The sequence below is a fragment of the Clostridium coskatii genome (genome assembly GCF_001675205.1).
In the GTDB taxonomy this organism is placed as follows: Bacteria; Bacillota; Clostridia; order Clostridiales; family Clostridiaceae; genus Clostridium_B; species Clostridium_B ljungdahlii.
Window position 1 is genome coordinate 1 of record NZ_LROR01000054.1, and the last position, 230686, is coordinate 230686.

Below are 230686 nucleotides of genomic sequence, written 5' to 3' on the forward strand. Positions count from 1 at the left end.
CGTGCGCCTTTTTTTATCAATATGGTTATTTCAAATCATAAAAATTTGTCTTTAAACTTCTAACAATGCTTTTGCAACTTCTAAACATCTTTTATTCATTTTTATCAGTGAGTTTCGCAATTACCTATTATTTTAGAAAAAAAATTAGATCTTAGGATATTTGGGTATTACATAATTTATCCTCTATATGTTATAACATGGTTTCCAATTTCTCTTCAAGGAATTATATACAAAAACGATAAAGAATGGAACCATACTATTCACAGTAGAAGTGTAAAGATAAAAGATTTAGAAAAAGCTAATTAAATGAATTTTTATAGGGGAAAAGGCTGCAAGTCTTTTCCCCTTATTATTGGGGTGTATTTGAACAGGATTTATTCCCAAATTAATTTAATATTGTTTAACTTAATTTGAGTTTTTATTAAAATGTGATAAAATATAAGAGGAAAATTAGATTTTTTGTTGAATATATATTTTGGATGTGTATTTCCTATAGTTTTCTTTATCCGATGACTATCTGCTCATGCTCTAATATGTGATAATATTTTATATTTATAATAAAAATTGTATGAATGTAAATAAGGTCCTTACTTTATGAAATTGAGGAGCGGTTGCGTACATGGATAACGTCTTCTAAGATTCAAAAAGTTGAATCTAGGAATTATGTTTATGCAAAGGAGGGAAAAAATACTTTAATGAATGAGTATATAATTGGCATAGATATAGGTTCGTCCAATATATGTGCTGCTGCTGGAAAAGTGGACAAACATGCTGGAGTACAGATAATGGGTATAACTTCTTCAAATTGTACGGGAGTGAAAAGAGGAATAGTTGTAGATATAGATAATACTTCAGAATCTATAAAAAAATGTATAAGTTCTTTAGAAAGAATGCTTGATACTAAAATATCAGAAGCGTATATATCTTTACCAGGAGGAATAAGTGAGATTATTTGGAATAAAGGTGTAGTTGCTGTATCTTCAGAAGATCGTGAAATAAAACAAAATGATGTAAAAAGAGTTTTAAAAGCATCTAAGATTATTACGGTTCCAAATGATAAAGAAATAATAGGGGTAATACCTGAGCAATACATAATTGATGGTTACGACAAAATAAAGGATCCCATAGGTATGAGCGGATTAAGATTGGAAGTAGACTCACAAATAATAATGGCTCAGTCAGCAATAGTAAATAATATTTTTAAAAGTGTAAATAAAGCAGGAATAAAAGTTTTAGGAGTAGTATTTCAACCCATAGCTATATCTGAAGTAGTATTAAAAGAAGATGAAATTCAACGGGGAGTAGCTCTTGTTGATGCAGGAGCAGAGTCTATAAATATTTATATTTATGAGGGTGGAAATTTGAGGAGTATAAGTACTATAGGCTTAGGTGGAAATATAATAACAAATGATATTGGAGTTTGTTTAAAACTTTCTGCTTCAGAGGCAGAAAAACTCAAAATAAAATATGGAAGTCTTGAAATAAACCATGATGAAGAAAACTTTAAGATAGAAGTCGATGCTGATTATAATAACAAAGTAAAAGTTGATTATAATATTTTAGTTCAAATTATACAAGCTAGAGTAGAAGAATTATTTTCTATAATAGATAAGGAAATAAGAAATTCTGAGTATTATGATAAACTTTCGGGCGTAGTTATGGTAGGAGGCGGAATGGCTGCTATAAATGGAATAGAAAAATTTGGTGAAAATGTGTTGAAGAAGCTTGTAAGAATTGGAATTCCAAAATACATAGGAGCAGCTAGTCCTATGTATGCTACAGCAGTTGGAGTAGTAAAAGATGTTTCAAATTCAATAAAAGTTAAAAATACAGCATTTACGGATCCGATTAAAAATAAAGATATATGTGATTATGAGGAAACAGATAAAAAACAAAAAACAAGTAAAAAAAATAAAGATAGTAGTTTTGTATCAAGAATAAAACAATTCTTTACAGATTTTTTTTAATAAAGGAGGCAGGGTATTGTGTTAGATTTTGATGTTGATGTTCAACAATTTGCTCAGATAAAAGTAATAGGATGCGGCGGCGGAGGAAACAATGCTGTAAATAGAATGATAAAAGAAGGATTAAAAAATGTTGAATTTATAGCCATAAATACAGATAAGCAAGCATTAATGCTTTCACAAGCATCGCAAAAAATACAAATAGGTGATAAGCTTACCAAAGGACTTGGTGCAGGGGCAAATCCTGAAATAGGGAAAAAGGCTGCAGAGGAAAATAAGGATGAAATATCTCAAGCTATAAAAGGTGCGGACATGGTGTTTATTACAGCAGGTATGGGTGGTGGAACTGGTACAGGGGCAGCTCCTATAATTGCAGAAATTGCAAAATCAATGGGTATACTTACTGTGGGTGTGGTTACTAAACCTTTTCCTTTTGAAGGAAGAAAGAGAATGCTTCATGCAGAAATGGGAATAAAGGATTTGAAGGATAAAGTTGATACTTTGGTTACAATACCAAATGAAAGGTTACTTTCTGTGGTGGATAAAAAGACAACTTTAATGGAATCCTTTAGACTTGCAGATGATGTATTAAGACAAGGCGTTCAAGGTATATCAGATTTAATTACTATACCTGGACTTGTAAATTTAGACTTTGCAGATGTTAGAACAATTATGATAGACAAGGGTCTTGCACATATGGGTGTAGGTAAGGGAAATGGTGATAATAGGGCACAGGATGCAGCAAAACAGGCAATATCAAGTCCACTTCTTGAAACTTCCATAGTAGGGGCTACTGGAGTACTTTTGAATATAACAGGTGGACAAGACCTAGGACTTTTAGAAATAAATGAAGCTGCGGAGATAGTTCAAGATGCAGCAGATCCTGATGCAAACATAATATTTGGAGCCGTTATAGATGAGGAAATAAAAGATGAAATAAGAATTACTGTAATAGCTACAGGTTTTGAAACGGGAAAGGATGAAGTTAAGAGGGAAACAAAATCCGATATCAAATCTTCAAGACGAAGTATGATGAATAATGAGGATGAAGCAGCAGCTTCTGTAGAATATGAGAAAATTGATGAAAATAACTTGGAAGTACCAGCTTTCCTAAGAAGACAGAGAAAGTAGAAAAAATCCGTGTATAGTTTAAACTATACACGGATTTTTTATTGTCTAACTTTATGCAATTCAAATAAATTTAAATAGTACTAAAAAAAGATTTTATGGCATAATATAGAAAATAAAAATATTGTATATGATTAAGAAATGACAAAATTTTGAAATATATAAGTATATAATAAAGGTAAATACAGGAAATGAAGCTGGAGGTGAGCTTACAATTGGTAGTATATGCAGACTTGCTAATTTTAATAAACTTTATAGTAAACTTTTTTTTATTATATATTACAGGAAGAACTCTTAAGTTAAAGATAAAACTTAAATTTATGATTTTAGCTGCGGCCATAGGAAGCGGTTATACGGTTACATTAATTTATCCAGTCTTAAATATATTTTCTGCTTTCTATTTTAAAATTTTAGTAGCAGCTATGCTAATTTATATTTCTTTCGGTAATAGGGGATTTATATGTAATTTTAAAATTTCAGCTGTATTTATTTTGTATTCTATGCTGCTGGCAGGTATTTGTATGTTTGTGGAATATAGTAATTGCTCCTATACAGGAGATTATATGATAATTAATTTCCCTTATGAATGGCTTTTTATTTCTATCATGGTGTTGTACATAATAATTGATAGATTGGTAATTTATGTTAAAGATAGGAACAAGATGTTTAAATTAATTTATAATGTGGATATTGTATTTAAAGACAAAAGTAAGAGTGTAAGGGCTTTTTTAGATACCGGGAACGAGCTTAGGGAGCCAGCTACCAATTTGCCAGTAGTGATAGTTGAGAAGTCTGTATTTCAAAATATAAATCTAGAAGAAATGGATAAGTTTTATATACCTTATAGAGTTATAAATGGCAAGTGTGGCAAGCTTCAGGGCTTTAAGCCAGATGTAGTAAAAATAGACTTTGGACAAGAAACTAAAAATAGAGAAGTTATAATTGCTATTTGCAAGGATAAATTGAGTAAATTTGACGATTATCATGCACTTCTTTCTAGGGGAGTGATATAGACGGTAGGTGTATAACGGCTGATACGCCCATGGATAAGATTTTCTCCTAAAGGATAACGCATTATAAGTGCTAAAGACACTAAGAACACAGTTAATAAGACTCAGATGGAGAAAGAATGTTTCTCACAAGTAAACCCTATTTGAGTCTAAAAATCACTTGATGTAAAAGGAAATTAAATGATGGAGGCTATGATTATGCTTAGGTTAAAAATATTGTTGAACAGAATACTTACAAAATTTAAATTTGCAATAAAAAACATATATTATATAGGGGGAAATGATGTACTACCACCTCCACTTAGCAAAAAAGAAGAAGAGGATTTGGTTTTGAAGTTAGTTTCTGGGGATGAGAAGGTAAGATCTACTCTTATAGAAAGAAATTTGCGATTGGTAGTTTATATAGCTAGAAAGTTTGAAAATACAGGTGTAAATGTGGAAGATTTAGTATCAGTAGGTACCATAGGACTTATAAAAGCAGTAAATACATTTAATCCTGAAAAAAAAATAAAATTAGCTACTTATGCTTCTAGATGCATAGAAAATGAAATACTCATGTATCTGAGAAGAAATAGTAAAACAAAGGCAGAAATTTCTTTTTATGAACCACTCAACATAGATTGGGATGGAAATGAATTATTGCTTTCTGATATTTTAGGAACGGACAATGACGTAGTATACAATTTTATAGAAGATGAAGTGGATAAGCAGCTTCTAATGCTAGCTATGAAAAAATTGAGTGACAGGGAAAAGGAGATAGTTAATCTAAGGTTTGGATTAAATGGCAAAAGTGAAAAAACTCAGAAAGAGGTTGCAGACTTACTTGGAATATCACAGTCTTATATATCAAGGTTAGAAAAGAGAATAATAAAGAGACTTAGAAAAGAAATAAATAAAATGTTATAGGGTTGTCTTTAGTATAAAACTCAGCTTCTTAGTAAATACTTAAAATGCTATATATTCTAAAGGGGCTGATTACATGATAATTAATAAAGTAGAAATTTGTGGCGTAAATACATCAAAATTGCCAGTTCTCAAGGGAAAAGAAATGAAAGAACTTTTAATAAAGATGCAGCAGGGAGATAATGAATCTAGAGAAAAGTTTATAAAGGGTAATTTACGATTGGTGTTAAGTGTAATACAGAGGTTTAATAACAGGGGAGAAAATGTAGATGATCTATTTCAAGTAGGATGTATAGGGCTTATAAAAGCCATTGACAACTTTGATTTAAGTCAAAATGTTAAATTTTCAACTTATGCTGTACCTATGATTATAGGAGAAATAAGAAGATACTTAAGGGATAACAATTCCATAAGGGTAAGCAGATCTCTTAGAGATATTGCTTATAAAGCACTTCAAGTTAGAGATAAATTAATAAGGGAAAATAATAAAGAACCAACTATATCACAAATAGCGGAAGAATTAAATATACCAAGAGAGGAAGTGGTATTTGCATTGGATGCCATTCAGGATCCAGTTTCCCTGTTTGAACCCATATATCATGATGGGGGTGATGCAATTTATGTAATGGATCAAATAAGTGATACTAAAAATTTGGATGAAAACTGGTTGGAAAACATATCGATAAAAGAAGCCATGAAAAAATTAAATGACAGGGAGAAATTGATACTTAATTTAAGATTTTTTGATGGACGGACTCAGATGGAAGTAGCAGATGAAATAGGTATATCACAAGCGCAGGTATCTAGGTTAGAGAAAACTGCCTTAAGGCATATGCGAAAATATATATAAATAGGTATAATGTTTAATTTATAATAATTAGAAACTCAACTTTCACACATATGAAATTTTGACTTAATATAAAAAAATTGCGGCATAATTTTTTTAGTTGATAGTTAAGAATTAAGAATTAATAGTTAATGTGGATTTTTTCCGTTACACTACAAAAAACCATCCTTCACTATTAATTCTTCATTATTAATTCTTAACTTGCGAAGCTTTGCTTAGCAAAGTTTTTAAACTGTGAAAGTTAAGTTAGAAAATAATAAAAATGGGGGATGTACATAAATGGAGTTAAAAGGAGATTTATTTTCTTTGACTAATCTAAGAAATATGGAAATAATAGATATAAATACGGGTGCAAAATTAGGTTTTATAAAAGATCTAAAGATAAATTGTGAAGAGCATAAGATAATATCAATTATTTTACCATCTCAAACTTTTAAAATATCATTATTTGGGAAAAATGAAGATATAGAAATACCCTGGGATAATGTAAAAAAAATAGGTGTAGATGTAATTTTAGTCGATGGGAAAAATCTTGTAGAGGAGTAGAAGTTTCCACAAAATAAGTATATAATTATAATGTGTATACTATCTTATATGAAGGACGTGAATTAAAGTGAAATGCCCTTATTGTGGATACAATGAAACTAAAGTAGTGGATTCTAGATCTACAGATGACAATATGGCTATACGAAGAAGAAGAGAATGTTTAAGGTGTAATAAAAGATATACCACTTATGAAAAAATTGAAAATGTACCCATTTTAGTTGTAAAGAAAAATATGAATAGAGAATATTTTGACAGGACTAAAATATTAAATGGATTAATAAAAGCTTGTGAAAAACGTCCTGTTTCAAGAAAACAAATTGAAAATATAACCGATGAAGTAGAGAAAAAGATAAATAATAATATGATTACAGAAATAAGTTCCTCGGAGATAGGGGAAATTATTATGGAGAATTTAAAAAAGGTGGATGAAGTATCTTATGTCAGGTTTGCGTCTGTTTACAGACAATTTAAGGATATAAATACTTTTATGCAGGAAATAAAAAATCTTATTTCAAATAAATAAATGGTATGCTTAAAGGCATACCATTTATTTTATGTTAAATTAAAGTTAAAAGATATTTATAGTCCCATCAATTAAAAAAACAATGTTAAAATATATTTAAGATAATCTTAAATATGTTTTTAATTTTGAAATAAATTCTAGATGGAGGATTAATATGAAGAAAATTACAGTAGAAGGATATGAATTTATAAAAATAGATTTGCCAGGTGCAGAAGCAATATTTTCAACAGCCAAAAATGATTTGAGTTTTAATAAGTCCACAGACTCTGGAAAGGAAAATATTGAAAGTTTAAAAAGATGGTTTAATTTGAAAACTGTGGGATATTTGAATCAAGTTCATGGGTGTCGGAGCATAATTTATACAGGCAAAGATGAAGAGAATGCAGATGGAATAATTACAAATGAGAGTAACACAGCTGTAGGAGTTTTTAATGCTGATTGTATTCCAATACTTTTATATGATAAAAAAAATAAGGTTATAGCAGCAGTCCATAGTGGATGGAAAGGTACTTTAGCTTGTATTCTTTCTAAAACTATTGAAAAACTTGAAAGGAATTTCAATAGCGAATCTAAAGATATAATAGTATGTGTAGGACCACATATTCACAGCTGTTGTTATGAAGTTGGGGAAGAAGTAATTGATAAATTTAAGAACTCTGATTTTTATAGATTTAAGGATGTATTTAGAAATAGAAATCTTGATCTAAAAAAATGTATATTATATCAACTTCAGGACAGAGAAATAGAAAGTGAAAATATAAAATATTTAGATATATGTACCTATTGTAATACTGAATATGAAATGCATTCTTATAGAAAAGATAAAGACTATGGAAGAATGTTTTCATTTATTTATTTAAAATAAAAATGGGGGATTATTATGTTACAAGAAAAGATATTGATAGTAGATGATGAAGAACATATTTGTGAACTTATTAAATTTAATCTTGAGAAAAATGGATATAAGGCTATTGTAGCAGGAAATGGGATAGATGCATTGAAAATTGTAAGGGAAGAAATGCCTCAGTTAATTTTACTGGATGTAATGCTGCCTGGAATGGATGGATATGATGTGTGCAAAGAAATAAGAAGGGACAATGCTATATCTTTTATTCCTGTAATAATGATAACTGCAAGAGGAGAGGAATTTGACAAAGTACTAGGATTAGAACTTGGAGCAGATGATTATATGACAAAGCCCTTTTCTATAAGGGAATTAGTTGCTAGGGTTAAAGCTGTACTCAGAAGAACGGCTTTAAAACCTGTAGATAAATGCTATGTATTTGGACAGGTAAGTATAGATTTTGATAAACATGAAGTAATTAAAAATGGTGAAAAGGTAGAATTAACCTTAAAAGAATTTGAACTCCTAAAAATGCTTATAAAAAATAGGGGAAGAGTAATGACTAGAGATTTTCTATTAGATAAAATATGGGGGTATGAATATGTTGGAGAAACTAGAACAGTGGATGTACACATAAGACATTTAAGACAAAAAATAGAGGATTTTGACAAAAAACCTAAGTATATTGAAACTATTCGTGGCATTGGCTACAGATTTAATTCAGAAGAGTAGTTGGTGAAAAAAATGAAAAAAAGATTAACGCTTTCCATGCTTTGTACTCTTATATTTAGTATGCTTATAACAACTATATTATTTATAGTAATTGAAAATCATGAATATATTGAAAATATGAAACAAACTTTAAAAGTAAATAACCAGATTATAATAAATGTACTGAAAAATGAAAAGATAGATAGCCGGGGAAGTTTTTTTAAAAAGCAATTTCAAAATAAACTTATAAGAGAAACTTTAATAGATAGGAATGGTAAAGTAATAAGCGATTCTGTGGCAGTAGAAAAGGATATGAATAATCACAATCACAGAAAGGAAATTCAAGAAGCAAGAAAAAGTGGGACTGGTTATGATGTAAGAGTCAGTGATACTACGGGTAAAAAAACACTTTATTTTGCTACTATATTTAAAGATGGATATGTAGTAAGAAGTGCATTTACCATGCAGACAATTAAGGGATTTGAGGATAATTATTTCAAATATTATATAATTATAACTCTTTTTTCCATACTTGTTTCTATAGTATTTGCATTAAAGCTTTCAAAGTCCATAGTAGGTCCCATAAAAAAGCTTCAGTATACTACATCTAGTATAGCAAGTGGAGAATTGGATAAAAGAGTGAGAATTAATTCTAAAGATGAAATAGGGGAATTGGCAAATACATTTAATTATATGGCAGATGCTCTTCAAAGTACCTTAAAGGATTCTCTGGATAAGCAAAATAAACTAGAGGCAATACTTAAAAGTATGGACAGTGGTGTAATAGCTGTTGATACTAAGTACAATATTATAATGATAAATCCCTATGCAAAAAAGATATTTGGTATAAAAAAAGATATAATTGGTGAAAGTTTGATAGATAATATAAGGGATTTTGAACTAGAAGATATATTTAAAAGTATGGAGGATGACTACAGAGAAATCAAAATACTGTGGCCAAGAGAGAGGGAATTAAGGATAAAAACAGCCTATATTATAAATAGCAGTAAAAAAATAGGTAAAGTGGCAGTGATTCAAGATATAACGGATATAAAAAAGTTGGAAAATATGAGATCTCAATTTGTGGCCAATGTTTCGCATGAATTAAAAACCCCTCTTACTTCTATAAAAGGATTTGCAGAAACCTTAAAGTATGTAGATGATGCTGAAAATAAGAATAGATTTTTAAACATAATAAATGATGAGGCGGATAGACTTACCAGGTTGATAAATGATATATTAACTCTTTCACATATAGAAAGTAATAGTATAGATAAGGTAGAAGAAGTAAAAATAGATGACATAGTAAAAGATGTTTGCTGTATGATGAAAACCGCAGCATATAAAAAGAATATTAAAATAGAGAAAATAGGAGATAAGGTACCTAGTATATGGGCTGATGCAGATAGATTTAAGCAGATGGTAATAAATCTCATGGACAATTCAATAAAATATACTAACAATGGTGGCACAGTAAAAATTGGAACAATGCTTCAAGATAATAATTGTGTTTTATGGGTAGAGGATAATGGGGTAGGAATTTCAAAAGAACATCAAAATAGACTTTTTGAAAGATTTTATAGAGTTGACAAAGCTAGATCAAGAAATCAGGGTGGAACAGGACTGGGACTTGCTATAGTAAAACATATAGTTTTAGGTCTCAGTGGAACTATAGACCTCCAAAGTGAAGTTGGAAAGGGAAGTAAATTTACAGTTAAAATTCCGCTGGATGCTAATAGTAAAAATGAAAATATATAGTTAAGCAACGAATTAACATCTGTACTTAAAAAATAAGTATGGATGTTAATTTTAATTAACATGGATGTAATAAAGGAGTAACCTTTGAGGGATATTATAAACATTGTAGTAATACATAGTTAATAAAAACACATTATTAGGGATCAAATTTTAAGGAGGTCTAATATTATGAAGAAAAAAGGCTTAAGAGCTCTTATAGCAGCTATGACTATTACTGTAGTTGCAGGAGCATTTGTTGGATGCGGTGGAAACAAAAATCAAAGTAGTTCTGGAGGTACATCAGAAGGATCTAAACAGGAAGTAACAGGAGCTATAACATTAGCAGGATCTACTGCACTTCAGCCTTTAGCAGAACAGATCGGAAAGACGTTTTCCGGGAAAAACCCGAAGGCAACTATAAATGTTCAAGGTGGAGGAAGCGGTACTGGTTTAAATTTAGCATTACAGCATACCGCAGATATAGGAAATTCTGACGTAACAGCAGAATCAAAATTAGATGCAAGTAAGGCAAAGCAGTTAGTAGACCATAAGGTATGTGCAATAGGATTTGCAGTAGTAGTAAATCCTAATGTTAAGGTTGATTCTTTAACAAAAGATCAAATACAAAAAATATTTACAGGCCAAATTACTAATTGGAAGGATGTAGGTGGAGATGACATGAAGATAAATGTAATAAATAGAACAAAGTCATCTGGCACAAGAGCTACATTTAAAGATACGGTAATGGGTGGAAAAGATGAAAAGGAAGGACTTGGAACAACCCAGGATTCTAATGGAAATGTAGAAAGTGCAATTAAAACTACTCAAGGTTCCATAAGCTATCTAGCTCTTTCTTATTTAACAGGATCAGTAAAAAGTAATGTTAAAGCTTTAAAAATAGAAGGTGTTGAAGCTTCAACGGAAAATATAGTTTCTAAAAAATATCCTTTCTGGTCTTTTGAACATATGTATACAAACGGGGAAGCAAAAGGACTGGCAAAAACTTATATAGATTATGTACTCAGCAATGAAAATAAGGATACTATAAAAAAACTAGGATATATACCAATGAGTGATATGAATGAAAAATAATTTGGAAGGTTTTAATGGCTGGCTGCAAAAACAGTTGGCCATTAAAAATATAAATTTGAGGTCGGTGAATATGGAGAAAAAGTCATTTTGGAATAAACTAAAAAATGAGTATATAGGAAGAGGATTTGCAACGCTCTGTGGACTAATTATTATAGTTCTTACATTGAGTATAATAGTTTTTATATTTTCAAAGGGAATAAATACATTTGTAAAATGGAGATATCCTATAACTGAATTTTTATTTACTTCTAATTGGGTTCCTGACAGCAGCAATCCAAAACTTGGGGCATCTATATTTTTCGCAGGATCTATACTTGTTTCTGTAGGAGCAGTTATAATAAGTGCACCTATAGGCATAGCACTTGCTGTATTTATGCATTATATATCTCCTAAGGTAGGTTCTAAGATATTACAACCTTCTTTAGAATTATTTGTAGGCATACCTTCAGTTGTATATGGTTGGGTAGGATTTAGTGTACTTCTTCCATTTTTAAAGAGAGGTTTTGGAGGTATTGGTTTTAGCTTAATTGCAGGTATATTAGTTTTGAGTATAATGATTTTACCTACTATAGCAAGCATATCAGCAGATGCTGTAAAAACTATTCCTAAAAGTTATATGGAGGCATCTTATGGACTTGGTGCAACTAGATGGCAGACTATAAGAAGAGTCATAATTCCATCTGCTAAAAGTGGTATATTGACGGGAGTAGTATTAGGTCTTGCTAGGGCTTTTGGAGAAGCTCTTGCAGTGCAAATGGTAATAGGAAATACAGTGAAATTCCCTAAAAATTTATTGAGTCCTACATCTACACTTACTAGTGTTTTAACTATGGATATGGGAAATACGGTATCTGGAACTGCATGGAATGACGCATTATGGTCTTTAGCGCTATTTCTTTTAATAATTTCTTTTATATTTATTATAATAATACGAGCTATTGAAAAAAGGAGTGAAATAAAATAATGGATGCTAAAGTTAAAGATAGAATTTGGACTGGAATCTTTTATGCAGTAACTGTTTTTGTATTAACTCTTTTGGTAGCTTTGATAGGATATATATTGTTTAAGGGTATAGGCTTTTTTAAACCATCGTTTTTATTTGGAAGTGCAAAATTTGGAGAAGCAGGAGGAGGCATAGGACCTCAGCTTTTTAATTCTTTTTACATGCTAATAGTTGCACTTATTATAAGTGTTCCCTTTGGTATAGGAGGGGGAATATACTTAGCAGAGTATGCTAGAGAAGGAAAGCTTTTAAATATGATAAGATTGTGTATAGAGACTATGTCTTCTTTGCCTTCTATTGTAGTAGGATTGTTTGGACTTCTCATATTTGTAAATATGACCGGTTGGGGGTTTACACTATTATCAGGGACGCTAGCCATATCTATATTGAATTTGCCAGCTTTAACTAGGGTAAGTGAAAATGCTATAAGGATAGCATCAATTCCTGTAAAAGAGGCTAGCCTTGGACTTGGTGCAACAAGGTGGCAAACTATATCGAAGGTAGTTCTTCCTTCGGCAATACCACAGATACTGACAGGCATAATACTTGCGGCAGGGAGAATATTTGGAGAAGCAGCAGCACTTTTATATACGGCAGGAATGAGTGCACCTAAATTAAATTTCTCCTATGTAAGTTTGACTAATAATGGCTCTGCTTTCAGCTTAATGAGACCTGCGGAAACGATAGCAGTATATATATGGAAGTTAAATTCTGAGGGAATGGTACCAGACGCTACACAAATAGCTAATAAAGCTTCTGCGGTTTTGGTAATTATGGTATTATTGTTTAATTTTTTAGCCAGAATTCTCGGGAAAAAAATATATGAAGCCTATACTGGTAAAAAATGAGGAGGAAAGTTGATGGATATAATATATACTAAAGATCTTGATCTATATTATGGATCTACCCAGGCTCTTAAAAAAGTAAGTTTGAATGTAGAAAAAAATTCAGTTACAGCATTAATAGGACCTTCTGGGTGTGGAAAATCTACATTTTTGAGAACTTTAAATAGAATGAATGACTTGATAGAGTCAGTTAGAATAGAAGGAAAAGTGTTTTTTGAAGGCAAGGATATATATCAAGATTATGATGTAATAGATTTGAGAAAAAGAATTGGAATGGTGTTTCAAAGCCCTAATCCATTTCCTATGTCAATATATGACAATGTAGCATATGGACCTAGGATACACGGTATAAAGGACAAAAGTAAATTAGATGAATTAGTTGAAAATAGTTTAAAAGGGGCAGCCATATGGGATGAAATTAAAGATAGATTGAATAGAAGTGCACTAGGGCTTTCTGGTGGTCAGCAGCAAAGATTGTGTATAGCAAGAACTCTTGCAGTAGAACCAGAGGTGCTGCTTATGGATGAACCTACTTCTGCATTAGATCCTATATCTACATTAAAAATAGAAGAATTAATGGATGTATTAAAGAAAAAATATACTATAATAATAGTTACACATAATATGCAGCAGGCTGGTAGAATATCAGATTATACTGCTTTTTTCCTAAATGGAGAAGTTATAGAAGCGCAAAAAACAGAAAATATTTTTTATAAACCTAAAGATAAAAGAACAGAGGATTATATTACAGGAAGATTTGGCTAAACTATAATTTTAAAATAAAAGTATATATTATATTTAAGAGAGGTGATACTGTGCCGAGAAGTAAATTTGATTATGAATTATCGGAAATGCACAATGATGTACTTAGGATGGGAAGTGTAGTTGAAAAGCAAATTCATCAATGTATAGAAGCTTTAATTAATCAGGATATAAAAATTGCAAAGGAAACTATAAAAAATGACGATTTAGTGGATAATTTGCAAAAAGAAATAGAAAATAAGTGCATAAGATTGACAGCAAGAGAACAACCTATTGCTACGGATTTAAGGATAATATTTACCACATCTAAATTGGTAACTGACCTAGAAAGAATAGCTGATCATGCTGTAGATATAGCGAAAGTTACATTGAGATTGGAAAATGAAAAGTATGAAAGAAAACTTATATATATACCTCAAATGGCTGAGATAATAAATAAGATGATAAAGAGGGCATTAGATGCTTATGTGGACAGAAACGTGGAAGAAGCGTATGAAGTTTGCAAAATGGATGATGAGGTAGATAAATTATATAAAAGTGTATTTAAAGAAATGCTGGAATTGATGAATAAAGATAAAAGCAAGATAAATCAATTTGCCCAATTGTTATTTGTATGCAAATATTTGGAAAGAATAGCTGATCATGTAACTAATATATGTGAAGAGGCCATCTATTTAGTTACAGGAGAACAAAAAGATTTAAATGAATAAATATATGTTTAACAATGCACTTAGGAAACTAGGTGCTTTTATTTTGCAAAATATTAGTCTTTGGTGTAAATTAAATTATTAGTAAATTTTTGTAGAATTTTTAATTATTTTTAATTTTTAATGTCATGTAATATATTAAAATAGTATAGTTCATGCATTTAGTTATCATATTAATCGTATATTCGCATATAATATAGAGGTTAATTTTGTATTTAATTTTAGTTAATTATATGTTATACTTTATAAGGTCGAAAATATATATTTTCAATAATAGGGAGGGATATAATGTTTGCTTTTACTCCAAAAGAAGACAAATTCTATGAGTTCTTTGTGCAAACTGCAAATATTGCCTATACAGAAGCAAAATTGTTGTTAGATTTTTTAAATAACCTGGAAAATTCAGAAGAAAATTTGAAAAAATTAAAAGAGGTGGAACATGAAGGAGATAAAAAACAGCATGAGATATTGGAACAGCTAAATAAGACATTTATTACCCCAATTGATAGGGAAGATATATATGCAATAGCAAACGACATGGATAATATTATTGATTATATGGAATCTACAGCTAGTAGATTTGTTATGTTTAATGTAAATGAATGCACGGAAGACGCTATTTCATTAAGTAAAATGATAGTTCAGTGTTGCAAGGAACTTATTATTATAATGGAAGAATTAAAAAATATGAAAACAAGCAAACGGTTATCAGAGAAAATAATAGAGGTAAATAGGATAGAAGAAGATGGTGATGTAGTTTCAAGAAAAGCTATTGGTGATATATTTAGAAAAGACATAGAAGTTATAGATGTCATAAAATGGAGAGAAATATATCAATATCTTGAGGATACTTTAGATGCCTGTGAGGATTTAGCTAATGTTATTGAAGGAGTAGTAATGAAAAATGCCTAGTACTTTAGTAATAACTATTTTAATAGTTATAATTGCAGTTATATTTGATGTTATTAATGGTTTTCATGATAGTGCTAATGCTATAGCCTGTGCTGTATCTACGAGGTCTTTATCTTTAAGACAGGCCGTTGTAATTTCTGCAGTTTTAAATTTTGCAGGTGCTTTTTTAAGCGTTTCAGTCGCGGAAACTGTGGGAAAGGGTATAGTTGATCCTAATAACATAACTCAGGAAGTAATTATAGCAGCCCTTATTGGAGCTATAATATGGAACTTAATAACTTGGTATTTTGGAATACCTAGTAGTTCTTCCCATGCCCTTGTAGGAGGAATAGTAGGATCAGCAATTATATATAAGGGTACATTTCTAATTGTCAATTGGTCAACTCTTTTTTGGAAAGTTATTTTATGGCTCATATTGTCGCCAGTAATAGGATTTATAGTGGGATTTATTATTATGAATATAATAAAAGCATTTCTAGTAAATACGAGGCCTTCTACTGTAACAAAAATATTTTCAAAAGCTGAAATCTTTTCTACCATGTTTTTAGCTTTAAATCATGGTGAAAATGATGCTCAAAAAACTATGGGAGTTATAACTATGACTCTTGTAAGTGCTGGGTTTATAAAAGAATTTTCAGTACCTACATGGGTAAAAATAACCTGTGCACTTGCTATGGCATGTGGAACTGCAATGGGAGGAAAAAGGATAATCAAAACCATGGGTTCTAAAATGGCTAAAATAGTGCCTGTAAATGGTTTTGCAGCAGAAATGGGATCTTCTGCGGTAATATTAACAGCTACTATGTTTCAGGCACCTGTTAGCACAACTCATATAATAAATTCAGCTATAATGGGAGTTGGTTCAGCTAAAAGACTTTCAGCGGTTAGGTGGTCTGTAGTTAAAGATATAGTTATAACCTGGGTATTTACTATACCAAGTTGCGCTGTTATTTCAGGAATTATATTGTTTTTAATAAATTTACTATAATTTTAACAAAATCTCTTCTATTAATTTAGGGAGATTTTTTATTTAAAAAGTTTAATAATTGACTAAATATACATATTAGGTTATATTCTAAATGTATGTTAAAGTATCTAGGTTCAATATTGTAACCTAATAGATTAAGATGGTCATATCATAGATTTTAGCCGGGAGTTGTATAAATGGAAAATAGAATAAAAGCAATTAAATGTGAAAGCATTGCTGAGGAAATGGGAATAGAAAAGGGAGATTGTCTTTTATCCATTAATGGAGAGAAAGTCAAGGATATTATAGATTATAAATTTTTGACAAGCGATGAGTATATTAAAGTAGAAATAGAAAAGCAAAGTGGAGAAGTGTGGGATTTAGAGATAGAAAAGGAATATGATGAAGAACTGGGATTGGAATTTGAGGAACCTATTATTGATAAACCTAAAAGTTGCCATAATAAATGCATATTTTGCTTTATAGATCAGATGCCAAAAGGAATGAGAGATACCCTTTATTTTAAAGATGATGACTCAAGATTGGCATTTCTTCAAGGAAACTTTGTGACACTTACTAATATGAATGATGAGGAGATAGATAGAATAATTAAATATAGGATAAGTCCTATAAATGTATCTGTACATACTACTAATCCAGACCTTAGAATTAAAATGATAAATAACAAATTTGCTGGCAATATATATACACTATTAAAAAGACTTACCCAAAATGGTATAAAAATAAATTGTCAGATAGTATTATGTCCGGGTATAAATGATGGAGCAGAATTTAAAAGAACTGTAGAGGATTTGTATAGATTATATCCTGGAGTCACAAATGTGGCAGTAGTTCCTGTGGGAATTACAAAGTACAGACAGAACCTTTTTAAATTATCTAGATACAATAAAAATTCTGCATCTAACCAATTAAAGATTGCAGAAGAATTGCAGTGTAAATATATAGAAGAAATAGGAGTTCCTTTTGTAAGATTATCTGATGAATTTTATCTTGTCTCTGAAACTGAGATCCCAAACTCTAATTTTTATGAAAATTACAGCCAGTTGGAAGATGGTGTGGGTATGGTAAGACTCTTTAGGGATAATATATCAAGTCATCTTAAAAGCTTAAATAAAGGTGCACGAGGGTCGTTTACATTTTTAACTGGAGAATTAGCCTATAGTGAAATAAAAGATGCAGCAGAAAAAATAATGGAAAACAGCCCAGATATAATAATTGATGTAAAAAAAATAATAAATAATTTTTTTGGCCATACTATAACTGTGTCTGGGCTTATTACGGCAAGAGATATAATGGAACAATTAAAATATAAGACATTAGGAAAAAACATAGTAATACCGGAATGTATGCTTAGAAAAGGATATGAACTTTCAAATTCAGATAAAAGGGTATTTTTAGATGATATAACTTTAGATGAATTAGAAAAAGCTTTAAGTAGAAACATACTGGTATGTGATTATACTGGAAATGATTTAATACAGATTATAAATGAAAACAGTGAGGTGGAATAACTAATGGGAAAGCCAATAGTTGCTATAGTAGGAAGGCCTAATGTAGGTAAGTCTACGTTATTTAACAAATTAGCAGGAAAGAGAATATCTATAGTGGAAGATACACCTGGAGTTACAAGAGACAGGGTGTATGCTGAAGCAGAATGGTTAAAATATAATTTTACCATAATTGATACAGGTGGAATTGAACCTGAAAGCACTGATGTAATAATTTCTCAAATGAGAAGGCAGGCTCAGGTGGCAGTAGAAACTGCAGATACAATAATATTTATAGTAGATGGAAAAGAAGGAGTTACTGCAGCAGATAGAGAAGTAGCTCAAATGCTTAGAAAAAGTAAAAAACCAGTTGTACTTGTTGTGAATAAAATAGATAATATAAATCAAAATGCTTATGTTTACGAATTTTATAACTTAGGTATAGGAGAACCTATGGCTATATCCGCATCACAGGCATTAGGACTTGGGGATATGCTGGATAAAGTAGTGGAAAACTTTAAAGATGATGAAGATGATGATATAGACAGTGAGTATATAAAAGTAGCTTTTATAGGAAAGCCAAATGTAGGAAAATCATCTCTTATAAATAAGTTGTTGGGGGAAGAAAGAGTTATTGTAAGTGATATTCCTGGAACCACAAGGGATGCTGTGGACAGTTATCTGGAAACGGACTATGGGAAGCTTTTACTTATAGATACTGCAGGTCTTAGAAAAAAGAGTAAGGTTAAAGAGGAAATAGAGAGATATAGTGTAATAAGAACTTACACTGCAATAGAGAGGGCAGATGTATGTGTGCTTATATTGGATGCAGTTCACAATATAAGTGAGCAGGATGAAAAGATAATAGGCTATGCTCATGAATTAAGTAAATCTATTATGGTTATAATTAACAAATGGGACTTAATAGATAAGGATACAAAAACAGTTGACAAATATAAGACGGAAATAGGAACAAGTCTTTCTTTTATGCCATATGCTCCTTATTTATTTATATCTGCAAAAACAGGACAGAGAGTAAATAAGGTTTTACAACTTATAAAAGAATGCTATGACAATTACTGTAAGAGGATAAAAACAGGAGTGTTAAATGACATAATAAGCAAAGCAGTTATGATGAAAGAACCTCCTGTTATATTGGGTAAGAGATTAAAAATTTATTATGTAACTCAAATAGGAAATAAACCTCCTACTTTTGTATTTTTTGTAAATGACCCTAGCTGTGTTCATTTTTCTTATAGAAGGTATATCGAAAATCAATTGAGAGATAACTTTGATTTTACGGGAACAGGAATAAAGTTAGAGTTTAGGGAAAGGAAGGAATAATTGTGTATTCATCTGTATCTTTTTTGGGAGGGGGAAGTTTTGGAACGGCCCTCTCAGTTATACTTGCAAAAAAAGGTGTAAAGGTAAACTTGTGGGATAGAAATGAAAGCATAGTTGAGGATATAAATGTAAAAAGAGAAAATATAAAGTATTTACACGGCGTAGTTATTCCACAAGATGTAAAGGCCTCTAATGATGCAGAGGATGTAATTGAAAAAGGAGAAGTCCTAGTATTGTCAGTGCCATCCCAGGCAGTAAGAGAGGTTTTAATAAATTTTAAAAACTTTATAAGGGAAGATCAAATAATTGTAAACATAGCTAAAGGTATAGAAGAAAAAAGTGGAAAGAGACTTTCTAAAGTTATACAGGAAGAACTACCTTTAAATAAGGTAGTGGTACTTTCAGGACCAAGCCATGCGGAAGAAGTTGCTAGGGATATACCAACTACAGTAGCTGTATCTTCAGAAAACATGGAATACGCTAAAAAAATTCAAGATTTATTTATGACGAATAAGTTTAGAATATATACAAATGAAGATATTATAGGAGTAGAAATTGGAGGAGCAGTTAAAAATGTAATTGCACTTGCCTGTGGAATTTCAGATGGTATAGGTTATGGAGATAATTCAAAGGCAGCTCTCATGACTAGAGGAATTGCTGAGATAGTAAGAATTGGTGAAAAATTAGGAGGCAGAAGGGAAACTTTCTCGGGACTTACAGGTATAGGTGACCTTATAGTTACATGTACAAGTGTTCATAGTAGAAATCGAAGGGCAGGTATACTTATAGGACAGGGAGTTCCTGTAAATAGAGCAGTAGATGAAGTAGGAATGGTAGTAGAAGGTATAAAAGCTTGCAGGGCTTTTTATGAATTAAAAGAAAAATTAAATGTGCAGATGCCTATAACAGAGGCACTTTACAGCATACTGTTTCAAGGAAAAGAGCCTAAATATACCGTATATGAGCTTATGACTAGAGCAAAAAAGGATGAAGTGTATTAATCAATAATATTAGTAATAAAATATGCCCCATAAAAATATATATATACTGATAATATTAGATTATTGGAGGGTATATTTTGGAAAATTTTGATATATACAAAGATATTGCAGACAGAACTCAGGGGGATATATATGTAGGTGTTGTGGGACCTGTAAGAACTGGAAAATCAACTTTTATAAAGAGATTTATGGAAATAATGGTTCTTCCTAACATAGATAATTCCTATAAAAAACAGAGAGCTAAAGATGAGCTTCCACAAAGCTCCTCAGGGAAATCCATTCATACTACAGAACCTAAATTTGTACCAAATGAAGCCATAGAGATAAATTTAAATGAAGGTACTAAATTTAAAGTTAGAATGGTAGATTGTGTTGGCTATATAGTTAAAAGTGCAGCTGGATATATGGAAGGCGAAGAAGCTAAAATGGTTACTACTCCATGGTATGACTATGAAATTCCTTTTGAAGAAGCAGCTGAAATAGGAACAAAAAAAGTAATAAATGAACATTCAACTATAGGACTTTTGGTTACTACAGATGGGTCTATAACGGATATAGAAAGAGCAGATTACGTTGAAGCAGAGGAAAGAGTGGTTAATGAACTAAAATCAATCAATAAACCATTTATAATGGTACTAAATTCTCAGCATCCCTTTGATCCTGATACGGTAGCCTTGAAAAAAGAGTTAGAAGGTAAATATGATGTGCCTGTCCAAACTATGGATGTACTTAATATGAAAGAAGACGACATAACAAATGTATTTCAAAGAGTACTTAAAGAATTCCCTGTTAAAGAGATAAATATTGATATGCCGGAATGGATAGAAAAAATGGATCCATCACATTGGTTAAAGCTAGATTTTATAGGCCTAGTAAAAGATATGTGTAGTAATATATACAAGGTTAGAGATATAACAAAGTCACTAGAAAGTTTTAAAGATGTAGAATTTATTGGAGAATCTATGGTAAAAGAAATAAATATGGGAGAAGGTACTGCTAGAATTGATCTAACACCTAGAAAGGATCTTTATTATAAAATATTGAGTGAGGTCTGTGAGAAAAAAATCGAAGGTGAAAGTGACTTATTAAACATAGTAAAAGAAATGCACAGTGCAAAAGTAGAATATGATAAAATAGCAGGTGCATTAAAGGAAGTAAAGGAAACAGGTTATGGGCTAGTTGCTCCGCAACTTTCTGAAATGAAATTAGAAGAGCCTGAAATTGTAAAACAGGGAAATAGATTTGGAGTAAAATTAAAGGCAAGTGCACCTTCACTTCACTTTATTAGAGCAGATATTGAAACCGAGATTTCTCCTATTATGGGTACAGAAAGAGAAAGCGAAGAGATGGTTAAATCTCTTTTGGAGCAATTTGAAAGCGATCCATCTAAAATATGGCAGAGCAATATGTTTGGAAAATCCCTAGAAATATTAGTGAAAGAGGGATTACAAAATAAGCTTTATAAAATGCCAGAAGATATTCAAATTAAAATACAAAAAACACTTCAGAAAATCATAAATGAAGGTAACGGTGGGTTAATATGCATTTTACTTTAATGCTTCATCATGTATTTTATTTTACTTAAAAGTATCTATAATGGCGTAAATTTTAACATCTGTGCTTTTAAAATTTAGGACTTTAGATGATTTTGATATTGTCTAGGGTTCTAAATTTTTGAGTATAATTTAGAGTTACCTATATAGCTCAAAATAAATTTTATTGAACATTCTTGCAGGTTTGTTTGTTGGAGATATTTTATGGTATAATCATTTTAAATCTTGCTTTTAAACTTAGGTTTACGATAGATCAATTGAAATTAAAGTACTCATAAGTTTTTCTTGAAATTATTATTAATATGTATGTATAATAAAATGTGGATTGATGAGGCTTCATGGAAGGATGAAATTATAATGATTAAAAGTATGACTGGTTTTGGAAGAGGCACTATAGAAAGTGAAAAACAAAGTTTTATAGTGGAAATAAAAAGTGTAAATCATAGATACTGTGATTTAAATATTAAAATGCCAAAAAGTCTTATGCCTCTGGAAGACAGAATAAGAAAAATTGTTCAGCAAAAAATAAATAGAGGTAAGGTAGATGTTTTTATAACTCAAATGAACTTTGAAGATCAGGCTACAAAGGCTGTATTAAATGAAGGTTTAGCTAATAGCTATGTAGAATGTTTAAATGTTATTAAGGAAAAATACAATATAAAAGACAATATATCTCTTTCACTTATTGCTAAATTTCCAGAAATTATAACTGTAAAAAAAGACGATGCTGATCTTGAAAATATATGGAAGTATTTATTAACTGCTTTTAATGATGCATTAGAAATGCTAGTGGGTATGAGAGAAAAAGAAGGGGAGAAACTAGAAAAAAATATACTTGAAAAATGCAGTTCTATTCAAACTTTACTAAATACTATAGAAAATAAATCTTTTCAAGTAGTAAAGGAATATAAAGAAAAGCTTTCAGAAAGGTTGAAGGATTTGCTTGATAAATATCCGGTAGATGAGAATAGAGTTGCAATGGAAATAGCACTATTTGCAGATAAATCTTGTATTGATGAAGAAATTGTAAGGCTAAATAGCCATATAGTACAATTTAAAGAGACCTTAACATTGAAGGAACCTGTAGGAAGAAAACTTGATTTTATACTACAGGAAATGAATAGAGAGGCAAATACAATTGCTTCCAAATCAACAAATCTGGATATAACTAAAGTTACATTAAATATAAAAAACGAAATAGAAAAAATAAGAGAGCAAATACAAAACGTGGAGTAAGATAGGAGGAAATGTATGGGTATAAAATTAATAAACATAGGATTTGGAAATATTGTTTCAGCAAATAGATTGGTGGCTATAGTAAGTCCAGAATCCGCTCCCATAAAGAGAATAATTCAGGAAGCAAGAGATAGAGGAATGCTTATAGACGCTACTTATGGAAGAAGAACAAGAGCTGTTATAATAACAGATAGTGATCATGTAATACTTTCAGCAGTTCAACCTGAAACTGTAGCACATAGATTGTCTTCCAAAGATGGTGAAGATGATATTGGTGAGGTTGAGGAATAATGTCAAGAAAAGGATTGCTAATTGTCATATCAGGACCTTCTGGAACTGGAAAAGGTACAGTTTGCAAGGCATTGCTGAAAAAAAATGATTTTTGGATTTCTACTTCAGCTACTACTAGGTCTCCAAGAAAAGGGGAGGTAGATGGAGTAAATTATTATTTTTTGACCGAGGAGACTTTTAAGGACAAAATAAAAAATAAGGATTTTTTAGAGTATGCTAAAGTTTATGAAAACTATTATGGTACACCTAAGTCTCAAGTTTTGAAAGCCATAGATGAAGGAAAAGATGTAGTGCTTGAAATTGATATTCAGGGAGCCTTAAAGGTAAAAGAAAGCTATCCAGAAGGGGTGTTTATATTTATACTTCCGCCTTCAATGAAGGAACTTAAAAACAGGATTATAGGTAGGGGAAGTGAAACACCTGAGTCCTTGAATCTAAGATTTAAGTCAGCTTATAAGGAAATAAATTATGTTTCAAAATATAATTATGCGGTTATAAACGATACTGTAGACAATGCAGTGGAAAATATAGAGAGCATTATTACAGCTGAAAAATGTAGAGTAGATAGGATTAAAGATGAAATATTAAATTCTAAGGAGGGTATTTTATATGAATAATTCAATGATAAATCCATCTATTGTGGATTTACTTAAAAAGGTAGATAATAGGTATACTTTAGTTACTATAACAGCTAAAAGGGCAAGACAACTAATTCAGGATTCGGAACCACTTGTAGATGTGGATTCAACTAAACCAGTTACTATAGCTATTAATGAAATAGATCAAGATTTGATTACCTATGAAACTGTAAAAGAGGGAATTAAATAATGGTAAATGGCAAGAAAACAGTTGTCATAGGGGTAACTGGTGGAATAGCAGTTTATAAATCACTAGATGTTATAAGTAGGTTGAAAAAAAAGGACTTTGATATAAATGTGATAATGACAAAGTCTGCTGCAAAATTTGTTACTCCCCTTACTTTCCAGACTTTAAGTCAAAATATAGTACACACTGATATGTTTGAAGAACCACGAGCTTTTGAAATACAACACATTTCTCTTGCAAAAAAAGCGGATTTGGTAGCAATAGTTCCTGCTACGGCTAACATAATAGGAAAGGTTTCAAGTGGAGTAGCAGATGATCTTTTAACTACAACTATCATGGCAACTAAGGCTCCTGTAATTTTTGCACCTGCTATGAATACAAATATGTATTCCAATCCAATCCTGCAGGATAATATAAATAAACTTATGAAGTTTGGATATGAATTCATAAAACCAGCTGTAGGAAGATTGGCATGTGGCGATAGTGGAGAAGGAAAACTTCCAGATGCTGATTTTATAGCTCAGGTAATTGAAAGTATGCTTTATGGTATTAAGGATTTACGGGGAAAAAAGGTTCTTGTAACTGCAGGACCGACTATAGCAGATATAGATCCAGTAAGATATATAACAAATAGGTCTTCAGGAAAGATGGGTTATTCCATAGCCGAAGAGGCTAGGGACAGAGGTGCAGATGTAACTTTGATATCTGGGCCTACAAAGCTAAATATTCCATTTGGAATTAATTTTATAAATGTAAGGACAAATGCACAGATGCTAAAGGCTGTGCTTGATAATTTTCAAGGACAAGATATAGTAATAAAAGCTGCTGCAGTATCTGATTATAAAACAAAAGATTATTCCAAAAGGAAGATAAAGAAAAGTGAAGATGAATTTTCATTAGCTTTTATTAGTGATGTGGACATATTGAAGGAACTTGGGAAATTAAAGAAAAATCAAATTCTAGTTGGATTTGCTGCTGAAAGCAACGATCTTTTGGAGAATGCTTCAAAGAAGCTCGAGAAAAAGAATCTTGACTATATAGTTGCCAATAATATAACGGCATCTGATTCAGGATTTGCTTCAGATGACAACAGGGTAACAATACTATCAAGGGATGGAAAAAAGGTAGATTTAAATAAGATGAGTAAGAGAGAAGTTGCTCGAAATTTATTCAATATACTATCCCAAAGGTAATTTGATTTATCTAAAATATCGGTTTAAATGTTTGAGAGGGGTTTAAATTTAAAATACCTCTCTTATTTAATGTTTATATAAAGGGTGATTTAGTGTATACATATGCAGGTATAATTGTAAACAATAGTTCTGTAAAATTAGATAAAATTTTTACCTATAAAATACCAGATAAGTTAAGTGGAAAAATTAGTATAGGTTCTAGAGTAAAAATACCTTTTGGTATGGGAAACAATAAATTAGATGGATTTGTAGTTAGGTTATATGAAGATGATATAGAAAGCAGGAAAATTAAAGAAATAAGTGATATATGTGAAAAATTCCCGCTTTTTACAAAAGAAGATTTAACTCTTATAGAAAAAATGAGAGAAATATACTTGTGTACATATCTAGAATGTATAAGAGTGTTTATTCCGAGGGGAACACTTAAAGGAATGAAAAAGAAAAAGGAAAGCCTAATTTATATTGGTAAAGATTTAGAAGGAAACTTTAATAAAGAACCATACATAGATATATATAAAGTAGTAAAAGAAAACAATGGAGTATACACTAAGAACTTTATAAGCAAAAATTATAAATTATCCCTATCATCTATAAATACTATGATAAAACACGGATTTCTTGTGGTTAATGAGAAAACTGTAGATAGGTATGATGTAAGACAGTATAGAGCGTATTCTAAAAAGGTACTGAATAGTGAGCAGCAGTATGCAGTAGACAATATAATAAACTCAGATAAAAACATATTTTTAATTCATGGAGTCACAGGTAGTGGTAAAACTGAAATTTACATGCATCTTGTTGAAAAGGCTATGGATAAAGGTAAGGAATCCATAATACTGGTGCCGGAAATTGCACTTACTCCACAAATGGTTGAAAGATTTAAAGGAAGATTCGGAAAAAATATAAGTGTATTTCATAGCAAATTATCAGATGGGGAAAGATATGATGAATGGATGAGGGTAAAGCTTGGCCAGGTGAAAGTTGCAATTGGTGCAAGATCTGCGGTATTTCTTCCATTTAATAACTTAGGACTTATAATAATAGATGAAGAACATGAGTGGAGCTACAAATCAGACAGTAATCCAAGGTATAATGCTAGAGAAATTGGACAGATGAAATGTAAACAATACAATTGTAAAATGATACTTGGCTCAGCCACACCTTCTATAGAAACGTATTATAAATGTAAGACTGGTGAAATTGAACTTATAGATATAAAAAACAGAGCAGATGGGGCACTTATGCCAGAAGTTGAAATTGTAGATATGAGGCAGGAACTTATAAATAACAATAAATCTATATTCAGTAGGGAACTTTATCAATGTATTTGTAACAGACTTTCAAAGGGTGAACAGATAATATTGTTTTTAAATAGGAGAGGCTATTCCACCTTTGTTTCTTGCAGAAAATGTGGTTATGTATTTAAATGCAATAATTGTGATATATCCTATACCTATCACCAGAATCAAAGAAAACTTGTTTGTCATTATTGTGGAAGCAGGATAGAAGTACCTAAAGTTTGTCCTAAATGTGGCAGTAAATATGTTAAATATTTTGGTGTGGGAACAGAAAAGGTGGAAAACCAGATAAAAGCTTATTTCCCTAAAGCAAGAACACTTAGAATGGATTTTGATACTACAAGAAGTAAAAATTCTTATGAAAATATCTATAATACATTCAAACAGGGAAAAGCAGATATACTTATAGGAACTCAAATGGTAGCAAAAGGTTTGGATTTTAAAAATGTAACTTTAGTAGGTGTAGTGGCTGCAGATTTGTCCCTTAATTTGCCGGATTTTAAATCTACAGAGAGGACATATGAACTTATAACCCAAGTTTCAGGAAGGGCAGGTAGAGGAGAAAAGCCTGGAAAAGTAATTATTCAAACTTATAATCCTGAAAATTACAGCATAAGATATGCAGCTAAAAATGATTACGATAGTTTTTATAGGGAAGAAATTGGAATAAGGGAAAATATGAGTTATCCCCCATTTGCAGATATACTTCTTATAAATATGAATAGTAAAAATGAAAATGTATTAATAAAAAATATACAAAATGTTGGTATATTCTTAAAAAAACTTCTTGAAAAAGATGATAAAATTATAATATTAGGACCATGTCCCTGTCAAATATCAAAAATAAAGGAATTGTACAGGTGGCAGATAATATTAAAAGGAAAGATAACCATAAATATTGCACAAAATGTTAAAGAAGTAGTTTATGATTTATTGAAAGATGTTTATAATGATATAAGAGTTAGTATAGATAGAAATCCTAACAGTATGTTGTAAGATATATTAATTTAGACGCAATTATCAATATGAAACAGGAAGGAGTTGAATAAGCCGTAAAAAATCTATCAATATATATTAGATTTCATTGAAACGGCAAATAATATGGCTTTGAGAACTGTCAGAAAATATGGAGATAGTATATTAAGAAAAAAAAGTAGGAAAGTAGAGGAAATAAATGAAAGAATCCATGTACTGTTAGATGACATGGAGGAAACCCTTTATGAAGAAGATGGTGTAGGACTTGCAGCACCTCAAGTGGGTGTTTTAAAGAGAGTTATAGTTATAGATGTTGGAGAAGGGATTTTAAAACTAGTGAATCCAGAAATTACATATTCTGAGGGTAAAGCCGTAGATATAGAAGGATGCTTGAGTATACCCGGAAGTGAAGGGGAGGTTGAAAGGCCAAAGAAAGTAAAGGTAAAAGCATTAAATGAGAAAGGTGAAGAGATTGTAATAGAAGGTGAGGATTTGCTTGCCAGAGCACTTTGCCATGAAATAGACCATTTAAATGGCATACTCTTCATAGATAAAATCATAAAAAAAGGTGAGGTAACTAAGTAATGAATATAGTTTTTATGGGAACACCTGAATTTTCGGTGCCATCTTTAAAAAGATTAATAGAGGAATTTAATGTTGAAGCTGTATTTACTCAACCAGATAAACCAAAGGGAAGAGGTAAAAAGTTATCTTTTTCCGAAGTTAAAGAAGAGGCTCTTAAACACGATATTCCAATATATCAACCCCTTAAGTTAAAAAATGATGCAGAGGCAATTTCTGCTTTAACAAAGATAAGACCAGATTTCATAGTGGTAGTTGCCTATGGACAGATACTTACAAAACAAGTTCTGGATATACCTAAGTATGGATGCATAAATCTTCATGCTTCACTTTTACCTAAATATAGGGGAGCAGCACCTATAAACTGGTGTATTATAAATGGAGAAAGTGAAAGTGGAAATACTACTATGTTTATGGATACAGGGCTTGATACAGGAGATATGCTTTTAAGCAGCAATGTTAAAATTGCAGATAATATGACAGCTGGTGAACTCCACGATGTGCTTATGGAAGATGGAGCAGAACTATTGGTCAAAACATTAAAAGGACTGGAAAAAGGTGATATTGTAAGAAAAAAACAGGGAGAAACTACAACTGAGTATGCTGGAATGTTGAATAAGAGTATGGCAAAGATAAATTGGAATTTAAATTGTAAAGACATAAAAAATTTTGTAAGAGGTTTAAATCCATGGCCTATTGCATATACTCAATATAAGAATGATAATATGAAAATATATGAGGTGGAGTGCTTGGATGAAAGTTGTGGTGAGGAACCAGGCTGTATAATAGATGTATCCAAAAATGGAATTAAAGTTGCCTGTGGAAATGGCACTGTACTCATAAAAAAAATACAATTTCCTGGAAGAAAACCCATGAATGTAAGTGAATATATAAAAGGACATTCTATAGAAAAAAACATTGTATTAAAAAAGTAATTTGTGGAGGTGGTTAACCTATGTTTTTCTTTGACAGCAGTTTTATTATACTCATTCCTGCGATTTTAGTAGCAGCTTGGGCACAGTATAAAGTATCGTCCACTTTTAATAAATATTCAAGATATAGAAGTCAAAATGGATATACAGGTGCTCAGGTAGCTAGGATGCTTTTAGATGGCAGTGGTTTATATGATGTACCAGTAGAGCTGATACCAGGAAAACTCAGTGATCACTATGATCCTTCAAAAAGAGTTATGAGACTTTCAGAAGAAGTTTATTATGGAAATTCTGTGGCGTCAATTGGGGTTGCAGCTCATGAAACAGGGCACGCAATTCAGCACAAAAACGGGTATGTACCACTTATTATAAGAAATTCCATTGTACCTGCAGTTAACTTTGGTTCTAGTGCGTCCTGGATACTATTTTTAGCAGGAATTATTTTAGGAATTAAGGGACTTGTGAATATAGGTATAATTTTATTTACTTTAGTAGTTTTGTTTCAGATAATAACTCTTCCAGTAGAATTCAATGCGTCAAGTAGAGCATTAAAAATATTAGAAAGAAGAAATATATTATATTCCGATGAGTTAGTTGGAGCTAGATCTGTTTTAAGTGCTGCTGCAATGACTTATGTAGCTGCAGCGTTAACGGCTATAGCTAATTTATTAAGACTTATATATATAAGTAGGGACAGAGATTAAAATATATATTTTAGACATTTTAAAGAAAATAGGCTAGTGTACTGACTGGTTATTTCTTTGAAAATGTCTTAAGTTAGAGGTAAAAAGATGAATGGAGCAAGAAGTACAGCTGTAGAAATACTTAATGAGGTATTGGAAAGTAATGCATATTCTAATAAAGTTTTAAATACGTATTTAAATAAGAATAATTTAAACAAAAAGGATAAGGCTTTAGTTACTGAAATAGTATATGGTACTTTAAAATATATGTATACTATTGACACTATACTAGATGATTTCATAAAAAGTAGTTTAAAGAAGATGAATATAGATATAGTAAATATACTGAGAATTTCTATATATCAACTCAGGTACCTAGATAAAATACCTGAGTTTGCAGTAGTAAATGAAGCCGTAGAACTTTCGAAAAAAAAGTCAAAGGGGCTCTCAAAATTAGTCAATGGAGTCTTAAGAAATTACTTGAGAAATAAAGATAATTTGCACTGTGAACATAATGACAATAAAATAGATAACTTGTGTTTTAAATATTCATTTCCAAGGTGGATGACTTTGCTTTTTATTCATCAATATGGAGAAGCTGTAGGTGAGAGTATATTACAATCACTTAATTACATACCCAAAGTTACAGTTAGAGTTAATGGATTAAAAATTGATTATAAAAGTGTTTGGGATGAACTTTTAAAAAATGGATATGACATACAAAAAGGTAAAATATGCAAGGAAGCTGTAGTAATAAATAGAGGCAGCAATATAGAGGAAAATCCACTTTTTAAAAAAGGATATATAACAGCACAGGATGAAAGTGCCATGCTTGTAGCACATATTGTAGACCCGGAAGAAAATATGACCATACTTGATATGTGCAGTGCACCTGGAGGAAAGTCCTGCCATATGGCAGAACTTATGAAAAATACAGGAGTAATATATGCCTATGATTTACATGAGAATAAATTAAGATTTGTAGAAGAAAACGCAAATAGAATGGATATTAAAAACATAAAATGTAATAAGTTAGATGCGGAAAAATATGTAGAACAGTTTGAAGCTACAGCAGATAGAGTGCTAATAGATGTGCCATGCTCAGGACTAGGAATAGTAAGAAAGAAACCTGAAATTAAATGGAACAAAAGTATGAAGTCTTTAAATAGCCTTATAAATGTGCAGAGAAAAATCATGTTAAATGCTTCAAGATATGTAAAAGATGGTGGAAAACTTATATATTCTACTTGTACCTTAAATAAAAGTGAAAATGAAGATAACATAAATTGGTTTATTAGAGAAAATCCCCAGTATAAATTAGAAAAAATTTATTGTGGTGATTTTGACAACATAATTTATCATAAAGAGGGATATATAACTATATTGCCCGATGATAATATGGATGGATTTTTTATTGCAAAAATGATAAAACATAGGTAGGTGCAATATATGGATAATATTCTTGACTTTGATATGGAAGAATTGAAAAGTTGGATGAGAGACAATTGTGAAAGTGAATTCAGAGCAAAACAGATAATGGACTGGATATATAAAAATGGTCAATGCGATTTTGATAATATGACCAATATACCTAAGAAGTTACTAAAAAAGTTAAAAACAAATTTTTACATAGGTACTACTGAATTAGTTAAAAAATGTGAGTCAAAATTTAAAGATACTTTTAAATTTTTATATGAATATAAAGATGGAAATATGGTGGAAACTGTAGTTATGAAATATAAACATGGTAATTCCATATGTATTTCAACTCAAGTAGGATGTAGGATGGGATGTAAGTTTTGTGCATCTACAATAGATGGAATGGTTAGAAACTTGACAGCAGGAGAAATGTTAGGCCAAATTTTAAAATCCCAGAATGAAATAGGAGAGAGGATATCCAATATAGTGCTTATGGGAAGTGGGGAACCCCTAGATAATTATGAAAATGTGTTGAAGTTTTTAAAAATAGTAAATTCTGAGTACAGTTTCAACATAGGCCAAAGACATATAACCTTGTCAACTTGTGGTATAGTACCTAAGATAAAGGATTTAGCAGATAGGGATCTTCAGATAACTTTGGCCATATCACTACATGCTCCAAATGACGTTATGAGAAAAAAAATAATGCCTATTGCAAATAAATATTCCATAAAAGATGTAATAGATGCATGTAAGTATTATATAGAAAAGACGGGTAAAAGGGTATCTTTTGAATACGCTTTGGTAAGTGGAGTAAATGACAGTTTAAAATGTTGTGATGAATTAACTGAACTTATAAGTGGATTATTGTGCCATGTTAATTTAATACCAGTCAATGAAGTTAAGGAAAATAACTTAAAAAAATCTTCTTCTGATGATGTAAAGAAATTTTACCATAGGTTGATTAAGAATAAAATAGAGACTACTATAAGAAGAGAAATGGGTTCAGACATAGACGCTGCTTGCGGACAATTGAGGAGAAGTTATTTAAAATCGAAAAAGTTATAGAGAGGGTGTAGAAAATGGTGGGGATCTTATCAGATGTAGGTAAGGTAAGAAAGCTAAATGAAGATTTTGTAGATTTCTATAATGGTAAAAATTTTAACTTATATGTAATAGCAGATGGAATGGGTGGACACAATGCAGGAGAGGTAGCCAGCAAGATTGCTGTGGAAACAACCATTTCTTACATGAAATCAAATGAAACATCAAATATGGAGGAAGATTTATTAAAAGCTGTAAGTGTAGCAAATGATAAAATTTATGAACTTTCTATTAGCAACAGTCAATTTGGTGGAATGGGGACAACTATAACAGTCTGCCTTGTAAAAGATAAAGATATGATAGTAGCAAATGTAGGGGATAGTAGTTGCTATGTTGTAAAATATGATGGTATAACAAAAGTGACTAAAGATCACTCTTTAGTACAACAACTGGTGGATGAAGGTAGTATAACTGAAGAAGAAGCTGCAATTCATCCTAACAAAAATATAATAACAAGAGCGCTTGGAACTAATAAGTCTGTAAAAGTAGATATATTTAAAGTAAATTTAGAAGATGTAAATAGAGTAATAATGTGTACTGACGGGCTATCTAATGGAGTAAATATGAACGAAATGTATGATATAATAATGAATAACAATAACGAAGATGCTTGCAAGCAGCTAATAGAACTAAGTAAGCTTAGAGGTGGAAAGGATAATATATCAGTTATTGTATTTGAAGGAGAGTGTAAAAAATGATAGGGACTATGCTAGGGAATAGATATGAGTTGCTTGAAAAAATAGGAGAGGGAGGTATGGCTATTGTTTATAGGGCCAAAGACCACCTCTTGAGCAGAAACGTAGCTGTTAAAATTCTCAAAGAAGAATTTTCAAGTGATGGAGAATTTGTAGAGAAATTTAAAAGGGAAGCAGCAGCAGCAGCAAGTCTTTCAGATAATAATATAGTGAACATATATGATGTAGGTACACAGAAGGATATAAACTACATAGTAATGGAATGTGTTATTGGAAAGACTTTAAAACAAGTAATAAAAGAAGAAAAGAAAATACCTCCTGCAAGGGCAGTAGAAGTAGCTATTCAAATAGCTAAAGCTTTGAAATGTGCCCATAAGAATAATATTATACATAGAGATATAAAACCTCATAATATTCTTGTGACAGAAGATGGTATAGTAAAAGTAACGGACTTTGGTATAGCCAAAGCCTCGGATTCAGTTACAATAACTAATTCTAATAAGATAATGGGTTCTGCACACTACTTTTCCCCAGAACAAGCAAAAGGAAGCTTTGTAGACTTTAGAACAGATATTTACTCCCTTGGCATAGTTATGTATGAAATGGTTACAGGACGTGTTCCCTATGATGCAGAAAGTCCTGTATCAATAGCACTAAAACATATACAAGAACCTGTAGTTCCACCAAATCAGTTAAATGAAAATATACCAGATAGTTTAAATAGACTTATTCTGAAAGCTGTGGAAAAAGAGCCTATAAGAAGATATCAGACAATGGAAGATATGTTAGTGGATTTGAAAAAGATAGAAAATAATCAAAAAATCAATTTGTCAGATGATGACTTAAGTGGTGATATGACTAGGATAATGGATCCTGTAGATGTAAACAATGCTTATAAAAATGAGGACGATTATGATGATGAAGTAGAGCCAGCAAGAAAACCAGTTAAATTAAACTTAGACCCTAAAAAGAAAAAGAGAATATTGACCACCGCAATAGGTGTTCTTGTAGTTGTAATAGGTATAATTTCAGGATATATTTGGTATAACAAGGTATATAGCAGCGGAGACATAACTGTGCCGAGTATTGTAGGCATGAAACAGGATGATGCCAAACAGTTAGTAGAAAGCAAAAAGCTTAATTTTGTAATAGGTGGCAAAGAAAAAAGTGACAAACCAGAAGGAACAGTAATAGATTGTTTTCCTAAATCAGGAACAAAGGTAAAATCAAACTCAGATGTAAGGGTAATTATAAGCAGTGGATCTGATTCACTGACTGTTCCAAATTTAGTTGGAGTAGATTTTGCTACTGCAAAGGATATTATATCAAACAGTGGGCTCACTTTGGGAAATGTATCTTACAGACACAGTGACGATGTAGCAGAAGGAGATGTTATAAGCCAAGATCCTACAGCAGATAGTAAAGCTCAAAATGGTACAAAAGTAAATCTTGTGGTAAGTAAGGGAGCAGATGCAAAATATGTAACAGTACCAGATGTTTCAGGCAAAAACATAGAAGAAGCAGCTTCTATAATGGCAGGTTCAGGACTTAAGGTTTCTAGAAATCCAGTAGCTACTTCAGATAAATCTCAGAGTGGAGTTGTAACAAGCCAAAGCATAGGAGGATCACAGCAAGTTAAAGAAGGTACTACGGTAAGCTTAACTTATTATGAATATAAAGAAACTCAAAATGATCAAAGTAGTAATTTAGGAACCCCAACTGGAGGAAAAAGCACTGGAAACAGCGGACAAAGTAAGGATGGAAGCGATACAGGAAGCGGAAGCGGGTCTAGCGGAAGTAAATCTGATAATGGAAGCGGCACAGGCAGTTCTTCTTCTGATGGAGGTACAGGAAACAATGGAAATACAAATACGGGTGGTACAGGAAATTCAGATAAAACAAATTAGGAGGAATTTATGCAGGGAACTATAGTTAAGGGTATAGGAGGATTTTATTATATAAAAACAGATAATGGGGTAATTGAATGTAAGGCAAGGGGAAAGTTTAGGCATAATTCACTTTCCCCTATGGTAGGAGATAAAGTTGATATTGCACTAGAAAAAGAGCAGGGAGTTATTAATAGAATCTATCCTAGAAAAACTAAATTGAAGAGACCTGCTGTAGCTAATGTAACCCAGGCACTGGTAGTTTTTGCATTTAACCGTCCTGAAATAAATGAAGATCTATTAAATAGATTTCTTATAAGCTGTGAATTGAATAATTTGAAAATAGTAGTTTGCTTTAATAAGCTGGATTTAGCAGAAGAAAAGGAAAAATCCGATATAGCCAATACTATGAAAAAAATAGGCTATGACGTAATATTTTTAACGGCAAAAGAGAATTGTGGAATTGATAAAATTAAAGAAAAGCTTAAAGGAAATATTACGGTATTGTGTGGTCCATCAGGAGTTGGAAAATCTACTATTTTAAATGCCATTTCAGGAAAAGAGATTATGGAAACGGGTGAGATAAGTCAAAAATTGAAGAGAGGAAAACACACTACAAGACATAGTGAGCTAATAGAATTGGAAGAAGGGCTTATAGTGGATACTCCGGGATTTTCCTCTCTGGATATATCTGATATATCAGAGGAAAAACTTCAGTATTGTTTTCCAGAGTTTACTGACCTTATAGGGAAATGTAAATTTACAGGTTGTTTTCATTATAAAGAACCGAATTGTGCTATTAAAGCTTCTGTTGAAGATGGCAAAATAGATAGAAAAAGATATGAGTTTTACATTAAGGTTTTAAATGAAATTATAAGTAAAAAAAAGTATTGAGCTGCTCATATAGCAGTATAGATTAAGGAGAGAGAAACATATGATAAGAATAGCACCTTCAATATTATCTGCAGATTTTTCAAAATTAGGGGAAGATATAAAAAGTCTGGACAAATATGGGGCCGATTTAATTCATATAGACGTAATGGATGGAAATTTTGTACCAAATATATCTTTTGGAGTACCTATTATTAAAAGCATAAGGCCTCTTACAAAGTTACCTTTTGACGTACATTTAATGATAGAAGAACCTTCAAGATATGTGGAGGATTTTGTAAAAGCAGGAGCAGATATTATAACAGTTCATTTCGAGGCGGATAGGCATATAGATAGGACTATAAATTATATAAAAAGTTTTGGGGTAAAAGTTGCAGTTGCACTGAATCCAGCTACCTTAGTAGATAATATAAAGTACTTAATACCTTATTTAGACATGGTTCTCATAATGTCTGTAAATCCAGGATTTGGAGGACAAAAATATATAGAGTATTGTTCTGATAAACTTAAGTACATAAAAGAATTAAGCAGTAAATGTAACAAAAATTTAATGATAGAGGTAGACGGCGGTGTTTCAAAGGGCAATATAGCAAAAATAGTAGATAGCGGTGCTAATGTAATAGTAGCGGGTTCTGCTGTATTTAAGGGTGGAAATATAGAAGAGAACATAAGATTATTAAGAGGGGAAATTTAAAATGAAAGCAATCATAGTATCTGGGGGCAGTGCTCCATCTAGAAAATTAATTGAAGAGGAAATTGATGAAGATTCTATTTTGATTTGTGCAGATGGAGGGGCAAATTGTCTCTATGAGTATAAAATTATACCGGATTATTTAATTGGAGATTTTGACTCTATAGACAAGAATGTTTTAACGTTTTTTAAAAGTAAAAAATGTTCTATAGATACATATCCTAGGGCTAAGGATTTTACGGATACTGAAATTGCAGTAGAAAAGTCCCTGGAATTAAAAGTAGACCAGATAGTAATGCTTGCATGTACTGGAAGCAGGATAGACCATGTTTTAGCCAACTTAGGTATGCTTTTAAAATGTAACCGCAGTGGAGTGAAGGCATATATAAAGGATGAACATAATATTATTGAATTATTATGCAAGACAACGACAATAAAAGGATATCCTGGAGAGACCTTTTCCCTCCATGCCTACTGCAATGTAGTCAAAAATTTAAATATAATAGGTGCTAGATATAAGTTAAGTAATTATGATTTGGCTTTAGGTGATGCAAGGACAGTATCTAATGAATTTATTGAAGAGGAAGCCCGTATAGTGTTTGATAGCGGTATGCTTTTGTGTATGCACAGTAAGGATTGAACAGACAATAAGACAAACTTTTAATAGTATAGATGGTTAAAAGTTTGTAATTATAAAAAGTAGTAACGATATGAAGGTATTATGCATATAATAGTATAAAGCAATTTTTAAGGGATAATAACGTGAAAAAGAAAAGCTGTATTAGAAGAAGAACAAAGAAAAAAATAGGATTAATAGCTTTATCTATAGGTGTTGGATTTTTAATGACAGTTATTATCCCAATATGGGGCTGGATAATAGCTGCAGGCATGGGACTAATTTATTGTGGATGGTATTTAATAAGTTATCATAGATAAGGGGGTAGTTTAATGAAAATTATTGCATTTAAGCTTCCAGGAGTTCTATCTGCAATTATAAAATTTTTCACTAAAAAAAAATAAGTACTTAAAAACAAAAATGCAATTGTATATAAACAACTGCATTTTTATTTTTTATATAGCACGCTGAACCTTTCCTGAACGAAGGCATCTTGAACAAACATGTATAGTTTTTGGTGTTCCATTAACTATAGCTTTAACTTTTCTTACGTTTGGAGTCCAAGTCCTTTTAGATTGACGGTGGGAGTGGCTGTATTGTACTCCAAATACTACACCTTTTCCACATATTTCACACTTCTTTGACATTAAAAACACCTCCTTATGAGTCCTCTAAAATTCAAACACCACTTATTTTATCACAGAAAGCATAATAAGTGCAAGTAAATAGTAAAATTTAAGTAAATGTCCTTTTTCATAGAGCTAATATTTCCTTGAATAAATGTTTTATTTAATATAAAATATGTTTATGGTATTATAGAATATAATACTTTAGTAGGGAGGTTTTTGTATGATAGCTAGTATTGCCGGAGAAAATGGGTATATTGACTATTCGGAAGAAGTAGTTGCAAACATAGTTGGGTTATCAACTATGGAATGCTATGGAGTAGTGGGTATGGCTTCCAAAAACGCAAAAGATGGCTTTTGGGAATTAATAAAAGGTGGAAGTTTTAATAAAGGAGTAAGGGTTCGTTCTCAAAATAATGAACTTATAATAGAACTATATATAATAGTGGAATATGGAACAAAAATATCAGTGATTTCAAATAGTATAATACAGAGGATAAAGTATAATGTAGAAAACTACACAGGACTCAAAGTATCAACTATTACAGTAAATGTTCAAGGTGTTAGAGTCTAGGGAGGTAATTCGTAAAAATGGAATACTTAAATATAGATGGACATCACTTTTACAACATGGTTGTAAATGCTAGCAATAAACTCGAGAATCAAAAAGATTTTGTTAACTCATTAAATGTGTTTCCTGTTCCCGATGGTGATACGGGAACTAATATGTCTATGACCTTTAAAAGTGCAGTACTTGAGGTAAGTAATTCTAAAGATAGCTCTATAGAAAGTATCTCTAAACAATTAGCAAGAGGTGCGCTTATGGGGGCAAGAGGAAATTCAGGGGTAATACTGTCTCAGATATTTAGAGGAATAGCAAAAGGTCTTCAGGGAAAAAAGCAGGTAAATTCAGAAGAATTTGCAAATAGCTTACAAGAGGGAGCAAAATCTGCTTATAAAGCTGTTATGCGTCCTACAGAAGGGACCATATTAACTGTTATAAGAGCTGCTGGCGAAAGTGCTGTTAAGTCCAGTAAAGAGGATATAACTGAGTTACTTCAAGATGTATGTAGTTATAGTAGAACTATATTGAATAAAACGCCTGACATGCTTCCTGTTCTAAAAAAAGCAAAAGTAGTAGATGCAGGTGGAATGGGCCTTCTAATAATACTTCAAGGAATGCAGGAAGTTTTAAGGGATGGTAAGGAAAATGTAGTTGTAGAAGAGGCTCACGATAAAGAAGTTAAATCTGCAGTTAAAGATTTAGGACAGCAGGATATAAAATATGGATATTGCACAGAATTCTTTATCCATTCTAAAGGAACTTGTATAAATGAATTTAAGAAAAAGTTAGAGACCATGGGAGATTCTATGGTAGTGGTGGATGATGAAGATATAATTAAGGTGCACATTCACACAAATGATCCAGGATGGATTCTTTCAGAGGCAATTAAGCTAGGGGAACTGTCAAAAATAAAAGTAGATAATATGAGAGAACAGCACAGACATCTTTTAAGTATAGAAAATTTTGAGGAAAATTCTGATGAAGATAAGGCTTATGATAGTGAGAAACTTAGTTATGAAGAAAAAACTGAGTCACAAAAGTATGCACTTATTTCAGTAGCTATGGGAGATGGAATTAAGAGTATATTTGAGGACTTGGGAGTAGATTACGTAATAGAAGGCGGACAGACCATGAATCCCAGTACTGAAGATATATTGAATTGTATAAATAAAGTAAATGCTAAAAATATAATTATATTGACTAATAATAAAAATATAATTATGTCTGCTAATCAGGCAAAAGAAATATCCAATAAAAATGTAAAGATTGTGCCTAGTAAGACAATACCACAAGGTATTACGGCAATAACATCATTTAATTCAGATATGGATATAGATGAAAATATAAGTACTATGGAAAGGGCACTAACTACAGTGACTACTGGTTCTGTGACCTATGCGGTTAGAGATACAGAAATAGATGATATAAGCATAAAAAAGGGAGATATATTAGGGCTTATTGATGGAAAGATAGAGCAAGTTGGAAAGGACATTTTTGAAGTTTGTGGCGAGCTTTTAAACCATATGATAAAAGAAGATAGTGAACTTATAAGTATATATTATGGTATAGATTGTGAAGAAGAAAAAGTAAAGCATTTTGTAGAAGAAATTGAGAAGAAGTATACTGAAATGGACGTACAATGTTATAGTGGAAAACAGCCTTTATACTATTTTATAGTTTCTGTTGAATAAAAAAAGCGTAAAGCTTTTTTTATTTTTGGTATTTATCCGATGACTACCTGCTTTAATACTTCCACGCACTCTGTGAAAGCGACTATCACCAAATCAAAGATTTGGGATATCTGCTTTTCTCCAAGTAGGAGTAAAGAGTAGCTACGTCCCTGGATAATGATTTTCCCTAAAGGATAACGTATTCTAAGTGCTGAAGCACTAAGAATACTGTTTCTAAGCATCAGGTGGAGTTAAAACTCCATCTGATGCTTAGAACTCTGTTTAATAAGAAGGCAGGTGAGAGTTTGTGAAGCTAAGTGAGGATATCGGATCTTTAAAAGGAGTAGGTAAGGTAACTTGTAAAAACTTAAACAGATGTTGTATATTCAACATACTTGACTTGCTCTTATATTTTCCAAGAGATTATGATATTATTTCTAGCTGCAGTGATTTAAAAGGGAACACAGAAGGAAAGGTCATGATAGATTGTAAGGTTAATTCGATAGAAAGAGATATAAGGACTAGGACTGGTAAAATAATCTCTACAATTGTTTTTGAAAATAGAAATGGACTTTTTAAGGCAAAATGGTTTAATCAACCTTATGTGAAAAAGAAGTTTAAGATAGATGCTGAATATAGAATAGCAGGTAAAATCCAGCATTACAGAGGAAACAGTGTTATAACAAATCCTAAAGTGGTAAATATTAATTCAAATAGCAAAATTGAAGAAAAAATACTTCCTATATACCCTTTAAAGTCAGGAATAACTAACAATACATTTATAAAACTTATATCTTATGTACTTACTAAAGTGAGTATAGATGAAAATTTACCTAAGTGGATAATTACAAAATATAAGTTCTGTAGTTTGGATAAAGCTATAAGGATAATACATAATCCAGTTAATTTTAGAGAATTGAGAGAAGGGAAAAAGAGACTTAAATTTCAGGAACTTTTTACTTACTCTCTAAAAATTTTGATGTTAAAAGAGTATTTTGGGAAAAATAAAAAAGGGGTAGCCTTTAAAATAGCTCCAGAGTTAATAGAACTAAAGAATAAATTACCATATAAACTTACAAAAGCTCAAAATAAAGTTATAAGAGAAATACTTATAGATGAAAAAAGAGAGGTTCCTATGAATAGGCTGCTGCAAGGAGATGTAGGAAGTGGGAAGACTGTAGTGGCGTTAATATCTATTTTTAATGTAGTAAAGAACGGTTATCAAGCAGTTCTAATGGCCCCCACCGAAATATTGGCACAGCAGCACTATGAAGAAGCTATGAAGCTTTTAGAGGGTTTTGACGTAGAAATAGAACTATTGTGTGGAAGTGTTACCCCAAAAAATAAAGATGAAATAAAAGAAAAATTAAAAATGGGTGAAATAGATATTATAATAGGAACCCATGCTTTAATTGAAGATAATGTGAAGTTTAAAAATATAGGAATAGTAGTTACAGATGAGCAGCATAGATTTGGAGTGATGCAGAGAAGTAAACTTGTAAATAAGGGAGATCATGTAGATACTCTTATTATGACAGCTACGCCTATTCCAAGAACTTTGAGTTTGTATTTATATGGTGATTTAAATGTATCAACTATAGATGAACTTCCTCCAGGAAGGCAGAAGATAGATACTTATTACAGAGATAAAAATTCAAGAGACAAAGTTTATAAATTTGCTTTGGAGGAAATAAAGAGGGGAAGACAAGTATATGTAGTATGTCCCCTTGTAGAGGAAAACGAGGAGTTAGATTTAAGTTCTGTAGAAGATATATATGAGGAATTAAAAGAGAAATATTTTAAAAACATACAGATAGATATACTGTATGGAAAAATGCAGCCGAAACTTAAAGAAGAAAAGATGAATAAATTTAAAAATGGCGAGATAAAAGTTATAATTTCAACTACGGTTATAGAAGTAGGCATAAATGTGCCAAATGCTACGGTTATGATAATAGAAAATGCAGAGAGATTTGGGCTTGCACAGCTGCATCAGTTGAGGGGAAGAGTAGGAAGAGGCTCTTATAAATCATATTGCATTTTGATTGCAGATATTAAAAATGACATAATAAGAAAAAGAATGGAGATAATGAGAAGCAGTAATGATGGATTTTTTATTGCAGAGCAAGATCTGAAGATAAGGGGTTCAGGAGAAATTTTTGGATTTAGGCAGCACGGGGAAGATGAACTTGTTTTCTCTAATCTAGTAGAGGATATAAATATACTTAAAGAAGCTAATAGGGAAGCTAAAAGACTTTTAGCAAGTAGAGATGAGGAAGATATAAGAATAAAAGAAGAAATATTAAATAATTTAGAAAGAACTTCAAAATTTATAAGTTTTAATTAATTGTTAATTTGACCACATAATCAAGTGGTTCTTAGGTTCAGGTGGAGTTTGCTTATAAGGAATACCTTTTCTCCATCTGAACCTTAGAAGAACTTATCCAGGCGCGTAGCAGTGCTTATCCCACACTTTGAAGAAGATGGGGGTGTTAGCAATGGTAGCGATCGGATAAATTAAATTAATATGAGAATAATGAAAACTGAATTAATGTACAATTCATAATAATTGTGTAGGATGCATTATGAATTTTAAATAATTTTTGAATAATATAAAAATATATGCTAAAATATTATAAAATGACTATAGTATGTAAAAAACATAAAGTAGGAGGAAAATTTATGAGAATAATTGCAGGTCTTGCCAGAGGAAGAAAATTAATGTCTCCTAATGGGTATAATATTACGAGGCCTACTTTAGATAGAGTTAAGGAAGCCATGTTTAATATAATTCAGAATAGAGTCTATGGTTCGAAAGTATTAGACGTATTTGCAGGCACAGGGAGCTTAGGACTTGAAGCTGCAAGCCGTGGCGCAGAAAAATGTTATTTAGTTGACAGAAGTAGTGACACTTTTTACTTTTTAGACAAAAATGTGGAGAATTTAGGATTTTCTAATATATGTAAAACTATTAATAAGGATTCTTATGAAGCCTTACAGGAACTTTCAAGAAAAAATTTGATGTTCGACATAATATTTATTGATCCACCTTATAAAAAGGATATGATTCCACCAGCTGTAGAGATAATTGAAAGTAAAAACCTACTGCAAAAAGATGGAATTATAGTTACTAAAATTGATACCAGTGAAGAAATATATCAAGGAAATATTAATATAGTTTTAATGAATCATAGAAAATATGGAAAAACTACGGTATGCTTTTATAAATATAAGGAGGATTAATTATTATGAAGACTGCGGTATATCCCGGAAGTTTTGATCCAATAACCAATGGGCATTTAGACATAATAAATAGGGCATCTAAAGTATTTGATCATTTGATAGTTGGAGTACTAATTAATCCTGAAAAACAGGGCCTATTTAATATTGAAGAAAGAGTAAAATTAATTCAAAAGGTAGTGAAAGATATACCTAATGTAAAAGTTGAAAGCTTTAGCGGTCTGTTAATAGATTTTATGAAAAAAAATGACATTCAAGTTATAGTAAAAGGACTGAGAGCAGTATCAGATTTTGAATATGAATTTCAGATGTCTCTTATGAATAAAAAGCTAGATTCTGATAAAGAGACAGTATTTATGATGACTAGTGCCATGAATTCCTATTTGAGCTCATCCTCGGTAAAGCAAGTTGCTATGTTTGGGGGATGTATTAAAGGTTTAGTACCTGAAGAAATAAGGTTTGATATTATAAACAAGATTAATAGAGTTTATAAAAAGTGCTAAGGTATCTTAGGGGGAAAAATTATGGATGCTATTAAATTAATAGAATATCTTGAAGAAATTATAGATACATCTGCAAAAGTTCCTATGACAGGGAAGGTTATGGTGAATAAAAAGGAAATTTTAGATGTGCTTCAAAAAATAGTGGATTATCTTCCTAGCGAGCTTAAAAAGGCACAGTGGATAGTAAACGAAAAAGAGAGAATTTTAAGTGAAGCTGTACAAGAATCTGAAACTATGAAAAAAGAAAATTTGAGTTTGTTAAGACGTCAAATAGAAAACCATGATATTACCAAAGAAGCTAATATGAGGGCAGAAGAAATTATATCATCTGCGAAGAAAAACGCCAAGGCAATAAGACTAGGCGCTCGAGACTATGCAGATGAACTATTAAGCCAGTTGGACAATGAATTATCAAGGAAAAATGATGAGATGCTAGCAACGCTGAAAGTAGAACTTCAAAAGATGTTAAATAATTTAGTAAACAGCATGGATCTAAAGACTGAAGATATAAGAGCAAATATAAAAGAACTAAGAGACATGAAATAATTGCTTTAATTTATATAAAATCCAGGGAGTAATAAGCAAAATTATAGTAAGTATAAACAAGTTATTAAAGTATGTAGTTATTTTATAATAAGGTAGAAAAGTTTCTTGCGATAATTTTAAAGAGAATAGGTTATAAAGTGATAAGCTAAATATGGAACATATTATTCCCTGTAGTATTTTTCTAAGAGAATATTTTTTTAAAGATATTTTAAATTTATAAGTAAAAGAGTACACTTGAGATATAATTGATAGTCCGCTGAAGGTGAATAAAAAACTTACTAGTATAATTTTTAAATTAAGGGAGGCAGTAGAAGATGATATTAAGCTGCATCCATTAGTCATTTCTATCATTCCAAGGAAAATTCCTTCCATTATGTTACCCGAAATATGAGTTATACGTGAAATGCTACTAATTAGTAAATTAAATAGAATATTATTTTTTAAAATACTATTTACAACAGAAAATAATATGACAAATCCACCTATTGATATGCAGTTTTTTAAAGAATCTTCAATACTGTTTTTAAATACCTTTCCGATATTTTCACTTTCATGAGAGTGATTTCTATAAGCAATAGGTTTGTAATATGTTTTTTTAGAAGGTATCAAAAAACTCATAACTATACAAGATAGCAAATTAGAAAGTAATAGTATATACCCTATAAAAGAGCTCTTTAGCATGGAAACTCCAACAGAACCTAGCATAAAGAGAGGACTTGCATTAGAAGCTATATTTAAAAGCCTCTCGCAGGTGAAAAGGTCTATTATTTTTTTTTCATAAAGTTGACAAGCATATTTTGCTCCAAGGGGATACCCACAAAGTGTGCTTATAATTAATACGAAGCTGCAGTTAGTTGGGAGTCTTAAGGGTTTGCACAGGGCTTTGCCTATTAATTTTGAATATATGTACACTCCATCACAAGAGAGTATTATGTTGGATACAACTAAAAATGAAAATAAAGATGGAAATACCTTGTAAAAAAATAATAGACTACCTGAAATTACCCCATCTATACATAGCTTTGGTGCAAGTATAATTTCAATTATAAAAATTGAACATACTATAGTTATAAGTAAATTTTTATCTTTTAGTAAAATAAAAAGAAGTATTAATATTGCAAATATTAATAGATAAAATAAAACTTCCAAGAATGTCACCTACTTTTTAAAAAATTTATTGAATATAAACACAGTTTATTAAATTATATTTAAAAAGTAGGAAACTTATTCTAAATTTGATCTGCCATGATGGGACTTTGAAGGTAATCATTGTTAAAAGGTATATTTTTGTTTAATAGACTATAGGCTTTTGTGCACTGTATGTCTAATTCAAGCATTTCACTTATTTTTTTTGGCATTTTTACGTAAATTGGAATAGAAGAGTTATTTTTCATTTCCTTAAGTACTTTTATACCGGTAGAATTAAATCCTAAGACTCTTCCATAGGGACATATATTTCTTCTCAATATTTCAGAATTTAAATTTTCAAATCCTAAAAAAAACTGGCATAATATTCTACTTATTCTGCTGTAAGTATATCTTTTGGTTTTAGATTTAATTATTATATCGCTGTAGGAACAATTATTCTGTAGAGATTTGAGTATTCTATTTTCAATTCCTTCGGATATGTCAGGTAAATTTTTAATTTTATTTTCATATAGAAAGGATTTATATCTTAAATAGGGCACCATACAATCTTCGAAAATAAAGCCACATCCAGTAGATTGAACTTTCTTTAAAATAGAAAGTACATTTTCTGGAATATTAGAACTTAAGTCATTTATGTTCCCATTTAATTTTAAGAAATTACGTATAGATGATGCACTGGAAAAAGATTGCTCTATGTTTAAGCTATTATATGAACTTCCAATTCTTTTTATTGATATGGGAGTAATATTGCTTTTTATTCTTATTAGGTTTTTTAAATATTCTATACCTAAAATATTGTTTGGAGATTGAAGTATTTCATCTATATTGTACTTTGTAAGAGAACTTTTAGTATTTAATAGAAAATTATTTAAAGCACTATTTCGTGCAGAAGGATAGGACATACCCTGTGACATTTTTTCCTTTAAAAATAATTTAAATTGGGTAGGCTCTTCTGCAAGAATTTTTGCAATAGATTTCAGCAAGTTTATATTACTATATTCGCTTCCAAAACAAAGATTTTTTACTACACCCAAGTTTTCTAAGAGACTTACAGCACCATAGGCAAAAAATTCAGCAGAAGATAGACTGTAGATAACAGGAAGTTCAAATACCAGGTCTACTCCATTTAGAAGTGCCATTTTGGTTTTAGTCCATTTGTCAACTATAGATGGTGAACCTCTTTGCACGAAGTTACCACTCATAACTGCTATTACAGCATCACATTTTGTAGCAGAACGAGCACTTTCAATATGATATTTATGTCCATTGTGAAAGGGATTATATTCAACTATTATTCCAGTTACGTTCATAGAAATTTTCCTTTCTAAAATATTTTATTCCATGTCAAGAACTCTGTTTATTTCATTAAAGAACTATAAGTACAAAGTATAGGGCATTTGAAAAAATAGGCTAGTATATTGATTGATTATTTATTTTAAAATGCCTAAGTGAAATATATACATATTATAACAATAAAATAAGTATTAGTGTAGGATTTTTAAATAGAGTATCTATTTTCAGATTAAATTTTTGCTTATTTGATTTACATTATATAATATTGAGTAAAGTATTGACTAGCAAAATTTTTTGATACTTTAATTTGTGAAATTTCTTATCAAAAGTTATATTTTTGAATGATTTTTATTGAAAAATACAACTAAAAAGGATTATAGTATAAGTGTGTGTAATTTTGTGTTAAATTTAAAGGGAGGAAATGAACATGAAATTGATGGAAAAAATTTGGAGTAAGGCAAAGGAAGACAAAAAAAAGATTGTCTTAGCTGAAGGAGAAGAAGAAAGAACTCTTCAAGCTTGTGAAAAAATAATTAAAGAGGGTATTGCAAATTTAATCCTTGTAGGGAATGAAAAGGTAATAAAAGAAAAAGCGTCAAAATTAGGTGTAAGTTTAAATGGAGCAGAAATAGTAGATCCAGAGACTTCAGATAAACTAAAGGCATATGCAGATGCTTTTTATGAATTGAGAAAGAAGAAGGGAATAACGCCAGAAAAAGCGGATAAAATAGTAAGAGATCCAATATACTTTGCTACAATGATGGTTAAACTTGGAGATGCAGATGGATTGGTTTCAGGTGCGGTTCATACTACAGGTGATCTTTTGAGACCAGGACTTCAAATAGTAAAGACAGCTCCAGGTACATCAGTAGTTTCCAGTACATTTATAATGGAAGTACCAAATTGTGAGTATGGTGACAATGGTGTACTTCTATTTGCTGATTGTGCTGTAAATCCATGCCCAGATAGTGATCAATTGGCTTCAATTGCAATAAGTACAGCAGAAACTGCAAAGAACTTATGTGGAATGGATCCAAAAGTAGCAATGCTTTCATTTTCTACTAAGGGAAGTGCAAAACACGAATTAGTAGACAAAGTTAGAAATGCTGTAGAGATTGCAAAAAAAGCTAAACCAGATTTAAGTTTAGACGGAGAATTACAATTAGATGCCTCTATCGTAGAAAAGGTTGCAAGTTTAAAGGCTCCTGGAAGTGAAGTAGCAGGAAAAGCAAATGTACTTGTATTTCCAGATCTCCAAGCAGGAAATATAGGCTATAAACTCGTTCAAAGATTTGCAAAAGCCGATGCTATAGGACCTGTATGCCAAGGATTTGCAAAACCTATAAATGATTTGTCAAGGGGATGTAATTCTGATGATATAGTAAATGTAGTAGCTGTAACAGCAGTTCAAGCACAAGCTCAAAAATAATAACAAAAAGCATAAATGATTCATTTTTAGGAGGAATATTAAACATGAAAATATTAGTAGTAAACTGTGGAAGTTCATCTTTAAAATATCAACTTATTGATATGCAAGATGAAAGTGTTGTAGCAAAGGGTCTTGTAGAAAGAATAGGAATGGACGGTTCAATTTTAACACACAAAGTTAATGGAGAAAAGTTTGTTACAGAGCAACCAATGGAAGACCATAAAGTTGCTATACAATTAGTATTAAATGCTCTTGTAGATAAAAAACATGGTGTAATAAAAGACATGTCAGAAATATCCGCTGTAGGACATAGGGTTTTGCACGGTGGAAAGAAATATGCAGCATCCATTCTTATTGACGAAAATGTAATGAAAGCAATAGAAGAATGTATCCCACTAGGACCACTACATAATCCAGCTAATATAATGGGAATAGATGCTTGTAAAAAATTAATGCCAAATACTCCAATGGTAGCAGTATTTGATACAGCATTTCATCAGACAATGCCAGATTATGCTTACATGTATGCAATACCTTATGATGTATCTGAAAAATATGATATCAGAAAATATGGTTTCCATGGAACTTCTCATAGATTCGTTTCAATTGAAGCAGCTAAGTTATTAAAGAAGGATCCAAAAGATCTTAAGTTAATAACTTGTCATTTAGGAAATGGAGCTAGTATATGTGCGGTAAACCAAGGAAAAGCAGTAGATACAACTATGGGACTTACTCCCCTTGCAGGACTTGTAATGGGAACTAGATGTGGTGATATAGATCCAGCTATAATACCATTTGTAATGAAAAGAACAGGTATGTCTGTAGATGAAATGGATACTTTAATGAACAAAAAGTCAGGAATACTTGGAGTATCAGGAGTAAGCAGTGATTTTAGAGATGTAGAAGAAGCTGCAAATTCAGGAAATGATAGAGCAAAGCTTGCATTAAATATGTATTATCACAAAGTTAAATCTTTCATAGGAGCTTATGTTGCAGTCTTAAATGGAGCAGATGCTATAATATTTACAGCAGGACTTGGAGAAAATTCAGCTACTAGCAGATCTGCTATATGTAATGGATTAAGCTATTTTGGAATTAAAATAGATGAAGAAAAGAATAAGAAAAGGGGAGAAGCACTAGAAATAAGCACACCTGATTCAAAGATAAAAGTATTAGTAATTCCTACAAATGAAGAACTTATGATAGCTAGGGATACAAAAGAAATAGTTGAAAATAAATAAGACTTGACTTTTAATGCTCATCTCTATATAATAGGTTGTGGCTAATATATAGAGGTGAGTGATATGAAATTAAATGTATCAGATTTACTAAGTGAAGAAGTTGTTACAAAGGACATAAATGTTACAGTAGAAGAAAAGGGATTCTATGATGGAAGTGAATACATAAAGTTATTAGAGCCTCTAAAGTTTAGCGGAACTTTAAGTAAAGAAGGAGATATTCTTCTGTTGGAAGGAAGAATTAATACTTTACTAGAGCTCACTTGTTCACGATGTCTAGGTAAATTCTCTTATGCTGTGAATGTTGCTATTACTGAAAGATTTACAAATAATAACAAGGAAAATAAGGATGATGAAGCCATCTTTATAGATAGTAATATCATTGATATTACGGAAATAATAGAAAATAACATTATATTAATTTTACCAATTAAGAGGCTTTGCAGCGAGAATTGTAAAGGGTTATGCCAACAGTGCGGCACTAACTTAAATAATTCTAAATGTCAGTGCAAAAGCGATGATATTGATCCGAGATTGGCAAAGCTAAAAGATATGTTTTTCACTGATTAAGGAGGTGTTTACTGTGGGAAATCCAGCCAGCAGAATATCAAAAGCAAAAAGAGACTCAAGAAGAGCACAGACTTTTAAATTAGGTTTACCAGGCTTAGTTGAGTGTCCTCAGTGCCATGAAATGAAACTTGCACATAGAGTTTGTAAGAATTGTGGATATTATAAAGGTAAGGAAATCATTTCAACTGAAAATAAATAAAAGAAAGTCATTTGACTTTCTTTTTTTGTTCATAGGGTCTATAAAGGTTAGATCATATTAAGTAACAAAATTAGGTAACAAAGGTCCAGAATATAGGATAGGATGTGAAAATATGATAATTGCTGTGGATGGTATGGGAGGAGATTTTGCACCTTGTGCCGTAGTGGAAGGTGTGGTAGAAGCAGTTAAAAAGCAAGATGTAAATATAATAATAACCGGCCCAAAAGAGCAAATTGAAAATGAATTAGCTAAATATAATTATCCTAAGGACAAAATAGATATTTTAAACACTAAAGAGGTTATAGCTACAGGTGAATCTCCAGTTATGGCTTTAAGAAAAAAAAAGGATTCTAGCTTAGTTAAAGCACTTAATCTTGTAAAAGAAGGTAAAGCAGATGCTGTTATATCAGCAGGAAGCACAGGGGCATTTATGGCAGGTTCCACTTTAATCGTAGGGCGAATTAGAGGGGTAGATAGAGTAGCACTAGCTCCTATAATGCCAGGGAAAAATGGAAAATTCATGGTAATAGATGCAGGAGCAAATGTTGACTGTAAGCCTCAGTATTTGCAGCAATTTTCTCTTATGGGCAAGATATATTTTGAAAGCATATTAAAGGTAAATAATCCATCTATAGGTCTTATAAATATAGGTGAAGAAGAGGAAAAGGGAAATGAACTGGCTAAAAATGCATATAAACTTTTGAAAAGCATGGATTTTAACTTTGTGGGAAATGTAGAACCAAGAGATGTTACTAATGGAGATGTGAACGTATTAGTTTGTGATGGAGTAGTAGGGAACACAGTTTTAAAGATGTATGAGGGAGTAGCGTTAAATTTATTTTCTATGTTAAAAGAAGAGATTATGAAATCCTTTAGCAGTAAGTTGGCAGCTTTTATTTTAAAACCTGCTTTTAAAAGTTTAAAAAGTAAATTGGATTATACAGAATATGGTGGTTCTCCTTTTTTAGGATGTAAGGGTATATGTGTAAAGGCTCATGGAAGTTCTAATGGAAAAGCTTTTAAAAATGCAGTAATGCAAGCCATAAGCTGTTATGAAAATAATGTTATTGATAAAATAAAATTTGAAATAGAAAAAATACATAATGTAGAAAGTAATAATATATAAAGTATATAATATAAATGTATTGATATAATATAAGTTAGTATAATAAATATATTTATTATTGACGGTATATAACTTATGTAATATTATTTATGTATGAAAAATTTTTGGAGGCGAAATTATGATTTTTGAAAAAATACAAAAAATAATATCTGAACAACTTGGAATTGGCTCTGATGAAATAAAAATGGAATCATCTTTTATTGACGATTTAGGTGCAGATTCCCTTGATATCGTTGAGTTAATAATGGCTCTTGAAACAGAGTTTGATATTGAAATACCAGACGAAGAAGCTGAAAAGGTAAAAACAGTGGGAGATGTAGTTGAGTACATAAAAGCTCATACTGAAGAATAAACAGAGTATATGCTTAAAAGTCCCGTTAAATCGGGACTTTTAATTTAAATCTTTGATTACAGTAATGAATTTATTCTTGAGTTTGTTTTTTATATAGTTGGTCTATGGCAAACTGAAGAATAAACTTCAAAAGGAGAATTAGAAAATGGAAGAGATAGGCTTTATTGAATTACTAGAAAAGAAATTTAATATGAGTTTTAACAACAAGGAAATCATAGAAGTAGCTTTAACTCATAGTTCATATGCTAATGGTAGAAAAAATATAAAATTTAATGAAAGATTAGAATTTTTAGGAGATTCTGTATTGCAGCTTTGTATATCAGAATACTTATTTTTAAAATATAAAAGTAAACCTGAAGGAGAGCTTACAAAAAAAAGGTCTCTTATAGTTTGTGAAAATTCCCTTTATCATGTAGCCAAAAAATGGAATCTCGGTAAATACATAAAAATGAGTAAGGGAGAAGAAATTACAGGAGGAAGAGAAAGAACTTCCATATTGGCAGATTGTGTTGAAGCAATTATTGCTGCAATTTATTTGAATTTTGGATATGAGAAGACAGGAAAGTTTATAATTGAAAATTTTGAAGATATTATAGAAAATGCTATTAAAAATAGAATAATTATGGATTATAAAACCAAGCTTCAAGAAACGTTACAAAAAGATGGGGATGTATCTATAGAATATAACCTAGTAAAATATGAAGGACCTCCTCATAGAAGAAAGTTTTATACTGAAGTGTGTACAGAAAAAAATGTTTTGGGCAGCGGTGTAGGATACAGCAAAAAGGAATCAGAGCAGAATGCAGCTCAGGATGCTTTGATGAAATTAAATGTAAAAGTAAGTATGCTTTAGGAATGAGGATAAGTCAAAATGAAACATTATATAATACCTATATTTGTACCTAATGAAGGATGCCCCCATAATTGTGTATTTTGTGATCAGACTGCGATTACGGGAAATGAGGAAAAAGTTGATGCCTGTTTTACTAGAAATACTATAAATCAGTATTTAAAAACTATAAAACGAGAAAATTCCGTAGTAGAAGTATCTTTTTTTGGAGGTACTTTTACTGCAATCCCCATGGAAAGGCAAAATGAACTTTTAAGTGTGGCTAAGGAGTATAAGGATAGAGGAGATATAGATCTTATACATATGTCAACAAGACCAGACTATATAGACAAAAGTATACTGGATAACTTAAAAAGCTATTCTGTAGACGTTATAGAACTTGGTGTACAGTCATTAAATGAAGAAGTACTTATAAAATCAGGAAGAGGGCATTCTGCAGATGATGTTGTTAAAGCATCTTCTCTTATAAGGGAGTATGGATTCACATTAGGACATCAGATTATGCTGGGGTTACCTTCAGATACTTTCGAAAAAGATATGGAAACTGTAAAAAGATCCGTACTTATGAATCCGGATATATACAGATTATACCCTGCTCTTGTAATAAAGGGAACTTTCATGGAGACCATGTACAAAAAAGGTGTATATAAACCTTATACATTAGATGAAGCAGTGGATATATGCAGAAATTTATATTACATTTTGCGAAAAAATAAAATAAATGTAATAAGAATGGGACTCCAACCTACAGAAGAAATAAATGTAGGTAAAGATGTAATAGCAGGTCCTTTTCATCCTGCTTTTAGGGAACTGGTAGAAGGAAGTATTTACAATAGTATGATAGAGGACAGTATATCAGAGTATTATGAGGGAAATGTAGTTATAAAGATAAACAATAGGGATATTTCAAAGTTGTATGCAAATAAAAGAAAATATTTTAATGAGATGAAAAAGAAATTTGGTAAATGTTTTGTAAAAGTTATTCAAGATCTTTCAATTAGTAGGGAAAACATAGTTATAATTGAAGAGGGAGTAACTAAATCTATATCTATAGATGAATATATAGAAGATAAGTGTAAAGAAAGGTAGAGTTTTTTAAAGGAGTGTGTGTATTATGAAAAAGAATACTAGAGATAAAATGATGAAGGTAATGATAGTTTTTGTAGTGCTTATGTTTTTAGTTACGCTTCTTCCAATGCTTTTTAGATAAGGGGCTGCTTTTCGATGTTTTTAAAGAATATAGAGATAAGAGGATTCAAATCCTTTGCAGACAAGACGGAACTTATATTTAAAGGAGGAGTTACCTCTATAGTAGGGCCAAATGGAAGTGGAAAGAGCAATATTTCTGATGCAATTAAGTGGGTGTTAGGGGAACAAAGCGTGAAAAGCCTTAGAGGTGGAAAGATGGAAGATGTAATTTTTGCTGGTACTCAATATAGAAAACCAGTTGGATTATGTCAGGTTTCCCTTACCTTAAATAATGAGGATAAGAAACTTCCTATTGATTATTCTGATGTAACTGTTTCAAGAAGACTTTATAGATCTGGAGAAAGTGAATACTATATAAATAATACTCAGTGTAGATTAAAAGATGTAAATGAACTATTTATGGACACAGGTATAGGAAGAGAAGGTTATTCAATAATAGGACAAGGTAAAATAGATGCCTTATTGAGTGGAAAACCTGAAGATAGAAGAAGTGTACTGGAAGAAGCTGCAGGTATTGTTAAATTTAAGTGGAGAAAAGAAGAAGCAGAAAAAAAACTGTCAAATACCGATGCCAATTTGGTAAGAATAGAAGATATTTTAGAAACTCATACTGAAAGGTTAGAATCACTTAAAGAGGAAAATGACAAGGCTAATGAATTTTTGAAACTATCAAAGAATCTGAAGGAAAAGGAAATAAATTTATTAGTTCATTCTATGGAAAAAATAGAAAGTAAAATTGGAGAAAACCAAAAATCTACAGATTTTATGGATAAAGAAGTTAAAGAATTGAATTTGGAATTTGTGGATTTAAAATGTAAGATAACAAATGGAAATGAGCAAATTGAGGATTTTAACAATAAAAATTCTGACTGTAAAACAAATTACTATGGAGACCGAGAACGTGTTCAACAAACAGAGGGTGAAATAAAGCTTTTAAAACAAAGAATAGAAAATTTAAAGGAAACTATAGAAAAAAATTTTTTAGAGTTAAAACAAGTTGAAGAATCTAACAGAAAAAAGCTGCAGCAGGTGGAACTTCAAAAAGATGGCATTTCCAAGTTAAAAGCGGATAAGGATAAATTAGAGAATGATATATCTGAGTATAACGATAATATAGGAAATGTACAAAAAAATGCAGTAGAAAGAGAAGATTTATATAAGAAATTAAAGGATGATCAGATAGAATATTTAAGTAATATATCTAACTTAAAAAATGACATATCTTCTGCACAAAAGGAAATAGAAGATACTCTGGATAAAATTAATAATATGAAAAGCTCCTGTGAAAGCTATGTTCATTCTATAAAAATAAATGCTAGTACCAAAGATATGCTGGTTTCAAAAGTATCTAGTATAAAAAAACTAATATCGGAATATCAAGACAAGGTTAAAGAAAATAAAAGGAAAATTTCAAAATTTAATACTAATCTTGTTTTAGAAGAAAAAAATCTTAAAGAATTAAACAAAACTTATAACAAATTAGAGGCAAATTATGCTGTGCTTTTGAATTTACAGCAGCACTATGAAGGATATAATAGGTCCGTAAAATCACTTATGAAGGATATAAAAGATAAGGCAGTAAGAGTACCTGAAAACAGCTGTTTTTTGCTTGGAGAGGTTATAGAGTTACCTAAAGAGTATGAAACTTGTATAGAGGTTGCCCTTGGCAGTGCTATATCCAATATAATAACTGAAGACGAAATTACGGCCAAAGCTCTCATAAAGCATTTGAAGAATAAAAATATGGGAAGAGCTACTTTTTTGCCCCTTAATATAATAAAGGGAAAAAAGATTTCTAATAGTGAAAGGTTTAAGGGTATAAGTGGATATATAGGGATCGCTAGTGAGGTCATAAATTATAAAGATAAGTTTAAAAATGCACTTGAATATGTACTTGGAAGAACAGTTATATGTGAAGACATGGATAGTGCGCTTAAAATAGCTAAATTAAGTGGATATAGTTTTAGAATAGTTACTTTAGCTGGAGATGTAGTAAATTCAGGAGGATCCCTTACTGGTGGAAGTTTTCAAAAAAAGAGCAGCAATATAATAGGGCGAAAACGTGAAATAGAAGAAAGTGCAATTAAAATAAATAAAACAAGTGAATCTCTAAAAGATTTAAATGGAAAAGTACAAGAATATAAAAAATGTATAAAAGAATTGGATGAAGAAATTTTAGATTTAAAGGAAAAAGGTTATTCTGAAAATATAGAATTGACTAAGATTCAGGGAAAAATAAATAATATAGATAATGAAAGCTCTAAATTAATAGAAAATATGAAAATATCAAATAGAGAGATAGATATTTTGACTAAAAATAAAGAGCTGAAGGAAAAAAATCTGGAGGATAAAAAGAAAAAATTAGAAAATTCCTTGGGACAACAAAACAAAAATGATAGCTCTATTTTAAAAATAGAAAAGGAATTGGAAGAAAATAAAAGTAATATAGAAAAAATGAAGGAAAAACTTTTAGATTTCAAAGTAAAAAAGGCTCAATTAGATGAAAGTATCTTAAATGAAAACAGAGAACTTAAGAGATTGACAGATGAAATACAAGAATTAAGCGTGAAAAAATCCAGGATAATTGAGCAAAATAAAGATTGTGAAAATAATATACATAATCAAGAGTTGAAGGTAAATGAGAATAAAGAAAAAATACGAGTCTTAAAGAAAAGTATAGAAATTTTAAAAAATAATATAGAGGAAAATGATAAAGAGCTTATAAAATTAAAGGATAGCGTAAAAAAATGTAATGAAAAGTTAGAAAGTTTAACTCTTTTAATAAATAAGAAAGAAGAAAAGCTTCATAAAGTGCAGGTAGTTTTAGCTAGGCTTAATTCAGAAAAAGAAAATATGTGTTTAAAACTAAAAAATGAAATTAAAATTACTTACGAAGAAGCCCTAAAATATAAAAAAGACATAGAAAATTTAGATAAATATAATTCAGATGTAGTAAATTTGAAAAATAGTATTTCTAAATTAGGAATAGTAAATTTGGGTGCTATACAGGAGTATAGCGATTTGAGAGAAAAGGTAACATTCTTAAGTACTCAAAGAGAAGATTTGGTAAAATCAAAAGAAGAGTTAAATAATGTAATAGATGCTATGACTGAAAAAATGAGAACCGTATTCAAAAAAAATTTTGATAGATTAAAAGAAAGTTTTAATGAAACGTTTAAAGAGTTGTTTAAAGGTGGAAGTGCAGATTTAATAATTACAGGTGGAGATGAACTTAGTGGGAATATAGATATAACAGTTCAGCCCCCAGGAAAAAGGCTTCAAAACATAAATCTAATGTCTGGAGGGGAAAAGGGGTTATCTGCTATAGCACTTTTATTTGCAATACTTAAGATAAAACCTACTCCTTTTTGTATATTGGATGAAATAGAAGCTGCCCTTGACGATGCAAATGTAGCACGATATGCAAGCTTCCTAAAGAAGTTTTCAAATGAGACTCAGTTTATTGTTATAACTCATAGAAGAGGAACTATGGAGGCAAGTGATGTGCTTTATGGAGTTACTATGCAGGAAAAAGGTGTTTCAAAAATTGTTTCTGTAAGTTTAAAAGATGAATATTAAATATACCTAAAAAAGATGAAAGGATGTGCCAAACATGCTAAAAGGATTTTTTGATAAATTAAAAAATGGACTTGAAAAAACCAAAAGTAATTTAACTGGAAAAATAAGCGACATGTTAACTAGTGCTGTTAGTATAGATGATGACTTGTATGAAGAATTGGAAGAGATACTTATAACAGCAGATATAGGTGTTGAAACAACTACTTATATTATAGATAAATTAAAAGAAAAGATAAAAGAACAAAAAATAAAGGACCCTTCTCTTATAAACCAGTGCTTAAAGGAAGTTATTATAGACATATTAGGGGATGAAAAAAATAGCATTGAACCTGAAAAAACTCCTGAAATAATCCTTGTAATAGGAGTAAATGGCGTGGGAAAAACTACTTCAATAGGGAAAATGTCTTCAAAACTTAAAGATAGTGGTAATAAAGTAATTATGGCAGCTGCAGATACTTTTAGGGCAGCAGCTATAGATCAATTAGAGGTGTGGAGCAGGAGAGCCGGCGTTGATATAATAAAACATCAGGAAGGTTCTGACCCTGCAGCAGTCATATTTGATGCCATTCAGGCAGCAAAAGCACGAAAAGCTGAAGTGCTCATATGTGATACTGCAGGTAGATTGCATAACAAGAAAAACTTAATGGACGAATTGAGTAAGATAAATAGAGTAATAGAGAGGGAATACAAAGAGGCATTTAAACAAACTTTACTTGTATTAGATGCAACTACGGGGCAAAATGCAGTACAGCAGGCAAAACAATTTACTGAAGTATGTCCTATAGATGGTATAATACTTACTAAGCTAGATGGTACTGCTAAGGGTGGAATTGTAATATCTATTAAACACAGTTTAGATATACCTGTAAAATTAATAGGAGTTGGAGAAGGTATAGATGATCTTCAGGAATTTTGTAGCAGAGATTTTGTAGAGGCATTATTTTAAAATCTGTTAAGTAAAAGTACTTGACACTATTCGAAAATTTTGATATCATATATTTCGTTGGATGAAGAGCTTTTAATTTAGGCAGTCTAGCTTCTAATAAATTAATTTAAGTTGAGATGGTATTATGGAAGAGAGAGTACAGCTTTCCATATTACTTGATATATATGGTAAGCTTTTAACTGAGAAACAGCAAGATGTGATGGACTTGTACTATAATGAAGATCTTTCTTTAGCAGAAATATCTGAACACACTAGTACTAGTAGGCAGGCAGTATATGACATAATAAAGAGATGCCACAAACTTTTATTGCAGTATGAAGAAAAGCTTCATTTGTTAGAGAAGAATGAAAAGCTGAAAAAAAGTAAGCAATCTCTTTTAAAATTTATAGATTCACTTTGTTGCAATGAAAATAAAGAAATACTTAGTAAAATAAAGAATTACATAATAGATAATATTTGAATTTAGGAGGATTATCATGGCTTTTGAAGGATTGGCATCTAAACTTCAGGAAACTTTAAAAAAGCTTAGAGGCAAAGGCAAACTTTCTGAAAAAGATATAAAAGATGCTATGAGAGAAGTGAAATTGGCACTTTTAGAGGCAGATGTTAATTACAAAGTTGTGAAAAATTTTATTAAAAGTGTCAGTGAAAAATGTATGGGAGAAGAAGTACTAAAAAGTTTGACTCCAGCACAGCAAGTTATAAAAATAGTAAATGAAGAACTTACGTTATTAATGGGTAAAAATGAGAGTGGAATTGAGTATAATTCCAATGGATTGACTGTAATAATGCTTGTCGGACTTCAAGGTGCAGGAAAAACTACCATGTGTGGCAAATTGGCGCTTCAACTTAGGAAAAAGAATAAGAAACCCCTTCTAGCAGCTTGTGATATATATAGACCTGCTGCAATAAAACAACTTCAAGTAGTTGGAAAAGAAATAGATGTTCCAGTATTTTCAATGGGAGATAAGGTAACAGCAGTAGATATATGTAAAGGGGCTTTAGAATATGCAAAAAACAACAATTTAAATGTAGTTATAATAGATACAGCAGGTAGACTTCAAATAGATGAAGAACTTATGGGTGAATTGAAGCAAATTAAGGAAAATATAAACCCTGATGAAATTATGCTTGTAGTAGATGCAATGACAGGTCAAGATGCAGTTAATGTGGCTTCCAGCTTTAACGAGCAGTTAAATATAAGTGGAGTCATACTTACAAAATTAGACGGAGATACAAGGGGCGGAGCAGCACTATCCATAAGATCTATGACTGATAAACCTATAAAATTTGTAGGTATGGGAGAAAAAATGAATGACCTTCAAGTATTCTATCCAGATAGAATGGCCTCGAGAATACTTGGCATGGGGGATGTGCTTTCGCTTATAGAAAAAGCACAGCAGTCTATAGATAAAGAAGAAGCTGAGAAGTTAGGAAATAGAATGCTGAATAAGGAGTTTAACTTTGAAGATTTTTTGGCTATAATGCAGCAGACTAAAAAAATGGGACCTATAAGTAAGCTTATGGAGATGGTACCAGGAGTTAATATGAAGGAATTGAAGGGAGTAGATTTTTCCAAGGGAGAACAGGAACTTGCAAAAATCGAATGTATAATTAATTCCATGACAGTAAAGGAAAGAAGAAATCCTTCTATTATAAGTGGTTCGTCTTCAAGAAAAAAGAGAATAGCATTGGGTTCTGGTACTACTATACAGATGGTAAATAAACTTCTAAAGGATTTTGAAAAGATTAAGAAGACTATGAAACAGTTAAATGGAATGAAAAAAGGATTTAAGAAGGGATTATTTGGAAAAATGCCTTTTTAAAATAGAGATTTATTGATATGAAAGCCATATGCTTTAATATTTTAAGGAGGTGATTATTAATGGCTGTAAAGATAAGATTGAGAAGAATGGGTGCTAAAAAAGCTCCATTTTATAGAATAGTTGTGGCAGATTCTAGATGTCCAAGAGATGGAAGATTTATAGAAGAAATAGGATACTATAATCCTACAACTGATCCAACCACTGTTAAATTTGACGAAGAAAAAGCTGTCAAATGGATAAAAGATGGTGCTCAACCAACTGATGTTATAAAAAAGCTTTTTGATAAAGCTGGGCTAAAAGATAAGCTTGATAAGTAATAACTGGGGGTGTATTGAGTGAAAGAGTTAGTGGAAATTATTGCTAAGTCATTAGTGGATAACCCAGATATGGTTCAAGTAAATGAAATTGCAGGTGAGCAATCTATAATTCTTGAATTAAAAGTTGCACCAGATGATATGGGAAAGGTAATAGGAAAACAGGGAAGAATAGCCAAGGCTATAAGAACTGTTGTAAAAGCAGCGGCTATAAAAGAGAATAAAAGAGTTGTTGTAGAGATAATATAAGAGTTAGATATTCTAACTCTTATATTTATATATATAATTTTAAAATTAAGCGAAGGGAGTGAAATTATCCTCTTTTAGAAATTAAGCTTGAAACCTTAATTTTTGATATGCGGGATATTGTTCTATGAAAGATTTTATAACTGTAGGACAGATAATAAATACTCATGGAATAAAAGGAGAATTAAAGGTGTATCCTTTAACTGATGATATTGAAAGATTTAAAAAATTAAAATCTGCATATATAGATGGTACAATAAAAAATATAATAGAATGTAAACTCCAGTCAAAGAAGGTTATACTTAAAATTGAGGGTATAGATTCTATAGAAGAAGCTATGGCTTATAAACAAAAATATATAGAAATTCCACGAAATGATGCAGTTAAATTAGAAGAAGGAACATATTTTATTACAGATATAATAGGATGCAGTGTAGTGGATGAGGATGGAACTTTTTATGGCAAGGTTGGGGATGTAATTCATACCCATAATAATGATGTTTACTGGATAAAGGGAGAAAATGAGCTTTTAATTCCTGCTATAGAAAATGTTGTAGTCAGCATAGACGTAGAAAAAGAAAAGATAGTTATAAAGCCGGTGAAAACATGGATGTAAAAATAGATATATTGACACTTTTTCCTGAAATGTTTGACATATTTAATTATAGTATAATTGGAAGAGCAATTAACAAAGGTATTTTACAAATAAATACTTTTGATATAAGAGAATTTACCATAGATAAGCATAGAAAAGTAGATGATTATCCCTATGGTGGAGGAGCAGGAATGGTGATGGCCGCCCAGCCAATTGTAGACTGTATAAGAAAAGTTAAATGTCAAAATAATGGGAAAGTGATTTATCTAGGCCCTCGAGGAAAAACTTTTAACCAGTCTATGGCTAAAGAATTTTCAAAAGAGAGAGAAATGATATTTTTATGTGGACATTACGAGGGAGTAGATGAAAGAGTTTATAAATATATAGACACTGAAATATCTATAGGAGATTTCGTAATAACTGGGGGAGAAATGGCATGTATTCCAGTTGTAGATAGTATATGTAGAATGATTCCTGGTGTACTTGCCAAAAGCGAAAGCTATATGGAAGAATCTTTTTATAATGGATCACTAGAATATCCACAGTATACTAGACCGGAATGTTTTGAGGGAGATAACGTACCAGAGGTTCTTTTATCTGGTCACCATGAAAATATAAAAAAATGGAGACGAATGAAATCGCTTGTAATAACTAAAAGTAAGAGACCAGATTTATTTGAAAAACTTAAATTATCCACAGAAGACAAAAAACTCATTGACTTATATAAAAAGAACATATAATGTAAATTTTTAATTATATATTGAATTTGATATGTAAATATGCTAGAATGTATTTTGTGTGCTATACAGACGTTCCTCTATCTGCTATAAGCTGGGTAAGAACGTTGAATAATTATTAGGAGGTAATGCACAGTGTTAGAAATAATAAAACAAATAGAAAATGAACAGATAAGAACAGATCTTCCAAAATTCAATGTAGGTGATACAGTAAAAGTTCATGTAAAGATTAAAGAAGGAAATAGAGAAAGAATACAGGTTTTCGAAGGTGTAGTTTTAAAAAGACAAAACGGTGGAATAAGAGAAACCTTTACTGTTAGAAGAGTTGCTTATGGTGTTGGTGTTGAAAGAACTTTTCCAGTAAATGCTCCTATAATAGATAAAATAGATGTAATTAGAAGAGGTAAAGTTAGAAGAGCTAAATTATACTATTTAAGAGACAGAGTAGGTAAAGCAGCTAAAGTTAAAGAAATATTAAAATAAGAAAAGGGGGCTTTATAAAGTCCTTTTTTTATATTTAAGGTGGTGTAAAGTTTTTATGAAGGAATTGCTAGATTTAGGTAAATCCATACTGGTAGCTATAATAGCAGCATTTTTAATTATAACTTTTGTATTTGAAACTGTAAGTGTAGATGGGCATTCTATGGATCCAACTTTAAATAATAAGGATAGATTAATTGTAGAAAAAGTTAGTTATTATTTTAGGGCTCCAAAGCCTGGTGATATAGTTGTAATAAAGTACCCTGCAAATCCTAAAGAAAAGTTTATTAAAAGAGTAGTTGCAGTAGGTGGAGACAAAGTTAAGATTGAAAATGGAAAACTTTATGTAAATGATGTGGCTAAAAATGAACCTTATATATTAGAACCTATGGTTACAGGAGACTTTAATGAAGTTACTGTACCTAATAATACGGTATTCGTACTTGGAGATAATAGAAATAACAGCAGGGATAGTAGATTTTCTGATGTAGGATTTGTAAATTATAAACTGGTAGTGGGAAGAGCTGCTTTTAGGATATATCCATTTAGCAGATTTGGAACGTTGAAGTCGGCCCATAAGTAGAAAGGAAGAAATTATATGGATATAAATTGGTTTCCAGGGCATATGGCCAAGACAAAAAGAGAGATGAAACAAAATCTTAAGCTGGTAGATGCAGTTATAGAGATAAGGGATGCTAGGATAATAAGGTCCAGCAAAAATCCAGAGGTAGATGATATTTGTGGATCAAAACCTAGAATAATACTTCTAAATAAGAATGATCTAAGTGAGGATAGTGTAACCAAAAAATGGATTAAATATTTATCAAATAAAAACATCAAGGCTCTTGCTGTAAATTCAAATACAGGACAGGGTATTAAAAGTATAAAACCATTATTAAATGAGCTCTTAAAAGAAAAGCATGATAGAATGAACAATAAGGGCATTTTAGGTATAACTGATAGGGTAATGGTAGTAGGTATACCTAATGTAGGTAAATCTTCATTTATAAACAAAATGGCTAAAAACAGCATAGCAAAAACAGGAGATAAGCCGGGAGTCACAAGGAGCAAGCAGTGGATTAAAACTAAGCTTGGAATAGAACTAATGGACACACCTGGAATATTGTGGCCTAAGCTGGAAAGCCAGGAAACTCAGCTACACTTAGCCTTTACGGGAGCTATAAAGGATGAAATCATGGATATTGAAGAGCTTGCATTAAGTCTTTTGAAGGACTTATGTGAAAGATATCCTAAAAGGCTAATGGACAGATATAAGTTATCTGAATTAAGTGAAGATCCTTTAGTAAATATGGATAATATAGCAAGAAAGAGAGGAGCTATAGTATCTGGAGGAAAGATAGATTACAATAGAGTTTCTGTTATAATTTTGGATGAATTTAGAGGAGGAAAGCTAGGACCTATTTCTCTTGAAGATCCATTAGATTTTAATTGAATTAAACTTCTGAAAGGTGTATTTTAAATAATGGAAGATAGCGAAAGTGTAGATTTTGATATAAATAAAGAAAATTTTTCGTGGAATGAACTAGAAAATTTTAAATTCGATAAAATAAAGTATGCAATAAAAAATTTAGAAGAAGGCTATTTTGACTTAAATGAGGATGAAATCAAAAAAGTTATAGGAAATTTAAAGTTAGACAAAAGAAAAAATGTAAGGTCGTTGTCTTCAAGTTTTTACAAATTCATTTTAAATAAAAATTCAGAGATTTCCAGAGTAAGAAAAATGTATGAATTTGATAAGTCTTTTGGAAATCATATATATACAGCTGGTGTAGATGAAGTTGGAAGGGGGCCTTTGGCAGGTCCAATAGCCGCTGGGGCAGTGATACTTAATTTGAATTATAATGAAGATAGAGAATTAATTTTAGGTATAAAGGATTCTAAAAAGCTTACGCCAAAACGTAGATGTGAGCTTGCAAAGGTTATAAAAGAAAGGGCGCTTGCTTATAATATTGCGGTTATAAACAATATTGAAATAGATAAGAGGGGAATATCCTGGTGTAATAATGAAGTACTAAAGAGAGCAGTAGAAGGTCTCAAATTACCTGTAACCATGGCATTATCTGATGGGTATGCAGTAAAAAACTTGTCCACTAATAATGAGTTTGTAATAAAAGGTGATACGAAGAGTGCTAGTATAGCTGCAGCTTCAATTATTGCAAAAGTATACAGGGATAGTCTCATGGAAGAATACTCTCATCTGTATACAAATTATAAGTTTGAGCAAAATTCTGGATATGGAACTAAAGATCATATAGAATCTATAAAAAAATATGGAATTTGTAAAATACATAGAGTAAGTTTTTTAAAAAATATATTGTAGATAAGTTTATATTTCAAAGGCATCTTTAATTAGCTTTATAGATGAAATGCCGTCATGAGGGTTAACCATAACTTCTATTACATCAAACCTAAAATTGAATTTAAATAGCTTTTTTTTAGCTATATACATTTTAGCAGTATTACATATTCTTATACGTTTGGTGTAATTTACGGCTTCACCAGGACTGCCATATTGAGTATTACATCGTGTTTTCACTTCTATAAAGCAAATATAATTTCCGTCTTTTCCTATTATATCGATTTCCCCAAGTTTACAATGAAAATTTCTTTCTAGCAGAGTATATCCAATTTGCTTGAGATAAATTTCAGCTATATCCTCCCCTAGAGAACCTATATCTTTATTAAAAGAATGCATAAAAATCTCCTTTTATTTTTAAATTATGAATACGATTACCATAGACTAGATATACTTATTAAGCCTGTTTTTAAACTATGTACAACATCAGGTATATATATATTTATGAAAATCAATAAAAAGAATATAGAAAGTACGCTTCCAATACTTATGATATCAGAATTTTTGTTTTGTATTCCAGTAAAAAATAATATGAAACTGAAAAACATACCAAGTATAACAAGTAAAAAATACATACACATCACTCCTATTAAATTGATTTTATGTAAAAAAATAACTTAATTTTATTATACAATTTTTATAACTTAAAATAAAGCTCTTTGAGGAGTTTTATGGAAATTACAAAAATTTTTCATCTAAAAATTTTCTATAGTGAAGAGCTTCTGCTAGGTGGGATTCTTGTATTTTTTTGCTATTGTTTAAATCAGCTATAGTTCTAGCTACTTTTAATATTCTGCTATAAGCTCTGGTTGTTAAGTTGTACTTAATATAAATTGATTTTATAAGTAACAGACATCTTTCATCTAGATTGCAGTATTTTCTTATTAATTTGCTGCTCATTTCTGAATTGTAGTGTATTCCTTCATTTTTAAATCTTTGTTTTTGAATTCTTCTTGCCTTTTCTACTCGGCTTTTTATATTTTTAGAAGGTTCACCTCTGGAGCAATTTTCAATATCTTTGAAGTCTAGAGAATTTACGAAAGTAAATAAATCTATTCTATCTAGAATAGGTCCGGATAGTTTTGATATATATCTTTTCCTTTGAAAATCAGTACAATTACACTCCTTTTTAGAGGCAAAATTTCCACAGGGACATGGATTAGTGGCTAATACAGTCATAAAATTACAGGGAAAGGTTACCCTACCATATGCTCTATTTATAGTTATCTTTTTTTCTTCTAAAGGTTGCCTTAAAGTTTCAAGGACATTTTTCCTAAATTCTAAAATTTCATCTAAAAAAAGTACTCCATTATGAGCTAGGGATATTTCACCAGGCATTAAATTTTTTCCACCTCCTATTAGAGAAGCAGTTGTACTTGTATGGTGTGGATTTCTAAAGGGAGGTCTTGTTATTAGACCTTCATTTTTGTTTAAACTTCCAGTTACACTGTATATTTTAGTTACTTCTAGAGCATCCTCATAACTCAAATTTGGTAGGATAGTTGGAATCCTCTTTGCCATCATAGTCTTACCAGATCCGGGTGGACCTATCATAAGTATATTATGATTTCCTGCAGCAGCAACTTCTAAAGCCCTTTTACAGCTTTCTTGTCCTAATATATCTGAAAAATCTAATGCATTTTTACTTTCAACATTTATTGTTTTATGATTAAATGGTACCAAATCTCTATATTTTATAAAATACACAACTTCCTTTAAATTATTGAATGCATAGCAATTAATTTTATTTATGGCAGAGCATTCTTCTGCATTTCCTATAGGAACTATAAAATTCTTAATATTGTTTTTCATACCTTCTATTGTTATAGGAAGAACACCTCTTACCTTGTTAAGTTCTCCAGATAAAGACAATTCACCCATGATTAAAAAGTTTCTACAATCAGCAAAGTTTATTTGATTTGTAGCTATTAATATACCAAGGGCTATAGGTAAGTCAAATAAAGATCCAACTTTTCGCATATCAGCAGGAGCTAAGTTTACTATTATTTTTTTTACAGGAAATTCAAAACCTGAATTTATGATAGAAGCTTTAACTCTCTCTTTAGATTCTTTTACAGAAGTATCCGCAAGACCTACTATATTAAAGCAGGGAAGCCCTCTTTCTATATCTACTTCTACGGATACTATATTTCCTTCTACACCTAAAAATGAAGCTGTATTTAGTTTAACTGCCATAATTATTATCACCTCTACTTAATTCTTGACAATAAATTTGCATTTTAAACTTTTAAATATAGGTGGGAATAAATCAAATTATGAAGCTAATACTAATTTTGATTTGAATAAAATGTATGGATTATGAGCATAATTTTTACATAATTATAGATATGGGATGTGAATAATATATGAATATATATGATTTGTGGTTTGCTTGTGTTAAAATATCAAATAAGTTGAAAATTTCTATCTTAAAAAAATTTAAAAGTACAAGGGAAATATATATTCACAGTATTTACAATGATGATTTTACACTTTTACGTAAAAGTTATCCTAAAATATACGATGAACTTAAAAAGGCTTGGAATAGTTATGAATTGGAGAATATGATGCAATACTGCAGTACAAATGGAATTAATGCTATAAATTTTTGTGATAAAGTATATCCTGAGAGATTAAAAAATTATGAGGATTCTCCAGCAGTTTTATTTTATAAAGGAAATATAAAAAAACTCAATGATAATTTTAGTGTATCTATTGTAGGTGCTAGGGATTGTAGTTTGTATGGTAAAAATTTAGCTACATTAATAAGTAGGGAAGTTGCTGTAAATAATATAAATATAATAAGTGGTATGGCAAGAGGAGTTGATAGCTATGCACAGAATGCAGCTGTTGAAAAAAATGGATATACCTGTGCTGTGCTTGGATCAGGGGTAGATGTTATATATCCCAGACAAAATAGAAAGTTATATGAAAATATCTTGAAGGGAGGATGTGTGCTGTCAGAGTTTGTTCCTAAGACAAAACCTTATTATTATAATTTTCCACTTAGAAATAGAATTATAAGTGGATTGAGTGATGTGGTAATTGTAATTGAAGCAGGGGATAAAAGTGGAGCACTAATAACAGCAAGCTGTGCTTTGGAACAGGGTAAAGATGTTATGGCAGTACCAGGATCTATATTTTCTTCTAAGAGTAGGGGAACGAATAAACTTATAAAAGATGGAGCCTATGTATTTACATGTTTAGAGGACTTATTTGATATATTACCTGTAGAGTATATGAATAAGACTTGTGAAAAAAAGCATAAATTAAGCTGTAAAGAAGAAAAAATATGTAATGTAATAGGACATATTCCCATGCATATAGATGAAATAAGTAGAATAACTAATGTTGACATAAAACGATTATATGAGTTATTATTTGAATTGCAGTTAAAAGGTGAAATAATGTGTCTTGCAGGTAATTATTATGTAAAAGCTGAAGGTAGCGAGAGTATTACAAGATAGTACATATAATTTAATTAAAAATAATATTTAGTCAAGGGTTTAAATATGATGGCTAAAATCTAAGGGGGGTGTACACTCTGGAGTGAGCTTAAATATGCCAGAGTATATATAAATGGGACAAAAATTAGTTATAGTTGAATCACCAGCAAAGGCTAAAACCATAGGAAAATATTTAGGTAAAAATTATGTAGTCAAGGCTTCAATGGGCCATGTTAGGGATCTTCCCAAAAGTCAACTGGGAGTTGATATAGATAATGAATATACTCCTAAATATATAACTATAAGAGGAAAAGGTGAGCTTTTAGATAAGCTGAGAAAAGAAGCAAAGAAAAGTGAAAAAGTCTATTTGGCTACTGACCCTGATAGAGAAGGGGAAGCTATTTCCTGGCATCTATCTCATGCGTTAAAATTAGATGAAAATGAAAAGTGTAGAATAGAATTTCACGAAATTACAAAAAATGCTGTAAAAAGTTCAATAAAATCTGCTAGATTAATAAATATAAATTTAGTTAATGCACAGCAGGCTAGGAGAGTACTTGACAGGCTAGTTGGATACAAGATAAGCCCTATACTTTGGAGAAAAATTAAATGGGGTCTAAGTGCAGGAAGAGTACAATCAGTAGCTCTCAAAATGATATGTGAGAGAGAAAAGAAAATAGTAGATTTTGTGCCACAGGAATACTGGACTATAGAATGTGAACTTCATAAAGAAAATGAGAGTAAATGTTTTAATGTAAAGCTTACTACATTTAATAAGAAAAAAATTGAAATTGGTAGTAAAGATGAAGTAGATAAAATTATAGAAGAGTTAAAACAAGGACAATTTATTGTAAAATCAATAAAAAATACTAATAAAAATAGGACTCCTCTTCCTCCATTTACTACAAGTACATTACAGCAAGATGCCTACAAAAAATTAAATTTTTCTACTAAACGAACTATGTCCATAGCCCAACAGATATATGAAGGAGTGGACATAAAAGGGTATGGAACTATAGGTCTTATCACATATATGAGAACTGATTCAGTTAGAATAGCACAAGAGGCTCAGGAAGCTTGTAGAGATTTTGTAGCAAATAAATTTGGAAAGGAGTATATTGAAGAAAAGCCTAGAAACTTTAAAAGTAAAAAAAATATACAGGATGCGCATGAAGCTATAAGACCTACTAATGTAGAAATAACACCTGAAATAGCAAAGGAAAATTTAAAACCAGAACAGTATAAACTTTATAATTTAATATGGAATAGATTTGTAGCAAGTCAAATGTCATCCTGCCAGATCGATGTTAAATCCATAGATATAGTGAATAGCAATTATGGATTAAAAGTCAGTGGATCACGAATAAAATTTGACGGATTTATGAAAGTATACAAATATGCCACAGAAGAAGAAAAATCCGATATATCCCTCCCTAAGCTTGAAGAAGGAGAGAAATTATTAAGAAAGTCTATAGATGGAAAGCAGCATTTTACACAACCTCCAGCTAGATTTTCTGAGGCATCTCTTGTAAAAACCTTAGAAGAAAATGGAATAGGTAGGCCTAGCACTTATGCTCCAATTTTATCAACTCTTTTGGATAGAAAATATATACAGAGGGAAAAGAAAACTTTAATTCCAACTGAACTAGGAGATATAGTTAATAATATAGTAAGTCAGTATTTTAAGCAGGTAGTAGATGTGGAATTTACTGCTGCAATGGAGTCCAAGTTAGATAGTGTTGAAGATGGAAAAGATGATTGGAGAAAAGTAGTAGGTGAATTTTATGAGCCTTTAAAAAAATCCATTGAAATAGCAGAAAAGGAAGTTGCTAGAATCACTATAGAAGATAAGGTTACAGATATAAAGTGCGATAAATGTGGTAGAAATATGGTTATAAAGCATGGAAGATTTGGAGATTTTCTAGCATGCCCAGGATATCCGGAATGTAAGAATACAAAACCAATAGTGGAAGAGTTGGATGTAAAATGTCCTAAATGTCAGGGAAAAGTTTTGATAAAAAGAAGTAGAAAAGGCAGAAAGTTTTATGGGTGCAGTAATTACCCTGACTGTGATTTTGTAAGTTGGTTTGAACCTACAAACGAAAAGTGTAAGGAATGTGGAAATTATATGGTGAAAAAATATAATAAATCCAAAGGAAACTATTTGGAATGTTCTAATTCAGAATGTAAACACAGGGAATATAAAGCTGTAGAAGATGGAGATGAAAAAACAGCTAAGTAAAAGTTATATATTTTACATTTTAATAAACATTTAAAATAAAAACTAGTTAAAAGTATAATTTTCGAGTGTAAATAAAGGTAAAATCTAGTCGAATTAAAATGATTATATTGAATTAAAATCATTATTATGTTATCATAATTAATGAATAAAGAATAATTCTAAATATTTCAAAAAGTCTAAATTATTAATAATGTAATTAAAGAAAATTTTTTATGCGGATATTTGCAAAAGATATATCTTTTTTATTAATAGGTAGAAATGTATATGCAATGTTTATGTGTAAGAGATAATGCAGTGGTAACAAGGAGGGTTATAAATGTCAACACTATTAGACAAAACAAGAAAATTGAACAAGATATTACAGAAGTCAGGAACAGAACCAGTAGCTTTTGAAGATATATGTAAATTGTTAAGTGAAGTTTTGGAATGTAACGTTTATATTATAAGTAGAAGAGGGAAAATATTAGGATATAATTTTCCAGATGGTTTTGAATGTTATATGCTTAAGGAGAAAGTAATAAATGAAATGAAATTCCCTGAGCAGTATAATAATAAGCTTTTAAATGTACATGAGACTTTGGCCAATTTAAGTAATAATGGAATTTGTGTTTTTGAAGATGGAACTCCCTGTGATATAGATAATAAGCTTACAACTATAGTTCCTATAGTAGGTAATAGAGAAAGATTAGGAACCTTATTATTAGCAAGTTTTGGAGAAAAATTTACTGATGAAGATCTAGTATTAGGGGAATATAGTGCAACTATAATTGGGCTTGAGATATTAAGATCTAAAAATGAAGAAATAGAAGAGGAAGCTAGAAAGAAAGCAGTAGTTCAATTAGCTATTGGGACTTTGTCGTACTCAGAATTGGAAGCAGTGGAACATATATTCAGTGAGTTGGATGGAAATGAAGGATTACTTGTAGCATCAAAAATAGCTGATAAGGTTGGAATAACCAGGTCTGTTATTGTAAATGCACTTAGAAAATTTGAAAGTGCAGGAGTTATAGAATCTAGGTCACTTGGAATGAAGGGGACTCATATTAAGATATTAAATGAAAAATTAATGGATGAGTTGAAGAAGATAAAGTGATTCTTAGGTTCAGGTGGAGTTTGCTTATAAGGAATACTTTTTCTCTACTGAACCTTATTAACAGTATTCTTAGTGTCTTTAGCACTTAGAATACGTTATCCTTTAGGGGAAGAACTTATCTAGGCACGTAGCAGTGCTTATCGCCCACTTTGAAGAAAATGGGGGTTAGCAATGGTAGCGATCGGATAAAATAAAAAATACTAATTTTTTATTGAATACATTTAAGCCTTGTGGTATACTACATAAGGTAATTAATACACACATTATCTAATTCACAAAAAGGTGCCAAAAGGTATTTTGTGAATATGAAGATGATGGAGGAAAAACCTAGGAGGGAAAAATTAATGTCAGTTATTTCAATGAAACAATTATTAGAAGCAGGTGTTCATTTCGGACATCAAACAAGAAGATGGAACCCTAAAATGGCTCCTTATATTTTTACAGAGAGAAATGGAATCTATATAATAGATTTGCAGAAAACAGTAAAAAAGGTAGAAGAAGCTTATAATTTTATAAGGGAAATTGCAGCAGAAGGAAAAGATATATTATTTATTGGAACTAAAAAGCAAGCCCAAGAAGCTATTAAAGAAGAAGCAAAAAGAAGCAATATGCATTATGTAAACAACAGATGGCTTGGAGGTATGCTTACAAACTTTGCAACTATAAAGACAAGAATAGCTAAATTAGAAGAGTTAGAGAAAATGGAAGAAGACGGAACATTTGAAGTTCTTCCTAAAAAAGAAGTTATAAAGTTAAATAATGAAAAAGAAAAGTTAGAGAAAAATTTAGGTGGAATAAAGACAATGAATGCTGAAAATGTAGGAGCACTTTTCATTGTTGATCCAAGAAAAGAAAAGAATGCTATATCTGAAGCTAAAATTTTAGGCATTCCAGTAGTAGCTATAGTTGATACAAATTGTGATCCTGACGAAATAGATTATGTTATACCTGGAAATGACGATGCAATAAGAGCTGTAAAATTAATTACATCTAAAGTTGCAGATGCAGTAATGGAAGGAAGACAGGGAGAACAATTAGCTGAAGAAGAATAATATATGAAAATTAGAGAATGTTTATATATAGGTCGAATACAAGTAGGAGAGGAGCTGAAAAACCGTTGATTGGCAATTGCTTAAAAATTATGATTGCCATATAAGTAGGGTGTAATGCATCCGAATTTACGCTCTGGGAGTGTCAGACCAAGAGAAGACAAAACTTCAGACACTGTGAGCAGAGAAGTAAGCTATAAGGTTTTATTGCGTTTTTGGATAATTTATAGCTTTTAGATGACGGAATATAATTATGATAACTGCACAGATGGTAAAAGAACTTAGAGAAAGAACCGGAGCAGGAATGATGAACTGCAAAAAAGCTTTAAATGAAGCAAATGGTGATACTGAAAAAGCCATTGAAATATTAAGAGAAAAGGGTCTATCAGCTGCAGCTAAAAAATCTGGCAGAGTAGCTTCTGAAGGACTAGTTAAAACATACATTTCAGAGGATGGAAAAATTGCTTCAATAGTAGAAGTAAACTGCGAAACAGACTTTGTATCTGTAAATGAAGATTTTGTAGGTTTTGCAGATAATATAGCAAAACAGGCAGCTTTAACAAGTGCAACTACTGTAGAAGAATTAGAAAAGGAAAAATATATAGCAGATGATACTAAGACTGTAAAAGATGCATTAGTAGACTTAATTGCAAAATTAGGTGAAAATATGACACTTAGAAGATTTAAGAAATTTTCTGTTTCAAAGGGCTTAATCGAAAGCTATATTCACGGCGGCGGAAGAATAGGAGTTTTGGTTAAACTTGAATGTGAAAATGAAAGTCCTGTTCTAAAGGAAGTTGCAAAAGATGTAGCTATGCAGGTAGCTGCTGCTAATCCACTATTCTTAGATAAGAATACAGTTGATACTAATGCTTTAGAAAAGGAAAAAGAAATATATAAAGTTCAAGCTTTAAATGAAGGAAAACCAGAAAAAATTGTTGATAAGATAGTTATGGGAAAAGTTCAAAAATATTATAAAGAAAACTGCTTAGTAAATCAAGTATGGGTTAAGGATTCAGATTTTACTATAGATAAATACCTTAAAGATAAATCAAAGGAAGTTGGAGCTGAAATAAAGATTTCTGATTTTGTTAGATTTGAAAAAGGTGAAGGAATAGAGAAGAAAGAAGAAAACTTTGCCGAAGAGGTTCGTAAGCAGATGGAAGGTAAATAGTAACTGAAAAGAGAACACGCCGTGTTCTCTTTTTTTGGGGTATGAACTTTTTAAGTTTTATATTTCATTTTATCATAATTTGGAGGTATAATATAGATGGGTAATCTTAAATACAAAAGGGTAATGCTTAAACTTTCAGGGGAAGCTTTGGCAGGAGAAAAAGGATATGGACTGGATTTTGATGTAGCAAAAAGTATAGCAATTGAAATAAAAGAACTCACATCTATGGGAATATCAGTAGGAGTTGTTGTAGGTGGCGGTAATATCTGGAGAGGAAGAAGCGGAGAGGGTATGGACAGAACCACTGCAGATTATATGGGAATGCTTGCTACATGTATAAATGCTCTGGCACTTCAGGATTCATTGGAAAACTTAGGTGTAAATACTAGAGTTCAGACAGCTATCGAGATGAGAGAAGTAGCAGAACCATTTATAAGAAGAAGGGCAATGAGGCATTTAGAAAAAAATAGAGTAGTTATATTTGCTGCGGGCACTGGAAATCCGTATTTTTCAACAGATACGACTGCAGCTCTTAGGGCAGCAGAAATAGAGGCAGATGTTATACTTTTGGCTAAAAAAGTAGACGGTGTATATGACAAAGATCCTCATAAGTATAAAGACGCTCAAAAATTTGATAAGTTAACTTATATTGAAGTGTTGGATAAAGGACTTCAAGTTATGGATTCTACAGCTACATCACTTTGTATGGATAATGATATACCTATATTAGTATTTGGATTAGATAATCCAGAAAATATAAAAAAGATTGTTCTTGGAGAAAGAATTGGTACACTTGTTTGTAAAGAATAAAAATGAGGAGGTATTTTCTTATGATCAAGGATACTTTAAATAAAGCAGATGGAAAAATGGGTAAGACCATAGATGCTTTAAAAAGTGAATTAGCTTCTATGAAAGCAGGGAGGGCTAGTGCAGCACTACTTGATAGAATAGAGGCAGAATACTATGGTTCAATGACTCCTATAAATCAATTGGGAAACATATCTATCCCAGAACCAAGAGTACTTTGTATACAACCTTGGGATAAAACGGCCTTAAAGGCAATAGAAAAGGCAATATTGAAATCTGACCTAGGTATAAATCCATCCAATGATGGAGAAGTTATCAGATTGGTTATACCTGAACTTACAGAAGAAACTAGGAAAGATATAGTAAAGAATGTAAAGAAAGCAGGAGAAGATTCAAAGGTTGCTGTAAGAGCAATAAGAAGAGAGTGCAATGATAATATTAAAGCTCTTAAAAAAGAAAATGATATTTCTGAAGATGAAATAAAAAAGGCTGAGGCAGATGTTCAGAAAAAAACTGATGACTTTATAAAAAAGATAGATGAAATAATTAAAAAGAAAGAAAATGAAATTATGTCACTATAAAGCAAGCGGTTATTGTATAAAAAATATATTTAGATTTTTAAAACCTGCGCAAATCCGCAGGTTTTTGCTAAATATGCTTTTATCTAATGACTATCCCCTCTAATACTCATACGCACTCTGTTTATTAAAACTAAAACTTTGTATTGAAATGAGGTATACTATGGTAAAATTTTTTAATTTAAATAAAAACGAAGACCAGGACGATAGAGAAGTACATATTGATTTAAACAATATTCCCAAACATATAGCTATTATAATGGATGGAAATGGAAGATGGGCAAAAGAAAGAAATTTACCTAGAACTATGGGACATAGGGCAGCAGTGGAAGCTATAAGAGACATTGTGAAAGAGTGCAGTAAGTTAAATGTGAACTATTTAACATTATACGCTTTTTCTACAGAAAATTGGAAAAGGCCTAAAGATGAAGTAAGTGCACTTATGAGGCTTTTAGTTGAATATTTAAAAAAGGAATTGAATGAATTAGATAAAAATAATGTTATCATAAATTGTATTGGAGATATAAGTAAGCTGCCTTTGGCCTGTCAAGAACAATTGATCATATCTTGTGAGAAAACTAAAACAAATACTGGACTTACTTTAAATTTAGCATTAAATTATGGTGGAAGATATGAAATCGTGAGAGCTTTTAAGCTCATGTATGAAGATATAAAATCTAAAAAAATAAATGAAGAAGATATAAATGAGGAAACTGTGTCAAAGTATCTGTATACTAAAGGTATGCCAGACCCTGATATTATAATAAGACCAAGTGGAGAACAGCGTTTAAGCAATTTTCTATTGTGGCAGTGTGCATACTCTGAGTTTTGGTATTCTGATATAAAATGGCCAGATTTTAAAAAGAAACATCTGTATAAAGCTATTTCTGATTATCAAAATAGAGATAGAAGATTTGGAGGATTAAAATAACTGTATATTGGGGATATAAGTTATAATTTTGCTTAAAATCCCCATTGATACTTTATTCTATGGAGGTGGAGCTTTGAATAATAGATATTTAGGAGCATTTGCACTCATACCATTTATTTTAATATTATTCTTAGGGGGAATTTATTTAAAATATGGAATTATGATCATTTCTCTTATGGGAATGTATGAATTTTATAAAGTAATAAAACAAAAAAATATAAATTCTATAAATATAGTAGGTTATCTACTTTGCATATCCTACTATATAACCTTAAGAGTAGAGGCAAATTATAAATTTGTATTTTTTGCTATTATAGTGTCAATTTTTATGGCGCTTTGTATTCCAGTTTTAGATGTGGAATATAATTTTTTAGATGTAGCAACTACCTTGTTTGGTTTTCTATATGTGGCAGTATTTTTTAGCACTATAGTTTTAGTAAATAGCAGTAGTTATGGTAACTATTTAGTGTGGATTATAGTTATATCTTCCTGGTGCTGTGATACAGCAGCTTATTATACGGGTAAGTTTTTAGGTAAGAAAAAATTATGTCCTAAGGTGAGTCCTAAAAAGACTGTGGAAGGTTCTATAGGTGGAATAATTGGTAGTGCAGTGGCTTGTGGAATCTTTGGATTTTTTTCAATTCAAAGGGGTGTTCCTATATCATTTTATCATTATATAGTAATGGGAGTAATTTGTGGAGCATTTTGTCAGTTCGGGGATTTAGCAGCTTCTTCTATAAAGAGATATGTGGGAGTAAAGGACTATAGCAACCTTATACCAGGTCATGGTGGTATCTTAGATAGATTTGACAGCATACTTTTTTCAGGAGTTATAGTTTATTATTATCTAACCTTTGTAGCTGTAATTTAAGTAGCGGACCCAAATCTCTGATTTGGTGTGAGTCACTTACTCATTCGACCGAAGGGAGAAGGAGTTACATAAATTAGAACCCAAATCTTAACAAGTTAAGAATTAAAAATTAAAAGTTAATAGTGAAGGACGATTTTTAGCTACCGCAAAAAATTCTTAAATTTATATAAATCAGCAATGTTTCTCTTTAGCGAAACGAGTGATGAAAAGCTTAATCAAAGATTCTTTGAAGTGTAACGGAAAAAAATCTATATTAACTATTAATTAAAAAAATTTTATATGTGCGAAAGTTGAGTTAATAATAGAGAAATATATTCTATAAAAAGGATATGTTTCTCTATTATTTTATTTCATGTATTAGCTATGAGTTTAATATAGGTCATGTGCATATTTATTTTATAGCATAAATATGGTATAGTTAATCATGTTAAAAATCTTATTTAATGTGTTATAAGGACTAGAGGAAAATGAGGAGTTGTTATGAATGAAGAGAATTTCAATAATTGGAGCCACAGGTTCTATAGGAACCCAAACTCTTGATGTACTTAGAAAACAAAAAGGAGATTTTCAGCTTATAGGTGTATCTGCAAATAGTAGTGTAGATAAACTTTTACATATAATAGATGAATTTAACCCCAAATATGCGGTGCTAACCGAAAAAGAATCTTATTTAAAGATAAAAGATATTTTTAGTAATAAAAAATCAAATACAAAAATATTATTTGGAGTAGATGGATTAAATACTATAGCTAGTCTTCCTGAAGTTGATATGGTTGTAACATCTGTAGTTGGAATGATAGGGCTTGTACCAACTATAAAAGCAATTAAAGCGAAGAAAGACATAGCTTTAGCTAATAAGGAGACATTAGTTGTAGGAGGAGAACTGGTTACAAAATTATCGAAAGAAAATAATATAAAAATATTTCCTGTAGATTCAGAGCATAGTGCTGTTTTTCAATGCCTTCAGGGAAATAATTTTGACGAAGTTGCTAATTTGATTTTAACTGCTTCAGGTGGACCCTTTAGGGGAAAAACAAAAGATCAACTCTCAAAAGTAACTGTAAAAGAGGCGTTGAATCATCCAAATTGGAGTATGGGAAAAAAGCTCACGATAGATTCTGCTACTCTTATGAATAAGGGACTTGAAGTTATAGAAGCTCACTTCTTATTTAACTTACCTTATGAAAATATAAAGGTTGTAGTTCATCCACAAAGTATAGTACATTCTATGGTGGAATATAGGGATGGAAGTGTTATGGCACAGCTTGCCACTGCAGATATGAGGTTACCTATACAATATGCACTGAATTATCCGAAAAGAAAGGAAGCTGTAATAGATAAATTGGACTTCTATAGCGTAGGAAACTTAAGTTTTGAAAAGCCTGATACAGATACATTCAGACCACTTAAATTAGCTTATGAAGCAGGGAGGATAGGAGGCACAATGCCAGCTATACTAAATTGTGCAAATGAGGAAGCAGTAAGTTTATTCCTTGCTAATAAAATAAATTTTTTGGATATAGGCAACATATTAGAAGAGTGTATGAATAAATTTACTTCACAAAGTACGTATACTCTGGATGATTTACTTGACCTAGAAATAAAAGTTAAGAAATATGTAAAAGATAAATTTATCAAATAAGAATTGGGAGGAATACCATTTGTATATAATAGCAGCGATAATAGCCTTTGGCGTATTGATTATAATTCATGAACTGGGACATTTTACTATGGCGAAATTAAATGGAGTAAAAGTAGAAGAATTTTCTATAGGAATGGGTCCTAAGCTCTTTGGAATAAAGGGCAAGGAAACGGAATATCATATAAGGCTTCTTCCTATTGGTGGTTATGTAAAGATGCTGGGTGATGAGGGTGAAAGTGATGACCCTAGGGCATTTAATAATAAAAGTCCTCTTAGAAAACTTAGTGTAGTAACAGCTGGACCCATAATGAATTTTGTACTTGGAGTTATACTATTTGCAATAATAGCCTCTGCGAGGGGGTATCTGTCTCCTATAGTGAGTAAAGTAATGCCAAATCAACCTGCAGCTTTAGCGGGTATCAAGCTAGGAGATAAAATAACTAGGGTAAATAATTCAAAGATATCTACCTGGGAAGACTTTGTAACAGAAGTTTATACTGCAGGAGGAAATCCAATTAATATAACTTATGAACGTAATGGAAACACAAATCAGGTAAGAGTTATTCCAATAAAAGATAAAAAAGAAAATAGGTATGTTGTAGGTATTGAATCAACTCAAGTCACTAAGCCTACTTTGGGGCAGTCAGTATCCTATGGGTTTATAGAAACTAAATCCCTAATCAAACAGACATTTAGTTTTTTTAAAACACTATTTAGAGGAAAAGCATCTATGAATGATGTAGGGGGACCTGTTACTATAATAAAAATATCAGGTGCAGCAGCAAAAGCAGGAATATTGAGTTTGATGGCATTTTCAGCTTATATAAGTATACAACTTGCTATATTTAACATAATACCTTTTCCAGCTTTGGATGGAGGATATATATTTTTATTTTTGTTTGAAATAATAACAGGTAAAAAAGTAGATGAAAATAAGGTTGGAACGATAAATTATGTTGGATTTGCAATACTTATGGCACTTATGGTACTAGTTACCGTAAAGGATATATTCTATCCTATAAAATTTTAAGAAATGCTTAATTGTGAATTGAATAAATTGGTGGTGAAATTTTGAATAGAGTAAAAAAGAAAACAGTAAAGGTAGGCAATATATTTTTAGGTGGAGATTTTCCAGTAGCCGTACAATCTATGACAAATACGGATACTAGGGATGTAGAAGCCACTACAGCTCAGATATTTCAGCTAAAAGAAGCAGGTTGTGATATCGTCAGATGTGCGGTGCCTGATGATATAGCTTGCAATTCCATGAAAAAAATCATAGAAAGAGTAGATATTCCACTTGTAGCAGATATACATTTTGATTATAAGTTGGCGCTTAAATCTATAGAAAATGGGATATCTGCACTTAGAATAAATCCTGGAAATATTGGAAGCATAGAAAGAGTACGAGAAGTGGCAAGAGCAGCAAAAGAAGCTAATATTCCAATTAGAATAGGGGTAAACTCTGGATCATTAAAAAAGGATATTTTAAATAAATATGGTAGAGTTTGTTCGGATGCACTAGTAGATAGTGCTCTAGAACATGTAAAAATTTTGGAAAACGTAGGATTTTATGATATAGTCATATCCATAAAATCTTCAAATGTAAATCAAATGATAGAAAGTTATAGAAAAATATCTCAAATTGTAAATTATCCACTTCACCTTGGAGTAACAGAAGCAGGAACTATTTGGCGAGGAACTATAAAATCAAGCATAGGCATAGGTACTCTTTTGATGGAAGGTATAGGAGACACTATAAGAGTATCCCTTACAGGAAATCCAGTGGAAGAAGTAAGAGTGGGAAAAGAAATATTAAAATCCTGTGGAATTATAAAAGAAGGTGTGGAATTTATATCATGTCCCACCTGTGGTAGAACTGAAATTGATTTAATTAAAATAGCTGAGCAAGTGGAAAAAAGACTTTTAAATATGCATAAAAACATAAAGGTTGCTGTTATGGGATGTGTAGTAAATGGACCAGGTGAGGCTCGGGAAGCAGATATTGGTATAGCAGGTGGCAAAGGTGAAGGAATTATATTTAAAAAAGGAAAAATAGTAAAAAAAGTAAGTGAGGAAAATTTAGTAGAATCACTTATAGAAGAGATAAAAAACATTTGATTTTTACATGATTAATTCAAATTATTTACATTTAGGGTAACCTTGTGAATAATTTTTCTTGAAATAAAAATTACAGTGTGTTAAAATATAAATGGTAAATCTACAGAAGTTTATTTAGAATGTAGGAGTGGGTTTTAACCCGCTCTTTCTATTTGTGAAAAACGCAGCGAAAGTTGCGTTTTTAAATTTAATTAGCTATTTAACATTTTTTTTAGCAAGATTGTATAACATAAACGTATAACCTGTAAATGGAGGAGGATTTAAATGACAAAAAATACTTTTATGGAAAGAATGTCAGCATTAATACAACCTATAGTTAATAATTTAAATTATGAATTATACTATTTAGAGTTTAAAAAAGAAGGTAACAATAATTATTTAAGAATATACATAGATAAAAAAGAAGGAAACATATCATTAGAAGATTGTGAAAGTGTAAGTAGAGCAGTTAGTGATATGTTGGATAAAGAAGATCCTATAAAAGATCCTTATTACCTAGAAGTTTCATCACCAGGTGTAGAGAGAAAGCTATATACGGAAGAACACTTAAAAAGATACATTGGATATAGCGTACAGGTTAATATATCAGGACTTTTAAAAGGAAAGAAAAAATATGAGGGGGAACTTCTAGATTTTAATTCAAATGAATTGAAGATAAAATGTGAAGAAGAAGATATCGCTATTCCAAGGGACAAAATTTTAAACGTAAATTTAAAAGGTGATTTTTAGGGGAGGTATATTTTAAAATGAATCAGGAGTTTATAGAGGCCTTAAAAGAAATAGTTAAGGAAAAGGGAATAAGTGAGGATTTACTATTTACTACCATAGAGGATGCATTAGTAGCTGCGTATAAAAAGAATTATATGGGGCATGGAGCAGGTAGCCAAAATGTTAAGGTTACTATGAATAGAGAAAATGGAGAAATTCATGTGTATTCACAAAAAAATGTAGTAGAGGAAGTTTGTGATAAATTTGGTGAGATAAGTGTAGAAGATGCTAAAAGCATGGATTCAAGTTATGAGGTAGGTGATATAGCAAACATAGAAGTTACACCTAGAAAATTTGGAAGGGTAGCTGCACAGGCTGCAAAACAAGTAGTTATACAGAGGATAAAAGAAGAAGAAAGAAGAATTATATACAGTGATTTTGCGGAAAAGGAAGACGATATAATAACAGGTACAGTCATAAGAAAAGATAAAAATAATGTACTTATAGATTTAGGAAAGACAGAAGCAGTACTTGGACCAAATGAGCAGATACCGGGAGAAAAGTATAACTTCAATGACAAACTCAAATTATATATTATTGAAGTAAAGAATACTACAAAGGGAGCTCAAATTGTAATATCGAGGACTCATCCTGGACTTATAAAGAGATTGTTTGAACTAGAAGTACCTGAGATATTTGATGGAACGGTTGATATAAAGTCCATAGCAAGGGAAGCTGGTTCTAGAACAAAAATTGCAGTACACTCTAACGATGAAAATGTAGATCCTATGGGAGCTTGTGTAGGACCTAAAGGAGTAAGGGTTCAAAATATAGTAAACGAGCTAAAAAATGAAAAGATAGATATAATAAAGTGGAGCAAACTTCCAGAAGAGTATATAGCTAATTCACTAAGTCCTGCCAAGGTATTGGATGTGGATTTAAATGAAGACATTAAATTTGCACAAATTGTAGTAGATGACAATCAGTTATCTCTGGCTATAGGTAAAGAAGGTCAAAATGTAAGATTGGCAGCAAAGCTTACAGGATGGAAAATAGACATAAAGAGCAAATCACAGGTTGAGACGCAAGATGAAGAAAATTAATTAAGGTGGTGTTTAGAATGAAGCAAAAAAAAGTACCACAGAGAATGTGTACAGGATGCATGGAAATGAAACCAAAAAAAGAACTCATACGAATAGTAAAGAGCAAAGAGGGAGAAGTTTCTGTAGACCCTACAGGAAAGAAAAATGGTAGGGGAGCTTATGTATGCAAAAATGTGGAATGTTTGGAGAAAGCTTTTAAGAACAAAAGGCTCCAGAAAAATCTTGAAATTCAGATAGACGAAACCTTATACCAAAGTTTAAAGGAACAGATAGAAAATGGTAGATAAATTTCTTCAGTTTATGGGATTAATAAAGCGTGCAGGAAAACTTTTAGAGGGATATAATAAATGTGAAGAAGCAATCAGGAGGAATAGAGTGCATTTTGTGATAATGTCTCAAGATGTTTCTAAAAATACATGGGAAAAATTTTTAAACTACAATAATAAATATAAAGTACCAGTTGTAAAGACAATATATACTGGAGAAGAAATTGGAAATGCAATTGGATCAAGTGAAATAAAAGTTGTAGGGGTTACAGATAAAAACATGGGTAAGGCACTAATGAATTTATTGAAGAAAAATGAGAAACTTTAGTTTCGGGGGTGTATAATTTGTCAAAAATAAGAATATATGAATTAGCCAAAGAGTTGAATATATCCAGTAAAACATTAATATCCATACTTCTAGATGAGTTTGGAGTAAAAGTGAAAAACCATATGAGTGTAATAGAAGAGGAAGATGCAGAACTAATTAAAGAGTTTATAGAAGAAAATGAAAGCAGCGAAGATGGAGAAGAGAGCATAGAGGATAAATACAAAAATTTAGTGCAGGAGAATTCTCCAAAAGTTAAAAAGAAAACCATAAGTGTTAAAAATAATACTAAGAGTAAAAGCACTCAAGGAAAGAAAGAATCAAAGGACGGAGAGTTACAAGAAACTGAAAGAGCTCAAATAGAAATGGAAGATACTATAACTGTAAAAGAGTTTTCTGAAAAAATAGGTAAACCATCTACAGAAGTTATTAAACAACTTATATTTATGGGAGTAATGGCAGCTATAAATCAAGAAATAGACTTTAATACAGCTGAAAAACTAGGAGAAAAGTTTGATGTAACTGTACTTCGAAAAGAAGAAGACATTAATAAGGAAGCGGTAGAACAAGAAGTAGAACAGGAAGATGCTGAGGATGATGATCCTAATTCAGAAAAAAGACCGCCAGTTATAACTGTTATGGGACACGTTGACCATGGTAAGACTTCTCTTTTAGATGCCATAAGGAAATCAAAGGTAACTGAGACGGAAGCTGGAGGTATAACCCAGCACATAGGTGCTTATACTGTTAATATAAATGGAGAAAAGATAACTTTCTTAGATACTCCTGGACATGAAGCTTTTACTGCCATGAGAGCAAGAGGAGCCCAAATTACAGATATAGTTATTTTAGTTGTAGCTGCGGATGATGGAATAATGCCGCAAACTGCAGAAGCAATAAATCACTGTAAAGCTGCAAATGTACCTATAGTAGTAGCTATAAATAAAATAGATAGACCAGGAGCCAATGTAGATAAAGTTAAACAGGAACTGTCAGATTATGGATTAATATCAGAGGACTGGGGTGGAGATACTATATGTGTACCAGTGTCTGCTCATACTAAAGAAGGTATTGATAGTTTACTTGAAATGGTACTTTTAACTGCTGAAATGCAGGAAATTAAGGCAAATCCTCATAGAAATGCAAAGGGAACAGTAATAGAAGCAAAATTGGATAAAGGAAGAGGAGCAGTTGCTACGCTTCTTGTTCAAAATGGAACTCTTCATGTTGGGGATTCTATAATAGTTGGAAGTACTTATGGTAGAATTAGAGCTATGTTTGATGATAAGGGAAAGAAAATTAAAGTTGCAGGACCATCAATACCAGTAGAGATACTTGGATTGTCAGAAGTGCCTGCAGCAGGAGATAGATTCCATCAAGTTAAAGATGAAAAGACTGCAAGGGATATAGCAGCAAAGAGAAAACAAAAGGTAAGAGAGGAATATCTACAGTCCGCTCATAAAGTTTCTCTGGAAGATCTTTATAATCAAATAAAAGAGGGAAAAGTAAAGGAACTTAACATAATAGTTAAGGCAGACGTACAGGGATCTATAGAAGCATTAAAACAATCTCTTCAAAAATTATCAAATGAAGAAGTTAAGGTAAGGGTACTTCATGGAGCAGTTGGTGCTATAACAGAAACAGACGTCACATTAGCATCTGCATCAAATGCCATAATAATAGGATTTAATGTTAGACCTGATAGCAATGCTCAGGCAGCAGCAGAAAAAGAATCAGTTGATATAAAAACTTATAGAGTTATATATAATGCAATAGAAGATATAAAGGCTGCTATGGTTGGTATGCTTGAACCTGATTATAAAGAAGTTGTGCTTGGAAAAGCTCAAATCAGGCAGACTTATAAAATATCCAATGTAGGAACTATTGCAGGATGTTATGTACAGGAAGGAAAGATAGTTAGAAACTCACAGGTAAGGATAATAAGAGATGGTATAGTTATATTTGAATCTGAGCTTGCTTCCCTAAAGAGATTTAAAGATGATGTAAAGGAAGTAGCAGAAGGATATGAATGCGGACTTTCTATTGATAAGTTCAATGACATAAAAGATGGAGACATAGTTGAGGCCTATACCATGGAGGAAATTAAGAAAAAAGAGTTATAAATAGTGAGGTGGTAGTTTATGACTAACTACAGAAGTGGAAGAATAAACGAAGAAATGAAAAAGGAAATAAGCAATATAATTAGAAGTGATATCAAGGATCCTAGAGTTACTGCTATGGTAAGTGTTACTAAGGTTGATGTTACAAAAGATCAAAAATATGCAAAAGTATATGTGAGCGTTTATGGTGAAGGCAAATCAAAGGAAGATACTTTTGAGGCACTTAAAAATTCAGCAGGTTTTATAAGGAGAGAAGTTGGGCATAGAGTAAAACTTAGAAATACTCCAGAAATAATTATAGAACAGGACAATACTATAGAATATGGCATGCATATAGATAAAATTCTCCAAGAGATAAAGGAGAATAAGAAAAATGATAATGAATGATATTATAAGTGAGATAAGAAGAAGTAATAAAATTGCAATTACTTTTCATTCTTCTCCAGATGGTGATTCTATAGGAAGTTCTTTAGCCCTATTTCAAGGCATGAGAAAATTGGGAAAGGAAGTTGAAATACTCTCAAAGGAAAAAATTCCGGAGAGTTTCAGCTTTTTACCCTGTAGTGAAAATATAAATGGCAAAAAGTTTGAGGTGGACCCTGAAGTAGAATGTGTTATAGTGCTTGATTGCGGAGATGTAAAAAGAATAAATGCAGATTTGAAATTTGAGCAAGGAAGCTATACTGTAATAAATATAGACCACCATCTAACAAATGAGTTATATGGAAATTTAAATTATGTGGATACTAATGCGGCTGCTGTATCTGAAATAGTATATCAGTTATTAAAACTTATGGATGTTGAACTGGATAAAAATATAGCTCAGTGTCTTTACACTTCAATAATAACAGACAGCGGATCCTTTAGATATCCCTCAACTACTTGTGTAACCCATACTATAGCAGGAGATTTGATAAATACAGGTATTGATTTTAGTGAAATTCACAGGATAATTTTCGAAAACAAGAAGTTTAATAGAATAAAACTTTATGGAAAAGCAATTGAGAGTATGGAGCTTATAGGAGACAGTATCTGTGTAATAAGTATCACTAAAGATATGCTATCTGGGGTTGGCATAGAAAGAGATACAGACACTTCAGATATTGTAAATATAGGCATGAAGGTGAATACTGTAGAAGTTGGAATTTTGTTAAAGGAAGTAGAAGATAAGATAAAAGTAAGTTTGAGGTCTAAATCAAAGGTAGATGTAAGAAAGATAGCAGAAAAATTCAATGGCGGAGGACATGTAAGAGCAAGTGGTCTTGCAGTTAGTGATAAATCTATAGATGAAGTAAAAGATATGATATTAAAAGAGGTTGAGAAAGAACTGATATGATTGATGGAATTTTAAACATAAATAAACCTGTTGGAATGACTTCCTTTGATGTAGTTAAGAAAATTAGATCAATATCAGGTAATAAAAAAGTTGGCCACACAGGTACTCTTGACCCTATTGCATCAGGAGTACTTCCTATTTGTATAGGTGGTGCCACAAAATTTGCAGATTATATAATGAAAAGCCACAAAATTTATCTAGCTGAGTTGAAGCTTGGAGTTAATACGGATACCTATGATAGGGAAGGAACTATAGTAGGTACTTCAGAAGTTAAGCTTGATGAAAAAAGTGTAAGAGATACAATTTTAAGTTTTCAGGGGGAAATAGAACAACTTCCACCTATGTATTCAGCAATTAAGATTAATGGAAAAAAGCTTTATGATTTAGCAAGACAAGGTATAGAAATAGAGAGAAATAAAAGAAAAATCAACATATATTCTATAGAAATTATTAATATAGAATTACCTTATGTAGTGTTTCAAGTTAAGTGTTCTAAAGGAACTTATATAAGAAGTTTATGCCATGATATTGGCGAAAAATTAAATTGTGGTGGCATAATGTGGAACCTAAAGAGAATGGCTACGGGAAATTTTAATATTTCAAATTCTATTTTACTAGAGGACCTGCAGAAAGATATCATATCAAAATACATTATTCCAGTAGATAAAGCACTAGAGGAATATCCTAAGGTTATAGTTCAGGATAAATATTTAAAACACGTTTTAAATGGTATCACAATAAAAGACAAAGAGTTTATAGATAAAATTCAAGAAGGTAAAATCTATAGGGTATATATACATGAAAATAAATTTATAGGTATTGGAAGTAGGGGAACTTTTGGATTTAAGATGGTAAAATTATTCGTTAGAGGTAACTAGTTATGATAATAATGGAAGATAATTTTAAAAAACATTTTACGAAAAGTACATATATTGCTTTAGGAAGCTTTGACGGACTTCATTTAGGACATATAAACCTTATAAATAAAACTGTTAAACTTGCAAGAAATAACAAGGCAAACAGCATGGTGTTTACCTTTAAAAATCATCCACTTTCTATAATAAACCCTGAGGTATCTCCTAAAATTTTAATGAATAATGAATTGAAAATAAGTGTATTGAAAGATGCTGGTTTAGACATAATAAATATGGCTAACTTTAATGAAGAATTTATGAAAATATGTCCTGAGGATTTTGTTATTCATCTTTTAAACAATTATAGAGCTAAAGGACTCATAGTTGGTTTTAACTATAGATTTGGGTATAAGAACTTGGGGGATGTAAGTTTGCTCAAAAAAATGAGTAAGATACATAAGTTTTCTTTGAATGTTATAGATTCAGTAAAATATAAAGGACAGGTAGTTAGTAGTTCGATAATAAGAACTATTATATCCGATGAAGGGGATATAAAAAAAGCGAATAAACTTTTGACAAGACCTTTTATGCTGCAGGGCGAGGTAATACACGGTAAACAACTAGGAAGAAAATTGGGATTTCCAACTGTAAACCTTGACTATGATAAGAGGTTTGTTATACCTAAAGGTGGTGTATATTACACTATAGTTGAATGCAATAATGATTTGTTTAAAGGTATAACAAATGTAGGTTATAATCCGACTACATGTGACAATAAGCTGAGCATTGAAACACATATACTTAATTTTAATGAAAACATGTATGATAAGAATATAAAGATATATTTTATTGAGAGAATTAGGGATGAATCAAAATTTGGCAGTTTAACAGAACTGGCAGATCAGTTAAAAAAAGATAAGATGTATGCAAGTAAGAAAAGAATAGAAATTAATTTAAAAAATTAATTTACAATAACGACTTTATTTGCTATAATTACAATCGTGATCCGTATGCTAAGAATTCCGAATTGCCGACGACATTCTTGGAATATAGGGGATTAACAATTGGAGGTGTAACAAAATGGAAAAGGCATTAAAAGAAGAAATAATGAAGAAATATGCAAGACATGAAGGAGACACAGGCTCACCAGAAGTTCAGATAGCATTACTTACTGAGAGAATTAATCATTTAAATGATCATTTAAAGATCCATAAGAAAGATCATCACTCAAGAAGAGGTCTTTTAATGATGGTTGGTAAGAGAAGAGGTCTTCTTAACTATTTAATTAAGCAAGATATTGAAAGATACCGTGCTATTATTAAAGCGTTGAATTTAAGGAAATAATCTTTAGAGCGGCTGTAACCGCTCTATTATTTTAACAAAATTGTAACCTATTGAGAGGAGGTATGTTTTTTATGAGTGAAATAATTCAAACTACTGTTGCTGGAAGAACTTTGAAAGTTGATTATGGTAAAATAGGAAAACTTTCTAATTGTGCTTTTTTTATAAGTTATGGCGATACGGTAGTTTTAATCAATGCTAATGCTTCAGATAAACCTAGAGAAGGAGTGGACTTTTTTCCTTTAAGCATAGAATATGAGGAAAGGTTGTATTCTGTTGGAAAAATACCTGGAGGTTTTATAAAGAGGGAAGGAAAGCCTTCTGAAAAGGCTATATTACATGCCAGGGCAATAGATAGACCTCTTAGACCACTGTTTCCGAAAGGATACAGAAATGATGTTCAAGTTGTTTGTACGGTAGTATCTGTAGATCAAGATAATGCGCCAGATATATTAGCTATAAATGGAGCATCACTGGCTCTTTGTATGTCAAGCATTCCTTTTACTACTCCAGTAGGAGCAGTATCTGTAGGACTTGTAGATGGTAAGTTCGTAATAAATCCTGGCTTAGAGGAAAGAAGTAAAAGCAGTTTAAATCTCACAGTATGTGCTACGGATGAAAGAGTTATGATGGTAGAGGCTGGTGGAGATGAAATACCAGAGGATACCATGTATGATGCTATAATGTTTGGATTTGAAGAATGCAAGAAGATAGTTGCATTTCAAAAAGAAACTATGAATAAATATGGAAAGCAAAAGGAAGAACCAGAACTCTATAAAGTAGAGGAATCCATAGAAGAAGAAGTTAGAAAATTTGCATTTCAAAAAATAAAAGATGCCATGTACATAATGGATAGAAACGAGAGAAATGCAGCTTTAGAAGATGTGGATAAAGAATTAAATGAGCAATTTTCAGAGAAGTATCCAGATAATGGACCAGATATAGCAGAGGTAGTATATAAGATTAAGAAAGAAATAGTAAGAAATATGATGTTAAACGAACACAGGAGAGTTGATGGAAGGGCTTTTGATGAAATAAGGCCAATAAGTTGTGAGGTTGGTATTCTTCCAAGAACTCATGGAACTGGATTGTTTACAAGAGGATTGACCCAGGTAATGACTGTTGCCACCCTTGGTTCTTTAGGTGATGTACAAATACTTGATGGAGTAGGTTCTGAAGAATCAAAGAGATATATACATCATTATAATTTCCCATCGTACAGTACAGGCGAGACTAGACCTTTAAGAGGACCTGGAAGAAGAGAAATAGGACACGGTGCGTTAGCTGAGAAAGCTTTAGAACCACTTATACCAAGTGAGGATCAATTCCCATATACTATAAGACTTGTATCAGAGGTATTGAGTTCTAATGGATCTACTTCCCAGGCAAGTATATGTGGAAGTACACTAGCACTTTTAGATGCAGGAGTTCCTATAAAGAGACCAGCAGCTGGAATAGCCATGGGACTTATAACTAGTGAAGATTTGTCTAAGGAAGAAATAGTTACTGACATACAAGGAATTGAGGATTTCTTTGGAGACATGGATTTTAAAGTTGGTGGAACAGAAAAAGGTATTACTGCCATTCAATTTGATACAAAGATTCATGGATTATCTGAAAACTGTATAAGAGAAACTCTTAATAGAGCAAGGACAGCTAGGTTATTTATATTGGATAAAATTCACAAGTGTATTCCAGAAGCTAGAGAAGAATTATCAGAGTATGCCCCAAAGACATATACAATGTCCATACCTCCAGATAAAATAAGAGATGTAATAGGAGCTGGCGGAAAAGTTATCAATAAGATAATAGCAGAAACTGGTGTAAAGATAGACATAAAGGAAGATGGAAAAATATTTGTAATGTCAGAGGACAGTAGTAGTGCTAAGAAAGCATTAAAGATTATAGAGGATCTTACTAGAGAAGTAAAAGCAGGAGAAATATACTTAGGTAAAGTTACTAAAACAACTAATTTTGGTGCCTTTGTAGAAATACTTCCAGGAAAAGAAGGATTAGTACACATATCAAAGTTAGACTTTACAAGAGTTAATAAGGTAGAAGATATAGTTTCAGTAGGAGATAAGATATTAGTAAAGGTAACAGATATAGATAATCAGGGTAGAATAAATCTCTCCAGAAAAGATGCAATAAAAGATTCTGAGGAAAATAGCACTAAAGAAAATAATTCCAAAGAAGGCAACTTAAAGCAAAATAAGTAATAAATAGAAGGGCTTATATGCCTTTTTATTTTTTAAAGATGAAAGGGGTGAAAAACTCTTGCAGTATAGTGTGTAGGGTTAATATCACTATAGGGCAGTAAAAGCCAATGTATAATCTGTTTCAATTGGATAATGGACTTAAAGTAATTGTAGAGAATATAGATTATGTAAATTCTATAAGTGTAGGTCTATGGGTGAAAAATGGATCTAGAAATGAAAAAGAAAAAAATAATGGCATCTCCCACTTTATAGAACATATGTTTTTTAAAGGAACATCAAATAGAACATCTCTTGAGATAGCTGAATGCATAGAAGATGTAGGAGGACAGATAAACGCTTTTACGGGTAAGGAAGCTACATGCTTTTATGTAAAAGCATTGGATTCACATTTCGAACTGGCAATAGATGTTATATCAGATATGTTATTTAACAGCAAATTTTCCAATGAAGATATAGAAAAGGAAAAAGGAGTTATAATTGAAGAGATAAACATGAATGATGATTCTCCAGAAGATGTACTGTCGGACCTACATAGCAAAGCTATGTGGGGAGATGATTCGATATCATTACCAATACTCGGAAATGCTGATACTGTAAAATCTTTTACAAGAGAAGAGCTGCTAGAATATATAAGATCTCATTATACACCTGAAAATTCTGTAGTGTCCATAGCAGGCAAAATTGACATGAATACAGTTGAAAAACTGATGGAAAAGTATTTTGGGAAATGGAATTCCAATGGAAAGAGTTTAATTAATTATTCTAGCCCCCAATTTTTAAAAAATCATCTTTTTAAAAGAAAAAGTATAGAACAGCTACACATAAGTCTTGGTGTACCTGGAGTTGAAAGCGGTAATGATGATATTTATGCACTTTTGCTTTTAAATAATGTGTATGGAGGAGGGACTTCTTCCATACTATTTCAAAAAATAAGAGAGGAAATGGGAATTTGTTATTCAATTTATTCTTATCCAGCTTCCTTTAATAACATAGGAGTAGTTAATATTTATACTGGATTAAATGTAAAATATTCTTATGATGTAATATGCAGGATAAAAGACGAACTCCAAAAATTTGTAAAAGAAGGCATAGACTCTAACAGATTGAGAAAAGCAAAGGAACAATTAAAAGGAAATTACGTACTAGGGCTTGAAAGTATGAGTAGCAAAATGTTTAATAATGGAAAATCAGTCTTGCTTTTAAATAAGTTGAGTACTCCCTCAGATATAATAGATAAAATAAATAAAATAGATCAAGACACTATTAAAAGGGTTATGAAAAATACTTTTTGTAAGGGAATAGTAAATTCTGCTTTTGTAGGAGAAAAAGTAGATATACGTCTTATGGAAAATTTATTAGAGAAAGATACAGACTTATTTCCAAAATCGGAAGACACTTTATTGTAAAGCGTTTAATTATTAAAAAATTAGTTGGTAATAAAGAGAAAATATCCCTCATAGTATTTAATATACAATTGATAGGGGGATATAATATGGATGAAAATATAAAGTTTTATAGTGAAATGGAAAGATATGAGATTATAAATGTAAATGACGGAAATAAATACAATTGTCTGGGGAATAATGATATAATAGTGGATTCTTCTGGAAACTTAAAAATACTTATTTTAAGTGAAAACAAATCAAAATTTTCAATTTTTGGTAAAAGTGAATTTATAGAAGTTCCTTGGGAATACGTAAAAAAAATAGGGGCTAAGACTATTATAATAGATGTAGAAGAAAAATCTTTAAAAAGAGTTCATTAAAATAAATATGATTTTAATATAAAAGATCAATTTATGAGCTTCATTCAGAAAGGTATATGAATCTCCTAAAATGCATAAGCTAAACTTGTTCAAGGAGGAGATTAAAATGCCAGAAGATGAAACTAAGAATAGAAAATTGGAAAATATTAAAGAACTAGGGTCTGTAAATGTAGCTGAAGGAAGAGATAATATTCAGATACTTCCAATAATAGGTCAAATAGAAGGTCATGTAAATCTTTCATCTGAAACTAAAACTACTAAATATGAACATGTGATACCAAATTTAATAGCAATTGAAAATGATAAAAGAGTAGAAGGATTGCTTGTAGTTTTAAATACTGTAGGAGGAGATGTAGAAGCAGGCCTTGCTATAGCAGAGATGATAAGAAGCTTAAGTAAACCTACGGTATCTCTTGTTATAGGAGGAGGACATTCTATAGGGGTGCCACTTGCTACAGCCTCTGATTATTCCTTTATATCTCCTAGTGCAACCATGATTATACATCCAATAAGGATGAGTGGTATGGTTATTGGAGTACCTCAGACTTTTGAATATTTTAATAAAATGCAGGAGAGAATAAATGAATTTATAGTTCGAACATCTAAAATAACAGGAGAAAAGTTAACTGAGTTGATGCTTCAGACAGATGAGCTTCTAAATGATATGGGTACTATATTGATTGGAAAACAGGCAGTGGAGCAAGGCTTAATTGATGAAGTGGGTGGAATAAGTCAGGCTATTAACAAACTAAATGAAATGATGGCAAAATAAATTTACTTTTATTAAATTAGCCATAGGATTTATCCTATGGTAATTTATGTTTTAATATAAATATGTAAAGTCTTATCTATTAAAAACATTAAAGGAAAAAGGAAAGCTATGTAGAATATTTAATTTAGAAATATCTATTTTTAAATTAAAGTGTGTCTGTAATTTACTGGAGGCGATATAGATATGGCTAAAAGCAGAAAAAAAGAAACTCATGTACTTGACAAAGAAATAAAGGGAATAGTGCTATTTACAGTAGGCGTGCTTATGATAATAAGTGTATTTTCACCGTCTTCCTCTGGTATCATTGGTAGATTTATAAAAAAAATTTTAATAGCAGTATTCGGAATAGGATCTTATATATTACCATTCCTTATAATATTTATAGGATGCTGCTGTATAGTGAAGAAAAATAAGATAAATTTCAACAAAAAATTTTATGGAATTTTACTATTTATTATAAATACACTGTTATTTATACAACTAATAGTTATGTCTGACTATTATGTAGAAGATAGCTTGATTTCAGGCATACAACGATTGTATGAATCAAATACTGTATTTCATGGAGGAATAATAAGTTTCCTAATAGATGTTCCACTTTTTAAATTGTTTGGAAAAACAGGCTGCTATGTTATATTTATATCAATTTACATAATATCTTTTATAATAATGAGTAAGGTTACTATATATGATATATTACATAATATAAAGAATTTTTTCTTTGAAAAAGGTACAAATAAGGATACTAAGATTGAAGACAAAATTTTAAATCAGGGTAAAATTGAAAATGAAGAAGCAAACAAAGATGACTTCATTAAAAATATAAACAATAGAATAAAGATATTAGATTTTATGAAGTCATCAGATATAAAAGATAATTATAGATCAGAAAAGCCTAAGGAAAACAGTGAAAATTTAACGTATCCTGCTGAACTTGAAAATGATACTTACAAAAAAAATTGTGAATTAATAAATGAAGAACTTGAAAAAAATATGACAGAGAGTGAAAAAAACTTAGTTTCAGTATATAATTTTCCGCCCGTGGATTTATTAAAGCAGAATATACAATCAAAGTTAAACAAGCATGATAAAAAAGAATTAATAAGTAGTGCCAATAAGCTGGAAGAAACTCTTGCAAATTTTGGGGTAGATGCAAAAGTGCTGCAAGTAAGCAAGGGACCATCTGTAACTAGATTTGAACTTCAGCCAAGTCCTGGAGTCAAGGTAAGTAAAATTGTAAATTTATCGGATGACATAGCCCTTGGACTTGCAGCTTCAGGAGTGAGAATAGAAGCTCCCATACCAGGAAAATCTGCCATAGGTATAGAAGTACCAAATAAAGATTTGACACCAGTTTATTTAAGGGAAGTTGTAGAATCGGAGGAATTTATAAATTCAAAGTGTAAATTGGCTTACTGTCTTGGAAAAGACATAGGAGGAAATTGTATAGTATCAGATCTTACTAAAATGCCACATATGCTTATTGCAGGTGCAACGGGGTCTGGTAAAAGTGTGTGTATAAATACTCTCATAATAAGCTTGATTTATAAGTATTCTCCTGATGATGTTAAACTTTTGATGGTAGATCCTAAAGTGGTAGAATTAAATGTATATAATGGCATCCCACATCTTCTTATACCCGTAGTTGTAGACCCTAAAAAGGCATCAGGTGCGTTAAATTGGGCTGTACAAGAAATGACAAGGAGATATAAGCTATTTGCAGAAAATAATGTAAGAAATATAGAGGGATATAATCAATTGTTTCAAGAAGGAAAAACAGATAGTAAGCTCCCTTTTGTAGTCATAATAATTGATGAACTTTCTGATTTGATGATGGTATGTCCAAATGAAATTGAAGATTATATAGGACGTCTCGCTCAAATGGCAAGGGCAGCTGGAATGCATTTGGTTATAGCTACTCAGAGACCTTCTGTAGATGTAATTACTGGAGTAATTAAAGCAAATATACCTTCAAGAATATCTTTTGCAGTATCCAGTCAAATTGATTCTAGAACTATACTGGATAGTGCTGGAGCTGAGAAATTACTTGGAAAAGGAGATATGTTATTTTATCCTGTAGGTGAAGCAAAACCTATAAGAATACAGGGAGCCTTTATATCCGAAGGTGAAGTTGAAAGGGTAGTAAATTATATAAAAGATGAACAAGGTGGACCTAATTATGAAGATAAAATAATTGAGCAAATAGATACAAATGTAGTGAAAACTAGTAGTGATAGTGATGAACTTTTAGATGAGGCAATTAGAGTTGTAGTAGATGCAGGACAAGCATCTACATCTTTACTTCAAAGAAGGCTTAGAATAGGATATAATAGAGCGGCTAGAATAATAGAAGAAATGGAAGACAGGGAAATAATATCAAAAAAGGATGGAACAAAGCCAAGACAAATTTTAATTGACAGAAATCATTATGAAAATACGTAAATTAATGCAATGGTAGTATTTTACGTAAGATTAAAAATAACTAAGTAGGAGGAAGTTTGGTGGATAAACTAAGAGTTGGACTAATAAGTTTAGGCTGTGACAAAAATAGATTGGATTCTGAAGTAATGTTAAGTAATTTAAATCAAGAATACAGTTTAGTTCATGATCCTAAATTAGCGGATGTAATAATTATAAATACATGTGGATTTATAGAATCAGCTAAACAGGAATCCATAGATACAATACTTGAAATGTCACAGTATAAAGAAAAATTTAATTGCAAATTAATTGTAGTAACAGGATGCCTGGCTCAGAGGTATGGTAAGGAACTTATGGAGTTATTGCCAGAAATAGATATAATGCTTGGAGTAAATGATTATGATAAGTTAAATGAAACTATAAGGAAATGTATTGAAACTGACAACAGTAGGATTTATAATTGTGATTACAGTGATTCTAATATAAATGAAGGAAAAAGAATACTTACTACTTCAACATATACTGCTTATTTGAGAATTGCAGAGGGATGTGACAATCACTGTACCTACTGTATAATTCCTAAAATTAGGGGAAAGTATAGAAGTAGAACCATTGAAAACATAATAAATGAATGTAATGATTTAGCTAATCAAGGTGTTAAGGAGATAATACTTATTGCACAGGATACTACAAGATATGGAATAGACATATATGGTAAAAAAATGCTTCCTGAACTCATTCAAAAAATATCTAAAATTAATGAAATAGAGTGGATAAGGCTTTTGTATTGCTATCCTGAAGAGTTAACAGATGAAATCATAAATGAAATTTCAATGAATGATAAAGTATGTAAGTATATAGATATACCTATTCAGCACATAAGTGATTCCATACTGAAGCTTATGGGAAGAAGAGGAAGAAAATTAGACATAATAGAAAATATAGATAAGCTTAGAGCTAGAGCAAAAGGTATTGCAATTAGGACTACAATAATAGTTGGCTTTCCTGGAGAGACAGAAGAAAATTTTGAAGAACTAAAGGACTTTGTAAGTACTATGAAATTTGATAACTTAGGTGTATTTAAGTATTCCAGAGAGGAAGGAACTGCAGCTGCAGAAATGAAAAATCAGGTTCCCGAGGAGATTAAGTCTGCAAGGGAAGGAGAACTTATGGTACTTCAAAAGCAGGTAATGACTTCCATAAATAAAAGTAAAATTGGCAGCACTTACAAAGTAATTGTGGAGGGAAAAAAGGGAGAACTGTGGTACGGAAGAAGTTATGAAATGGCTCCAGATATAGACGGAGTTATATATATAAAGTGTAAAAAAACTTTAAAAATAGGTACTATGGTTAACGTAAAAATTACTCATAGCCTTGAATATGATTTAGTAGGAGTTGTATGAAATGAATCTAGCAAACAAACTTACAATGCTTAGAATGATATTGATTCCGTTTTTTTTAATATTTATAACGGTAAAGGGGATGCCCTATGGTAAGCTTATTGCAATAGCTATTTTTATATTAGCATCTATTACAGATAAATTAGATGGGTATATAGCTAGAAGCAGAAATCAAATAACAAATTTTGGAAAATTTATGGATCCCCTAGCAGATAAACTTTTGGTTACTACTGCACTTATATGTCTTGTAGAGTACCATATAATACCATCTTGGGTTGCAGTGATAATAGTAGCTAGAGAATTTGCAGTTACAGGGCTTAGGACAATTGCAGCAGCAGAAGGAATGGTAATAGCTGCAAGTCCTTGGGGAAAAGCTAAAACTGCAACACAAATAATTGCTATAATTCTTGCTCTTTTAAATTTAACTTATAATCATGTATCCTTAAGTTTACTTAGGGGATTTTTGAACCGTCCTCACAAAGTTTTAAATTTAGTTACAGATGTTGCTATGGGTATAGCTATAATAATGACTTTAATTTCAGGTATAGATTATTTTCTGAAAAATAAAGAAGTTATAAGGACAGACAGATAATTATAAGTATAGTTGATTAAAATGTTTTTAAGTGTTCATAATTAAAGCTAAATACAGAATTATGAAAAAAACTGTTGACTGTATAGTGTAGATAGTATATAATTTATACAGAACATGCGTTCGTATTAGAGAGGAAGTGAACTTCTTGGCAAATTTAAGTAATGAGAAATTACAGGCTATAGAATCAGCTATGGGACAGATAGAAAAACAATTTGGAAAAGGTGCCATAATGAAACTAGGAGAACACAGTGTATTAAATGTGGATGCCATTTCAACAGGCTGCCTTGACTTAGATATAGCATTAGGTATAGGTGGTGTTCCAAGAGGAAGGGTAATAGAAATATTTGGTCCTGAATCTTCAGGTAAGACTACGGTGGCACTTCATATAATTGCGGAAGCTCAGAAAAATGGAGGGGCTGCAGCTTTTATAGATGCAGAGCATGCACTAGATCCTTCTTATGCTCAAAATTTAGGAGTAGATATAAATAATCTTATTGTATCCCAACCAGATACTGGAGAACAGGCTATGGAGATAACAGAAGCACTTGTAAGATCTAATGCCATAGATGTTTTGGTAGTGGATTCAGTAGCAGCACTTGTGCCGAAAGCTGAAATAGAGGGAGAAATGGGAGACTCACATGTAGGACTTCAAGCTAGGCTTATGTCTCAAGCCCTTAGAAAACTTACATCTTCTATAAATAAATCAAAGTGTGTAACAGTATTTATAAATCAATTAAGAGAAAAAGTAGGAGTTATGTTCGGCAATCCTGAGGTTACGCCTGGTGGAAGAGCTTTAAAGTTTTATTCTTCAGTTAGAATGGATGTAAGAAGAATAGATTCTATAAAGCAAGGAGATACCATAGTAGGTAATAGAACAAGAGTAAAAGTTATTAAAAACAAAGTAGCTCCACCTTTTAAACAGGCAGAGTTTGACATAATGTACAATCAAGGTATTTCAAGAGAAGGAAATGTGTTGGATGTAGGTGTTAGAGAAGAACTGGTACAGAAAAGTGGTGCGTGGTTTTCTTATAAAGAAACACGGCTTGGACAAGGCAGGGAAAATGCAAAACAATTTTTGAAAGAAAATAATGATATATTAGTTGAGATAGAAAGCAAGATAAGGGAAAAATATAAATTACCTTCTTTAAAAAAGAATTCTCTTGAAGATAAAGATAAAAATAATGTTGATAGTAAAATTGATAAAAAAGATAATTTAAAACATTCTGATAAATAGTTTATAAAGGGGAGTAAATTACTCCCTTTTATAATGAAAAATAAGTACCAAATTTTGTTTGAGAGAATAAAATGCATATAACTTGACAATAATTAAAATATAATATAAAATTAAGACAAATTCTGGTTTATCATGTATTTAGGAATTACCAATTGAATAAATATGGCACCTTTTCTATGCTTGCATATTTAACTGAATTATAGATTTACATAATAAGAGCAAAGGAGGTGTTCATGTGAATTCCATAATAATATATGAGGTTATTGCTGGTATACTAGTAGCAGCTGCCTTGATAGTTCAATTCAATATGATCAAAAAGAAGGCAGTTGTTATAAAATCACAGGCTTTAGAAGAGTCTAATAGATTAAAGGAAGAGGCAAAAAAACAAGCTGAAACCCAAAAAAAAGAGGCTATACTAGAAGCTAAAGAGGAAATTCATAAATTAAGAAATGATTTTGATAAAGAGTCTAGAGATAGAAGAAATGAAAATCAAAGACTTGAAAGAAGGTTAATCCAGAGAGAAGAGTTATTAGATAAGAAAAGTGATGCTCTTGAAAAGAGAGATAGTGGCCTAGATAAAAAGCAGCAGGACATAGATAAATTACAGATAAGTGTAGAGGAATTATATAAGAAACAAAGAGAAAAATTAGAAAAGTTATCAGGACTAAGTTCTGAAGAGGCTAAGAATATTTTACTAGAACAAGTTAATAAGGAAATAAAACATGAATCTGCGATGATGATTAAAGAAATTGAAACAAAGGCTAAAGAAGAAGCTGATAAAAAAGCAAGAGAAATTATAACTTGTGCTATCCAGAGGTGTGCTGCTGATCATGTAGCAGAAACTACAGTACATGTTGTACCTTTACCTAATGACGAAATGAAAGGCAGAATAATAGGTAGAGAGGGTAGAAATATAAGGACTCTTGAAACATTAACTGGTGTGGATCTAATAATAGATGATACACCTGAAGCTGTAATATTGTCGGGCTTTGATCCTATAAGGAGAGAGGTTGCAAGAATAGCACTGGAGAAACTTATAATTGATGGAAGAATACACCCAGCAAGAATCGAAGAAATGGTTCAAAAAGCTGAAAAAGAAGTTGAAAATAATGTTAAAGAAGAAGGAGAACAGGCCACTTTTGAAACTGGCGTGCACGGCCTTCATATGGAATTAGTAAAATTGTTAGGAAGATTGAAGTATAGAACCAGCTATGGTCAAAATGTTTTAAAACATTCTGTGGAAGTTGCCTATTTAGCTGGACTTATGGCATCAGAAATTGGCATAGATCCAACTATAGCTAAAAGAGCAGGATTGCTTCATGATATAGGTAAAGCAGTGGATCATGAAGTTGAAGGTCCTCATGCCGTTATAGGTTCAGAGGTTGCTAAAAAATACAGAGAATCACCAATAATTGTAAATGCTATTGCAGCTCATCATGGAGATGTAGAATTTCAATCCTTAGAAGCTGTACTCGTTCAAGCAGCGGATGCTATTTCTGCTGCAAGGCCTGGTGCTAGAAGAGAAACACTGGAAGCTTATATTAAGCGTCTAGAAAAACTTGAAGAAATAGCAAATACATGTGAAGGTGTAGAAAAGTCATATGCCATTCAAGCGGGAAGAGAACTTAGAATAATGGTTAAACCAGAAAATATTGATGATGCAGGTGCTATTGAAATGGCAAGGAACATAGTAAAGAGAATTGAAGAAGAGCTAGAGTATCCTGGTCAGATTAAAGTAAATGTCATTAGAGAGACTCGTGCAATTGAATATGCAAAATAATAAATAGTATTGTTATAACATAGAAAAATATTCCTTTTAGGTTTTGTAACCTAAAAGGAATTTTTGATTTTTTGTAGAATACTATATATATGTAGTAGTAATAATTAAAGTTAATGTAAAGAGTTATTATAATATATAGGAGGTTTAATTATGGAAGTATTAAAAGTTTCAACAAAATCAAGTCCAAATTCGGTGGCAGGAGCATTAGCAGGAGTTTTAAGGGAAAGAGGAGCAGCAGAGATACAAGCTATAGGAGCAGGAGCGTTAAATCAAGCTGTTAAAGCTGTAGCTATTGCTAGAGGGTTTGTAGCACCTAGTGGAATCGATTTAATATGTATTCCGGCATTTACGGACATTGAAATAGATGGAGAAGAAAGAACTGCAATTAAATTAATAATACAGCCAAGATAACAATAAAAATTAATTTTTATTAAAGGACTTGTGATTTATCTCAAGCCCTTTATTATATTACGATTAAAATGACATATTGACTATAATATAGACTATGTTAAAATGTAAAAAGACGCATAATTCAACTTTAACATATATACAGCTAGGGAGGAAAGTTATGGGAGCAATAATTGAACTAATGAGGCCTAAGCAGTGGAGTAAAAATTTTTTTGTTTTCGCTGCAATTATTTTTTCAGGAAATTTTTTACACACCAGTGTATTAGAGAATAATATATTAACTTTTATTTTATTTTGTATGACATCTTCTACTATTTATGTATTAAATGATATTGTAGATGTTGAAAAGGACAAGTGTCATCCTGATAAGAAGAATAGACCTATTGCAAGTGGCCGTGTATCTAAAAATAAAGCGATCATCTTAGATATACTATTATTTATTTTGGTATTATGTCTTGCATATATATTTCTAGATATAAAAATTTTGCTTATTTTTTCGGTGTATATTATAGTAAATATATTCTATTCTTTTAAACTTAAAAATTTAGTTATAATAGATGTTATGACTATTGCTTTTGGATTTGTATTAAGGGTTGAAAGTGGAAGTATAGCTACAGGGGTTCAGGTTTCACCCTGGTTGTTTTTATGTACGATACTTCTAGCACTGTTTTTAGGTTTAAACAAAAGAAAAAGTGAGATTGTAACTTTAAAGGACAAGAGAAGTTCTTCTAGAAAGATATTAGAAAAATATTCAATTGAGAATATTGATAAAATGTTAACTATAGTAAACCCATCTGTACTTATGGCTTATTGCCTGTATACTTTTAGTTCCACACAAAGTAGAACTATGATGTTTACCATACCCTTTGTGTTGTATGGCATACTTAGATACGAATATCTAATGGATAAGGAGAACATAGGTGGAAAACCAGAGGATGTATTTCAAAAAGACATACCTTTTCTTGTGGATATATTAATATGGATTATAGTTGTTATAGTTATAATATACTTTAAATTATAGAAGGGAAACCAGTTTTAAATGAAATATAATGTTTTTGAATACAATTACTACCAATTAGGAAATGATACCTACAATAATAGCAAAGGGTATTATTATATTATGATGACTTTAGGCATGTTTTTATCCATACTGTGGGTAATTTTTGTGAATGCCAAGCCATTTTCAGATTTTGATTATTATTATAATTTGGCAAAGGAAATATCAAGAGGCCTTCCTTGGGGAGATACATATACTTCTGTGGGCTATTCCATAGTTTTAGGAGGAATATTTAAGTTATTTGGAGCTAGTGTATTAACGGCTAAAATATTTAATTTGTGTATTACTTTTATAAATTACTTGTGTTTTAAGTTTATCTTATCTAAGGTGAACTTAAAGGAAATAGATAGGAAAATAATATTTGGATTATTTGTATTGTTCCCTAATAACATACTTTTTAACAGTATTTTAGGTACAGAACTTATTTTTACAAGTATAATGCTTGCAGTCACTTGTCTTTATTTTAGTGATTTGAAATTCAAGTATTTTTTTATAGGAATACTTACAGGACTTAATACAATAGTGAAGCCTTTTTTTATAGTATTTTTCTTTGCTATCTTTTTAGTAGATGTAATAAAGCATAAAAAGTTGATTTGGGCTTTGAGAAATTCTCTTATTGTTCTTATAATGAGTGTGATTGTTATTTCTCCCTGGATATATAGAAACACAAAATTAATGGGACAACGTACGTTTGTATCTAATAATGGTGGAATAGTGCTTTATATAAATAATAACTCACAAAATCATTTGGGAAGATGGATGCCTGCAGCAGATGTGGAAGATTCTATTGTAAATAAACCCGAATATAAAAAGGCAAATAGAACAGAACAAAATAAGATGTTAAGTGCTGCTGCAAAGAAATGGATAAAAAGCCATCCTGTTGATTTTATAAAATTGGGATTTAAAAGATTGCTTAATACATATTTTTGGAGTGATGATGTAACGTATAGTACTTATGGCAGTGGAGTTAATAAGAGCTATGTTCACACTCTGTTTGTAATTGACAATATTATAAGGGTAATTGTGTTTTTATCCACTATTATATATGTTTTGTTATATTCATTAAGAACACTTTATAGTATCTTTAAAGGTAGAAGTGATGAATTAGATAAGTTTAAGCTTTATTTAATAATGTTATTTTTTATGTTTACTTCTGTTTACTTTGTAACAGAAGGACAAGGGAGGTATTCCTTTCCAGAAATATTTATAGCTGTTTATTGCTGTTATTTTTCTTTAAAATATTTATTGCATTTATTATTGAAAGTTAAGGGGATAAGGGCATGATTGTATTGATATTAATATCGGTTTTTTTGGGAGCCATTGGACAGGTACTTGTAAAGTATGGAGCAGTAAATCTTAATTTAAACTTTACTATAAAATATTTAATTCCAAGTATTTTGAGCATATTAAAGAATTCACCTGTTATGTTAGGAATTATATCCTATGGATTAAGTTTTTTACTATGGATAAAGGTCCTAAGTAAGGTAGAATTAAGTTATGCTTATCCTATGGTTAGTTTAGGATATATAATAACTATGGTGTTTTCTTATTTTATATTTAAGGAAAACATATCTTTTATAAGAATATTAGGAGTAGCTTTTATAATGCTTGGGGTAATACTTGTTTCAAGAAGTTAGAATAAAAAACTCTGACTTATCTTATTATAAATAAAGAATGTTGTAAATTAAATTGTAATGGAGGAATGAAAATGATATTGTCAAAAAAAGCTGAAAAAATTCAACCGTCTATAACTTTAGCTATAACAGCTGAAGCCAAGAGAATGAAATCAGAGGGAATTGATGTAATAGGTTTTGGAGCAGGAGAACCTGATTTTAATACACCAGAAAATATTCAGGAAGCTGCAATAGAGTCTATGAAAAAGGGGTGCACAAAATATACTCCAGCATCTGGTATTTCAGAGCTGAAAGAGGCTATTGTTAAAAAATTTAAAAAAGATAATGGACTAAGCTATAATACAAATCAGATTATAATATCTACAGGGGCAAAACAGTGCCTTTCAAATACGTTTTTAGCTGCATTGAACCCTGGAGATGAAGTTATAATACCTACACCATATTGGGTAAGCTATCCTGAACTAGTTAAACTTGCAGATGGTGTGCCTGTATTTGCAGATACAAAAGAAGAAGACGGATTTAAATATACTTTAGAAACTTTAGAAAAAGCATATACTAAAAATACTAAAATGATTTTATTAAATAGTCCTAATAATCCAACAGGAACTATTTATTCAAAAGAAGAACTTGAAGTAATAGCTAATTTTGCAAAGGAAAAGGATTTGCTCATTTTATCTGATGAAATATATGAAAAATTAATATATGGTACTAATGGACACATAAGTATAGCAAGTTTGTCAGAAGATGCTTACAACAGAACAATAGTTATAAATGGAGTTTCAAAAACCTATGCCATGACAGGATGGAGAATAGGCTATGCTGCAGCAAATAAAGATATAATTAAGGTAATGTCTAATGTACAGAGCCATACTACTGGAAACCCTAATTCTATAGCACAATATGCAGCTGTGGCTGCTTTAAATGGAAAAGATACTCAGATTAAAAGTATGGTAAGTGAGTTTAAAAATAGAAGAGATTGTATGGTAAGTAAAATAGATAAAATGAAAAATGTTTGTTGTTTGAATCCAGGAGGTGCTTTTTATGTAATGTTAAATATATCAAATCTTTTTGGTAAAACTATAGATGGTGTAGTAATAAATAATTCTTTAGAATTTTCACAGAAATTATTGGAGAAAGAAAAAGTAGCAGTAATTCCAGGTCTGGGTTTTGGATTAGATGGATACATAAGATTATCCTATGCTACATCCATGGAAAATATACAAAATGGAATGGATAGGATAGATAAGTTTATATCTCAATTAAAATAGCCGATGGCAGTTTTTGTCATAGAACAAAAAAATTGTATTGAAACGTAAACAAAAAATGGTATAATAAGTAGAGAAAGATTTGTCACATTGTGGTATATAATATTAAAGCATAGAGGTGAATTAAATGATTTCTAAAGAAGTTATAGTTAAAAGTTCTACAGGATTACATGCAAGACCTGCAACTCTATTAGTAAAAAAAGCTTCTTCATTTAAATCAGATTTATCCATAGAATTTGATGGAAAAAAAGCTAACATAAAGAGTTTAATTGGAGTTCTTTCATTAGGAGTAACTAAAGATTCTAAAGTTAAAATTACTGCATCAGGTAATGATGAATCACTAGCAGTAGAAGAGATTATTAAATTAATAAACTCACTAGAAGAGTAAGATAATAAATATAAGACCTATGTAAAAGTATAGGTCTTATATTTATTTATAGCTTTTTTTGGCTTTAAAAAATAGTATAATCATATCTATTCCTGCAGTTCCTATAAGTATATATAGTATTCTTCCAATTAAGTTAACAGGGTCACCAAATAAAATCTCCACTATGTTAAAATCTAATAAACCTATTAGTCCCCAATTTATGGCCCCGATAACTACTAAAATTAAAGAAACTTTATCTATGATACTAAGTTTATACATATTTTGCTTACTGGGTCGGAAGATTTATCCAAACCCAATAAAGTTCACCTCTTTCTTTTTTATTAGTTCTTAATTAAAGTATATTAGCTATATAATAAAATAGAACAGTTTGTACACCTTATTTATTGGATAAAATTTGTTCAATCTATTATTTTAGTGAATATAAACGTGTAATATAGTAAAAATATATGTTATAATATGAATAATAAAAACAATTATATTACATACGTACGGAGGTATTTTTAAAATGAGAGACACATACACAACTCCTTTAAACACAAGATATGCATCTAAAGAGATGAGCTATATATTTTCTGATGAAAAGAAATTTAAAACTTGGAGAAAACTCTGGGTAGCTCTTGCAGAGTGTGAAAAGGAGCTTGGACTTAATATAACTTCTGAGCAAATAGATGAACTGAAAGCTAATATTGAAAATATAAATTATGAAGATGCAAAAAAAAGAGAAAAGGAAGTAAGACATGACGTAATGAGCCATGTATATGCTTATGGACTACAATGCCCTAAAGCTAAGGGAATAATACATTTAGGTGCAACTAGCTGTTATGTAGGGGATAATACCGACCTTATAATTATGAGAGAAGCCCTCCATATAATAAAGAGAAAAGTTATAAATGTAATAAGCTATCTTACTAAGTTTGCTTTAAAATATAAAGATATGCCAACTTTGGGATTTACTCATCTTCAACCTGCACAGCTTACTACAGTAGGAAAAAGGGCGACCTTATGGCTTCAAGACCTTTATTTAGACATTGAAAATATAGAATTTGTCATACAAAATATGAGATTTAGAGGTGTAAAGGGAACTACTGGAACCCAAGCTAGCTTTATGGAGCTTTTTAATGGAGATGAAGAAAAAGTAAAAAGATTAGATACAATGGTGACTAAGAAAATGGGATTTGAAAAGGAGTTTATGGTTACAGGACAGACTTATACTAGAAAACTTGATTCCATAATATTAAATACATTATCAGAAATTGCTCAAAGTGCATATAAGTTTAGCAATGATTTAAGAATATTGCAGAATATGAAAGAGATGGAGGAACCTTTTGAAAAAAATCAAATAGGATCTTCTGCTATGGCATATAAGCGAAATCCTATGAGATGTGAGAGAATAGGCTCTCTTGCAAGATACATAGTAGTAACAGCTTTAAATCCTGCTATAACAGCTTCAACTCAATGGTTTGAAAGAACCCTTGATGATTCAGCAAATAAGAGAATATCTATACCAGAAGCCTTTCTAGCTCTTGATGGAGTGCTAAATTTATATATGAATGTATCGGAAAATATGGTAGTGTATCCTAAGGTAATTGAATCTCATGTGGCTTCTGAACTTCCTTTTATGGCTACAGAAAACATAATAATGGAAGCTGTTAAAAAAGGTGGAGACAGACAGGAACTTCATGAGAGAATTAGGGTTCATTCTATGGAAGCAGCTAAAATGGTAAAAGTTGAGGGAAAGAAGAACGACTTATTGGAAAGAATAATAGGAGATCCTTTCTTTAAGATGAGTGAAGAAGAGATACTTTCACTAGTGGATTCTAAGAAGTTTATAGGTAGGGCACCTGGTCAGGTAGTTGACTTTATTCAGCAGCAAATAAAACCTCTTCTTGATAAAAGTAAGGATATTTTAGGAGAAGAAGCTGAAATAGATGTTTAGAGATTTTCTTTCAAATACCTTAAGCTATAGAATAAATATGTAAAAATAAAAATTAAATTTGCAACTTAAATTAAAGCCTTCATATTCTAATATTATAGGATTACCTTATAGCCTTAGTCATGGAGGTGTTTTTAATTGTCCAAAAGAAATAATGCAGATGATTTAATGCAATTAGCTTTATATATGGTACCAAAGTATATGAAAAGAATACAAAAATATAATAAGATGTTTGCTAATTCTGATAATGAAAAAGAGTACTATGAGCAGGAATATGCTGACAATAAAGAAATATTTGATTTCATACAGAAAAATATTATAGAAAAAAATAAAGATCTATTAAAAAGTGAATCAGAAGATAAGACTAAAAAAATTGCTGAGAAAACTGATACGAAAGACAAAGATGAAAAAGAGAAGAAAGAGGAAAAAGATAAATCAGAGGAAAAGAAGGAGGATAATAAAAAGGAAGCATCAAAAAAACATAGTTCCCATAGAAAAGAAAAAAATTTGAAGAAGTTGAATGGAGAAATAAAAAAAGATGGTACTATAATGTTTAAAAATAAGTGTCTTTTAAACTGTAATTCAGGAGTAATGGGTTTGCTGAATAAATTTGGCAGTGAAAAATTAGACTTGTATGTTAAAAATGATACAAGTGATATTTTTAAACATGTAAATGTAGTGCATTCAGATGGGGAACTTGTTAGATTTAATGATGGAGATTCGGATATTGTAGTACCCATAAAAAATATAGTAGGATTATATTCTACTAAACTCTCATCTATGGAAAAGCTATTAGAGGAAGATAACTATAAAATTAGCTGTCCCCTTGAAAAAACTATGAGAGAGTATTTTAGTTCTTTAAAGGGAAAGGCTATAGAGATTTGTACAAAGGGTGAAGAAAGCTTTAAGCATTTAAAAAATAAAACTGTTACAAATGTAGGTAAAGGATTTGTAATAGTAGATAATAATACAATGGTGACATTTTACAATATACTATTTGTGAAAGAACTAAAGAAAGAACAGGGAACACCAGAACAAAAAACTGATAATAAAAACGTACCTAAAATATAGGTACGTTTTTATTATTGAGCATTTTTAAGTTTCTCAATACCAATTTCTGTTCTCTTTATAGATTCTTCTTTGCCTATAATATCAGCTATTTCAAAAGCTCCACCAGGGGTGGATTTTTTGCCAGAAAGGCCAATTCGTACAGGCCACAGTACTACTCCATTTTTAACGCCCATTTCTGATATTAAGTCCATACAGCATTTTTCTATATTTTCAAAAGTCCAAGGTGATAGTTCTTTAAACTTTGGAAGAATTTTTTCAAGTACTGTAAGTGAGCTTTCCAAATTTGATTTCATTCTTTTGTGCACATATATGTCTTCAGTGTATTCTGGGAGTTCCTCAAAGAAATCTAGGAAGTCAGGTATCTCGCTTAATACTTCAACTCTTGTTTGAAGTAAACTACTTATCTTTAAAAAATCTAAGTCCTTTGAAATTACTTTTTTATAATAAGGAAGGGCAAGAGAGTTGAATTCTTCTAAAGACAGCTTCTTTATATATTCCCCGTTCATCCACTTCAGTTTTACATTATCAAATATAGCAGGTGATTTATTGATATTTCTATAGTCAAATTCTTTTACAAGCTCCTCTAAATTAAAGATTTCCTGTTCACTTCTTGGGTTCCATCCTAAAAGTGCTATATAATTAAGTACAGCTTCTTTCAAATAACCCTTTTCTATCAAGTCCTCAAAAGACGCATCACCGTTTCTTTTGCTCAGTTTATTATGTTCATCTTTCATTATTGGGGGACAGTGAACGTATATTGGAATTTCCCATCCGAAAGCTTCATATAATCTATTGTATTTAGGAGCAGAAGATAGATACTCGCTTCCTCTTACTACATGAGTTATTCCCATAAGATGATCATCTATTACGTTTGCAAAGTTATAAGTAGGATATCCATCTGATTTTATAAGTATCATGTCATCTAATTCAGAATTGTCAACAGATATGTTACCATAAATTTCATCATTAAATGAAGTGACACCTACTTCAGGATTGTTTTGTCTTATAACATAAGGAATTCCTGATGCTAAATTTTTTTCTATTTCTTCCTTTGAGAGGTGTAAGCAGTGTTTATCATATTTATAAGTATCTGAATTATTTCTCAGTGAATCTAGTCTTTCTTTTGTACAGAAGCAGTAGTATGCTTCTCCTTTTTCTATAAGTTCTTTTGCGTATTTTAGGTAAATATCAGTTCTCTGACTCTGTACGTAAGGACCAACAGGGCCTCCTATATCAGGTCCTTCATCATGTTTAAGACCTGTAGCTTTTAGAGTATCGTAAATTACATTTAGGGCCCCTTCTACAAATCTTTCCTGATCTGTATCTTCAATTCGGAGTATGAAATCCCCACCTGCATGTTTTGCAATTAAATATGTATACAGCGCAGTTCTTAAGTTTCCAACGTGCATATATCCTGTTGGACTTGGCGCAAACCTCGTTCTAACTTTAGCCATTTTTTTCACTCCCATTATTTTAAAGTAAAAACCTTTCATCTATTTCAGATGAAAGGTTGTAAGTTTTCTACTACCCTTAAATAATATAATAATAGAGATTTTGTGTCAAGCAGGTTTATTATGAACTTATTTGTAAAATGGAGAAAATGGATATTAAATGTAGATAATATTAATATATGAAAGGAAAATAAGTATATCATAATAAATGGGCAGGAAAATAAATTTGACATATATGCTGTCTATTGATATAAATAATATAGCACATATGTTATTTATACAGCATATATTTTAAAATATAAAGATAAATGTTATGTAATAATAAAGTAAAAGTACATAAATTTTTTATAGGGGGAAAAGATAATGTCCATAAAAGTTGGAATTAATGGTTTTGGAAGAATAGGAAGGTTGGTTTTGAGAATTGCTCAAGAAAGACTGAAGGACAATATTGAGATTGTAGCAATTAACGCAAGAGCAGATAACGAAACTCTGGCACATCTTCTAAAATACGACTCCTGCTACGGAAGATTTAATGGAAATGTAAAGGCAGCAGAAGATTCAATTATTGTAAATGGTTCTAAAATAAAAGTGTTTAGAGAAAATGATCCTGAAGATTTACCTTGGGGTAAATTGGATGTAGATATAGTTATAGAATCCACGGGAAAGTTTAAAGATAGAGAAAGCTTATACAAGCATATAAAAGCTGGAGCAAAAAAAGTTATAATTACAGCTCCTGCAAAGGACGAAGATATAACTATAGTTATGGGAGTAAATCAAGAAAAATTTGATGTTGAGTCTCATAATATTATCTCAAATGCATCCTGTACAACTAATTGTTTGGCACCTTTTGCTAAAGTATTAGATAAGAATTTTGGAATTATAAGAGGTCTTATGACTACAGTTCACTCTTATACAAATGACCAACAATTGCTTGATAAAACTCACAAGGATTTGAGAAGAGCTAGAGCTGCAGGAGAATCTATAATTCCGACTACTACTGGAGCAGCTAAGGCAGTGGCAAAAGTATTGCCTAATTTAGAGGGAAAATTAAGCGGTTTTGCACTTAGAATACCTACACCTACAGTTTCTATTACAGACTTGGTCTGTGAACTTTCAAAATCTGTTACGGTAGAAGAAGTAAATGAAGCTTTTAAAAGAGCTTCTGAGGGATCTATGAAAGGAATACTGGGATATTCTGAAGAACCACTGGTATCTATAGATTATAAGGGAGACGATAGGTCTTCTATAGTAGATGGTCTTTCAACTATGGTATTAAAGGATAATATGATTAAAGTAGTATCCTGGTATGATAATGAATGGGCTTATTCCTGTAGAACTGTAGATTTGGCTAATTATATTGCAGGTGAGATGGAGAAGGCTAGTGAAAAACCTATTGATATGGTTGCAGAAGGAGTTTAAAATATCAATCAAGTTTTCATTCAGATGAAATCCAATAAAAAAATTGTTCCTATGAAACTTCATGGGAACAATTTTTTTATCTTAAATTATCTTGGTCAGTTTTTCGTATAAACTGTTATAAATAGCGATGTCTTCTTTTACGTCTTTTCATTATACGTGCCAGGATAAAAATAAATATCAATGCTAATATAAAAATTGCAGCGTAAAAGGAAATAACATTTTTATCTAAGGTCTGTTTTGGCAGATCCGAATAAATATTATAATCCTTGGAGAACTCACGTTGGTTTACAGTAAGTGTTCCCAGGGGAACTTCACCTTTTAGAGCTTCCACAGAAGTATTTTTAATGCTTATAATTTCTTTCAAGTCTTTTTTATTCAAATCATTATCATAATATGTTACATCATCTTTAATCTTAATAGGTACTTCTAAGCTTTTTTTAATACCTATAAAAGAAATAGGATTGTAGCTAACTTCTTTTCTTCCTATTATAGAATCCTTTTTATTCAAAACAACAGGTTGTTTTGAATAACTCCAATTTATTATTTTTTCCATATCATTAAATACATAACTGTCAGCAGGATCGTAAACTGAGCCCATTACAACTCCTACCATTTCCCTACCATTCCTGTTATAAATTGCAACTAGACATCTTCCAGCTGGATCAGTATATCCAGTTTTACCTGCAATGCAGCCATCTTTGCCTAAAAGCTTATTTGTGTTTTTGATTGGAAAAGCAAGTCCTTTTGTAGTTTTTATAGTATTTGCAGGTCTTTCCATAGCCTTTTGTATACGTGGAATTTTAAAGGCTTGTCTCGCTATAACACTCATATCGTAGGGTGTAGTATAGTGATTTGGATTATGGAGACCATTTGGTGTTACAAAGTGAGTATTCTTTAAATTTAGGTTTTTTACTTCTTCATTCATTTTGTCAGAAAATGTAGGTGCATCCTTAGATACATTTTCTGCTACGACGTATGCTAAGTCATTGGCAGAATACATTAAAAGCCCATCCATTACATCTTCAGCAGACATAGTATCACCTACCTCTATTGCATGTAGATCTCTATTTAAAGAGGATGGTGGCTGAGATTTAGCATCAGCTGTGTATGTTAGCATATCCCCTGGTTTTTTATTTTTTTCAAGAAGAATAGCTGTTAAAAGTTTTGTAGTGCTAGCAGGGTACATTTTAATATCTGCATTTTTTTCATATATTATTTCATTTGTCTGCATGTCCACTGTTATTGCTGCTTTACCATATATTTCAGGTAGAGCAGTTGAATTATCAGCAAGTACATTAAAAGATAAACAAAATATGAAAATAAATGTAAGTAATAAACTAGTATTTTTACATTTCAAAGTACATCACTCCACTTATTTAATATTTATGTATATGTTTTGTTAAGGCATTTGAAAGAAAATAACAAGTCAAAGATGCGACGGATATTTTTTATCAGACAAGGAGGCAGGTTCCGCAGATAGTGAATCCTATCTAAGGGTTCTACCGACACAGTATGATAAAAAATATCCTAGCATACTGACTAGTTATTTCTTTGAAAATACCCAAAAACATTATATAATTAATCATGACATTTTAAAGTATAACATTATAAAATTCATTTTACAATTGAGGATTATTTGATTTTAGGAGGTAAACAATGATAGATAAAATAAATGATATATTTAAATCTAGAAAAGCAAATATGATTGGACATTATAATAAAAATTCAGTGATGATTCCCTTATGCAGTATGGACGGAGAATTAAATTTGTTATTCGAAGTAAGGTCTTTAAATTTAAAACATCAGCCTGGGGACGTATGTTTCCCTGGAGGAAAAATGGAAAAGGGGGAAATTCCAAAAGATACAGCTATTAGAGAAACTATGGAAGAACTAAATTTAAATAGGGAGGATATAGAATTTATAGGGGATATGGATTACATTGTCACTCCCTATAATTTTATAATGTATCCTTTTGTATGCAAGTTAAATAGGGAAGATATAAGTCCAAGTAGGGAGGAAGTAGATCATGTATTTACGGTACCTCTAAATTTTTTTATAGATAAAGAACCTGTATTACATGAAATTGAGATAGTTCCACATCCAAAAGAGGATTTTCCCTATAATCTGATAATAGGTGGAGAAAACTACAAATTTAGGAGGGGGAAAATGCCATCATATTTTTATACATATAAAGATTATACTATATGGGGGTTTACGGCACTAATAATAAAGAAATTTACGGATATAATTAAAAATGAAATATAACTTATTAACAGTATTCCTAATGTTTTTAGCATTTAGAAAGCATTGTCTAGAGGCTTCAGACATAGAACAGAGGAACAGGTAATAAGCTTATTACCTGTTCCTCTACAAATTGCATTGATATTATTCTACATAAGTTGAAGAATATTTACTGAGAAGTTCATGTTTTAAATCCCAGAGTTTTTCAGATAAATCTACATAGTAGTGATGAGGATTTTCAAATCTCAGCACTTCAGGCCATAATTTGGACAATTCTTCTTTTGCTCTATCTTTTATGTCTAGCACATCAGGGCAGGTGTATACAAGTTTTCCCTTATCAAATATTTTTACTCTTAAATCTTTTATATAATAATCTCTTATTTTTTTCCTTTTCCACGTAAAAACTGGATCAAATATTTCTATAGTCTCATCCTTATTTATTTCTTCATCTTCTAAAGTTATTAAATCTGCAATTGCTTTATTTTCCTTTTTACTATAAATTCTATATACTTTTTTAAATCCAGGGTTAGTTATTTTCTCTTCATTTTCACTTATTTTTATTTTAGGTATAATTCTACCTTCCCTATCTTCTATGGCAGATAGCTTATATACTCCGCCAAATACTGGTTCTGATCTTGCAGTTATGAGTCTCTCTCCTACACCAAAAGAATCAATGCAGGCACCTTCTCTAAGTACATCAGTTATGATAAATTCATCTAATGAGTTTGAAATAACTATGTTAACATCTTCAAGATCGGCTCTATCAAGTATTTTTCTGCATTCTTTTGTTAAGTAAGTTATGTCTCCACTATCAATTCTTACTCCTTTAGGTTTATGACCGTTTGGAATTAAAATTTCTTTGAAAACCTTTATAGCATTGGGGAGACCGGATCTCAGTACATTGTATGTATCAATAAGTAACACACAATTATCAGGATATACTTCAGCCCAGGCCTTAAAAGATTCATATTCTGATGGAAAAAGTTGTATCCAACTGTGGGCCATTGTGCCAACTGCAGGCATACCAAACATTTGCTCAGATATAGTGCAAGCAGTGGAACTACATCCGCCTATAACTGCAGCTCTGGCACCATATATAGCTGCATCAGGAGCTTGAGCACGCCTAGAACCAAATTCCATTACAGGTCTAGTGCCTGCTGCTCTACAAATTCTACTTGCTTTTGTTGCAATTAGAGTTTGGTGATTTATAGTTAGAAGTATCATGGTTTCAACAAACTGAGCTTGAATAGCGGGACCTCTTACAGTTATTAGCGGTTCATTTGGAAATATAGGAGTTCCTTCGGGTACGGCCCATACATCACAGCAAAATCTAAAATCTTTTAGGTAATTTAAGAAGTCTTCTGAAAATTGTTCCTTACTCCTGAGATACTCTATGTCTTCATCTGTAAAACTTAAATTTGACAGGTATTCTATAACTTGTTGAACACCTGCCATTATGCAATAACCACCTTCATCTGGAATCTTTCTGAAAAACATATCAAAATAGGCTATTCTATTACCCATATTGGTTTTCAAATACCCGTTACCCATAGTAAATTCATAGAAATCTACTAGCATTGTGAGGTTTCTTTCGTTTCTCACATTAAAGTTCTTTGTGCTTTCCATAATGAAAATCTCCTCTTATCTACGTTTTGATTATGATAAAAAAATATACATATGTATACATTGTAATACTTAAATTAACATATTACAAGGTTGTACATTTATGGAATTCTGAACTTTATTGAAGAATGTAAGTCATGGTTTGATCTCTAAATTTTTTATCATACCTTCATCTTTTAAAATGTTTTTTTAGATTATAAGTTGTAGTAAAAGGGTCATCTGAAGTCATTACAAGAGACATTACAGCTGCACCACGAACTTTGGTTCCTAGTACTATATCTATATTGGTCTCAGTTATTCCACCTATTGCAATAACTGGAATTGAAACGTTATTTAGGATTTCTTTTAAAAATGAAATACCCCTGCCTTTTAGTCCTTTTTTACAGTCTGTTTCAAAAATGTGTCCTGTAAGGAGATAATCTGCGCCTTTTTTTTGTGCATTTATAGCTTCCAAAGTATTGTGTACAGATACACCTACAGTGCATTTTAATTTTAAATTGCTATTCATATAATTTTGATAACTTGTGTGAAATCCTTTGGCATTTACTTTTAAGGCTGTTTCTATACTGCTGTTTATTATTAAGGGTATATTACTAGAATCTGTAATTTTTTTTATTTCTTCAGCAATTGGAACTAGTTGCCTATAAGTAAGATCTTTTTCACGTAAGATTATGGCATCTGCACCACCTAATATGGAAGCTTTTAGTATATCAATCATATTCTTATTTTTTACAAGCCTTCTGTTTGTTACTATATATAATTTTTTGTTCATATTATTATGGACTCCCAATCTTTTATTTTATGGATAAATTTATACTTAATTAATAAAAATAAAAAGGAGTGTTTATGTTGTAAACACTGCTTGAAATATATCTTTATTAATTTGTCTCCCTACGGTAGTGTTAACTACATCAAGTTCAAATGGCCAGGTTTCATCTTCCCAATCAAAATGGTCCACCCGCAACAATTTATTAATTTATAGGTATATAATACTACTTAGTTTTATATATGTAAATGATTTGGAATGTCATTTGTAATAAAATGGTACAAACTATAGAAAATTATTCTAATATTTTGTATAATTAAAATATAAATTTGTGATTATTTGTATGCTTAGGTAACTTTATGGTTGATTTACGAAATTGATGGAAAAGTTATTGATGGTAGATCGAATAAAAAGTACTAAATATTATATAGATAAACTTTATGAGGGGAGTTTTAAAGAATTATGGGTAAAAAAAATATATTAATAATTGATGATTCCTTAAGTGTGAGACAATTTATAAGAAAGATTTTAGAGGAAGCAAATTATAAAGTATATGAAGCAGGTGATGGTGAAGAAGGAATCAAAGTATTTAAAGAAAGTGGTAATATTGATTTAGTAATTACAGATATATATATGCCTAAAAAAAGCGGAATAGAAGTTCTTATAGAATTAAAAAGAGAGTATAAAGATTTAAAGATAATTATTCTTTCCGATGGAGGGGAAAAAGACTTTTCAGATGAAAATGGAATATGTGAGGATCTTGGAGCCACTTATTTTTTTAAAAAAGATTGGGTAAAGGATGGGCTTATAGAATTAGTAAATAGGATATTTATCAAGTGATTTTTATGAAGCAACTTTTTTAGTTAATAGTTAAGAGTGAAGAATTAATTCTTAATTTGTGAAAGTTGAGTAATTAATTTAAGATTAAGCTGCTATATAAGATATAGCAGCTTAATTTTGCCTATTAGTTAATTTTAAATTTATTTATTTCAGCTGCTAATTGTTCTGCTAATATCTGAAGATTACTTGAATGTTTTGTAAGTTCTTCCATAGTGGCTGATATCTCTTCTGTTGAAGCTGTAGTTTCTTGTGAAGCTGCAGCTGTTTCCTGTGATATAGATGAAATATTATCAATTTCAGATATTGTAGATTGTTTTTTCTCATTTATATCTGAAATTGATGTTTTTACTTCATCAACTTTAGCAATCATTGATTCAATTGATTTTAGAATTACTTTAAATATTTTATGAGTTTGATCTACGGCTAAATATTGCTCATCTACTGCATTTTCAGCGGATTTAATAGCGCTTACTGCTGTCTCTGATTTATTTTGTATACTTTCTATAATTTTCTTTATCTCATTGGTTGAATTTTGAGATTCTTCAGCAAGTATCCGTATCTCTTCTGCTACTACAGCAAATCCTTTGCCAGCTTCACCTGCCCGTGCAGATTCTATACTTGCATTTAATGCTAAAAGATTAGTTTGTTCTGTTATTTCAGATATTGTTTCAGATATACTATTTATCTGTTTAGCACTTTCGTTCATGTCACGAACTATGTCATTGACGGATGTAGTAACCGTTTTAGCTTTATTTGATTTTTCAGTTAAAGTATCCACTACAGAGAGTCCTTTTGTACCTAATCTTTTGGTGGCGTTTGAGATTTTATCCATTTCATCAGAACTAATACTAACTTCCTTCAATCTATTTGATAAATCCTCCATTTCAGAAGCTCCATTTTGAGCACCTTTAGCTTGTTCAGTTGCATCTAAGGAAACTTCTTCAACAGCTTTTGCTACTTCGCCTACAGAAGCTGTTACTTCTTCAGACATACTTGCAAGACTTGTTGACGTTTCTAGGACTGTTTCAGATGATTTTAGAATATTATTCATGAGCTTGGATATATTTCTCATCATTAAGTTAAATGATGCAGCCAAATCTTTAAATTCATCTTTTGTGGAAGCAGTTATAGATACTGTTAAATCTCCATTTGAAGCCTTGGCAAATACCTCTTTTAGCTTTTTAATATTATTAGATAATCCTTTGCTTAAAAACAATGAAAGAAATATTGCGATTAGTGCCATTATTATTATTATTGAGAAAGTTGTGACTAATATAGAGCTTGTATCCTTGGTGAGTTCGCTTTTATCTAAAGCAGCCACTAGCTTCCAACCTGTTAATTTATTTGTCTGGTATACACCAAATTTACTAGTACCATTATAGGTATAATTAACAAATCCACTGTTTCCCGATTTTGCTTTATCCCAAAAAGACAGCTTAGAGATTAGATTTGTATTGATAAGTTCTTTTTGGGGATGGGCTAAGGTAGTACCTGATGAATCAGAGACAAATACATATCCTGTAGTACCTACCTTCTTTGTAGATATTCTTTCTGTAAGTGTAGTTAGAGAACAATCCAATCCAATAACGCCAACTACTTGTCCATTTTTTTCTACTGTTTGTACAACTCCAACAAGAGTTTTACCAGTTACAATGTCTTTGTAAGGAGGAGTTATTACAACTTTACCTTTATTAGCTAAAGCTTGTTTATACCAAGGCCTTGTAGTTGGATCATATCCTTCAGGCATTGTTGAAATAGGATATATAGTAAACTTTTTGGAGGCAGTTCCGTAATATACATCAAATATGTCATTATCACTTTCTTTTATACTTTTTAGCATATCTGATATCATTGGAGTATTATTGTCTGTATCAATATTTATAATACCGGGATTATTTGCAGTAAGATTTATTATGTCTGAAAATCCATTAAAGTAATTAGTTAATCCACTGTCTATCTCTGAGAGAGTTTGAGTACTTGTAAGTGTTAACTTATTGGTGAGAATTGACTTTGATTGCATATAGGAACCAAGGCCTCCTATGGTTAGTGGAATTACACAAATTGCTATTAAGCTAGTAATTAATTTAGTTCTAATACTGTTTAGTTTGAAATCCTTAAAAGTCATGTTAATCCCCCTTTGTTATTTTATACCGATCACTTAAAAATTTAGTGCTAACTTTAATTAATATGTAATATAATAAAATAATAAAGTACATATTAACAAAAATCAACATAATTCAATAAATTTTTTAAATAAAAATAATTTAGAAAATATACCAAAATGATACAACTTTAAAATGGATAATATATAAAATACTATTGATAATTATTGAGAAAGCGAATAATATATATACTATAGATTACAATCGTAATTATGATTTTAGGAGGAGTTATCATGGCAAATATACCCAAAATATCTGAATCAGAGTGGGAAGTAATGAAAGTCATATGGAATAAAAATCCATGTTCGGCAAATGAAATAATAAAGCAATTGGAAGATAGTACAAGTTGGAAACCTAAGACAGTTAAATCACTTATAAGCAGACTTTTAAAGAAAAATGTAATTGGATTTAATGAGGAGGGCAGAACTTATTATTATTATCCTTTATTTGATGAAAAAGAATGTGCAAGACAGGAGAGCAGTTCTTTTATTAAAAGAGTATACAACGGTGCTGCTAAGAATATGTTATTGAATTTTATAGAAGACAATAAATTGACAGAAGAGGATTTAGACGATTTAAAAAAAATATTAAATGATAGGGATTAGGATCTTATGTTTAAGTTTATTATTTTATATAAATGGGTATTATATTTATCACTTCTAGCTAGTTTTTTAATAATATTTTTTCTAGCTGCTAAAAAAGTTTTAAAACAGAGATTGAGAATAGAAGTTCAATATATTATTGGAATTCTGATTTTGGTAAGACTTATTGTACCGGCTTTACCTAAGAGTTCACTTAGCATATTTAACATAATGCCGTTTTACTTTAATAGACCTCCTGTTACCTCGGCAATAGATAAATTTGACTATGATCAGTATCTTACTGAGAGTGTAAGTGAGAAAAGTGTAGGTAGTGCTAAAGGTGAGACTGATTATGCTTACTTAAATCCAAGTATTATTAGGGATACATTTAACATACCCGAATCATATATGCAAGTCACATTTGAAATATGGTATGTAGGTTTTATTTTAGGCATGATTTATATGCTTATGTCATATGTGACATGTTTGAAAAAAGTAAGTAAGTATGAATCAATAAGGGATAAAAGAATTATTGATATTTTGAAAAAGTGCAAAAACAATATGAATATAAAGAAGAATATAAATGTTGTACAAGGAATAGATATAAAAAGCCCAGCAATTTTTGGTATGATCGCACCTAAGATATTGATGCCCTTAACTGTGATTAAATGTATGAATGACAATGATATTAAAAATATATTTTTACACGAACTTTCGCACTATAAGAAAAAAGATATTTTTGTAAATTATGTTATCGGAATAACTAGAGTAATTTATTGGTTTAATCCTATTATATGGTATTTCACAAATGAAATGAAAAAGGATATGGAATTGTCCTGTGATTCTATAGCTCTTAATTATATAGAATCTGAGAAGACCAAGGAATATGGATATACTATGATAGACCTTATAAAATACTCAAAGTTTGTTAAAAAATCTAGAGTAAGTATGGCAGTTGGCATATCTGTAGATGCTAAATATATGGCCAAAAGAATTAGCATGATAAAGAAATTTGAAAGAATTTCCCCTAAGGCTATTGTAAGCTCCATAATTGTATTCTGCTTTTGTATATTAATTATGCTTACTGAAGCAAAAATAAACAATGTGTTTTCACAAGATGCGTTAAATAAACAGATAACATCCAAATATGTAGTAGATGAACTTGGAATAAATAGAATAGAGGATAATACAAGTTATCCTTATGAATGTGATCTTGAGGTTTTGGGAAACTGGAAATCTGTAGATATTGTTGATAATATATCTGATTTCAAAAAAGATAAGAGACAGTGGAAAGATAACATGTATATAAAAGAAATTAAATTTTTTAATGGAGGTGCTACAGATAAAAGCTGGTTAACGTGGACAAAAGGAATTGTAATTGATAAAAGTGATAAACTTTCTAGTGAATATGTAATAAAAAATATAGATGGAGAAATTTATATGTTTTTTAGGTGGAAAAATGGCGACTATGCATTTGGATGCAGAAAACCAGTTTACTACGTTTTGAAAAAGGTTTAAATGCATTATAGTTTCTAAGCAAAGAATAAATTTATACTCCGGATATTTTTACAACCCTCAGCTCGGTTAAATATTTTACTAAGACTTATATGCAAAATATTTAAATGAGCTTCATTATTGTAAAAATATGCCTGCATATAAATTTATTCTTAAGTTAGAATGGCTATATAGAGTTTGTAGCTTGAAATTTAAATTTATACATGAAATTTGTCATTATATGATATTGTATAAGTTTAAATTTCAATTAGAAACTCTGTAAAAATTAATTATGGATAAAAGGAGAATTAAAGATGAAGAAAAAAATTTTAATCATTACGATTACAATTGTAATTTTACTTGCAATTGGAGGGGGCATTTTTGTAAAAAATGCTATGGAAGAAGGTGACCCTAAGAATTGGGGAATAAATCCTTCAAAAATTTCAGATATAGTAACAAACAGGGTTTTGCAAAAATGTAACTCAGATCTTGAGAGAATATATGGATTTCAAGATAAAGATATGTCTAAAAAGGATTTGTCACAGGTCTCTTTAGATGTTATTTCAAATATAAGCTTTGATAAGTCTACAAAGTGGCCTGAAAAAAGTAAACTTCCACAGGGATATGATCCAAATAAGTGGTTCGATGCTGGTAAGAATCCAGGACTCAATTTAAGCAAAATTCATGAAAAGGGAGTTACAGGTAAAGGAATCAGTGTAGCGGTTATAGATAAGCCAATAAGATCTACTCATAACGAATTTAAGGGTAAGATGAATTATTATAAAGTTGGTGATCATCAAACAAGTGCTCATTTTCATGGACTAGCTTGTGCTTCTATTTTAGCAGGTAAAACTTGTGGAGTAGCAAGTGGATCAAAATTGTATTACTTTGCAACTCCAGATTCAAAAGACAGACAGGAATATTATATGGAGGCTATAGATAAGATTATTGATGTCAATAAATCACTTTCTAAAAATGAAAAAATACGAATTGTATCTATATCTGATGGTGTAAGTAAACGGGGCAAATACTTTGATAAATGGCAGCAAACTATAAAGAGGGCAAATTTTAGTGGTCTTACGGTAGTGTATTCTAACTTACTTTATGATAGAAAATTTACATGGGGCGGATGTAATCCTTCAAAGGATAGAAATAATCCCCTAAATTATGAACTTAGTAAATACTTAAATGGAAGAAATATAGATAAATCCAATATAATTGTCCCAGGAGATTTTAGAACTACTGCTGGCAATAGTTCTGATAGTACTTATGTTTACTGGGGTGAAGGAGGATTTAGCTGGGCTATTCCTTATGTTACAGGACTTGCAGCTTTGGCATGGCAGGTAAATCCAAATTTAACGTTTGATCAAATATTAGATAAGCTTATAGAAACAAAGGCTACTACAGCAGAAGGTAGATATATAATTAATCCAGAAAAATTTATAAATTCAATATCTTAAATAAAATATATTAAAAGATGATTTCTATATTTATAGAAATCATCTTTTTGAGTTATGATAGTTCTTAAATTAACCCTAAATTTAATAAAAATTGATGTCAGAAAAGCGCACAGTAATGATCCTAAGATTATAGCAGAAGTTTCAGAAGATCTTGGCGAGCTAATGGTTGGAATGAATTAATCAATAGATTTGAAGAAAGAGGCTGGTAAGATGAAAATAGGTGTACTTGCATTTCAAGGAGGAGTAGTAGAACATATAAAACATTTAGAATCCTTGAATTGTGAAGATGTTGAAGTAAAAAAGTGTGAAGAACTAGATGATATTAGTGGTATCATACTTCCAGGAGGTGAAAGTACAACTATTGGTAAGTCACTCAAAAAATGGGGGCGTTCCAAAAACTGAAAGAAAAAATAATAAATGGTCTTCCAGTATGGGGAACTTGTGCAAGAATGATACTTCTTGATAAGAATATAGAATATGTGTAACCAATATGCTAATTAGACTTTTATGTGATGCTATAATTAAAAAAGAGGACTTGCATACAGCTACAGCAAGTCCTTTGAAAGTTACCTTTTTATCTATTTAAGTGAGCTATTTATAGTCTTTTTTATGTTTAGAGCCAATGGATAGGCTTAGAAAAATTAGAATAACTAATGTTCCTGCAATGATTATGGTATTGGTGTTATTAGCAATCTTATTGCGACTTACCAAGAATGCTAAGTAACCAAGTGCAATTTGAAACAACCAGGACAGAATCGGCTGACCTCCCCAAACTTTCATTAAAACTTTCAATACTTTTCCCTCCTATATTGTATTATGATATTTGTATAAACTGGATTTGAGAGAATTATAAAAAACTTTTTAAAAGAAGATAATGATTTTATGAATATTGTCTGATATATATAGTTAATACTCTTTATTAAGCCAAACTGCCATTTGTCCATCATCACGGTTTCCCCATGCATAGTATGGAATTAAACTCAATTTGGATTCATGCCAATCATATGGTTTATTTGATACTGTTGTATAGAGTAAATCATCTTTACTATCCTCATTTAGAACCTCAGCATCAACTTCAATAGTTCCTATTCCATTTAATAAATGATCATTATAATGATAACGTGCGTGTGCTTGTTCTTTTATACGATATAACCACAATGAAGCAGAATTATCCATTTCTTCAGCACAATACACTATTGGGCCACGCTGAACTGCAACCTTGCCTAAGTCGTTCTTAACTCGGTTATTTGCTCGTATGAACTGGATGCACATGTCAAGGCTTAAGTCAATTTGCATTTGTGATGATTCTACAAAAATGTATACAAAGCCGCTTTTCACAGGCAAGTTAACATTCTTCTTATTAACTTGAAGTTTGTAGTTACATTGTGACCAGCTAGGAATACGAATACCAAACTTAAATTTATTTTCACCAGGGTTTTTAATTTTATAGCTAATATTTCCATCCCATGGGAAGTTGTTACTCTGTATAATAGAAATATTGTTATCAAAGTTAGCTTCATTAGATATAAACTGGTGCGAAAGAATAGTGGAACCATGAACAGTATAAATGTATTGATCAACGGAAGCTATTAAACGGGCAACATTACTTGGACAGCAAGCACAGCCGAACCAATCGGCACGTCGAGTTAAAATGTGTGATTTCCCTGGATTGCCTTTACTTGCTGTTGGATCTGCTTCCAATGGATTGACATAGAAAAAATGTTTGCCATCCAACGATATACCACTAAGTGATCCATTAAAGAGTTCCTTTTCCAAAATATCTCCATATTCACCTTCGGGCTCAATTTGAAGCATCTGTTTAGCAAAGAAAGTCATACCTACAGATGCACATGTTTCACCATACATAGTGTCATTTGGTAAGTCATAATCATATGTAAATGATTCTCCGGTAGTAGTAGATCCTATATTACCAGTGACATACATACGCTTTTTAACAATGTTATTCCAAAATCGTTTGCATACAGTTAATAAATCTTGATCGCCTGTTAATCGAGCAACATATGCAATACCGGTACATAGATATACGACACGAACTGCATGACCTTCAGCTGTTTCCTGATCTACAATTGGTTCTGCAGCTTGATAATAGCTCAACGGGAAATTTCTCATGCCTTCGATCAAGTCGTGATCAAATCCATCTTGTTCAATCTGATGATCAAAAAACTTAGGATCTTGTCCTCGCTGCTTCAAGAAATAGTATGCTAAATTCAGGTATTTTTTTTCATGTGTTAATTCGTATAAACGTGATAAAGCCAGTTCAATTTCAGGGTGACCATCATATCCAGGAATTTTTTCTTTTTCTAAGCCAAAATTGTTATCAATGCAATCTGCCATCTTACGAGCAATATTTAGAGCTTTCTCATTACCAGTAACTTGGTAGTAAGCTACTGCAGCCTCGATATAATGTCCCATTGTATATAATTCGTGTGACTGCTTTAATCTTTTGAATTTTCGCTCTGGAGCTTCAATTTGGAAATACGTAGACAGATAACCATCGTATTCCTGTGCTTCGGCAATTAAATCAATTAATTTATCAGTTATTTGTTTCAAATCGTCGTTTGGATGATAGCGAAGGGAGTATGCCACAGCTTCGAGCCATTTGTACACGTCGGTATCTTGGAAAGGAAAGCCGCTATGATGCCCCTTTATCTTACCAGCAACAATTTTTAAATTAGCAATAGCATGGCTGTTTTTAGTTGTTCCATTTTTTTGAGGGTCATCAGCAATATGAATATTTGCTTCATCATTCATTACCGACCATTGATAAGGCAAAACTTCTTTGACAATTAGTTCTCGATAACGATTCCAAAACTCAGAGGTGATTTTAACATTATTTAATTCTAAATTAGTACAAGTTTGCATTTTTTCTACACTCCTTTTTGAATCACTCATTTACTGAGAACTTTTGGCTAGTGCGCCTTTTAGTTAAGTCTGCTTGAACAATAGGTTCATGTTCTTCATATTTTTTATACATAAGTAAAGGTATTATGTTGATAATGAAAATAATAATTGGCAACCATATAAATGAGAATTTAATTGCTGCTAACGAACCAGCTGTTTGAGCATGATCTGGAACATAATTAAACATTTTCATAATAATTGATGGAATAAACGATCCAAAGCCAGAACCCATTTTAATACAAAAGGAGCTTCCAATTGCGGTCAAAAATCCACTAGCTCGGATACCATTTTTCCATTCACCATAATCAACCGTATCACCTACCATTGCAAAGAACATTGTGCATGCTATTCCGCTGCCAATACATGCTATACACCAGCCAACTAGCATTGCATCAACATTTTTTCCTACTAATGCCATTAGAAGCTGACCTATACAAGCTAAGATTAATCCTAATACCGTAGTTCCCCACTTTTTAAACAATTTAACAATTAGTGGTACAGAAGCCATACCAATAACTTGAATAATCGTAAATCCATTAAAGACTGAAATTAGAGATTGATTATTCATATTGTATTGGAAATAGTAGGCTAGTGTAGAATTTCGAGACATAAAGCCTGTCCAATAAATTACATTGGCAATGACGATTAGTACCCAAGGCCAGTTACATTTAGCAGCCTTAAAGCTTTGCTTAAGTGGAACTACTTTTTCGTGCTCAATATTTTTTTCACGCATGTCAGCAAAAGCAATTAATAGTAGGATAATTGCGACAATTGCATATATCAAAACAGCTAGAGACCAACCTCTTTGCTTATTACTTCCTCCTAAATAGTTTGCTAAAGGCAAAATAAAGGTAATTGCAAAAAAGTTTCCGATGTTTCCACCAACCATCCTGAAGGAATTTGCTATAGTTCGATCTTCTGAATTAGATGTTAAATTTGGCAAGACTGAAGTTATAGGAGTAGACATTCCCGTATAAGAGATACCTGCCAAGATATACATAACACCTGCATAAACTACTTTAGCTGTTCCTGAAAGATTAGGTGTAGTAAATAGGAGCCATACAAAAATAGCAAATGGAAAGCTCATCCACAAGAACCAAGGACGACTTTGTCCGTATTTACTATGTGTGTGGTCAATGATAATTCCCCAAATGGGAGCATCTAAAGCATCAAAGAATCTAGCAATAAGTAATAATATACCTGCTACACCAACTGATAAGCCAAATACTTCAGTAAAGAAATAAAGTAGATAACTACTGATAATGCAGTACAACAGGTTACCGGACATATCTGTAAATGAGTATGTAATTTTACGGTGCAGTGGTAATTTATCATCCTGAGCCACTGTACCTTGATTGTTTTGAATAGTAGTCATTTTTTTAATATCCTCCCTTAAAAGTAATTTGTTACAATTTGAATTGTAACCCTTTCCAAATTTATTCTCAATGACTATAATAGTAATTATGGTGGACATTTCCGACTTTACAAAAAGAAAGGGTGTATGATTTATGTTTTACTATTCATTTTCTTTATTAGATCCGGTTTTATATTATAAAGGTGGAGAATTTTCAGCAGATATTCCTTGGCAGCATAATCCGATGTATCACAGAGGTGATTATGAAATTATAGTTTGTATGAAAGGAACATTTTATATTCAAGTAAAGTCTACTCGATATGTCATTAGACAGCATGATGTTCTTCTAGTTCCCCCATTTTTCAAGATGTTTGGATATCGTATATCGACTTCACCTGTTGACTTCTACTGGCTGCATTTCTTTATCAAGAAAAAGCCTACTTTAATTGATAAAACTGGATTAGCTAGTAAGGTCTTTGGTATGTCTTCAGATTACTCAAGAAATTCAAATTTAGATGATCCGGTAATTATTCCCTCACAATTTCATCTTCAAGATATGGGAAAGTTTATTATTCTAGTTTACCAAATATTAGATGTTTCTAGTAGAAATCGATATGGTCAACAAGAAAGTGATTATTTGATGACTGCATTTCTAATTGAATTAAGTAATCATTTTCTTAATCAATGTTTAGAACAAAAAGGGTATATAAATAAAATTGCTCGATTAAAAGAATGGATTCGTGCAAATATGTCTTCTGATTTAAATGTAAAACAAATAGCTGATGCAACACAACTTAACGCTGATTATTTAACTCGATTATTTAAACGTTATACAGGAATGACAACGTTACAGTACCTCACTCGATTAAAAATAGAAGTTGCTCAATTGCTTTTATTGCGTACTAATTTAACGGTTAAACAGATTTCAATTTATGCTTATTTTACAGATGAAAAGCTTTTTATGAGACGTTTTAAGGCACAAACTGGACTTACTCCAACTGAGTATAGGAATGCTTATACCCACACACATCTAAACAATCCTCATATTGATCCCAAAATACCTGTGCCTAAACGAATAGAAGATAAAATTGATAATATAATTGATAATGTAAATGAAAGATTTACGGATACTAGTAAGTAAAATTAGAAGAATATTTAGGAACTATATTGTTTTTAATAAAAAGTATTGAAAATAATTTGAGAAAGAAATAATATAATATTATAGATTACAATTGTAATTATATTTTCAGGAGGAGTTACCATGACAAATATACCAAAAATATCTGAATCAGAGTGGCAAATAATGAAAGTTATATGGAGTAAAAATCCTTGTTCTGCAAATGAAATAATAAAGCAGTTGGAAGATAGTACAAGTTGGAAGCCTAAGACAGTTAAGTCACTTATAAGCAGACTTTTAAAGAAAAATGTAATTGGATTTAATGAAGAGGTTAGAACTTATTATTATTATCCTTTAGTTGATGAAAAGGAGATTTAGAAAATGAAGAAAAAAATTTTAATCATTGCGATTACAATTGTAATTCTAATTACAATTGGTGGAGGTATTTTTGTCAAGAATGGTATAGAAGGAGGTGATCCTAAAAATTGGGGAATCAATCCTTTGAAACTTCCGGATGTAGTTACAAATAAAGTTTTGCAAAAATGTAATTCAGATAAGTATGGATTTCAAGGAAAAGATATATCTAAAAAGGACTTCTCACAGGTTTCCTTAGATGTTATTTTGAATATAAGTTTTGATAAGTCTACAAAGTGGCCTCAAAAAAGCAAACTCCCACAAGGATATGATCCAAACAAGTGGTTTGATATGGGTAAAGACCCAGGACTTAATTTAAGCAAAATTCATGAAAAGGGAATTACGGGAAAAGGAATAAGTGTGGCAGAGATAGATAAGCCGATAAGGTCAACTCATGATGAATTTAAGGGCAGGATGAACTATTATAAAATAGGAATACCTCAAACAAAGCCTCATTTTCACGGATTAGCTTGTGCTTCTATTCTAGCAGGAAAAACATGTGGAGTGGCAAACGGTGCGAAGCTATATTATTTTGCAACACCTGACTTAAAATTTTGTAAATCAGCAGATTATATTAAGGCTGTGAATAAAATCATTGAAATCAATAAATCACTTCCTAAGAATGAAAAAATAAGAATTGTATCTGTATCAGATGATGTAGATAAGGATAATAAAAACTATAGCAAATGGCAGGAAACTTTAAAGAAAGCCAATTCTGAAGGACTTACAGTAGTACATGCAGATTTATTTAACAAGGAAAAATTTAGATTGGGTGGATGTGATGCTTCAAAGGATAGAAATAATCCGCTAAATTATAAGCTAAGTAAATTTTATTGGGATGAAAAGAAGATAGATAAGTCTAACATAATGGTTCCATCGGATTTTAGAACTACTGCTGATAATCGTTCTGATGCCGCCTATGTTTATTTGGGCGAAGGAGGAGTTAGCTGGGCCATTCCTTATGTTACAGGACTTGCAGCTTTAGCATGGCAGGTAAAACCAAATCTAACCTTTGATCAAATATTAGATAAGCTTATAGAAACAAAGACTACTACATCAGAAGGTAGATATATAATTAATCCAGAAAAATTTATAAATTCAATATCTTAAATAAAATATATTAAAAGATGATTTCTATATTTATAGAAATCATTTTTTTAAGTTATAATAGTTCTTAAATTAACCCTAAATTTAATAAAAATTGATGTCAGAAAATATATTGTATCTTCGTATTAATATGTGAGAAGCTTCTTAAGGAGGAAAAATGTGAAGATAGATGAAAATAATTTTATAGAACAGATAAAAAAGAAAAATCCCAAAGCTATTGAATTTATAGTAGATAAATATAGCAATTTAGTATTTAAGGTAGTGCGCACAGTGTTGAATTCTAAGTTTGAAGCACAGCATTCGGAAGAATGTGTAAATGATGTGTTTTGGGCTGTGTGGAACAATATTGAAAGTTTTGACAGCGAAAAAGGAAATTTTAAATACTGGATTACAGCTATAGCAAAATACAAATCAATAGATTGTAAAAGAAAACTTTTTAGCAAAGGTACAGATGAATGTATAGATGAGTACAGATTTGAGGATGAACTTAATGTGGAAAATGAAGTTATATTAAAGGAAAATAAAGAAGAACTTTTAAAGGCTTTAGATGTTATGAAACCTCAGGACAAGGAGATATTTGTGAGAAGGTATTTTCTATATGAAGGAATAGAAAACATAGCAAAGAGCTTTGGAGTTGATAGGAGCTTAATTGACAAGAGACTTTCAAGGGGACGTAAATTTTTGAAAGAAAAACTTATAGTCTTGAAGGGAGAAATATTATGAATATGAATGATTTTAATATGGAAGAAAAAGATATATATAAATTGTTTAACGATGTAAAGATTGAAGAAAGCGAGTTTGATCCTATGGATGAAGAAGTTACTGATATAGAAAAGCAGAAGATAAAGAAAAATTTAAAGAAAAGAATAAAAGGTCAGAGAAAATTTAAAATATTAAAATATTCTTCTATAGCAGCAGCATTAGGTTTCATATGTACTATAGGTATAGGTACTATTTCTCCAGCCTTTGCAGAAAATATCCCAATTTTGAATTCTATAACACAAAAACTAAACGATGAATTTGGTTCTCATGGATCTTATGCTGAGTATTCTCAAATTGTAAATAAACCTGTTACGAGCAATGGGATAACTCTTACTATAAATGAAGTAATAGCAGATGACTCAAAGCTTGTGATAGGCTATACGATAAAAAGTAACAAACATATTGAAAACTTAGAAACCTTTAGTTTGAGTATGTTTTTGAAGATTGATGGAAAAAGATCTGGATCAAGTGGAAGCTCTGTGGGAAATTATACTAATGATTACACCTATGTTGGAAGTGAAGAAATTCATACTGATTTAATAAAGAATGCTTCAAAGAAGATTAACATAGCTTTAAATGTGGATGAGATATCAAATATAAAAGGAAAGTGGAACTTTGCTTTTAGTGCATCAAAGAATCAGTTAGTTAAAAATAGTGTTGTATTTAAGCCAAATATTAAGCTGGATTTTCCAAATAGCATTGCAAAGGTAGATAAGATTGTTTTTTCTCCTATAGATACTTCTATCTTTGTAAGTGGAAATTATAAAGACAAGGAAAAGGTTAAAAAGAATATAGAGGTAAATCATGATCCAAGCTTAATGGATTATGATTATTGGGTCGCTTATGATGACAAGGAAGTTGAACTTATACCTAAAGGTATAGGTGGTGGAAATAGTGATTCTAATACAGGAATATTCAATATTGAAATGCAATACAATAAACTTAATAAGATTCCAAAATATTTAACGATTGTTCCATGCAAAATTACTCCTTCAGCTGGGGGTGGTGTGAGTACAGATAAGAATGGCAAAGAAGCACATTACGCTGTTAAAAGTAAAAAGCCGGTAGAAATAAGTAAGACAATTGATGGAGTGTATCCTATGGAACTTACTCAAGGTAAAATGGGAAAGATTACAATAGAAAGTATAGAAACGGATAAGGATAGTACTACAGTTAAATACAGAGTAGATGGTAAAGCACCATATTTTCAGGCACAAGACCTTTGGATAAAAGATTCTAGTGGAAAAGAAGTTGATTACAAAAGCTATGATATAAGAAAAGATGACAGCAATCCAAATGAATTTGTAAGGCAGTTTAAAAAACTCGATTCAAACAAGAAATATACTATATTTACTGATGACTTTAGCAATGTGGAGTTCAGGGAGGACTTGAAGTTTACAATTAATTTAAGTAAGTAATATAAAAATTCCAGGTGATTTAATTGAATTATCTGGAACTTTTATATTTATAAGTCATAGAGCTTTTCTTTAACCAAGTATTTTATCCCAATGGTATTGTTTGTGGTCTCAGTTAAGTTAAACCTATAATTTATAAAAAACGTGCCTATTTTTAAAAAAAAGAGACTTTTAAAAAAATGTTGACAAGTCAGGAAAAAGTGTTTATAGTACAATTGTAGTATTTGTGAACGCGGTTCACACATGCGAACAATAATTAACTAAGGTGATAGTATGTCTAATTATAAAGAAAATAAATCAGCAGCACGAGTAGTAGATATATTGGTACTATTGGCTCATAGTGGGAAGGCCTTAACATTAAATGAAATTTGTAGTAGTAAGGGTTGGCCTAAAAGTAGTACCTTTGAATTGGTTCAAACTCTAGTAGGTAAAGGTATTCTTGAAATGGATGACAAGAGACTTAAAACCTATAGATTAAGTTTACTAGCATTTGAAATAGGAAGTGCGTATCTTTCAAATTTAGGTGTTACTGATGTAGCAAGAGCATATATCCAAGAACTTAATAAAAAGACAGGTAGTACAGTATTTCTAGGAATAGAAGATAATGGAGATATTGTGTATCTTGATAAAGCTGAGAATCACTCTATTATGAAACCTACAGCAAAACTGGGATCAAGGCGTCTTATATATACAACAGGGGTTGGCAAAGCATTGCTTGCTGCATATACTGATGATAAAATTCTAGAAATACTTCAGAAGAAACCTTTGTTAGGTAAAACTAAATTTTCACATACGTCAGTAGATCAGATACTAGGAGATATGCATGAAATAAAAAAACGTGGATATTCAATAGATGACCGTGAAGACAACATAGAGATGTATTGTATGGGTGCTGCAATTTATGATCAGTTTGGCAAACCAGTTGCTTCTATAAGTGTTGCAAGCTTATACAATTCAATGAATGATGAAAAAAAGCTATTTGTTTCTAATGCAGTAGCAGATACTGCTATGCAGATTTCTAGAAGACTTGGTTATATGGGCAATAAATTATACATGGACAAATAAGATTATGCCATGTGTATAAATTTATTTTAATAAACAGAGTTCTTGGTTTCAGGTGGAGTTTTTTTCTCCATCTGAAACTTAGAAATCGTTATCCAGGGGCGTAGCAGCCGTTATGCACAGCATAAGAACTCTAAATCGCTGAAGCTCAAGAGTTCTAATATCCCCCACTTTATGAGAAAAGCAGATATCCCAAATCTTTGATTTTGTGATAGTCGCTTTCACGGAGTGCGATGGGGGGTATTACGGCTGGTAGCCATCGGATAAAATGTTATGGAGTACTTAATTTATTAAAAGGAGGAGTTTTTTGAATGTGGGAAAAATTAGAAAACCTAAAAAAGATTGAAGAAACTGGAATTCTTCTAATGATTCGTTTAGATAGTGAAGATGAAGCTATGAAGGTAGCTGAAGCAGCTATAAAGGGTGGAATTTTGGCACTAGAAATTACTATGAGTGTACCGAATGCACTTGGAATTGTTAAAAAGCTATCTGAAAAATATAAAGAAAAGGGGCTTATTATTGGAGTAGGAACTGTTCTTGATCCAGAAACCGCACGAGCAGCTATCCTTGCAGGTGCAAATATGCTTGTAAGCCCTAATTTAAATCCTGAAATGATTAAGATGGGAAAACGCTATCAAACAGTTATTATTAGCGGTGCATTTACACCAACTGAAATTGTAAATACCCTAGAAGCAGGTGCAGATATTGTAAAATTATTTCCAACTGAGTTTATTGGCCCAGCTTATGTCAAAACAGTTAAAGGTCCATTAGATCAAGCAGCTATTATGCCAAGTGGCGGAGTAACCCTAGAAAATGCCGGAGAATGGCTTCAAGCAGGGGCAACATGCCTTGGAGTTGGCAGTGGTATAACTAAAGCAGCTCAAAAAGATGGTGACTACACAAAAGTAACTAAAGCAGCTGAACTATTTTTAAAAGTAGTTAAAGAAAGCCGCTAAAATAATTAAAATTTCAATTTGTCTCGTATTGCATGGACACCTTTGCAAAGGCATTTGACGGTGTAACTTTGCAAAAGTAAATGCAGTACCTGAAATCACACATAAATAATGATTGCAAATTGTGAAAACGGTTAATCATGTATGATTGGAGGATTAATAATGAAACAAGAAGAAAACATGTCTAATGCACAATCTATGGATAATTCTAAAAGTAAATTAAACATACGCTGGGCTTTTGTAATTTTACTACTAATTGGGGCAATTGTCAATTATTTAGATAGGGCGAATCTTAGTGTTGCCAATACAACTATTGCAAGGGAATTTCATTTATCATCAACTCAAATGGGGCTTTTGTTATCTGCATTTTTATGGCCCTATGCAATTGCAAATTTGCCATCTGGATGGTTAGTAGATAAATTTGGACCTAAAAAGATGTTTTCATTTGCATCAGGATTTTGGTCTACAGCAACTATTATATGTTCTTTTATAAGTTCATATCCACTATTTTATTTAATGCGCATGATTTTGGGAGTAGCTGAGTCACCATTTTTTACAGCTGGACTTAAAGTAAACCAGAGGTGGTTTTCAGATGAAGAAAGAGGATTGCCGGTTGCAATTATAAATACAGGCTCACAAATTTCTAATGCAATTGCTCCACCAATTTTAACACTTTTGCTAGTTGCTTTTGGATGGAGAAGTATGTTTGTTATAATAGGTATACTTGGTATTTTGGTTTTGTTAGTATGGCAAAAACTATATAGAGATCCTACATCTGAAGAAACAATTGCAATAAAAGGTTCTCTAGAAGCTGCTCAAGAAGTTAGAAAATCAGGGAAACAAGCTTCATGGGGAGAATTATTTAAACATAGAAACACATGGTTTATGATAATAGGAAATTTTGGAATAATGTTTACTATATGGGTATATCTAACATGGCTTCCATCTTATTTACAAAAAGAGCGAGGCTTTAGTTTAACTCAAAGTGGTTTTATAGCTTCTCTTCCATATATATGTGGTATTGTAGGGGTACTTTTAGGTGGAACTATATCAGATTATTTAATTAAAAAAGGTGTTCAGGCTATAACTTCACGTAAATTTCCTATAGTTGGAGGAGCACTTCTTGCAGCGGTATCTACAGCTCCACTTCCATTTATAAAGAGTACTACTGTAATTATTGTACTTCTTTGTGTTGGATACTTTGCATCACAATTGCCTTCAGGAGTTATATGGACTCTTGCAGCTGATGTTGCGCCAAGTAATCAAGTTGCATCACTAGGAGCAATCCAAAATTTTGGTGGATTTTTAGGAGCTGCGATAGCACCAATAGCAACAGGAATTATACTTGATAAAACAGGAACTATAGGAGGTGTATTCTTAATAGGTGCAGGACTTCTTATCCTTGGAGCTATTTCATATGGAATATTTTTAAAGCCAGTAAATAGGGGAGGTGCAAATTAATGACTCCGAAAGTTGTATTTTTAGTTGGACCTGCTGGTTCCGGAAAATCAACAGTTGGAAAACTTATTGCATCACATTTTCAATTTGCATATTTAGATAAAGATGTAGTGTGTAATAAATTTACGGGTAAATTGTTAGAAACTCAAGGAATTTCTCCTAATGCTCGTGATGGTTGTGAATTTTATCAAAAGCGGATTATGCCGATAGAATATGAGACTTTACTTCAAATAGCGGCAGACAATATAAAAAGTGGTATATCAGTAGTATTGGACGCGCCATTTGTAGGATATTTTACAGACGAAAACTATATAAATAAGTTAAAAGAAAAATATAGCCTTGAAAGCTATGTTCCCTTGGTTTTAAGAGTAGTGGTATCATCTGAAGTATTGCTTAAGAGAATTAAAGAACGTAATTTTAAAAGGGATGAGTGGAAACTTAAAAACTGGGATATTTTTATAGATAGTTTAAAATCCAAACAGTGTCTATGGAAAAATGTTAAGATAAAGGAATTTGATAATAGTAACGAAGAAATTGACACAAATAATTTATTTAGAATAATAGAAGAAAACTGTTAATAGGATTTGATTAAAAAGGCTGGAAGTGGGTATAGATTTGCTTGAAAAACAAATCTATACCCATTATTTTATTATCTAGTGATTCTAAAATAGATAAATTTTAAAATTTATATAATACATGTAAAGATTTACTATATTTAATTAAAAACGGTAAACTATTGTTTATTGACAAAAAAAATTGCATAATATATAGTGAAAGAATATTTTGTGACGGAGGTTTTTGAAATGGCATTAAGAAATATACGTACTTTAGGTGATGAAATATTGAGGAAGAAGTGCCGGGCTGTAGAAAAAGTTGACGACAGAATTTTAACTTTACTTAAGGATATGGTAGATACGCTGCATAACACAGAAAATGGAGCAGCAATAGCAGCACCACAAGTTGGTGTCTTAAGAAGAGCAGTTGTTATAGATATGGGTGAAGGTATAATATGTCTAGTAAATCCAGAAATAATTGAACAAGAAGGAAGTCAGGAAGTTATAGAAGGATGTTTAAGTATTCCTAATAAGTGGGGAAAATTAATTAGGCCTGCGAAAGTAAAAGTAAAAGCATTAAATGAAAAAGGTGAGGAATTTACAATAACAGGAGAAGGAGACTTAGCTAAGTGTTTATGCCATGAAATAGAACATTTGGATGGAATACTCTTTATAGATAAAGTAACAGAATTTATAGAATAAGGACAATCTAAAATCCATTATATCTGTTTTAAAATAATATGACATAGTAAATAATATTTGATTTTTTATATTATATTTTTTGGACAACAAGTAATTTATATATATTTATTTATGTGAGTCTGCTGTAAAGCAGGCTTATTTTTTACCTATAAAACCTAAGCCATATATGTACAAAAAATCACAGTAATTAAGTGCAATTATACATAATGAGATAAATATATGCATAATATGGTCGATATTTCTAGTATGGGTTAAATTGTTTTAAAAAATGTAATCACAATCTATAAGTGATACAACAAATGCTTTTGAGAATTTTGAAACAAAGATTACAGAGTCCGGTAAAAATATAAGTAAAATAAATGAAATAACTAATTTAATTAATTCAATATCAGAACAAACAAATTTACTAGCACTTAATGCGGCTATTGAAGCTGCTAGAGCAGGAGAAGCAGGAAAAGGTTTTTCCGTAGTTGCAGATGAAATTAGACAGCTTGCTGAACAGTCTAGAGATTCCTCTAATAATATATCAAAACTAATTGCTGATATTTATAGTCAAAATAAGGTAATGGTAAATACGGCTGCTGAAGTTGGTAATGATTTAAATAAACAAACTTCAGTTATTAATAATGCATTAAATGCGTATAATAGCATTATTAAAGCTGTAAATGAGATTATTCCTAAAATTGAAGAAATAGCAAATGCTACATCAGGTATAAATGAAAGAAAAAATGAAATCCTTACTAAAGTAGAATCTGCGGCGGCTGTTGCAGAGGAAAACTCAGGTGCTACAGAGGAAATATCTGCTTCTTCTGAGGAAATGAATAGTTCTTCTGTAGAAGTTTCAAACGCAGCTAATAATCTTACTTCTAGTACAAAGGAAATGAGAAATCAAGTTAAAAAGTTTAAGTTATAATTGATTGAAAAGACATGAAAGTGGCTTCTCCAACTTTATTTGGAGAAGCCACTTTTGTTATTTTTAAGTGTACAAGCTAATATCTACTATGGGTGTCTCTTCCACAAACTTGATAACCTTTTTCACTACTGTAAACCTTCCACTGAGTTCTTGCACCAAAGTCATTGTTATTTATATTTATAGGCTCTTCATCATTTTTTGATTTTTCTACCTTTTTATTATCAATTTTATCTTCTAATTTTTTTGTCATAGAAAGCACCTCCTTTTATAGTTTTACTCCAAGATGCTTTTTTATGATATGTATCTTAAGGTTCTATTTCCATAAGATTATATTATGAAATGATTATAAATAATTAATAGAAAATGTTATAATTAACTAAATGGTAAAGATAACCTAAAATAAAAGAGAGTTACTAAATCATATTTTAGATAAAAATAGCAGATAATAAACGTAAAACATTAAATTATTAAAGCAAGGTGATATTATGGGAAAAATATATGGATTTTATACAATGCCTCATCCTCCTATTGCAGTTCCTGAAATAGGACGCGGTCAGGAAATAAAAATAAAAAATACATTGGATGCCTGTTATAAAGTGGGTGAAGATATAGCATCTATAAAACCGGATACGATAATAATAATTACTCCCCATGGCCCAATGTTTAGTGATGCAATTGCAGTATCTTATGAGAATAATATCCATGGCGATTTAGGTAAATTTGGTGCCCCTGGAGTAAGTCAGAGTTCAAATATAAATTTACCCTTAACAGAAAAAATAATAGAGTATTCAAAAGAACAAAATATTTTAATAGGAAAGATAACAACAAGGTCTGCCCAGGAATATGGGATGGAATATGAATTAGATCATGGTGCTTTAGTGCCGTTATATTTTGTAAATAAAAAGTATCAAAATTACAAGCTAGTGCATATAACTTATGGAATGCTTTCTAAAATGGAACTCTATAAATTTGGAATGTGTATTAAAAAAGCTGTAAATGAGGTCAATACCAAAGCAGTATTCATTGCAAGTGGAGATTTATCTCATAGGCTTACAAAAGATGGACCTTATGAATACAGCCCTTATGGGGAAAAGTTTGATAGGGAAATAACTTCATTGCTTGAAAAAGGTGATGTTTTCAAAATATTTAACATGGATAAAGAAACTGTAAGTGAAGCAGGAGAATGTGGACTGAGATCTTACTATATAATGCTTGGGGCTATGGATGGATGTGACATTAAAGGTAAAATCCTATCTTATGAAGGTCCCTTTGGTGTTGGATATGGTGTAATGAGTTTTTCACTTAAAGATGATGGTAGGGATACTTATGGCAAATTAGTAGAAGAAAGACAAAAAATAATTGCAACAAAAAGAAAAACTGAAGATCCTTATGTAAGGCTTGCTCGTGAAAGTTTAACTTCTTATTTGATTTATCATAAATATTTAGAAAATCCCGATTATGTAACTGACGAAATGATAAATAATAAAAGGGGAGTTTTTGTATCCATGAAGAAGGAAGGTCAGCTGAGGGGATGTATTGGAACTATTTTCCCAACAACAAAAAATACAGCTGAAGAAATTATAAAAAATGCTGTTTCATCAGGAATAAATGATCCTAGATTTATGCCAGTTAGAGAAGATGAACTTGAAGATATAGATTTTTCCGTAGATGTGCTTACAAAGCCAGAAGAAGCTTCAAAAGTAGAACTTGACCCTGAAAGATATGGTGTAATAGTGAAAAAAGGTTCTAGATGCGGTCTCTTACTTCCAGATTTAGAAGGAGTGGATACTGTAGATAAACAGCTTCAAATTGCACTTGAAAAGGGAAACATATCTCCTAATGAAGACTATACTATTGAAAAGTTTGAGGTTATAAGGCATAAGTAAAGTTTTTGAGTATTGGAGGAAGATAACTTTTGTTACATGAAGGACTATTTTATGAAAAACAAAATGATAGAGTAAAATGTATGTTATGTCCCCATAACTGTATTATAGGTGATAAAAAGCAGGGAAGATGTTTTGTTAGAACTAATGAAAATGGTGTGCTCCAAGCTACAAATTATGGTGAAATAACATCTATGGCAGTTGATCCAGTAGAAAAAAAACCTCTTTATCATTTTAAACCTGGCAGAAACATTCTGTCAGTAGGAAGTTTTGGATGTAATTTTTCCTGCAGTTTTTGTCAAAATTATGCCATAGCCCAGTATAGACCTAAAAGTGAGTATGTATCTCCTGAAAAATTAATAGAAGCATGCTTGGATATAAAAGATAATATTGGTATAGCTTTTACTTATAATGAGCCCAGCATATGGTATGAATATGTATATGAAACCTCGAAAAAGCTGAAAGAAAATCATCCGGAATTTAATGTAGTACTTGTTACAAATGGATATATTGAGGTAGAACCACTTCAAAAACTTTTATCTTATGTAGATGCCATGAATATAGATTTAAAGGCATTTAATCCAAAATACTATAAAAAAGTATGTGGAGGAGATGTTGAATCCGTACTCAAAATTATAAGTGAATCAGTCAAGAAGACTCATGTAGAGGTAACCACGTTGCTTGTAAATGGTCTAAATGATTCTGCTTTGGAGGTGGAAAGTATAGCTTCCTATCTTGGGAATTTAAATAGAGACATTCCACTTCATTTGTCAAGATATTTTCCAACTTATAAAATGGATAGGCCAGCTACAGATATAGATGTAATGGTAGAGTCAAGAAAAATTGCAAAAAAATATTTAAATTACGTCTACCTTGGAAATGTTCAAGGAGTTGACGGTTCTACATACTGCCCTAAGTGCGGCGAGCCTTTAGTAGAGAGAACCGGGTATTTCACTGACGTTCGTATGGATAGCAATAAATGTCCTAAGTGTGGATTTCCTATAAATATAGTATTTTAAAATCTAAAGCAGGTGACTTTGTTAAGGTTACCTGCTTTAAATTATGGCAAATAGTATTTAAGATTCATTGGATAATAATTTAAGATGGTCATTTTAATCATTTCATTTGAATTATTTATATATGTATGGGTTTTAGAGGCATCAAATGAAATTGAATCTCCTGGACTTAAAAGATAGGTTTTATTATCTGTTTCAAGAGTAAGCTCTCCATCAAAAACCAGAATGTACTCATACTCATCCTCACCGTGAGAATTTGAAGTATAGGAACTTGCTGTATCTAATTCAACCCTAAACAATTCAAAATTTCTTTCATTTTGAGTAGAAAAGTGGCAGTAAACTCTGTACTTTCCATCTTCACTGCATTGATTTATAGTATCTTCTTTTTTTACTAAAGTAGTTTTACTTTTAGGCTCATCTATAAGTGCTGTATATGGAACTTTAAGCCCATTTGCCAGTTTCCATATTGTATTTATAGTTGGGTTTGATTGACCTCTTTCTATTTGCCCTATCATAACTTTGCTAACACCTGAAAGTTCAGAAAGATTGCTTAAGCTGAGCTTTTTATCACTTCTAAGTTTCTTGAGATTTGAAGCAATTATATTATTTAAATTCATTTTATTTCACCTCTTGACAAATATAACGTACGGTTGTATAAATATAGTATACCAAATTAAGTTATAACGTACGATAGTTACATTATAACATACAAAATAGAACTATTAAATATTAGGGGGCAAAAATGGCTGAACAAGATACAACTTACTCAAACAAGAATTCTTTTATAAGTGGGGCAATAGATTGCATTCCAACATTGTTTGGATATTTAAGCATAGGATTTGCCTGTGGGGTAGTGAGTAAATCCTGTGGTATGACTATCTTAGAAACAGTGGCTATGAGTACTTTCATATATGCAGGTTCATCTCAATTTGCTGCTGCAGGGATGATACTGTCATCAGCATCAGTTCCAGGTGTAGTCTTGACTGTGTTTTTAGTAAATTTAAGACATCTTTTGATGAGTGCATCTATAGCACCTTATTTTAGTAAAAATTCACTTTTTAAAAATTTTACAGTAGGGGCGCTTTTAACGGATGAAACTTTTGCACTTGCTTCCTCAAAGGCAAATAGCGAAGACAAAATAGATTACAAGTGGATGATGGGAATAAATCTGACAGCCTATATAAACTGGATCTTTGCAACTTTTATCGGGGCATGCTTTAGCAGCTTGATATACGACTATAAAAAGTTTGGACTTGATTTTGCACTTCCAGCTATGTTCATAGGGCTCTTGATTTCAAGTGTGAAGGAAAATTCCAATTTAAGAAAATCCTGTATAATTATAATTTCCTCTGCTGTAATTTTACTTGGTTCTATTAAAATTTTATCTGCAAACACGGGAATTATGATTGCAGCTATACTTGGAGTGATTATAGGAGGTGTAATAAGAAAATGAATATGTATATCTGGTACATAATTATAGGCGGCTGTATAGTAACAATCCTTCCTAGGACACTTCCGGTAATGTTGATTTCAAGAATTAATATAAGCGATAGAACAGCGGAATTTTTAAAATATATTCCCATTTCTATTTTGACAGCCCTTGTAGTGTCATCACTGTTTATTTTAAATAATAAATTTTGTGTGGATATAGCTACTGCACTTTCATCAATTATAACTGCAGTAGTAGCTGTTAAAAAGAACAATCTGCTTTTAACTGTAATAGTAGGAGTAATATCTATAGCAGTGTTAAGAATTATATTTTGATTTTTTAACTAGCGGTTAAGTTTTTTGTATAAATTCAACTATATGTCCATTGGTATAAGAGCTCTGATAAGGTATACTAAGTGTTGTAAGGCCTTATAATCAAATTATGGAGTGAATATGATATGGATAAGTTGCAAATAGGTGAAGTAATATTTAAACTTAGAAAAGAAAAAGGGATTACACAGGATCAATTAGGAGGATTTATTGGAGTGTCTACAGCAGCAGTGTCAAAGTGGGAAAGTGGTAATTCCTATCCAGATATAACTCTTCTTCCTGTACTTGCATTATATTTTAATGTTTCTATAGATAAACTTTTGAATTATAAAATTGAACTTTCTGAAAAAGAAGTTATGGAGATATTTAAAAAATGTGAAGTATTGTTTAGTAGTGATAAAGTTGATGAAGGAATTAATAAATCCATGGAATACATATCAAAATATAAATCAAGTTATTATTTGAAATATATGATAGGATGTCTGTTTAACATGTATTCATGGAAAAATGGAGAAGAAAAAATAGAAAATATAATGCTTAAAAATTCTGTTGAATTGCTTGAAAATGTAGTGGAAAATTGTAATGATACAAAATTAGTTGAGCAATCACTATTTCAGCTTGGTGGTATTTATTCTTCCATTGGAGAAAATGATAAGGGAATAGAAGCATTAAATAAAATTCATAAAAATCAATTTAATGTTGATTTTATGCTTGCAAATATATACCTAAGTAAAAATAAGATGAAAGAAGCGAGAAAAATACTTCAAAGTCAGTTGTGGAAAAATATATTTGGAATTAGTTTTACCTGTTTAGCATTGGCTAAATCTTATATTAAAGATAAAAACTCAGATGTTATAGATAAATATTGCAATTTGGCTGTAAGTGTTAAAAAGTTATTTTCTCCAGAATGTGATAAAGTTATTGGTATGCATGTAGAATATATGAATTTTGCACAAATTTATCTTAGGCTTGATGAAAATAAAAAGGCAATAGAAATGTTGTATAAGTGGATACAATGCATTAAAAATAATGATATAAATGCACCTAAGGATTTTTCATCTACATGGTGTTTCAATGAACTTTCAGAAGGAGAACGTGCCTTTACTTTGGATTTGTATGAAAATATGATGAAGGTGTTAGAAGATCCAGTATTTGATCCTATTAGGAAAAGTAATGATTTTGAGGCTATTTTAAAAGATTTGAAGGAAATTACAAAACTTAGATAGATTACGCTTGATTCCATAATTGTAAATATTGCTTTTTAAAACTGTACAAAAAAATACGCCATATGGAGTATATTAAAAAATTTTTTTCTCTATACAATTATAGTTGTATGGAGAAATTTTTTTATCTTCAATTATATTACATTTAGATCCAAAATAAGATAAAAGGAGATAAGCTAAATGAGTAAGATAATAAATGTTATACCAAACGACGATTATACACTTCTAATAGAATTTGAAGATGGCAGTAAAATTTTATTTAATATGAAAAGACTAATAAAGACAATGCGTTACTTAAGTTTAACTGATATTGAGCGTTTCAAAAATGTAAGAATTAAGGACAAAGTAATTTCCTGGGATGATCTAGATAATTTAAAACCTCAAATGCTGCCTTTAGCTATTACACTTGACAATATTTTGCTTATGCTGAGAGACTAATATGCTAATAAAGGTTAGTCTTGAGAAAAGCAAATATGTGATTACAAGTTAGCACCATTAACACTTACTATAGGTTTTGATGGGTTGAAGTAATACAATAAAGTATTATGAAAAAATAAAAAGTTACGGTATAATAATATTAATCCATTGTAAACAAAAGAAGGGAAGAATGTTTATGCCATATATAAATTCAAGATTAACAGTAAAGCTTTCATATGAGCAAAAAAAACGTATAAAAAGTGAAATGGGAAAAATAATTTCAGAGATTCCTGGAAAATCCGAAAAGTGGCTTATGGTAAGTTTTGATGATGATAAAACAATTTATTTTAGAGGAAATAAAATGGAAAAAGCTGCCCTTGTTGAAGTAAAAATATGTGGAACTGCTGAAAGGGCTTATAAAAGTAAGGTTACTGATTTAATATGTTCTTTTTATGAATCAGAGTTTAATATACCAAAGGATAGTATATATGTAATCTTTAGTGAAATTAGCGATTGGGGATTTAATGGAAACTTATTTTAGATATTCAATTATAGGCTTGCGCCAGGCAGGCCTATTTTTTACAAGAATTCTGTTTAGGTTAAGCGATAATTTTAAGGAGAGTTGGAAATGAATATTCAGATATTTGGAGTGAAAAAGTGCTTTGATACAAAGAAAGCTGAACGTTACTTTAAGGAAAGAAGAATTAAATATCAGTTTATAGATTTAAATATTAAAGAAATAAGCAAAAGGGAATTACAGAGCTTGAAGGCAGCAGTAGGCATTGATAATTTGATAAATAGTAAGGCAAAAGAATATGATGAATTAAATATTGGATTAATAAGGAGCAGTGATATAAAAGAAGAGATACTTTTAAAAAATCCTAAACTTTATAAAACTCCAATTGTTAGAAATGGGAAACAGGCTACAGTGGGATATGAGCCTTCAATTTGGAGCAAATGGGAGTGATCGAATAAAAATATCAAGAAAAATAAAATGTATTAGCTAAAAATGCAGAAACATGATAAAGTAAATTATGAGATAAGAAACATAAGGTTAACTTAGGAGAGAGAGGGGAAAATGAAAATAGATAAAAAATTACTAAAATACTGTATATATGCAGGAGCAACAGTGATTCTAATTTATATTGGTATAGCATTTTTAAATAATATAGGTAATATATTTGCTCTACTGTGGAATCTGTTAAAAAAAATCATTAACCTTGCAAAACCTTTTGTTATGGCACTAATAATTGTGTACTTATTGAAACCAGGAGTGGAAAGTATTGAAAGGTTCTTAGGAAAGAAAAAGATACTAAAAAAAGCATCACACAGAAGAGTAATAGGAATTATAGGGGTGTATACATTAGTAGCAGCTATTTTTGCAGCCGTTGTAAGTGGAATATATATTATGATTGGTGGAAAACTCTCTCACAATACAAGTATAGCAAATATGGCGTCGTATTTAAATGAATATTTAAATAACCCAACATTGTCAGTTAGTTCTGTTAGTGAAAAATTAAAAGGTTTAAATATTTCAATACCTACAAGTTTAAATGATAAGATTGCTCAAATGGTAAGTTATGTACAATCTTATTTTTCAGCAAGTATAGGAGCAATGACAAATTCTATTGTAGCTATAGTAAGCAATATAGCTTTATTTTTTATAGCTATAGTATTAAGTATTTATTTAATACAAGATTCCGAGTATTTCGTAGGGTTATGGAATAAAATCTTTAGCCTTGTATTTGGAAAAAGTAAAACAGGAAGCAAATTAAAAGAAGTATTACATGTTATGGATGTTACATTTTATAAATATATAAGAGGGCAATTGCTAGAGGCATCTATAGTGGGAGTTCTATCAGCTATTGTACTGTATTTTATTGGAATAGATTATGCTTTGGTTATAGGAATTATTGCAGGTATTTGTAATATGATACCATATATAGGAGCTGTTGTTGGAACTGTTTTGGCAGTAATTATGGCACTGCTAGGTGGACAACCTATTACAGCAGTATGGGCAATTATTGGAATGCTTGCAGTTCGTCAGGTGGATGATAGCTTATTGGCACCTAAAATTGTAGGAAATAGTGTAGGATTGCATCCCGTATTTACTATGATTGCAATACTTGTAGGTGGAAATTTGGGAGGGCTTATAGGAATGCTTGTAGCTGTGCCTACTGCTGCTTCACTAAAAATACTATTGGGTAAATGGTATGCTTCTCACATGGAAAAAAGTATATCTTAAAAAATACTCCATATGGAGTATTTTAAAAAAAGTTTTTCTCTATACAATTATAGTTGTATGGAGAATTTTTTTAGTTGATACAATTCTTCGTATGTAAAAAAGTTGAATTGGAGGTATATAAATGAAATGGGAGATAGTAAAAAGGCAAACTAAAACTGGTATGTACATTAGTACAATAAAGTCATTTGAGTTTGATAAAGAGTCTAAAGGCGAACTATATGATAAGGCTTTAAAATATGCTGAACATAAGAATAAAATGTCATTTATAAAAAAGTATTATTACCAGGTGGAATTTAATTGGAAATAATTTATATGTTTTAAAACCCTGATTGATTGTAAAAGCATCAATGAATCTTATTTAGTTGGAAAAGTAGAAAGTAATGGAATATAGATGTGATTAAATATAACAAAATATTTTGTAAATTAATATTTTATTAAATATTTTGACAGAGTACACGAAAATAAAGTTAAATAAAAGAATGTGTTTTATGCAGCATATGGAGGAGATGCTTATATGTCAATAAAAAGAAAAATTCCACTTTTAATAGCAATAATTTTTACCGTTTTAATGACTTTAACTACTATATTTATTGATAATAAGTCTAGCAGCTTAATAGAAACTAAAACGGAAAAAGAAATAGAAGAAATATGTAATCATTCATCTCAAACTATAAGTGCAATAATTGAAAAAGAAAAGTTGGGGGTTAGAATATTTTCAGAAAAAAATGTGGTTGTAAATTTACTTAAGACAAATAAAGATTCTAGTAACATTGAGGATTTAAATAAGCAAAAACAAGATATGAATTTAACTTTACAAAACTATGTTAAAGAGAACAAAAATCTTGAGCACATATTTTTGGTTGACACAAATGGAAATATAATTGCAGACAGTGATAAGAATTCTCTTGGTAAAAACGTAAATGATAGATCCTATAATAAATCTAGTTTGGAAGGTAAAGCTTCAGTAAGTGAAGTTATGATGTCGAAAGTAACTAAAAATCCAATAATAGTGTTTACGAATCCTGTAGTAGGAAATGGTGAAATTTTAGGATATGTGGGTACAGCAGTATATGGAAGCAGCTTTTCAAAGTATCTAGCTGGTTCTAAAGTAAGTGATTTTTCATCTAGTTACGGATTTTTATTAGATTATAAAGGCAATACTATTTACCATCCAATTAAGAGCAAAATAGGTAAACCTGTTGAAACACCTCAAATAAAAGATGTAGCTGATAAATTAAATAAGGGTGGAAATATAAAAGAGGATGTCCTTGAATACAATTTTAAAAATGTAGATAAAATAGCAGGATATAAGGTTATCCCTGAAACAAATTGGATTATAGTAGTAACTTCTGATAAATTAGAAGTGCTAAAAGATGTTAAATCTATGAGAAATATTATAATACTTATAGCAATAATAGCATCAATTTTAGCTATAGCAGCAGGATATATGTTTTCAACAAGGATTACCACCCCTATTACTCAAATAGTTAATCTTATAAATAAAACAGCAGATTTAGATTTGAACCATGAAAAAGATTTTGACAAACTGTGTAAATATAATGATGAAATAGGGACAATGGCTAATTCTATAGAAAATATGAGAAAAGCATTAAAAACAATGGTTAAAGATATGAAAATGTCTTCGGATACAATAAATTCAAATGCTGTGTTAGTGGAAAAATTAACTGGTGAATTAAAGGTCAATTTAGAAAGTGCATCAGCAGAAAGTCAAAATCTTTCAGCTGGTATGGAACAAAATGCAGCTTCAGTAGAAGAAGTTTCGGCTTCATCTGATGAAATTGGAAATGCTGTAAATTCCATGACCCAAAAATCTGTAGAAGGTTTAAATAAAGCTAACGACATTGAAAAGAGAGCAGAAGAATTAAAAAGAGATGCAGTTGAGTCAAATGAAAAGGCCAATGAAATATATTCCTCTGTGAAAGATAACCTTGAAAAAGCTATTGAAGATTCTAAGGCTATTGAAAAAATAAAGTTGTTGTCTACAGACATAATTTCTATTACTGATCAAACAGGTTTGCTTGCTCTCAATGCTTCAATAGAAGCAGCTAGAGCTGGTGAAGCAGGAAAGGGATTTTCTGTTGTAGCTGATGAAGTCAGACAATTGTCAGAGGAATCTGCAAAGACAGCTGGCAATATTCAAAATGTAGTCAATGAGGTTACAGAAACAGTAAAGAATTTATCAAGTAATTCAGTAAAGCTTCTTGAATTTATAAATCAAATTGTTTTAAAAGACTACAATAAGTTAGTTGAGACAGGTAAAGAGTATAGTCAAGATGCCGAAACAGTGAACAGTTTTATGAATAATTTTAGCAGTTTAGCAGAAAAATTAAGTTCATCAATTAGTGAAATAAACAATGCTATGGGTGAAGTGGCAAATACCGTAACTGACGGTGCAAAAGGTGTTACTGAAATTGCTAGCAAAATAACTAATATAGATGAAAAGTTAGGCACTGTAAAAACAACTACTGAAAACAATAAACAAAGTGCTGATAAACTACAAGAAATTATATCTCAATTTAAATTTTAAATTTGTCAAAAAAGCTGGACTTAAAAGTTCAGCTTTTTTGATATTAAACTAAAAGATTATGGTTATGATTGTACCTTCCCCTAAAGTGCTTTCTATATGTATACTTCCTCCGTGGGCATCTATTATCTGCTTGGATATTGCCATACCAAGGCCTGAGCCTTCTGTTGAAACACTGGTATTTGTTCCCCTATAATATTTCTCGAAAATGTAGTTTAAATCTTTTTTAGGTATGCCTTTGCCGTTATCCTTTATTATAATGTAGATCTTATCCTTTTCATAAATTGAAATATCAACTTGGACATCCTCCTTATTGTGAGTTATAGCATTAAAAATTAAATTACTCAGGGCTCTTTTAAAAAATTTTTTATCAATGAGGGCTTTTATTTTTTCATTTTCGGGATAGAAATTCACATTCCTATTTGAGTACATTGGATGATTTAGAATTTCTACAATTATATTTTGCAAAAGAGAGGTTATATTTACCTCTTCTTTTTTTAGAGGAACAGCTTTATTTTTTAACTTGTAAGTCAGATTTAAATCTTCCACTAGTGACTGAATATAGGAGGATTTATTGTATATTATTTCTGAATACTCATGAATTTCGTCTTCAGAAAAAGTGTAATCCGGGTCCTTCATTATTTCAGCATATCCTTTTATAGAAGATAGCGGGGTCTTAACATCATGGGATATGGATGAAATCCAGGTGTTTCTCATTTTTTCAAGTTCTTTTCTTTTTGTTTTGTTTTCCTTAAGTGTTTTGCTTAAATTATTTAAGTTAGAAAAGACATTTTTATAAACACCTTTCTCTGGATAATTTGTTTTGTAATTGCCTTTTGCAAGATTATTTATGCCCTTTATTATGTTTTGAAGCGGTTTAGCCATTCTCTTTCCAAATAGAAAATAAGCTATAATTACGGCTGCCAGTATATTTATGCACAGTAATAAAATAACACCATTCCAAAAGAAACTTTTTAAGGCAGAAGGATTAAATGTAAGAGTATGTTTTGCCACACGATTAAGTGGAAAACCTATTATGTAGGCAAAACTTCTGTTATTGTATTTTTTTTCGCTTACAAACACAGAGGAGTTTGCTATGTCATATTTGTAAATATGGGCATATTCTATTGGTGTGTATTTAGTAGGGACTGATTTTGGCTTATTAAAAGAATACACTTCCTTAAAATTTTCATCTATTATTTGAACCCACGCATTATTTTTTAAAATTTTATTTTTACCATCTTCCTTTATAAATGGCACTCCATTTTTAAAGTCTATGTATTCAGAAAAGTTTAAGGTAATCCTTTCGGGGGATAAACTAGTTAAATTTTCATGAGTATATACAATTACCTCATTCCAAACAATTAAATTTATGAATAATTCAATTATGACTATAAATATTAGTGTTACTAGAAATTTTGTAGTCAGGGTCCAGTTAGTTTTAATTTTACTTATAAATTTCATTTGTAGTTACCTCAAAATTAAGATTATAAAAGTCTAAATAACAAGTATTTGTTATTTAGAAATTTTTAATTTATATCCCAGTCCCTTAGCAGTGACTATGTATTTTGGACTCGAAGGGTTATCTTCTAATTTTTGTCTTAGCTTTCTAATATGAACCATTATTGTGTTGTCATATCCCTCATAGTTGTCATTCCAAACTTCATCACATATCATTTGCTTGGTTAGTATTTGATTGGCGTTTTGAGCCATGTAACATAAAAGGTGGTATTCCTTTGGAGTAAGCACTACATTTTTATCGGATTTTGATACTTCACCTTTTTCCAGATCGATTACTATATCTCCAAAACTTATCTTTTCCTTTTTCATGGACATTTCATTTTTAATATATATGTTTCTTCTCAAATGAGCTTTAATTCTAAAGGCAACTTCTTTAGGGCTAAAAGGCTTAGTTACATAGTCATCTGCACCTAGTCCAAGGGCAAGTATTTTATCTACATCATCAGATTTTGCAGATAAGAATATGACTGGAACAAAAGAAAAGTTTCTTATATTTTTGCATACCTCAAAGCCGTCCATATCTGGCATCATTATGTCCAAAACTACTATATCAGGTTTTTCGGTTTTGCATAATTTTATACCATCTGTGCCATTTTTAGCCTTAAATATTCGTCTAAACCCTTCTTTTTTTAGCACTGTTTCTAGAAGCTTCAACAGCTCCACTTCATCGTCTATTAAAAGTATTTTCCTATCTAGAATGTTATCGTACATGATTATCTCCTTTAACTATCAATTGTCAATTTTATTATAACATTATTTATATATTGTTTAATTAGGTAGAAGAATTTTAAGGTTCCGTTAAGGTTTAGGTAAATGAAATTTAAGTTTGCACCTTTATTATAGGGTCATAAGTTAATTGAGGGAGGAAATTATATGTCACAAGAAATCTTACAAACAAAAAATTTAACAAAAAATTTTAAGGACTTTAAGGCAGTAAAAGGAATAGATTTATCAATAAAAAAGGGTAGGGTATATGGATTTTTAGGTCCCAACGGTGCAGGAAAATCCACAACTATAAGAATGCTCTTGGGGCTTATAAAGCCAACGAGGGGGGAAGTTAAAATATTTGGTAAAGACTTAAGAAAAAATAGAATGAGCATTTTAAAAAAAATAGGATCTATGGTTGAAGCACCATCTTATTATGGAAATCTAACAGCTTATGAGAATTTACAGGTAACAGCAGAACTCCTAGAACTTGACCATAAGTATATTGATGAAGTTTTGAAAGTTGTAAAACTCACTGAATGGAAAGATAGACAGGCCAGTAAGTTTTCACTTGGTATGAAGCAAAGACTTGGCATTGCCCAGGCACTTATATCGAAACCAGAACTTTTAATACTGGATGAGCCTACTAATGGGCTTGACCCATCTGGAATTCATGAAATAAGAGGACTTATTAAAGAACTTCCAAAGCTCTATAACATGACAGTTATTATATCAAGTCATAATTTGAGTGAAATTGAACTCATAGCAGATGATATTGGAATTATAAATAGAGGAAAGATGTTGTTTCAAGGAACACTTGAAGAACTTCATTCAAAGAGTAAAGGACAAATTTGTATAGAATCTAAGGATTTAAAGAAGATAGAAGGTACACTAAATAATTGTGGATATAAGTATAAGGTAAAGGAAAAAGAGATTTTCTTAAAACCTGAAGGTAGAGAGCCGGATGAGATTTTAAAACAACTTATATTAAATGGCAATAGAATATTTAAATTTGTAGAAGTACAAAAGTCTCTTGAAGAAATATTTCTTGACCTTACTGAGGGAGGAGAAAATATATGAGCTTTATGTCAATTTTAAAATCTGAACTAATGAAATATAAAAGGTCAGTACTGTGGAAAGGTGTATTTTTTATTCCTGTTCTCTCATTTATACTTTTATTTATGGATTTACATTTTAGATGCAGTTTTTTAATGTCAGATAATCATATAAAGTATTTAGCTCAAATTGGAATTTACGGTAAGGTAGGTACTCTGATCTATGAAAGTCATCTTGCTACATTATGGTGTATACTTTTAAATTTATCTATTGTCGTGGTAGCAGTTATTGTAAATTATACGGAATACAGCGAAAATACCTGGAAGCAAATAATAGCAAGGCCTGTTGAAAGAAAAAAAGTTTATTTATCCAAATGGATTGTAGTACTTATAGCTGCAGTTATATTAGTGATGTTAAATGGAATATTTTTAATGATTACAAAAAGTTTTTTTCATATAGATGGCAGCTGTGCAATGATTTTTAAATATGCTGGGCTAGAGCTGTGTACAGTTTTAGGTGTAGTAAGCTTTCAGCAATTTATAAGCTGTTATATGAAAAATTCTCTAGCATCAGCAGCTGTAGGATTTGCAGGAAGTATAGGAGCCTATATGTTTGCACAGAGCAAATTACTTTCATATATAGTCCCCTATGCTAATGTTCTACTGGCGCTACCTTCAGGAGACAGTAAAGATGCATATACTGCAGCTTTCTTTGGAATAGTGTCTGGAATCCTATGGCTTGCAGTTGGAATTTTAGAATTTAATAAAAGGGATATTAAGTAGGGGTGAATAGCGTGAAAAATATATATAAAGTAGAATTACTAAAGTTAAGACATTCAAGAATACTTAACATAGTGATGTTTCTTCCACTGTTTTTTGTAATACTTGGTTTTACAAATTTCTTAAGATATAGAAAGCTTTTTACAGAGAAAGGTCAAAATGTATGGAGCCAGGTATATACTCAGAGTTCAATATTTTATGGATTATTTATTATAGGGTTGTTTATCACAATTGCAATTGCTGTTTTGGTTAGAATGGAAAATAGTGAAGATAATTTTAAAAGGATTCTGACGCTGCCTGTAAAAAGAAGTGAATTATATATAGCAAAGCTTGTTATAGGTTGCGGTATAGTATTTTTAAATCTTATATTATTTATGCTTCTTACGATCTTAGCAGGTGCAGTTATAGCACCACATAGTCAAAGTATGCCAAGAGAAATGATATATGCTCCGCTGCTTGCAATTATAGCTTCACTGCCTGTTATAGCAGTTCAATATTATCTGAGCATGAAATTTAAAAATATTGCAGTACCACTGGGAGTAGGACTAGTCTTTTCTTTTCCCTCAGTTCTCATTGACAATACCAGGTATTGGATGCTTTTCCCATGGGATTATCCAGGAAGGGTATTACTAGGTGGATCAAATATGAGTTTTAATTTTCCACCATATATGTATGTAGTATCTGCTATTTTATTTATAGTAGTTACATTAGTTGGAGTGAATGAATTTAACAATAGAGATATCTAACTTACTCAACTTTTACATATATAAATTTTTAATTAATAGTTAAGAATGAAGAATTAATAGTTAATGTGAATTTTTTTCGTTACACTACAAAAAATCTTTGATTAAGCCTTTCATCACTCGTTTCGCTAAAGCAAAACATTGATAAGTTATATAAATTTAAAGATTTTTTGCGATAGCTAAAAATCATACTTCACTATTAATTTTTCATTATTAATTCTTAATTTGTGAAGCTTTGCTTCGCAATATTTTTAAACTGCGAAAGTTAATCAACATCAACTTTACCGATTTTTATTTGTTCAAAGCAATAATCAGAATAAATTTGTTTAATAATACTAGCTTTGTCCTTACGAATAGGAACTTTATCACCATTTTTCAAAAGAAAGTCAATTTTTAGCATAGAAGCTATATAAAACATATTTATGATATAGCTTATATGACATCTTAAAAAGGATGACCCACTTAGGAGATCCCATAATTTTTTTAAAGAAGAACAGGTTTTTATAATGTGAGTACTTGTGTGAATAAGACAAGTTTTATCATATACTTCGATATAATATATATCCTTTAGGAGGATTTTCATAGAAATACCTTTACTATAAACTTCAATAAATCGCATGCTATTTGAAAACTCATTTTGACATTTGTCCAGTAAACGTTTAATCTTATCGTAACTAACTGGTTTTATAAGATACTGCATTGCGTCTACCTCGAAGGCATCAAGAGCGTGATTTTTACTGCTGGTAACAAAAACTATTATGCACTTTTTATCATGAATTCTAATTTGTTTTGCAATTTCAATACCATTAGAGTAAATTTTATCATCTATATAAATATCTAAAAATATCAGTTGAAAATTTACTAGTGTAAAATCTGAGAGTAATTTATCTCCATTTTTATAAGTGAAAATTTCAATTTCAAAACTGTAATTATTACAATATTTTTTAATCATATCAATTAGTATTTGCATATCAGATTCTAAGCTATCACATATTGCAATATTCAAAACTTAATTCCCCCAATTTATATAATGTTATGAATAAAATTTATTGATTCCAATGAAAAACACTAAATTCTTAAATATAATTTTATCATCAAATTTTGATTTTAGGAAGAACTTACGAAATAAAATGCTATTTTGCGAAATGCTGCTTGATTTCCTATAAGGATTTATATATATTTATAAAAATAGAAGTGTGTCATTATAGGGGGGATTGTGTTGAAGAAGGGAAAATCATTACAAGTTATAGCTGTTGTTGGAATTTCAGTTATTTTTATTGCACTTATCACTTTAGTCACATCTATAGAGTACATGAATTCAAAAAAGTTGATACTATCTTCTATGGAGAAATCAGGAAAGCAAACGGTTACGATTCATGCTCAAAATTTATCTTCATGGATTAAAGCTAGGTTATCACAGGTGGAGGTAATTGCAAATACTCAATTGGTATCGAGTATGAATTATAGTGAAATAATACCTTATTTTAAAAGAGAACAAAAAAATTATAACGGAGTTTTTAATACTATTGGAATATCTGATACATCTGGAAAGTTGATTATGCAAAATGATGTTACTATTGATATAAGCTCCGAAGATACATTCCCAAAGGTTATTCAAGGAAAAGAAATTATATCAGATCCATTTAAAGATAAGCAAAATCCTTCAAATTTAATAATCTCTATGGAATGCCCTGTAAAAGACATAAAAAGTGGAAAAGCAATTGGACTTGTGAGTGGTGCTTGCCTTGTTTCTACAGTTTTCAAGGAAAATACAAATTTCCATATAGGACAAACTGATAAGGTGTATATACTAAGTAATAAAGGTGATGTTTTATATAAGCAAAGTAATGATCCACTTAATGAAACTAATTTATTGAAGAGCTCTAATAGCGAGCTTAATGGGTTAGTTAAAGAGGCACTTTCTAAAGACAGTTTTTTAGGACAGTTTAAAGACAAGGATGGAACAAAGATGCTGTTTTCTGCTCGTGTAGACGGAACAGATTGGTATATGCTTCTTCAGGTTCCTACAAAAGAGTATACTTCTAGTTTAAATTCATTATTGTATTTAATATTAGCAGTTAGTGTTCTTGCAATAATATTTTTAATAGTAATATTGATTATTTTACTGAAAAAGTTTTTTGATAGACTTTTAAAGATATCTTTGATTGCAGATGAGGTAGCAGAAGGAAATTTAATGAATTCTTTGCCGGAATCTTCAGATGAACTTGGTAGAATTAATATCACTTTTAATAAGATGATAAATAACTTAAAGAATATAATAATTAAAATAAGAAATGTTTCAGAAGTTGTTGTGGAATCTTCAAATAGTTACAAAGAGGTTAGTTTAGAAGTGGTACAAGAAGGAAAAAACATTAAGCAATCAATAGATAATTTAACTTCAGGATCAAAAAATATAGCAGAGGAAATACAAAACATTGCTGTATCGGTAAATGATGTTGAAGATAAATCCAGGAAACTTGCGGAAATAAGTACTAAAATTGATGAAATGATAGCTGAAGCAAAGGATAAAACTTCAGACGGTTCTAAAAATTTGCATACGACAGTAGAATTATTAAACAAAATGGAACAAAAAGTAAATATTTCATCAGATGTTGTAACAGAACTTTCAGAAAAGTCCAAGACTATAGCAAATGTAACAACCACTATAACGGATATAGCTGAACAGACAAATCTATTAGCTTTGAATGCTAGTATTGAAGCAGCTAGAGCAGGGGAACAGGGTAAAGGATTTGAAGTTGTTGCAGAAGAAGTTAGAAAATTAGCTGAACAGTCTGACATGGCTGCACAAGAGATTTCAAAGGAAATACAAGAAATTCAAGGTAAAATAACAAATGCCGTAGTGTCAATGGGTGAAAGTATTAATTACGTAGGATTAGGTATTAAATCTACAGATAATATATTAGTTATATTCTCAGAGATTGAAAAGGAAATCGATAGAATTAAGACTATGAGTTTCAATGTATCTGAAATAGCAAAAATAGTATTACAGAATAATAGAAAAATACTTGAGTCAGTTTCAAATACATCTGCAATGAGTGAAGAAGCAGTTGCAAGTGCATTGTCTTTTCAAGATATGGTAAGTAAGCAGGAAGATATATTTTTAAATCTTAAAGGGGCATCAGAACATTTGGATGAACTTTCAGCAGCATTATCAGGGGAGATTTTTAAATTTAAGGTAAATTAGGAAAGAGCACTTCTTTCAATTATTAATAAAATGATAATATATTAATAATTGGGAGAGGATATATATGTTTTTTAGATTTCCTGATGAGTCTATGAAAAATGAAGATAAGGTATACATTATAGACAAAAAATTCGCAGACGTAAATGGGGACGGACGTGTTGAAACTTTAATGATTACGGGGAAGAAACCTTATGGAGAAAATGGTTTTATAGAGGACATGGCTCTTGTTGTAAGAAATAAAAAGACAGGGTTAAATATAAAAATAAAACCAAAAGAAAATTCAGGTTATGATCCTAAGTTATTTATAGGAAAATTTGATGAAAAGAGCATTATACCTTTTGTATTTTTATCTATAGATTCAGGTGGCAGTGGTAGATATTATTTTGATTACATTTATTCTTTTAAAAACAATGTGACAAACCTTGTTTTTGATTATGATAAATTTAATGATGAAAATGTGTATGATGCTGAATATGAAAATTTCTATAAGGTAGGTGTAAAATCACAAAATAAAAATTTGAAGGGTGTAATAGACCTCAAATCTATAAGAGATAAAGAATACTTATCAAAGATTTACAATAAAGATGGAACCCTTAAAGAACCTGAGGCAGCAGGAGTGCTGTCCCTTTCCAATCTTTCACCCTTAAGTATAAATGGGTCTGGAACTTTTGACCTTTTAGCAGATCAGAGAATAATAGGACTTTATAATTCAGATACTTTGGGATATGTAGAATCTATTTTAAGATGGGACAAAGATAAGTTTATGACTATAGCAGTTAGGCTGGTAGTATCAATGTAAATTATAAAAGCTAAAGTGTATCTACTTTAGCTTTTATAATTTTTAAAATTTAACGTTGTGAGAATTACCCTGCATATCATAGAAGGTTGCATCAGCCTGGTCTATGTAAAATGTCTCGAAAGTAGGATCGCCTACTTTATACATATTTTTAAGCATAGGCATAGTATTCAAAACAGCTTCTTGTGACTCTTTAGAGGTATTAAAAACTGCCTTTCCATTTAATCTGAGCCATTTTCCTTCTGGAGAAGTTGCACTGATTTGCATTTTAGGATTAGCTTTTAATTGCTTATATACATTTTTGGTATTGGCAGTGCAAAAATATAACTTGTTGTCGTATTTCATTGCAAATCCAAAAGGACGTAATGCAGGTGCATCTCCATTTACAGTAGCAAGATAGAAAACTTTGTTGTCAGTTAAGAACTTTAAAACTTCATCCATAATTAGTATCTCCTTTTACTATAAAATATTTTTAAAATGTAACTAATTACATTTTAACACAAAAATTAGAATAGATAAATTGTATGGTCAACTTTTCTATAGATGGTTGAAATCTACTTAAAAAATCAAAAATTTTATTTGCAAAACATGTTTTTTTTATGAAGAATTATGATAAATATGTGGCATTAATTAGACCACAATGTTATAATTGCCATGGAACAAATGAATAAAATCATTCAATTGAAATAATTAGTATATGATAATTAGGGGGAATCATTTTGTTTGATAGGTTATTAAAAAAAACAGATACAAGAGAAGATCAATATGTAAGCTCAGATTATATACATAAGGACGTACTTGTAAAACTTTTTTCTGATGTAGCACAAGGTAAAATGACAAAACTAAGTTTAAGAGATGTAAAGTGCAGTGATGTGGTAGAAAAATGGAATGAAGTTATAGACGTGATGTGTGAATCCAGAAAAAAAAGAATTCTTGAAACAAATGATGTATTGCAAATGGTAATTAAAATGGATTCAATTATAAATATTATCAAAAGTGTGGATACACAAACAGAACATTTACATTCCATGTCTCAAAATAGTGAAGAGCTAGAGGCATCTATTGAGGATGTTTCTAATATATCGCAAAAAATGTCAAAGAGTTCAAGTGATGCAAAAAAAGTATCTGAAACAGGAATAAAAAATGTGTATGATTCAGTTGAATTTGTAAAAAAATCATTTGATGATATTGACATAATAGACAAGCAGATGAAGGGTGTTAAGGAAAAAACTCATAAGATAAATGAAATAGTTGATATTGTAAAAGGTATTGCAGATCAAACAAGTTTACTGTCATTAAATGCTTCAATTGAGGCAGCAAGAGCAGGGGAACAAGGTAAAGGATTTGCTGTTGTTGCAGATGAAGTAAGAAAACTTGCTGAAAATACTACAAGTTCAGTTTTAGACATACAAAAAAATGTTTCGAATTTGCAAAAAGATATTGACTCATCAGTTGATAAAATCAACCAGACAGCTAAGCAATTAGAGTCAGGTAAAGATCTAGTTAACAGTTCGATGGATTCAATCAATATAATTGGTAATTCAATAGACAGTGTTAACGAGACGATTAATCAAGTTGCAGCAGATACAGAGGAACAAACTGCAGCAACCCAGTCTTTTGCTAGTAGTATTATGGAGCTATCGCAGCATGCTGATCATATAGACAGTAATTGTAAAGGTATTGGAAAATTTATATATGATTTAAGTAAAAGAATAGACTCTATGAGAATTGATATGCTTAAAAATAAATCATGTCTCACAGATTGTGATATGATCGAAATATATAAAACTGACCATTTACTTTGGAGATGGAGAATATATAATATGCTTCTTGGTAACGAAAAAGTAAATACTAATGAGGTAGGGGATTATAAGGGATGCAGACTTGGAAAATGGTATTATAATATAGATAGTGATAAGTTTAAAAATAGCAAGGCCTTTGTAGAGTTGGAAAAATCACATATAGAATTACATGAAGTTGCAAAAGAAGCTGCTATTGCATATGAGAGAAATGATATAAAGATGGCAGAAGAATGTCTTGAAAGAATGGATATGTGTTCAAAAAAGGTATTTGCTCTAATGGATGAGATAAAAAACATCAAACTAAACTAGTGACATTACATTTATAGGGTTTCTAACTAAAAAATCAACTTATACGGAGTATAAGTTGATTTTTCGTTTAGAATCACTATAGATAAAAAATCAATATTTATTAAGCAATGTTTTCTTCTTTGTCGATAGCAGATTCAACTTTATTTTTATCTATTGAATTAACAATTATATATGCAAGTAATCCTACAATTATACCAAAGATTATTGGATAATTAGAGTCAACTCCATATTTAAAAAAGGTTCCAGAAACTACTATAGTACTTAAAAATAATGATACAAGGCCTGCTTTTGGACTGAACTTTTTAAGCACAAATGCAGCAAGTACAGGTACGAATACACATCCTGACAGATAAGCATAGGCCATATCCAGTGCTGTAAGTACATCTTGAATCAAAAATGCTATTATCATAACTCCAATTCCAATTAAACAAGCAAAAAGTCTATTAATTACAATTGATTTCTTTTCATCAGGATTTTTATTAATAAAACGAGTATACACATCATTGTAAAGTATAGTAGAAGATGCAAGGATAGAACCACTGGCAACTGACATTGTAGCAGCCATAGCAGCAGCTATAACAAACCCTTTAAGTCCAATTGGCAGGAATAAAGAAACTCCTGAAACAAAGGCGTTTTGAGGATCTTTTAATGATGGTAAAGCTATGTATACACACATACCTAGTAAAATAGCAGCAGCTCCATATATCATACTGTAAAATCCAGCTAAAATAGTTCCTCTTTTAGCAATTTTTCCATTTCTTGCTGTAAAAATACGCTGCCATATATCCTGTCCAATTATTAAACCAGGGATATACATTAGAAGATACATTACAATACTATCATATCCTATACCTGTTATACTAAGATGTGATTGAGGCACTGATGTTAAGATGTGGTGAATACCGCCCATTTTTACTATAGCAAATATAGGGATTAATATAACAATACCAAGAGTTTTTATGACAAATTGGATGATATCTGTCATGGAAACAGACCACATTCCTCCTATAAAGGTATAAAATATTACAATTCCACCGCCAACTAGCATAGAAATTTGTGTATTCCAGCCCATTATACCGCTTATTATTGCTCCAACAGATACAACTTGTACAACACTCATCATCATTGTATATACGAATGTAAGTAATGAACTAAATATTCTTGCAGATTTACCATAGTTATTTTCTATAACTTCATTAATACTAAGTGCTTTCATTTTTGAAAGCTTGGAGGAAACTAAAAATCCAAGGGCTATTAAGCCTAAGCCTAAACTTCCTGCTAACCAAATACCAGATACACCAAACGTATATCCTAATTTTGCACCTCCTACTGTTGCTGCACCGCCTATTGCAAGGGCAGCCATGCATCCAAAAAACATTGGAAATCCTAGTCTTCTACCAGCTACTAGATAATCTTCCTTTGTTTTTGTAAATTTTGTTGAAATGATACCAATACTTATCATTACAATAAAGTATAAAATAATAATACCGTAATCAAATGTAGTTAACATTTAATAACCTCCTTTAAGTTTATCTATACTTAACAGATTTTTAAATATAATTTTTGAATATTTATTAAAAAAGTTTATAACCTGTTAGTACTAAATTTTTCATGTACATAATCATTTAATATTAATATCAAATTTAGTGATCTTGAGAATATGTCGCTATTTGAAATATAAAATAACATTATTTGAAACGACGTTTCTTGATATAATATTATCACTTATAAAATTAAAATCAATATAAATATACAAATTTTTATTATTTTTTTTGCATAATAATTCATACTTAATATTGACTTAGTGATCTCTTAATGATAATCTACGTGGTAAGACCACTAGGAGGAGTATTTATGAAGATAATTGTACTTATAAAAGAAGTTCCAGATATGGAAAAAGTAAGATTTGACAGTGAAAAAGGTGTTGTGGACAGGTCATCTGCTGAAGCTGAAATCAACCCCTTTGATCTAAATGCCCTGCAGGAGGCAGTTAATTTAAAAAACAAATTTGGAGGAGAGATAACTGTTATTACTATGGGGCTTCCAAGATCAGAAAAATCACTAAGAGATGCCTATGCTAGAGGTGCAGACAGGGGAATTCTTTTAACGGATAGAAAATTTGGTGGAGCTGATACATGGGCAACAGCCAATACCATTGCCGCTGAAATTAGAAAAATAAAGGATTATGATCTTATTATTTGCGGTGAGAAATCTGTTGATGGGGATACAGCTCAAGTTGGGGCAGAAGTAGCTGAATTTTTAAATATACCCCATGCTTATTATGTTGAAAAAGTTAATGCTGTTTCAAGAAGTGAAATTGAAGTAACCATTGAAAATATTTGTGGAAAAAAACAAAATAGAAAAATGAAAATACCAGCACTAATAAGTGTAACTAAGAATATCAATTATCCTGAGTTACCTTTATTAGAAAGGAAACTTGAATCATTAAAAATTGAAATAGAAAAATGTTCTTTAGAAAACCTTTATGGTTATATAAAAGAGGAAGAAGCAGGTTTTAACGGTTCTAAGACTAAAGTTGTTAAAATAGCGGTACCAAAGGAAGTAAAGCGCGAAAGTAAAATTTATAAAGGCAATTTAAATTGTTATATGAAAGATGTAATTCATATGATGAAAGACAAAAATATAATATGAGGTGGTGACAACATGAAAGATTATAAGGGTATTCTCATTTATGTGGAACAAAATGAAGGCATTATACACAAAGTAAGTTATGAACTCATTAATAAAGCAAAGGAACTCTGCAAACAGAGTAATTCACCTCTATACTGTCTGGTTCTTGGAGATGAAGGCATAGATGTTAAAGAGCTGAATTACTGCGGAGCAGATAAAGTATTTTACATGAAAGATGGATGTTTTGAAAATCCGGAAGAATATCTGTTTAAGGAGAACATAGTTAAATTTGTGAAAGAATACAAACCAGAAACAATATTGATAGGCGCTACTAATTTTGGACGTTCTCTTGCACCTAGAATTGCAGCAGCTTTGAAAATAGGGCTTACGGCAGATTGTACGGATTTAAAAATGGATGAAGATGGAAAAGTTATACAAGTTAGGCCAGCCTTTAGTAATAATATCTTTGCTCATATAAAATCCAAAGGCTTTCCCCAAATGGCTACAGTGAGGTACAAAGAATTTAATGAGGCAGAGAGAAATGAAAAAAGGGACATAAATGTTTCAGTAATAGAACCTTATGTTAGGTCATATGACAAAGTAAGCTGGATACAGAAGTTTAAGGAAGAAAATTTTGATATTACAGAAGCAGAAGTTGTAGTTGCTGCTGGCAGGGGAATTAAAAAAGCAGAAGATTTACATATGCTTCATAAACTTGCCTCATTACTTGGCGGCGAAATTGGAGCATCAAGGGCTCTTGTAGATACAGGAATGATTGGAAGTACCCATCAAATAGGCTACAGTGGAAACAGGGTAAAACCAAAGCTTTACATAGCCTGTGGTATATCCGGTGCTCCACAGCATATAGCAGGTATGAAGGAATCAGAAGTTATTGTTGCCATTAACAGTGATCCTTCTGCACCCATATTTAATATTGCAGACTACGGATATGTAGGAGATTTATATGAAGTTATTCCGAAAATGATTGAAAAAATAAACTCAAGTAAATAAAGGAGGCTTGGTGATGGAACAAGGAACAATTGATTATTTAATAAATACTGTTGGCAGCGACTTTGTAATAACAAATTCTGAGCAAAAGTTATCTTATATGTATGATGAAATAGAACATAATGTAAGACCTAAGGTAAATATGGACTCGATAGTTGTAAAGCCGCTTAATTCAAAGGAAATATCTGAAATTGTAAAATATGCAGGTGAAAACAAAATTCCTATTGTAGTACACGGTGGTGGGACAGGACTCTGTGGAGGTGTTAGTCCAATAAAAGAAAGTATTGTAATTTCAATGGAAAGAATGAATAAAATCGTTGAAATAGATGAGAAAAATATGATGGCAGTAGTTGAAGCAGGTGTTACACTGGCTCAGCTGATTGAAGAATTGGAAAAGCACAGCGGAATATGTTTTCCTGTGCACCCTGGAGACGAGGGAGCACAAATGGGAGGTATGGTTGCAACCAATGCAGGCGGAGCAAGAGCTGTAAAGCACGGTATTATGAGAAATCATATAAAAGGTATTGAAGTAGTTCTCCCAAATGGTGAAATACTAAACCTTGGAGGGAAATTACTTAAGGATAATACAGGATATAACCTTTTACAATTGATTATGGGAAGTGAAGGAACTCTTGCCATTATAACAAAGATTACTTTTAGATTGTATCCTGAAGATAAGTTTACGGCTTCCATAGTGCTAGCTTTTGAAAATATAAGTGATGCCTCAAATGCAGTTCTCGAAATTATGAAAAATGGAGTTGCTCCACTTGCAGTAGAATATCAGGACAGATATTTAAATGTAAAATCTGCCGAAATACTTGGACTTCACTGGCCTCTTGATAAGGGCATGGCTGATCTTCTTATTATTTTATCAGAGAAAAGTGAGGAAGCACTATACGCTTCCTGCCAAATAATTAATAATGTATGCAAGAAATATAATGCAAGTAAAGCTGTATTTGCAGGTACTAAAAAGGAGCAGGCTGAAATGCTTGCCATAAGAAGCGGCAGTTATGAAGTAATAAAGGAGAATATTGCCTATTCCTTTGATATGGCAGTTCCGGCAGGATATATGCCTGATTTTTTAAATGATTTGTGGAAGCTTGTGGATTCCTACGGTACAAAGTCTTATATAACAGCACATTTGGCTGATGGAAATGTACATAATGATATTTATATGGTGGATGGTAAAAATCCTGAATATCTAGAAGAACTTAAAATGAAAATGTACAAACTCTGCTTTAAATATGGCGGTACTTTAACCGGCGAGCACGGCATAGGAAAGTTAAGAATAAGGGATTTAACTTTTCAGAAGTCGAAAGCAGAAATTGAGCTTATGAAAAGCATAAAAAGGGTATTTGACCCGAATAATATTCTCAATCCAGGTACAGTGCTGGAAATGTAACTGTAAAATTATAGAGTTTCTAATTTAAAGTTAGATTTATATACATTAATAGATTATTAGTAATTGAAAATTATGTTTAAGTTAAGAATTAATAATGAAAAATTAATAGTGAAGGATGATTTTTAGCCGTCGCAAAAAATCTATATTAACTATTAATTCATAACTATTAATTCTTAATTCATTTTCTTAAGCAATTCCATATCTATTTTTTTAAGATGATTCTTTAAAGCCTCTTCGGCACCATTGGGGTTGTGGCTTTCTATAGCTCTAAGGATGCATAAGTGTTCTTCGTATATATTAGGTATAGATTTTTCTTCGTATATTGAAATATTCACGGTTTTGTCAATAAAAATATCCATTAAGTAGGAAAGACTGTTCCATGTAGTGATAAATAATTCATTACCTGACAATTTAATGATTTCATAGTGGAATTCTTTATCAAATTCTGCTTTTTTACTTTCATCATTTTCATTTATCATGTTTTTATATATTTTATACAATTTTTTTATGTCTTGTTTTGAGGCATTTTTGGCAGTAGCTTTTACAGAGGAAGATTCCAGGACTTCTCTAAGATCAAATAAGTCTTCAATACTCCCATTGCTCAATTTAAAGGATATGGACAGCGGCTTATAGTAACTGTCATTAATATTGTTAGATATAAAGTTTCCCTGACCATGCTTCCTTTCGATTAAGCCAATTATCTCGAGAGCTTTTAAAGCTTCTCTTAAAGCTGGACGTCCAACCTTCCATATTTCTGTTAGTTGTCTTTCAGGCGGTAATTTATCGCCAATTTTCAATTCATCATGTAATATCATATTTTGTATTTTTTCAATAATAGATTGAACTACATTTTTATTTTCAGTGCTTTCAGACATAGTAACTCCTTTGCATATTTAAGTCTATATAATGTTATCATAACTGGGTCAGAAATTGAAGTGTATGCTGAAGATGTATGTGATGAGAAGTTTAAAGTTAGGGCAATTTCAAATGAAATTGAATAAGAATCCTGTTAATAAACATCAGGTGGAGTTTAAAACTCCGCCTGATGTTTACTAACATATTATTTTTTCTTCCCACCATGTATAATCTACAGTTGCTGCAGCAGACTGATTAGGAGTTTCAGGGTTTGATAAGAAAATTAGAAATGATCCTCCAGGAGGAAATATAAACTTTCCCACTTCCTCATCACCAACTGTAACGTCTGGAAGAGCTCTTCTAACGAAAGCTTTTTTACCTCCAAGGGGCTCATTAATTACATTAATTGCCTCAAATAATCCTATTTTGGGTTTAGGCGGTGGACAAAGAGCTGTATTGCCAGGAATTACTGTTGTAACTCTTATTGCATTTCCTGATGGCTGACTATTAAACCATATTTGGGCTCTTATTGATGATTTTCCTGTATTTGAAACCTGCCAAGAATAAACATGTAAGTTAACACCTGAATTATTAGGATTGAATAAACCTGCCCATGCACTTTTACCATTCCCAAATTCTAGTTCATCTGTAGCCCCAACAAAATATTTTCCTTGAAGTGATAGATACAAAGCATATGGCATACTGGCTACTTGAGTTATTGGATTTGCTAAAAGAACTGATTTTTTGTTGTTATTGCAGCTTCCCATTTGAGATAATGCCTCCTATTCTCTATTTGATTTCTTGAATTTTTTCTTCCGACCATCCAAAAGCGACTCGACCTTCTCCAATTTCATTTGATTCTTCTAAATTTGACAAGGAAATAATAAATGATCCTCCTGGTGGAAATATAAATTTACCAACTTCTTCACTTGCAATTGTAACTTCCGGAGTAACTTTCCTTGTAAATACATTGTCTCCATCATAGGGCTCATTAAGTGCATTATTTGCTTGAAGTAAATTTACTCTTGGTATTGGTAATGGCTTAAGAGCAGTATTGGAAGGTGTCACCAATTCTGATTTAACAGGCTCACCAGATGGTTCTGCATTAAACCATATCCGCGCTGTTAATGGCGACTTTCCCACATTTGTAACAGTCCAAACATATATATGAAGATTTACTCTAGAATTAACTGGATTTACTAATCCTGCCCATGCTATATTTTTATCTTGAAATTTCATATCATCTGTATATCCTACAAAGTACTTTCCTTGAAGTGATAAATATAAAGCATAAGGCATATCAGCCACTTGAGTTATTGGATTGGGCAAAAGAATTGAATTTTTATAATTTTCCACTTTTATCACGTCTCCTATTAAGGTATTTTCTTATGAAAAATACACTTCTTAGTCATATAATATTTGTACTATATAAGTTTTGTGAGAGCATGTCCAATAAAAACATTATGAATAATTTGTTATCGTTGATCATAAATAGCATCACTATTGCAAGTTAAAAGCCATTTTAATTTATTTAATAAACAAATCTTTTTATTTATAAAAATTTAAAAGTGCATTTTTGACATCAATTATGCTATAATTATGATTGTAAAATATAAAAGGAGGTAAATATAATGAATAAAAAGTTATCTAAAGATGCATATGGCGGCGTAGCTGGTAAAGACTATGTTCCTTACATATCCGATGGCTCTAAATCTGGTGGAAATGTTGCTGTATTAACAATCGGTATTATTCTAGCTGTACTATTTGCAGCATCTACTGCCTATTCAGGTATGAAATCAGGGCTTACAGTTGCTGCTGGTATACCTGGATCTATAATAGGATCTGTATTTATAGCTATATTTGCTAAAAAGAAAGGTATCCTTGGCAAAAATTTGGTTCAAGGTATGTCAAGTGGTGGAGAATCAATTGCTAGTGGTATGATATTTGTTTTACCTGCAATAATTTTAATAGGTTCAAAATTTTCTTTCTTGGAAGGCTTTGTTGTTGGTGTAGGAGGAGTTTTATTTGGAATAGGAATAGCTTCTCTTGTTTACAATTATTTAATAATTGAAGAACATGGTAAATTAATGTACCCTGAGTCAATGGCCATATCTGAAACACTTGTTGCTTCAGAAGGTGCTAAAGAATCAGTAAAGTATATGGGAATAGGCTTTGGAATAGGTGGTATTATAACTGTTTTTACTAGTTCATTCTTAAATGTAGCTAATGATGTTATAAGCTATGTAAACGAGTCTTTTTATAAGTGGAAATTTGAAGTTGAAGCTAACCCTCTATTATTAGGTATAGGATTTATAGTTGGCATAGATGTTTCCTTAACTATGTTTGCTGGTTCTATATTATCTAACTTTGCTGTTACACCTTTAATAGGTTATTTCGTTTCTCTTGGAAAAGGCGGTGCAACTGTATGGAATAATTCACATGTTGCTTTAAGTGCCATGCAAGTTAAGGATATAACAGGCAGTTATGTAAAATATATCGGAGCAGGTATGATGCTTTCTGGCGGTTTTATAGGTGCTATAAAACTTATACCAACTATAGTATCTTCTGTAAAGGAAACTCTTGGTGCCAAGTCTTCAAAGGGTTCTGGTAGTTCATCTGCTGAAAATTTAATATTATTTGGTGGTATAATAATAGGATTCGTAGGTGGCTTCATGATATCTGGTGGTAATATACTAATGGCAATAATTGCTTCTATTTTATCACTGTTGTTGTCAATGCTATTTGTTATAGTTTCTGGTCGTTTAACTGGTACTATAGGAACTTCAAATCTTCCTGTATCCGGTATGACTATAGCTTCTATAGTTATTGTAACATTATTATTTGTTACAATGGGATGGAAAAGTTCTGTAAATAACAGATCTTTACTTTTATTTGGTACATTTATAGTTACCGCTATATCTGCAGCTGGTGGTTACTGTCAATCACAAAAAGTTACTTTCCTAATTGGTGGTGACAAAAATGAAATGCAAAAATACTTTACTATAGCTGGTATAGTTGGTGCTGCAGTAGTTACTGGTGTTATACTATTACTTTCAAGTCAACTTGCAATGACTGGTGATAACGTACCATTTGCATTACCTCAAGCTAATCTAATGTCAACATTAACGGGTGGTATAATGTCAGGTAGTTTGCCTTGGGTTATGATAATTGTTGGTATTGTTATGGGAGTTACTTTATTCTTATTAAAACTTCCGGTAATGACAATTGCAATAGGATTCTATTTGCCAATATCTACAAATGCCATAATATTGATAGGTGCATTTGTTCGTCTATTTGTAGAAAAGACTTCTAAAAGTGAAAAACAAAAAGAATCCAGAGTTTCTAATGGTATAAGTTTATCTTCTGGACTCGTTGCTGGTGGTTCCATAATAGGACTTGTAGGCATAATACTTATAAATGTATTAAAAGTTGTAAAAGTAGGTGAACCGAGTGGATTTGCTGCTTCTAATGGAATGGGATATGTAGTATTAGCAGCGTTAATAATAGCTTCCATAATACCTATAATGAAGAGTAAGGAAAAAAATGCCGAATAACAACGAAGAGGTATTAAATATAATATTTAAAATCTCTGATAATTTAGAATATGAGGTAGATGAAGACAGCATTGTGACTATACTTGAAAAACAAGATCATAAGATTCAAAAGTTCTTTAGAAAAATTAAATTTAGAATTCCAGAATACAAAAAAATTACTCTGGACGAATATTCAAGTTATGTGTTTTTACAGATAGATGGAAAGAAAACTGTAAAAGCTATTGGAGAAAATTTAGAAGCAAAGTATGGTGATAAAGTTGATCCGCTTTATGAAAGATTGTTGTTATTTTTAAATCATATCAATGTTAATTGTCACTATATAGAAAAAATAAATTAATTATAAAAGATGGCACTATGTGATAGCTGCCATCTTTATTTTTATGGATTTTTATCAACTTCAAATAGAATATATAAGCAAGTATGCTATTGACATATTTAGAGAAAAGTAATAAGATTATATCAGTTGATTATGATTATCAATATCAATTGCAAAAACTGTACGTAAAAATTTTACTATTTTTAGGAGAGTGATATTATGGCCAATAGTATAGGACTTAATGAAGTTAAAATTAAATCAAGAGTTAAGGTAGTTCAAATATTACCTGAAAGTAAAGTAAGAAAAAAAATTATGGACATGGGTATTGTAAGAGGAACCGAAATTATTGTGGCAGGAAAAGCACCCATGGGTGATCCAATAGAACTTCAGGTTAGAGGATACAGCTTAAGTTTAAGAAAAAATGAAGCAAAAGATATTTTAGTAGAGCTAGTATAAAAAATTTGTTAGGAGGTGATTCATATGATTGAAAGCAATATGCCGTTAAATGCTGTTTCAATGGGGAGAAGCGCCGAAATAAAAGATGTAGTTGGCAGTGAAATTATGTGCAAGAAGCTTATGGAAATGGGACTTAGTAAAGGAACTATAATTAAAATAATGAATAATGACATAGGACATTTGGTAGTAAAACTTGGTGAAACCAGGCTTGTACTTGGGCGTTCAATGGCACAAAAAGTTATGGTTAGAGAAGTTTAAAGTTAATATATTGGAGGCTTGATAATGAATAAAAATTTGGTTATTGCTTTAGCGGGCAATCCTAACTGCGGTAAAACTAGTTTATTTAATGAACTTACAGGCTCAAGACAGCATGTAGGGAATTGGCCGGGTGTTACAGTTGAGAAAAAAGAGGGAAAATTAAAATTTCAAGGTAGAGATATAACAGTAGTTGATTTGCCAGGAACGTATAGTTTAGGGTCATATTCAGAGGATGAAGTTGTAGCTCGTGATTTTATACTTAAAGAAAAACCTGATGTAGTTATTAATGTAGTAGATTCCTGCAATCTTGAAAGAAATTTATATCTTACGATGCAGATTCTTGAAACTGGAGCTAAAGTAGTTTTAGCACTTAATATGATGGATGAAGCTAAAAATAAAGATATAAAAATCGATGCGAAAAAATTATCCAGTGCTATTGGAATACCAGCAGTTCCAACAGTAGCAACTAAAGGTCAGGGAATAAATGGGTTAATAAGTGAAGCTGTTAAGCTTGGAGATTTAAAAGAGTATAATTTATATAAAATTGATTATGGTGCTGAAGTAGAAAGAGAAACAGGAAAAATAGAACTTGCTTTTTCAGAAGCAGCTGCAGCTCTTGAATATCCATCTTCCTGGACAGCATTAAAGCTTATAGAAAATGATGAATATATAAATAAATATGTGGGTGAGAAAGTAAAAGCAAATGAAATAAAGAAACAGGTTCAAAATAGTATAGAAAAAATTACTAAGTCTATTGGCTATGAGCCGGATGCTTTTATAATTGACAAAAGGTATGAAAAGATAAGCAGTGTTGTTAAAGATAGTGTAAAGAAAAATACAGTTGTTAAAGAAACTGTTTCGGATAAAATAGATAAAGTAATTACTAATAAATGGCTTGGAATACCTATATTTGCACTTATAATGTTTGGTGTTTATCAGATTTCAATAGGTCTTGGTAATGGCCCACTTGCTGATTTAGTAAATGACTGGATAGGTAAGTTTGGAGCTAGCGTGGATTTTGGACTTCAACATATAGGGGCACCTGAACTTTTGGGCGATTTTATTAGGGATGGTATTTTTGGTGGTGTTGGTTCAGTACTTGGATTTATGCCTATGATTTTGATAATGTTTTTCTTAATATCCCTTCTGGAAGACAGCGGATATATGGCAAGAGCTGCTTATGTAATGGACAGGCTCATGAATGCAGTTGGGCTCCATGGTAAAACAGCAGTATCACTTATAATTGGATCAGGTTGTAATGTTGCAGGAATAATGTCGGCAAGAACTCTTGAAAACAAGAAGGATAGAATGATAGCTATTTTAATAAGTCCTTTCATTTCATGTCCGGCAAGGCTTGAAATTTATGGATTATTTATTGGAGCATTCTTTGCAAACAAAACAGTAGGTATATTTAGTGAAGGCGGACTTATTGTATTTATACTCTATGCTTTAGGTATTGCAGTTGCAATATTGATGGGGAAATTTTTTAGTTCAAAAGTATTTAAAGGTGAAAATTCATATTTTGTTATGGAATTACCTCCATATCGTATACCAACTCTTAAAGGAATTTTAATTCATATGTGGGAAAAATCAAGTCACTTTTTAAAGAAGGCAGGAACCGTTATTTTAGTTGTATGTATAGTTGTTTGGATTCTTACTAATTTACCAGCAGGTGCACCACAAGACAAAACTATATTAGCAAGATTAGGATCATTAATAGCTCCTATATTTAAACCAGCAGGTTTTGGAACATGGCAGGCAGGAGTTGCACTTATTACAGGATTTGCAGCTAAAGAAGCCGTTGTTGGTACTTTTGGAACAATTTATGGAGTAGAGGAAGGAGTACATCTCTTCCATGCAATACAAAATACTTTTACACCGCTTACAGCAATGTCATTTATGGTAATGTGCCTTTTATATGTACCATGTGTTGCAACTATAGGAGCAGTAAAAAGTGAAACAAATTCAAGTAAATGGACATGGGCAGCAGTAGGGTATACTTGTGCAATTGGATGGATATGTGCAGTAATAGTATACCAGGTAGGAAGATTGATGGGATTTGTTTAAATTACACTTTTAATGAGAATGAATATTAATATCATTAAAAAGAAATACGAAAGGATGATTTTTATGATTATGAAAATTTTGAAGAGACTTTCAAAAGGAGGATTGTATTCAAATAAAATTATGGCTAAAGAACTTGGAATAGATGAAAGCATGGTAGAACAAATGATATCCCAGCTTGAAAGACTTGGATATATAAAGCGAGATAATATGAATGCTTCATCAGGTTGTGATTGTGGGTGCTGCGATTCAAAAAAGAAAAAAAGTTGCTGCAGTGGTAAAGACAATATAAGCATAGATTTGTGGAAGCTTACGGAGAAGGGAAAAGCAGTAGTTGCTGGATAAAAATTGCTTTTATATTGATAATGATAGTCAACAAATAAAACTGATTATAAGGAGGATTAAGTTATGAAAAAAATATCAATTATTTATTGGAGTGGTACAGGAAATACTGAGACTATGGCAAAAGCAATACGAGAAGGAGCCAAAAGTGAAAATATAGATGTTAAACTTGTTGGTGTAGGCGAAGCAAGTGTAGAAGATGTGTCAGGTGCAGATATTGCTGTCTTTGGATGCCCTGCAATGGGTGATGAACAGCTTGAAGAAAATGAAATGGAACCATTTATAAAATCTATTTTACATGATATTAAAGATAAAGATATTGCTCTATTTGGTTCATATGGTTGGGGTAGTGGAGATTGGATGACTAACTGGGAAGAGCAGATGAAGGAGTACGGAGCAAATCTCGTAGAAGAAAGCCTTATAATAAATGAAGAACCGGATGATGATGAACTAGAAAAATGTAAAAAACTGGGTGAAAGATTAGCAGAAAAATAAAAATTTTTAAATATAGGGGAGGTTATTTATGAGTAGAGAACAAGTAGATAAATTTTTTAATATAATTAATGAGTATAATGATTTTGAATACTTATTGTATGTGATAATATGCCATTGTGCTCCAACTTTAAAAAGACAAAAAATAGCCTCCCTCATTATATTTAGTGATAATGGAAGAAAGCTAAATTTAATATGGGAAAAATATAAGGATAGAATAAAAGAAAATTTAAGGATTAGTTTTTTTGAATTGCGCAGGAATAAAAAAAATATAACAGTATTATTCTATAACGATAAAATGTTGGAGACAAGTATAAAGTGTCAAAAAAATATAGATTTTCTAAATAGGTTTGGATATACAAATGAAATGGATCTTAACCAATGTTTATGTCATTTAAGTAAAAGGTTTCAGAAAATATGTCCACACGAGATAGGCGTATTTCTAGGGTACCCTATAGAAGATGTAATAACATTTGTAGATTGCCCTAGTATAAAGTGTAAGATGATAGGCTATTGGAAGGTTTACCATGATGTAGAAAATGCTAAAGCTATTTTTAATAGCTATGATTTAATAAAGAAAAAAATAAGGTGGCTTATTCTTAAGGGATATAAGCCTACTCAATTAATACATGATTGAAGAAGTTACTGCTACTATAGAAGAGCTTACATCTAAGGTTGTGGTTTTAAATGGAGTTGCAAACAAAATGTAAATAATATGATGATTGGTAAAAGTGATTTTAAAGTTTATTTTATGTGACGTTTTGACTCAGTTTTATGGAGGCTGCTGAAAAAATCACTTTTATAGCAAAATTGAAACACAATTATACGTCTTATAAGATGTGATTTTTGAAAAAGCAGCCTCGTTTGATAATATGAATTTAATAATTTAATATAAAATCTGCAGCTTTAGCTGCACCTCCCAAGCTTTTTATTTTATCTGAATATATTTTAAGATTTTGTTTAAATGTATTATCTTTAATAATTTTTGTACACGTTTTTAAAAGAAATTCTTTATTGAAATTATATATACCAGGATTTAATGCACAACCTATTTCAGAAGCCTTCTCAGCATTAAAGTAGCGTTCAAAATGTTTCCCAGGAAAAATAATTGCAGGTACTTCATTTTCAATGCATTGTACTGTTGTATTTTGACCACCATGATGAATAGCAATATTTGCTATTTTTAGGACTTTGTCTGATGGAACCATATTCATAAAGTGTACATTTCCAGTATTAGAGTTTATACTACCCTTAAATCTAGGGTTTCCTCCTGCTGTAACTATAACATCGAATTCTGAACCTAGGAAAGTATCTAAAATTATTTTTTGGTATATATCTGGAGTTATTGCTCCTGCACTTAAATACACATATATTAATGGACGCTTTTTTTCAAAATTGAAGTTGGATTTTATAAAATTTTTAGGTATTATTGAGCCTAAAAATATATATTTTGAACTGTCTTTTAAATCCTCAAGCTCAGGTATGCTTGGAACAAAAATTTTATTGGAATTATAATCTTGATTAAGCTCACATATATTTTTGATAGTTTTTAAATTTAAAGTTTTTAGAAGCTCATTATAATATTCAGCATATATTTCATCAGCTTTATTAGAAAATCCAAAATAACAGAAATCTGTTTTACCTGGAGTACCGCCAGTACAAAAATATGGTATGTCCATTTTCTTTGCAACTATAGGCATCACAGTTTCAAATTCTCCGAATATTAGATCTGGCTTAAAATTTTGCACTAGTGTCATTTCTTCTTTAAAGGTATTTTGTACATATTCCTTGGAAATAAGGCCTTTAAATCTTATTACATCACATAAGCTGCTAATAGAAAATTTATGTGCGTGTGAACTTTCTTTAACAGTATTATAATTTTTTTGCTGCCATAATTTTGGTATAGGTGGCTTATATCCTTGTATAACCTTATATCCACAGGCTGCGGCATAGTCTGCTTCTCTTCCTGCAGCTCTAAATAGTATGCTGCAGTCTAGCTGCTTTTTTTTAATTTCGTCTGCTATAGCAATTAATCTGGTTATACTACCCAAAGCTTCAATAGAGGCTATTCCTGGTGTAAACAATATTTTTTTCAAATTAAACATCTCCTAATTAAATTTTATTTATTCCATTTATGAAAAGGTCTATAAACGTACTAATTTTACACTTTAGTTCCTCATCAGAAAGTTTTTCTCTTAAAAAGAGTTCATGAAAAAAAACAAAATTGAAAAAAGCACTATATATGAATTCTGCTGCAGATTCTGTATTAACTTTTCTGAAGTAACCTTTATTTATACCTGAAATTATATAGTTTTCTAGAGGACCATTTAAATTTGGAGCTGATTTTTCAAGTAGAGAAAGATCTGGCCTGTTTCCGGATTTATCCATAGCATAGAGATAATGAAACTCTAACATGTTTCTTTCGGTAACATTTTTATAGAAGAATATAAAATAATCTATGAGTTCATTTCGATAATTTTCACTTGCTTCTTTGGGAATTCCTAAAATTTCTACTGAAGTGAAAATTTTAGAATATATAGCTTCAATTATTTTCTTCTTATTAGGGAAAATGCAGTATATCATAGTTTCACTAATTCCAATAGCATTTGCAATATCTTTGGCGGTAAAACTATACCCCTTTTTTAACATAAGTTCTTTTCCAATGCTTACAATTTGTTCTGCTCTTTCTTCACGGCTCATCCTTGATTTTGAATTACTTTTCAATTTTATCCTCCTGTAATCTAAATGTTTATTACTTAGTAAGTACTTAGTAAGTATAGAGCAGCTATTTTTTATTGTCAAGTAAGGGGAGTTATATTGACTTGTTGATTTTATTATATCAATTTATATGTGAAAGAGGTGTTGACATGAAAAAAATAAGACATAAAATTTTACTAACATTTTTGATTACTTCTTCATTATTTATTATACTTGCTGGAGTATATAATATAAATAATCTTATCCAAGTGGATAAAAGTGAAATATCAACTCTACGCACCACATTGTTTGATGACTATAATAAAATGATAAAAAATGAAGTAGAAACAGCTGAGAGTGTTTTGAATACATATTATGATTTATATAAAGAAGGAAAATTAAGTCAAGAAGAAGCAAAAAAAGCTATTAAGAATTTGAGATACAATAAAAATGGATATTTTTGGATTGATGATACAAATGGAATACTTGTGGCACATCCTATGCAGCCTAAAGAAGAAGGAACAAATCGAATTAATGTTAAAGATTCAAATGGTACTGAATTGATGAAAGAAATTATAAGTGCAGCAAGAGATGATAAAAATTCCGGATATACAAATTTTATGTGGAATAAGCCGCAGAAAACTGGAACTAATAAATTGGTTCCTAAAAGAGTATATTCCAAGTTGTTTAAGCCTTGGAATTGGATTATAAGCACTGGAAATTATGTTGATGATATTAATTCAGTTATTAATTCAAAAAATGAAGAACTTAGGAATAATTTATATAGGAATATTAATACTGCAGTAGCTTTTATCGTTGTTTCATTACTTATGGTTTTCTTAATTTCCGTAGTTCTAAGCAAAAAAATATCTGATCCTATTGTTAAATTGGTAAAAGCCTTTAAAAAAGATAAAAATGGACAAATTAATATGCAGGAAATTAAACTGAATTCCAGGGATGAAATTGGTTTGTTGGCGGATACGTTAAATGAAATGTCGTCACAAGTTAAAAGTTTTGTGAGAGGAGTTGTTTTAGAAGCTAAGAAGGTTCATGGTAGTACTGATGCTGTAAATGAAGATTTATATTCTTTGAATTTAAAAATACAAGAAATATCTAAAATAATTGGGGAGTTATCTGCAGATGTTGAAGAAACAGCATCATCAACGGAAGAAATAAATATTGTTTCAGGAGAAATAGAAAGATCAGTAGAAAATATAGCTGATAAAGCAGAGGATGGAGCTGTGTCAGCTGGCAAGATAAGTACTAAAGCAATTACTTTGAAAGAAAATTCTATTAAGCTTAAAAATGAAGCAAATGAAACATGCTTAAAAATTAGAAACATGATGAGTGAAGCATTGGAGAAAATAAAAGAGACTGAAAAAATTAAAACATTAACTGGTGTAATTTCAGATATATCTTCTCAAACTAATTTGTTGGCTTTAAATGCGAGTATAGAATCTGCAAGGGCGGGAGAAGCAGGAAAAGGTTTTGCTGTTGTAGCTGAAGAAATAAGAAAACTAGCAGAAAATTCAAAAATGACTGTAAATGAGATACAGAATACGATTGATAGAACATCTGAAGCTGTAAATAATCTTGTGAATATTTCTACAAAAACATTGATATATATTGAGACAAAGGTCTTAAGTAGTTATGATGACACAGTTATAGTTGGAGAAAATTATGATAAGGATGCAGTATATGTTAACAATCTAGTATCAGATCTAAGTTCAACTTCAAAGCAACTTTTAACATCAATGAAAACTGTATCAGAGTCAATAAATGAAATAGCAGAAATAACTAATGAAGGTGCAGTAGGAACAAGTGAAGTTGTAGATAAGATATCAAAAATAGAAAATAACGCCAATAATGTGAAAAACGAAATGGATAATTTAGAAGAGAGTGTTGGGCATTTAAACAATCTTATATTAAAGTTTAAAATATAATTGAATTGTTTAAAGGGCTAAAATAATGGGCATAGTATATTTCTGTATATCCCATACCCATTTGATAAATTCACTACTTACTATTTTCAGAATAAAATTTTAGAGCTTCTCCAATAAATTTAGAGGCACCACTTTTGTGTTTTTTATCAAAAACTTTGATATACGCAGGCTTTGAATAAAGATCAGCCATAGTTCCCAAAAAGTTATCTCCCACATCTACGTTTAAAGCTTTATGCTGTTTTTTGTATGTATCTGCAATTTCAGAAACAATTTGTTGAATTTCTTTTGAAGAAGGATCTTTGCTTAAATCAGATGCAAGCTTTTCATATAGTTTCTCCAATTTAGGTTGATTATCTTTTAAATAAAATTTTAGAGCTTTTCCAATAAATTTACATGCACCGCTGCCATATTTTTTATCGAAGTCTTCTATCCACTCAGGATTTAATAAATAACTTTTTGACATATAGTACCAGCGATCGTCTCCCTTATCACCTTTAAAAATTTCATAATCCTTTTTAGCTGTATTTGTTATTTCTTCAGCAATTTGTTGAATCTCCTTTGAAGAAGAATCTTTACTTAGGTCAGATACAAGCTTTTTGTATAGTTCCTCTAATTTGGGATGATTATTTTCCAGGCAGTCTTTTTTAAATTTATCATATTGCTCTGCTATATTCTGCATAACACTATTGTTGAGGTTTTTCTTTGCAGCCTCAACATATCTTTCAATACTTCCATATTGCTTTATAGCGCTTTTAGCAATTTCAGCTTCATTAGCTTTCATTGTTTCAATCATTTCATCAAATTTATCTATACTACCCCAGTTTTTAATTACTCTATCTTTATTTTCTTTCTTGAATTCTTCTAATACATTATAATATTCACTCATGTCAAATTCTTTAAAACTCATTGTATTCGCTCCTTTTAAGGTTTTATTTATAAGCTCTATCAAACCATTTAATCTATCTCGTTTTAAAATGATTAGTTTCTTATGATTTTTTAGAGCTTCCATCTTATCGAAGTGAGGACTTGTTATGATTTCTCTAATTTCCTTTAGTGGTAAATCAAGTTCCTTAAAAAATAAAATCTGCTGCAGAGTTTCAAGAGCTTCATCGTCATAAAGCCTATAACCTGCTTCTGTCAATTTAGTTGGTTTTAATAATCCAATTTTATCGTAGTGGTGCAGCATACGCACACTTATTCTTGTTAAATCAGAAACCTGTTTTACTGTTCTCATAACTTCACCTCAAACTTTGATTTTAGAGCTTTAATACTGCCTAATACTCTGCCGGCATGAATTTTATTAGTATTTTTAACCCTTAATTATATATTACACTATGACATAATGTTAGGGTCAATACTTTTAAAAATATTGTGAAGCAATAAATTTTTGAGATAGGATTCTAGCACATCTTCTTTTGAAGTAAAGTTATGATAAAAAGTTTTTTCCCCAAATCTGCGTGAGCAACTAATTTTAACAGTTAAAATGGTAAATTGTTTAAAAATAGATGGATTTGAATATTGTTGAAATAGAAACAAAAGTTTAATATAATATTGTTAATGTGTCAACAGATGGGAGGACAAACCATGAACAGGAATAAAGCGGAACATATCATAAAGGGTTTTAGTGATGTATATAATAAAATGGTTTCACTTAATAAGTTTAAGATGGAAGCTAGTCTTAAAGAATATACGTCTTCTGAAGTGCATTGTATCGAATATATTGGAGAAAATATAGATTCTAACGTGACAAAACTTGCTGAAGCCTTTTATATGACTAGGGGTGCTATAAGTAAAATAACCAAGAAGCTCATAAAAAAAGGGGCAATTGAAAGCTATCAGAGGCCAGATAATAAGAAGGAAATTTATTTTAGGCTTACTAAACAGGGGCAGAAAACTTATAAAGTCCATGAGGGATTGCACAAAGAGTTTCAAGAGCGAGATAAATCTGTATTTGAGCAGGTAACTGAGGAACAATTAGATATGATGCTTAACTTCATGGAAAAGTATAGTAGGCACTTGGATGCAGAAATAAAGAAACAAGGTCTAGACATAAAAGATCAAAATGATTTTCAATAGTGTGATTGTATCAAAAAATAATTTAAAGCAGAGCTGTATGAAAATGCTGGAATATCAGCGATTTCATATAGCTTTATTTTATTGTTGACAGGGAAACAATAAAATGATAGAATGATTATGTTGCCAAGGAAACAAAAAATATAATTTTTGGAGGGAGAATTTAAATGTCAATATTTAGATCATACAAAGAATTGAACACAGAACAGACCATAGATAAAAAGGCTTTAATATTCGGTATTATATCTATGTTTCTTTGCGGGTTAGGCTTCACTATCGCAGCACCTGTGATTCCATTCTTAGTTAAGCCTTATATAAGCAATCCTGGAGATCAAGCTATAGTTGTTACGCTGCTTACCTCTGTTTATGCAATTTGCGTATTTTTTGCAGCTCCAGTACTTGGAGCTTTCAGTGACAAATATGGTCGCCGCCCAGTGCTCTTAATATGCCTTTTTGGTTCATCAGTGGGGTACTTAGTTTTTGGTATAGGAGGAGCGTTATGGATACTATTTGCTGGACGTATAATAGATGGGGTAACAGGTGGGGACATAAGCACTATTTTAGCATACTTTGCAGATATCATTCCTCCAGATCAGAGAACCAAATACTTTGGATGGGCCAGTGCAGTTGTAGGCGTAGGTACTGTTATTGGACCAACTTTAGGTGGATTACTTGCTAAGTTTGGTTATTCTGTCCCAATGTATTTTGGAGCAATAATAACTATATTGAATGTTGTTTATGGATTCTTTTTTATGCCTGAGAGTCTTGATAAGAATAATAGGCTGAAAGAGATTACCTTTGTAAGACTTAACCCATTTACACAGCTCGTAAACATACTTTCTATAAAAAACTTAAAAAGACTGCTTGTATCAGCATTTTTACTTTGGATACCTAACGGGTCTTTACAGGCAGTTTTTTCACAATTTACAATGGATACCTTCAATTGGAAACCTGCAATAATTGGACTTATGTTTTCAATTATGGGATTTCAAGATATCATTTCACAAAGCTTAATAATGCCAAAGCTTTTGATAAAACTCAGTGATAAACAGATAGCAGTTCTTGGAATGGCTTCAGAGATTATAGGCTATGGTTTTATTGCAACATCAGCTTTGCTCTCATTTTATCCTATTCTTATCGCTGGAATGTTTATATTTGCTTTTGGTGATTCCATATTTGGGCCTTCGTTTAATGGGATGCTCTCCAAATCTGTCGCTTCCAGTGAACAAGGAAGGATTCAAGGAGGAAGCCAATCTATTCAAGCTTTAGCAAGAATCATTGGACCTATCATTGGAGGTCAAATATATGTAGCACTTGGACATGCTGCACCTGCTTTTATGGGTATGATACTTACAGCAGCAGCGATACCAGTTTTATATGAAGGTATTCATGTAAATAAGTAAATATAAAGTTTTTAGTATATAGTTATTATTTTATATATTCCAGAAATTTAATGCTTTACACTTTCTATGTAAATTTTAGAGTTTATGATATGCTTTAAGTAAATATTTGAAAGAGGAGAGTTTTTTACATGAATGAAAATGTAAATAATGTTTTATGGGAGAACCTTTTAAAAAGTAATGGGATTTCTCTTGATGAGGAAAGTATTGATTTATTGAGTAATATTTCTAAGCCTAGGGTATTAAAAAAGGAGATGTTCTTCTTACAGGAAGGTGAAAAATCTACTGAAATAGGTTTTATTATTAAGGGTGTCTTTCGATCTTATTATATTGACAAATCAGGTAATGATGTAACGAAATATTTTTATTTAGAAGGGGATATATTATTCTCTTATGCAGCATATCTATCTCAAAAAGAATCCATGTATTGTATACAAGCACTAGAAGATAGTGAAATTCTTGTAGTCAAAATTTCTGATTTTGAGAAAATAGTGGAAGGAAATTATCAATTACTTTTATTTTACAAAAAAATGATTGATAAGGTACTTGTCATAAAAGAAGAGTATGCAGTTAGTTTTAAATTATTAAACAGTGTAAAGCGTTATAAACAATTTCTTGATACATATCCTGGTTTGGAAGACCGTATTAAGAAGTGTCATCTTGCATCCTATTTAGGGATAACTCCTGTGTCCCTTAGCAGAATAAGAAGAAAATTAAATCTTAACAAATGATAATGCAGGAAATCTCTAGGTGATTTATGATGTAGTTAATTTTTATTACTGGAGGTTAATTGTTATGAAAGATGAAATAGTTGTTTTAATTACTGGATGTTCTACAGGGATTGGAAGAGAGCTTTGTAGTATATTGTTTCACAAAGGATGTACGGTTGTTGCAACAGCAAGAAATGTAGAAACTTTAAAAGATTTATCTGCATCCTTAAAATTATCACTGAATGTTACCCAAAAAGAATCTATTCACAGGACAATAAATCAAGTGATATCAAAGTTTCATAAAATTGATATTCTTATAAATAACGCAGGTTATTCACTTAGAGGAGCTTTAGAAGAAATTGATGTAAATAGTGCGAAAAGTATGTTTGATGTAAATGTATTTGGTATAATTAATATGGTTCAAGCAGTTGTTCCAGAAATGCGTAAAAAACGATGTGGAAAGATTATAAATATTGGTTCTATTTCAGGAAAATTTGCTCAACCTATTAATGGGACTTATTGTGCATCAAAATTTGCAGTTGAGGCATTAAGTGACACACTGCGTTTAGAATTGCACAGCTATAATATTGAGAGCACCGTCATTGAACCAGGTCCCATGAAAACCAATTTTTTTAACACATTAGTGGATAATTCAGGGGATCTTATGGGAAATTCCCAATCTTGTTATTCACATTTTTATAAATCAGATGATAAATATAGAAAAAAGCAAAAACAAGCTGATCCTAAAGAAGCAGCACAAGCTATTAGTAATATAATTTTGAAAAAACGAATTAATGCTCGTTATAAAGTTACTGTTCCCTTCATATATAGTATGGTTACATATTTTCCTGATTTCCTAAGAGAATATTTTATGAAAAAGAGATAAATAAAGTATTATTTTACTATTTATATTCATTGTCTCATAATATGATATTTAAATCAGATGAAATAATATGAAAATAATAGAGATTTATTGTATAATAAAAAAGGAAATTTATAAAAGTACAGGGAGTAGGATATGTATAAAATTTTAATTGTTGAAGACGATATGGCAATTGCAAAGTCAATGAAAAATTATCTCAGTGGATGGAATTATGAAACTGAATTTATAACTGATTTCAAAGACATTACTGCAGAATTCATTAAGTTTGGGCCACATCTTGTACTTTTGGATATATCCCTACCATTCTTCAATGGATATCATTGGTGCAGTGAAATTCGCAGGATATCAAGGGTACCTATTATTTTTATCTCTTCTATGTCCGATAATATGAATATCATTATGGCCGTAAATATGGGTGGTGATGATTTTATTCCCAAACCTTTTGATTTAAATATTCTTGTGGCAAAGGTGCAGGCATTGTTAAGAAGAACATATTCTTTTGGCGGAAAGATGGATATAATTGAGCATAATGGTGTAGTGCTAAATTTAAGCAGTGCTGCTATCGAATATGAAAATAAAAAAATTGAACTTACAAAAAATGAATTTAAGATACTTCAAATTTTGCTTGAGAATGTTGAAAAAGTAGTTCCAAGAGATGTTATTATGACAAGGCTTTGGGAAAGTGACAGCTATATAGATGATAATACTTTAACTGTTAATGTAACCCGTCTTAGAAAAAAACTTTCAGATGCTGGTATTTGTGACTTTATTAAGACAAAAAAAGGCATTGGATATATGGTGGAATAATATGAAAGAAAAATCTTTTTTACAGCTTTTATTATGTTATGTTAAAGGTCATAAAAAAGCAATAATTAATGTACGGCATTTTTATTGGAATCTTTGCTGTAGTATTTTCATTATATTCACTGCAGCTTGAGCCAGTTTTGTATGCCTTCTTTTTATCGTCAATTGCAGCTTTCCTTTTTATTATTTACGATTTTATTAAGTGCTATAAAAAGCATAATAAACTTTGTATTATTGAGAAAAAGATAAATATAGGGTTAGATAAACTGCCGGCAGCTAATAATTTAATTGAAGCTGACTATCAGAATGTTTTGCAGACACTTTATAAACAAAGTACGGAACTAATTTCAAAAACAGATATTAAGCAGTCAGAAATGATAGATTATTATACCCTATGGGCACATCAAATTAAAACACCTATTGCAGCAATGAGATTAATACTGCAAAGCGAATATAGTGAACAAAACAAGGAATTATTTGAGCAGACCTTTAAAATTGAGCAGTATGTTGAAATGGTGCTAGGATACCTAAAAATTGATAGTGCCTCATCGGATCTGGTGCTTAAAAACTATAGTTTACTTCAGATTATAAAACAAGTTATAAGAAAATATGCACATGTATTTGTTAGGAAAAATATAGCCCTTGATTTAAAAGAAGTGGATTGTACTGTGCTAACAGATGAAAAGTGGCTGGTATTTGTAATTGAACAAATACTATGGAATGCATTAAAATATACAAGCAGCGGTAAAATATCAATATATATGGAGGAAGCTTTTAGAAAGGTGCTTATAATTGAAGATACAGGAGTAGGCATTGCAGAGGAAGATTTGCCAAGGGTATTTGAAAAAGGTTTTACTGGATATAATGGACGTGCTGATAAAAAGGCTACGGGAATAGGACTTTACCTTTGTAAAAAGATATTAGATAAGCTTTCACACACAATAACCATTACCTCCAAGGTTGGTGTTGGAACAACGGTAAAGATAAATCTTTCTTCTGTGAAAACTATAATTGAATAATTTGTGCAAAAAATTAGGAAGGTGAATTAGAAATGGATAGTATAAATGAACTTAGAAATGGAAAAATTAATAATTTGTTGTGGAAATTCTCATGGCCAGCAGTAATCGCCATGCTGATAAATTCCCTGTATAATATTATTGACCGAATATTTGTAGGACGAGGAGTTGGTTCAATTGCAATTGCAGCTACAACTGTAGCTTTTCCGATTATGCTTATTCTTATGGCAGTATCTGTACTGATTGGTGTTGGTGCTACCTCACTCATATCTATTCGTTTGGGAGAAAAAAAGCCAGAGGAAGCTGAAAAGATTATGGGGAATGCTATATTTTTGTTGATCTTATTGCCACTGTGTATCAGTATTATTTATTTTCTTTTTAGTAATTCTATTTTGACTTTTTTTGGAGCTAGTGCCGAGGTTTTGCCTTATGCCAAAGAATTTACACATATTATAATGTTAGCATCATGGGTGGGTTCTCTGAGTATGGGAATGGTTAATTTTATTAGAGCTGAAGGTAATCCTAGAATGTCCATGTATACTCAAGTAATTGGAACGGCAATTAATATAGTCCTTAATTATATTTTTGTTATGAAGCTAGGCATTGGAATTAAAGGATCTGCACTGGCAACAGTTTGTGGCCAAACATTTTCAGCCATTTGGGTCTTAAGTTATTTTCAATCGAAAGCTAGTTTCCTCAAAATACGAATAAAAAATCTCAAATTGCAGAAGAACTTAGTCATTAGTATTATGTGTATTGGTTTTGCACCTTTTTCAATGCAATTAGCTAACAGTCTTCAAAACGTTATTTTGAATAAAGCATTAATGACTTATGGTGGAGACATAGCACTATCGGCTATGGGCATTGTTGGTAGTATAGCTACTTTAATGTTTATGCCCATACTTGGTGTTAGTCAGGGAGCTCAACCTATTATCGGTTTTAATTATGGTGCCCAGCAATTTGATAGAGTAAAAGAAACTTTGAAGAAAGCCATAATTGTAGGTATAGTAATTGCCACATTCAGTACTGCAGTGGTACACTTATGGCCAACTCAAATTGCTGGTATGTTTTCTAACAATAATGTAAAATTGAATAAACTAACTGCCCATGCAATGTCAATGTTTTTCCTTATGTTTCCTGTAGCGGGTTTTCAAATTGTTAGTTCTCAATATTTTCAAGCAGTTGGAAAGCCAATTCAATCTACGATCCTTGGACTATCAAGACAACTGCTGGTATTAATTCCTCTATTGCTAGTATTGCCCCGCTTTTGGGGTACTGAAGGTGTATGGATGACTCCGCCTATCGCAGATGTTTTATCTGCCCTTATAACTGGGATTTTTATATTCCTAGAAATGAAACATATAAATGAGAATTGTATAACTCAAGATACCGATTTTAAAAAGGCTAATTCTTAAAAAATATTTTAATACTAAAAAATTATGGAGGATGAAAAATGATTAATAATGAAAAAAGAGAAATTATTAGACAAGACAATGTAAATGGAGCAAATGGATATATTTTAAAAGAAAGTTTATTAGCTACTGAATACTTAGGAGAACACTGCAAATTATTTTCAAAAATTACTTTGAAACCAGGCTGTGAAATTGGATATCATGAGCATCATGATGAGACTGAAACATATTACTTTTTGTCAGGAAAGGGAATGTATCAGGATAATAAAGATGAAATCCCTGTTAAGGCAGGAGATGTTACTTTTTGTGAGGATGGAAATGGCCATGGAGTTAAAAACACAGGAACTGAAGATATAGAATTTATTGCACTAATTTTAAAAAAATAAGTAAAAAAGTGAGACTTATATAGCCTCACTTTTCTGTATCTTTATTCAGAAATTTCATAGCCAGTTCTTCCTGTAAACCGGGAACTTCAGTAGTTCCCCTTTTCTTTGATATTCTGTAGAATTCGCATTTATAATTGATACGGTGAAGCGCATTTTGTAAGAGTGCAATTTGCTTTTCCGTTTTTTTCTTCTGATGAAGGAATAGCTCATATCGCTGCTCAATGGTAGAATCGCCTTCTTCACACCATTCAAAAAACTGTTTGATGTCCTTAAGTGGCATCCCTGTATTCTTTAAACATGATATCATTTTCAAGCATTCAACATCTGTATCATTAAATATTCTTATATTACCAGAAGTTCTATTGACAAGTGGGAGAAGTCCTTCTTTGTCATAGTAGCGTAGAGTTGATATGGATATGTCTAGCATTTTTGAAATATCACCAATTGAATAATTCATAAATTTCCTCCAATAAAATTAAATTAAGTATTGACCTAAAGTTAGATTTAGGTATTATTATATACCTATCATAAGATATAAATGAAGCTTATGCAAGGCTAGAATATATTTTAATCAAAGAAGAAGGGGAAAAAATATGGATGTAAAAGAATTGGAAAAGGTATCTGATTTTACATTAGGGGAAGAAAATACTACTTATGTAAAGTATTTTACTGGAAAAAGCTATTTAAGTGTTTTAAATACTAAAGAAGTGGTTATATGGAATGTTACATTTGAACCAGTAAAGTCTTATACAGGTGATTATAATTCAGTAGTTGAACAAGGAAAACGGAAAGTAGACCGTGGATTTAAACCGGAAATAAAACCTCTTCTAGTAAATCTGGAAGACTATGATACGATTATTATAGGCACTCTTGTGTGGTGGTATACCTATGCCCCAGCAGTTGCAACTTTCTTATCTGAATACGATTTGTCAGGCAAGACGATAATTCCATTTGTAACGAATGGAGGATGGATTGGGCATACATTAAAGGATATTAAAAAGGTTTGTAAAAATACCGCTGTTACAAATGTGATTGATATTGGATTTAACACAGACAAAATGGTAATGTCTGAATCCAATCTTGAGAAATGGATTGCTAGTTTGTAAGAGTTTGTTTAAAATCAAATGTATGGAAATGTAATTTTTTAGTATGCAAATTTATTAGTTATTAAAGGTAGGTGATTTAAAGTATATGAAAAAATTAAAATTAATAGTGTTAATAATATTATTAGTATCAATTTCCTTATCAATAATATATGTTAGAAGGGTTTTAATAGGAAATTATAGGGTTAAACAAGAAGAGTCTATGGATAAGAAAAAAACAGAGAATAATACTTTAAAATTTGCTGTTTTAGGTGATGTACATGGGGATATTAAAAAATTACAAAATGCTATTAATGACGTACATAGTATAGATGGAAATATGGATACTTTAATATTAAATGGTGATAATGTGGATCAAGGAGTAAAGATGCAGTACTATGCATTAGAACTTACGCTGTGGAAAAATAAGAATATTATTCCTAAAAAAATAATTAAAAATATTGGTAACCATGATTATTTTGATTATTCTAAAGGTACAAATAAGCCAAAAGATGTTCAACATTTTATAAAAATGTATTTAGATTTTGCAGGTGAAAAGTCTGTATATCATGATACCTGGATTAAAGGATACCATTTTATATCTCTGGGTTCAGAAACTGGAAATACGAAAAAGTTAGGATCGGTGGATGCTTTTTTATCACAAAATCAATTTAGTTGGCTCAAAGAAAGGTTAGGTCAAAAATATAAAAAAAATAGACCTATTTTTGTATTTTTACATCAAAATTTGGATAGTAGTATAGGATGGAAAGGATTAAAAGAAGATCAAGAAAAAGAACTTAGAGATATTCTGTCATCATATCCAGAAGTTATTTTGTTTACTTCCCATACTCATATCCTATTAAATATAGATAATGTAAAAACAAACTTACCTTTTACTACAGCACATACAGGGGCAGTTCGATATGCTATAAAGCCAGAAAAGGATGGTATAAAAAGGCTTTATAATGAAAGTCAAGGTTTATATGTACAAGTAAATGGGAATAAAGTCTTAATTAAAGGAAGAGATTTTGTAAAAAAAGAATGGGTATTTTCAAAAGAAGTTGTACACTATTGAAAATATTAAAAAATACAGTAAAAAAGTATCTTACAAAGATGTAAGGTTAGAAGGAGAAATGTAAGCCAAAGTTATGGTTCTGCATTTCTCTTTTTTTTATAATTATAGTATAGTCAAAGTGAACAGAGGAGGAAGCAAATGAAGTTATTAGAAGTAAATAATTTAAAGAAAATATATTCATCAAGATTTGGAGGAAATCAGGTTCAAGCCTTAAGTAATGTAACCTTTTCAGTGGAGAAGGGAGAATATGTAGCAATTATGGGAGAGTCAGGTTCGGGAAAAACTACATTACTTAATATACTGGCATCTTTAGATAAGCCAACTAGCGGTGAGATTTTACTGCAGGGTAAGAATATTGTAGCAATTAAAGAAAGTGAAATCACTGCATTTCGCAGAGAAAATTTAGGCTTTGTATTTCAAGATTTTAACTTACTTGATACCTTTTCTTTAAAAGATAATATTTTTTTACCACTTGTTTTATCAAGAAAATCCTATGGGGAAATGGCAAAAAGATTGAAGCCTATTGCAGAAAAATTGGGAATAGAGCATATACTGGAAAAATTTCCTTATGAGGTATCAGGAGGACAGAAGCAAAGAGCAGCTGTTGCTAGAGCTTTAATTACAGATCCACAGCTTATTTTAGCAGATGAGCCCACAGGAGCTCTTGATTCAAAATCAACAGATCAGCTTTTAAAATTATTTTCAGAGATTAATAATGAAGGGCAGACAATTGTTATGGTCACTCACAGTACCAAGGCAGCAAGCCATGCGGGAAGGGTGCTTTTTATAAAAGATGGGGAAGTGTTTCATCAACTTTATAGAGGTTCAATGTCAAAGGAGGAGATGTTTGAAAAAATTTCAAATACACTTACAGTGATTACTACTGGAGGGGAAGCAAATGAGTAAGTTATTTTATCAGAGGTTAGCAGTAATAAACATCAAAAAAAATAGTAAGACTTATTTTCCATTTATACTTACTTGTATATGTACAATTATGATGTTTTATATAATGTATGCAATTTCAATAAATAAAGGACTGGATGGAGTCAGTGGTGCTGCTAGCCTAAAGTCAATTCTCTTTTTAGGAACAATAGTAATAGGAATATTTTCAGCTATATTTCTTTTTTATACAAATAGTTTTCTTATTAAAAGACGTAAAAAAGAAATCGGACTTTATAATGTACTGGGACTTGAAAAAAAGCATATTGCAAAAATACTATGTTATGAGTGTATTTTTACTTCTGCTATCAGTTTAACAGTTGGACTTATTTTCGGTATTATTTTAAATAAGCTTATGTTTCTTTTGCTAATAAAAATGCTTAATTTTAAAGTACCCTTTGGATTTTCGGTTTCAATACCATCTCTTATAAAAACCTTAATTGTTTTTTGTAGTATCTTTTTTGCAACCTTGTTATCAAATTTATTTCAAATAAAAATATTAAAACCTATTGAACTTTTAAAAGGGTCTGAACAGGGGGAAAAAGAACCAAAAACAAAATGGATTATGACTATTATAGGAGTAGCAGCTCTTTGCAGTGGATATGGGATAGCATTAAATGTTAAGTCACCTCTTGCGGCTTTGAATTTATTCTTTGCTGCAGTTATTCTGGTTATGATAGGAACCTATGCAATCTTTACAGCAGCAAGTATTGCAGTATTAAAGTTTCTTAGAAGACAGAAGAACTTTTACTATAAGACAGGAAATTTTATATCTGTTTCTGGTATGATGTATAGAATGAAGCAAAATGCAGTAGGACTTGCAAATATTTGCATCTTAAGTACTGCCGTACTTGTTATGCTTTCAACTACAATTTCTCTATATGTGGGTATGGAAGATTTTCTAAAGCTTCGTTATCCAAGAGATATAGTTATAACGTCTAGAGAAACTAATAAAAATCAAATACAAAAGCTGGATGAGATTTTAAATGTTGAATCAAAGAGTAATAAAGTAGATATGAAAGATAAGCTCTATTATCTGGATAATAGTTTAGAAGCTGTGAAAAAAGATGGTGAATTTTTATCTGTAAGTAAAAACACTGATAAGTCGAAGGTTTCTGTTATAGAGGTTATTCCTATTTCAGATTATAATAGATTAGAAGGAAAGAATATTACTCTTAATGATGATGAAGTAATTCTCTTCTCAAAAGTAAAGGATTATGTCGATAATACAATTAATATAGATAACAAAAACTTTAAAGTTAAACAAAGATTGGATAAACCTGTATCTGCTTTAAATAATGCTATGACGGATGTAGTAGATACCTATGTAATATTTGTAAATAATATAGATACTGTAGGAAAGAATGGATTCAAGGAATATACAATTGGCTTTAATATTAATGGCACTAATAAGGATATACTATCAATTTCTGATAAGTTAAATAAAAAATTTGTGCAAAATAAAATGAAAGTTGATGCTGAAAGTGCTGTAGCTGGCAGGGAAGATTTTCTTTCTCTATATGGTGGTTTGTTCTTTCTAGGTATATTCTTAGGCACATTATTTTTAATGGCAACAGTGCTTATTATTTATTACAAGCAGATATCAGAAGGATATGAAGATAAGGAACGTTTTGAAATCATGCAGAAAGTGGGAATGGACAAAAATGAAATAAAGAAGACCATAAGAAGTCAGGTATTAATGGTATTTTTCCTGCCTCTTGTTTTCACAGTAATCCATATTGCTTTTGCATTTCCAATGATTACAAAGATGCTTGCTGTTTTAGGTTTGAAAAGTGTAAACTTATTTATACTTTCAACTGCAGGAACGATAATTGTTTTTGCAGCAATTTATACAATTGTATTTTCTTTGACAGCCAGGGTATATTACAAAATTGTTGAATAATATGAAGTGTGACCACCAATTGGCAATATATTGAGCCAGCTGGTGGCTTTTTATTTTACTTTAGAAATAGGAAGAGCAAGTCTTTTTATTGTATATTGCATAAGCAAAAATTCCACACAGTAATGCTAAGGCACTAAAATTAAACAACCATACATAGCCCAATGAGGAAGCTATAGTTCCTCCTAGCAAAGGGCCTAGGCCCTGACCCAGGTTAGCACCAATAAAAAAAGTACTTGAAGCTAGTCCCTTTTTTTGACTTCCCAATTTATGAAAACACTCTGCTTGTAGAGCAGGTTGTGCAGTTCCCTGTCCAAATGCTTTAAAAATAGCTGCCAGAAGTATCATCCAAAGTGCACTTGCATGAGCTATTAGCAGTGCTTCTGTGATGCTGAACAATAATGCCGGATACATAACAGTTGAAAGTCCCTTTTTATCATACAGTTTTCCAGACATTGGTCTTGTGAAAATAAGAAACAATGCATTTACTGTGAAATACATTCCAATTCCATTTATCTTACGTTCTTCACCCAGTAAAACTAAAAATGAAGTGGCAAGTCCATTTCCCATAAAAAATAAGCCGCCAATTAAAGATAGTGGCAATATTTTAAATGCAATAATATCTTTTAAATGAATGGCATGTTTTTTGTCTACTGTATTTTTTATAGATATCTGATTTTTGTTTGGCAAAAAATTCATACACACTGCAGCTATTATAATTAGTACTGCTGATACTATAAAGGTTTTGGACATTCCAAATCGATTAGAAGCTTCTATTCCTATTTCAGGACCAAAGGCAGTTGCAATAATTTGACTGATTCCAAGATAACCTATACCTTCTCCCATTTTATTTTTTGGTATGAAATCCGTTGCCCAGGCAATACTTGTTGCACTAGTGATACTGAAACTAGCACCATGTATTATTCGAAAAAAAATTATAAATGTAATATTAGGTGACAAGCCATAACCTAATGTTGCAATTCCGTTTATAAAAGTACCAATTATCATTACATATTTTTTGCTAGTTCTATCTGTGAGTATTCCACCAAATGGTCCAATAAGCAATGCTGTAAATGAAAATAAACCTACAATTATGCCTGCAGTGCTTAGAGAGGCACCTAAATTGGAAGTGTACTTTGCTAAAAGTGGAAAAACAAGATAAAATGCCATGAAGGTAAGGGTATTAATCGCTAATAGGGAAATAAAATTGAAATTCCACAGTTTCATATCTTTTTTTGTTTCTAAATTTGATTTTGTTTCTGTCATATATAAATTCTTTCACCTCTAATATAATTAAATATGTTAGAAATCTAACAATTTGGTTTCTAACATTTATATTATACCTTACTAAAACCCATGTCAACTAAGGATAAGTTTTTAATTATTATTCAAATTTTCACTAACAATTTTGGACTTTGCTTTTTTTGCATTTAATGTATGAAAATAGTATATAACTATTCCAGAAAACAATAGTGCAGCACAAATATAAAAAACAGAAGTTAAACCAAATTTACCGGCTATGGTTCCTCCTATAATTGGTCCCAGTCCTTGTCCAGCATCATAGCCAATAAAATAAGTACTTGTGGCAATACCTACTCTACTAGGCCCTAGCTTTTTAACGCAAGTAGCTTGTAGTGCTGGTGAAAGTGAACTTTGTCCAATTCCATAGAGAACTGCTACTACTAATATCATCCAAAGGGATGAAGAAATTACTAATAGTAATGATGCGGCCATAGCCATGATAAAAGCAGGAAATGCTATAATTGATAAACCTTTATTATCAAGAAGTTTACCTGAAAGTGGCCTGATAATAAGAATTACAATGGCATTTACCGTAAAATAATAACCGATATTTGAGATATGTCTCTCATCACCTAGCAAAGCTAAAAAGCTTCCGATAACTCCATTCATAAACGTAAATAAACAAGCAAGAACAGCAAAAACAATCAGTTCCTTGGCAAAAAAATCACTAATTTTAATATGAAGCTTACTTACATTTAAATTTTCTCTATTTACTGGATTATATGGAATCATGGTCATAAGAGCTGCAGCAATCATAACAATAATACAAGATAGATAAAATACATATTTAAATCCAAATTGTGATGAAATCTCCAGTCCAAGATTTGGACTTATTGCAGTTGCCAAAATATATCCAAGCCCCATGAAACCTATTCCTTCACCTATTCTTTCTTTCGGCATATATGTTGTAGATAGAGCATTAATTACTGTAACACTTACTGAAAATGATATGCCCTGAACAATTCTAAAGAAAAAAAGAGTATATATATTGTACGAGATTTTTAAACCTAATGCTGAAACCGCCAGAAATATGGTTGAAACAACTAATAAATGTTTTTTGTTAAATCTGTCAGTTGAAAATCCAGCAAATGGACGAATAATAATAGATGTAATTGCAAAAATACCAGCAACTAAACCTGCTATGGACATTGTTGCACCTAAACTAATTGTATACTTAGGTAGTATTGGTGTCATCATAGTGAAACCAATAAAGACGAGAGCATTTATTATTAGCATTAGAATAAATGAAAAGTTCCATAGATTTTCTGTTTTTGATTGTTCCATAAAATCATCCCCCAAGGTTATTTTAATAATATAGTTATAGATGAAGCATCGTACGAATACGGCCTAACTTTTATTATACTATAAATTGCAAAGTACAAGGATGAATTATGTAAAAATAGGGAAAATAATTAGAAAGTGAAAATAGAAGCTTTAGATGCAGAAATGAAGTGCCAAAGTATGGAGGAGCTGAGTATAATAATCCTATAGACAATAGACCTTTAAGTCATTTCTTTAGAACAAGAAGAAAAAGACAGCAAGGAGGATATTATGTGTAAATTAAATGATAATTATTTGAAATTGCAGGGAAGATATTTGTTTGCAAGTATAGCAAAAAAGGTAGCTAATTTTAAAAAAAGCAATCCGCATAAGAAAATTATTTCACTTGGTATTGGTGATGTAACTCAGCCATTGGCACCGGTTATTATAGAGGCACTGCATAGTTCAGTTGATGAAATGGGACATAAGGATACTTTTAAAGGATATGCACCGGAATTTGGTTATGAATTTTTAAAAAATGCAATTATAAAAGGTGACTATAACTCCCGTGGTGTGGACATTTCAATAGATGAAGTGTTTATAAATGATGGAATAAATGCTGATGCTGGTAATATTCAAGAACTATTTAGTGTAGATAATAAGATTGCAGTTTGTGACCCTGTATATCCTGTATATGTAGACTCAAATGTAATGGCTGGAAGGACAGGAACATATGATAAGGATGCACAAAGGTGGAGTGAAGTTATATATATGTCCTGTACTCCGGATAATAATTTTGTGCCGGATATTCCAGAAGAAAACCCAGATATTATATATCTATGTTTTCCAAATAATCCAACAGGGACAACGGTTACAAAAGATCAGCTTCAACTTTTGGTTGATTATGCAAATAAAGTGGAAGCTGTTATTGTATATGATGGTGCTTATGAAGCATATATTTCAGAAGATAATGTATGTCATACAATTTATGAATGTGATGGTGCAAAAAATTGTGCTGTTGAGCTTAAAAGTTTTTCAAAGAAGGCTGGATTTACAGGATTAAGGCTTGGATATACAATTGTTCCGAAGGAACTAAAATGTTCTGGAGTTTCTTTGAATAGACTTTGGGCAAGACGTTATGGAACCAAATACAATGGTACACCATATATAGTTCAGAGGGCAGGAGAAGCCGTTTATTCTGAGACTGGAAAAGAGCAGATAAAAAAGCAAATTGATTATTATAAAAATAATGCCAAAATCATTTTGGAAGGATTAAAATCAGCAGGCTACTCTGTGTATGGAGGTGTAAATGCACCCTATGTATGGCTAAAGACACCAAACAATATGACTTCATGGGATTTCTTTTATTATTTATTAGAAAAAGCAAATATTGTAGGTACGCCAGGAAGTGGATTTGGGCCGATGGGAGAAGGATATTTTAGGCTTACAGCCTTTGGAACTTATGAAAATACAGTAGAGGCTGTTGAGAGGATTAAGAAACTCTAACAAATTAAATTATAGCGGTTATAACAATAAGTAATGAAACTAGTAAAACTTCTTATAGGTAGAATAAGAGATTTGCCTATAAGAAGTTATTTTTGATATTAAGAGGCTTTGCTTATTCTATTCGGGATTTTAGAGCTTCGGACATAGAAATTTTATTTATTTTTTTCCTGCTTAATAGCTTTGAAAATTCATAGGTCAAGTATATAATAATGAAACCAACTATAACATAGATGTAATTTATAGTTACTGGAAATGATATATTCATGTCTTTAGTCATTGACTTAAAGAGAGCACGCATGGAGGCAAGAAGCAGCGGTACTCCAAGAATATAGCCAAGTACAACTATAAAGGAGGAACTGTTTAAAATTAGAGAATAAACCTCCTTATTTTTGTACCCTAGAACCTTCATAAGAGATATATTTTCTTTGTTTTCTTCTATTGTAAGAGCAGTAACAACATATATTACTATAAGTCCAATTATAAAGGACATAAAAGCTATACCACCTACAATAGCCTGAAGTGGCTTTGTCATCGTGTTAAAGGCATTTCTCATATCATCAACTGTTACAAAAGCTAGCAGTTTGCTTTCTGGAATGGATAATCTTTCTGTACTCCAAAGTCCAGTGTAGCTGTAAGGAGGAAACTTAAGCATGGCATTAAGCTTATCAAGAGGCATATAAATATAGCTGCCAACATAGGTTTCAGCAATATCATCAACAGTTATACTATATTCTTTTGAATCAAGCCTATTAACAGCTTTAATAGTCTCACTTGGATTTATATTAAGCTTATCAGCTAGAGGTCTTGTTATAATAATTTTATCTGATTTTAGCACATTTCCTGCTTTGTTTTTAAATGAAATATACTTAGAATCAGGACTTACTCCATACACTGTAAAAGTTAGATTATTATCTGATTTAAGTGCAAAGGGTATTTCAGAGAAGGCTTCACCTTTTTCTGGTTTGCCATTTTGGACGGAATTAAACACATACTGATAGTTGTATTTAAAGGCTTCACTAAAAGAATCCTTCATAAGATAATCCAAGGAACTTTTTGCTGAAAAACCCATTAAAAGCAGCATAGTTGCCATAATAACTCCAAGCATAAGAAATACACTTCTAGGTATGCTTCTAAGTAATTCTCTTATTTGAAACTTAGTATTAAAATTTAATTTATCAAGTTTTATATTTTTTTCTATAAAGCCAACCTTATTATTTTGCCTTCCACCTCTCATAAGTTCAACAGGTGAAGCTTTAAGTGATTTATTTACAACAAAATAGCTGCAGACAATCAAAAAGACTATAGGAAGCAGAATGCTCATTATCAAATAATTTATATTAAAGCTTAAAGAGCTTACAGGTATATTAAAGTAGGATACATAATAGGAGATCATAGGTTTTAAGGTTATTATCCCAAGCATAGTTCCAAGAATACCGCCTAATAATGAAACAGCTAAAGGATACATGAGATAATGTTTCATAATTTCTCTTTTTCTATAACCTAGTGCATAAAGAGTCCCTATAACAGCAGCTTCTCTTCTTAACATTCTCAGCATTACTATACCAGTTAGAATGCAGGTAAGGATTAGGATACTCATGGGCATAGAGGAACTCATCTTATCAATTCCAGAAAGCTTTGCAGTCATATAAGTTACTCTTGGATTATCAGTTACATTCATCCAGCTCAAAATAATAATATTTTTGCTTCTTAAATAACCCTTGAGTTCGGATATTTTTTCACCTAAATTGTTTCTATCGCCATTAAATCTTACGGCATAAAAGCTATTTCCTCTGTTTATATTATTAAAATCATTTTTATTAATTACTGCAATGCCAAAGTCGTTTGGATCGTTTATAATATCTGATTCTGATTTTAGAGGATATATATAATTTGGCATAGACATAAAACCGGAAATGGTAAAATTCTGATTATATAGTTTTATACTGTCACCAATATTTAACTTATTAGCTTTTGCATAAGAGGGGTCAATAAGGATATCGCCATTGCTCAAATTTTTACCTTCAATTATTGCAGGTATGTTAACCTTGGTATTTTCCCTAAAGATCCTTAAAGTTTTATTTTCTGATATAGAATAATCAAAGGATTTTGTTTCCTCCAAGCTCATATTAAATTTTGCTTCTAAGGACTCTGGATTATTTAGTTTTTTACTTGTCATAAAGGTTGCATCTTCCTGCTTATAGTCTCTTTCAAAAGAAGATAATAATCTTGATAAATTTATAGAAACCAAATTAAACATTGTAAAAAGCAGACAGCTAAAAATAATAAGCAGCAAGGAACCAAGGTATTGAGATTTACTTTCCAGCATGGTTCTCTTAATTTTTTTATTTATAATCATTACCACTCAATCCTTTCTGCAGGAATAATCTCTTTATTGACTTCACTATCTACAATTTCTCCACTTCGTACCCTATAGACCCTGTTTGCCATAGAACTGATTGCATTATTATGTGTTATCATAAGTATGGTTGAACCAAAGTCCTTGTTAATTCTCTGAAGAAGTTTTAATATCTCCCTGGAGGTTGAAAAATCAAGTGCACCAGTTGGTTCATCGCATAATAAAAGCTTTGGATTTTTAACTATTGCTCTTGCAATGGAGATTCTTTGCTGCTCACCACCGCTTAATTCCCTTGGAAATCTATATTTTTTATCAAGCATACCTACAGCTTTTAAAACCTCATCAGTATTAAGAGGAGAACTACTTATGTTTGAAACAACCTCAATATTTTCCCCAGCAGTTAGGTTAGGTATTAAGTTGTAAAATTGAAATATAAAACCTATATTTTTTCTTCTATAGTCAGTAAGTTCAGTATCATTTAGTTTAGTAATTTTAAGGTTATCTACTAAAACAGTACCAAAGTCACATTTATCAATTCCACCTATAATATTGAGGAGAGTTGATTTGCCAGAACCAGAAGGACCAAGTATAACTCCAATTTCACCCTTATCTAAATCCATTTGTATACCATTTAAAACAGTGGTAGTTATATCAGTTGTTTTATAGCTTTTCTTTAAATTTTTTACTATTAAGAACATCTATTTTATTCCTTTCACTATTTTTATTGTTATTAGTTTGGGCATAGGAGGGAGTTTTATTCTACATTTATTAATTATGCAATAATGGAGTACAGTTGCCTGAATAATATATGCGCAAAACATGAAGAGCTCTGGTACAAGCAGTATAAAGCAGAAGCCTTTCCTCCTCACAGCAATAATTTTCATCTCCTGCATTATATATAAGCACTACATCAAATTCTAACCCTTTAGCAAGATATGCTGGGATTACCAAGGTATCACTTACATATTCGTCATCATCCTTCAAGATAGCTTTGACATGAACCTTTTCTTTTAAAAAATTGTATATTTCATTTGCTTCTTTTACAGTCCTTGTTATAATACCAATGGATTTATAACCTTTCTCCTTATGGACTTTTATATCCTCAAGAAATTTTTCTTTTATAGCTTTTTCATCTGAAAAACCAAGGATTAAAGGTTCAGCTCCACTTCTTTCTACACATCCATCAGTAATCTCCTTGCCAAGTAGCCTTCTGGAGAACTTAGTAATTTCCATGGTTGACCTGTAACTTTTGGTTAAATTTATTATGCAAGTATTATCTTTAGGAAATATATGAGAGATGTTGTTATAATCTCCTACATTCATAAATGGATTGATTAAGGTCGCCTAGTATAGTCATATTAGCATGCTTAAAAAGTTGATAAAAAATTTCATATTGCAATGGTGTATAATCTTGTGCTTCGTCAATAATAACATATTTGATTTCTGAGGTTTTAGGAATTCCTTCTAGTGCTCCTTTAAGATATAGAAGAGGAGGTTGATCCTCATAATTAAGCTTCCCAGCCTTTAAATTTTCCAAAGTATAGCTTTTTATTTCAGCAATTTCTTTCTCGCTGTATCCAGTATTAAAACTTGCAGAAAAATATTCCAATTTCATAAAAAGTTTTTTATAAATATCCATTAAATCAAACTCTGTCATTTTATTGATTTCAGAATATATATCCTTCATTTCATTTTTTACAATAGATATACTATGATTTCTAATTTCTATTTTATCTATATAAGAATCTGACTCCTTAAGTTCACTGGCTGCTTTTTCAACCCAATCTTTTTCATAAGGTTCCATAAGAAATAATATTCTTTCTCTTATCTTTTGAAGTCTCCTTTTTAGTGGAAGCTGTATATAATCTTTAAAAAATAGCTCTTGCAAATCCTCAGAGGAGATTATTAACTTGCCTCTCACGATAATATCTTTAAAATTTCTATCTTCTTTTTCAGTATAGTCCACATATTTTTTTAATATATCTATAAATTGCATGGAAGATTTATATTTTATACTCATTATTCTTTTTGGATACATTGGTTCTTTCTTAGCTGCAAGAATATTTTCCATCATTTCACTGTAATCTTCCTTTTTAAAATTAGATTCTAAGACCTTTTGCATATATTCTTTAAATGTAGTTTGACACATATTGTCTTCTCCAAGCTGAGGTAATACATTGGAAATGTACTCATTAAAAATTTCATTTGGAGAAAATATTATTATATTTTTTGATGCTATTTTATCTCTATGCTTATATAAGATGTATGCAATTCTATGAAGAGCAATGGAAGTTTTCCCACTTCCAGCAGGCCCCTGAACAATCAAATTTTTATAATCCTCATTACGAATTACTTTATTTTGTTCTCTTTGAATAGTTGTCACTATATTTTTCATTTTACTGTCAGTGCTTTTGCTCAAGATACCTTGAAGTATTTCATCGTCAATATTTAAATTGCTGTCAAACATATATTCAATTTTACCATTATTGATTTTGTACTGTCTTTTTAAAGTAATTTCACCATGAATTTTTCCTTCAGGGCATATATAATTAGCTTTTCCGATTTCATAATCATAGTACATGCTGGAAATGGGTGCTCTCCAATCATATACTAGAAAATCAAAATTGTCATTGATAAGATTGAAGCTTCCAATATAACACTTTTGAGTTTTCTCATCTCCTCTTTCAAGAAAATCCATCCTCCCAAAGTAGGGGGATAAAAGTATTTTTTTATATTTTTCTTCAAGCTTTCTCACAAATTCATGTCTTTTTTTCTGTATCTTCATAGTTGTGATGAATTCCATAAAGTCTACAACTTGCTCCAATCCATTAGCTATGGATAAAGGGCCTACATCCTCCCAAAGCTGCTTTTGTGTTTCAATAGAATCCTTTCTAAATTTTTCTTTAAAAGCATGTTTTTCATTAAATTGTTTTTGAGCTTCTTTGAGCACTTCCTGCAGCCATTCATTTTCCAGTTTCCATTCAAAGTTGTTCAATTAATCCCATCCTTTCCTCAATAACAAATAATTCAGTAAGGTTACCATAAAAAAACATTGACATTGCTTTAAGAAAATAGTATAATATAATAGAGAAAGTATATTATACATAGATATGTGACGTCAGTAAATTCATATTATCATTTTTGTTTTGGTGTGTCAATGATTATGCGCCTTTTTTTATTGACTTTAAGTATCTACATATTCACAATTATGACTTTCATTTCCAACACAATGGCAATGTAATTTATTAAGTATTTCTTTCGTTGATTATTATGTGCTCTATTCATAGAACAACTATAAGTGGATTTGCAACAAATCTGTTTATAGTTCTTTTTATGTGAATATTTGTTTAAACAGGCAGAATTGTAGAATATAATAAAGTAAGAAATTGTTTTTTATGTTTTAAAACATCATTGAGTTTTAGATTTAACGACAAATTTGGATTTACAGAAGAGGAAATGAAAGAGCTTATAGAATATTATAATTTAAAATATAGCGTAAAAGAAATTTCAGTAAATTTATATACGGAGTTTATAAAAAAGGTATAGCGTTTTTTACTATACCCTTTCTGATATTAACTTTTTAGCTGTAGGAATATCTGCTGGAGCCCATTTTAAAGAAGAGAGGTTGTCTCTTTTTAACCATATCAGTTTAGAATGTTCATTGGCTGTAGGGGTACCTGATACTAATTTGCACTTTATAGTAATCAAATTTACTATAAAAGCATCATATTCATGAGTATTGTCATTAAATACATCCAAGTATTCTACAGTGCATTTTAACTCCTCTTTTATTTCTCTTTCTATAGCTTGTTTGAAATTTTCACCTTTCTCAACTTTCCCACCTGGAAATTCCCATTTGTTTGGCAGGGACATTTTTGGAGAACGAAGGGCACATAGTATTTCATTATTTTCATTTTCTATAACAGCCCCAACTACTTTTAATGTTTTCTTCATTTTAGTCACACCTTTCTCTAGACAAGTTTAGCACATATGGACGCTTAAATTTGATTCTGCTTATATAATCTAAATCCAGTTATAATCAATTTATTCCAATCAGTTTTTTCATTATTAATCCAACTGTGTTCAATATTAAGTTCTTTTAACCAAGCATTAAGTTTATTACTTACATTTTCTATTTATACATTGTTTAACGACAATAGGTAATTATATCATAAAACTATTTATCATACAAAAACAATTTCCATTCTTATTTATATTATTTTGGATCTTGACAAAGGAAACTATGAGGAATACAATTAAAACAACTTTTACACATTGTGTAAAGTTATACTATGTATAAAACAATAAATATATGTTGATATAGAATGTATACAAGGAGGTATAAAATGGATACCAGAGAAATGATGGCTGAAAGCAGAATAGAAAGAAAGAAAAGGGAGACCAGGCAGAAAATTGTCAATATTGCTATGGATTTATTCCACAGTCAGGGGGTTGACAATACAACAATGGAGCAGATAGCAGAAAAAACAGATATTGCTAGAAAAACTTTATATAACTACTTTCCAGTAAAAGAGGCTATAGTTGATGAATATGTAAGAGGGGTTTCACAGGAGTTAGCTAAAGAAAATTTTAAAACTATACAAGATCTTGCAGATACCAAATCTCGTCTGCTGGCTGCTCTTAATCATTCTTATGATTGGGTTGAAAAAAATCCTGAAATTACAGCAATATGCATTAATTACCGTCTAGGAAGCATGGGTAAGGAACCAGGATTTCAAAGTGCTGAAACAGGAACTCAGAGTATATTGAAAAAAGTTATAAAATTGGGACAAGAGGAAGGTGAAATAAAGCCTGATGTCTCAATTGAACTATTGGTAAGACATATAGATCTTCTTAGAAGTACAATGACTTTTGAATGGCTTAATGATCCCTCAAAGGTTGAACTCCATGAAGAAATATCCAAATTGGTAGATTTATTTCTATATGGTGCAGCGAGTAAGGTAGATGATTCTAAAAAATCTGATATAAGTAAGGGAGGCTGCTTAAGATGAAGTATCTTTTGAATTGGAAGGAAGCTTTTGAGTCAGGTGTATCAATGGTTGGAGGTAAAGGTTGGAATTTAGGAAGGTTAGATCAATATGGTTTCAATATTCCTCAAGGAGGAGTATTGACTGCCAAGGCTTATAATGAGTACATCAAGTACAATGAATTACAAAAAATAATTGATGAAGTTGTTTCAGCCACTACTCTGGACAATTTGGATGAAGTTCATGTTAAAGATAAATTGAATCAGTTAAACAAAAAAATAATAAGTGGCTCAATACCACCAGCTATTATTCAGGAGTTATCTACATATATTAACAGCTGTGGGAAACTAAAAAAATCCTGGGCTTTGAGATCTTCTGCGGTTGCTGAAGATTCTGAAAAGGCATCCTTTGCTGGCATACATGATTCATTTTTGAATGTTTGCAGTTTAGAGGACATACTGTCAGCAGTTAAAGGATGTTATGCTTCCCTGTGGTCTCCTAGAGCTGTGTCATATCGCAAAAAGATGAATATAAGTGATGATGATGTAAAAGCAGCAGTAGTGGTCATGGAGATGGTAGAAGCTAAAGCTGCTGGAGTAGGTTTTACTTGTGATATTTTATCAGGACGCCAGGATGTTATAGTGATTAACGCTAATTTTGGGTTGGGTGAGTCAGTGGTATCTGGTGCAGTAGAGCCAGATACATATTATTTAGAAGTTGAAGCTGTAAATGCAAGTCCACATTTAATATCGAGAAAAATTGGACACAAGCAAGGGATGGTTGTTAGAAGCGAAAATGGTGGTACTCAATTTATTAAGTCAGAGGAAATGTCTTTACAGCAGGTACTGCAGGATAAGAAAATTGAAAAGCTTGGCAGGCTTTTGCTAAGAGTATTTGATGCCTTAGGTAATGGCGATCAGCATCAGGATGTGGAATGGGTTTATGATGGACATGATTTTGTTTTGGTTCAAGCACGGCCAATAACCACTATTCCACGAAAAACATTTCCTGCTTTGAAGAACCAACCGGATATTTGGTCTAATGGCAATTATAGAGATGCTGTACCCATGGTTCAGTCACCTTTAAATCGGCGCTTAATGAAAAATATCATTGATACTATGCATCAGGGATTTTTTACTGGGGTAGATTATGATTTTCCTGAAGGATTGCAATTTTCTAGGTTTTTCAATGGAAGGCTTTATTGCAATATATCAGTTCAGCAGTGGGGGAATTATGATGCAATGGGGGCCTTGCCTCAAGGCTTTGGCGTCTTTTGGGGTGGTCACCAGAAGGATATGAAAATAGACGACCCTGATCCCTATGGTGGAGTAATTGGATTAAAGAGGAAAGAACGTGTAGTTAAGAATATGGATTTGGTTAAACAAGGCAAGGAAAATTCTGCTCAAACTTGGAGTCAGATCACGGCTTCAGTAAAATCAATAACTAGTGAAGAGTTCAGTAAGTGGACAGATCAAGATTTTATTAACAAGTATAATGAATTAGGAAGTATCGTCAAAGGCATGGCTAAAGAATTCATGTTTTTAAGTGCAGCAGGCAGCATGCCAGTTATGTATTTATTAAACATCCTCACTGAGTATTTTTCAGATAAAGCTCTAGTGGTGATAAATGCATTAATAGTTGGAGGAACAGCAGATATAACCAGTGCTGATCAAGGCTATAGGTTGGTTGAAATGGCTGAGCTAGCTCGTAAGGACTCTGATGCTGTTAAATATTTTAATGATGCTAACTTTGATCCTATGAAATGGGAAGTAAAGCTGCCTGAAAGCTCTCCCTTTAAGAAAGCCTTTCATGAGTTTATACAAGAATATGGTCATCGGGCAGTTTATGAGCTGGATATTATAAACCCTAGGTGGAGAGAAGATCCATCTTATTTGCTTGGAATTATACGTAGTACTATAAATACTGCTGACATTGGGAGGCTTAAGAAGGAACAAAAAGAAAAATTGGAACAAGTCTGGGGTGAAATCAAAGAAAAAGTGCCTACTATTAAGCATTCTGAAATAAGAAAGCTTGTTAAAGAATGCCAGGATGGAGCGGCAGTTAGGGAGAAGAATAAATCTGTGCTGGCATTGATTATGGATGCATACCGAATAATTGCCAGAGAATTAGGACATCGCTTTTATGAAAGGAGTATAATTAAAGAACCAGATGATGTGTTTTTTTGTACATGGCCAGAACTTTTTTCAGTATTGAGCGGTGAATGGGATGGCAGAGGGCTCCAGTTTCTCATTGCTGCGAGGAAAGAATGGAAGAAAAAAATGGAATTGCTTGCTCCACCAGATGTAATTTATGGAGAAACTCCAAAATTTACAGAACTAGTTATAGAGAGTTCTAGCAATTGTCTCACTGGAATACCAGTTGCTGTTGGAAAAGCTGCTGGATTAGTTAGGAGGATAAGCAATCCAAATGATGGAGGACGACTTCAGCCAGGAGAGGTCATGGTAGCACCATCCACTGACCCAGGATGGACACCATTGTTTTTAAAAGCAGGAGCTGTTGTTATGGAAACAGGAGGTTTTTTATCCCATGGAGCCATTGTAGCCAGAGAATATGGAATTCCAGCAGTGGTGAATGTACCAGGAGTAATGGGTATGCTTAAAGACGGACAGAAAATAGTAGTGGATGGAGACAAGGGTAAAATATTTCTTGTGGATGAAGGTATTGAGTAGAAGTTAACATTATTCAATAAATAAAAGCCAATGCTAAAGACTAAGCATTGGCTTTAAATTCCTAATATGTAATAAAGATATTTAGAATCTCATTCTCACCACAAATAAATAATATAATATACGAGGTAATCCGATAGCAGATATTATTGTAACTGCAGTATATACTTTTTTCTGATCTCGTAATATAAACAATAAAAACTTATACCCTAAAATACCAATCAATCCACCCAAACAATTTAGAATTATATCATCAATGTCTGATGCTCCAATACTTAAAAGCCCCTGAATGACTTCCACAAATAAACTTACTGTAAATATAAACAGCAAATTGGTTAGTACTCTTTTATTATTTTTGAATAATAACAAATATGTACCAAGGGGAATAAAAATAACTATATTGCCAACCACATTACCAAAAGCAAATGTTTTTATATTTGCAGATCTGCTAGATATATATTCCATTATACTATAAAAAGGAATGAGATTGATTGACCTATGCTCCAAATGCGAAACTCTTGATAAGAACAATATTTTAATTAACAAAAGTATGTAACAAATGAAAACACCATATAAAAAGACTGTTTTAATTCTCTCTCGTTTATTCATAATACCTCCATTTTTCATTTCATTTCTGCTTATTTTCCTATACTGTTGTATACAGCTAATGCATCGGTAATATTATACTGTTCCGAATTGTGATCACCTTTTGCGCCAGCTGAAATCAGAATATATTCTTGTCTACCTACTTTGGCAAGACTCGCAAGACATAGACCAGCCTCGTTGGTATATCCAGTCTTCCCTCCTAAAATTTCCCCATCAATAATGTTTTGATTGTTGAGTTCTTCAAACATGGTACTGTAAAGGGTTATCCCATTAGGGTGCTTATTTGTAGGTTGTGTTGAATGACGGGACGAAGTAAAAATATCTCTAAAAGTATCATTTTGCAAAGCATAGCTTAGAAGGATAGCCAGATCTTTGACTGTTGTATAATGGTTTTCATTCTGAAGCCCGGTGGTATTTTCAAAATGGGTGTTTCTCATACCTAGCTCAGCTGCCTTTTGATTCATCATTTTTACAAAATTCTGTTCTGACCCCGCAATTTGATCAGCAAGCCCAATACAGCATTCCGCACCGCTTGGCAGCAGTATCCCATATAATAGATCCAATGCCGTTACCTGTTCATTCGGTTGAAAACCTGCCATTGATGCATCTTCTCCGTGCAGCTCATGAAACGCAGAATTAGTCAGTTTGACTTCTTCATTGAGATTAGGCAAATTTTCTATGGCAACAATGGCTGTCATCATTTTAGTCAAAGAAGCAGGATAGATTTTTTCTTCGCTATTTTTTTGCATTAAAGTGGTTTGATCTTTTAAACGGATCAGAATGGCATTATGGCTTTTAAGCTTACCAAAAGATTTAGAAAAAGAGGGAACCGATGTTGTTTTATCTTCAGAAGAATATAATGAGGTTATATCATGATATTGTTTCTGTAATATATGTTGGTTTCTTGGAGTAATGATGTATTTGCAACCCAAAGTAACAATGCTTGCTATCAACAAAAGTATTACAAATATGTGTATTTTTGATTTTTCCTTTTTTACTTTTCGTACCATAATAAAATAGCTCCTTATTCTGTAATAATATTATTTAAACACAGAATAAGGAGCTATATTGGAAATTTATCTTATGAACGTCTTAAGATTTTATTAAGACGGAAGCTTTACTGTAAATGTAGTATTTTCTGAGTTGCTTTCCACAGAGATTGTTCCATTATGAGCTGTAACAATTTCTTGTGCTATTGCCAAACCTAGCCCTGCTCCACCAGTGTTTGTGGAACGTGCAGAATCTAATCTATAAAACTTTTCAAAAATAGTTTCAAGTTTTTCCTTCGGAATAGGATTCCCCTGGTTAGTAAAAGTTATTATAGTATTTTTGTCCTGCTGTTTAGCAGAAATATTAATGATGCTGTTCTCATAGCTATAGGCTATCGCATTTTTTAGAATGTTGTTGAACACACGAGCCAGTTTGTCTGCATCTCCCCACAGAGTGAGACCGTCAGGCACATTAACGGACACCTGCTTTTCCTGTGGAGTCAGCATTGGATAAAATTCATCTGCCATCTGCTGGAGCATGAAAAGTAAATTGATTTTTTCTTTGTTTAGAACAATAGTTTGAAGATTAAATCTTGTGATCTCAAAAAACTCATTTATAAGCTGTTCTAATCGATAAGCTTTTTCCAAAGTGACACCGACATATTTTGCCTTCTGTTCAGGAGGCATATCAGAAGCTTCATCTAGAAGACTTAAGTACCCTATAACGGAAGTCAAAGGTGTCTTTATATCATGAGCCAAGTAAACTACCAAATCATTTTTTCGCTGCTCAGCATTAAGTGCAGCTTTCTTTTGTTTCTCCAAGTTGTTTTTTATCTGATTTATTTTATTTTCCATAAAATCCAATTCCGGTGATAATGTAATTTTCGCATTAGATTCCTCAGTAAGTTTATCCATTCCAGCGCTGATTTCATCAAAATATTTTGTGAACAAAAAAACAGAAAATCTAAAGAGGATAACTAATAAAAATATTAGGATTACAACAAAAAGTATCATTTCAATATTGTTGCGAATTACCAACTGATAGATTTCTTGTGCGTCCGAATTTTTAAAATGGAAAGCTTTGACTAAATATCCAACGATACGATCTCCAATATGTCCACGCAGTATATGGCGCAATAGATAAACAGCCACAGCAGCGGCAACTGTAATCAAAAACATTTGAAAAAATACTTTGCTTTTTAATTTCGTATAATCATTCCTTATTTTATCTCTTTTAATTTTCAATTTTATAGCCAATCCCCCATACCGTTTTTATATATTTAGGATGTTCCGCACTGTCGTGCAATTTTTCCCTTAAATGCCGAATATGAACCATTACCGTATTATTGCTATTGGTGAAATACTTGTCTCCCCATACCTCATGGAACAATTCTTCTGAGCTTATAACTCGTCCGCGATTGGAACAAAGAACCCAAAGAATTGAAAACTCTGTAGGAGTGAGAGATAGCTTTTTCTCATTCAAAGTACATTCATGGGTATTCATGTCCAATACCAAGCCGGAAAAGGCAATCAACTGTTCTTCCTGGTTCGGTTCTCCAGAATTATATTTGGTAAATCTCCGGAGCTGCGCCTTTACACGGGCAACAAGTTCCAAAGGGCGAAATGGTTTAGTGATATAGTCGTCCGCACCTAATGTCAGTCCAGTAATCTTATCAATTTCTTCTTCTTTAGCTGTCAGCATGATAACCGGAAAATTATGTTTTTCCCTAATTTTCTGGCAGATAGTAAAGCCATCAATATCTGGCAGCATGACATCAAGTATCGCAAGCTCTAACTGTTCCGACTCAACACACCGAAGCGCGTCTTGACCGTTATAAAATTTGTATATTGTAAAACCCTCATTTTTTAAATAAACTTCAATTAGGTCAGCTATGGACTGCTCATCGTCTACAACCAAAATATTGATACTCATAAATTCTATCCCTTCTTTCTGATTAAGCCAAGCAGTATTATAGCACTGCAAAAGAAAAATTTATATCATAATAATTTTATTATGAAAATATAGTTATTTTAACAATTAGTCTGAACATAAATATGGATTCAAATTGCGCTATAGCAGAATTATACCATATAACTAGTTAAAAATATCTGATGAACTAAAACTTCTTTTCCTCTACATCACAACTTCTAATGGTTTCATCTGAAAAAATTCTCTTGTGTGCTTTTGATGTTTCTGGCTCAATGCTTATTCCATTATTAATCAGGCAGTAATGTGTAACTTAGATTATTATGTTCTCTATTCATAGTTCTTTTTATGTGAGTATTTGTTTAAATAGGCTGAGTTGTAGGATATAATAAAGTAAGAAATTGTTTTTTATGTTTTAAAGCATCTTTGTAAAGAAGGAAGTAATGATTTCTGAGGCGTAGGAAATGGAAAATACAATATTTATAAAATTGAGGTGAAAGCATGTATAAAATAATGACAGTAGAGGATGATTTAAAACTTTGTGAAGAAATACAAGAAGCTCTTTTAAAGTGGGGCTTTAATCCTATTAAAGTTAAAAACTTTGAAGATATACTTAATGAATTTGTACAAAACAAACCTGAACTAGTCATTATGGACATAAACTTACCTTGTTTTGATGGATTTTACTGGTGTCAAAAAATAAGAGAAATATCAAAGGTACCAATCATATTTTTATCTTCAAGAAATACAAATATGGATATAATAATGGCAGTACAAATGGGTGGAGATGATTTTGTCACAAAGCCATTTTCTATAGATATATTGGTGACTAAGCTTCACGCCGTGCTTAGACGAACATATTCTTATGGAGAAAATTTAGGAGATGTACTTGAGTGCAGGGGAGTTATTTTAAATATAAATGACAGCACCTTATCTTATAATGAAAACAAAATAGAGCTAACAAAAAATGAATTAAAAATACTGCTTCTTTTGATGAAAAATATAGGAAAGATAATTTCGAGAGATAGGATTATGAGAATTTTATGGGATGATGATACTTTTATTAACGATAACACATTAACTGTAAATGTAAATAGGCTTAGAAAAAAGCTGGAAAACATAGGCATTAAGGATTTTATAGAAACTAAAAAAGGGCAAGGATATGTAATATTATGAATTTAAAAGTATATTTGAAAAAGTCTATATGGGCAATTATACATTTTATTATTATAATGACAATAGTTAATTTAGTATTAATAGGAACCACAGAATTTTCAAAGATTATGTATGACGTTATATACATGAATATTTTAGTTTTTTGTGTTTCTATATTCTTTTTAATATTTAGATATAAAAAGTGGAAAGAACGCTATAAAGATTTTTATGAAGGGTTGATGCAGGGGAAAAGTGTAGACTTACTAATTACTAAAGATGATGTTTTTGAAGCAAAGCTTATTAAAGATACAATAAAATTAAAAAACAAGGAATTTTATGAAAATGTAAATGAGTTAAAAGAAGAACTTGATGAGTTAAATGAATATATAACAAAATGGGTTCATGAAATAAAGATTCCTATTTCAGTATGTGAATTAATATTGGACAAGCTAGAGGATACTGTTGATACAAATAGTGATATTCCTGAAAGTTTAAGAGGTGAACTTGCAAGAATAAAGTTTTTAGTTGAACAAGTACTTTATGCAGGCAGAGCATCTAGTTACTCACAGGATCTTCTAATAAATGAAGTAAATATAAAGCAAGTAGTAAATGAGGCTGTTAAAAAGAATGCATTTTTTTTCATTTCCAAAAGGATAGATTTAAGATTAAAGAAATTACAATTTAACGTGTTAACAGATAAAAAGTGGCTTTCTTATATATTAGAGCAAGTTTTAAACAATGCTTGCAAATATGTAGGTGAAAATGGAATAGTGGAAATTTATTGTGAAGAAGATGAAAAAGCTACAAGATTATGCGTAAGAGATAATGGAATAGGAATATTGCCTAAAGACATATCCAGGGTATTTGATAAAGGTTTTACAGGAAGTAATGGAAGAAAAAGTGGAAAATCAACAGGAATGGGATTATACTTTTCTAAAAAAATGGCTGAAAAGTTAAACCATGATATAAAAGTTGTTTCACAAGCTGGAAACTATACAGAAATTATTATAACCTTTTATAAATTATCCGATTATTTTAAGGTATGAGTTTAACACTCATGCTTTTTTTCTTGCTTAAAAATACTTAAGGTTACGAAAATGTCACATAACACTTTAAAATGTCATGTAATGTGATGGAGAAGAAAAAATAAAAAGATTAAAATTAATATATAGGATTAAAGAGGACCTCTTAAAGTATATTACAAGGAGGAAAATAAGCTTATGCTTAAAATAAAAAGAAAAATAGCAGCTGTGTTAATGATAAGTATAATGTTTGCTTTTTCAGGGTGTGATGACAGCAGCAAGTATGTTTGTAAAAGTGGAAATAGGGTAGAAGCCTGGCAGAAGGATTTGGATTATCTTAAGGAAGAACTTCCTAAAAAACATAAGAACTTATTCTTTAAATTAAGTAAGGATCAGTTCAACAGTGAAATTGAAGGATTAAAGCAGTCTTTAAATAAAATGAATGATGATCAAATTCAAATGGGTATAAACAAAATAATGACTTCAATTGGTGATGGACATACAGGTACTAATATAAGTTCAGAAAAAATGTTCCCATTGGATTTGTATTGGTTTAATGATGGCATTTATGTTATTAATACAACAGATGAGTATAGTCAAATCAAGTACAATAAGCTGGTAAAAATTAATGACAAACCTATAGAAGATGTAATTAAAAGTGTTTCACAGGTAATTTCTCATGATAATGAACAGGGCATAAAAAGCCAGATAGGTTATTATATCGCAGTGCCCTCAGTACTTCATGGACTCAATATCATAGAAAATATGGACAGCTGTAAATTTACCTTTGAAGACAGCAGTGGGAAAACATCAGATGTGAATTTAAAACCATTAAGTTTTAGTACAGTATTTAGTGCTGTAATTGGTAAAGGAAAAGAAGGAGAGAAGACTCCTTTGTACATGAAAAATCAAGATAAAGCTTATTGGTATAAATATTTAAAAGATAGCAAGGTACTTTATTTTAGTTATAACAAATGTTCTGAAATGCAGGAAAAAAGCTTTAAACAATTTTCTAAAGAGCTTATGGATGTAATTAATAAAGAAGATGTGCAAAAGCTTGTTATAGATTTGAGAAATAATGGAGGAGGAATTTCAACAATACTCAATGATTTCATTAAGGAAATATCAAAGAGCAAGATGAATCAAAGTGGAAAGCTTTATGTTATTACAGGTAGAAAAACTTTTTCATCTGCAGTATTAAATGTTATAGATTTAAAGAAAAACACTAAAGCAATTTTTGTTGGGGAGCCTACATCAGGAAAACCTAACCATTATGGTGAAGTTAAAAAATTTAAGCTTCCAAATTCGGGATTAACTATAAAGTATTCAACAAAGCACTTTAATAATTATGATAAAGACGATTCTGAATTTATTCCAGATAAAGAAATAACAACATCTATAAAGGATTATGTAAATAATGTTGATCCTGTAATGGATTATATAATTAAAGGGGGTAGATAAAATGAGTACAGTAATAGAAACTAAGGATTTAGGAAAAATATATGGTTCAAAAGCAGTGGCTTTTACAGCACTTCATGGTATTAATCTTAAGGTAGAGGAAGGTGAATTTTTAGGGATCATGGGTCCTTCTGGAGCAGGTAAAACTACTTTATTAAATTTACTCTCAACTATAGATGTGCCAACGACAGGAAACATTATATTCAATGGTAAGGATATAACCAAATTAAAAAATAAAGAGCTGTCATTGTTTAGAAGAGATAAGATAGGTTTTATTTTTCAAGATTTTAATTTGCTGGATACTATGACTGTAGAAGATAACATAGCACTGCCTTTAGCATTATCCAAGGTAAATCATAAAGAAATACAAAATAAGGTTAAACAATTAAGTGAGTTTTTTGGAATTGATACACACTTGAAAAATTATCCATATGAGCTTTCAGGAGGACAAAAGCAGAGAACAGCAGCAGCAAGGGCTTTGATAACAGAGCCTTCCGTAATATTTGCAGATGAGCCTACAGGAGCTTTGGACTCCAAATCCTCTGCAGAGCTGCTTCAGTGCTTGAGCAGTATGAATGAAAAGTTCAATAAAACAGTAATAATGGTAACCCATGATGCTTTTGCAGCAAGTTACTGCAAGAGAATATTATTTATAAAAGATGGAAAAATTCATGCCAGAATTGATAAAAATGAATCCAGAAAGGAATTTTTCCAAAGGATAATTGAAATGCTAGCCGCTTTGGGAGGTGCAGTTAATGAACTCCTTTAGTATAGCTTACAATAATTTTAAACATAATATAAAAACTTATGCTTTAAACCTTATGGCAATGATTTTTTCTGTGGCAGTTTATTATAATTTTATAGCTTTAAATGATAATCCTCAAATTGTTCAGCTTAATCAAATTATGAATATTGTTAGAACTGCATCAACCTCAACAGCGGTGCTGCTTCTTGTATTTTTAGTATTTTTCATTTGGTATTCAAATTCCTTTTTTCTAAAGCAAAAGAAAAAGGAAATAGGAATTTATGCTTTTATGGGCATTGATAATTATAAAATAGGATTAATTTATGCCTTAGAAGGATTTTTACAAGGACTTCTATCTATAGTCATTGGCAGTTTCGTTGGAATACTATTTTCAAAACTATTTATAATGCTTTTATGTAAAGTTGCCTTTTTAGATGTAAAAATAAACTTTTTTATATCAGTACATGCGTTGATTGAAACAATTATTACATTTTTAATTATATTTTTTATAATTTCAGTTCTAGGTTATTTTAATATAGTAAGAAGTAAATTAATAGATTTATTTAATGCTTCAAGAAGGCAGGAAGGACTTCCTAAGTTAAGTAAATTTAAAGCAGCAGCTTCAATCATAATAATTTTAATAGCATATGGTATGTGCATAAGATTGCCCAAATTAGCGGTAATTGGCAGCGTTCCTATTATAACTATAATGATTATTTTTGCAACTTACTGGCTTTTTGGTTCTTTTTTTTCAATGATAATGAGATATATTTTAGATAAAAAACAAATTTTATATAATGGTACAAACATTGTAAGCATATCCAATATTGTTTTTAGAATTAAAGGAAATTATAAAACACTTGCAACTATTGCTATTTTGATTGCATCAGCAATTACAGCCTTAGGAACAGCAGCTTCAATTAAATATAATACCAATATAGGATTGGATCTTCCTTATTCTTTTACTTATGTATTAGATGGCAACACAGGAGATGAAATTGAACCTAAAGTTAATAAGTATATTACTTCAGCAAATCACAATATTTTATTAAAGGAAAAAGTGAATTTTATTTTTGTAAATAAGTTCAAAACTGATGAGAATTTTTCAGAAGATGAATTTATGGTAGTTAAAGCTTCTGACTTTAAAAAGATAACAAAAGATTTAAAGGTTAAAGATGCAGAAGACCTTTTAGAAAAATCAGAACTTAGAAGTGGTGAGGTAATTTATGTACAAAGACCTAAAACCCTTGTACAAGCAAGTAAAATAAGAAACATTGAGATTAGCAATTTAAAGTATAATGTAAAAATGGATTTAAAAACACCTTTATTTGGTGGAATAATAAATGATCCTTGTTTAGTCGTAAATGATAAAGATTATGAAATGATAAAGAGTAATTTTAAGGAAAGTAAATTTTACGGCATTATAGTAAATGATCAGAAAAATACATTAGATTTGTCTGCAAAGTTAAGAACTATAAGAGTTTTAGACAATAATTTATATTCTTATGCTCAAAAATATAGATCTGGGTATGAAGCTTATGGAGTTATTTTCTTTATGGGATGTTTTTTAGCATTGGTTTTTGTAGTAGCTACAGGAAGCATTATTCACTTTAAAATTTTAAGTGAAGCTTATATGGACAAGGAAAAATATAAAATTTTATTAAAAATTGGAATGACGGAAAAAGAACTAAAAAGGACTATTTCAAAACAAACCGCGGTATATTTTATCTTGCCTTTGCTTGTAGGTGTAATTCACAGTTCATTTGGTATAGTGATATTAAGCAGATTAATGGATTGTAATTTAGTATTGCCTACAGCTATAAGTGTTGCGACTTTCATTGCAATTTATGGAATGTTTTACATTTTTACATTGGGTAAGTTTAGAAAAGTTATTTAAGAAGATGTTTTCTATAGTTTGTTTCAAATTTTTATTTTATGGAGCAGGTATGAATGTACCTTATTTTTGATAAAAAGGTAAGAATAAGTTATAATATGCACATATGAATGTAAATTGGAAAGTAGCAGGGAGTGTCAACTGTGATAAAGGACGGGGTCTATGAGCAGGTAATATATGAAGATCTTAAAAATAAGCTAAAAGAATTAGATTTAGATAAATATGTTCTTGAAAAGGAAACTATAGATGTAGAAGAAGCTAAAACTATACTCACAAGCTATATATCTTCTGTAGTTAAAAAGTGTTTAAGATTTATAAGGGAAAGTAATAAAAAGAATGATAAGGAAGCTTTGATTTCACAAATAAAGGCTTGCAATGAGCTTATAAAAAGTTTAAGCAAATTAGTCCATGAGAAAAACGTTACTGGGTTAAAAATTGATGAAGAAGGGGAAATGCTTACGGCTTTGTATTCAAAAATAAATAGCATTAAAGCTGTTAAGGAAAATAAGGCAGTAAGACCAGTAACTTCACTTTCTCAAAGTTCACTTTTCACTGGTTCAAAGCAGGAGCCAGACATGATGAGTGAAATAAAAAAAGAGATATTGTGCTGTGATTCTATTGATATGTTGGTGTCCTTTATTAAATGGAGCGGCTTGAGATGCATAATTGAAGAGCTCAAAGAATTTACAGAAGGGGAAGATCATAAGCTTAGAATTATTACTACTTCTTATATGGGAGCTACTGATTATAAAGCTATTGAAGAACTTAGCAAGCTTAAAAACACTGAAATAAAAATATCCTATGATACTGATAGAACAAGGCTTCATGCAAAGGCTTATCTTTTTAAAAGGGAAACAGGTTTTACTACAGCTTATATAGGATCTTCTAATTTATCTAATGCAGCACTAACCTCTGGACTTGAATGGAATATAAAAGTTACGGAGAAAGATTCCTTTGATATTATTAAAAAGTTTCAGGCAACGTTTGAAAGCTACTGGAATGATGATGAGTTTAATAGTTTTAATGGAGAACTTGAAGGGGATAAGAAAAGGCTTATAACTTCTTTAAAAAAGGAAAGTAAAACTGATAGTAATGACAATACTATATTTAGTTTAGATATACATCCCTACTATTATCAAAAGGAAATATTAGAAAAACTTAAGGCAGAAAGAACACTATATGGAAGATGTAAAAACCTTATAGTAGCAGCTACAGGAGTTGGGAAAACAGTTATAGCAGCCTTTGATTATAAGGACTTTGCAAAAGAAAATAGAAAAGAGAAAAATAGGCTTTTATTTATAGCTCATAGAGAAGAAATATTAAAGCAGAGTAGAGATACCTTTAGAGCTATATTAAAGGATAATAATTTTGGCGATTTATATGTAGGCGGAAATATACCAGAGTCTTTGGATCACCTGTTTATGAGTATACAAAGCTTTAATTCTTCAAAGCTTTATGAAAAAACTACTTCTGATTTTTATGATTTTATAATTGTAGATGAGTTTCATCATGCAGAAGCACCTTCCTATAAAAAACTTTTGGATTATTATGCTCCAAAGATACTTTTAGGATTAACAGCTACTCCAGAGAGAATGGATGGCAAAAATGTACTGGAACGATTTGATGATAGAATAGCAGCTGAAATGAGGTTATCAGAAGCCATAGACAAAAAGCTTTTAAGCCCATTTCAATACTTTGCAGTATCAGATAGTGTGGATTTATCTAAGCTTAAATGGACTAGAGGCGGATATGATAAAAATGAGCTTCAAAATGTATATACCAGTAATGATATTAGAGTAAGTGGAATAATAAGCAGTTTGTATAAATATGTTACAGATATTGATGAGGTTGTGGGACTAGGCTTTTGTGTAAGTGTAGAACATGCTAAATATATGGCAGATAGGTTTAACAGCAAAGGCATTTCTTCTATGGCAGTACTTGGAGAAAGTAGCAGTGAAGAAAGAAATAATGCCAAAAGAAGACTTATATCAGGTGAAGTGAAGTTTATATTTACAGTAGATTTATATAATGAAGGTGTAGACATACCAGAAGTAAATACAGTGCTGTTTTTAAGACCAACAGAAAGCTTAACAGTATTTTTGCAGCAGCTTGGAAGAGGTCTTAGATTATGTGAAGGAAAAGAATGTTTAACAGTACTGGACTTTGTAGGTCAGGCTCATAAAAACTATGACTTTGAGCAAAAATTTAAAGCACTTATTGGTAAATCAAAACATTCAGTAGAATATAGTATAAACAATGGATTTCTAAATTTACCTAAAGGCTGCTATATACATTTAGAAAAACAAGCTAAGGAGTATATATTAAGAAATATAAAGGGAGCTAAATTGACAAAAGCAAGCCTTATAAGTAAATTGAAATACTTTGAAGGTGACACTTACAAAAAGCCAACACTAGGAAACCTTTTAGATTATTATAATTACAGTTTAGTTGATGTTTATGGTAAAAATGGAGACAGAAGTTTTTCTAGAATGAAAGTTGAAGCAGGGTTAATAGATGACTATGTAGACAAGGATGAAGTACTTCTTACAAAGAAAATGAAAAACCTGTTTCATATTAACTCAAGAAAACTTATAGAGTTTATGATAAAAGTGTTAACTTTAAAATCTAAATTGGACACTAGCAATTTAGATGAAGAAGAAAAACATATGCTTGGAATGTTATATTACAGTTTTTATATGGAACCTCCAGAAAAAATAGGTTATAAATCCTTTGCAGAGGCTTTATATAACCTTTGTTCTAATAATAAGGAATTAATAGAAGAAGCTGTAGAAATTCTTAATTATAATTACTTACATATTGACTTTATAGATAAAACTGTGGATTTAGGAGGCTCTGTTCCATTAGATTTACATTGCAATTATTCTATAGATCAGATTATGGCCGCCTTTGGATATTTTAATGAAAATAAAAAGCCATCCTTTAGAGAAGGAGTAAAGTATTTTAGAGAAATGAAAGTAGATGCATTTTTTATAACCTTAAATAAATCAGAAAAGGATTATTCTCCTTCTACTCTTTATGAGGACTATGCCATTAATGAGAGGTTGTTCCACTGGCAAAGTCAAAGTAGAACCAGTTTAGAAAGTGAAACAGGACAAAGGTATATTAATCATTTCAAAACAGGTAATAAAATAGTTTTATTTGTTAGAGAAAATAAGAAGAAGGATGGTTTAGCTGCACCTTACACTTATTTGGGAGAGGCAGAGTATGTAAGTCACAGAGGAAGCATGCCTATTAGCTTTGTGTGGAGATTGAAGGAAGAGATGCCTGCGGGGATTATGGGAGCGGCTAATAAAGGGGTAATTTAAAAAATATAATTGTTAATGTATTTTTAGGTAGGGGTGTGTACTTTTTAGGAGGAATAGATTTGGTTAAGAAATATTGTGAAGATACTATGTTTAGATTATGAGAATAGGATATAATAGAGGTGTAAAAAATGTTTTTATATAATGCTAAAGTGTTTTTGTGGAGGTATGTTTAAATGAAGAATAATAATGAAAAATTATATGATATATTTTTAAATTATTCTTACAATGATTTAATGGATTTGTTTAGAAAAGCTAAATGTAAAGAAGAACAGGATTTTTATGCTATGCTTTCTAATTTAGTGCTTCAAAGAGAGGCAGAAAAGGTTATAGGTAAGTAGTATGCCAACATATATAATATTTGCGGGAGTTAGTAGGGGTGGGCATGGAATACCTGATAAAGATATAGAAAGAAGATATAGTGAATCTTTAAATAACTTACTTAATGTTAATGAATTATGTGATGAAATTAATATTTATGATAACACAGATATATTTAAACTAGTGATATCTATAAGAAATGGGAAAATGATATGGTATGATAAGAATCTACCTAAATGGACAAAAACAATAATGAATTCAGAAGTTTGAAAAATTCTTAATTTTTCCAAGTAGAGCCTTTGAGTGTTTGATGATGTACTTGAGGGTTCTTTACATATGGAATAAGTAAAATTCATTGATAGATTAGGAAAAGAAAAAGGGATTACAGATCAGTTGGTAAATTTTATTGAAATGTCCACAGCAGCAGTACCAAAACAGGAAAATTTTGAGGAGAGAAAATGAAATTTTGTGGTATAGATGTACATTTAAGAACTCTGTCAATTGCAGAAATAGATGAGAATTTCAATGTAAATTTATTGAAAAATATGAACTTAAATGAATTAAAAGAATATATAATGAGTACTCCTATAACTTTAATAGGAGTAGATGCACCATATAATCTAAATCAAGGCTTAATGAATGATGAAGTATATAGAAATAAGCTAGGTAGAAAAATTAATGGACATTATAATAAAAAAGTTTCAGAGTACGAGTTATCGAGAAGAGGTATAAATCCATTTTCTACTCCATCGTCTATGGAAATAGTAAGAAGTAAAAACTATTTATCTTGGATGGAAATAGGATTCAAAGCGTACAATATTCTAAAAGAAAAAGGACTTGAATTACTAAATGAAAGCAATTTAAATGAAAAGAAAGATAGAGGAATGGTTGAAGTATTTCCTCATGCTTGTTTTACAGTTCTTTCAGGAAAACTTCTATCCAATAAAAACACTGAAAAAGGAATAAATGAGAGAATAAATGTTGTTGAGGGACAAGGCTTTACTGGAATTAGAGATTATCTTCAAAATATAAATAAGAAGTATAAGGATGATTTCCTAGATGCATTAATTGCAGCTTATACTGTATATAAAATATATAATGGCAGCGGAACATTTGTTGGTGATATTGTAGAAGGACAGATTGCCTTACCAGTAGATAAAATTAAAGATTCATATAAAAGAGCAGCAGATCCAGAGTCTAATATAAATAAAAAAGAAGATTCTATAATAATTCAATTCAATAAGATATATGAGTATAAAGTAAAACATTGTGATAGTGTATTATGGTTAAAGCATTTTAAACCAATTAACGGAGCACCAGATGTTTTAGAATTATTAAAAACCAAGCAGAATGAAGATATTAATGTAACTATAGCAGATGAAAATAATGAAATTGTAAATGTCACCTTGGTAAGTATGAAAAATAGAAGTGATGGCTTAAAAGTTTCAAATGAATATAAGAAAATACTTAAAGATTTTTGGGGAAGTAGTGGAGATGGAAGAGAATACATAATAAAAATAGTATTTTAAAGGAATACATGATAATGGAGATAAGTTTTAACTTTCAGAAGTTTTATAAGCTTTTGTAGAAGAGTTACTGTTTATCTCCATTTTTTTACTGTAAAAGGAGATGAAAATGAAACTATTATGGTATACAGATAACTTATTTTTTAAAGATAAAAAAGCAATTATGGAAAGAATATTGATATCTTACAATTTTGCAAAGTATATAAATATTGATTAGTTGAAATATAAAGTAAATGTGGCTTTTCAAAAATTGAAAGTGAAACGAACAAGATTTGCTGCTATTTATCTGATGGCTACCTACTGTAACACTCCCACTTCTATCAAAGTAGGAGATATTAGAACTCTTGAGCTTCAGCGATTTAGAGTCCTTATGCTGTGCATAATAGTAGCTATTCTAGATAATTTATCTATATTATTATAGTTATTAGCACATTATCTTTTCTTCCCACCACGCATAACCAACAGTTGCTTTGGCAGACTGAGTAGGTGTTTCAGGATTTGACAAGAAAATTAAAAATGATCCCCCAGGAGGAAACATAAACTTTCCAACTTCTTCACTTGCAGTGGTAACTTCTGGATAACTTCTATTTTAAATACATTGTATCCGTCATAGGGTTCACAAAATAGCAGTATAATTTGAAACTCTATGGTATATAAGTAATTAATATGACTAAACTAAATATATCTTGCAAGTAGGTGAAAAAATGACAAATAAAGTACTATAGTTTCAATGAGAGAGGGATGTGGATAGGATGAGTATAGGGTATGCATGTTTAACTATAGGAATTTTAAATACTAATTTAAAAAGCTGTAATGCTAAAAATGTATGTGATGAGAAGTTATTAGATATAATAGAACATAATTTGAAATCTCTTGAAAATATGATTGCGTATAACATAAAAAATAGTATACATCTCTTTAGAATTAGTTCTGATTTAATATCTTTTGGATCAAGTCCTTTAAATAAGCTGCATTGGTGGGATATATTCTCTAATGAATTTTCTAAAATTGGTAGGAAGATCAGAGAGAACAATATTAGGGTTTCAATGCATCCTGGACAATATACTGTGCTTAATTCTCCAAATAAAGATGTAGTAAACAGAGCAGTGGAAGATTTGAATTATCATTCTAAAGTTTTAGATAGCCTCGGAGTTAATGCAGAGAATAAAATAGTGCTTCATATTGGTGGGGTTTATAATGACAAGAAGCAAGCAATAAATAGATTTATAAGCAATTATGTAAATTTGGATGATAGGGTGAAGAGAAGACTTGTTATTGAAAATGATGATAAATCCTATAATATAAATGATGTGATTGAAATAGGAACAAAGCTAGGTATACCAGTTATTTTTGACAATTTGCATAATGAAATCAATCCATGCAATGAGGATAAAAGTGAATTGTACTGGATAAATGAATGTAAAAATACATGGAAGGATAAAGATGGATATCAGAAAATCCATTATTCACAGCAGGATATTTCAAAGAAACCGGGCTCACATTCAAATACCATAGCAGTAGATAGATTTGTTGATTTTTATGGAAGCTTGGAAAGAGAAGATATAGATATAATGCTTGAAGTGAAAGATAAGAACCTTTCAGCAGTAAAATGTATAAATTCCATAACCAGGGATAAAAGAATTAGCAAGCTTGAAAATGAATGGAGCAAGTATAAGTATACTGTTTTAGAAAGTTCACCTAAAATTTATTTAGAAATAAGAAATTTGCTTAAGGATAAAAAGAATTACCCTGTTGTTCAATTTTATAATTATATAGATGAAGCTATGAAAGAGGAAGTTATACCGGGTAATTCAATAAATGCTGCACTGCATGTATGGGGATATTTTAAAAATATAGTGGATAGTAAAGAAAAGGAAGGTTTTCTTAGGAGCATTGATAGGTATAAGAAAGGGGAAGTTTCTATTAATGTAGTTAAAAATAAGTTGTGGAAGATGGCAGTTAAATATGATGAAAGGTATCTTAAGGATTCGTATTATTTTATATTTTAAAGCTAGTGATAATTTTATAGAATAATTATACGTATGTACTGGACAGTGAGCTGCCATTTAAAATAGAACTTTTGAAGTAAGGAGGGATAGTAGATGTATTTATCTCCATTTTTTTACTGTAAAAAGAGATGAAAATGTTATAAAATAATAGTATAATTTCAAATTTTATGTAAAAAGAGTAATTAATATGACTATCATAAATAAATTTGACAAGCAGGTGAAATTGTGGAAGGCAGATCAGGTGGATGGATAGAAGTTAGTGGAGAAGATATAATAGGTAAAAAATTAGTAGATAAATCGTTGCTAGATGGAAAAACTACGATACCTTATTTATTAGTAAAAGATTTTTTGTATGTATTGAAAAAAGATAGCCTAGAAAAGGGACAAGGAGTAACTATAACAATTTTAATTGATAATAAAGAGTTCACAGCAATATTTAGACATGTTGGTGTAAATGGTAAAGATAACATATATAACATAGGATTTAAGAAAGAAACTACAGAATATTTAAAAGAAAAATTGTATAAAAGCTATAAGTACATATTTGAGTATAATGAAGATACAAACATAGAAAAACCGCAAGAATATATAGAATTTTATAAAACGGATAAGCTTAATACTTTTAGAATTGAGCTAATTGTTGATGATAATTACAGTTTTACAGAGCTACCTAATGCAGAAAAAAACAATTTAAAAGAAGTTTCAGTGGCTGCATCAGAAGATAATGCAGCATTAAAAGAAAAATTTTTTGATTACATTGGAAATAAAGAAGAAAATCTTGTAAACAAGTATCAAAAAAGCTATAAGCTTGTTTTACTAATAGCTCTTTTAGAACTAGCAGACTTTGAAGGAAAAGCTGTATATGACGATATTTGTTCATATATCAAGGACTTTTACATAGAAAACCATAAAAAAGGATTATCAGTAGAAACTTCAGATTCAGAAATTCAAAGGAGTATAGAAAACTTACAAGTAAATACTGTAAGAAAGGTAATGAATGAAAATCCTTATAATGTTATAAGTAAAGAAGATTATATATTTAAGGAGCACGTAGATGATGTTGAATACTTAAGTTTTAATACAGAGCTTTGGAATGAATTTACCGAAGAAGACAAGGAAAACCTAAAAGACATTTTAAATCACAAGCTCAATAAATACTATTTGGATAAGGGTTTAGGAGAAAATGGGGAATTACACAGCAAAAAGGAAACTGTAGCTACAGTAAGAAATGAAGAAACTGACACATTGGAAACAGCAATATCAAATAAAATCTCAAGATTAGAAAAAAACTTTGAAAGTAAAGCTGTAGAGGAATACATTTATAATTACATAGCAGCAGAAGGTTATGAATACAGCAGGGATATTATAAAAAATTTATACTTGTCCTTAAAAACTAAACCTTTTGTTATTCTATATGGAATTTCTGGAACGGGCAAAAGTAAATTGGTGGAGCTGTTTGCTAAGGCTTTAGGAGCTTCAAGAGAGGATGAAACTTATAATTTAATACCAGTAAGACCAGATTGGTCTGATGCATCGGAATTAATAGGGTATAGAAATATAGAAGGAAAGTTTCAGCCTGGAATACTTACAAATATAATTCGTAAAGCTGCAGAACATAAGGAAATACCTTACTTTGTATGTTTGGATGAAATGAATTTAGCTAGAGTGGAATATTACTTCAGTGACATATTGTCTATAATGGAAACAAGAAATAATGAAAATGGAGAAATAAAAACAGACAAGCTTATAAGAAGAGAGCTTTTTGCTGGAGATAAAGATGCAGTAAAAAGCTTTGAAGATTTATATATACCAGAAAATTTATATATAATTGGTACAGTAAATATGGATGAAACAACCTTTCCATTCAGTAAAAAGGTGTTGGATAGAGCGAATACTATAGAATTTAATGAAGTTAATTTGGATTATGATTTTGATAGAGAAAAAGCTCAAATACAACCTAAGATTTACCCAAATAGACTTCTTCTTTCAGAATATATAAAGATATCTGAGTGCAGCAAAAGGAAGGATACAGCTAAAGCTGTTATAGATGAACTTGTAGAAATAAATAAAATTTTAAAAGAATGTGACATGCAGTTTGCCTACAGAGTCAGAGATGAAATAGTTTTTTATGTGATTTATGCAGTGTATGAAGAAATAATGGATTTTAATCATGCTTTAGATTATGAGATAAAACAAAAGATACTGCCTAGAATTGGAGGCAGTGGTGAAGAAATTGAAAAATGCTTATTTAAATTATTTTTACACTGCTCTCAAATGAAAAAAGGAAACCTTGATTCTGATTATATAGATGAAAATACTTTAGAAGAACTGACCCAATATTTGGAGAAGGTTAAGAAAAGTCTTAAAAAGGATTATGATGGAGAAAAGATTTCCTGTAAATATCCTATATCCTCTGAAAAAATATTGAAGATGCTCAGGAGGTTTAATAGAGATGGATTTACAACCTTCTGGTAGACCAAAAGAAGAACTGTTGTATTTAGAAACGGATAAAATCTATTTCACTATAAAAGGAAAAAACAGAAATTGTGAAATAGATGATAAAGACGTAGATGGCAGGGGATATTCAATAAGTTATGAGGAAAAAGGAGTAAATTTAATTGTTTATACAAAAAAAGCTTATTTCTTTGAATATGAAAATTATGAATTGTTAATAGAAAAGAAGGATAAAGATATAGATCTAAGCTTTTACCATGAAAATAAAGATATAAGAAACAAAATAACTAAAAATAGAAGCGGCAGTTTAAGTGGTATTGTAACCTTTAAAGGAGAAATAGGATATTCTGATTTAGTAATAAAGGTAAATGGAAAAGATCATTTTATTATACAAGTAGAAGTGTTTCCTGCAAAAATAGATTATAGAAAAGATTATATAGCTATTCGCAGTGATGTAAATGAAGAAATTTATAATTTAGCCTTTGACTTTCTTAAAAGGACTTATTCCTTAGGCGGACTGAGTAAGCATAAAGGAGATTCTTTAAGTGAATATTACAGCATTTTAAATTATATCTTTGAAAAGTTAAAAAAGGCATTAAAAACGATAACAACTATGCCTCATCATTTATTGGTTAATGAAAGGAAGGTTGTTTCTTATCATAAATTGAAAAATGCAACAAGTGAAACTATAAAGTGGCTGGAAAAGAGACCTGAAAAACTTGTAAAAAAGAAGGATAAGTTTCTTCCTGTAGAAGCTCTAGAGGTTAGAAAAAAGGTGACTTTAGATACTAATGAAAATAGATTTTTGAAATTTATTGTGAAGAGTATTTTATTTAAGTTGAAGGAGCTTAGAAAAAGATATTTTAAGCTTGAAAGAATAGAAGACAGCTCATTTATTTCAAGGTTGGAAGGTTTTGCAAAAACAATGAATAAATATTTGACTTCCACATTTTTAAAGGATGTAGGACAATACCATTTTAGAGAAAATTTATCTATGGTTTTTAAAATGGCTGTGGGTTACAATGATGTTTATAAGTATTATTTGATGCTTCAAAAGGGATTGACTTTAAATGGAGAATTATTCAGGCTCAATATAAAGGATTTGCCGCTGCTTTATGAATACTGGTGTTTTATAAAGATAAATGGAATACTCAGAAAAAACTATAATTTAATCTCTAATGATACGGTAAAAGTAAAAAACAATGGAATTTTTGTAGCTTTAAAAAAGGGAGTGGAATCTAAAGTAGTTTATGAAAATCCTGAAAATGGTGAAAGATTTGTGCTTTCTTATAATTCAAAGATGCCGTCAGAAACTGTAGGGCAAAAACCAGACAATGTTTTGGCTATAGATAAGATAGGTGAAAAGGCAACTTACAATTACATTTTTGATGCCAAATATAAGCTGGATGGAGCTTCAAAAGGCAGCAGTTATGAAAAACATAATAAAACCCCAGGGCCTAAAGAGGAGGATATTAATACTATGCATAGGTACAGGGATGCTATAGTGCATAACAATGAGGAAACAGGAAGATATGAAAAAATTGTATCTGGAGCTTTTGTGCTTTTCCCTTATGAGGATGAGGAAGAATATTGTGAGCATCCGTTGTATAAGAGTATAGATACTGTGAATATTGGTGGAATTCCTTTTTTGCCGAGGGCTACGAAGCTCATGGAGGAGTTTTTGAGGGAGATTATTGGAGAATAGTATTGAGCGTATAATTTTAATAAAATTATAGGTAGGTAGCTAAATAATAGATAAGTATGTAGAAGCTTTATATAATGAAATATATAACCAATGTATAAAAGAGTAATAATGTCAAGGTTGGAAAATTATCATAAAGAAATTTTTATATAATTACAATATAGTTTTTATGAAAATGGATATGTTAAAAAATCGGTATACTTTTTGAACAGAGCAAATTTAGGAAGAAAAGGTTATGGTATTTTATTTCTTAGTAAAAAAGTGAAAGTTAAATAAGAAAGGTACATTGATATGGATGGATAAGAATGTTGATTTGACAATAACAGTTTAAATATTAAAAATTCATATGATGATAAGTTGGAGGTGATCATGTTTGGAGAAAAGAAAGTTAAACGATCCATATCTAATAGAAAGAATTGGAATTACAGATAATATGGACAATGCATACTTATTGGAGGTAGGTGGGATATGCCCTTTGTGTGGGGAATATTTACTATTGGGCAAAGGAAAAAGAATGAATAAAAAGTATCAGATAGCACATATTTATCCTAATAGTCCAACAATTGATGAAATAAAGGAACTTGAAGGGCTTGAAAGACTTGGTACTAACTGTGAAGATTTTCAAAATAAAATTGCATTATGTAAAGATTGCCATGGATATTATGATGATCATAAAACCAAAGAAGAATACATAAATTTACTTAGAATAAAAAAAGGCTTACTTAGTACTTCTAAAGCGAAAATAGCTGTTTCTCATCAGGATTTAGAGCAAGAAATAATTTTAGTAATCAATGCACTTTCTAAAATTGATGGAAAAACATTAGAAAAGATGAGATTAGAATACAAAGCATTAAAAGTTTCTAATAAAATTGAAGATGAATATGCTTTATTAAAAATAAAAATAGAAGGTTATGTTTGTTCTTTCTTTAATTTTATAAAAGAAACATTTCAAGATTTGGATCAAACCGGGAAAATAGATTTTGAATTAATTGCATCTGAAATAAAGACAACTTTTTTGAAGTGTGAAAAAGAAATTACGAATAAAAGTGAAATATTTGAATCTTTAGTAGAATGGTTACAGTCAAAAGTAGTAGGCTCTTCAAAAGAAGCATGCGAAGCTATAATTTCATATTTTGTTCAGAATTGTGAGGTGTTTCATGAAATTACCAAATAAATTATTTAATTATGGCGAAAGTATAATTAGTAAATTCCCTATTATATTAAAAATTTTAGAACAAAAGAAGTATTTAACTATTTATGAATTATATGAACATGTAATTACTCACTTTAATGATATTACAGAATTTATTGATACAGTAGAGTGCTTATATGCACTTAACAAAATAGAATATAATAATAAATTAAGGAGAATTTATTATGTTGTATGAGATCATTTGTGAACAATTTAAGCAAAAGAGAATAGAATTTCATGATAGTCTAAATACTGTTTTAGGAGATGACCTTGGAAGTAATTCTATAGGAAAATCTACCTTCTTAATGATAGTAGATTATGTATTTGGTGGAAAAGACTATATATTGAAGTCAACTGATATTCAAAGAAATGTTGGAAAGCATATAATTAAGTTTTGTTTTATTTTTGGCAAAGACAAATATTATTTTTTAAGAAATACTGATGATTTAGAAAATGTGAGCAAGTGTGATGAGAAATATAATGTTTTATATAATATTACGCTTACAAATTATTGTGATTTTTTAAAGCAAATGTATGATATAGAACTTTATGATATTAGTTTTCGTGATATTGTTGGTAGATATGCAAGAATATATGGAAAAGATAATTTAAATGAAAAGCGTCCCTTAGATATTGTACATAATGAACCTGCAGGAGCACCAACTAATGCATTATTGAAATTATTTGACTTATATAGTGTGATTTCGGAGTTAGAATTGCTGCTTAAGAAAAAGGAGTCAGAGTTAAGTGCATTTAAAAAAGCTCAAAAATACAGCTTTTTACCACATATTGGGAAAAGACAGTATAATACAAATTCAAAAGAACTAGTTATACTTGATAAAGAGAAAGATAAAATTTGTAAGGACTTAGATAATAACTTATTAGATTTAGATTCAATTAAAGCTGAGGAGGTAATAAAATTAAAGCAACGTTTATCAACTGTCAAAAGACAAAAAAATAGACTTTATTCTCAACTCACAGTTATAAATAATAATATTAAACAAAATTCTAACTTGAAGTTAGAACAATTTGATGATTTATTGAGATTTTTCCCTAATACAAATATAAAAAGTATTTTAGAAGTAGAAAAATTTCATCAGGAAATAAGAAAAGTGTTGAGGTCTGAATTAAAACAAAAGAAAGAAGAATTAAGCAAATTGCTTTCTATTTCACAAGCTGAAATAGTTAAAATTGAAACAAATATTAAAGAAATTATTAAGATGCCTAATTGTTCGAAGTCAATTTTAATGAAATATTCAAATTTGCAGAAAAGGATTGAAGAATTAGAAAATCAGAATAATACATATGAGAAATTGAATGGTCTCACTGTTGCAAGAAATGATACAAAACTTAGAAGGGATAATATGAAGACAGAACAACTACATCAACTGCAAAATAGTGTAAATTCTAAAATGCAGGAAATAAATGATTACATATATTCTAGAAAAAAGAAACCACCTATTATTACCTTTGATAAGAATCAATATACTTTTGAAACCATAGATGATACTGGTACAGGTACTTCATATAAGAGTATGGTAGTGTATGATTTAAGTATATTGGAGATGACAACTTTACCAATTTTAATCCATGATTCAGTTGTTTTAAAACAAATATCTGATGAAGCTATAGAAAAAATATTAAGAAAATATAAAAGTCTCGATAAACAGATTTTTATTTCATTTGATAAGAAAACAGCATACAGTTTAGAAAGTCAAAAAATATTAAATGAAACAAAAGTTTTAGAACTTTCTGCAAATGGTAATGAATTATTTGGAAGATCATGGAATAATAGATAAAGCTGTAAAGAGAATAAATAAAATTATTTTCATAGCCAAAATATATTTATTAAAACATTAATTCCTATTGAACCACCGTGTACCCAATGTTACACACGATGATGTGAGAGGTTGGTGAATGAAATAATTAAGTTAGAAAATGATAGAATTTCAAAATACTTAAAAGGTGAAATTAAAGGAAAAAAGGAAGCCAATATACTCTTTCAAGAAAAAGACGGAGTCTATTTAAAGATACAAGGTAAAAAGCATAAGCAGAAACTTAAAGTGGCTAATAAAGATAGCAATAGCTATCAAACTATAGGAATAATGTATTTTTTAGGATATAAACAGAGTAAATGTTTTGATGATCTAGTAAATGATGGTATAAAGGAGATATATAATAAAGAAGAAATCCAATACACTATTCTCAATGGCGATGGTGCATTATGGATTAGTTTAGAAAGAGAAAATAATATTCAAAAAATATACCAACTTGATTTATTTTATATATTTTAAAAGGCAAGTTGTAAAATAGAAAATAAGGAATCTAGAGAAATAATAAAAAAACTTTTAAAGAAAAAGAAGTATGGTGCAGTATTAAAGAAGCTTGAAGAATTTATAAATTTAGAAAGTGATGAAAATATAAAAAATCAGTTAGAGGAGGTCTATAGCTACTATAGTAATAATTTTAATGCACTTATAAAATATCAGGATAGAAAAGATATTATTTTACCTTACCCCCCTGACGGGATATAATGTAAGGGGTTAGGTACTACGGAAAGTGGCATAAGAAATGTTATAGCAATTGGAATGAAAGATATATTAATGAAAGTAAATTTATGGTAGAATAATAATTGTAATGCATATTAGAAAACAATGTTCACCTATTGCAACAACACTAACAGGGGAGGAATTAAAAATTGAATTGGAATGATGATTTAATACAAAGAATTAAAAATGGACCTAGGATTCTATTTTTAGGACAGAAATACCTTGAAATAGATAATAACGAAAATCCAATGTTAAAAGCAATAAAGCAAAAGTTTTTTAATGATGACACTAGTATAGAAAATTATAATTTGTTTTTAAGGCTATCTGAAGTTAACAATATGGAATTAGATTTGACGCTTGGATGGATACAAAAAAGATGTGAGAGAATATCCGCTCCAGAGTGGCTTAA

At 30.9% G+C, this 230686-nt stretch carries 222 protein-coding genes and 2 pseudogenes (1 of these 224 cut by a window edge); 184 read left to right on the top strand and 40 right to left on the bottom strand.

From position 1 onward, the window contains the following. The first annotated feature begins 695 nt into the window (after nt 1–695). The 38 genes from ftsA (at nt 696) to CLCOS_RS22490 (ending at nt 37544) form a co-directional block, all read left to right on the top strand. Nucleotides 696–1967: a cell division protein FtsA gene (gene ftsA, locus CLCOS_RS12500; protein WP_063600166.1), complete on the top strand. Its 1272-nt coding sequence runs from the start codon at nt 696–698 to the stop codon at nt 1965–1967. A gap of 18 nt (nt 1968–1985) precedes the next feature. Continuing rightward, nucleotides 1986–3095, top strand: a complete 1110-nt coding sequence (ftsZ, locus tag CLCOS_RS12505; RefSeq protein WP_013237895.1) for a cell division protein FtsZ — start codon at nt 1986–1988, stop codon at nt 3093–3095. Between the two features lie 212 nt (nt 3096–3307). Further along, the gene (gene spoIIGA, locus CLCOS_RS12510; protein ID WP_013237896.1) at nt 3308–4105 is read left to right on the top strand and encodes a sigma-E processing peptidase SpoIIGA; all 798 of its coding nucleotides are present in this window, start codon (nt 3308–3310) and stop codon (nt 4103–4105) included. A 195-nt stretch (nt 4106–4300) separates the two neighbouring features. Beyond that, nucleotides 4301–5008, top strand: a complete 708-nt coding sequence (sigE, locus tag CLCOS_RS12515; protein ID WP_023163094.1) for an RNA polymerase sporulation sigma factor SigE — start codon at nt 4301–4303, stop codon at nt 5006–5008. A gap of 73 nt (nt 5009–5081) precedes the next feature. Beyond that, nucleotides 5082–5855, top strand: coding sequence for an RNA polymerase sporulation sigma factor SigG (gene sigG, locus CLCOS_RS12520; RefSeq protein WP_013237898.1), 774 nt, complete (start codon nt 5082–5084; stop codon nt 5853–5855). 276 nt (nt 5856–6131) lie between these two features. Next, complete coding sequence (locus CLCOS_RS12525; protein WP_063600167.1) at nt 6132–6398, top strand: YlmC/YmxH family sporulation protein; 267 nt, start codon at nt 6132–6134, stop codon at nt 6396–6398. 67 nt (nt 6399–6465) lie between these two features. After that, on the top strand, nt 6466–6921 hold the full coding sequence (gene nrdR, locus CLCOS_RS12530) for a transcriptional regulator NrdR (protein ID WP_013237900.1): 456 nt from the start codon (nt 6466–6468) through the stop codon (nt 6919–6921). A gap of 154 nt (nt 6922–7075) precedes the next feature. After that, nucleotides 7076–7786: a peptidoglycan editing factor PgeF gene (gene pgeF, locus CLCOS_RS12535; protein WP_063600168.1), complete on the top strand. Its 711-nt coding sequence runs from the start codon at nt 7076–7078 to the stop codon at nt 7784–7786. 15 nt (nt 7787–7801) lie between these two features. Then, on the top strand, nt 7802–8497 hold the full coding sequence (locus CLCOS_RS12540; RefSeq protein ID WP_023163096.1) for a response regulator transcription factor: 696 nt from the start codon (nt 7802–7804) through the stop codon (nt 8495–8497). Between the two features lie 12 nt (nt 8498–8509). Beyond that, on the top strand, nt 8510–10234 hold the full coding sequence (gene pnpS / locus CLCOS_RS12545) for a two-component system histidine kinase PnpS (protein WP_063600301.1): 1725 nt from the start codon (nt 8510–8512) through the stop codon (nt 10232–10234). A 168-nt stretch (nt 10235–10402) separates the two neighbouring features. Beyond that, nucleotides 10403–11305, top strand: a complete 903-nt coding sequence (locus CLCOS_RS12550; protein WP_063600169.1) for a phosphate ABC transporter substrate-binding protein — start codon at nt 10403–10405, stop codon at nt 11303–11305. 70 nt (nt 11306–11375) lie between these two features. Then, on the top strand, nt 11376–12269 hold the full coding sequence (gene pstC, locus CLCOS_RS12555) for a phosphate ABC transporter permease subunit PstC (protein ID WP_063600302.1): 894 nt from the start codon (nt 11376–11378) through the stop codon (nt 12267–12269). After that, entirely contained in the window at nt 12269–13156 is an 888-nt protein-coding gene (gene pstA / locus CLCOS_RS12560) for a phosphate ABC transporter permease PstA (protein ID WP_063600170.1), read from the top strand. Before pstC ends, pstA begins: the two co-directional genes overlap by 1 nt. Nucleotides 13157–13168: 12 nt before the next feature. Next, entirely contained in the window at nt 13169–13918 is a 750-nt protein-coding gene (pstB, locus tag CLCOS_RS12565; RefSeq protein ID WP_063557262.1) for a phosphate ABC transporter ATP-binding protein PstB, read from the top strand. 50 nt (nt 13919–13968) lie between these two features. Further along, on the top strand, nt 13969–14625 hold the full coding sequence (gene phoU / locus CLCOS_RS12570) for a phosphate signaling complex protein PhoU (RefSeq protein ID WP_023163101.1): 657 nt from the start codon (nt 13969–13971) through the stop codon (nt 14623–14625). Nucleotides 14626–14910: 285 nt separating this feature from the next. Continuing rightward, on the top strand, nt 14911–15534 hold the full coding sequence (locus tag CLCOS_RS12575) for a DUF47 domain-containing protein (RefSeq protein ID WP_063600171.1): 624 nt from the start codon (nt 14911–14913) through the stop codon (nt 15532–15534). Beyond that, nucleotides 15527–16522 carry an inorganic phosphate transporter gene (locus tag CLCOS_RS12580; protein WP_063600172.1) on the top strand — a complete coding sequence of 332 codons (996 nt, stop codon included), beginning with the start codon at nt 15527–15529 and terminating at the stop codon, nt 16520–16522. The genes CLCOS_RS12575 and CLCOS_RS12580 overlap by 8 nt, the downstream gene beginning before the upstream one ends. Nucleotides 16523–16698: 176 nt before the next feature. Then, complete coding sequence (locus CLCOS_RS12585; protein WP_063600173.1) at nt 16699–18033, top strand: DUF512 domain-containing protein; 1335 nt, start codon at nt 16699–16701, stop codon at nt 18031–18033. 3 nt (nt 18034–18036) lie between these two features. After that, nucleotides 18037–19353 carry a ribosome biogenesis GTPase Der gene (gene der, locus CLCOS_RS12590; protein WP_013237912.1) on the top strand — a complete coding sequence of 439 codons (1317 nt, stop codon included), beginning with the start codon at nt 18037–18039 and terminating at the stop codon, nt 19351–19353. Between the two features lie 2 nt (nt 19354–19355). Continuing rightward, nucleotides 19356–20354 (top strand): NAD(P)H-dependent glycerol-3-phosphate dehydrogenase, encoded by a 999-nt coding sequence (locus tag CLCOS_RS12595; protein WP_013237913.1) that lies wholly within the window; start codon nt 19356–19358, stop codon nt 20352–20354. Nucleotides 20355–20431: 77 nt separating this feature from the next. After that, the gene (gene spoIVA / locus CLCOS_RS12600) at nt 20432–21910 is read left to right on the top strand and encodes a stage IV sporulation protein A (RefSeq protein WP_013237914.1); all 1479 of its coding nucleotides are present in this window, start codon (nt 20432–20434) and stop codon (nt 21908–21910) included. Nucleotides 21911–22264: 354 nt separating this feature from the next. Then, nucleotides 22265–23143 carry a YicC/YloC family endoribonuclease gene (locus CLCOS_RS12605; protein WP_063600174.1) on the top strand — a complete coding sequence of 293 codons (879 nt, stop codon included), beginning with the start codon at nt 22265–22267 and terminating at the stop codon, nt 23141–23143. A 15-nt stretch (nt 23144–23158) separates the two neighbouring features. Beyond that, nucleotides 23159–23434: an extracellular matrix/biofilm regulator RemA gene (remA, locus tag CLCOS_RS12610; RefSeq protein WP_013237916.1), complete on the top strand. Its 276-nt coding sequence runs from the start codon at nt 23159–23161 to the stop codon at nt 23432–23434. After that, entirely contained in the window at nt 23434–24051 is a 618-nt protein-coding gene (gmk, locus tag CLCOS_RS12615) for a guanylate kinase (protein ID WP_013237917.1), read from the top strand. Before remA ends, gmk begins: the two co-directional genes overlap by 1 nt. Next, on the top strand, nt 24044–24262 hold the full coding sequence (gene rpoZ, locus CLCOS_RS12620) for a DNA-directed RNA polymerase subunit omega (RefSeq protein WP_013237918.1): 219 nt from the start codon (nt 24044–24046) through the stop codon (nt 24260–24262). The genes gmk and rpoZ overlap by 8 nt, the downstream gene beginning before the upstream one ends. Then, nucleotides 24262–25452 carry a bifunctional phosphopantothenoylcysteine decarboxylase/phosphopantothenate--cysteine ligase CoaBC gene (gene coaBC / locus CLCOS_RS12625; RefSeq protein ID WP_063600175.1) on the top strand — a complete coding sequence of 397 codons (1191 nt, stop codon included), beginning with the start codon at nt 24262–24264 and terminating at the stop codon, nt 25450–25452. The genes rpoZ and coaBC overlap by 1 nt, the downstream gene beginning before the upstream one ends. Nucleotides 25453–25544: 92 nt before the next feature. Continuing rightward, nucleotides 25545–27746, top strand: coding sequence for a primosomal protein N' (gene priA / locus CLCOS_RS12630; protein ID WP_063600176.1), 2202 nt, complete (start codon nt 25545–25547; stop codon nt 27744–27746). Between the two features lie 105 nt (nt 27747–27851). Next, a complete protein-coding gene (gene def, locus CLCOS_RS12635; RefSeq protein WP_013237921.1) occupies nt 27852–28310 on the top strand; it encodes a peptide deformylase in 459 nt (152 codons plus the stop codon). Next, the gene (fmt, locus tag CLCOS_RS12640; RefSeq protein ID WP_063600177.1) at nt 28310–29242 is read left to right on the top strand and encodes a methionyl-tRNA formyltransferase; all 933 of its coding nucleotides are present in this window, start codon (nt 28310–28312) and stop codon (nt 29240–29242) included. Before def (CLCOS_RS12635) ends, fmt begins: the two co-directional genes overlap by 1 nt. Nucleotides 29243–29262: 20 nt before the next feature. Beyond that, the gene (locus CLCOS_RS12645; protein WP_013237923.1) at nt 29263–29943 is read left to right on the top strand and encodes a zinc metallopeptidase; all 681 of its coding nucleotides are present in this window, start codon (nt 29263–29265) and stop codon (nt 29941–29943) included. Between the two features lie 87 nt (nt 29944–30030). After that, the gene (gene rsmB / locus CLCOS_RS12650; RefSeq protein ID WP_063600178.1) at nt 30031–31362 is read left to right on the top strand and encodes a 16S rRNA (cytosine(967)-C(5))-methyltransferase RsmB; all 1332 of its coding nucleotides are present in this window, start codon (nt 30031–30033) and stop codon (nt 31360–31362) included. A gap of 9 nt (nt 31363–31371) precedes the next feature. Further along, a complete protein-coding gene (gene rlmN / locus CLCOS_RS12655) occupies nt 31372–32409 on the top strand; it encodes a 23S rRNA (adenine(2503)-C(2))-methyltransferase RlmN (protein ID WP_063600179.1) in 1038 nt (345 codons plus the stop codon). A 14-nt stretch (nt 32410–32423) separates the two neighbouring features. Then, nucleotides 32424–33143, top strand: a complete 720-nt coding sequence (locus tag CLCOS_RS12660; protein ID WP_013237926.1) for a Stp1/IreP family PP2C-type Ser/Thr phosphatase — start codon at nt 32424–32426, stop codon at nt 33141–33143. Then, nucleotides 33140–35047: a Stk1 family PASTA domain-containing Ser/Thr kinase gene (pknB, locus tag CLCOS_RS12665; protein ID WP_063600180.1), complete on the top strand. Its 1908-nt coding sequence runs from the start codon at nt 33140–33142 to the stop codon at nt 35045–35047. Before CLCOS_RS12660 ends, pknB begins: the two co-directional genes overlap by 4 nt. 9 nt (nt 35048–35056) lie before the next feature. Next, complete coding sequence (gene rsgA / locus CLCOS_RS12670) at nt 35057–35920, top strand: ribosome small subunit-dependent GTPase A (RefSeq protein WP_023163105.1); 864 nt, start codon at nt 35057–35059, stop codon at nt 35918–35920. Between the two features lie 40 nt (nt 35921–35960). Then, on the top strand, nt 35961–36611 hold the full coding sequence (gene rpe, locus CLCOS_RS12675; RefSeq protein WP_063600181.1) for a ribulose-phosphate 3-epimerase: 651 nt from the start codon (nt 35961–35963) through the stop codon (nt 36609–36611). 1 nt (nt 36612) lies between these two features. Further along, nucleotides 36613–37248: a thiamine diphosphokinase gene (locus tag CLCOS_RS12680; RefSeq protein WP_023163106.1), complete on the top strand. Its 636-nt coding sequence runs from the start codon at nt 36613–36615 to the stop codon at nt 37246–37248. A 122-nt stretch (nt 37249–37370) separates the two neighbouring features. Next, nucleotides 37371–37544 carry a hypothetical protein gene (locus CLCOS_RS22490; protein ID WP_013237931.1) on the top strand — a complete coding sequence of 58 codons (174 nt, stop codon included), beginning with the start codon at nt 37371–37373 and terminating at the stop codon, nt 37542–37544. A 135-nt stretch (nt 37545–37679) separates the two neighbouring features. On the opposite strand, the gene rpmB is transcribed toward CLCOS_RS22490, so the two are convergent. Beyond that, entirely contained in the window at nt 37680–37871 is a 192-nt protein-coding gene (gene rpmB / locus CLCOS_RS12685) for a 50S ribosomal protein L28 (protein WP_013237932.1), read from the bottom strand. Between the two features lie 202 nt (nt 37872–38073). Here rpmB and CLCOS_RS12690 point away from each other — a divergent pair, with 202 nt between their 5' ends. The 6 genes from CLCOS_RS12690 to CLCOS_RS12715 all read left to right on the top strand — a co-directional run bounded on the left by CLCOS_RS12690 (nt 38074) and on the right by CLCOS_RS12715 (nt 44374). After that, nucleotides 38074–38424: an Asp23/Gls24 family envelope stress response protein gene (locus CLCOS_RS12690; RefSeq protein ID WP_013237933.1), complete on the top strand. Its 351-nt coding sequence runs from the start codon at nt 38074–38076 to the stop codon at nt 38422–38424. 17 nt (nt 38425–38441) lie between these two features. After that, nucleotides 38442–40106: a DAK2 domain-containing protein gene (locus CLCOS_RS12695; protein ID WP_063600182.1), complete on the top strand. Its 1665-nt coding sequence runs from the start codon at nt 38442–38444 to the stop codon at nt 40104–40106. Nucleotides 40107–40392: 286 nt separating this feature from the next. Next, the gene (recG, locus tag CLCOS_RS12700) at nt 40393–42432 is read left to right on the top strand and encodes an ATP-dependent DNA helicase RecG (protein ID WP_063600183.1); all 2040 of its coding nucleotides are present in this window, start codon (nt 40393–40395) and stop codon (nt 42430–42432) included. 335 nt (nt 42433–42767) lie between these two features. Beyond that, on the top strand, nt 42768–43328 hold the full coding sequence (rsmD, locus tag CLCOS_RS12705) for a 16S rRNA (guanine(966)-N(2))-methyltransferase RsmD (protein WP_063600184.1): 561 nt from the start codon (nt 42768–42770) through the stop codon (nt 43326–43328). A gap of 5 nt (nt 43329–43333) precedes the next feature. Next, the gene (gene coaD, locus CLCOS_RS12710; RefSeq protein ID WP_013237937.1) at nt 43334–43828 is read left to right on the top strand and encodes a pantetheine-phosphate adenylyltransferase; all 495 of its coding nucleotides are present in this window, start codon (nt 43334–43336) and stop codon (nt 43826–43828) included. A 21-nt stretch (nt 43829–43849) separates the two neighbouring features. Next, the gene (locus CLCOS_RS12715) at nt 43850–44374 is read left to right on the top strand and encodes a hypothetical protein (RefSeq protein ID WP_023163109.1); all 525 of its coding nucleotides are present in this window, start codon (nt 43850–43852) and stop codon (nt 44372–44374) included. On the opposite strand, the gene ylbJ is transcribed toward CLCOS_RS12715, so the two are convergent. Continuing rightward, on the bottom strand, nt 44357–45523 hold the full coding sequence (gene ylbJ / locus CLCOS_RS12720; RefSeq protein ID WP_013237939.1) for a sporulation integral membrane protein YlbJ: 1167 nt from the start codon (nt 45521–45523) through the stop codon (nt 44357–44359). The two genes, CLCOS_RS12715 and ylbJ, sit on opposite strands and share 18 nt — an antisense overlap. A gap of 80 nt (nt 45524–45603) precedes the next feature. After that, a complete protein-coding gene (locus CLCOS_RS12725; RefSeq protein WP_013237940.1) occupies nt 45604–46833 on the bottom strand; it encodes a nucleotidyltransferase in 1230 nt (409 codons plus the stop codon). Between the two features lie 410 nt (nt 46834–47243). Here CLCOS_RS12725 and pta point away from each other — a divergent pair, with 410 nt between their 5' ends. From pta to CLCOS_RS12825, 21 genes are all read left to right on the top strand, one after another. After that, on the top strand, nt 47244–48245 hold the full coding sequence (gene pta / locus CLCOS_RS12730) for a phosphate acetyltransferase (RefSeq protein WP_013237942.1): 1002 nt from the start codon (nt 47244–47246) through the stop codon (nt 48243–48245). Nucleotides 48246–48289: 44 nt separating this feature from the next. Then, nucleotides 48290–49486, top strand: a complete 1197-nt coding sequence (locus CLCOS_RS12735) for an acetate kinase (RefSeq protein WP_063600185.1) — start codon at nt 48290–48292, stop codon at nt 49484–49486. A gap of 63 nt (nt 49487–49549) precedes the next feature. Beyond that, entirely contained in the window at nt 49550–50053 is a 504-nt protein-coding gene (locus CLCOS_RS12740; RefSeq protein WP_063600186.1) for a YceD family protein, read from the top strand. Nucleotides 50054–50066: 13 nt separating this feature from the next. Then, a complete protein-coding gene (gene rpmF / locus CLCOS_RS12745; protein WP_013237945.1) occupies nt 50067–50252 on the top strand; it encodes a 50S ribosomal protein L32 in 186 nt (61 codons plus the stop codon). A 112-nt stretch (nt 50253–50364) separates the two neighbouring features. Continuing rightward, nucleotides 50365–51378 carry a phosphate acyltransferase PlsX gene (plsX, locus tag CLCOS_RS12750; RefSeq protein ID WP_063600187.1) on the top strand — a complete coding sequence of 338 codons (1014 nt, stop codon included), beginning with the start codon at nt 50365–50367 and terminating at the stop codon, nt 51376–51378. A gap of 118 nt (nt 51379–51496) precedes the next feature. Next, nucleotides 51497–51730 carry an acyl carrier protein gene (acpP, locus tag CLCOS_RS12755; protein ID WP_013237947.1) on the top strand — a complete coding sequence of 78 codons (234 nt, stop codon included), beginning with the start codon at nt 51497–51499 and terminating at the stop codon, nt 51728–51730. 145 nt (nt 51731–51875) lie between these two features. Next, on the top strand, nt 51876–52583 hold the full coding sequence (rnc, locus tag CLCOS_RS12760; protein WP_063600188.1) for a ribonuclease III: 708 nt from the start codon (nt 51876–51878) through the stop codon (nt 52581–52583). An 18-nt stretch (nt 52584–52601) separates the two neighbouring features. Next, the gene (locus CLCOS_RS12765; protein ID WP_063600189.1) at nt 52602–53669 is read left to right on the top strand and encodes an elongator complex protein 3; all 1068 of its coding nucleotides are present in this window, start codon (nt 52602–52604) and stop codon (nt 53667–53669) included. Between the two features lie 25 nt (nt 53670–53694). Further along, complete coding sequence (locus CLCOS_RS21995) at nt 53695–53790, top strand: hypothetical protein (RefSeq protein WP_023163115.1); 96 nt, start codon at nt 53695–53697, stop codon at nt 53788–53790. Between the two features lie 14 nt (nt 53791–53804). Further along, the gene (gene smc / locus CLCOS_RS12770; protein WP_063600190.1) at nt 53805–57368 is read left to right on the top strand and encodes a chromosome segregation protein SMC; all 3564 of its coding nucleotides are present in this window, start codon (nt 53805–53807) and stop codon (nt 57366–57368) included. A 34-nt stretch (nt 57369–57402) separates the two neighbouring features. Continuing rightward, a complete protein-coding gene (gene ftsY, locus CLCOS_RS12775; protein ID WP_013237951.1) occupies nt 57403–58314 on the top strand; it encodes a signal recognition particle-docking protein FtsY in 912 nt (303 codons plus the stop codon). Nucleotides 58315–58438: 124 nt separating this feature from the next. Then, complete coding sequence (locus CLCOS_RS12780; protein ID WP_023163117.1) at nt 58439–58774, top strand: putative DNA-binding protein; 336 nt, start codon at nt 58439–58441, stop codon at nt 58772–58774. 16 nt (nt 58775–58790) lie between these two features. Further along, entirely contained in the window at nt 58791–60140 is a 1350-nt protein-coding gene (gene ffh / locus CLCOS_RS12785; RefSeq protein WP_063600191.1) for a signal recognition particle protein, read from the top strand. 59 nt (nt 60141–60199) lie between these two features. Then, nucleotides 60200–60457, top strand: a complete 258-nt coding sequence (gene rpsP, locus CLCOS_RS12790) for a 30S ribosomal protein S16 (protein WP_013237954.1) — start codon at nt 60200–60202, stop codon at nt 60455–60457. 18 nt (nt 60458–60475) lie between these two features. Continuing rightward, a complete protein-coding gene (locus CLCOS_RS12795) occupies nt 60476–60703 on the top strand; it encodes a KH domain-containing protein (protein ID WP_013237955.1) in 228 nt (75 codons plus the stop codon). Between the two features lie 124 nt (nt 60704–60827). Then, nucleotides 60828–61316: a ribosome maturation factor RimM gene (gene rimM / locus CLCOS_RS12800; protein ID WP_063600192.1), complete on the top strand. Its 489-nt coding sequence runs from the start codon at nt 60828–60830 to the stop codon at nt 61314–61316. Further along, the gene (gene trmD, locus CLCOS_RS12805) at nt 61307–62035 is read left to right on the top strand and encodes a tRNA (guanosine(37)-N1)-methyltransferase TrmD (RefSeq protein WP_063600193.1); all 729 of its coding nucleotides are present in this window, start codon (nt 61307–61309) and stop codon (nt 62033–62035) included. The genes rimM and trmD overlap by 10 nt, the downstream gene beginning before the upstream one ends. 132 nt (nt 62036–62167) lie before the next feature. Further along, nucleotides 62168–62515, top strand: a complete 348-nt coding sequence (rplS, locus tag CLCOS_RS12810) for a 50S ribosomal protein L19 (protein WP_013237958.1) — start codon at nt 62168–62170, stop codon at nt 62513–62515. A gap of 55 nt (nt 62516–62570) precedes the next feature. Next, a complete protein-coding gene (gene lepB / locus CLCOS_RS12815) occupies nt 62571–63095 on the top strand; it encodes a signal peptidase I (RefSeq protein ID WP_013237959.1) in 525 nt (174 codons plus the stop codon). A 15-nt stretch (nt 63096–63110) separates the two neighbouring features. Continuing rightward, entirely contained in the window at nt 63111–63965 is an 855-nt protein-coding gene (gene ylqF, locus CLCOS_RS12820) for a ribosome biogenesis GTPase YlqF (RefSeq protein ID WP_023163119.1), read from the top strand. 30 nt (nt 63966–63995) lie between these two features. Continuing rightward, a complete protein-coding gene (locus CLCOS_RS12825) occupies nt 63996–64853 on the top strand; it encodes a ribonuclease HII (protein ID WP_013237961.1) in 858 nt (285 codons plus the stop codon). A 6-nt stretch (nt 64854–64859) separates the two neighbouring features. Here CLCOS_RS12825 and CLCOS_RS12830 read toward each other — a convergent pair whose 3' ends face one another. The 3 genes from CLCOS_RS12830 to CLCOS_RS12840 all read right to left on the bottom strand — a co-directional run bounded on the left by CLCOS_RS12830 (nt 64860) and on the right by CLCOS_RS12840 (nt 67085). Then, on the bottom strand, nt 64860–65228 hold the full coding sequence (locus CLCOS_RS12830) for a YraN family protein (protein WP_023163121.1): 369 nt from the start codon (nt 65226–65228) through the stop codon (nt 64860–64862). Nucleotides 65229–65263: 35 nt separating this feature from the next. Next, nucleotides 65264–65464, bottom strand: coding sequence for a hypothetical protein (locus CLCOS_RS12835; RefSeq protein WP_023163122.1), 201 nt, complete (start codon nt 65462–65464; stop codon nt 65264–65266). A gap of 103 nt (nt 65465–65567) precedes the next feature. After that, nucleotides 65568–67085 carry a YifB family Mg chelatase-like AAA ATPase gene (locus CLCOS_RS12840; protein ID WP_063600194.1) on the bottom strand — a complete coding sequence of 506 codons (1518 nt, stop codon included), beginning with the start codon at nt 67083–67085 and terminating at the stop codon, nt 65568–65570. Nucleotides 67086–67255: 170 nt separating this feature from the next. Between CLCOS_RS12840 and dprA the strand changes: the two genes are divergently transcribed. The 37 genes from dprA (at nt 67256) to CLCOS_RS13025 (ending at nt 105831) form a co-directional block, all read left to right on the top strand. Then, nucleotides 67256–68356 carry a DNA-processing protein DprA gene (gene dprA, locus CLCOS_RS12845; protein WP_063600195.1) on the top strand — a complete coding sequence of 367 codons (1101 nt, stop codon included), beginning with the start codon at nt 67256–67258 and terminating at the stop codon, nt 68354–68356. Between the two features lie 112 nt (nt 68357–68468). Beyond that, entirely contained in the window at nt 68469–70577 is a 2109-nt protein-coding gene (gene topA / locus CLCOS_RS12850; protein ID WP_013237965.1) for a type I DNA topoisomerase, read from the top strand. A gap of 316 nt (nt 70578–70893) precedes the next feature. After that, nucleotides 70894–71670, top strand: coding sequence for a GTP-sensing pleiotropic transcriptional regulator CodY (gene codY, locus CLCOS_RS12855; RefSeq protein ID WP_013237966.1), 777 nt, complete (start codon nt 70894–70896; stop codon nt 71668–71670). A gap of 344 nt (nt 71671–72014) precedes the next feature. Continuing rightward, nucleotides 72015–72722, top strand: a complete 708-nt coding sequence (gene rpsB / locus CLCOS_RS12860; protein WP_063600196.1) for a 30S ribosomal protein S2 — start codon at nt 72015–72017, stop codon at nt 72720–72722. A gap of 250 nt (nt 72723–72972) precedes the next feature. Next, nucleotides 72973–73893 carry a translation elongation factor Ts gene (tsf, locus tag CLCOS_RS12865; RefSeq protein WP_023163124.1) on the top strand — a complete coding sequence of 307 codons (921 nt, stop codon included), beginning with the start codon at nt 72973–72975 and terminating at the stop codon, nt 73891–73893. Nucleotides 73894–73989: 96 nt separating this feature from the next. Beyond that, nucleotides 73990–74703 (top strand): UMP kinase, encoded by a 714-nt coding sequence (gene pyrH / locus CLCOS_RS12870; RefSeq protein ID WP_013237969.1) that lies wholly within the window; start codon nt 73990–73992, stop codon nt 74701–74703. Between the two features lie 20 nt (nt 74704–74723). Beyond that, nucleotides 74724–75281, top strand: a complete 558-nt coding sequence (frr, locus tag CLCOS_RS12875) for a ribosome recycling factor (protein ID WP_013237970.1) — start codon at nt 74724–74726, stop codon at nt 75279–75281. A 160-nt stretch (nt 75282–75441) separates the two neighbouring features. Beyond that, nucleotides 75442–76209, top strand: coding sequence for an isoprenyl transferase (locus CLCOS_RS12880; RefSeq protein WP_063600197.1), 768 nt, complete (start codon nt 75442–75444; stop codon nt 76207–76209). Nucleotides 76210–76282: 73 nt separating this feature from the next. Further along, the gene (locus tag CLCOS_RS12885) at nt 76283–77080 is read left to right on the top strand and encodes a phosphatidate cytidylyltransferase (RefSeq protein ID WP_013237972.1); all 798 of its coding nucleotides are present in this window, start codon (nt 76283–76285) and stop codon (nt 77078–77080) included. 484 nt (nt 77081–77564) lie between these two features. Further along, the gene (locus CLCOS_RS12890) at nt 77565–78722 is read left to right on the top strand and encodes a 1-deoxy-D-xylulose-5-phosphate reductoisomerase (RefSeq protein ID WP_013237973.1); all 1158 of its coding nucleotides are present in this window, start codon (nt 77565–77567) and stop codon (nt 78720–78722) included. Between the two features lie 19 nt (nt 78723–78741). Continuing rightward, the gene (gene rseP / locus CLCOS_RS12895; protein WP_013237974.1) at nt 78742–79752 is read left to right on the top strand and encodes an RIP metalloprotease RseP; all 1011 of its coding nucleotides are present in this window, start codon (nt 78742–78744) and stop codon (nt 79750–79752) included. Between the two features lie 41 nt (nt 79753–79793). Further along, entirely contained in the window at nt 79794–80843 is a 1050-nt protein-coding gene (gene ispG / locus CLCOS_RS12900) for a flavodoxin-dependent (E)-4-hydroxy-3-methylbut-2-enyl-diphosphate synthase (RefSeq protein WP_063600198.1), read from the top strand. A gap of 264 nt (nt 80844–81107) precedes the next feature. Then, on the top strand, nt 81108–81572 hold the full coding sequence (gene rimP, locus CLCOS_RS12905) for a ribosome maturation factor RimP (RefSeq protein ID WP_013237976.1): 465 nt from the start codon (nt 81108–81110) through the stop codon (nt 81570–81572). Between the two features lie 17 nt (nt 81573–81589). Next, entirely contained in the window at nt 81590–82654 is a 1065-nt protein-coding gene (nusA, locus tag CLCOS_RS12910) for a transcription termination factor NusA (protein WP_063600199.1), read from the top strand. A 17-nt stretch (nt 82655–82671) separates the two neighbouring features. Beyond that, entirely contained in the window at nt 82672–82941 is a 270-nt protein-coding gene (rnpM, locus tag CLCOS_RS12915; RefSeq protein ID WP_013237978.1) for an RNase P modulator RnpM, read from the top strand. Next, the gene (locus CLCOS_RS12920; RefSeq protein WP_013237979.1) at nt 82931–83248 is read left to right on the top strand and encodes a 50S ribosomal protein L7ae-like protein; all 318 of its coding nucleotides are present in this window, start codon (nt 82931–82933) and stop codon (nt 83246–83248) included. Before rnpM ends, CLCOS_RS12920 begins: the two co-directional genes overlap by 11 nt. 17 nt (nt 83249–83265) lie before the next feature. Further along, a complete protein-coding gene (infB, locus tag CLCOS_RS12925; protein ID WP_023163128.1) occupies nt 83266–85368 on the top strand; it encodes a translation initiation factor IF-2 in 2103 nt (700 codons plus the stop codon). An 18-nt stretch (nt 85369–85386) separates the two neighbouring features. Continuing rightward, nucleotides 85387–85752, top strand: a complete 366-nt coding sequence (gene rbfA, locus CLCOS_RS12930; protein WP_063600200.1) for a 30S ribosome-binding factor RbfA — start codon at nt 85387–85389, stop codon at nt 85750–85752. Next, nucleotides 85739–86701: a DHH family phosphoesterase gene (locus CLCOS_RS12935; protein ID WP_041705058.1), complete on the top strand. Its 963-nt coding sequence runs from the start codon at nt 85739–85741 to the stop codon at nt 86699–86701. Before rbfA ends, CLCOS_RS12935 begins: the two co-directional genes overlap by 14 nt. Continuing rightward, nucleotides 86701–87579, top strand: a complete 879-nt coding sequence (gene truB / locus CLCOS_RS12940; RefSeq protein ID WP_029170050.1) for a tRNA pseudouridine(55) synthase TruB — start codon at nt 86701–86703, stop codon at nt 87577–87579. Before CLCOS_RS12935 ends, truB begins: the two co-directional genes overlap by 1 nt. 2 nt (nt 87580–87581) lie before the next feature. Next, nucleotides 87582–88520 carry a bifunctional riboflavin kinase/FAD synthetase gene (locus tag CLCOS_RS12945; RefSeq protein WP_063600201.1) on the top strand — a complete coding sequence of 313 codons (939 nt, stop codon included), beginning with the start codon at nt 87582–87584 and terminating at the stop codon, nt 88518–88520. A gap of 115 nt (nt 88521–88635) precedes the next feature. After that, on the top strand, nt 88636–88899 hold the full coding sequence (rpsO, locus tag CLCOS_RS12950; protein ID WP_013237985.1) for a 30S ribosomal protein S15: 264 nt from the start codon (nt 88636–88638) through the stop codon (nt 88897–88899). A gap of 71 nt (nt 88900–88970) precedes the next feature. Next, entirely contained in the window at nt 88971–91115 is a 2145-nt protein-coding gene (locus CLCOS_RS12955; protein ID WP_063600202.1) for a polyribonucleotide nucleotidyltransferase, read from the top strand. A 107-nt stretch (nt 91116–91222) separates the two neighbouring features. After that, nucleotides 91223–92521 carry a M16 family metallopeptidase gene (locus tag CLCOS_RS12960; RefSeq protein ID WP_063600203.1) on the top strand — a complete coding sequence of 433 codons (1299 nt, stop codon included), beginning with the start codon at nt 91223–91225 and terminating at the stop codon, nt 92519–92521. An 86-nt stretch (nt 92522–92607) separates the two neighbouring features. After that, on the top strand, nt 92608–92880 hold the full coding sequence (locus tag CLCOS_RS12965) for a YlmC/YmxH family sporulation protein (protein WP_013237988.1): 273 nt from the start codon (nt 92608–92610) through the stop codon (nt 92878–92880). 106 nt (nt 92881–92986) lie between these two features. Continuing rightward, a complete protein-coding gene (locus tag CLCOS_RS12970; RefSeq protein WP_023163132.1) occupies nt 92987–93652 on the top strand; it encodes a ClpP family protease in 666 nt (221 codons plus the stop codon). A gap of 183 nt (nt 93653–93835) precedes the next feature. Beyond that, nucleotides 93836–96094, top strand: coding sequence for an FtsK/SpoIIIE family DNA translocase (locus CLCOS_RS12975; protein ID WP_063600204.1), 2259 nt, complete (start codon nt 93836–93838; stop codon nt 96092–96094). A gap of 59 nt (nt 96095–96153) precedes the next feature. Further along, complete coding sequence (gene rimO / locus CLCOS_RS12980) at nt 96154–97476, top strand: 30S ribosomal protein S12 methylthiotransferase RimO (protein ID WP_023163134.1); 1323 nt, start codon at nt 96154–96156, stop codon at nt 97474–97476. A 1-nt stretch (nt 97477) separates the two neighbouring features. Continuing rightward, nucleotides 97478–98065, top strand: a complete 588-nt coding sequence (gene pgsA, locus CLCOS_RS12985; RefSeq protein ID WP_013237992.1) for a CDP-diacylglycerol--glycerol-3-phosphate 3-phosphatidyltransferase — start codon at nt 97478–97480, stop codon at nt 98063–98065. 145 nt (nt 98066–98210) lie between these two features. Next, entirely contained in the window at nt 98211–99299 is a 1089-nt protein-coding gene (gene recA, locus CLCOS_RS12990) for a recombinase RecA (RefSeq protein ID WP_013237993.1), read from the top strand. 235 nt (nt 99300–99534) lie between these two features. Then, nucleotides 99535–101079, top strand: a complete 1545-nt coding sequence (gene rny / locus CLCOS_RS12995) for a ribonuclease Y (protein ID WP_013237994.1) — start codon at nt 99535–99537, stop codon at nt 101077–101079. A 150-nt stretch (nt 101080–101229) separates the two neighbouring features. Further along, nucleotides 101230–101490, top strand: coding sequence for a stage V sporulation protein S (locus tag CLCOS_RS13000; RefSeq protein ID WP_023163135.1), 261 nt, complete (start codon nt 101230–101232; stop codon nt 101488–101490). A 157-nt stretch (nt 101491–101647) separates the two neighbouring features. Continuing rightward, nucleotides 101648–102508: a decaprenyl-phosphate phosphoribosyltransferase gene (locus CLCOS_RS13005; RefSeq protein ID WP_013237996.1), complete on the top strand. Its 861-nt coding sequence runs from the start codon at nt 101648–101650 to the stop codon at nt 102506–102508. 18 nt (nt 102509–102526) lie between these two features. Further along, nucleotides 102527–103828: a hypothetical protein gene (locus tag CLCOS_RS13010; RefSeq protein WP_063600205.1), complete on the top strand. Its 1302-nt coding sequence runs from the start codon at nt 102527–102529 to the stop codon at nt 103826–103828. Then, complete coding sequence (locus tag CLCOS_RS13015; RefSeq protein WP_063600206.1) at nt 103825–104181, top strand: SMR family transporter; 357 nt, start codon at nt 103825–103827, stop codon at nt 104179–104181. Before CLCOS_RS13010 ends, CLCOS_RS13015 begins: the two co-directional genes overlap by 4 nt. A gap of 71 nt (nt 104182–104252) precedes the next feature. After that, nucleotides 104253–105446, top strand: coding sequence for a pyridoxal phosphate-dependent aminotransferase (locus tag CLCOS_RS13020; protein ID WP_063600207.1), 1194 nt, complete (start codon nt 104253–104255; stop codon nt 105444–105446). A 124-nt stretch (nt 105447–105570) separates the two neighbouring features. Further along, entirely contained in the window at nt 105571–105831 is a 261-nt protein-coding gene (locus CLCOS_RS13025) for an HPr family phosphocarrier protein (protein ID WP_013238000.1), read from the top strand. 42 nt (nt 105832–105873) lie between these two features. On the opposite strand, the gene CLCOS_RS13030 is transcribed toward CLCOS_RS13025, so the two are convergent. After that, nucleotides 105874–106089, bottom strand: coding sequence for a DUF378 domain-containing protein (locus CLCOS_RS13030; protein WP_023163138.1), 216 nt, complete (start codon nt 106087–106089; stop codon nt 105874–105876). A 247-nt stretch (nt 106090–106336) separates the two neighbouring features. On the opposite strand from CLCOS_RS13030, the gene purB reads away from it, so the two are divergent. Beyond that, nucleotides 106337–107767, top strand: coding sequence for an adenylosuccinate lyase (gene purB, locus CLCOS_RS13035; RefSeq protein ID WP_063600208.1), 1431 nt, complete (start codon nt 106337–106339; stop codon nt 107765–107767). A 135-nt stretch (nt 107768–107902) separates the two neighbouring features. Next, nucleotides 107903–108835 carry a hypothetical protein gene (locus CLCOS_RS13040; RefSeq protein WP_063600209.1) on the top strand — a complete coding sequence of 311 codons (933 nt, stop codon included), beginning with the start codon at nt 107903–107905 and terminating at the stop codon, nt 108833–108835. Between the two features lie 11 nt (nt 108836–108846). Here CLCOS_RS13040 and gltX read toward each other — a convergent pair whose 3' ends face one another. Further along, nucleotides 108847–110289, bottom strand: a complete 1443-nt coding sequence (gene gltX / locus CLCOS_RS13045; RefSeq protein WP_023163141.1) for a glutamate--tRNA ligase — start codon at nt 110287–110289, stop codon at nt 108847–108849. 360 nt (nt 110290–110649) lie between these two features. Between gltX and gap the strand changes: the two genes are divergently transcribed. Next, on the top strand, nt 110650–111705 hold the full coding sequence (gene gap, locus CLCOS_RS13050) for a type I glyceraldehyde-3-phosphate dehydrogenase (RefSeq protein ID WP_013238005.1): 1056 nt from the start codon (nt 110650–110652) through the stop codon (nt 111703–111705). A gap of 115 nt (nt 111706–111820) precedes the next feature. Here gap and CLCOS_RS13055 read toward each other — a convergent pair whose 3' ends face one another. Next, nucleotides 111821–113062 (bottom strand): D-alanyl-D-alanine carboxypeptidase family protein, encoded by a 1242-nt coding sequence (locus CLCOS_RS13055; RefSeq protein WP_063600210.1) that lies wholly within the window; start codon nt 113060–113062, stop codon nt 111821–111823. Between the two features lie 299 nt (nt 113063–113361). On the opposite strand from CLCOS_RS13055, the gene CLCOS_RS13060 reads away from it, so the two are divergent. After that, a complete protein-coding gene (locus CLCOS_RS13060; RefSeq protein WP_063600211.1) occupies nt 113362–113970 on the top strand; it encodes an NUDIX hydrolase in 609 nt (202 codons plus the stop codon). 120 nt (nt 113971–114090) lie between these two features. Here CLCOS_RS13060 and CLCOS_RS13065 read toward each other — a convergent pair whose 3' ends face one another. Beyond that, nucleotides 114091–115572, bottom strand: a complete 1482-nt coding sequence (locus CLCOS_RS13065; RefSeq protein WP_013238008.1) for a nicotinate phosphoribosyltransferase — start codon at nt 115570–115572, stop codon at nt 114091–114093. 166 nt (nt 115573–115738) lie between these two features. Further along, nucleotides 115739–116341, bottom strand: a complete 603-nt coding sequence (locus tag CLCOS_RS13070; protein ID WP_063600212.1) for a thiamine phosphate synthase — start codon at nt 116339–116341, stop codon at nt 115739–115741. A gap of 456 nt (nt 116342–116797) precedes the next feature. Here CLCOS_RS13070 and CLCOS_RS13075 point away from each other — a divergent pair, with 456 nt between their 5' ends. After that, entirely contained in the window at nt 116798–117175 is a 378-nt protein-coding gene (locus CLCOS_RS13075) for a response regulator (protein ID WP_063600213.1), read from the top strand. A 124-nt stretch (nt 117176–117299) separates the two neighbouring features. On the opposite strand, the gene CLCOS_RS13080 is transcribed toward CLCOS_RS13075, so the two are convergent. After that, nucleotides 117300–119300 (bottom strand): methyl-accepting chemotaxis protein, encoded by a 2001-nt coding sequence (locus tag CLCOS_RS13080; protein WP_063600214.1) that lies wholly within the window; start codon nt 119298–119300, stop codon nt 117300–117302. A 270-nt stretch (nt 119301–119570) separates the two neighbouring features. On the opposite strand from CLCOS_RS13080, the gene CLCOS_RS13085 reads away from it, so the two are divergent. From CLCOS_RS13085 to pdxT, 4 genes and pseudogenes are all read left to right on the top strand, one after another. Next, on the top strand, nt 119571–119942 hold the full coding sequence (locus CLCOS_RS13085) for a BlaI/MecI/CopY family transcriptional regulator (RefSeq protein ID WP_013238012.1): 372 nt from the start codon (nt 119571–119573) through the stop codon (nt 119940–119942). A gap of 6 nt (nt 119943–119948) precedes the next feature. Continuing rightward, nucleotides 119949–121436, top strand: coding sequence for a M56 family metallopeptidase (locus CLCOS_RS13090; protein ID WP_063600215.1), 1488 nt, complete (start codon nt 119949–119951; stop codon nt 121434–121436). A 290-nt stretch (nt 121437–121726) separates the two neighbouring features. Continuing rightward, a complete protein-coding gene (locus tag CLCOS_RS13095; RefSeq protein ID WP_063600216.1) occupies nt 121727–122872 on the top strand; it encodes a S8 family peptidase in 1146 nt (381 codons plus the stop codon). A gap of 210 nt (nt 122873–123082) precedes the next feature. Beyond that, nucleotides 123083–123348: pseudogene (gene pdxT / locus CLCOS_RS13100) on the top strand (pyridoxal 5'-phosphate synthase glutaminase subunit PdxT); the annotation flags it as partial. A 115-nt stretch (nt 123349–123463) separates the two neighbouring features. On the opposite strand, the gene CLCOS_RS13105 reads toward pdxT, so the two are convergent. The 3 genes from CLCOS_RS13105 to CLCOS_RS13115 form a co-directional block, all read right to left on the bottom strand. Continuing rightward, a complete protein-coding gene (locus CLCOS_RS13105; RefSeq protein ID WP_063600218.1) occupies nt 123464–123664 on the bottom strand; it encodes a hypothetical protein in 201 nt (66 codons plus the stop codon). Nucleotides 123665–123778: 114 nt separating this feature from the next. Further along, nucleotides 123779–125785 carry a glycoside hydrolase family 127 protein gene (locus CLCOS_RS13110; RefSeq protein ID WP_242872338.1) on the bottom strand — a complete coding sequence of 669 codons (2007 nt, stop codon included), beginning with the start codon at nt 125783–125785 and terminating at the stop codon, nt 123779–123781. Further along, nucleotides 125778–127169: an MFS transporter gene (locus tag CLCOS_RS13115; protein WP_063600220.1), complete on the bottom strand. Its 1392-nt coding sequence runs from the start codon at nt 127167–127169 to the stop codon at nt 125778–125780. The genes CLCOS_RS13110 and CLCOS_RS13115 overlap by 8 nt, the downstream gene beginning before the upstream one ends. A 133-nt stretch (nt 127170–127302) precedes the next feature. Here CLCOS_RS13115 and CLCOS_RS13120 point away from each other — a divergent pair, with 133 nt between their 5' ends. From CLCOS_RS13120 to CLCOS_RS21520, 11 genes are all read left to right on the top strand, one after another. Continuing rightward, a complete protein-coding gene (locus CLCOS_RS13120; protein ID WP_063600221.1) occupies nt 127303–128289 on the top strand; it encodes an AraC family transcriptional regulator in 987 nt (328 codons plus the stop codon). A gap of 120 nt (nt 128290–128409) precedes the next feature. Further along, on the top strand, nt 128410–128643 hold the full coding sequence (locus CLCOS_RS13125; RefSeq protein ID WP_242866882.1) for a BlaI/MecI/CopY family transcriptional regulator: 234 nt from the start codon (nt 128410–128412) through the stop codon (nt 128641–128643). A 3-nt stretch (nt 128644–128646) separates the two neighbouring features. Further along, a complete protein-coding gene (locus CLCOS_RS13130) occupies nt 128647–129789 on the top strand; it encodes a S8 family serine peptidase (RefSeq protein WP_063600222.1) in 1143 nt (380 codons plus the stop codon). 156 nt (nt 129790–129945) lie between these two features. Continuing rightward, a complete protein-coding gene (locus tag CLCOS_RS13135) occupies nt 129946–130509 on the top strand; it encodes a sigma-70 family RNA polymerase sigma factor (protein WP_063600223.1) in 564 nt (187 codons plus the stop codon). Continuing rightward, on the top strand, nt 130503–131966 hold the full coding sequence (locus CLCOS_RS13140) for a DUF4179 domain-containing protein (protein ID WP_430392614.1): 1464 nt from the start codon (nt 130503–130505) through the stop codon (nt 131964–131966). Before CLCOS_RS13135 ends, CLCOS_RS13140 begins: the two co-directional genes overlap by 7 nt. Nucleotides 131967–132236: 270 nt before the next feature. Beyond that, on the top strand, nt 132237–133028 hold the full coding sequence (locus tag CLCOS_RS13145; RefSeq protein WP_063600225.1) for an IclR family transcriptional regulator: 792 nt from the start codon (nt 132237–132239) through the stop codon (nt 133026–133028). A gap of 308 nt (nt 133029–133336) precedes the next feature. Then, nucleotides 133337–133981, top strand: a complete 645-nt coding sequence (locus CLCOS_RS13150) for a bifunctional 2-keto-4-hydroxyglutarate aldolase/2-keto-3-deoxy-6-phosphogluconate aldolase (RefSeq protein ID WP_063600226.1) — start codon at nt 133337–133339, stop codon at nt 133979–133981. Between the two features lie 159 nt (nt 133982–134140). Beyond that, complete coding sequence (locus CLCOS_RS13155; protein WP_063600227.1) at nt 134141–135439, top strand: MFS transporter; 1299 nt, start codon at nt 134141–134143, stop codon at nt 135437–135439. Beyond that, entirely contained in the window at nt 135439–136014 is a 576-nt protein-coding gene (locus tag CLCOS_RS13160; RefSeq protein ID WP_063600228.1) for an AAA family ATPase, read from the top strand. The genes CLCOS_RS13155 and CLCOS_RS13160 overlap by 1 nt, the downstream gene beginning before the upstream one ends. A 225-nt stretch (nt 136015–136239) precedes the next feature. Further along, nucleotides 136240–136692, top strand: a complete 453-nt coding sequence (gene def / locus CLCOS_RS13165; protein ID WP_063600229.1) for a peptide deformylase — start codon at nt 136240–136242, stop codon at nt 136690–136692. 283 nt (nt 136693–136975) lie between these two features. Continuing rightward, nucleotides 136976–137605 (top strand): methyl-accepting chemotaxis protein, encoded by a 630-nt coding sequence (locus CLCOS_RS21520; protein WP_082853483.1) that lies wholly within the window; start codon nt 136976–136978, stop codon nt 137603–137605. A gap of 76 nt (nt 137606–137681) precedes the next feature. Here CLCOS_RS21520 and CLCOS_RS22495 read toward each other — a convergent pair whose 3' ends face one another. Next, entirely contained in the window at nt 137682–137855 is a 174-nt protein-coding gene (locus CLCOS_RS22495) for a hypothetical protein (RefSeq protein ID WP_156496359.1), read from the bottom strand. Between the two features lie 235 nt (nt 137856–138090). Between CLCOS_RS22495 and amrA the strand changes: the two genes are divergently transcribed. Both amrA and amrS read left to right on the top strand, forming a co-directional pair. Further along, nucleotides 138091–139491, top strand: coding sequence for an AmmeMemoRadiSam system protein A (gene amrA, locus CLCOS_RS13175; protein WP_063600231.1), 1401 nt, complete (start codon nt 138091–138093; stop codon nt 139489–139491). 29 nt (nt 139492–139520) lie between these two features. Then, nucleotides 139521–140507, top strand: coding sequence for an AmmeMemoRadiSam system radical SAM enzyme (gene amrS / locus CLCOS_RS13180; protein WP_082853484.1), 987 nt, complete (start codon nt 139521–139523; stop codon nt 140505–140507). Nucleotides 140508–140548: 41 nt separating this feature from the next. Here amrS and CLCOS_RS13185 read toward each other — a convergent pair whose 3' ends face one another. Then, the gene (locus tag CLCOS_RS13185) at nt 140549–141121 is read right to left on the bottom strand and encodes a helix-turn-helix domain-containing protein (protein ID WP_063600232.1); all 573 of its coding nucleotides are present in this window, start codon (nt 141119–141121) and stop codon (nt 140549–140551) included. Nucleotides 141122–141246: 125 nt separating this feature from the next. On the opposite strand from CLCOS_RS13185, the gene CLCOS_RS13190 reads away from it, so the two are divergent. The 9 genes from CLCOS_RS13190 (at nt 141247) to CLCOS_RS13230 (ending at nt 148695) form a co-directional block, all read left to right on the top strand. Beyond that, nucleotides 141247–141957, top strand: a complete 711-nt coding sequence (locus CLCOS_RS13190) for an AzlC family ABC transporter permease (RefSeq protein WP_063600233.1) — start codon at nt 141247–141249, stop codon at nt 141955–141957. Continuing rightward, nucleotides 141954–142268 carry an AzlD domain-containing protein gene (locus CLCOS_RS13195; protein ID WP_063600234.1) on the top strand — a complete coding sequence of 105 codons (315 nt, stop codon included), beginning with the start codon at nt 141954–141956 and terminating at the stop codon, nt 142266–142268. Before CLCOS_RS13190 ends, CLCOS_RS13195 begins: the two co-directional genes overlap by 4 nt. A gap of 122 nt (nt 142269–142390) precedes the next feature. Next, a complete protein-coding gene (locus CLCOS_RS13200; RefSeq protein ID WP_063600235.1) occupies nt 142391–143488 on the top strand; it encodes a helix-turn-helix domain-containing protein in 1098 nt (365 codons plus the stop codon). Nucleotides 143489–143665: 177 nt separating this feature from the next. Continuing rightward, nucleotides 143666–143923, top strand: coding sequence for a DUF2442 domain-containing protein (locus CLCOS_RS13205; RefSeq protein ID WP_063600236.1), 258 nt, complete (start codon nt 143666–143668; stop codon nt 143921–143923). Between the two features lie 175 nt (nt 143924–144098). Continuing rightward, nucleotides 144099–144443, top strand: coding sequence for a phenylpyruvate tautomerase MIF-related protein (locus CLCOS_RS13210; protein ID WP_063600237.1), 345 nt, complete (start codon nt 144099–144101; stop codon nt 144441–144443). Between the two features lie 87 nt (nt 144444–144530). Then, nucleotides 144531–144869, top strand: coding sequence for an arsenate reductase family protein (locus tag CLCOS_RS13215; RefSeq protein WP_063600238.1), 339 nt, complete (start codon nt 144531–144533; stop codon nt 144867–144869). Nucleotides 144870–144980: 111 nt separating this feature from the next. Next, nucleotides 144981–146147, top strand: coding sequence for an AI-2E family transporter (locus CLCOS_RS13220; protein WP_063600239.1), 1167 nt, complete (start codon nt 144981–144983; stop codon nt 146145–146147). 121 nt (nt 146148–146268) lie between these two features. Then, complete coding sequence (locus CLCOS_RS13225; protein WP_063600240.1) at nt 146269–146454, top strand: hypothetical protein; 186 nt, start codon at nt 146269–146271, stop codon at nt 146452–146454. A gap of 207 nt (nt 146455–146661) precedes the next feature. After that, nucleotides 146662–148695, top strand: a complete 2034-nt coding sequence (locus CLCOS_RS13230) for a methyl-accepting chemotaxis protein (RefSeq protein WP_063600241.1) — start codon at nt 146662–146664, stop codon at nt 148693–148695. Between the two features lie 48 nt (nt 148696–148743). Here the strand turns inward: CLCOS_RS13230 and CLCOS_RS13235 are convergent, their stop codons facing one another. Beyond that, the gene (locus CLCOS_RS13235; protein ID WP_063600242.1) at nt 148744–150156 is read right to left on the bottom strand and encodes a HAMP domain-containing sensor histidine kinase; all 1413 of its coding nucleotides are present in this window, start codon (nt 150154–150156) and stop codon (nt 148744–148746) included. Between the two features lie 51 nt (nt 150157–150207). Continuing rightward, complete coding sequence (locus CLCOS_RS13240) at nt 150208–150924, bottom strand: response regulator transcription factor (protein WP_063600243.1); 717 nt, start codon at nt 150922–150924, stop codon at nt 150208–150210. A 162-nt stretch (nt 150925–151086) separates the two neighbouring features. On the opposite strand from CLCOS_RS13240, the gene CLCOS_RS13245 reads away from it, so the two are divergent. Genes CLCOS_RS13245 through CLCOS_RS13255 form a run of 3 tightly spaced genes read left to right on the top strand, consistent with a single transcriptional unit; the run spans nt 151087 to nt 153499 of the window. Beyond that, nucleotides 151087–151998, top strand: a complete 912-nt coding sequence (locus CLCOS_RS13245; protein WP_063600244.1) for an ABC transporter ATP-binding protein — start codon at nt 151087–151089, stop codon at nt 151996–151998. Continuing rightward, nucleotides 151995–152756, top strand: a complete 762-nt coding sequence (locus CLCOS_RS13250; protein WP_063600245.1) for an ABC transporter permease — start codon at nt 151995–151997, stop codon at nt 152754–152756. The genes CLCOS_RS13245 and CLCOS_RS13250 overlap by 4 nt, the downstream gene beginning before the upstream one ends. Nucleotides 152757–152767: 11 nt before the next feature. Next, nucleotides 152768–153499: an ABC transporter permease gene (locus tag CLCOS_RS13255; protein WP_063600246.1), complete on the top strand. Its 732-nt coding sequence runs from the start codon at nt 152768–152770 to the stop codon at nt 153497–153499. 262 nt (nt 153500–153761) lie between these two features. Here the strand turns inward: CLCOS_RS13255 and CLCOS_RS13260 are convergent, their stop codons facing one another. Next, complete coding sequence (locus tag CLCOS_RS13260) at nt 153762–154502, bottom strand: LytR/AlgR family response regulator transcription factor (RefSeq protein WP_063600247.1); 741 nt, start codon at nt 154500–154502, stop codon at nt 153762–153764. A gap of 210 nt (nt 154503–154712) precedes the next feature. On the opposite strand from CLCOS_RS13260, the gene CLCOS_RS13265 reads away from it, so the two are divergent. Continuing rightward, nucleotides 154713–156701: a methyl-accepting chemotaxis protein gene (locus CLCOS_RS13265; protein WP_063600248.1), complete on the top strand. Its 1989-nt coding sequence runs from the start codon at nt 154713–154715 to the stop codon at nt 156699–156701. A gap of 64 nt (nt 156702–156765) precedes the next feature. Beyond that, the gene (locus tag CLCOS_RS13270) at nt 156766–157500 is read left to right on the top strand and encodes a hypothetical protein (protein WP_063600249.1); all 735 of its coding nucleotides are present in this window, start codon (nt 156766–156768) and stop codon (nt 157498–157500) included. 42 nt (nt 157501–157542) lie between these two features. On the opposite strand, the gene CLCOS_RS13275 is transcribed toward CLCOS_RS13270, so the two are convergent. Continuing rightward, nucleotides 157543–157938, bottom strand: a complete 396-nt coding sequence (locus tag CLCOS_RS13275) for a pyridoxamine 5'-phosphate oxidase family protein (RefSeq protein WP_013238050.1) — start codon at nt 157936–157938, stop codon at nt 157543–157545. 278 nt (nt 157939–158216) lie between these two features. On the opposite strand from CLCOS_RS13275, the gene CLCOS_RS13280 reads away from it, so the two are divergent. Continuing rightward, a complete protein-coding gene (locus tag CLCOS_RS13280) occupies nt 158217–159608 on the top strand; it encodes a methyl-accepting chemotaxis protein (protein ID WP_063600250.1) in 1392 nt (463 codons plus the stop codon). A 100-nt stretch (nt 159609–159708) separates the two neighbouring features. Here the strand turns inward: CLCOS_RS13280 and CLCOS_RS13285 are convergent, their stop codons facing one another. Further along, nucleotides 159709–161118 carry a sodium:solute symporter gene (locus CLCOS_RS13285; RefSeq protein ID WP_013238052.1) on the bottom strand — a complete coding sequence of 470 codons (1410 nt, stop codon included), beginning with the start codon at nt 161116–161118 and terminating at the stop codon, nt 159709–159711. Nucleotides 161119–161462: 344 nt separating this feature from the next. On the opposite strand from CLCOS_RS13285, the gene CLCOS_RS13290 reads away from it, so the two are divergent. Genes CLCOS_RS13290 through CLCOS_RS13300 form a run of 3 tightly spaced genes read left to right on the top strand, consistent with a single transcriptional unit; the run spans nt 161463 to nt 164649 of the window. Continuing rightward, complete coding sequence (locus CLCOS_RS13290; RefSeq protein ID WP_013238053.1) at nt 161463–162260, top strand: electron transfer flavoprotein subunit beta/FixA family protein; 798 nt, start codon at nt 161463–161465, stop codon at nt 162258–162260. A 12-nt stretch (nt 162261–162272) separates the two neighbouring features. Next, a complete protein-coding gene (locus CLCOS_RS13295) occupies nt 162273–163250 on the top strand; it encodes an electron transfer flavoprotein subunit alpha/FixB family protein (RefSeq protein WP_063600251.1) in 978 nt (325 codons plus the stop codon). A 13-nt stretch (nt 163251–163263) separates the two neighbouring features. Further along, the gene (locus tag CLCOS_RS13300) at nt 163264–164649 is read left to right on the top strand and encodes an FAD-binding oxidoreductase (RefSeq protein ID WP_063600252.1); all 1386 of its coding nucleotides are present in this window, start codon (nt 163264–163266) and stop codon (nt 164647–164649) included. A gap of 173 nt (nt 164650–164822) precedes the next feature. On the opposite strand, the gene CLCOS_RS13305 is transcribed toward CLCOS_RS13300, so the two are convergent. The 3 genes from CLCOS_RS13305 to CLCOS_RS13315 all read right to left on the bottom strand — a co-directional run bounded on the left by CLCOS_RS13305 (nt 164823) and on the right by CLCOS_RS13315 (nt 166860). Continuing rightward, the gene (locus CLCOS_RS13305; protein WP_063600253.1) at nt 164823–165524 is read right to left on the bottom strand and encodes a FadR/GntR family transcriptional regulator; all 702 of its coding nucleotides are present in this window, start codon (nt 165522–165524) and stop codon (nt 164823–164825) included. A 177-nt stretch (nt 165525–165701) separates the two neighbouring features. Next, nucleotides 165702–166271, bottom strand: a complete 570-nt coding sequence (locus CLCOS_RS13310) for a DUF6143 family protein (RefSeq protein WP_063600254.1) — start codon at nt 166269–166271, stop codon at nt 165702–165704. 22 nt (nt 166272–166293) lie between these two features. Continuing rightward, complete coding sequence (locus CLCOS_RS13315) at nt 166294–166860, bottom strand: DUF6143 family protein (RefSeq protein WP_063600255.1); 567 nt, start codon at nt 166858–166860, stop codon at nt 166294–166296. Nucleotides 166861–167135: 275 nt separating this feature from the next. On the opposite strand from CLCOS_RS13315, the gene CLCOS_RS13320 reads away from it, so the two are divergent. The 8 genes from CLCOS_RS13320 (at nt 167136) to CLCOS_RS13355 (ending at nt 173623) form a co-directional block, all read left to right on the top strand. Next, nucleotides 167136–169058, top strand: coding sequence for an OPT family oligopeptide transporter (locus CLCOS_RS13320; protein WP_063600256.1), 1923 nt, complete (start codon nt 167136–167138; stop codon nt 169056–169058). Continuing rightward, nucleotides 169048–169395, top strand: coding sequence for a PqqD family protein (locus CLCOS_RS13325; RefSeq protein ID WP_063600257.1), 348 nt, complete (start codon nt 169048–169050; stop codon nt 169393–169395). Before CLCOS_RS13320 ends, CLCOS_RS13325 begins: the two co-directional genes overlap by 11 nt. A gap of 198 nt (nt 169396–169593) precedes the next feature. Continuing rightward, on the top strand, nt 169594–169830 hold the full coding sequence (locus tag CLCOS_RS13330) for a FeoA family protein (protein ID WP_063554457.1): 237 nt from the start codon (nt 169594–169596) through the stop codon (nt 169828–169830). A 24-nt stretch (nt 169831–169854) separates the two neighbouring features. After that, nucleotides 169855–170088 carry a FeoA family protein gene (locus CLCOS_RS13335; protein ID WP_013238062.1) on the top strand — a complete coding sequence of 78 codons (234 nt, stop codon included), beginning with the start codon at nt 169855–169857 and terminating at the stop codon, nt 170086–170088. Between the two features lie 24 nt (nt 170089–170112). Continuing rightward, nucleotides 170113–172155, top strand: coding sequence for a ferrous iron transport protein B (gene feoB, locus CLCOS_RS13340; RefSeq protein WP_063600258.1), 2043 nt, complete (start codon nt 170113–170115; stop codon nt 172153–172155). Nucleotides 172156–172218: 63 nt separating this feature from the next. Next, a complete protein-coding gene (locus CLCOS_RS13345; protein WP_063600259.1) occupies nt 172219–172497 on the top strand; it encodes a winged helix-turn-helix transcriptional regulator in 279 nt (92 codons plus the stop codon). A 63-nt stretch (nt 172498–172560) separates the two neighbouring features. Beyond that, entirely contained in the window at nt 172561–172989 is a 429-nt protein-coding gene (locus tag CLCOS_RS13350; RefSeq protein ID WP_063600260.1) for a flavodoxin, read from the top strand. 28 nt (nt 172990–173017) lie between these two features. Next, nucleotides 173018–173623 carry a DUF3793 family protein gene (locus CLCOS_RS13355; RefSeq protein ID WP_063600261.1) on the top strand — a complete coding sequence of 202 codons (606 nt, stop codon included), beginning with the start codon at nt 173018–173020 and terminating at the stop codon, nt 173621–173623. A 241-nt stretch (nt 173624–173864) separates the two neighbouring features. On the opposite strand, the gene CLCOS_RS13360 is transcribed toward CLCOS_RS13355, so the two are convergent. Together CLCOS_RS13360 and CLCOS_RS13365 are read right to left on the bottom strand one after the other, a co-directional pair. Beyond that, the gene (locus CLCOS_RS13360; protein ID WP_063600262.1) at nt 173865–175082 is read right to left on the bottom strand and encodes a nucleotide disphospho-sugar-binding domain-containing protein; all 1218 of its coding nucleotides are present in this window, start codon (nt 175080–175082) and stop codon (nt 173865–173867) included. A gap of 16 nt (nt 175083–175098) precedes the next feature. Then, nucleotides 175099–175710, bottom strand: a complete 612-nt coding sequence (locus CLCOS_RS13365) for a TetR/AcrR family transcriptional regulator (protein ID WP_013238075.1) — start codon at nt 175708–175710, stop codon at nt 175099–175101. A gap of 143 nt (nt 175711–175853) precedes the next feature. Here CLCOS_RS13365 and CLCOS_RS13370 point away from each other — a divergent pair, with 143 nt between their 5' ends. After that, entirely contained in the window at nt 175854–177626 is a 1773-nt protein-coding gene (locus CLCOS_RS13370) for a methyl-accepting chemotaxis protein (protein WP_063600263.1), read from the top strand. A gap of 73 nt (nt 177627–177699) precedes the next feature. Here CLCOS_RS13370 and CLCOS_RS13375 read toward each other — a convergent pair whose 3' ends face one another. Beyond that, nucleotides 177700–178860, bottom strand: a complete 1161-nt coding sequence (locus CLCOS_RS13375; protein WP_063600264.1) for a MerR family transcriptional regulator — start codon at nt 178858–178860, stop codon at nt 177700–177702. A gap of 350 nt (nt 178861–179210) precedes the next feature. Between CLCOS_RS13375 and CLCOS_RS13380 the strand changes: the two genes are divergently transcribed. From CLCOS_RS13380 to CLCOS_RS13415, 8 genes are all read left to right on the top strand, one after another. Beyond that, entirely contained in the window at nt 179211–179702 is a 492-nt protein-coding gene (locus tag CLCOS_RS13380; RefSeq protein WP_063600265.1) for a MarR family transcriptional regulator, read from the top strand. Between the two features lie 164 nt (nt 179703–179866). Further along, on the top strand, nt 179867–181102 hold the full coding sequence (locus tag CLCOS_RS13385; RefSeq protein ID WP_063600266.1) for an MFS transporter: 1236 nt from the start codon (nt 179867–179869) through the stop codon (nt 181100–181102). A 128-nt stretch (nt 181103–181230) separates the two neighbouring features. Next, complete coding sequence (locus tag CLCOS_RS13390; RefSeq protein ID WP_063600267.1) at nt 181231–181830, top strand: Crp/Fnr family transcriptional regulator; 600 nt, start codon at nt 181231–181233, stop codon at nt 181828–181830. Between the two features lie 64 nt (nt 181831–181894). Beyond that, entirely contained in the window at nt 181895–182695 is an 801-nt protein-coding gene (locus tag CLCOS_RS13395; protein WP_063600268.1) for an SDR family oxidoreductase, read from the top strand. A 132-nt stretch (nt 182696–182827) separates the two neighbouring features. Beyond that, nucleotides 182828–183499, top strand: a complete 672-nt coding sequence (locus CLCOS_RS13400) for a response regulator transcription factor (RefSeq protein ID WP_063600269.1) — start codon at nt 182828–182830, stop codon at nt 183497–183499. A gap of 68 nt (nt 183500–183567) precedes the next feature. Continuing rightward, nucleotides 183568–184515 (top strand): sensor histidine kinase, encoded by a 948-nt coding sequence (locus CLCOS_RS13405; protein WP_063600270.1) that lies wholly within the window; start codon nt 183568–183570, stop codon nt 184513–184515. Nucleotides 184516–184547: 32 nt separating this feature from the next. Continuing rightward, complete coding sequence (locus CLCOS_RS13410; RefSeq protein WP_063600271.1) at nt 184548–185927, top strand: MATE family efflux transporter; 1380 nt, start codon at nt 184548–184550, stop codon at nt 185925–185927. Nucleotides 185928–185965: 38 nt separating this feature from the next. After that, the gene (locus CLCOS_RS13415) at nt 185966–186310 is read left to right on the top strand and encodes a cupin domain-containing protein (RefSeq protein WP_063600272.1); all 345 of its coding nucleotides are present in this window, start codon (nt 185966–185968) and stop codon (nt 186308–186310) included. Between the two features lie 25 nt (nt 186311–186335). Here CLCOS_RS13415 and CLCOS_RS13420 read toward each other — a convergent pair whose 3' ends face one another. Further along, nucleotides 186336–186767 carry a MerR family transcriptional regulator gene (locus CLCOS_RS13420; RefSeq protein ID WP_013238086.1) on the bottom strand — a complete coding sequence of 144 codons (432 nt, stop codon included), beginning with the start codon at nt 186765–186767 and terminating at the stop codon, nt 186336–186338. Nucleotides 186768–186903: 136 nt separating this feature from the next. On the opposite strand from CLCOS_RS13420, the gene CLCOS_RS13425 reads away from it, so the two are divergent. The 4 genes from CLCOS_RS13425 to CLCOS_RS13440 all read left to right on the top strand — a co-directional run bounded on the left by CLCOS_RS13425 (nt 186904) and on the right by CLCOS_RS13440 (nt 191309). Continuing rightward, nucleotides 186904–187416 carry a flavodoxin gene (locus CLCOS_RS13425; protein WP_063600273.1) on the top strand — a complete coding sequence of 171 codons (513 nt, stop codon included), beginning with the start codon at nt 186904–186906 and terminating at the stop codon, nt 187414–187416. An 85-nt stretch (nt 187417–187501) separates the two neighbouring features. Then, entirely contained in the window at nt 187502–188467 is a 966-nt protein-coding gene (locus tag CLCOS_RS13430) for a metallophosphoesterase family protein (protein WP_063600274.1), read from the top strand. 138 nt (nt 188468–188605) lie between these two features. Beyond that, entirely contained in the window at nt 188606–189373 is a 768-nt protein-coding gene (locus CLCOS_RS13435) for an ABC transporter ATP-binding protein (RefSeq protein WP_063600275.1), read from the top strand. After that, nucleotides 189366–191309, top strand: coding sequence for an ABC transporter permease (locus tag CLCOS_RS13440; protein ID WP_063600276.1), 1944 nt, complete (start codon nt 189366–189368; stop codon nt 191307–191309). The genes CLCOS_RS13435 and CLCOS_RS13440 overlap by 8 nt, the downstream gene beginning before the upstream one ends. Nucleotides 191310–191369: 60 nt before the next feature. Here the strand turns inward: CLCOS_RS13440 and CLCOS_RS13445 are convergent, their stop codons facing one another. Both CLCOS_RS13445 and CLCOS_RS13450 read right to left on the bottom strand, forming a co-directional pair. After that, nucleotides 191370–192572 (bottom strand): MFS transporter, encoded by a 1203-nt coding sequence (locus tag CLCOS_RS13445; RefSeq protein ID WP_013238091.1) that lies wholly within the window; start codon nt 192570–192572, stop codon nt 191370–191372. A 111-nt stretch (nt 192573–192683) separates the two neighbouring features. Continuing rightward, nucleotides 192684–193892, bottom strand: a complete 1209-nt coding sequence (locus CLCOS_RS13450) for an MFS transporter (RefSeq protein WP_063600277.1) — start codon at nt 193890–193892, stop codon at nt 192684–192686. A 267-nt stretch (nt 193893–194159) separates the two neighbouring features. Here CLCOS_RS13450 and CLCOS_RS13455 point away from each other — a divergent pair, with 267 nt between their 5' ends. Next, nucleotides 194160–195374 (top strand): LL-diaminopimelate aminotransferase, encoded by a 1215-nt coding sequence (locus tag CLCOS_RS13455; protein WP_063600278.1) that lies wholly within the window; start codon nt 194160–194162, stop codon nt 195372–195374. A gap of 112 nt (nt 195375–195486) precedes the next feature. On the opposite strand, the gene CLCOS_RS13460 is transcribed toward CLCOS_RS13455, so the two are convergent. From CLCOS_RS13460 to helD, 3 genes and pseudogenes are all read right to left on the bottom strand, one after another. Beyond that, nucleotides 195487–197730: an ABC transporter permease gene (locus tag CLCOS_RS13460; protein WP_063600279.1), complete on the bottom strand. Its 2244-nt coding sequence runs from the start codon at nt 197728–197730 to the stop codon at nt 195487–195489. Then, nucleotides 197730–198428 (bottom strand): ABC transporter ATP-binding protein, encoded by a 699-nt coding sequence (locus tag CLCOS_RS13465; RefSeq protein ID WP_063600280.1) that lies wholly within the window; start codon nt 198426–198428, stop codon nt 197730–197732. Before CLCOS_RS13465 ends, CLCOS_RS13460 begins: the two co-directional genes overlap by 1 nt. 70 nt (nt 198429–198498) lie before the next feature. Beyond that, nucleotides 198499–200725 (bottom strand): annotated as a pseudogene (gene helD / locus CLCOS_RS13470) (RNA polymerase recycling motor HelD). A gap of 416 nt (nt 200726–201141) precedes the next feature. On the opposite strand from helD, the gene CLCOS_RS23005 reads away from it, so the two are divergent. Continuing rightward, nucleotides 201142–201276, top strand: coding sequence for a hypothetical protein (locus CLCOS_RS23005; RefSeq protein ID WP_275507174.1), 135 nt, complete (start codon nt 201142–201144; stop codon nt 201274–201276). A 9-nt stretch (nt 201277–201285) separates the two neighbouring features. On the opposite strand, the gene CLCOS_RS13475 is transcribed toward CLCOS_RS23005, so the two are convergent. Further along, nucleotides 201286–201684, bottom strand: a complete 399-nt coding sequence (locus tag CLCOS_RS13475; protein ID WP_013238097.1) for a (deoxy)nucleoside triphosphate pyrophosphohydrolase — start codon at nt 201682–201684, stop codon at nt 201286–201288. A gap of 392 nt (nt 201685–202076) precedes the next feature. On the opposite strand from CLCOS_RS13475, the gene CLCOS_RS13480 reads away from it, so the two are divergent. Both CLCOS_RS13480 and CLCOS_RS13485 read left to right on the top strand, forming a co-directional pair. Further along, entirely contained in the window at nt 202077–202742 is a 666-nt protein-coding gene (locus CLCOS_RS13480; RefSeq protein WP_063600281.1) for a TetR/AcrR family transcriptional regulator, read from the top strand. Next, nucleotides 202739–205408 (top strand): PEP/pyruvate-binding domain-containing protein, encoded by a 2670-nt coding sequence (locus CLCOS_RS13485; RefSeq protein WP_063600282.1) that lies wholly within the window; start codon nt 202739–202741, stop codon nt 205406–205408. Before CLCOS_RS13480 ends, CLCOS_RS13485 begins: the two co-directional genes overlap by 4 nt. 81 nt (nt 205409–205489) lie before the next feature. Here the strand turns inward: CLCOS_RS13485 and CLCOS_RS13490 are convergent, their stop codons facing one another. The 4 genes from CLCOS_RS13490 to vanR form a co-directional block, all read right to left on the bottom strand. Further along, complete coding sequence (locus tag CLCOS_RS13490) at nt 205490–206014, bottom strand: VanZ family protein (RefSeq protein ID WP_063600283.1); 525 nt, start codon at nt 206012–206014, stop codon at nt 205490–205492. A gap of 29 nt (nt 206015–206043) precedes the next feature. Next, nucleotides 206044–207021 carry a D-alanyl-D-alanine carboxypeptidase family protein gene (locus CLCOS_RS13495; RefSeq protein WP_063600284.1) on the bottom strand — a complete coding sequence of 326 codons (978 nt, stop codon included), beginning with the start codon at nt 207019–207021 and terminating at the stop codon, nt 206044–206046. Nucleotides 207022–207114: 93 nt separating this feature from the next. After that, the gene (gene vanS, locus CLCOS_RS13500) at nt 207115–208257 is read right to left on the bottom strand and encodes a vancomycin resistance histidine kinase VanS (protein WP_430392613.1); all 1143 of its coding nucleotides are present in this window, start codon (nt 208255–208257) and stop codon (nt 207115–207117) included. Then, entirely contained in the window at nt 208235–208933 is a 699-nt protein-coding gene (gene vanR, locus CLCOS_RS13505; protein ID WP_013238103.1) for a VanR-ABDEGLN family response regulator transcription factor, read from the bottom strand. Before vanR ends, vanS begins: the two co-directional genes overlap by 23 nt. 495 nt (nt 208934–209428) lie before the next feature. Between vanR and CLCOS_RS13510 the strand changes: the two genes are divergently transcribed. The 9 genes from CLCOS_RS13510 to CLCOS_RS13545 all read left to right on the top strand — a co-directional run bounded on the left by CLCOS_RS13510 (nt 209429) and on the right by CLCOS_RS13545 (nt 220374). Then, nucleotides 209429–210103 (top strand): response regulator transcription factor, encoded by a 675-nt coding sequence (locus CLCOS_RS13510; protein ID WP_063600285.1) that lies wholly within the window; start codon nt 209429–209431, stop codon nt 210101–210103. Then, nucleotides 210100–211128, top strand: coding sequence for a sensor histidine kinase (locus tag CLCOS_RS13515; protein ID WP_063600286.1), 1029 nt, complete (start codon nt 210100–210102; stop codon nt 211126–211128). Before CLCOS_RS13510 ends, CLCOS_RS13515 begins: the two co-directional genes overlap by 4 nt. Nucleotides 211129–211302: 174 nt before the next feature. Beyond that, nucleotides 211303–212565, top strand: coding sequence for a S41 family peptidase (locus tag CLCOS_RS13520; protein WP_063600287.1), 1263 nt, complete (start codon nt 211303–211305; stop codon nt 212563–212565). Between the two features lies 1 nt (nt 212566). Continuing rightward, complete coding sequence (locus tag CLCOS_RS13525) at nt 212567–213331, top strand: ABC transporter ATP-binding protein (protein WP_063600288.1); 765 nt, start codon at nt 212567–212569, stop codon at nt 213329–213331. Continuing rightward, complete coding sequence (locus CLCOS_RS13530) at nt 213318–215204, top strand: FtsX-like permease family protein (RefSeq protein ID WP_063600289.1); 1887 nt, start codon at nt 213318–213320, stop codon at nt 215202–215204. Before CLCOS_RS13525 ends, CLCOS_RS13530 begins: the two co-directional genes overlap by 14 nt. Nucleotides 215205–215347: 143 nt before the next feature. Then, nucleotides 215348–218527 carry a DEAD/DEAH box helicase gene (locus tag CLCOS_RS13535; RefSeq protein ID WP_063600305.1) on the top strand — a complete coding sequence of 1060 codons (3180 nt, stop codon included), beginning with the start codon at nt 215348–215350 and terminating at the stop codon, nt 218525–218527. A gap of 173 nt (nt 218528–218700) precedes the next feature. Further along, nucleotides 218701–218865, top strand: coding sequence for a hypothetical protein (locus CLCOS_RS22500; protein WP_023163223.1), 165 nt, complete (start codon nt 218701–218703; stop codon nt 218863–218865). A gap of 1 nt (nt 218866) precedes the next feature. Next, a complete protein-coding gene (locus CLCOS_RS13540; protein WP_063600290.1) occupies nt 218867–219115 on the top strand; it encodes a hypothetical protein in 249 nt (82 codons plus the stop codon). A gap of 188 nt (nt 219116–219303) precedes the next feature. Then, a complete protein-coding gene (locus CLCOS_RS13545; protein WP_063600291.1) occupies nt 219304–220374 on the top strand; it encodes a DUF429 domain-containing protein in 1071 nt (356 codons plus the stop codon). 421 nt (nt 220375–220795) lie between these two features. Here the strand turns inward: CLCOS_RS13545 and CLCOS_RS22825 are convergent, their stop codons facing one another. Further along, entirely contained in the window at nt 220796–220909 is a 114-nt protein-coding gene (locus tag CLCOS_RS22825; protein WP_343217899.1) for a hypothetical protein, read from the bottom strand. 214 nt (nt 220910–221123) lie between these two features. Here CLCOS_RS22825 and uvsE point away from each other — a divergent pair, with 214 nt between their 5' ends. The 8 genes from uvsE to CLCOS_RS13585 all read left to right on the top strand — a co-directional run. Next, nucleotides 221124–222380, top strand: a complete 1257-nt coding sequence (uvsE, locus tag CLCOS_RS13550) for a UV DNA damage repair endonuclease UvsE (protein ID WP_063600292.1) — start codon at nt 221124–221126, stop codon at nt 222378–222380. A 225-nt stretch (nt 222381–222605) separates the two neighbouring features. After that, on the top strand, nt 222606–224855 hold the full coding sequence (locus CLCOS_RS13555; protein ID WP_063600293.1) for an McrB family protein: 2250 nt from the start codon (nt 222606–222608) through the stop codon (nt 224853–224855). Then, nucleotides 224833–226539, top strand: a complete 1707-nt coding sequence (locus CLCOS_RS13560) for a restriction endonuclease-like protein (RefSeq protein ID WP_063600294.1) — start codon at nt 224833–224835, stop codon at nt 226537–226539. Before CLCOS_RS13555 ends, CLCOS_RS13560 begins: the two co-directional genes overlap by 23 nt. Before the next feature lie 370 nt (nt 226540–226909). Further along, nucleotides 226910–227710, top strand: a complete 801-nt coding sequence (locus CLCOS_RS13565; protein WP_063600295.1) for an ABC-three component system protein — start codon at nt 226910–226912, stop codon at nt 227708–227710. Beyond that, nucleotides 227694–227924 carry an ABC-three component system middle component 7 gene (locus CLCOS_RS13570; RefSeq protein ID WP_063600296.1) on the top strand — a complete coding sequence of 77 codons (231 nt, stop codon included), beginning with the start codon at nt 227694–227696 and terminating at the stop codon, nt 227922–227924. Before CLCOS_RS13565 ends, CLCOS_RS13570 begins: the two co-directional genes overlap by 17 nt. After that, entirely contained in the window at nt 227914–229527 is a 1614-nt protein-coding gene (locus CLCOS_RS13575; protein ID WP_063600297.1) for a DUF2326 domain-containing protein, read from the top strand. The genes CLCOS_RS13570 and CLCOS_RS13575 overlap by 11 nt, the downstream gene beginning before the upstream one ends. 114 nt (nt 229528–229641) lie before the next feature. Further along, the gene (locus CLCOS_RS13580; protein ID WP_063600298.1) at nt 229642–230022 is read left to right on the top strand and encodes a UPF0236 family transposase-like protein; all 381 of its coding nucleotides are present in this window, start codon (nt 229642–229644) and stop codon (nt 230020–230022) included. Nucleotides 230023–230426: 404 nt separating this feature from the next. After that, nucleotides 230427–230686, top strand: partial view of a hypothetical protein gene (locus CLCOS_RS13585; protein WP_063600299.1) — the start only. The gene runs 3184 nt beyond the window's last position; only the first 260 of its 3444 coding nucleotides appear in the window; its start codon is at nt 230427–230429; its stop codon lies beyond the right edge, outside the window.

What these genes read in the sequence shown, in the direction of transcription:
- CLCOS_RS13205 (WP_063600236.1), top strand. Translation starts at nt 143,666, where the DNA reads ATGAGTAAGATAATAAATGTTATACCAAACGACGATTATACACTTCTA.
- CLCOS_RS13560 (WP_063600294.1), top strand. Translation starts at nt 224,833, where the DNA reads ATGGATTTACAACCTTCTGGTAGACCAAAAGAAGAACTGTTGTATTTA.
- CLCOS_RS12645 (WP_013237923.1), top strand. Translation starts at nt 29,263, where the DNA reads ATGTTTTTCTTTGACAGCAGTTTTATTATACTCATTCCTGCGATTTTA.
- CLCOS_RS13080 (WP_063600214.1), bottom strand. Translation starts at nt 119,300, where the DNA reads ATGACTTTTAAGGATTTCAAACTAAACAGTATTAGAACTAAATTAATT.
- CLCOS_RS13185 (WP_063600232.1), bottom strand. Translation starts at nt 141,121, where the DNA reads ATGAATTTAAATAATATAATTGCTTCAAATCTCAAGAAACTTAGAAGT.
- pknB (WP_063600180.1), top strand. Translation starts at nt 33,140, where the DNA reads ATGATAGGGACTATGCTAGGGAATAGATATGAGTTGCTTGAAAAAATA.
- CLCOS_RS12680 (WP_023163106.1), top strand. Translation starts at nt 36,613, where the DNA reads ATGAAAGCAATCATAGTATCTGGGGGCAGTGCTCCATCTAGAAAATTA.
- CLCOS_RS13420 (WP_013238086.1), bottom strand. Translation starts at nt 186,767, where the DNA reads ATGAATTATTCAATTGGTGATATTTCAAAAATGCTAGACATATCCATA.
- CLCOS_RS13020 (WP_063600207.1), top strand. Translation starts at nt 104,253, where the DNA reads ATGATATTGTCAAAAAAAGCTGAAAAAATTCAACCGTCTATAACTTTA.
- CLCOS_RS13125 (WP_242866882.1), top strand. Translation starts at nt 128,410, where the DNA reads ATGACAAATATACCAAAAATATCTGAATCAGAGTGGCAAATAATGAAA.
- gmk (WP_013237917.1), top strand. Translation starts at nt 23,434, where the DNA reads ATGTCAAGAAAAGGATTGCTAATTGTCATATCAGGACCTTCTGGAACT.
- lepB (WP_013237959.1), top strand. Translation starts at nt 62,571, where the DNA reads ATGAAGGAATTGCTAGATTTAGGTAAATCCATACTGGTAGCTATAATA.
- pnpS (WP_063600301.1), top strand. Translation starts at nt 8,510, where the DNA reads ATGAAAAAAAGATTAACGCTTTCCATGCTTTGTACTCTTATATTTAGT.
- coaD (WP_013237937.1), top strand. Translation starts at nt 43,334, where the DNA reads ATGAAGACTGCGGTATATCCCGGAAGTTTTGATCCAATAACCAATGGG.
- topA (WP_013237965.1), top strand. Translation starts at nt 68,469, where the DNA reads ATGGGACAAAAATTAGTTATAGTTGAATCACCAGCAAAGGCTAAAACC.
- CLCOS_RS12920 (WP_013237979.1), top strand. Translation starts at nt 82,931, where the DNA reads ATGGTAGATAAATTTCTTCAGTTTATGGGATTAATAAAGCGTGCAGGA.
- CLCOS_RS13270 (WP_063600249.1), top strand. Translation starts at nt 156,766, where the DNA reads ATGTTTTTTAGATTTCCTGATGAGTCTATGAAAAATGAAGATAAGGTA.
- def (WP_013237921.1), top strand. Translation starts at nt 27,852, where the DNA reads ATGGCTTTGAGAACTGTCAGAAAATATGGAGATAGTATATTAAGAAAA.
- CLCOS_RS13530 (WP_063600289.1), top strand. Translation starts at nt 213,318, where the DNA reads ATGAACTCCTTTAGTATAGCTTACAATAATTTTAAACATAATATAAAA.
- dprA (WP_063600195.1), top strand. Translation starts at nt 67,256, where the DNA reads ATGAATATATATGATTTGTGGTTTGCTTGTGTTAAAATATCAAATAAG.
- CLCOS_RS13540 (WP_063600290.1), top strand. Translation starts at nt 218,867, where the DNA reads ATGCCAACATATATAATATTTGCGGGAGTTAGTAGGGGTGGGCATGGA.
- CLCOS_RS12580 (WP_063600172.1), top strand. Translation starts at nt 15,527, where the DNA reads ATGCCTAGTACTTTAGTAATAACTATTTTAATAGTTATAATTGCAGTT.
- CLCOS_RS13355 (WP_063600261.1), top strand. Translation starts at nt 173,018, where the DNA reads ATGAGTAGAGAACAAGTAGATAAATTTTTTAATATAATTAATGAGTAT.
- der (WP_013237912.1), top strand. Translation starts at nt 18,037, where the DNA reads ATGGGAAAGCCAATAGTTGCTATAGTAGGAAGGCCTAATGTAGGTAAG.
- def (WP_063600229.1), top strand. Translation starts at nt 136,240, where the DNA reads ATGGCATTAAGAAATATACGTACTTTAGGTGATGAAATATTGAGGAAG.
- gap (WP_013238005.1), top strand. Translation starts at nt 110,650, where the DNA reads ATGTCCATAAAAGTTGGAATTAATGGTTTTGGAAGAATAGGAAGGTTG.
- CLCOS_RS13015 (WP_063600206.1), top strand. Translation starts at nt 103,825, where the DNA reads ATGATTGTATTGATATTAATATCGGTTTTTTTGGGAGCCATTGGACAG.
- rnc (WP_063600188.1), top strand. Translation starts at nt 51,876, where the DNA reads ATGGAAGAGATAGGCTTTATTGAATTACTAGAAAAGAAATTTAATATG.
- CLCOS_RS13230 (WP_063600241.1), top strand. Translation starts at nt 146,662, where the DNA reads ATGTCAATAAAAAGAAAAATTCCACTTTTAATAGCAATAATTTTTACC.
- codY (WP_013237966.1), top strand. Translation starts at nt 70,894, where the DNA reads ATGTCAACACTATTAGACAAAACAAGAAAATTGAACAAGATATTACAG.
- ftsY (WP_013237951.1), top strand. Translation starts at nt 57,403, where the DNA reads ATGCTAAAAGGATTTTTTGATAAATTAAAAAATGGACTTGAAAAAACC.
- pstB (WP_063557262.1), top strand. Translation starts at nt 13,169, where the DNA reads ATGGATATAATATATACTAAAGATCTTGATCTATATTATGGATCTACC.
- CLCOS_RS13000 (WP_023163135.1), top strand. Translation starts at nt 101,230, where the DNA reads ATGGAAGTATTAAAAGTTTCAACAAAATCAAGTCCAAATTCGGTGGCA.
- CLCOS_RS13060 (WP_063600211.1), top strand. Translation starts at nt 113,362, where the DNA reads ATGATAGATAAAATAAATGATATATTTAAATCTAGAAAAGCAAATATG.
- CLCOS_RS13495 (WP_063600284.1), bottom strand. Translation starts at nt 207,021, where the DNA reads ATGGTACGAAAAGTAAAAAAGGAAAAATCAAAAATACACATATTTGTA.
- CLCOS_RS13390 (WP_063600267.1), top strand. Translation starts at nt 181,231, where the DNA reads ATGAATGAAAATGTAAATAATGTTTTATGGGAGAACCTTTTAAAAAGT.
- CLCOS_RS13400 (WP_063600269.1), top strand. Translation starts at nt 182,828, where the DNA reads ATGTATAAAATTTTAATTGTTGAAGACGATATGGCAATTGCAAAGTCA.
- CLCOS_RS12880 (WP_063600197.1), top strand. Translation starts at nt 75,442, where the DNA reads ATGGTAAAATTTTTTAATTTAAATAAAAACGAAGACCAGGACGATAGA.
- rpsO (WP_013237985.1), top strand. Translation starts at nt 88,636, where the DNA reads ATGGAAAAGGCATTAAAAGAAGAAATAATGAAGAAATATGCAAGACAT.
- CLCOS_RS13305 (WP_063600253.1), bottom strand. Translation starts at nt 165,524, where the DNA reads ATGTCTGAAAGCACTGAAAATAAAAATGTAGTTCAATCTATTATTGAA.
- sigE (WP_023163094.1), top strand. Translation starts at nt 4,301, where the DNA reads ATGCTTAGGTTAAAAATATTGTTGAACAGAATACTTACAAAATTTAAA.
- CLCOS_RS12955 (WP_063600202.1), top strand. Translation starts at nt 88,971, where the DNA reads ATGAGTGAAATAATTCAAACTACTGTTGCTGGAAGAACTTTGAAAGTT.
- CLCOS_RS13465 (WP_063600280.1), bottom strand. Translation starts at nt 198,428, where the DNA reads ATGTTCTTAATAGTAAAAAATTTAAAGAAAAGCTATAAAACAACTGAT.
- rpoZ (WP_013237918.1), top strand. Translation starts at nt 24,044, where the DNA reads ATGAATAATTCAATGATAAATCCATCTATTGTGGATTTACTTAAAAAG.
- CLCOS_RS13025 (WP_013238000.1), top strand. Translation starts at nt 105,571, where the DNA reads ATGATTTCTAAAGAAGTTATAGTTAAAAGTTCTACAGGATTACATGCA.
- remA (WP_013237916.1), top strand. Translation starts at nt 23,159, where the DNA reads ATGGGTATAAAATTAATAAACATAGGATTTGGAAATATTGTTTCAGCA.
- pyrH (WP_013237969.1), top strand. Translation starts at nt 73,990, where the DNA reads ATGGGTAATCTTAAATACAAAAGGGTAATGCTTAAACTTTCAGGGGAA.
- CLCOS_RS13440 (WP_063600276.1), top strand. Translation starts at nt 189,366, where the DNA reads ATGAGTAAGTTATTTTATCAGAGGTTAGCAGTAATAAACATCAAAAAA.
- CLCOS_RS13525 (WP_063600288.1), top strand. Translation starts at nt 212,567, where the DNA reads ATGAGTACAGTAATAGAAACTAAGGATTTAGGAAAAATATATGGTTCA.
- rpmB (WP_013237932.1), bottom strand. Translation starts at nt 37,871, where the DNA reads ATGTCAAAGAAGTGTGAAATATGTGGAAAAGGTGTAGTATTTGGAGTA.
- purB (WP_063600208.1), top strand. Translation starts at nt 106,337, where the DNA reads ATGAGAGACACATACACAACTCCTTTAAACACAAGATATGCATCTAAA.
- CLCOS_RS13130 (WP_063600222.1), top strand. Translation starts at nt 128,647, where the DNA reads ATGAAGAAAAAAATTTTAATCATTGCGATTACAATTGTAATTCTAATT.
- CLCOS_RS13310 (WP_063600254.1), bottom strand. Translation starts at nt 166,271, where the DNA reads ATGGGAAGCTGCAATAACAACAAAAAATCAGTTCTTTTAGCAAATCCA.
- vanR (WP_013238103.1), bottom strand. Translation starts at nt 208,933, where the DNA reads ATGAGTATCAATATTTTGGTTGTAGACGATGAGCAGTCCATAGCTGAC.
- CLCOS_RS13195 (WP_063600234.1), top strand. Translation starts at nt 141,954, where the DNA reads ATGAATATGTATATCTGGTACATAATTATAGGCGGCTGTATAGTAACA.
- CLCOS_RS13435 (WP_063600275.1), top strand. Translation starts at nt 188,606, where the DNA reads ATGAAGTTATTAGAAGTAAATAATTTAAAGAAAATATATTCATCAAGA.
- CLCOS_RS12660 (WP_013237926.1), top strand. Translation starts at nt 32,424, where the DNA reads ATGGTGGGGATCTTATCAGATGTAGGTAAGGTAAGAAAGCTAAATGAA.
- CLCOS_RS13090 (WP_063600215.1), top strand. Translation starts at nt 119,949, where the DNA reads ATGTTTAAGTTTATTATTTTATATAAATGGGTATTATATTTATCACTT.
- CLCOS_RS13245 (WP_063600244.1), top strand. Translation starts at nt 151,087, where the DNA reads ATGTCACAAGAAATCTTACAAACAAAAAATTTAACAAAAAATTTTAAG.
- fmt (WP_063600177.1), top strand. Translation starts at nt 28,310, where the DNA reads ATGAATATAGTTTTTATGGGAACACCTGAATTTTCGGTGCCATCTTTA.
- trmD (WP_063600193.1), top strand. Translation starts at nt 61,307, where the DNA reads ATGGATGTAAAAATAGATATATTGACACTTTTTCCTGAAATGTTTGAC.
- CLCOS_RS13375 (WP_063600264.1), bottom strand. Translation starts at nt 178,860, where the DNA reads ATGAGAACAGTAAAACAGGTTTCTGATTTAACAAGAATAAGTGTGCGT.
- CLCOS_RS21995 (WP_023163115.1), top strand. Translation starts at nt 53,695, where the DNA reads ATGAAAAAGAATACTAGAGATAAAATGATGAAGGTAATGATAGTTTTT.
- CLCOS_RS13405 (WP_063600270.1), top strand. Translation starts at nt 183,568, where the DNA reads ATGTACGGCATTTTTATTGGAATCTTTGCTGTAGTATTTTCATTATAT.
- CLCOS_RS13370 (WP_063600263.1), top strand. Translation starts at nt 175,854, where the DNA reads ATGAAAAAAATAAGACATAAAATTTTACTAACATTTTTGATTACTTCT.
- CLCOS_RS12945 (WP_063600201.1), top strand. Translation starts at nt 87,582, where the DNA reads ATGATAATAATGGAAGATAATTTTAAAAAACATTTTACGAAAAGTACA.
- gltX (WP_023163141.1), bottom strand. Translation starts at nt 110,289, where the DNA reads ATGGCTAAAGTTAGAACGAGGTTTGCGCCAAGTCCAACAGGATATATG.
- CLCOS_RS13010 (WP_063600205.1), top strand. Translation starts at nt 102,527, where the DNA reads ATGAAATATAATGTTTTTGAATACAATTACTACCAATTAGGAAATGAT.
- uvsE (WP_063600292.1), top strand. Translation starts at nt 221,124, where the DNA reads ATGAGTATAGGGTATGCATGTTTAACTATAGGAATTTTAAATACTAAT.
- ylqF (WP_023163119.1), top strand. Translation starts at nt 63,111, where the DNA reads ATGGATATAAATTGGTTTCCAGGGCATATGGCCAAGACAAAAAGAGAG.
- CLCOS_RS22495 (WP_156496359.1), bottom strand. Translation starts at nt 137,855, where the DNA reads ATGACAAAAAAATTAGAAGATAAAATTGATAATAAAAAGGTAGAAAAA.
- CLCOS_RS13275 (WP_013238050.1), bottom strand. Translation starts at nt 157,938, where the DNA reads ATGGATGAAGTTTTAAAGTTCTTAACTGACAACAAAGTTTTCTATCTT.
- CLCOS_RS13240 (WP_063600243.1), bottom strand. Translation starts at nt 150,924, where the DNA reads ATGTACGATAACATTCTAGATAGGAAAATACTTTTAATAGACGATGAA.
- CLCOS_RS13490 (WP_063600283.1), bottom strand. Translation starts at nt 206,014, where the DNA reads ATGAATAAACGAGAGAGAATTAAAACAGTCTTTTTATATGGTGTTTTC.
- CLCOS_RS13220 (WP_063600239.1), top strand. Translation starts at nt 144,981, where the DNA reads ATGAAAATAGATAAAAAATTACTAAAATACTGTATATATGCAGGAGCA.
- CLCOS_RS13320 (WP_063600256.1), top strand. Translation starts at nt 167,136, where the DNA reads ATGAATAAAAAGTTATCTAAAGATGCATATGGCGGCGTAGCTGGTAAA.
- rimP (WP_013237976.1), top strand. Translation starts at nt 81,108, where the DNA reads ATGACAAAAAATACTTTTATGGAAAGAATGTCAGCATTAATACAACCT.
- CLCOS_RS13335 (WP_013238062.1), top strand. Translation starts at nt 169,855, where the DNA reads ATGATTGAAAGCAATATGCCGTTAAATGCTGTTTCAATGGGGAGAAGC.
- CLCOS_RS12735 (WP_063600185.1), top strand. Translation starts at nt 48,290, where the DNA reads ATGAAAATATTAGTAGTAAACTGTGGAAGTTCATCTTTAAAATATCAA.
- CLCOS_RS13115 (WP_063600220.1), bottom strand. Translation starts at nt 127,169, where the DNA reads ATGACTACTATTCAAAACAATCAAGGTACAGTGGCTCAGGATGATAAA.
- CLCOS_RS13330 (WP_063554457.1), top strand. Translation starts at nt 169,594, where the DNA reads ATGGCCAATAGTATAGGACTTAATGAAGTTAAAATTAAATCAAGAGTT.
- CLCOS_RS13485 (WP_063600282.1), top strand. Translation starts at nt 202,739, where the DNA reads ATGAAGTATCTTTTGAATTGGAAGGAAGCTTTTGAGTCAGGTGTATCA.
- CLCOS_RS12575 (WP_063600171.1), top strand. Translation starts at nt 14,911, where the DNA reads ATGTTTGCTTTTACTCCAAAAGAAGACAAATTCTATGAGTTCTTTGTG.
- CLCOS_RS12690 (WP_013237933.1), top strand. Translation starts at nt 38,074, where the DNA reads ATGATAGCTAGTATTGCCGGAGAAAATGGGTATATTGACTATTCGGAA.
- CLCOS_RS13190 (WP_063600233.1), top strand. Translation starts at nt 141,247, where the DNA reads ATGGCTGAACAAGATACAACTTACTCAAACAAGAATTCTTTTATAAGT.
- CLCOS_RS12835 (WP_023163122.1), bottom strand. Translation starts at nt 65,464, where the DNA reads ATGTATTTTTTACTTGTTATACTTGGTATGTTTTTCAGTTTCATATTA.
- coaBC (WP_063600175.1), top strand. Translation starts at nt 24,262, where the DNA reads ATGGTAAATGGCAAGAAAACAGTTGTCATAGGGGTAACTGGTGGAATA.
- pgsA (WP_013237992.1), top strand. Translation starts at nt 97,478, where the DNA reads ATGAATCTAGCAAACAAACTTACAATGCTTAGAATGATATTGATTCCG.
- rpsP (WP_013237954.1), top strand. Translation starts at nt 60,200, where the DNA reads ATGGCTGTAAAGATAAGATTGAGAAGAATGGGTGCTAAAAAAGCTCCA.
- acpP (WP_013237947.1), top strand. Translation starts at nt 51,497, where the DNA reads ATGATTTTTGAAAAAATACAAAAAATAATATCTGAACAACTTGGAATT.
- CLCOS_RS12585 (WP_063600173.1), top strand. Translation starts at nt 16,699, where the DNA reads ATGGAAAATAGAATAAAAGCAATTAAATGTGAAAGCATTGCTGAGGAA.
- CLCOS_RS13235 (WP_063600242.1), bottom strand. Translation starts at nt 150,156, where the DNA reads ATGAAATTTATAAGTAAAATTAAAACTAACTGGACCCTGACTACAAAA.
- CLCOS_RS12975 (WP_063600204.1), top strand. Translation starts at nt 93,836, where the DNA reads ATGGCTAAAAGCAGAAAAAAAGAAACTCATGTACTTGACAAAGAAATA.
- CLCOS_RS12550 (WP_063600169.1), top strand. Translation starts at nt 10,403, where the DNA reads ATGAAGAAAAAAGGCTTAAGAGCTCTTATAGCAGCTATGACTATTACT.
- CLCOS_RS13085 (WP_013238012.1), top strand. Translation starts at nt 119,571, where the DNA reads ATGGCAAATATACCCAAAATATCTGAATCAGAGTGGGAAGTAATGAAA.
- rsmD (WP_063600184.1), top strand. Translation starts at nt 42,768, where the DNA reads ATGAGAATAATTGCAGGTCTTGCCAGAGGAAGAAAATTAATGTCTCCT.
- CLCOS_RS22825 (WP_343217899.1), bottom strand. Translation starts at nt 220,909, where the DNA reads ATGTTTCCTCCTGGGGGATCATTTTTAATTTTCTTGTCAAATCCTGAA.
- CLCOS_RS13455 (WP_063600278.1), top strand. Translation starts at nt 194,160, where the DNA reads ATGTGTAAATTAAATGATAATTATTTGAAATTGCAGGGAAGATATTTG.
- ftsA (WP_063600166.1), top strand. Translation starts at nt 696, where the DNA reads ATGAATGAGTATATAATTGGCATAGATATAGGTTCGTCCAATATATGT.
- CLCOS_RS12605 (WP_063600174.1), top strand. Translation starts at nt 22,265, where the DNA reads ATGATTAAAAGTATGACTGGTTTTGGAAGAGGCACTATAGAAAGTGAA.
- CLCOS_RS13290 (WP_013238053.1), top strand. Translation starts at nt 161,463, where the DNA reads ATGAAGATAATTGTACTTATAAAAGAAGTTCCAGATATGGAAAAAGTA.
- CLCOS_RS12825 (WP_013237961.1), top strand. Translation starts at nt 63,996, where the DNA reads ATGGAAGATAGCGAAAGTGTAGATTTTGATATAAATAAAGAAAATTTT.
- sigG (WP_013237898.1), top strand. Translation starts at nt 5,082, where the DNA reads ATGATAATTAATAAAGTAGAAATTTGTGGCGTAAATACATCAAAATTG.
- CLCOS_RS13515 (WP_063600286.1), top strand. Translation starts at nt 210,100, where the DNA reads ATGAATTTAAAAGTATATTTGAAAAAGTCTATATGGGCAATTATACAT.
- CLCOS_RS12525 (WP_063600167.1), top strand. Translation starts at nt 6,132, where the DNA reads ATGGAGTTAAAAGGAGATTTATTTTCTTTGACTAATCTAAGAAATATG.
- CLCOS_RS13545 (WP_063600291.1), top strand. Translation starts at nt 219,304, where the DNA reads ATGAAATTTTGTGGTATAGATGTACATTTAAGAACTCTGTCAATTGCA.
- nusA (WP_063600199.1), top strand. Translation starts at nt 81,590, where the DNA reads ATGAATCAGGAGTTTATAGAGGCCTTAAAAGAAATAGTTAAGGAAAAG.
- CLCOS_RS12740 (WP_063600186.1), top strand. Translation starts at nt 49,550, where the DNA reads ATGAAATTAAATGTATCAGATTTACTAAGTGAAGAAGTTGTTACAAAG.
- CLCOS_RS13430 (WP_063600274.1), top strand. Translation starts at nt 187,502, where the DNA reads ATGAAAAAATTAAAATTAATAGTGTTAATAATATTATTAGTATCAATT.
- pgeF (WP_063600168.1), top strand. Translation starts at nt 7,076, where the DNA reads ATGAAGAAAATTACAGTAGAAGGATATGAATTTATAAAAATAGATTTG.
- CLCOS_RS13070 (WP_063600212.1), bottom strand. Translation starts at nt 116,341, where the DNA reads ATGAACAAAAAATTATATATAGTAACAAACAGAAGGCTTGTAAAAAAT.
- CLCOS_RS12725 (WP_013237940.1), bottom strand. Translation starts at nt 46,833, where the DNA reads ATGAACGTAACTGGAATAATAGTTGAATATAATCCCTTTCACAATGGA.
- CLCOS_RS13120 (WP_063600221.1), top strand. Translation starts at nt 127,303, where the DNA reads ATGTTTTACTATTCATTTTCTTTATTAGATCCGGTTTTATATTATAAA.
- CLCOS_RS12540 (WP_023163096.1), top strand. Translation starts at nt 7,802, where the DNA reads ATGTTACAAGAAAAGATATTGATAGTAGATGATGAAGAACATATTTGT.
- pta (WP_013237942.1), top strand. Translation starts at nt 47,244, where the DNA reads ATGAAATTGATGGAAAAAATTTGGAGTAAGGCAAAGGAAGACAAAAAA.
- pstA (WP_063600170.1), top strand. Translation starts at nt 12,269, where the DNA reads ATGGATGCTAAAGTTAAAGATAGAATTTGGACTGGAATCTTTTATGCA.
- CLCOS_RS13460 (WP_063600279.1), bottom strand. Translation starts at nt 197,730, where the DNA reads ATGATTATAAATAAAAAAATTAAGAGAACCATGCTGGAAAGTAAATCT.
- rimM (WP_063600192.1), top strand. Translation starts at nt 60,828, where the DNA reads ATGAAAGATTTTATAACTGTAGGACAGATAATAAATACTCATGGAATA.
- ffh (WP_063600191.1), top strand. Translation starts at nt 58,791, where the DNA reads ATGGCTTTTGAAGGATTGGCATCTAAACTTCAGGAAACTTTAAAAAAG.
- CLCOS_RS12960 (WP_063600203.1), top strand. Translation starts at nt 91,223, where the DNA reads ATGTATAATCTGTTTCAATTGGATAATGGACTTAAAGTAATTGTAGAG.
- CLCOS_RS13325 (WP_063600257.1), top strand. Translation starts at nt 169,048, where the DNA reads ATGCCGAATAACAACGAAGAGGTATTAAATATAATATTTAAAATCTCT.
- CLCOS_RS13380 (WP_063600265.1), top strand. Translation starts at nt 179,211, where the DNA reads ATGAACAGGAATAAAGCGGAACATATCATAAAGGGTTTTAGTGATGTA.
- CLCOS_RS13445 (WP_013238091.1), bottom strand. Translation starts at nt 192,572, where the DNA reads ATGACAGAAACAAAATCAAATTTAGAAACAAAAAAAGATATGAAACTG.
- CLCOS_RS13145 (WP_063600225.1), top strand. Translation starts at nt 132,237, where the DNA reads ATGTCTAATTATAAAGAAAATAAATCAGCAGCACGAGTAGTAGATATA.
- CLCOS_RS13285 (WP_013238052.1), bottom strand. Translation starts at nt 161,118, where the DNA reads ATGTTAACTACATTTGATTACGGTATTATTATTTTATACTTTATTGTA.
- CLCOS_RS13065 (WP_013238008.1), bottom strand. Translation starts at nt 115,572, where the DNA reads ATGGAAAGCACAAAGAACTTTAATGTGAGAAACGAAAGAAACCTCACA.
- CLCOS_RS13350 (WP_063600260.1), top strand. Translation starts at nt 172,561, where the DNA reads ATGAAAAAAATATCAATTATTTATTGGAGTGGTACAGGAAATACTGAG.
- CLCOS_RS12935 (WP_041705058.1), top strand. Translation starts at nt 85,739, where the DNA reads ATGATAATGAATGATATTATAAGTGAGATAAGAAGAAGTAATAAAATT.
- CLCOS_RS13520 (WP_063600287.1), top strand. Translation starts at nt 211,303, where the DNA reads ATGCTTAAAATAAAAAGAAAAATAGCAGCTGTGTTAATGATAAGTATA.
- CLCOS_RS13160 (WP_063600228.1), top strand. Translation starts at nt 135,439, where the DNA reads ATGACTCCGAAAGTTGTATTTTTAGTTGGACCTGCTGGTTCCGGAAAA.
- rsmB (WP_063600178.1), top strand. Translation starts at nt 30,031, where the DNA reads ATGAATGGAGCAAGAAGTACAGCTGTAGAAATACTTAATGAGGTATTG.
- CLCOS_RS13005 (WP_013237996.1), top strand. Translation starts at nt 101,648, where the DNA reads ATGGGAGCAATAATTGAACTAATGAGGCCTAAGCAGTGGAGTAAAAAT.
- CLCOS_RS13250 (WP_063600245.1), top strand. Translation starts at nt 151,995, where the DNA reads ATGAGCTTTATGTCAATTTTAAAATCTGAACTAATGAAATATAAAAGG.
- CLCOS_RS12840 (WP_063600194.1), bottom strand. Translation starts at nt 67,085, where the DNA reads ATGGCAGTTAAACTAAATACAGCTTCATTTTTAGGTGTAGAAGGAAAT.
- CLCOS_RS12830 (WP_023163121.1), bottom strand. Translation starts at nt 65,228, where the DNA reads ATGCATTCTTTTAATAAAGATATAGGTTCTCTAGGGGAGGATATAGCT.
- CLCOS_RS13415 (WP_063600272.1), top strand. Translation starts at nt 185,966, where the DNA reads ATGATTAATAATGAAAAAAGAGAAATTATTAGACAAGACAATGTAAAT.
- CLCOS_RS13225 (WP_063600240.1), top strand. Translation starts at nt 146,269, where the DNA reads ATGAAATGGGAGATAGTAAAAAGGCAAACTAAAACTGGTATGTACATT.
- rpsB (WP_063600196.1), top strand. Translation starts at nt 72,015, where the DNA reads ATGTCAGTTATTTCAATGAAACAATTATTAGAAGCAGGTGTTCATTTC.
- smc (WP_063600190.1), top strand. Translation starts at nt 53,805, where the DNA reads ATGTTTTTAAAGAATATAGAGATAAGAGGATTCAAATCCTTTGCAGAC.
- CLCOS_RS12765 (WP_063600189.1), top strand. Translation starts at nt 52,602, where the DNA reads ATGAAACATTATATAATACCTATATTTGTACCTAATGAAGGATGCCCC.
- rsgA (WP_023163105.1), top strand. Translation starts at nt 35,057, where the DNA reads ATGCAGGGAACTATAGTTAAGGGTATAGGAGGATTTTATTATATAAAA.
- CLCOS_RS12715 (WP_023163109.1), top strand. Translation starts at nt 43,850, where the DNA reads ATGGATGCTATTAAATTAATAGAATATCTTGAAGAAATTATAGATACA.
- CLCOS_RS13385 (WP_063600266.1), top strand. Translation starts at nt 179,867, where the DNA reads ATGTCAATATTTAGATCATACAAAGAATTGAACACAGAACAGACCATA.
- CLCOS_RS13510 (WP_063600285.1), top strand. Translation starts at nt 209,429, where the DNA reads ATGTATAAAATAATGACAGTAGAGGATGATTTAAAACTTTGTGAAGAA.
- rpe (WP_063600181.1), top strand. Translation starts at nt 35,961, where the DNA reads ATGATAAGAATAGCACCTTCAATATTATCTGCAGATTTTTCAAAATTA.
- CLCOS_RS13030 (WP_023163138.1), bottom strand. Translation starts at nt 106,089, where the DNA reads ATGTATAAACTTAGTATCATAGATAAAGTTTCTTTAATTTTAGTAGTT.
- CLCOS_RS13200 (WP_063600235.1), top strand. Translation starts at nt 142,391, where the DNA reads ATGGATAAGTTGCAAATAGGTGAAGTAATATTTAAACTTAGAAAAGAA.
- CLCOS_RS13300 (WP_063600252.1), top strand. Translation starts at nt 163,264, where the DNA reads ATGGAACAAGGAACAATTGATTATTTAATAAATACTGTTGGCAGCGAC.
- CLCOS_RS13095 (WP_063600216.1), top strand. Translation starts at nt 121,727, where the DNA reads ATGAAGAAAAAAATTTTAATCATTACGATTACAATTGTAATTTTACTT.
- frr (WP_013237970.1), top strand. Translation starts at nt 74,724, where the DNA reads ATGATCAAGGATACTTTAAATAAAGCAGATGGAAAAATGGGTAAGACC.
- CLCOS_RS13155 (WP_063600227.1), top strand. Translation starts at nt 134,141, where the DNA reads ATGAAACAAGAAGAAAACATGTCTAATGCACAATCTATGGATAATTCT.
- CLCOS_RS12970 (WP_023163132.1), top strand. Translation starts at nt 92,987, where the DNA reads ATGCCAGAAGATGAAACTAAGAATAGAAAATTGGAAAATATTAAAGAA.
- feoB (WP_063600258.1), top strand. Translation starts at nt 170,113, where the DNA reads ATGAATAAAAATTTGGTTATTGCTTTAGCGGGCAATCCTAACTGCGGT.
- CLCOS_RS13215 (WP_063600238.1), top strand. Translation starts at nt 144,531, where the DNA reads ATGAATATTCAGATATTTGGAGTGAAAAAGTGCTTTGATACAAAGAAA.
- CLCOS_RS13075 (WP_063600213.1), top strand. Translation starts at nt 116,798, where the DNA reads ATGGGTAAAAAAAATATATTAATAATTGATGATTCCTTAAGTGTGAGA.
- CLCOS_RS13575 (WP_063600297.1), top strand. Translation starts at nt 227,914, where the DNA reads ATGTTGTATGAGATCATTTGTGAACAATTTAAGCAAAAGAGAATAGAA.
- CLCOS_RS13480 (WP_063600281.1), top strand. Translation starts at nt 202,077, where the DNA reads ATGGATACCAGAGAAATGATGGCTGAAAGCAGAATAGAAAGAAAGAAA.
- CLCOS_RS12695 (WP_063600182.1), top strand. Translation starts at nt 38,442, where the DNA reads ATGGAATACTTAAATATAGATGGACATCACTTTTACAACATGGTTGTA.
- CLCOS_RS13395 (WP_063600268.1), top strand. Translation starts at nt 181,895, where the DNA reads ATGAAAGATGAAATAGTTGTTTTAATTACTGGATGTTCTACAGGGATT.
- CLCOS_RS13425 (WP_063600273.1), top strand. Translation starts at nt 186,904, where the DNA reads ATGGATGTAAAAGAATTGGAAAAGGTATCTGATTTTACATTAGGGGAA.
- CLCOS_RS13210 (WP_063600237.1), top strand. Translation starts at nt 144,099, where the DNA reads ATGCCATATATAAATTCAAGATTAACAGTAAAGCTTTCATATGAGCAA.
- rbfA (WP_063600200.1), top strand. Translation starts at nt 85,387, where the DNA reads ATGACTAACTACAGAAGTGGAAGAATAAACGAAGAAATGAAAAAGGAA.
- rlmN (WP_063600179.1), top strand. Translation starts at nt 31,372, where the DNA reads ATGGATAATATTCTTGACTTTGATATGGAAGAATTGAAAAGTTGGATG.
- CLCOS_RS13475 (WP_013238097.1), bottom strand. Translation starts at nt 201,684, where the DNA reads ATGAAGAAAACATTAAAAGTAGTTGGGGCTGTTATAGAAAATGAAAAT.
- CLCOS_RS13295 (WP_063600251.1), top strand. Translation starts at nt 162,273, where the DNA reads ATGAAAGATTATAAGGGTATTCTCATTTATGTGGAACAAAATGAAGGC.
- CLCOS_RS12890 (WP_013237973.1), top strand. Translation starts at nt 77,565, where the DNA reads ATGAAGAGAATTTCAATAATTGGAGCCACAGGTTCTATAGGAACCCAA.
- CLCOS_RS13410 (WP_063600271.1), top strand. Translation starts at nt 184,548, where the DNA reads ATGGATAGTATAAATGAACTTAGAAATGGAAAAATTAATAATTTGTTG.
- CLCOS_RS22500 (WP_023163223.1), top strand. Translation starts at nt 218,701, where the DNA reads ATGAAGAATAATAATGAAAAATTATATGATATATTTTTAAATTATTCT.
- CLCOS_RS12965 (WP_013237988.1), top strand. Translation starts at nt 92,608, where the DNA reads ATGGATGAAAATATAAAGTTTTATAGTGAAATGGAAAGATATGAGATT.
- rnpM (WP_013237978.1), top strand. Translation starts at nt 82,672, where the DNA reads ATGAAGCAAAAAAAAGTACCACAGAGAATGTGTACAGGATGCATGGAA.
- CLCOS_RS13570 (WP_063600296.1), top strand. Translation starts at nt 227,694, where the DNA reads ATGAAATTACCAAATAAATTATTTAATTATGGCGAAAGTATAATTAGT.
- tsf (WP_023163124.1), top strand. Translation starts at nt 72,973, where the DNA reads ATGATAACTGCACAGATGGTAAAAGAACTTAGAGAAAGAACCGGAGCA.
- CLCOS_RS13345 (WP_063600259.1), top strand. Translation starts at nt 172,219, where the DNA reads ATGATTATGAAAATTTTGAAGAGACTTTCAAAAGGAGGATTGTATTCA.
- pstC (WP_063600302.1), top strand. Translation starts at nt 11,376, where the DNA reads ATGGAGAAAAAGTCATTTTGGAATAAACTAAAAAATGAGTATATAGGA.
- CLCOS_RS13110 (WP_242872338.1), bottom strand. Translation starts at nt 125,785, where the DNA reads ATGAGTGATTCAAAAAGGAGTGTAGAAAAAATGCAAACTTGTACTAAT.
- CLCOS_RS12780 (WP_023163117.1), top strand. Translation starts at nt 58,439, where the DNA reads ATGGAAGAGAGAGTACAGCTTTCCATATTACTTGATATATATGGTAAG.
- CLCOS_RS13450 (WP_063600277.1), bottom strand. Translation starts at nt 193,892, where the DNA reads ATGGAACAATCAAAAACAGAAAATCTATGGAACTTTTCATTTATTCTA.
- CLCOS_RS13150 (WP_063600226.1), top strand. Translation starts at nt 133,337, where the DNA reads ATGTGGGAAAAATTAGAAAACCTAAAAAAGATTGAAGAAACTGGAATT.
- plsX (WP_063600187.1), top strand. Translation starts at nt 50,365, where the DNA reads ATGATAATTGCTGTGGATGGTATGGGAGGAGATTTTGCACCTTGTGCC.
- amrA (WP_063600231.1), top strand. Translation starts at nt 138,091, where the DNA reads ATGGGAAAAATATATGGATTTTATACAATGCCTCATCCTCCTATTGCA.